Annotated in this window: 203 protein-coding genes and 4 tRNA genes (2 of these 207 running past the window's edge); 130 read left to right on the top strand and 77 right to left on the bottom strand. The window is 39.9% G+C overall.

The window, feature by feature from the left end:
• On the top strand, nt 1–44 hold the final stretch of the coding sequence (locus tag HWV01_RS15610) for an NCS2 family permease (RefSeq protein ID WP_211675879.1). It extends 1,321 nt beyond the left edge of the window; the window shows 44 of its 1,365 coding nt (coding positions 1,322–1,365); its start codon lies beyond the left edge, outside the window; it ends in the stop codon at nt 42–44.
• Between the two features lie 115 nt (nt 45–159).
• Here the strand turns inward: HWV01_RS15610 and HWV01_RS15605 are convergent, their stop codons facing one another.
• Both HWV01_RS15605 and HWV01_RS15600 read right to left on the bottom strand, forming a co-directional pair.
• Nucleotides 160–1,419, bottom strand: coding sequence for a dicarboxylate/amino acid:cation symporter (locus HWV01_RS15605; protein WP_211672420.1), 1,260 nt, complete (start codon nt 1,417–1,419; stop codon nt 160–162).
• A gap of 247 nt (nt 1,420–1,666) precedes the next feature.
• Entirely contained in the window at nt 1,667–1,813 is a 147-nt protein-coding gene (locus tag HWV01_RS15600) for a hypothetical protein (RefSeq protein ID WP_211672419.1), read from the bottom strand.
• A 104-nt stretch (nt 1,814–1,917) separates the two neighbouring features.
• Here HWV01_RS15600 and HWV01_RS15595 point away from each other — a divergent pair, with 104 nt between their 5' ends.
• Nucleotides 1,918–4,137 (top strand): transporter substrate-binding domain-containing protein, encoded by a 2,220-nt coding sequence (locus HWV01_RS15595; protein ID WP_211672418.1) that lies wholly within the window; start codon nt 1,918–1,920, stop codon nt 4,135–4,137.
• A gap of 135 nt (nt 4,138–4,272) precedes the next feature.
• Entirely contained in the window at nt 4,273–5,139 is an 867-nt protein-coding gene (menA, locus tag HWV01_RS15590; RefSeq protein ID WP_211672417.1) for a 1,4-dihydroxy-2-naphthoate octaprenyltransferase, read from the top strand.
• A 96-nt stretch (nt 5,140–5,235) separates the two neighbouring features.
• On the opposite strand, the gene HWV01_RS15585 is transcribed toward menA, so the two are convergent.
• From HWV01_RS15585 to HWV01_RS15575, 3 genes are read right to left on the bottom strand one after another with little or no spacing between them, the layout of a single operon-like run.
• Nucleotides 5,236–5,694, bottom strand: a complete 459-nt coding sequence (locus HWV01_RS15585; RefSeq protein ID WP_211672416.1) for an LPP20 family lipoprotein — start codon at nt 5,692–5,694, stop codon at nt 5,236–5,238.
• A 9-nt stretch (nt 5,695–5,703) separates the two neighbouring features.
• Nucleotides 5,704–6,390, bottom strand: coding sequence for a FlgO family outer membrane protein (locus tag HWV01_RS15580; RefSeq protein WP_211672415.1), 687 nt, complete (start codon nt 6,388–6,390; stop codon nt 5,704–5,706).
• A gap of 40 nt (nt 6,391–6,430) precedes the next feature.
• The gene (locus HWV01_RS15575; RefSeq protein ID WP_211672414.1) at nt 6,431–6,700 is read right to left on the bottom strand and encodes a hypothetical protein; all 270 of its coding nucleotides are present in this window, start codon (nt 6,698–6,700) and stop codon (nt 6,431–6,433) included.
• Nucleotides 6,701–6,909: 209 nt separating this feature from the next.
• On the opposite strand from HWV01_RS15575, the gene HWV01_RS15570 reads away from it, so the two are divergent.
• From HWV01_RS15570 to HWV01_RS15505, 14 genes are all read left to right on the top strand, one after another.
• Nucleotides 6,910–8,073 carry a flagella assembly protein FlgT gene (locus HWV01_RS15570; RefSeq protein ID WP_211672413.1) on the top strand — a complete coding sequence of 388 codons (1,164 nt, stop codon included), beginning with the start codon at nt 6,910–6,912 and terminating at the stop codon, nt 8,071–8,073.
• A gap of 244 nt (nt 8,074–8,317) precedes the next feature.
• Nucleotides 8,318–9,400 (top strand): alpha/beta hydrolase fold domain-containing protein, encoded by a 1,083-nt coding sequence (locus tag HWV01_RS15565; RefSeq protein WP_211672412.1) that lies wholly within the window; start codon nt 8,318–8,320, stop codon nt 9,398–9,400.
• 92 nt (nt 9,401–9,492) lie between these two features.
• The gene (locus tag HWV01_RS15560; RefSeq protein ID WP_211672411.1) at nt 9,493–11,832 is read left to right on the top strand and encodes an amidohydrolase family protein; all 2,340 of its coding nucleotides are present in this window, start codon (nt 9,493–9,495) and stop codon (nt 11,830–11,832) included.
• Between the two features lie 46 nt (nt 11,833–11,878).
• A complete protein-coding gene (locus HWV01_RS15555) occupies nt 11,879–12,718 on the top strand; it encodes a YbaY family lipoprotein (RefSeq protein ID WP_211672410.1) in 840 nt (279 codons plus the stop codon).
• A gap of 455 nt (nt 12,719–13,173) precedes the next feature.
• Nucleotides 13,174–13,908, top strand: coding sequence for a nucleoside recognition domain-containing protein (locus tag HWV01_RS15550; protein ID WP_211672409.1), 735 nt, complete (start codon nt 13,174–13,176; stop codon nt 13,906–13,908).
• The gene (locus HWV01_RS15545) at nt 13,908–14,375 is read left to right on the top strand and encodes a YjiG family protein (protein ID WP_211672408.1); all 468 of its coding nucleotides are present in this window, start codon (nt 13,908–13,910) and stop codon (nt 14,373–14,375) included. The genes HWV01_RS15550 and HWV01_RS15545 overlap by 1 nt, the downstream gene beginning before the upstream one ends.
• A 10-nt stretch (nt 14,376–14,385) precedes the next feature.
• Nucleotides 14,386–15,516, top strand: a complete 1,131-nt coding sequence (locus HWV01_RS15540; RefSeq protein WP_211672407.1) for a M20 family metallopeptidase — start codon at nt 14,386–14,388, stop codon at nt 15,514–15,516.
• Nucleotides 15,517–15,668: 152 nt separating this feature from the next.
• The gene (gene frdA / locus HWV01_RS15535; RefSeq protein ID WP_211672406.1) at nt 15,669–17,456 is read left to right on the top strand and encodes a fumarate reductase (quinol) flavoprotein subunit; all 1,788 of its coding nucleotides are present in this window, start codon (nt 15,669–15,671) and stop codon (nt 17,454–17,456) included.
• Nucleotides 17,456–18,211, top strand: coding sequence for a succinate dehydrogenase/fumarate reductase iron-sulfur subunit (locus HWV01_RS15530; RefSeq protein WP_211672405.1), 756 nt, complete (start codon nt 17,456–17,458; stop codon nt 18,209–18,211). The genes frdA and HWV01_RS15530 overlap by 1 nt, the downstream gene beginning before the upstream one ends.
• 24 nt (nt 18,212–18,235) lie before the next feature.
• Entirely contained in the window at nt 18,236–18,625 is a 390-nt protein-coding gene (locus HWV01_RS15525; protein ID WP_211672404.1) for a fumarate reductase subunit C, read from the top strand.
• 10 nt (nt 18,626–18,635) lie between these two features.
• Complete coding sequence (frdD, locus tag HWV01_RS15520) at nt 18,636–19,013, top strand: fumarate reductase subunit FrdD (protein ID WP_211672403.1); 378 nt, start codon at nt 18,636–18,638, stop codon at nt 19,011–19,013.
• A 146-nt stretch (nt 19,014–19,159) separates the two neighbouring features.
• A tRNA-Ser gene (locus HWV01_RS15515) sits at nt 19,160–19,250 on the top strand.
• A gap of 262 nt (nt 19,251–19,512) precedes the next feature.
• Nucleotides 19,513–21,357, top strand: a complete 1,845-nt coding sequence (locus HWV01_RS15510) for a ricin-type beta-trefoil lectin domain protein (RefSeq protein ID WP_211672402.1) — start codon at nt 19,513–19,515, stop codon at nt 21,355–21,357.
• A 126-nt stretch (nt 21,358–21,483) separates the two neighbouring features.
• Nucleotides 21,484–21,574: transfer RNA gene (locus tag HWV01_RS15505), tRNA-Ser, on the top strand.
• 95 nt (nt 21,575–21,669) lie between these two features.
• On the opposite strand, the gene HWV01_RS15500 is transcribed toward HWV01_RS15505, so the two are convergent.
• A complete protein-coding gene (locus HWV01_RS15500) occupies nt 21,670–22,557 on the bottom strand; it encodes a GyrI-like domain-containing protein (protein ID WP_211672401.1) in 888 nt (295 codons plus the stop codon).
• 208 nt (nt 22,558–22,765) lie between these two features.
• Here HWV01_RS15500 and HWV01_RS15495 point away from each other — a divergent pair, with 208 nt between their 5' ends.
• Nucleotides 22,766–23,917 (top strand): PLP-dependent aminotransferase family protein, encoded by a 1,152-nt coding sequence (locus tag HWV01_RS15495; protein WP_211672400.1) that lies wholly within the window; start codon nt 22,766–22,768, stop codon nt 23,915–23,917.
• 88 nt (nt 23,918–24,005) lie between these two features.
• Here the strand turns inward: HWV01_RS15495 and yegD are convergent, their stop codons facing one another.
• Nucleotides 24,006–25,358 carry a molecular chaperone gene (gene yegD / locus HWV01_RS15490; RefSeq protein ID WP_211672399.1) on the bottom strand — a complete coding sequence of 451 codons (1,353 nt, stop codon included), beginning with the start codon at nt 25,356–25,358 and terminating at the stop codon, nt 24,006–24,008.
• A 225-nt stretch (nt 25,359–25,583) separates the two neighbouring features.
• Between yegD and HWV01_RS15485 the strand changes: the two genes are divergently transcribed.
• The 5 genes from HWV01_RS15485 (at nt 25,584) to HWV01_RS15465 (ending at nt 29,573) form a co-directional block, all read left to right on the top strand.
• Nucleotides 25,584–26,435, top strand: a complete 852-nt coding sequence (locus tag HWV01_RS15485; RefSeq protein ID WP_211672398.1) for an alpha/beta fold hydrolase — start codon at nt 25,584–25,586, stop codon at nt 26,433–26,435.
• Nucleotides 26,436–26,498: 63 nt separating this feature from the next.
• Nucleotides 26,499–27,395, top strand: coding sequence for a DMT family transporter (locus HWV01_RS15480; protein WP_211672397.1), 897 nt, complete (start codon nt 26,499–26,501; stop codon nt 27,393–27,395).
• Between the two features lie 79 nt (nt 27,396–27,474).
• On the top strand, nt 27,475–28,713 hold the full coding sequence (locus tag HWV01_RS15475; RefSeq protein ID WP_211672396.1) for a hypothetical protein: 1,239 nt from the start codon (nt 27,475–27,477) through the stop codon (nt 28,711–28,713).
• Between the two features lie 176 nt (nt 28,714–28,889).
• Nucleotides 28,890–29,357 (top strand): DUF1456 family protein, encoded by a 468-nt coding sequence (locus HWV01_RS15470; protein WP_211672395.1) that lies wholly within the window; start codon nt 28,890–28,892, stop codon nt 29,355–29,357.
• A gap of 12 nt (nt 29,358–29,369) precedes the next feature.
• Nucleotides 29,370–29,573 carry a DUF2986 domain-containing protein gene (locus HWV01_RS15465; protein ID WP_211672394.1) on the top strand — a complete coding sequence of 68 codons (204 nt, stop codon included), beginning with the start codon at nt 29,370–29,372 and terminating at the stop codon, nt 29,571–29,573.
• A gap of 75 nt (nt 29,574–29,648) precedes the next feature.
• Here the strand turns inward: HWV01_RS15465 and HWV01_RS15460 are convergent, their stop codons facing one another.
• The 9 genes from HWV01_RS15460 to HWV01_RS15420 form a co-directional block, all read right to left on the bottom strand.
• Nucleotides 29,649–30,605 (bottom strand): GGDEF domain-containing protein, encoded by a 957-nt coding sequence (locus HWV01_RS15460; protein WP_211672393.1) that lies wholly within the window; start codon nt 30,603–30,605, stop codon nt 29,649–29,651.
• Nucleotides 30,606–30,677: 72 nt separating this feature from the next.
• Nucleotides 30,678–31,757, bottom strand: coding sequence for a response regulator (locus tag HWV01_RS15455; RefSeq protein WP_211672392.1), 1,080 nt, complete (start codon nt 31,755–31,757; stop codon nt 30,678–30,680).
• A gap of 166 nt (nt 31,758–31,923) precedes the next feature.
• Entirely contained in the window at nt 31,924–32,358 is a 435-nt protein-coding gene (locus tag HWV01_RS15450) for a universal stress protein (RefSeq protein WP_211672391.1), read from the bottom strand.
• 85 nt (nt 32,359–32,443) lie between these two features.
• Complete coding sequence (locus HWV01_RS15445) at nt 32,444–35,026, bottom strand: TRAP transporter permease (RefSeq protein ID WP_211672390.1); 2,583 nt, start codon at nt 35,024–35,026, stop codon at nt 32,444–32,446.
• 253 nt (nt 35,027–35,279) lie between these two features.
• Nucleotides 35,280–36,263: a TAXI family TRAP transporter solute-binding subunit gene (locus HWV01_RS15440; protein WP_211672389.1), complete on the bottom strand. Its 984-nt coding sequence runs from the start codon at nt 36,261–36,263 to the stop codon at nt 35,280–35,282.
• A gap of 452 nt (nt 36,264–36,715) precedes the next feature.
• Entirely contained in the window at nt 36,716–37,663 is a 948-nt protein-coding gene (locus HWV01_RS15435; RefSeq protein ID WP_211672388.1) for a biotin-dependent carboxyltransferase family protein, read from the bottom strand.
• Nucleotides 37,663–38,358 (bottom strand): allophanate hydrolase subunit 1, encoded by a 696-nt coding sequence (locus HWV01_RS15430; protein ID WP_211672387.1) that lies wholly within the window; start codon nt 38,356–38,358, stop codon nt 37,663–37,665. The genes HWV01_RS15435 and HWV01_RS15430 overlap by 1 nt, the downstream gene beginning before the upstream one ends.
• Before the next feature lie 3 nt (nt 38,359–38,361).
• Nucleotides 38,362–39,102, bottom strand: a complete 741-nt coding sequence (locus tag HWV01_RS15425) for a 5-oxoprolinase subunit PxpA (protein ID WP_211672386.1) — start codon at nt 39,100–39,102, stop codon at nt 38,362–38,364.
• A gap of 500 nt (nt 39,103–39,602) precedes the next feature.
• A complete protein-coding gene (locus tag HWV01_RS15420) occupies nt 39,603–40,346 on the bottom strand; it encodes a YciK family oxidoreductase (RefSeq protein WP_211672385.1) in 744 nt (247 codons plus the stop codon).
• Between the two features lie 113 nt (nt 40,347–40,459).
• On the opposite strand from HWV01_RS15420, the gene sohB reads away from it, so the two are divergent.
• From sohB to HWV01_RS15375, 9 genes are all read left to right on the top strand, one after another.
• Nucleotides 40,460–41,539, top strand: a complete 1,080-nt coding sequence (sohB, locus tag HWV01_RS15415) for a protease SohB (RefSeq protein ID WP_211672384.1) — start codon at nt 40,460–40,462, stop codon at nt 41,537–41,539.
• 320 nt (nt 41,540–41,859) lie between these two features.
• A complete protein-coding gene (gene topA, locus HWV01_RS15410) occupies nt 41,860–44,544 on the top strand; it encodes a type I DNA topoisomerase (RefSeq protein WP_211672383.1) in 2,685 nt (894 codons plus the stop codon).
• Between the two features lie 634 nt (nt 44,545–45,178).
• On the top strand, nt 45,179–46,090 hold the full coding sequence (locus HWV01_RS15405) for a porin (protein ID WP_211672382.1): 912 nt from the start codon (nt 45,179–45,181) through the stop codon (nt 46,088–46,090).
• Between the two features lie 293 nt (nt 46,091–46,383).
• The gene (locus HWV01_RS15400) at nt 46,384–48,750 is read left to right on the top strand and encodes a mechanosensitive ion channel family protein (RefSeq protein WP_211672381.1); all 2,367 of its coding nucleotides are present in this window, start codon (nt 46,384–46,386) and stop codon (nt 48,748–48,750) included.
• Between the two features lie 117 nt (nt 48,751–48,867).
• Nucleotides 48,868–50,046 (top strand): glycosyltransferase family protein, encoded by a 1,179-nt coding sequence (locus HWV01_RS15395; protein WP_211672380.1) that lies wholly within the window; start codon nt 48,868–48,870, stop codon nt 50,044–50,046.
• Between the two features lie 49 nt (nt 50,047–50,095).
• On the top strand, nt 50,096–51,247 hold the full coding sequence (locus HWV01_RS15390; protein ID WP_211672379.1) for a glycosyltransferase family protein: 1,152 nt from the start codon (nt 50,096–50,098) through the stop codon (nt 51,245–51,247).
• An 85-nt stretch (nt 51,248–51,332) separates the two neighbouring features.
• Nucleotides 51,333–52,562 (top strand): glycosyltransferase family 4 protein, encoded by a 1,230-nt coding sequence (locus HWV01_RS15385; RefSeq protein WP_211672378.1) that lies wholly within the window; start codon nt 51,333–51,335, stop codon nt 52,560–52,562.
• The gene (locus HWV01_RS15380) at nt 52,555–53,784 is read left to right on the top strand and encodes a glycosyltransferase family 4 protein (protein WP_211672377.1); all 1,230 of its coding nucleotides are present in this window, start codon (nt 52,555–52,557) and stop codon (nt 53,782–53,784) included. The genes HWV01_RS15385 and HWV01_RS15380 overlap by 8 nt, the downstream gene beginning before the upstream one ends.
• Nucleotides 53,781–54,362 carry a histidine phosphatase family protein gene (locus HWV01_RS15375; protein ID WP_211672376.1) on the top strand — a complete coding sequence of 194 codons (582 nt, stop codon included), beginning with the start codon at nt 53,781–53,783 and terminating at the stop codon, nt 54,360–54,362. Before HWV01_RS15380 ends, HWV01_RS15375 begins: the two co-directional genes overlap by 4 nt.
• A 40-nt stretch (nt 54,363–54,402) precedes the next feature.
• Here HWV01_RS15375 and HWV01_RS15370 read toward each other — a convergent pair whose 3' ends face one another.
• The 9 genes from HWV01_RS15370 to HWV01_RS15330 all read right to left on the bottom strand — a co-directional run bounded on the left by HWV01_RS15370 (nt 54,403) and on the right by HWV01_RS15330 (nt 65,825).
• Nucleotides 54,403–55,695, bottom strand: a complete 1,293-nt coding sequence (locus HWV01_RS15370) for an OmpP1/FadL family transporter (RefSeq protein ID WP_211672375.1) — start codon at nt 55,693–55,695, stop codon at nt 54,403–54,405.
• 114 nt (nt 55,696–55,809) lie between these two features.
• Complete coding sequence (locus HWV01_RS15365; protein ID WP_211672374.1) at nt 55,810–57,126, bottom strand: outer membrane protein transport protein; 1,317 nt, start codon at nt 57,124–57,126, stop codon at nt 55,810–55,812.
• Nucleotides 57,127–57,674: 548 nt separating this feature from the next.
• Nucleotides 57,675–58,691: a class 1 fructose-bisphosphatase gene (gene fbp, locus HWV01_RS15360; protein ID WP_211672373.1), complete on the bottom strand. Its 1,017-nt coding sequence runs from the start codon at nt 58,689–58,691 to the stop codon at nt 57,675–57,677.
• Between the two features lie 331 nt (nt 58,692–59,022).
• On the bottom strand, nt 59,023–60,756 hold the full coding sequence (locus HWV01_RS15355; RefSeq protein WP_211672372.1) for a BatD family protein: 1,734 nt from the start codon (nt 60,754–60,756) through the stop codon (nt 59,023–59,025).
• Nucleotides 60,750–62,456 carry a VWA domain-containing protein gene (locus HWV01_RS15350; RefSeq protein WP_211672371.1) on the bottom strand — a complete coding sequence of 569 codons (1,707 nt, stop codon included), beginning with the start codon at nt 62,454–62,456 and terminating at the stop codon, nt 60,750–60,752. The genes HWV01_RS15355 and HWV01_RS15350 overlap by 7 nt, the downstream gene beginning before the upstream one ends.
• Entirely contained in the window at nt 62,449–63,423 is a 975-nt protein-coding gene (locus HWV01_RS15345; protein ID WP_211672370.1) for a VWA domain-containing protein, read from the bottom strand. Before HWV01_RS15345 ends, HWV01_RS15350 begins: the two co-directional genes overlap by 8 nt.
• The gene (locus tag HWV01_RS15340; RefSeq protein WP_211672369.1) at nt 63,423–63,902 is read right to left on the bottom strand and encodes a DUF4381 domain-containing protein; all 480 of its coding nucleotides are present in this window, start codon (nt 63,900–63,902) and stop codon (nt 63,423–63,425) included. The genes HWV01_RS15345 and HWV01_RS15340 overlap by 1 nt, the downstream gene beginning before the upstream one ends.
• A gap of 5 nt (nt 63,903–63,907) precedes the next feature.
• Complete coding sequence (locus HWV01_RS15335) at nt 63,908–64,855, bottom strand: DUF58 domain-containing protein (protein WP_211672368.1); 948 nt, start codon at nt 64,853–64,855, stop codon at nt 63,908–63,910.
• 13 nt (nt 64,856–64,868) lie between these two features.
• A complete protein-coding gene (locus tag HWV01_RS15330) occupies nt 64,869–65,825 on the bottom strand; it encodes a MoxR family ATPase (RefSeq protein WP_211672367.1) in 957 nt (318 codons plus the stop codon).
• Nucleotides 65,826–66,164: 339 nt separating this feature from the next.
• On the opposite strand from HWV01_RS15330, the gene fadI reads away from it, so the two are divergent.
• Nucleotides 66,165–67,475, top strand: coding sequence for an acetyl-CoA C-acyltransferase FadI (fadI, locus tag HWV01_RS15325; RefSeq protein WP_211672366.1), 1,311 nt, complete (start codon nt 66,165–66,167; stop codon nt 67,473–67,475).
• Nucleotides 67,475–69,607 (top strand): fatty acid oxidation complex subunit alpha FadJ, encoded by a 2,133-nt coding sequence (gene fadJ, locus HWV01_RS15320; RefSeq protein WP_211672365.1) that lies wholly within the window; start codon nt 67,475–67,477, stop codon nt 69,605–69,607. The genes fadI and fadJ overlap by 1 nt, the downstream gene beginning before the upstream one ends.
• A 94-nt stretch (nt 69,608–69,701) precedes the next feature.
• Here the strand turns inward: fadJ and HWV01_RS15315 are convergent, their stop codons facing one another.
• The 4 genes from HWV01_RS15315 to nrdD all read right to left on the bottom strand — a co-directional run bounded on the left by HWV01_RS15315 (nt 69,702) and on the right by nrdD (nt 75,899).
• Nucleotides 69,702–70,148: a GspH/FimT family pseudopilin gene (locus HWV01_RS15315; RefSeq protein WP_211672364.1), complete on the bottom strand. Its 447-nt coding sequence runs from the start codon at nt 70,146–70,148 to the stop codon at nt 69,702–69,704.
• 126 nt (nt 70,149–70,274) lie between these two features.
• On the bottom strand, nt 70,275–72,272 hold the full coding sequence (locus HWV01_RS15310; RefSeq protein ID WP_211672363.1) for an SDR family oxidoreductase: 1,998 nt from the start codon (nt 72,270–72,272) through the stop codon (nt 70,275–70,277).
• An 836-nt stretch (nt 72,273–73,108) separates the two neighbouring features.
• The gene (gene nrdG / locus HWV01_RS15305) at nt 73,109–73,624 is read right to left on the bottom strand and encodes an anaerobic ribonucleoside-triphosphate reductase-activating protein (protein ID WP_211672362.1); all 516 of its coding nucleotides are present in this window, start codon (nt 73,622–73,624) and stop codon (nt 73,109–73,111) included.
• A gap of 94 nt (nt 73,625–73,718) precedes the next feature.
• Nucleotides 73,719–75,899 (bottom strand): anaerobic ribonucleoside-triphosphate reductase, encoded by a 2,181-nt coding sequence (nrdD, locus tag HWV01_RS15300; RefSeq protein WP_211672361.1) that lies wholly within the window; start codon nt 75,897–75,899, stop codon nt 73,719–73,721.
• A gap of 262 nt (nt 75,900–76,161) precedes the next feature.
• Here nrdD and HWV01_RS15295 point away from each other — a divergent pair.
• The 5 genes from HWV01_RS15295 (at nt 76,162) to HWV01_RS15275 (ending at nt 79,398) form a co-directional block, all read left to right on the top strand.
• Nucleotides 76,162–76,252 (top strand) — tRNA-Ser (locus HWV01_RS15295).
• Nucleotides 76,253–76,388: 136 nt separating this feature from the next.
• Complete coding sequence (locus tag HWV01_RS15290; protein WP_211672360.1) at nt 76,389–76,904, top strand: TlpA disulfide reductase family protein; 516 nt, start codon at nt 76,389–76,391, stop codon at nt 76,902–76,904.
• A 41-nt stretch (nt 76,905–76,945) separates the two neighbouring features.
• Nucleotides 76,946–77,158, top strand: coding sequence for a DUF4266 domain-containing protein (locus HWV01_RS15285; RefSeq protein WP_067044798.1), 213 nt, complete (start codon nt 76,946–76,948; stop codon nt 77,156–77,158).
• Nucleotides 77,149–78,417: a DUF3570 domain-containing protein gene (locus HWV01_RS15280; RefSeq protein ID WP_211672359.1), complete on the top strand. Its 1,269-nt coding sequence runs from the start codon at nt 77,149–77,151 to the stop codon at nt 78,415–78,417. Before HWV01_RS15285 ends, HWV01_RS15280 begins: the two co-directional genes overlap by 10 nt.
• 36 nt (nt 78,418–78,453) lie before the next feature.
• Nucleotides 78,454–79,398: an FAD:protein FMN transferase gene (locus HWV01_RS15275; protein ID WP_249185340.1), complete on the top strand. Its 945-nt coding sequence runs from the start codon at nt 78,454–78,456 to the stop codon at nt 79,396–79,398.
• On the opposite strand, the gene HWV01_RS15270 is transcribed toward HWV01_RS15275, so the two are convergent.
• On the bottom strand, nt 79,395–80,351 hold the full coding sequence (locus HWV01_RS15270; protein WP_211672358.1) for a D-2-hydroxyacid dehydrogenase: 957 nt from the start codon (nt 80,349–80,351) through the stop codon (nt 79,395–79,397). The two genes, HWV01_RS15275 and HWV01_RS15270, sit on opposite strands and share 4 nt — an antisense overlap.
• Nucleotides 80,352–80,642: 291 nt before the next feature.
• Between HWV01_RS15270 and trpS the strand changes: the two genes are divergently transcribed.
• From trpS to HWV01_RS15250, 4 genes are read left to right on the top strand one after another with little or no spacing between them, the layout of a single operon-like run.
• Nucleotides 80,643–81,701, top strand: coding sequence for a tryptophan--tRNA ligase (gene trpS, locus HWV01_RS15265; RefSeq protein ID WP_211672357.1), 1,059 nt, complete (start codon nt 80,643–80,645; stop codon nt 81,699–81,701).
• Between the two features lie 13 nt (nt 81,702–81,714).
• Complete coding sequence (locus tag HWV01_RS15260) at nt 81,715–82,026, top strand: cupin domain-containing protein (protein WP_211672356.1); 312 nt, start codon at nt 81,715–81,717, stop codon at nt 82,024–82,026.
• 14 nt (nt 82,027–82,040) lie between these two features.
• Entirely contained in the window at nt 82,041–82,625 is a 585-nt protein-coding gene (locus tag HWV01_RS15255; protein WP_211672355.1) for a dienelactone hydrolase family protein, read from the top strand.
• A 59-nt stretch (nt 82,626–82,684) separates the two neighbouring features.
• Nucleotides 82,685–83,143 carry a GNAT family N-acetyltransferase gene (locus tag HWV01_RS15250; protein ID WP_211672354.1) on the top strand — a complete coding sequence of 153 codons (459 nt, stop codon included), beginning with the start codon at nt 82,685–82,687 and terminating at the stop codon, nt 83,141–83,143.
• A 64-nt stretch (nt 83,144–83,207) separates the two neighbouring features.
• Here HWV01_RS15250 and HWV01_RS15245 read toward each other — a convergent pair whose 3' ends face one another.
• A complete protein-coding gene (locus HWV01_RS15245; protein ID WP_211672353.1) occupies nt 83,208–83,879 on the bottom strand; it encodes a LysE family translocator in 672 nt (223 codons plus the stop codon).
• A gap of 887 nt (nt 83,880–84,766) precedes the next feature.
• On the opposite strand from HWV01_RS15245, the gene HWV01_RS15240 reads away from it, so the two are divergent.
• Nucleotides 84,767–86,917: an amidohydrolase gene (locus tag HWV01_RS15240; protein ID WP_211672352.1), complete on the top strand. Its 2,151-nt coding sequence runs from the start codon at nt 84,767–84,769 to the stop codon at nt 86,915–86,917.
• A 152-nt stretch (nt 86,918–87,069) separates the two neighbouring features.
• On the opposite strand, the gene HWV01_RS15235 is transcribed toward HWV01_RS15240, so the two are convergent.
• Nucleotides 87,070–87,897, bottom strand: coding sequence for an AraC family transcriptional regulator (locus HWV01_RS15235; protein WP_211672351.1), 828 nt, complete (start codon nt 87,895–87,897; stop codon nt 87,070–87,072).
• 603 nt (nt 87,898–88,500) lie between these two features.
• Here HWV01_RS15235 and HWV01_RS15230 point away from each other — a divergent pair.
• On the top strand, nt 88,501–89,787 hold the full coding sequence (locus HWV01_RS15230; protein WP_211672350.1) for an HAAAP family serine/threonine permease: 1,287 nt from the start codon (nt 88,501–88,503) through the stop codon (nt 89,785–89,787).
• A gap of 110 nt (nt 89,788–89,897) precedes the next feature.
• On the opposite strand, the gene queC is transcribed toward HWV01_RS15230, so the two are convergent.
• Entirely contained in the window at nt 89,898–90,626 is a 729-nt protein-coding gene (queC, locus tag HWV01_RS15225; RefSeq protein ID WP_211672349.1) for a 7-cyano-7-deazaguanine synthase QueC, read from the bottom strand.
• A gap of 262 nt (nt 90,627–90,888) precedes the next feature.
• On the opposite strand from queC, the gene HWV01_RS15220 reads away from it, so the two are divergent.
• Nucleotides 90,889–91,506, top strand: a complete 618-nt coding sequence (locus tag HWV01_RS15220; RefSeq protein WP_211672348.1) for a tetratricopeptide repeat protein — start codon at nt 90,889–90,891, stop codon at nt 91,504–91,506.
• A gap of 191 nt (nt 91,507–91,697) precedes the next feature.
• Here HWV01_RS15220 and HWV01_RS15215 read toward each other — a convergent pair whose 3' ends face one another.
• On the bottom strand, nt 91,698–92,579 hold the full coding sequence (locus HWV01_RS15215; protein WP_211672347.1) for a LysR family transcriptional regulator: 882 nt from the start codon (nt 92,577–92,579) through the stop codon (nt 91,698–91,700).
• Nucleotides 92,580–92,689: 110 nt separating this feature from the next.
• Between HWV01_RS15215 and HWV01_RS15210 the strand changes: the two genes are divergently transcribed.
• The 4 genes from HWV01_RS15210 to HWV01_RS15195 all read left to right on the top strand — a co-directional run bounded on the left by HWV01_RS15210 (nt 92,690) and on the right by HWV01_RS15195 (nt 95,616).
• On the top strand, nt 92,690–94,063 hold the full coding sequence (locus tag HWV01_RS15210) for an MFS transporter (RefSeq protein WP_211672346.1): 1,374 nt from the start codon (nt 92,690–92,692) through the stop codon (nt 94,061–94,063).
• A gap of 10 nt (nt 94,064–94,073) precedes the next feature.
• Nucleotides 94,074–94,457 (top strand): hypothetical protein, encoded by a 384-nt coding sequence (locus tag HWV01_RS15205; RefSeq protein ID WP_211672345.1) that lies wholly within the window; start codon nt 94,074–94,076, stop codon nt 94,455–94,457.
• Nucleotides 94,458–94,541: 84 nt separating this feature from the next.
• Entirely contained in the window at nt 94,542–94,736 is a 195-nt protein-coding gene (locus tag HWV01_RS15200) for a DUF4250 domain-containing protein (protein ID WP_211672344.1), read from the top strand.
• A gap of 103 nt (nt 94,737–94,839) precedes the next feature.
• Complete coding sequence (locus HWV01_RS15195) at nt 94,840–95,616, top strand: M48 family metallopeptidase (protein ID WP_211672343.1); 777 nt, start codon at nt 94,840–94,842, stop codon at nt 95,614–95,616.
• 35 nt (nt 95,617–95,651) lie between these two features.
• On the opposite strand, the gene HWV01_RS15190 is transcribed toward HWV01_RS15195, so the two are convergent.
• Entirely contained in the window at nt 95,652–96,407 is a 756-nt protein-coding gene (locus HWV01_RS15190; protein WP_211672342.1) for an MBL fold metallo-hydrolase, read from the bottom strand.
• Between the two features lie 168 nt (nt 96,408–96,575).
• Here HWV01_RS15190 and sbcD point away from each other — a divergent pair, with 168 nt between their 5' ends.
• From sbcD to HWV01_RS15135, 11 genes are all read left to right on the top strand, one after another.
• Nucleotides 96,576–97,814, top strand: coding sequence for an exonuclease subunit SbcD (gene sbcD, locus HWV01_RS15185; RefSeq protein WP_211672341.1), 1,239 nt, complete (start codon nt 96,576–96,578; stop codon nt 97,812–97,814).
• Nucleotides 97,814–101,485 (top strand): AAA family ATPase, encoded by a 3,672-nt coding sequence (locus HWV01_RS15180; RefSeq protein WP_211672340.1) that lies wholly within the window; start codon nt 97,814–97,816, stop codon nt 101,483–101,485. The genes sbcD and HWV01_RS15180 overlap by 1 nt, the downstream gene beginning before the upstream one ends.
• Before the next feature lie 146 nt (nt 101,486–101,631).
• On the top strand, nt 101,632–102,072 hold the full coding sequence (locus HWV01_RS15175) for a YtoQ family protein (RefSeq protein ID WP_067044734.1): 441 nt from the start codon (nt 101,632–101,634) through the stop codon (nt 102,070–102,072).
• A 102-nt stretch (nt 102,073–102,174) separates the two neighbouring features.
• Nucleotides 102,175–102,555 carry a VOC family protein gene (locus HWV01_RS15170; protein WP_211672339.1) on the top strand — a complete coding sequence of 127 codons (381 nt, stop codon included), beginning with the start codon at nt 102,175–102,177 and terminating at the stop codon, nt 102,553–102,555.
• A 40-nt stretch (nt 102,556–102,595) separates the two neighbouring features.
• A complete protein-coding gene (locus tag HWV01_RS15165; RefSeq protein ID WP_211672338.1) occupies nt 102,596–102,988 on the top strand; it encodes an NUDIX domain-containing protein in 393 nt (130 codons plus the stop codon).
• A gap of 192 nt (nt 102,989–103,180) precedes the next feature.
• Nucleotides 103,181–103,774: an HAD-IB family phosphatase gene (locus HWV01_RS15160; protein ID WP_211672337.1), complete on the top strand. Its 594-nt coding sequence runs from the start codon at nt 103,181–103,183 to the stop codon at nt 103,772–103,774.
• A 216-nt stretch (nt 103,775–103,990) separates the two neighbouring features.
• Entirely contained in the window at nt 103,991–104,500 is a 510-nt protein-coding gene (locus HWV01_RS15155) for a GNAT family N-acetyltransferase (RefSeq protein ID WP_211672336.1), read from the top strand.
• Nucleotides 104,501–104,646: 146 nt separating this feature from the next.
• The gene (locus tag HWV01_RS15150) at nt 104,647–105,996 is read left to right on the top strand and encodes an SPFH domain-containing protein (RefSeq protein WP_211672335.1); all 1,350 of its coding nucleotides are present in this window, start codon (nt 104,647–104,649) and stop codon (nt 105,994–105,996) included.
• Nucleotides 105,997–106,089: 93 nt separating this feature from the next.
• Nucleotides 106,090–106,368, top strand: a complete 279-nt coding sequence (locus HWV01_RS15145; protein ID WP_211672334.1) for a peptidylprolyl isomerase — start codon at nt 106,090–106,092, stop codon at nt 106,366–106,368.
• Between the two features lie 186 nt (nt 106,369–106,554).
• On the top strand, nt 106,555–107,469 hold the full coding sequence (gene yddG, locus HWV01_RS15140; protein ID WP_211672333.1) for an aromatic amino acid DMT transporter YddG: 915 nt from the start codon (nt 106,555–106,557) through the stop codon (nt 107,467–107,469).
• Nucleotides 107,470–107,696: 227 nt separating this feature from the next.
• On the top strand, nt 107,697–108,137 hold the full coding sequence (locus tag HWV01_RS15135; protein WP_211672332.1) for a YccF domain-containing protein: 441 nt from the start codon (nt 107,697–107,699) through the stop codon (nt 108,135–108,137).
• A 77-nt stretch (nt 108,138–108,214) separates the two neighbouring features.
• Here HWV01_RS15135 and HWV01_RS15130 read toward each other — a convergent pair whose 3' ends face one another.
• The 6 genes from HWV01_RS15130 to HWV01_RS15105 all read right to left on the bottom strand — a co-directional run bounded on the left by HWV01_RS15130 (nt 108,215) and on the right by HWV01_RS15105 (nt 114,025).
• Entirely contained in the window at nt 108,215–109,453 is a 1,239-nt protein-coding gene (locus HWV01_RS15130; protein WP_211672331.1) for a leucine-rich repeat-containing protein kinase family protein, read from the bottom strand.
• 109 nt (nt 109,454–109,562) lie between these two features.
• Nucleotides 109,563–110,402 (bottom strand): siderophore-interacting protein, encoded by an 840-nt coding sequence (locus tag HWV01_RS15125; RefSeq protein ID WP_211672330.1) that lies wholly within the window; start codon nt 110,400–110,402, stop codon nt 109,563–109,565.
• Nucleotides 110,403–110,424: 22 nt separating this feature from the next.
• Entirely contained in the window at nt 110,425–111,186 is a 762-nt protein-coding gene (locus tag HWV01_RS15120; RefSeq protein ID WP_211672329.1) for an ABC transporter ATP-binding protein, read from the bottom strand.
• 36 nt (nt 111,187–111,222) lie between these two features.
• Nucleotides 111,223–112,179, bottom strand: a complete 957-nt coding sequence (locus HWV01_RS15115; protein WP_211672328.1) for an iron chelate uptake ABC transporter family permease subunit — start codon at nt 112,177–112,179, stop codon at nt 111,223–111,225.
• The gene (gene vctD / locus HWV01_RS15110; protein WP_211672327.1) at nt 112,172–113,107 is read right to left on the bottom strand and encodes an iron chelate uptake ABC transporter permease subunit VctD; all 936 of its coding nucleotides are present in this window, start codon (nt 113,105–113,107) and stop codon (nt 112,172–112,174) included. Before vctD ends, HWV01_RS15115 begins: the two co-directional genes overlap by 8 nt.
• A gap of 12 nt (nt 113,108–113,119) precedes the next feature.
• Entirely contained in the window at nt 113,120–114,025 is a 906-nt protein-coding gene (locus tag HWV01_RS15105; protein WP_211672326.1) for a siderophore ABC transporter substrate-binding protein, read from the bottom strand.
• A gap of 276 nt (nt 114,026–114,301) precedes the next feature.
• Between HWV01_RS15105 and HWV01_RS15100 the strand changes: the two genes are divergently transcribed.
• Entirely contained in the window at nt 114,302–114,640 is a 339-nt protein-coding gene (locus HWV01_RS15100; protein ID WP_211672325.1) for a DOPA 4,5-dioxygenase family protein, read from the top strand.
• A gap of 239 nt (nt 114,641–114,879) precedes the next feature.
• Nucleotides 114,880–118,515: a hypothetical protein gene (locus HWV01_RS15095; protein WP_211672324.1), complete on the top strand. Its 3,636-nt coding sequence runs from the start codon at nt 114,880–114,882 to the stop codon at nt 118,513–118,515.
• A 179-nt stretch (nt 118,516–118,694) separates the two neighbouring features.
• Here the strand turns inward: HWV01_RS15095 and HWV01_RS15090 are convergent, their stop codons facing one another.
• Complete coding sequence (locus HWV01_RS15090) at nt 118,695–119,864, bottom strand: FAD-dependent monooxygenase (RefSeq protein WP_211672323.1); 1,170 nt, start codon at nt 119,862–119,864, stop codon at nt 118,695–118,697.
• Between the two features lie 177 nt (nt 119,865–120,041).
• On the opposite strand from HWV01_RS15090, the gene HWV01_RS15085 reads away from it, so the two are divergent.
• Nucleotides 120,042–120,947 (top strand): LysR family transcriptional regulator, encoded by a 906-nt coding sequence (locus HWV01_RS15085; protein ID WP_211672322.1) that lies wholly within the window; start codon nt 120,042–120,044, stop codon nt 120,945–120,947.
• Between the two features lie 190 nt (nt 120,948–121,137).
• On the opposite strand, the gene HWV01_RS15080 is transcribed toward HWV01_RS15085, so the two are convergent.
• Nucleotides 121,138–124,173, bottom strand: coding sequence for an Ig-like domain-containing protein (locus tag HWV01_RS15080; RefSeq protein ID WP_211672321.1), 3,036 nt, complete (start codon nt 124,171–124,173; stop codon nt 121,138–121,140).
• A gap of 571 nt (nt 124,174–124,744) precedes the next feature.
• Nucleotides 124,745–125,653: a LysR family transcriptional regulator gene (locus HWV01_RS15075; RefSeq protein ID WP_211672320.1), complete on the bottom strand. Its 909-nt coding sequence runs from the start codon at nt 125,651–125,653 to the stop codon at nt 124,745–124,747.
• A gap of 318 nt (nt 125,654–125,971) precedes the next feature.
• On the opposite strand from HWV01_RS15075, the gene HWV01_RS15070 reads away from it, so the two are divergent.
• Together HWV01_RS15070 and HWV01_RS15065 are read left to right on the top strand one after the other, a co-directional pair.
• Nucleotides 125,972–127,174 (top strand): MFS transporter, encoded by a 1,203-nt coding sequence (locus HWV01_RS15070; protein ID WP_211672319.1) that lies wholly within the window; start codon nt 125,972–125,974, stop codon nt 127,172–127,174.
• Entirely contained in the window at nt 127,171–127,665 is a 495-nt protein-coding gene (locus tag HWV01_RS15065) for a chorismate lyase (RefSeq protein WP_211672318.1), read from the top strand. The genes HWV01_RS15070 and HWV01_RS15065 overlap by 4 nt, the downstream gene beginning before the upstream one ends.
• Before the next feature lie 36 nt (nt 127,666–127,701).
• On the opposite strand, the gene HWV01_RS15060 is transcribed toward HWV01_RS15065, so the two are convergent.
• On the bottom strand, nt 127,702–127,989 hold the full coding sequence (locus HWV01_RS15060) for a DUF3622 domain-containing protein (protein WP_211672317.1): 288 nt from the start codon (nt 127,987–127,989) through the stop codon (nt 127,702–127,704).
• Nucleotides 127,990–128,338: 349 nt separating this feature from the next.
• Here HWV01_RS15060 and HWV01_RS15055 point away from each other — a divergent pair, with 349 nt between their 5' ends.
• The 4 genes from HWV01_RS15055 (at nt 128,339) to HWV01_RS15040 (ending at nt 132,399) form a co-directional block, all read left to right on the top strand.
• A complete protein-coding gene (locus HWV01_RS15055; RefSeq protein WP_211672316.1) occupies nt 128,339–128,773 on the top strand; it encodes a hypothetical protein in 435 nt (144 codons plus the stop codon).
• Between the two features lie 159 nt (nt 128,774–128,932).
• Complete coding sequence (locus HWV01_RS15050; RefSeq protein WP_371816334.1) at nt 128,933–131,017, top strand: protein-disulfide reductase DsbD family protein; 2,085 nt, start codon at nt 128,933–128,935, stop codon at nt 131,015–131,017.
• Nucleotides 131,018–131,103: 86 nt separating this feature from the next.
• The gene (locus HWV01_RS15045) at nt 131,104–131,865 is read left to right on the top strand and encodes a DsbA family protein (protein WP_211672314.1); all 762 of its coding nucleotides are present in this window, start codon (nt 131,104–131,106) and stop codon (nt 131,863–131,865) included.
• Between the two features lie 36 nt (nt 131,866–131,901).
• A complete protein-coding gene (locus HWV01_RS15040; RefSeq protein ID WP_211672313.1) occupies nt 131,902–132,399 on the top strand; it encodes a protein disulfide oxidoreductase in 498 nt (165 codons plus the stop codon).
• Nucleotides 132,400–132,547: 148 nt separating this feature from the next.
• Here HWV01_RS15040 and HWV01_RS15035 read toward each other — a convergent pair whose 3' ends face one another.
• The gene (locus HWV01_RS15035) at nt 132,548–133,723 is read right to left on the bottom strand and encodes a hypothetical protein (protein ID WP_211672312.1); all 1,176 of its coding nucleotides are present in this window, start codon (nt 133,721–133,723) and stop codon (nt 132,548–132,550) included.
• Between the two features lie 17 nt (nt 133,724–133,740).
• Here HWV01_RS15035 and HWV01_RS15030 point away from each other — a divergent pair, with 17 nt between their 5' ends.
• From HWV01_RS15030 to HWV01_RS15015, 4 genes are all read left to right on the top strand, one after another.
• Nucleotides 133,741–135,165 carry a hypothetical protein gene (locus tag HWV01_RS15030; protein WP_249185339.1) on the top strand — a complete coding sequence of 475 codons (1,425 nt, stop codon included), beginning with the start codon at nt 133,741–133,743 and terminating at the stop codon, nt 135,163–135,165.
• A gap of 63 nt (nt 135,166–135,228) precedes the next feature.
• On the top strand, nt 135,229–135,750 hold the full coding sequence (locus HWV01_RS15025; RefSeq protein WP_211672311.1) for a hypothetical protein: 522 nt from the start codon (nt 135,229–135,231) through the stop codon (nt 135,748–135,750).
• Between the two features lie 353 nt (nt 135,751–136,103).
• On the top strand, nt 136,104–136,496 hold the full coding sequence (locus tag HWV01_RS15020) for a diacylglycerol kinase (protein WP_211672310.1): 393 nt from the start codon (nt 136,104–136,106) through the stop codon (nt 136,494–136,496).
• A 60-nt stretch (nt 136,497–136,556) separates the two neighbouring features.
• Entirely contained in the window at nt 136,557–137,636 is a 1,080-nt protein-coding gene (locus HWV01_RS15015) for an acyltransferase (RefSeq protein ID WP_249185338.1), read from the top strand.
• A gap of 74 nt (nt 137,637–137,710) precedes the next feature.
• Here HWV01_RS15015 and HWV01_RS15010 read toward each other — a convergent pair whose 3' ends face one another.
• Nucleotides 137,711–139,333 (bottom strand): phosphoethanolamine transferase, encoded by a 1,623-nt coding sequence (locus tag HWV01_RS15010; protein ID WP_211672308.1) that lies wholly within the window; start codon nt 139,331–139,333, stop codon nt 137,711–137,713.
• Between the two features lie 207 nt (nt 139,334–139,540).
• On the opposite strand from HWV01_RS15010, the gene HWV01_RS15005 reads away from it, so the two are divergent.
• Together HWV01_RS15005 and HWV01_RS15000 are read left to right on the top strand one after the other, a co-directional pair.
• Nucleotides 139,541–140,932 carry an O-antigen ligase family protein gene (locus tag HWV01_RS15005; protein ID WP_211672307.1) on the top strand — a complete coding sequence of 464 codons (1,392 nt, stop codon included), beginning with the start codon at nt 139,541–139,543 and terminating at the stop codon, nt 140,930–140,932.
• A gap of 50 nt (nt 140,933–140,982) precedes the next feature.
• On the top strand, nt 140,983–143,154 hold the full coding sequence (locus tag HWV01_RS15000; RefSeq protein ID WP_211672306.1) for a UvrD-helicase domain-containing protein: 2,172 nt from the start codon (nt 140,983–140,985) through the stop codon (nt 143,152–143,154).
• A 61-nt stretch (nt 143,155–143,215) separates the two neighbouring features.
• Here the strand turns inward: HWV01_RS15000 and rsmS are convergent, their stop codons facing one another.
• The 4 genes from rsmS to dinG all read right to left on the bottom strand — a co-directional run bounded on the left by rsmS (nt 143,216) and on the right by dinG (nt 146,907).
• Complete coding sequence (rsmS, locus tag HWV01_RS14995) at nt 143,216–143,380, bottom strand: pleiotropic regulatory protein RsmS (protein WP_211672305.1); 165 nt, start codon at nt 143,378–143,380, stop codon at nt 143,216–143,218.
• Nucleotides 143,381–143,450: 70 nt separating this feature from the next.
• Nucleotides 143,451–144,077 carry a primosomal replication protein PriC gene (gene priC / locus HWV01_RS14990; RefSeq protein ID WP_211672304.1) on the bottom strand — a complete coding sequence of 209 codons (627 nt, stop codon included), beginning with the start codon at nt 144,075–144,077 and terminating at the stop codon, nt 143,451–143,453.
• Nucleotides 144,065–144,844, bottom strand: coding sequence for a TSUP family transporter (locus HWV01_RS14985; protein ID WP_211672303.1), 780 nt, complete (start codon nt 144,842–144,844; stop codon nt 144,065–144,067). Before HWV01_RS14985 ends, priC begins: the two co-directional genes overlap by 13 nt.
• Nucleotides 144,844–146,907 carry an ATP-dependent DNA helicase DinG gene (gene dinG, locus HWV01_RS14980; protein ID WP_211672302.1) on the bottom strand — a complete coding sequence of 688 codons (2,064 nt, stop codon included), beginning with the start codon at nt 146,905–146,907 and terminating at the stop codon, nt 144,844–144,846. The genes HWV01_RS14985 and dinG overlap by 1 nt, the downstream gene beginning before the upstream one ends.
• A gap of 533 nt (nt 146,908–147,440) precedes the next feature.
• Between dinG and HWV01_RS14975 the strand changes: the two genes are divergently transcribed.
• The 4 genes from HWV01_RS14975 (at nt 147,441) to HWV01_RS14960 (ending at nt 152,534) form a co-directional block, all read left to right on the top strand.
• Nucleotides 147,441–148,139: a response regulator transcription factor gene (locus HWV01_RS14975; RefSeq protein WP_211672301.1), complete on the top strand. Its 699-nt coding sequence runs from the start codon at nt 147,441–147,443 to the stop codon at nt 148,137–148,139.
• Nucleotides 148,126–149,532, top strand: a complete 1,407-nt coding sequence (locus HWV01_RS14970) for an ATP-binding protein (protein ID WP_211672300.1) — start codon at nt 148,126–148,128, stop codon at nt 149,530–149,532. The genes HWV01_RS14975 and HWV01_RS14970 overlap by 14 nt, the downstream gene beginning before the upstream one ends.
• Nucleotides 149,533–149,602: 70 nt before the next feature.
• Entirely contained in the window at nt 149,603–151,015 is a 1,413-nt protein-coding gene (locus HWV01_RS14965; protein ID WP_249185337.1) for an ATP-binding protein, read from the top strand.
• 130 nt (nt 151,016–151,145) lie between these two features.
• Nucleotides 151,146–152,534: an ATP-binding protein gene (locus tag HWV01_RS14960; RefSeq protein ID WP_211672299.1), complete on the top strand. Its 1,389-nt coding sequence runs from the start codon at nt 151,146–151,148 to the stop codon at nt 152,532–152,534.
• Between the two features lie 34 nt (nt 152,535–152,568).
• Here the strand turns inward: HWV01_RS14960 and HWV01_RS14955 are convergent, their stop codons facing one another.
• The 3 genes from HWV01_RS14955 to HWV01_RS14945 all read right to left on the bottom strand — a co-directional run bounded on the left by HWV01_RS14955 (nt 152,569) and on the right by HWV01_RS14945 (nt 157,037).
• Nucleotides 152,569–154,167 (bottom strand): AMP-binding protein, encoded by a 1,599-nt coding sequence (locus HWV01_RS14955; protein ID WP_211672298.1) that lies wholly within the window; start codon nt 154,165–154,167, stop codon nt 152,569–152,571.
• Between the two features lie 322 nt (nt 154,168–154,489).
• Nucleotides 154,490–154,828 (bottom strand): universal stress protein UspB, encoded by a 339-nt coding sequence (locus HWV01_RS14950; RefSeq protein WP_211672297.1) that lies wholly within the window; start codon nt 154,826–154,828, stop codon nt 154,490–154,492.
• 115 nt (nt 154,829–154,943) lie between these two features.
• Complete coding sequence (locus HWV01_RS14945) at nt 154,944–157,037, bottom strand: neutral/alkaline non-lysosomal ceramidase N-terminal domain-containing protein (protein ID WP_211672296.1); 2,094 nt, start codon at nt 157,035–157,037, stop codon at nt 154,944–154,946.
• A gap of 396 nt (nt 157,038–157,433) precedes the next feature.
• On the opposite strand from HWV01_RS14945, the gene emrD reads away from it, so the two are divergent.
• A complete protein-coding gene (gene emrD, locus HWV01_RS14940) occupies nt 157,434–158,654 on the top strand; it encodes a multidrug efflux MFS transporter EmrD (protein WP_211672295.1) in 1,221 nt (406 codons plus the stop codon).
• 36 nt (nt 158,655–158,690) lie between these two features.
• Here the strand turns inward: emrD and HWV01_RS14935 are convergent, their stop codons facing one another.
• A complete protein-coding gene (locus tag HWV01_RS14935; protein WP_249185336.1) occupies nt 158,691–158,909 on the bottom strand; it encodes an acetyltransferase in 219 nt (72 codons plus the stop codon).
• Nucleotides 158,910–159,173: 264 nt separating this feature from the next.
• On the opposite strand from HWV01_RS14935, the gene HWV01_RS14930 reads away from it, so the two are divergent.
• Both HWV01_RS14930 and HWV01_RS14925 read left to right on the top strand, forming a co-directional pair.
• On the top strand, nt 159,174–159,845 hold the full coding sequence (locus HWV01_RS14930; protein ID WP_211672294.1) for a hypothetical protein: 672 nt from the start codon (nt 159,174–159,176) through the stop codon (nt 159,843–159,845).
• A gap of 180 nt (nt 159,846–160,025) precedes the next feature.
• Nucleotides 160,026–160,631, top strand: coding sequence for a DedA family protein (locus HWV01_RS14925; RefSeq protein ID WP_211672293.1), 606 nt, complete (start codon nt 160,026–160,028; stop codon nt 160,629–160,631).
• A 48-nt stretch (nt 160,632–160,679) separates the two neighbouring features.
• Here HWV01_RS14925 and HWV01_RS14920 read toward each other — a convergent pair whose 3' ends face one another.
• Nucleotides 160,680–160,970, bottom strand: coding sequence for a nitrogen fixation protein NifW (locus HWV01_RS14920; RefSeq protein ID WP_211672292.1), 291 nt, complete (start codon nt 160,968–160,970; stop codon nt 160,680–160,682).
• A gap of 212 nt (nt 160,971–161,182) precedes the next feature.
• On the opposite strand from HWV01_RS14920, the gene HWV01_RS14915 reads away from it, so the two are divergent.
• From HWV01_RS14915 to HWV01_RS14885, 7 genes are all read left to right on the top strand, one after another.
• On the top strand, nt 161,183–161,392 hold the full coding sequence (locus HWV01_RS14915) for a hypothetical protein (RefSeq protein ID WP_211672291.1): 210 nt from the start codon (nt 161,183–161,185) through the stop codon (nt 161,390–161,392).
• Between the two features lie 9 nt (nt 161,393–161,401).
• Nucleotides 161,402–161,905: a superoxide dismutase, Ni gene (gene sodN / locus HWV01_RS14910; RefSeq protein ID WP_211672290.1), complete on the top strand. Its 504-nt coding sequence runs from the start codon at nt 161,402–161,404 to the stop codon at nt 161,903–161,905.
• A 32-nt stretch (nt 161,906–161,937) separates the two neighbouring features.
• A complete protein-coding gene (locus HWV01_RS14905) occupies nt 161,938–162,207 on the top strand; it encodes a nickel-type superoxide dismutase maturation protease (RefSeq protein WP_211672289.1) in 270 nt (89 codons plus the stop codon).
• An 83-nt stretch (nt 162,208–162,290) separates the two neighbouring features.
• Entirely contained in the window at nt 162,291–163,205 is a 915-nt protein-coding gene (locus tag HWV01_RS14900; protein WP_211672288.1) for a metal ABC transporter substrate-binding protein, read from the top strand.
• On the top strand, nt 163,205–164,059 hold the full coding sequence (locus tag HWV01_RS14895; RefSeq protein WP_211672287.1) for a manganese/iron ABC transporter ATP-binding protein: 855 nt from the start codon (nt 163,205–163,207) through the stop codon (nt 164,057–164,059). The genes HWV01_RS14900 and HWV01_RS14895 overlap by 1 nt, the downstream gene beginning before the upstream one ends.
• Nucleotides 164,053–164,910, top strand: coding sequence for a metal ABC transporter permease (locus tag HWV01_RS14890; protein ID WP_211672286.1), 858 nt, complete (start codon nt 164,053–164,055; stop codon nt 164,908–164,910). The genes HWV01_RS14895 and HWV01_RS14890 overlap by 7 nt, the downstream gene beginning before the upstream one ends.
• On the top strand, nt 164,907–165,812 hold the full coding sequence (locus HWV01_RS14885) for a metal ABC transporter permease (protein ID WP_211672285.1): 906 nt from the start codon (nt 164,907–164,909) through the stop codon (nt 165,810–165,812). The genes HWV01_RS14890 and HWV01_RS14885 overlap by 4 nt, the downstream gene beginning before the upstream one ends.
• Here HWV01_RS14885 and HWV01_RS14880 read toward each other — a convergent pair.
• A complete protein-coding gene (locus tag HWV01_RS14880; protein ID WP_211672284.1) occupies nt 165,798–166,601 on the bottom strand; it encodes a class I SAM-dependent methyltransferase in 804 nt (267 codons plus the stop codon). The two genes, HWV01_RS14885 and HWV01_RS14880, sit on opposite strands and share 15 nt — an antisense overlap.
• A gap of 129 nt (nt 166,602–166,730) precedes the next feature.
• Between HWV01_RS14880 and HWV01_RS14875 the strand changes: the two genes are divergently transcribed.
• The 4 genes from HWV01_RS14875 to HWV01_RS14860 all read left to right on the top strand — a co-directional run bounded on the left by HWV01_RS14875 (nt 166,731) and on the right by HWV01_RS14860 (nt 171,382).
• Nucleotides 166,731–167,894: a glycosyltransferase gene (locus HWV01_RS14875; protein ID WP_211672283.1), complete on the top strand. Its 1,164-nt coding sequence runs from the start codon at nt 166,731–166,733 to the stop codon at nt 167,892–167,894.
• Nucleotides 167,891–169,273: a lipopolysaccharide biosynthesis protein gene (locus tag HWV01_RS14870; RefSeq protein ID WP_211672282.1), complete on the top strand. Its 1,383-nt coding sequence runs from the start codon at nt 167,891–167,893 to the stop codon at nt 169,271–169,273. Before HWV01_RS14875 ends, HWV01_RS14870 begins: the two co-directional genes overlap by 4 nt.
• Nucleotides 169,274–169,365: 92 nt before the next feature.
• Nucleotides 169,366–170,856: a sigma-54 dependent transcriptional regulator gene (locus HWV01_RS14865; protein ID WP_211672281.1), complete on the top strand. Its 1,491-nt coding sequence runs from the start codon at nt 169,366–169,368 to the stop codon at nt 170,854–170,856.
• Nucleotides 170,857–170,953: 97 nt separating this feature from the next.
• The gene (locus HWV01_RS14860) at nt 170,954–171,382 is read left to right on the top strand and encodes a tetratricopeptide repeat protein (protein ID WP_211672280.1); all 429 of its coding nucleotides are present in this window, start codon (nt 170,954–170,956) and stop codon (nt 171,380–171,382) included.
• 209 nt (nt 171,383–171,591) lie between these two features.
• Here HWV01_RS14860 and gltS read toward each other — a convergent pair whose 3' ends face one another.
• Nucleotides 171,592–172,815 carry a sodium/glutamate symporter gene (gene gltS, locus HWV01_RS14855; protein WP_211672279.1) on the bottom strand — a complete coding sequence of 408 codons (1,224 nt, stop codon included), beginning with the start codon at nt 172,813–172,815 and terminating at the stop codon, nt 171,592–171,594.
• Nucleotides 172,816–173,406: 591 nt separating this feature from the next.
• Between gltS and HWV01_RS14850 the strand changes: the two genes are divergently transcribed.
• The 4 genes from HWV01_RS14850 to HWV01_RS14835 all read left to right on the top strand — a co-directional run bounded on the left by HWV01_RS14850 (nt 173,407) and on the right by HWV01_RS14835 (nt 177,698).
• Complete coding sequence (locus tag HWV01_RS14850; RefSeq protein WP_211672278.1) at nt 173,407–175,569, top strand: TonB-dependent hemoglobin/transferrin/lactoferrin family receptor; 2,163 nt, start codon at nt 173,407–173,409, stop codon at nt 175,567–175,569.
• Nucleotides 175,570–175,747: 178 nt separating this feature from the next.
• Complete coding sequence (locus tag HWV01_RS14845; RefSeq protein ID WP_211672277.1) at nt 175,748–176,512, top strand: energy transducer TonB; 765 nt, start codon at nt 175,748–175,750, stop codon at nt 176,510–176,512.
• A 2-nt stretch (nt 176,513–176,514) separates the two neighbouring features.
• The gene (locus HWV01_RS14840) at nt 176,515–177,288 is read left to right on the top strand and encodes a MotA/TolQ/ExbB proton channel family protein (protein ID WP_249185335.1); all 774 of its coding nucleotides are present in this window, start codon (nt 176,515–176,517) and stop codon (nt 177,286–177,288) included.
• Nucleotides 177,285–177,698, top strand: a complete 414-nt coding sequence (locus tag HWV01_RS14835; RefSeq protein WP_211672276.1) for a biopolymer transporter ExbD — start codon at nt 177,285–177,287, stop codon at nt 177,696–177,698. The genes HWV01_RS14840 and HWV01_RS14835 overlap by 4 nt, the downstream gene beginning before the upstream one ends.
• 4 nt (nt 177,699–177,702) lie before the next feature.
• Here HWV01_RS14835 and HWV01_RS14830 read toward each other — a convergent pair whose 3' ends face one another.
• Nucleotides 177,703–178,482, bottom strand: a complete 780-nt coding sequence (locus HWV01_RS14830) for a hypothetical protein (RefSeq protein ID WP_211672275.1) — start codon at nt 178,480–178,482, stop codon at nt 177,703–177,705.
• A 352-nt stretch (nt 178,483–178,834) separates the two neighbouring features.
• Here HWV01_RS14830 and HWV01_RS14825 point away from each other — a divergent pair.
• The 21 genes from HWV01_RS14825 (at nt 178,835) to HWV01_RS14725 (ending at nt 196,883) form a co-directional block, all read left to right on the top strand.
• Nucleotides 178,835–178,910, top strand: a tRNA-His gene (locus HWV01_RS14825).
• A 269-nt stretch (nt 178,911–179,179) separates the two neighbouring features.
• Nucleotides 179,180–180,250 carry a methyltransferase gene (locus HWV01_RS14820; RefSeq protein ID WP_211675873.1) on the top strand — a complete coding sequence of 357 codons (1,071 nt, stop codon included), beginning with the start codon at nt 179,180–179,182 and terminating at the stop codon, nt 180,248–180,250.
• Nucleotides 180,251–180,506: 256 nt separating this feature from the next.
• Nucleotides 180,507–181,292 carry a beta-ketoacyl synthase chain length factor gene (locus HWV01_RS14815; protein WP_211672274.1) on the top strand — a complete coding sequence of 262 codons (786 nt, stop codon included), beginning with the start codon at nt 180,507–180,509 and terminating at the stop codon, nt 181,290–181,292.
• Entirely contained in the window at nt 181,285–182,058 is a 774-nt protein-coding gene (locus tag HWV01_RS14810; protein WP_249185334.1) for a 1-acyl-sn-glycerol-3-phosphate acyltransferase, read from the top strand. Before HWV01_RS14815 ends, HWV01_RS14810 begins: the two co-directional genes overlap by 8 nt.
• On the top strand, nt 182,051–182,314 hold the full coding sequence (locus HWV01_RS14805; protein WP_211672273.1) for a phosphopantetheine-binding protein: 264 nt from the start codon (nt 182,051–182,053) through the stop codon (nt 182,312–182,314). The genes HWV01_RS14810 and HWV01_RS14805 overlap by 8 nt, the downstream gene beginning before the upstream one ends.
• Nucleotides 182,315–182,327: 13 nt before the next feature.
• A complete protein-coding gene (locus HWV01_RS14800; protein ID WP_211672272.1) occupies nt 182,328–182,579 on the top strand; it encodes an acyl carrier protein in 252 nt (83 codons plus the stop codon).
• Nucleotides 182,580–182,608: 29 nt separating this feature from the next.
• Entirely contained in the window at nt 182,609–183,229 is a 621-nt protein-coding gene (locus HWV01_RS14795) for a hypothetical protein (RefSeq protein ID WP_211672271.1), read from the top strand.
• Between the two features lie 3 nt (nt 183,230–183,232).
• Nucleotides 183,233–184,663, top strand: coding sequence for an AMP-binding protein (locus HWV01_RS14790; protein ID WP_211672270.1), 1,431 nt, complete (start codon nt 183,233–183,235; stop codon nt 184,661–184,663).
• Nucleotides 184,656–185,111 carry a hypothetical protein gene (locus tag HWV01_RS14785; RefSeq protein ID WP_211672269.1) on the top strand — a complete coding sequence of 152 codons (456 nt, stop codon included), beginning with the start codon at nt 184,656–184,658 and terminating at the stop codon, nt 185,109–185,111. Before HWV01_RS14790 ends, HWV01_RS14785 begins: the two co-directional genes overlap by 8 nt.
• A complete protein-coding gene (locus HWV01_RS14780) occupies nt 185,108–185,845 on the top strand; it encodes a glycosyltransferase family 2 protein (protein ID WP_211672268.1) in 738 nt (245 codons plus the stop codon). The genes HWV01_RS14785 and HWV01_RS14780 overlap by 4 nt, the downstream gene beginning before the upstream one ends.
• Nucleotides 185,846–185,864: 19 nt before the next feature.
• Nucleotides 185,865–186,809: an acyltransferase gene (locus HWV01_RS14775; protein WP_211672267.1), complete on the top strand. Its 945-nt coding sequence runs from the start codon at nt 185,865–185,867 to the stop codon at nt 186,807–186,809.
• A 13-nt stretch (nt 186,810–186,822) separates the two neighbouring features.
• Nucleotides 186,823–188,370: a histidine ammonia-lyase gene (gene hutH, locus HWV01_RS14770; protein ID WP_211672266.1), complete on the top strand. Its 1,548-nt coding sequence runs from the start codon at nt 186,823–186,825 to the stop codon at nt 188,368–188,370.
• A 55-nt stretch (nt 188,371–188,425) separates the two neighbouring features.
• A complete protein-coding gene (locus HWV01_RS14765) occupies nt 188,426–188,854 on the top strand; it encodes a thioesterase family protein (RefSeq protein WP_211672265.1) in 429 nt (142 codons plus the stop codon).
• A complete protein-coding gene (locus HWV01_RS14760) occupies nt 188,847–189,485 on the top strand; it encodes an outer membrane lipoprotein carrier protein LolA (RefSeq protein ID WP_211672264.1) in 639 nt (212 codons plus the stop codon). The genes HWV01_RS14765 and HWV01_RS14760 overlap by 8 nt, the downstream gene beginning before the upstream one ends.
• Nucleotides 189,472–191,919: an MMPL family transporter gene (locus tag HWV01_RS14755; RefSeq protein WP_249185333.1), complete on the top strand. Its 2,448-nt coding sequence runs from the start codon at nt 189,472–189,474 to the stop codon at nt 191,917–191,919. Before HWV01_RS14760 ends, HWV01_RS14755 begins: the two co-directional genes overlap by 14 nt.
• On the top strand, nt 191,916–192,524 hold the full coding sequence (locus HWV01_RS14750; protein ID WP_211672262.1) for a DUF3261 domain-containing protein: 609 nt from the start codon (nt 191,916–191,918) through the stop codon (nt 192,522–192,524). The genes HWV01_RS14755 and HWV01_RS14750 overlap by 4 nt, the downstream gene beginning before the upstream one ends.
• On the top strand, nt 192,521–193,702 hold the full coding sequence (locus tag HWV01_RS14745; protein ID WP_211672261.1) for a beta-ketoacyl-ACP synthase: 1,182 nt from the start codon (nt 192,521–192,523) through the stop codon (nt 193,700–193,702). Before HWV01_RS14750 ends, HWV01_RS14745 begins: the two co-directional genes overlap by 4 nt.
• Before the next feature lie 14 nt (nt 193,703–193,716).
• Nucleotides 193,717–194,178: a 3-hydroxylacyl-ACP dehydratase gene (locus HWV01_RS14740; RefSeq protein ID WP_371816362.1), complete on the top strand. Its 462-nt coding sequence runs from the start codon at nt 193,717–193,719 to the stop codon at nt 194,176–194,178.
• On the top strand, nt 194,171–194,896 hold the full coding sequence (gene fabG, locus HWV01_RS14735; protein WP_211672260.1) for a 3-oxoacyl-ACP reductase FabG: 726 nt from the start codon (nt 194,171–194,173) through the stop codon (nt 194,894–194,896). The genes HWV01_RS14740 and fabG overlap by 8 nt, the downstream gene beginning before the upstream one ends.
• Nucleotides 194,896–196,122: a beta-ketoacyl-ACP synthase gene (locus tag HWV01_RS14730; protein WP_211672259.1), complete on the top strand. Its 1,227-nt coding sequence runs from the start codon at nt 194,896–194,898 to the stop codon at nt 196,120–196,122. Before fabG ends, HWV01_RS14730 begins: the two co-directional genes overlap by 1 nt.
• A gap of 125 nt (nt 196,123–196,247) precedes the next feature.
• A complete protein-coding gene (locus tag HWV01_RS14725; protein WP_211672258.1) occupies nt 196,248–196,883 on the top strand; it encodes an outer membrane beta-barrel protein in 636 nt (211 codons plus the stop codon).
• A gap of 24 nt (nt 196,884–196,907) precedes the next feature.
• Here the strand turns inward: HWV01_RS14725 and HWV01_RS14720 are convergent, their stop codons facing one another.
• Entirely contained in the window at nt 196,908–197,354 is a 447-nt protein-coding gene (locus HWV01_RS14720; protein ID WP_249185553.1) for an alpha/beta hydrolase, read from the bottom strand.
• A 194-nt stretch (nt 197,355–197,548) separates the two neighbouring features.
• Here HWV01_RS14720 and HWV01_RS14715 point away from each other — a divergent pair, with 194 nt between their 5' ends.
• The 3 genes from HWV01_RS14715 (at nt 197,549) to HWV01_RS14705 (ending at nt 200,096) form a co-directional block, all read left to right on the top strand.
• Nucleotides 197,549–198,751: an MFS transporter gene (locus tag HWV01_RS14715; RefSeq protein ID WP_211672257.1), complete on the top strand. Its 1,203-nt coding sequence runs from the start codon at nt 197,549–197,551 to the stop codon at nt 198,749–198,751.
• 86 nt (nt 198,752–198,837) lie between these two features.
• A complete protein-coding gene (locus HWV01_RS14710) occupies nt 198,838–199,566 on the top strand; it encodes a DNA-3-methyladenine glycosylase I (RefSeq protein ID WP_211672256.1) in 729 nt (242 codons plus the stop codon).
• Nucleotides 199,567–199,577: 11 nt separating this feature from the next.
• Nucleotides 199,578–200,096 (top strand): DUF1439 domain-containing protein, encoded by a 519-nt coding sequence (locus tag HWV01_RS14705; RefSeq protein ID WP_249185332.1) that lies wholly within the window; start codon nt 199,578–199,580, stop codon nt 200,094–200,096.
• A 63-nt stretch (nt 200,097–200,159) separates the two neighbouring features.
• Here HWV01_RS14705 and HWV01_RS14700 read toward each other — a convergent pair whose 3' ends face one another.
• Nucleotides 200,160–202,076: a methyl-accepting chemotaxis protein gene (locus HWV01_RS14700; RefSeq protein ID WP_211672254.1), complete on the bottom strand. Its 1,917-nt coding sequence runs from the start codon at nt 202,074–202,076 to the stop codon at nt 200,160–200,162.
• Nucleotides 202,077–202,340: 264 nt separating this feature from the next.
• On the opposite strand from HWV01_RS14700, the gene HWV01_RS14695 reads away from it, so the two are divergent.
• Nucleotides 202,341–202,673, top strand: coding sequence for a PBPRA1643 family SWIM/SEC-C metal-binding motif protein (locus HWV01_RS14695; RefSeq protein ID WP_211672253.1), 333 nt, complete (start codon nt 202,341–202,343; stop codon nt 202,671–202,673).
• Nucleotides 202,674–203,144: 471 nt separating this feature from the next.
• Here the strand turns inward: HWV01_RS14695 and btsR are convergent, their stop codons facing one another.
• From btsR to HWV01_RS14680, 3 genes are all read right to left on the bottom strand, one after another.
• The gene (btsR, locus tag HWV01_RS14690) at nt 203,145–203,858 is read right to left on the bottom strand and encodes a two-component system response regulator BtsR (RefSeq protein ID WP_211672252.1); all 714 of its coding nucleotides are present in this window, start codon (nt 203,856–203,858) and stop codon (nt 203,145–203,147) included.
• Between the two features lie 3 nt (nt 203,859–203,861).
• Nucleotides 203,862–205,553 (bottom strand): sensor histidine kinase, encoded by a 1,692-nt coding sequence (locus tag HWV01_RS14685; RefSeq protein WP_211672251.1) that lies wholly within the window; start codon nt 205,551–205,553, stop codon nt 203,862–203,864.
• Between the two features lie 480 nt (nt 205,554–206,033).
• Nucleotides 206,034–206,489, bottom strand: coding sequence for a GAF domain-containing protein (locus HWV01_RS14680; RefSeq protein WP_211672250.1), 456 nt, complete (start codon nt 206,487–206,489; stop codon nt 206,034–206,036).
• Nucleotides 206,490–206,719: 230 nt separating this feature from the next.
• Between HWV01_RS14680 and HWV01_RS14675 the strand changes: the two genes are divergently transcribed.
• The 5 genes from HWV01_RS14675 (at nt 206,720) to HWV01_RS14655 (ending at nt 214,641) form a co-directional block, all read left to right on the top strand.
• Nucleotides 206,720–208,114, top strand: coding sequence for a TolC family protein (locus HWV01_RS14675; RefSeq protein ID WP_211672249.1), 1,395 nt, complete (start codon nt 206,720–206,722; stop codon nt 208,112–208,114).
• The gene (locus tag HWV01_RS14670) at nt 208,111–209,343 is read left to right on the top strand and encodes an efflux RND transporter periplasmic adaptor subunit (RefSeq protein ID WP_211672248.1); all 1,233 of its coding nucleotides are present in this window, start codon (nt 208,111–208,113) and stop codon (nt 209,341–209,343) included. The genes HWV01_RS14675 and HWV01_RS14670 overlap by 4 nt, the downstream gene beginning before the upstream one ends.
• Nucleotides 209,340–212,546: an efflux RND transporter permease subunit gene (locus HWV01_RS14665; protein ID WP_371816332.1), complete on the top strand. Its 3,207-nt coding sequence runs from the start codon at nt 209,340–209,342 to the stop codon at nt 212,544–212,546. Before HWV01_RS14670 ends, HWV01_RS14665 begins: the two co-directional genes overlap by 4 nt.
• A gap of 130 nt (nt 212,547–212,676) precedes the next feature.
• The gene (locus HWV01_RS14660; RefSeq protein ID WP_211672247.1) at nt 212,677–213,351 is read left to right on the top strand and encodes a response regulator transcription factor; all 675 of its coding nucleotides are present in this window, start codon (nt 212,677–212,679) and stop codon (nt 213,349–213,351) included.
• Between the two features lie 9 nt (nt 213,352–213,360).
• Nucleotides 213,361–214,641 carry a HAMP domain-containing sensor histidine kinase gene (locus HWV01_RS14655; RefSeq protein WP_211672246.1) on the top strand — a complete coding sequence of 427 codons (1,281 nt, stop codon included), beginning with the start codon at nt 213,361–213,363 and terminating at the stop codon, nt 214,639–214,641.
• A gap of 59 nt (nt 214,642–214,700) precedes the next feature.
• Here HWV01_RS14655 and HWV01_RS14650 read toward each other — a convergent pair whose 3' ends face one another.
• On the bottom strand, nt 214,701–215,753 hold the full coding sequence (locus tag HWV01_RS14650; RefSeq protein ID WP_211672245.1) for an aldo/keto reductase: 1,053 nt from the start codon (nt 215,751–215,753) through the stop codon (nt 214,701–214,703).
• 417 nt (nt 215,754–216,170) lie between these two features.
• Here HWV01_RS14650 and HWV01_RS14645 point away from each other — a divergent pair, with 417 nt between their 5' ends.
• Nucleotides 216,171–217,025, top strand: coding sequence for an RNA polymerase sigma factor RpoD/SigA (locus HWV01_RS14645; protein ID WP_211672244.1), 855 nt, complete (start codon nt 216,171–216,173; stop codon nt 217,023–217,025).
• Nucleotides 217,026–217,101: 76 nt separating this feature from the next.
• Here the strand turns inward: HWV01_RS14645 and HWV01_RS14640 are convergent, their stop codons facing one another.
• From HWV01_RS14640 to dcm, 12 genes are all read right to left on the bottom strand, one after another.
• Nucleotides 217,102–217,596: a methylated-DNA--[protein]-cysteine S-methyltransferase gene (locus HWV01_RS14640; protein WP_211672243.1), complete on the bottom strand. Its 495-nt coding sequence runs from the start codon at nt 217,594–217,596 to the stop codon at nt 217,102–217,104.
• Nucleotides 217,597–217,783: 187 nt separating this feature from the next.
• Nucleotides 217,784–219,295, bottom strand: a complete 1,512-nt coding sequence (locus HWV01_RS14635; RefSeq protein ID WP_211672242.1) for a methyl-accepting chemotaxis protein — start codon at nt 219,293–219,295, stop codon at nt 217,784–217,786.
• Between the two features lie 184 nt (nt 219,296–219,479).
• Complete coding sequence (locus tag HWV01_RS14630; protein ID WP_211672241.1) at nt 219,480–221,207, bottom strand: LruC domain-containing protein; 1,728 nt, start codon at nt 221,205–221,207, stop codon at nt 219,480–219,482.
• Nucleotides 221,208–221,221: 14 nt separating this feature from the next.
• Nucleotides 221,222–221,728: a hypothetical protein gene (locus tag HWV01_RS14625; RefSeq protein ID WP_211672240.1), complete on the bottom strand. Its 507-nt coding sequence runs from the start codon at nt 221,726–221,728 to the stop codon at nt 221,222–221,224.
• A 273-nt stretch (nt 221,729–222,001) separates the two neighbouring features.
• A complete protein-coding gene (locus HWV01_RS14620; protein WP_211672239.1) occupies nt 222,002–223,717 on the bottom strand; it encodes an LruC domain-containing protein in 1,716 nt (571 codons plus the stop codon).
• A 14-nt stretch (nt 223,718–223,731) separates the two neighbouring features.
• Entirely contained in the window at nt 223,732–224,238 is a 507-nt protein-coding gene (locus tag HWV01_RS14615) for a hypothetical protein (protein ID WP_211672238.1), read from the bottom strand.
• 282 nt (nt 224,239–224,520) lie between these two features.
• Entirely contained in the window at nt 224,521–226,242 is a 1,722-nt protein-coding gene (locus HWV01_RS14610) for an LruC domain-containing protein (RefSeq protein WP_211672237.1), read from the bottom strand.
• Between the two features lie 14 nt (nt 226,243–226,256).
• The gene (locus HWV01_RS14605) at nt 226,257–226,763 is read right to left on the bottom strand and encodes a hypothetical protein (RefSeq protein ID WP_211672236.1); all 507 of its coding nucleotides are present in this window, start codon (nt 226,761–226,763) and stop codon (nt 226,257–226,259) included.
• A gap of 351 nt (nt 226,764–227,114) precedes the next feature.
• Nucleotides 227,115–227,507, bottom strand: coding sequence for a hypothetical protein (locus tag HWV01_RS14600; protein WP_211672235.1), 393 nt, complete (start codon nt 227,505–227,507; stop codon nt 227,115–227,117).
• A gap of 2 nt (nt 227,508–227,509) precedes the next feature.
• Nucleotides 227,510–228,043: a hypothetical protein gene (locus tag HWV01_RS22415; protein WP_249185331.1), complete on the bottom strand. Its 534-nt coding sequence runs from the start codon at nt 228,041–228,043 to the stop codon at nt 227,510–227,512.
• A complete protein-coding gene (locus HWV01_RS22410) occupies nt 228,003–228,401 on the bottom strand; it encodes a hypothetical protein (protein WP_249185330.1) in 399 nt (132 codons plus the stop codon). The genes HWV01_RS22415 and HWV01_RS22410 overlap by 41 nt, the downstream gene beginning before the upstream one ends.
• Before the next feature lie 272 nt (nt 228,402–228,673).
• Nucleotides 228,674–229,984: a DNA (cytosine-5-)-methyltransferase gene (dcm, locus tag HWV01_RS14590; protein ID WP_371816330.1), complete on the bottom strand. Its 1,311-nt coding sequence runs from the start codon at nt 229,982–229,984 to the stop codon at nt 228,674–228,676.
• 122 nt (nt 229,985–230,106) lie between these two features.
• Here dcm and HWV01_RS14585 point away from each other — a divergent pair, with 122 nt between their 5' ends.
• A protein-coding gene (locus HWV01_RS14585; RefSeq protein WP_211672234.1) for a DEAD/DEAH box helicase crosses the window boundary here: on the top strand, nt 230,107–230,686 show its 5' portion. It continues 1,265 nt past the right edge of the window; the window shows 580 of its 1,845 coding nt (coding positions 1–580); its start codon is at nt 230,107–230,109; its stop codon lies beyond the right edge, outside the window.

The following is a 230,686-nucleotide window of genomic DNA, read 5'->3' as shown; positions in this document are numbered from 1 at the left end:
GGGTATTAACGGCTGTGTTTGTTGCTAAATTAGCGTTTATGTAAACACGAGTTTAAACCAATAAAAAAGCCACTGATATTGTCCAATAATAGGATACTTATCAGTGGCTTTTTTGTTTGTACGGTTTAGGTATAACTGTACAGCTATATCACGTTATCACTATTTTGCGTAATAAATCGTGGTATCTAACTCTTTTTCTGATTTAGCAATGATCACTGATGCGGCAATATCACCAGAAATATTCACGGTAGTACGCGCCATATCCAGAATACGGTCGATACCGGCAATCAGTGCAACACCTTCAACAGGTAGACCGACAGTAGTAAGTACTAACGTTAGCATGATAAGACCCGCACCTGGCACACCCGCAGTACCAATCGATGCTAATGTCGCAGTTAAGATAATTGTGATGTATTCAGGCATGCCTAAATCAATACCAAATGCTTGTGCAACAAATAATGTCGTTACACCTTGATAAAGTGCCGTGCCATCCATGTTGATTGTGGTCCCTAGTGGTAATACAAAGCTTGATACGCCTTTTGATACACCGAGCTTCTCACGTGCACATTTCATTGATACTGGTAACGTACCTGCACTTGATGTAGTGGTGAAAGCAACAATTTGCGCATCAACAATACCGCGAAAATATTGTACTGGACTTAGTTTTGCAATAAATACAATCAGTGCGCTATAGACACCTAGCACATGCAAGATGCTACCAAGGTAAACCGCACCAATGACTTTCATTAGTGGTAATAATAGCGCTAAACCAAATTTACCTGCTACCCATGCCATTAACGCAAATACACCGTAGGGTGCTAGTTTCATTACTAGATCTGTTAGCTTGTACATTGCTTCTGCAAGGCTTTCGAAAACCGCGATCGCTGGTTTTCCTTTTTCACCAATCAGGGTCAGTGATATACCAAGTGCCACGGCAAACACGATTATTTGTAGGATATGACCTTGAGCGAGTGCACCTACTGGGTTAGTTGGTACTAATGCGACCAGTGTATCAGCTAATGACGTTGTTTCTTTTACTGTCTCAACTTGTTGAGCTACTAAGCCTAGACCTGCGCCAGGTTGTAACACATTACCCAATAATAGGCCGATGGAGATCGCAACAGCAGTAGAAAGGAGATAGAACATCACAGCTTTAAAACCAATGCGTCCCATTTTACTGGTATCTTGCATCGAAGTGATACCAACAATGATTGAGCAGAAAACCAGAGGCACAATTAGCATCTTAATGGTGTTAACAAATAATGACCCGATTGGCTTTAGAATGACAGCATCTTCACCAAAGGTAATACCCACGGTAATACCGAGGATCATACCGATAACAATTTTCTGCCAAAGGGGTAAGTTAAACCATAGTTTTTGGCTTAAAGTTGGGGTACCTACTGATTCAGTATTACTCAAAATTGACGTCCTCTACTTTTTCTATCGTAATGTGGAGCATAACCTGCTGTGAATTCATTCATTCAGCACAGTTGAGAGCGGTCAGTTTATCGGTCATGTTGTAAATGTAAAGCCATTCATGCTTTCATTTTGGTAATACTTAGTTATATGTGTTGTACCGTGCATTTTTATTGGTTTTCTTGTTGGTAAAATGAACTTTACATAACCAAAATGAGATACTGTTGACGATTCCATTGTTGCTGTGTAATTATTTCATTATCTTTTTAACATCAGTAATCAGTGATTTATAACCATCGGTAATTAACATAACTATCGTATCTTTTGAGTTTGGCTTGAGTGCTTTTTGCTTAATGTAAACAACCAAGGTAACACCAACAAAGAAAGAAATAAGCATAATTAGAAAGCCCTATATAGAGTGTGAGTTAGGTTATCGATAATAACATAATCAGATAACCACGAAATACTAGAGTGGTACTATAAACATTATAAAGGAATGTAATGTATAAATTTTTAATAACTAAGACAGCCCAAAAGATTTACTTTGTGCTGGCTACCATGCTGATTATTGGTACGTTCATCGTGTCTTTACAGCCAAATACAGTGGTAAGTTCAAATCCTACGATCAGTATCGAACCTGCTATTCAGTCTATTATAACTAACAATTATTCAGTAGTGGCAACCAACGATGTGATTCCTGATGTCGCCGTTGTACCCGTTCCACCTGTCGCCGTGTCAATTCAGAAGGTATTACGTGTGTTAACGTGGGCAGGCGGTGAAATTACTTTCCCTCGTCGCGGGCACCCACAAAATATTGAATTAGAGTATCTGCAACGATTTGCTGACGAAAATAATTTAAAGATTGAAAAAATTCGTGTTAAAAAATTTGTTGATCTTATTCCTATGCTGTTAGATGGCAAAGGCGATCTCATTGCTGCAAATCTAACAAAGACACGTTATAGGGCTAAATTGGTTAGTTTTACAGACCCTTATTTACTTACTAAAGAATATTTGGTGATGGGCAGTCAAAGTAAAAGTTTAAATTCAGCTAAAGATTTGAATGGTCGTGAAATCGTTATTCAAAAGGGGAAGAGTTACGAGTCGACTGCGTTAGGATTACAAAAAGTATATCCTAAGCTTAAAATTCGTTTAGTTGATAGCGCGATTAGCCACGAAGCCTTATACGATAAGCTAGCCAGTGGTGAGTATGATATTACCATCCAAGATCAAAACTTAATTAAGTCAGCAATTGCTTATCGCGATGACATTAAAATGAGCTTGCAGGCAAGTGCGACGCGTCATCTTGGTTGGGGTGTTGATCCAAGTAACAAGAAGTTGTTAAAACAACTAAATCAATTTTTAAAAGAACAAAATTTGGTTGCTAAGGTTAAGCGAACATCAAAAAATAGTAATAAAACCCAATGGCAGAAAATTAAAGAGTCGAGAACAGTTCGCTTTGTATTACGTAATAACCTTTCTTCTTATTATATTTGGCGTGGTGAGTTACTCGGTTTCCATTATGAGTTAGCAAAACGCTTTGCCAAAGAACATAAGCTGCGTTACGAAATTATCGTCGCACCGAACAATGTCGCTTTACTTGATTATTTACTTGAGGATAAAGCTGATATCGCATTGGGATTTTTAACCCCGACGGTACAGCGACGAGATAAGGGTATCGCTTTCTCTCGCCCATATCATTACGCTTCTGAGTTAGTGGTCGCCCATAAAGATCACCCTGAAATTAGTTCTACCGTCGAACTCGCTAATAGTAATATTTATATTAGACCATCGAGCTCGTATTGGGAGAGTGCTGTGGAATTGAAAAAAACGGTTAAAAATATTAATTTGATTGGCGTACCAGAAAATCAGGAAACAGAATTAATCATTGAAAAAGTGGGAGATAAAGAATACGAAATGACGATCGCAGATAGTCATATTGTTGATATTGAAATGACATTTCGTGATGATATTCAGTCGTTAATGGCATTAGGTGCACCTAAATCCCAAAGTTGGGCGGTTGCATCGGGAAATAATAAGCTATTAGAAAAATCGAATGCCTTTATTAAGAAGCATTACAAGGGGCTATTTTATAACGTTATTTACAATAAATACTTTAAGAATCAAAAACGTTTAGATACCCATTATAAAGATTACGTTCGTCAAAATAATTCTGGCGTATTATCACCTTATGATGACATTGTGAAAGAATACGCGAGCCAATATGATTTTGATTGGCGTTTGTTAGTATCACAAATGCATCAAGAAAGTCGTTTTAATCCTAACGCTAAATCAATGGCGGGCGCGAAAGGTTTGTTCCAGTTGATGCCGCGTACAGCTAAAGAATTAGGGATCCGTAATGTGCATGTTCCTAAGCAGGGTATTAAAGCGGGTGTTTTGTATATGAATTGGGTGCGTGAACGTATGCGTAAAGATGAGGTTAAAGAAAATCAGTTAATCTGGTTCACGTTAGCGTCATATAATGCCGGGGCTGGGCATGTTCGAGATGCAATGCGTTTAGCTAAACAAAAAGGGTGGCGTGATGATGTCTGGTTTGGCCATGTAGAAAAGGCTATGTTATTGTTGTCTCAATCTAAATATGCAGCTAAAGCACGTTATGGGTATGTGCGTGGACAAGAGCCTGTGCATTACATTCGTGAGATTAAGCGACGTTTTGAAACATATGATAATATTTTGAGAAAAGAGCGGCTTACGAGTCATTAATCGTCGGTTATTACACTAAATATTGCGTAAGGTCATTCCATTTGGGATGACCTTTTTTATCCCCCTAATAAAAGTGGACATCACTAAAGGGGTATTTTATGCTAGTTTCATTCCTTTTTTACGTCGTTAAATACTATGAATTCATTATCCTCTTGGTTTCTTGTTACACGTCCAAAAACGTTACTGGTCGCACTGGCGGTTATTTTACTTGGGCAAACGCTAGCTTGGGTCGACTCCCCACATAATTTCAGTTTTTATATCGCCATTCTTTGCTTGATCTGCTGCATGACATTGCAAATTGCGGTTAACCTTTCTAATGACTATTTTGATGGCAAAAATGGTGTCGACGGTGATGATAGGCTAGGCCCTGATCGTGCGTTGCAAAAAGGACTCATATCGGCGGAGAATTTACTCGTTGGTATCATTACTATGTGTATTCTGGCTATTGTCAGTGGTTGCTATCTTATCTATGTGGGTGGCTGGGTTTATGTTTTGTTAGGGTTGCTATCATTAGTTGGCGTGTATATTTATAGCGGTGGCCCTAGACCACTGGCTTCGCATGGACTTGGTGAAGTGGCTGTTTTTCTTTATTTTGGTTGGCTAGCCGTTGTCGGAAGTTATTATCTGCAGGCTCAAGTGCTGACTATCGATGTCTTCATTCCGGCTAGTCAGATAGGCTTTCTCGTTGTCGCAATCATGCTGGTGAATAACATTCGTGATATTACTTCCGATCGTCGCGCGAAAAAATTTACCTTAGCAACCCGTTTGGGCGTGAAAGCAAGTAAGCACCTTTATTGTATAACCATGCTATTACCTTCGTTATTAATGATTGTGGACAGTTACCCTGTATTCATTATGATTTTAGTATTGCCAGTGCAACTCGCATTGTGTATCGCGATTTATCAACGTAATGGCAAACAATTAAATTTACAGCTAGCGCAAACCTCGATGACGGTATTATTGTGGGGGGGATTGTATTCGGCGGGTTTGGTCGTTGGTTAATGCAGAATAGATGGGTTATTAATTGAGTGAAAAAAAGACCGAGTTGAGATGTAACTCGGTCTTTCTATTTTAGGTTATCTTCAAATATGTATGTACTTAATAGCGTGTTTTTTGCACGCGAGTTGGCATTGACGATGTATTCTTATATAACTCAAAAACGCGCTTAAAATCGAGTTCTAGTTCTGTTGCGTATACATCTTCATTAATTGGGTAAGTTTGCACCACTCGTGCACCACGGATGATACCAGATACTGATGCCTCTATTTTCTCGCCTTGCAGCGTTCGCGATCTATAGTTGGTATCACTATAAATTTCTTGGCCACTGACTTGCTCTGCTAACTCTCGATAAGCATCTAATTTAGATGCACGCATTGCATTAAGCATGCGTTCACTTTCACTATTGCCTGGCTGAGAACTCAACGCAGCATAGCCAACTGCTTTGAGTACAGGGAAGGACTTTGGTTCTTTGATATCATAAACTGTATCTTTTTCTAATAGTGAACAACCGGTTAAACTAACCAGAGTTGCAAGCATAAGCAAACGCAGATATTTCATTGATAAACCTTAATTAGTAATACGAACAGAAGGCGCTGAACCAGTACGATAAATATAACGACCACGGCCTTCGAGTGGCCCCATACTATTTGAACCACCAATTACCAAATGGTTAGGGATAATGCCTTGCGCTGTTGACTCAACAAAACCTGATTCCATATTAATGACCCGCATATTAACGATCACACCTTCACTGTTACGTGACATCGTGCCAGTTAGGATGCGTGATACAGGTAATTGACCGCGTAATTTTTTCCAATCACGGGTGAATACAAAATCACCCTGACCAGTCACACTGATAGTACCTGTGGTTTTATAGTCAATCACTGGAATACGGCGAATGGTTAATTCGTGAATAAAGGATTCTGATAGCGATTGTCCGAGCCAATTTGTTGTCGACAGATCGTCAAGGTTGACGAAAGAAGTGACGGCAATCGGTTCATTATTGGGAATAATAGACAAATCATTGACGATCAATTGATCCGCTAAACCACGGATGATAAAACTTAACTCTTGGGTGTAGTTTATCGGCTGGTTTGGTAACAAACTTCTTGGATATTTTGGCTCATAAGAATTACCTCCCCAAGTTGAATGAGGCGGTGTTTCTTTATCCTCGTCAGGGGTACTCGGTGGCTGTTTTAATGCACAACCGTTGAGTAAGGTAATTAGGCTGATAGCTATGACTGCCTTTTTCATATGACTTCCTTAAGTGCTTTTAATTATTGTCGTTAAACCGTTATTTTCCGCTGGTTGAGGTGTCTCGGCGGTAAGGATAGGTATAAGGACTTCTGAATATATTATTGTATTGTTCTTTAGTAAGCACACTTTGTGCCATATTGGCATTATAGCCATTTGGCTGATAAACAGGTTGAACAATAATCTGTTTAATAACGACAGGCTGTACTTTGGTATTCGCGCCCGTTAATAAAACATGTCCAGGTTCTTCTATCACGGTGCATGCTGAAGTCAACACAACCGCTAATGACGGTAGTAAAAAACGCTTCATATTTGTTCCTAAAGTTGCGCTATACGTGATTATAGATAAATATAAGCAAATTACTTGCCAACAAGGTAGGTTCGGTATTTATTATTATAATTATAATAGCGTTTTATCTATTAAATTAACCTCGATAATGTTTTATTTTTATAAAAATTTGATCTGGTACAAATTTTGCTTTTAAAATAGACATATTCAGAATTCATATGCGATTAAAAATGAAAAACGTTCTCCTACTATTATTGGTTTGTTGTTCTTTCACTCTACATGCTGAATGGTATGAGGTTGAGGGTGAGGCTATTATTATTGATGGTGATGTTGATATTGCTCGCGAGTTAGCAGTACGTAATGCATTGAAACAAGCACTGTTATATGCTGGCGCATCGGTTTCAAGCTTACAAAGCTTTAATGGTGGGAAAATATTATCTGATCGATTTCAGGTCCGTATGGATGGCGAAGTGAGAGATATTCGCTTAAAAAGTGAGTCGGTAAAGCTGGATAAAATCAGCGTTCAAATTGTCACTGATATTGTTGCAGACCGTAATAAATGCTTGAGTGCAGGGTATCAAAAATCTGTGTCTTTATTGCGTTTTGGTATTAGGCATCGTGAACAAGCCAGTTATGGTGGTATCTATAACATAAACGAATCTTTCAGTCGTTTGTTGTACCAAAGTTTACGTAAAAATAGTCAAACATTTGATGCGCGTGAATTTATTAATCAAAACATTGGTTTTAGCGGCAGCTCTTTGCCGCTGCGAGGTAATTTAACAGCACAAGAAATTAAGCAAATTAGTAAGTCAGCAGATAGCCAATATATTATTTTGGGCTCGATTACCGACTTATCGACATTTAAACCCGTTGTGAATGGTATCGCGAAGATATTTGCCGGTGATTTACCAGATCGTAATTTCCGGCTAAATATACAAGTTTTTGATGGTTTTAATGGCAATTTATTGTTTGATCGTAACTACAGTAAAGTGACAAAGTGGGAGTTTGCTAAGCACCGTATTGTGGATACGAATACGTTAAAATTTTGGCGCTCTGAGTTTGGTGCATCTTTACAACTAATTATTGACGATGTATTGTTTGATTTAGATGCAAGTTTGCAATGTAAATTGGTGGAAGCGCGTGTTATTGCTGTTGATGGTAATGAAGTGAACATTAATATCGGTCGTAATAATGGCTTAAAATTAGGCGATCAATTTATGATAAAACACACAGGTAGTTATGTTGATCAGTTTGGTATCAGCCGTAAAAAAGAAACCAATAGTAGTAGCCAGGTTGAAGTAACCAAACTGTATGATCAGCAAGCAAGTTTGATGACGGTTGATAGACAACCGACTGCCAATGTACAAATAGATGATTTGGTGATTTTAAACTAGTTAATTTAGTGGTTGTGACTGTTTGTCTACAACCACTTTAGGTAAATGCTATTGGCTTGCTTGACTGTAGCTGATCGTAGGGTTTGTGATATAGCGCTATATTAACGTTAATATTTTTAGGCTAATCTTGTGTTATTGTTATATTTCTTACACGGCCTGATTACTTTTTTAAATAAAACTGCTATTGCTTTTATTCCAGTTTATTGCTTGATTAGTGGTTGTTCAAACACGGGATACTATCATTATGTGGTTTTTGATTATTGCTATTACTATTTTAGTTCTTTTTCTTTTTATTCGTAATTTGTATGGCGAAGATCTTCGTCAATACGATAGTGCGGATTTAAATGCGACGTTTTATCGTCCGACACCTTCGTATAAATACCCTCAAGCGCTAGAGCTGCTCGCAAGTATTCAAGAGCCAATCGATTTTATTAAACCGAGTAAATATCTTTATGCATTGCGAAAAAATATTGATCGTTTAGGTGATGTTGAATTGGATTGTCAGATCATCCCTGTATCGACCAGTTTTCAAGGCCATAACATTATGGGTGAGTGGATTATAAATAAAAAAAGTGATGTAAATAAGCGCTTACTTTATATTCATGGTGGTGGTTTTGCGGTGGGCAGTGCGAAGAGTCACCGGGTGGTTACAGAGCGTTTAGCACGTGAACTTGGTGTTGCAGTGTTTGCTGTGAATTATGCAATGATCCCTGATGGTAAGCGTGAGCAGGGGATCTATGATTGCCGTTATGCGTATCAATGGCTACTCGCCAATAACCCAAATAATGAACAGGCATGTCATCGTATCTATGCGGCTGGAGATTCTGCTGGGGGGAATTTAACATTATCCTTAATTGGCTGGCTAAAGCATCAAAAAATTCGTCAGGTTGATGCTGCCATTGCGATATGTCCTTGTATTGATAGTACCTTTAGTTATGACAGCTTGAGCTATAATGCTAAAACTGACTTTTTACTTAACCCATTCATGGGTAAGTTTCACCATTTTCCTCAATTTATATTACTTATCTGGGTAACCATTCTTTTCCGGATGAATCCTAGCGATCCGAGAGTATCGCCAATTTTTGGTGACTTATCTGGTTTACCGCCAATTTTGATTCATGCAAGTGATACCGAAATGATGGTGGATGACTCGCGACGTTATATGAATAAGGCGTGCTCGCAAGGTTCTGATGTGCGCTTGCAAACATGGTCTAATATGTTGCATGTGTGGCATTTATTTGATTTAGAAGAGGCCGATGAAGCGTACGCTGAAATCCGTCAATTTGTGCAACAATGTGATGATGAGTTGGAAATGATTGCAAGTTAGCTATCCGGTTAGCGCAACGTGATGTTATGGTTTTATAGCGCCTGTTATGCTATTTTATTTATAATTTCACTGACTTATAAAGGAGTGGCTGAATGTCAACTCAAGGCTTAGCTAGCCCTATCCAATTGTTTTCTGTTTCGGTGCAGTGGTTTATACAAATTATATTATTGTGCAGCCTATTGTTCAGTATGCACGTTAATGCCACTGTGGCGGTCGAGGGAGCTGCGATCACTGTATCGGATGAAATGATAGCCACTCAATTAGCAGACAAACAATCACAGCCCGTAGGTATAGTAAATGCTACTGACAACGCCGCGTTGAAAGCACCTGTTTCTAGTGATTTATCAATACAGAGTCCCACTACTTTATTTGTAAAGACATTACCTATCATTGCTGACTCCATTTATTTTGGTGGTGATATTTTGACGATGGAAGGGTTTGAGCCGACTTATACTGAATCAGTTGCAACGAAAGATAAAAAAATAATTTTTGTTGGTTCTAAAATAGAAGCAATGAAGTTCAGTGGGGATAATACCAAGCTAATTAATATTAGCGGGAAAACCATGTTACCCGGTTTTATCGATCCGCACGTACACCCTTCAATCGCGGCTGTTATTTTGCCTAATGAGATTATTGCTCCTTATGATTGGGTGTTACCTAACGCAGTTAAAAAAGGGGTATCTGGTCATTTCGCTTACCTTGAGCGTTTAAAGCAATCAATTGATGATAATGCCGAGAAAGATCGCGTCTTTTTTGTGTGGGGGTATCATCAACTTTGGCACGGTGAATTAACACGTGAGATATTAAATGAACTGTCACCAGACAAACCTGTTGCTATTATTCACCGCTCCTTCCACGAAATATTCTTGAACGATGCCGCCATTAAAACATTTGGTCTTAAACAGAGTGACTTTGCTGAAAATTCGCAAGTTGATTGGGAAAAAGGCCATTTTTATGAAGGTGGTTGGTTAGCATTATTGCCTAAGATTACTGCTGATTTAATTAATCCTGAAAGTTATAAATTAGGGTTAAATATTATGTCTCAATTAGTGCTTAAAAATGGCATTACAACGATAGCTGAACCGGGTTTCCCTAGCTCTAATTTTGACTTGGAATATGAATTACTAAAATCAGAAATGGATCAAAAACCACCTTATGATGTCTTTCTCATCCCGAGTGGTACGTATTTATATAATGCAAATGGGCAGAGTAATCAGAAAGCATTAGATTTCATCGAAACTTTAGAAGATGAATATAATACCGAGAATATTAAATTTTTACCTAAGCAAATTAAACTGTTTGCGGATGGTGCTATTTACTCTCAGTTGATGCAAATGCAAGATGGTTATTTAGATGGTCATGAAGGTGAGTGGATGACGCCATTGGATTTATTCCAGCAACAACTCAGTTTTTATTGGAAAAATGGCTATCAGATCCATGTGCATGCTAATGGTGATTTAGGTATTCAGAAAGTATTGGATTTTAATCAAGCTGATCAAGTTCAATTAGCGCGAAAGGACCATCGATTTACTTTGCACCACATGGGTTATTTCACCAAGGCGCAAGTAAAAAAGATGGCTGAATTAAGCATTGAAGCATCTGTAAATCCTTATTATCTATGGGCTCTAGCAGATAAATATTCCGAAGTCGGATTAGGTCGTGATCGTGCAGAAAATTTGGTGCCAGTTAATAGTTTGATGAAGAAGAATATTCCAGTGTCATTTCATTCTGATTTTTCTATGGCGCCTATGGAACCGTTAACACTCGCTTGGACCGCGGTTAACCGTGAAACATCGGAGCTTAATAAAGTATCGCAAAAAGAACGTATTACGGCCTATCAAGCGATGCAGGCTATTACCATTAATGCTGCCCATACACTAAGACTAGAAGACAATATTGGTTCAATCGAAGTTGGTAAAACGGCTAATTTTACCTTGCTTGAGCAAAACCCGTTAAAAGTAACGCCAATACAGATTAAAGATATTCCAGTGTGGGGCGTCGTTTTTGAAGATCAGGTAAATACAGTCGTGTCTGCGCCTAAAATGAAGCATTTAGAAACGCGTGTTATCTATTTAGAGCATCAGAGTTTACCGCCGTCTTCAACCGTTACTATTACGTTGGAAGATATCTCTAAAACCGATATAAGCAGTTCAATACTAGGCCAAAAAACGATCGAAGCCCATACGTCACCCCCTTATAATATTTCGTTACAATACGATCCCGCATTATTTGATAACAATGGTCAGTATGTTGTTAGCGCGAGAATTGAACATAATGGTAAACCACTGTACTCAGCCACTCTAGATTTACCTGAGTGGAATAAGCTGTCAGGACAGTTATTTGAATTGGTGCTTAAACCAATTTCTATTCTACAGCAACGCGATACTGTCAGTGATACTGAACAGACTCCTCAATCAATGCCTTCGCAATGAGTTGGTAAGCTGTTGATTAATATGAACCTTTAAGGTGGTTATTTACATGAGAAAAAATAGACGTCTGCTAAATCGTAAAACGCTTTTAACCTGTACCGTTATCGGCAGCTTGTTAATGGGCTTGAGTGGTTGTGCAACTACCGATCAGGGAAGTGCTAAAGTTGGGCAAGCGGTAACTACCCAGCAACATAGCATTATAGCGAATGTGTTTTACCTACAGCGTATTGCTTTACCACCGGGTGCACAAGTGAGCTTGGTATTGGAAGATATTTCGAAAATGGATGTGGCAGCAGAAATTATTGCTCAGCAAACGATCACTGCTGTCGGGTCTCCACCCTATAAAATGGATTTACGCTATAACGCTGCGAAAATAAAGCCGCAGCATCGTTATGCGTTACGGGCGCAGATCGAGCTTGATGGTCAGTTATTATTTACTAATACTGAGCAAGTTGATGCGTTTGCTAACCAGAGTGCGAAACCAACCGAAATTTTGGTTTCGCCAGTACGCGCTGGTATCAATGGTTATGGACAAGTACGTTTAACGGGGACGCACTGGCAGTTATCTATGCTAGGTACAGAGGCCGTTACTGCAGATGTGACTCTACACACACCCTATATTACATTCAGTCAAGATGATAATAAAGTGATGGGGTTTGCGGGCTGCAACCGTTTTAGTGGTAATTATGACAGACAGGCGAATAACGTTAATCTGACGCAATTATTAACAACTAAAAAACTATGTTTTCAACAAATGAATTTAGAAGCGCAATTTTTAACGGCTTTATCAGAAACTGATAATTATAACGTAATTGATAATACTTTAACGTTATACAGTGCTGTTGGTGATGTTTTAGGGCAGTTTATTGTGCAAGGAATTAAAAAATAATGTAGATTACGGCAACTTGCTTGGTCGGTAGCAGTACTGTAAGTTATGATTTTGAAAGCATTTAAGTTGAAATAGCAGCTTTAGTGCTTTCTGATTGCTCATTTTTCCATCCACTATATTCTTCTTAAAATTTCGACATGTTATGTGTCATACCAACCACAATATAGAGTTTAGTTACTATTTTCTTAGATAAATTATACTTAAAGTGATTTATCGTTATTAAATCAGCAAACAATTACTAATAATTTTGATTTTAAAGTGTTAATTAGTAGATGAACCCAGAAGTTAAGCAATATCACAAAATATTAATCTAAATTATAGCCTGGCTACTTTTAGATATTCTTATTGATTCACATCAAATGTTTTAATCAAAACTCATTCAAAATACCTCTTAGTGGTTACGTGGTGACCCGGTTGGCTTTGGCCTTCATCTGAAAACTATAATAGAGGTATTTATGATTAAATCTTCTGAAAATGCTCCTAAGGTCAGAATTAGTGGATACATAGCACTTGTTTTTGCAATGGTCTTTTTTTCTGGTCTGATGAAATCGAGTGAATGGTATGGCGTATTTGATTTCACAACACTTAATGGATCTTTTGGTAAAGTTGCTTATTCAGTATCTGACACTGTAGATGGTGTTCAAGCCGCCACTACCTCACTGCGAGGTAAAGGTGGTAGTGGTGCGCGTGACGGTTTTATTTTCGCATTGACTTTAATTCCTACTGTGATGTTTGCGTTAGGTATGATTAATGTGCTTGAACATTACGGTGCACTTAGTGCTGCTCGTAAATTATTAACTCCGTTATTACGTCCATTAATGGGGATTCCTGGTAATTCTGGACTCGCACTTATCGCCTCTCTTCAAAGTACCGATGCAGGTGCGGCCATGACACGTCAGTTGAAAGATGAAAAGCATTTAACTAAACGTGAAATCGATATTTTTACTATGTTCCAGTTCACAGCTGGTGCTGCCATTGTTAATTTTTTCTCTTCAGGCGCAGTGCTATTTACTTTAACAAATCCAGACGGTTCTATTGCCGTACCTTCTTCTATCGGTCTTGCTGTTATCGTGATATTTGCTTTCAAATTTGTCGGAGCAAACCTATTCCGCATTTATTTAAATATTACGGAAGGTAAGAAAGGTAGCGCTAAAGACAGCGATAAAAAAATGATTGAGGGGGCTGCATAATGAGTAACGCAACAGCAAAAAAACCTATGATCACCGATATCTTTGTTGAAGGTGCTAAAAAAGGCTGGGTTATTGCAACAACTTCAACGGTACCAAATGTACTGATGGCATTCGTGATTATTAAAGCATTACAAATCACCGGTGCACTTGACCTAATGGGGACTGTATTCTCTCCAATAATGGCTCTTGTTGGCCTACCTGGTGAAGCGGCTGCGGTATTAATTGGTGCATGGATGTCAATGGGTGGTGCGGTTGGTGTCGTCATAACCTTATTTGACCAAGGCATTTTGAACGGTGCACATATTTCAATTCTTGCACCTGCTATTTATCTCATGGGCTCTCAAGTGCAATATATGGGGCGAATCATGGGTCCAATTGGCACAGAAGGTCGTTATATTCCTGTCATGATCGCAATTTCAGTACTGAACGCATTTGGTGCGATGTTTGTCATGAACTTTATTTTATAAGAGGTCTGAAATGAAATTTTCTTTAACTGATTATCTAGAAGAACTTCGTCCGCTGATTAATGTTGATTGTGGAACTTACACCACAGACGGTATTGAATTTATTGCCAATAAAATGGCAGTTAAATACGAAGAAATGAATGGTTGGACGATTAAACGCATTGACTGTGGTAAAGCGGGCGTAGGTTTAGAGATTCGTAATAAACCTGAAGTTGAACACATTGATGTAATGCTTGCTGGTCACATGGACACGGTCTTCCCTGTAGGTACTGCTGCAGAACGTCCAATGTCTACAGATGCTGAAAAAGCGTATGGTCCTGGTGTATCTGATATGAAATCAGGTTTGTTGAATGTGGTCTACGCGTTACGCAATATTGAGCAGTCAGTGCTAGATACCTTGTCGATTTGTATTTGTATGAATCCAGATGAAGAGACTGGTTCATTATATTCAGTTGATTGGATCCAAGAAACTGCGAAGAAAGCAAAGAATGTATTAGTTGCAGAAGCGGCTCGTGCAGACGGTGGTCTAGTAAAAGCACGTAAAGGCATGGCGCGTTACAAAATGACGTTTAGCGGTAAAGCGGCTCATGCTGGCAATGAACCTGAAAATGGCCGTAGTGCGATCACTGAGATGGCGAATTGGATCTTAGCAACTAATGCAATGACGAACTTTGAGTCGGGCACGACGTTAAATGTCGGTGTTGTGTCAGGAGGCGCAGGTGCAAATATTGTCCCTGATTCAGCAACTGCGATTGTTGATGTTCGTTTTTGGGATAACGCAGAGTACGACCAAGTTGATACGACATTAAATGGCATGATTCAAACCCCGTTTGTTGATGGTGTATCAATCGCGTTAGAACGTGAAGCTTATAAGCCTTCAATGGTTCCGACAGAAAAAACAAAAGTCCTTATGGCGCTGGTTGATCAATCGGCTCAAGAATTAGCCATCAGCATTAACTGGAAAGAAGTCGGTGGTGGCTCTGATGCAAATAATACCGCCATTCTTGATGTTCCTACGCTAGATGGCTTAGGACCTATTGGTGCTGGATTCCACAGTGCCAGTGAATATTTACTGCTTGAGTCTATTGAACCCCGTATTCAGCTATTGATGCGCGTGTTAACCAAATTGGCTGAAGAGAAATAACGAATAATAAAAATAATATAAAAAGAATAATAACGTGCGGTTTAAGCACTATTTATATTCGGTATCTGAATTCAGTATTAAGTCGATGCGTTATTTAGTCATTAGATCAACCTTGTAAAGCAAGGTTCATAACTTTTTGATGTGAGTTAAATGTGCAAAAATTAAAAATAATTCAAACAGATGTCGCCATTATTGGCGCGGGTGGTTCTGGTTTACGTGCTGCGATTGAAATTGCAGAAAATCATCCAGAACTTGATATTGCACTTATTTCCAAGGTCTATCCGATGCGCAGCCATACTGTTGCTGCCGAAGGTGGTGCTGCAGGTGTTGTACAGGGTCATGATTCTTTAGATAACCATTTTAACGATACCGTTTCTGGTGGTGATTGGTTATGCGAACAAGATGTGGTTGAGTATTTTGTTGAAAATGCTGCTAAGCAGCTGACGCAATTAGAACATTGGGGCTGTCCGTGGAGTCGTAAACCTGATGGCTCAATTAATGTTCGTGCTTTTGGAGGAATGAAAATCGAGCGAACTTGGTTTGCTGCCGATAAAAGTGGCTTCCATATCTTGCATACATTGTTTCAAACGACTGTTCAGCATCCGAAGATCACTCGATTTGACGAGCACTTTTGTTTAGATCTAATCGTTGAAGATGAAAAGATCCAAGGTGTTGTTATTCTTGATATTGCTGAAGGTGAAATCAAACTGATCCAAGCAAAATCGGTGATAATGGCTACCGGTGGTGCTGGGCGTGTGTACAGCTATAATACCAACGGTGGCATTGTTACTGGTGATGGTATGTCACTGGCTTATCGTCATGGTATTGCACTGCGCGATATGGAATTTGTACAGTATCACCCAACAGGCTTACCGGGAAGCGGCATTTTAATGACCGAAGGTTGCCGTGGTGAAGGTGGTATCTTAGTGAACAAAGATGGCTACCGATATTTGCAAGATTACGGTTTGGGACCTGAAGTACCTGTAGGCCAAACTAAGAATAAATACATGGAACTCGGCCCCCGTGACAAACTCAGTCAATGTTTCTGGCAAGAACAGCAAAAAGGCAGGGTAGTGGAAGGTGAACGTGGTGATTATATTTATTTAGACCTGCGTCATCTTGGCGAAGATAAAATTAATGAGCGTCTGCCGTTTATTCGTGAACTGGCAAAAGCGTATGTTGGCGTTGATCCAGTACACGAACCAATTCCAGTTCGCCCAACAGTACATTATACGATGGGTGGTATTGCCACTGATGCTAAAACAGCAACCTCGCTTTCAGGTCTGTATGCGATTGGTGAGTGTGCATCTGTTGGTTTACATGGCGCTAACCGTCTTGGTTCGAACTCGCTGACAGAACTTGCTGTATTTGGTCAACTTGCAGGTCAAGAAGCAGCTAATTATGCGAGTAATCATCAGCATAAAGATATTGCACCACTGAAAGCACAAGCTGAAGCGGTAATTAAACGCATGAATGACCTTCTACACAGCGATGGTTCTGAAAAACCTGCTGATATTCGTCAAGAAATGGGCGACTGCATGGAAGAGGGCGTTGGTATCTACCGTACTCAAGAGTCTATGCAAAAAACGATTGATAAATTAGCGGAACTTAAAGTGCGCTATAAAGACATCAAAATTGAAGATAAGTCTAGCGTATTTAATACCGATTTCTTATACACAATCGAACTTGGTTACTTACTCGATACAGCAGAAGCAATGGCACACAGTGCGATTTTACGTGAAGAATCTCGAGGTTCTCATCAACGTATTGATGGCTTTGAAGCGCGTGATGATGTGAAATTTTTAAAACATTCACTTGCGTACTATCAAGTAGATAAAGCACCAAAAATTGATTATAGCGACGTTAAGATCACGAAGAGTCAACCTGCAGTTCGTGCCTATGGCGCTGCTGGTGAAAAAGCCGCTCAGGAGAATAAGTAATGAGTCAGCAAACAATTAAACTCGACATTATGCGTTACCGTCCAGAGATGGATGACAAACCGTTTACACAAACATTTGAACTGCCGTATCAAGCTGACATGTCTATTTTAGAAGCCTTGCAATATATCAAGGATCATATGGACAGTACGATCAGTTTCCGCTGGTCTTGCCGTATGGCGATCTGTGGTAGTTGTGGTTTGATGGTTGATGGTGTACCAAAGCTAGGTTGTAAAGCCTTCCTACGTGATTACTACCCTAATAATGTCAAACTTGAACCATTGGCTAATTTCCCTATTGAGCGTGACTTAGTGGTGGTAATGGATGACTTTATTCAAAAACTTGAAGAGATAAAGCCTTATATCATTCCTGAAAAAACAGGTTCACAAGAGAAGAAATGTTTATCTGACGGCGCTTATAAGCAAACACCTGAACAAATGGAAAAATACAAAAAATTCTCAATGTGCATTAACTGCGGCCTTTGTTATGCAGCCTGCCCACAATACGCGTTAGACACGAACTTTACCGGCCCTGCTGCGCTTGCGCTATTAGCACGTTATAACCGTGACAGTCGTGACGCTGGTTCCGCAGAGCGGATGAGAATTGTGAACCAAGAGGAAGGTGTTTGGGGTTGTACATTTGTTGGTTATTGCTCTGTAGTTTGTCCAAAAGGGGTTGATCCTGCTGCTGCAATTCAACTGCTAAAAGTTGAGAGCAGCAAAGACTACCTAATTGGCATGTTTAAGCCTGATCAATAAACACTGAATAGTGAGGAATTAGCAATGAGTAAACGTAAACCTTATACAAGAGAGTTACCCACTGATTGGTGGATGAAGCAACTTTTTTATACCAAATATATGCTTCGTGAAGGCAGCAGCGTATTTATTACTATTTATAGTTTGATACTTGCTTGGGGTGTATTAAGACTTAGCCAGGGTGAAGTTGCATTTAATGCTTGGTTGGAATCACTACAAAATCCAGTGGCGATTATTTTTCATTTTATCGCATTGGCGTTTGCGCTGTACCACACTGTAACATGGTTCTCATTAGCGCCTAAAGCTGTTGATTTATGGATAAAAGGCAAACGCCTTGATGACAAAATAATTGTCTCTGGGCATTATGTTGCTTTTGCGGTTGCAACGGTTTTTTGTCTATTCGTTATTATGCTGTAAGGAGCGTATTATGTCTGATACAAATAAGAAAACTTACATCCGTTCGCATGAACCTATTTTTTGGGGATTATTTGGTGCTGGTGGAATGTTAACGGGTTTTTTGACACCTGTGATGATTTTAATTATCGGCCTGCTAATTCCATTAGGGATCATAGATCAAGGTAATTTTAATTATCAAACCTTGCATGGTTTTGCGACGACTTGGTATGGCGCGGCAATTATCCTGGTGTTAATTGCACTACCACTATGGCACACCTTACACCGCATCTTTCATGCATTACATGATTTAGGCATTAAACGTGGCCGAGATTGGCAGCAAGTACTAAGCTATGGTTTTGCATTTGCGGTAAGCGTGTTTGTGTTTACCCTGCTATTACAGATGTGTTAGTTATTACAGATGTGCGAATAGCTAAATACATTATGTTTTTTATACAAAACGTTCGTTATTTATCATATTAGATTTGGTTGTGAGCTAATTCACAAAACAGTGTTTACATGTCACTGAACTTACTCTATTATTCGCTCCATTGCTGCGGAGGGGTGGCAGAGTGGCCGAATGCACTGGTCTTGAAAACCAGCAGGGGTTAATAGCTCCTCGAGAGTTCAAATCTCTCCTCCTCCGCCATCTATATAGAGAAGCCGGAACTTATTAATTTAAGTTCCGGCTTTTTGCTTTTTAAATCCTTTCTCTTCAAACCAATTCCTTACATCTTCTTACATTAAACTCGTACCCACAATGAACTACTTAATATATGTTGTTAATACATACCGCCCTTCCTAACGAATGTGTAACAAGTTATTAGCATGTATCTATTTACTCGTAGTTTAGTAACTGTTGATCATTCCGGCGCCCTCGTATTATTTAATATATTTACATAGAGGTTATCGTGAAAAAAAACGTTATTTTATTATCATTACTTTCTAGTGTTTGCTTACCAGCTTTTGCGGCTGAAAATAAAGACACCATCCAAGCTGGGTTGATGTCGAGTCAATTTTATAAAGAGTCCTGTTACATTGAGCCTGATGATATTATTGCTGGGCTTGATATTACACAGTGTGAAAAGTATGTATTTATCAATTTATCCAAAGCAAGGGAGCAAGTTCGAAGCACTGTTACAACTGAGTTATTGAATATTGGCGTGATGAGCCCATACGTTTTAGTGAGTAACCCTAATGTTGAATCTGAAAGAGTAATTACCACACTCGATACCTATGAAGAAGGTGTAATTATCGATCTCATTAATAGTTCAGAATCAGATTGGGTATCTAACCCTACGCAATTATCTATTGTTGACAGTTTCCCAAGGGCGGAAAGTTTGGTTAGTCACGCAGGGGAAACTTTTAGTGACTCCAATAATGCATCATCAAATTATAGCTGGCGATTTAGACAGGTGGTTAAACTAAATCAAGGTTTTTATCCAACAAAGAACGATGTTGCCATCTTAAATTATGAAGTGGAAACCATCGCATCTAAGCCTACTTATTATCAAAATAGCGATAATGCGAAATATGTTCGCGTTACGCTGGTTGGCGGTAGCGGGATTAATTTTAATCCAACGGAGGGGACTGATTATAAGACCATTATAACGAGCTCTGCGGCTCATCAGTTACTCAAGTACTCGTATAGAGAATATTTAGATAAAGTTAAAATATCAACAAGTTGGAGTGATGGTAAAGCTGAACTATATGACTCATTTCCGCGTAACAATGATCAAGACAGAGTTGGTGTTACTTATAACTCCAAAATAAGCTTTAGTTTAGGCGTTAGCATTCCTAAAGTACCGATTAATGAAATTGGTTTTGAATCATCTAAATCAATGACATTCCAAAATGGTAATTACTTTGACTATTATGCCAATTCTGCTCGAACAGCACACAGTGTTGAATATAAAAATAAAGAGTATGGTTCTGATAATCATAGATACTACGGTCTTGTGAATAATTCGCGGGACCGATGGGATTATTTAGATGGTATAGAGCCGCCTTTTAAAACATTCCACAACTTGAATTCAACGCCATATAGCAATGGTTTTTTACCAAAATATTCGGTTACTTACTCTGCCAATAACAGTGCAAGTGGTCAGTCAGTTTTGACTGTTCTGACGGATATACGTGGTATGTCATTACAAGGATTCGCAAAGTGGTGGATTGGCAATTTATATTGGGGTGGGGTGAATAGCCGCAAGGGTTATGGCAATGACTATATTCAGAAAGCTTATACATTATCGCTTAAGTTAAACGTTAACTGGGATAGTCCTATATTTTCAGGTACTGAGCCAAGTGTCATAACTTACCCATATTTATCTGACAATACAGCGCATTGCTTTACCGTTAATGGTAGCCAGGATGTTACAGCAGAACCTTGTGACCCATCGAATACCAATCAGCTATTTGTTTATACACCGGAAAGGAAGTATGTGTATGTTAATAATAAAGCCCTGTGTTTAGACAGTTCAGAAGGACAATTGAAAGTCGCACAATGTAAAACGTACGGCAGTAACAATCAAACGTGGATGTGGTATACCGCACCATTGAGCAATAACATCTATGACAATACCTTGTTATATACAACGACGTCATCTGGTGATTTTAAAGTGATTAAGGGCAGGGGGGTGAATGAAGCAATGTCTATTGAAAAGGCTGATGCATTAGATTCTGCCTTCCAAAGGTGGCCTAAAGCAAAACTAAACTCGCAAAATGGTCGGTATAGATCCGCGGTTACAGTACAATAGTGTTATCCGGCAGCGTTGTTTTTATACAATTGGTTGTTTATTTAACTCTTTGAAATAAATTTATAATTTATTCTGTGATGTGTATTTACAAACAACGGCGTTTACCCTATTATTCGGACCTGCTGCGGAGGGGTGGCAGAGTGGCCGAATGCACTGGTCTTGAAAACCAGCAGGGGTTAATAGCTCCTCGAGAGTTCAAATCTCTCCTCCTCCGCCATCTATTAGAGAAGCCGGAACTTATTCATTTAAGTTCCGGCTTTTTGCTATCTGGCCTAAATAACATCCACATCTAGCCCCCGAATGATAAAAGCATTAAAAGAAGGTTGATACGGGTAAGCAAAACTGTAATTCAAACTGCTCATCATCGTCTAAAAAGTGATTCTTTTGATAATGCACGTAAGCCGGAGTCGATTGCATTTTAAATCCAGATGATGGTAGCCACTGTTCAATAATCTTACTTAAATACGGCAGTAATTCACCATACTTACCTTTTAATTTAAATACTGCGTGTAAACCACCAGGGATCACCATGCTGTTCACCATGCCACGGCGTAGCAAAGGTTTATCTATTGCTAGACATGCCACATAGCGGCATTGTTCTAAGCCGACAAAAGTAGGGTTAGAGTGGTGTAAGCCAAACTGTTGTTGATCACTTCTGCCTTCCACATTTGCCCACGCCACCAGAGTTTGCCAAGCGAGACGAATGGATCGACCATAACCTTGATGGCGGACATAAGCTACATGCCTTTCGGGTAATTCAATAATTTGTACTCGGGGCAATATGCGGTTTTGAATTCGAGCGTAAGCTGCTGCAATCTCTGGATCGCGTAAATAAGGCGGGGTGCTGGTGGCTAAGTCTTTACTGCGCCACTCTCCCGGTGACATGGCGAAGGTGGCTTTAAATGCACGGCTAAAAGAAGATACTGAGGCAAAACCTGACTTTGTCGCGACAGTGACGACTGAGCTGCTGATATCAAACATTAACTGGTTAGCAGCAAACTCTAAGCGGTTACGGCGAATGTATTGGTGGACGGATTCACCAACAACATTTTTGAATACGCGGTGAAAGTGTTGTTCAGAATAAGCGGCGATCTCAGCCAACTGTCTCGCTGGCAGTTCAGCACTAATATCACTATGGATAAAATAGAGTACATCGTTTATTCGTGATGTTTGATGATTTAAAGATGGACTTGTCGACATTGAGATCTTATGAAAGCATAAATGGACATCTATAAGCGCATAAATGGACATGCTATGTCAAATTTATCTACGTACTATAATGGATAGCTATTTCGTTATTAATCTCTTTTTTATCAGTTTTTAAAGTTAATTTAACTAAAAAACTATATAGCATGTGATTAGTTAGCGATTAAAACTAATAAAAACAAAACAACCAGAGAGATACATTATGCAGTTAGCGAAATCATTACAAGCCATTAAACCGTCTTACATAAGAGAAATTTTGAGTGTCGCTAACTCTGCTGAGGTTATCTCATTAGCGGGGGGACTACCTGATGGTGATCATTTTCCTTTATCGCTAATGGAGAAGAGTATCCAACAATTGAGTACGCGTGCAGAATTATTCCAGTATGGCAGTACTGCGGGTTATGGGCCGTTATTAAGTTATTTCCGAGAATGTTATCAATTATCTGATCAGCAAGATGCGTTGGTTTGTACGGGATCGCAGCAAGGACTTGATTTGATTGCGCGTGCATTTTTAGACGCTGGCGATAAAGTGGTAATGGAAGCGCCAAGCTACCTAGGCGCTCTGCAAGTATTTGGATTGGCACAGGCAAGTATTGAGAGTATTCAGCAAGGTGCTGATGGCCCTGATTTACAAGAGTTAGAGCAATGCTTTGCGAATAAGACAATCAAGATGTTTTATGCAGTACCTGATTTTCATAATCCAACGGGTGTATGTTGGTCACTTGAGGTGCGTAAAAAAGTCGCGCAACTGTGTCAGGAATATAATGTTGCACTGATTGAAGATGCCCCTTATCGTGAGTTACGTTTTGCAGGGACTGAATTACCTTTGGTATCAAGTTTTTGTCCTGAACAGGCAATCGTATTACGTTCATATTCTAAGATAGCAACGCCTGGCATTCGCTTAGGTTTAGTGAGTGGTCCTAAAGCGTGGATCTCGGCACTTGAACGTGTAAAACAAGGTGCAGATTTACATTCAAGCCAGCCAATGCAAGCGGTATTATTAGATCTGTTACAGCATGAAGACTTTCCTAAGCATTTAGATGGGCTACGTCAGTTATACCGTCAACGTTATCAATACCTAGCGGATCTATTAACCGCGCAATTACCTGATGATTGTCAGTTTGAACAAGTTGAAGGTGGTATGTTTATTTGGTTACGTTTACCTGAATGTAATGTTGATAAACTTGCCAAAGACATGCTCGATGTGGGGGTTGCTGTCGTACCTAGTTCTGTATTCTATCAATCAGAGGCTGGGAAGGCCGCTGCATTTAGATTAAACTTTACCAATGCTTGTCATTCAGATTTAGCATTGGCAGTTAATCGACTGGTACAAGTACTAGAAACAGTTGTGTAGTTTAGCGAGAATAAACGAAGGGCTGTATCACACAGCCCTTTTTGTGATTTAATCTATATCATTCCGAATTTGTAATTACCGTTATTCATTAAGCAAAAATCTTCTCGGCCCAACGAGTTAACCCTTTAGTTACACTACCGAAATGATCACCAATAATGATTTCACAGTTTGGATAGTGCTGTTGGATATATTGGAAGATGATCGGTGATTTGGCTGTACCACCCGTCACAAAGATAACATCCGGTATTGTTTGTGCTTGGGTAATCGTCTCATCCATTAATGCTTTTATTTTTGTTAACTGTGGCGCATTGGCGAGTTCGAGTGCTTGACGTTCTAGCGCTAAAGTTAATCCGTTTTCAACAAAGCCTAAATCTGCGATTGTGCTAGACGCTTCAGATAGTTGCTTTTTCATTTGTTCTGCAAGATTCACCACTTGATACGTCTGTTTTTGTTCTTGTACCTTGAGTAAACGGGTGATCAACTGTTTTTGTTCCGAATTTTTATACAGTTCTTTTAAGCCGATAAGGCTACGCTGACTATAAAAGTCGGTTTGACTGCCGATGTCATTAATCGCAACCGCATCCCAGAAAGGTTTAACAGGCATAGGTAGGCCACTTATTAGGTGCGAGCCTAGACCGAAAAGTGGCATTAATGATTTTTGTGCAAAATGGATATCAAAATCATTACCACCAATACGTTCACCAGAGTAACCTAAAACATGTTTAAAGCGATCACTCAGACCGCAATTATCGGGTCCCATTTTAAGTAATGAACAGTCAGTTGTACCACCACCGATATCGACCACAAGCACAGTTTTTTCTGTTGTTAGACTTTGTTCATAATCAAAACCTGCAGCAAGCGGCTCATACAGAAACTCAATATCTCGAAATCCTGCACGTTGCGCTGCTGTTGTTAATAGTGATAACGCTTGTTGGTTACTCTCTTCGCCTCTAAGGCCTTGGAAGTTAACTGGCTTGCCCATCACAACTTGGGTTATTTGCTTATCTAACTGTGTTTCAGCTTTATGCTTGATATTGCAAATCATCGCGGTGACAACATCTTCCATTAAAGCAAGTTGTAGCGGACTTAAACTGGTCGCACCTAAGAATGATTTTGGCGATTTTATGTAATAGCCTTCTTCGGGATCTTCTAGGTAGGTATCAAGCGCTTCTTGGCCAAAGAATAATTGGTCTTCATAGCCATCATTAATTAAGTTACGGCCTGCTTGGATAGGACCGCGGCGTAATTGCAGATAATTTGGTTTTGCTACTGAGTCAGGTAAGTGACGCGCGACCCAGTTAGGGATCATATTTCGATGCGAAGCATATAGCGTCGATGCTAGATAAGAACTGTTCTGGCCAAGAGAAACAAGTTCTGGGTTGGCATTATTAACATATCCAACTGCACAGTTAGAAGTACCGTAGTCAAAACCGACAAACATAAATCTTTCCAATTAAATCACTCAGCCGCGCATTGTACACTGCTGCGATAAGCGAAACCAGATTGAAATTAGATCTTGTTTAATCGGGGGCTGATTAGCCATTTTGCATCAATATAAGGCAATGATGTTTAAACGTTATGTTGTCATTTAGGCGAATGTAAATAAGACGTAAATATGGTTAAATCTCAACTTTATGAATTTATTTTTGTTTAATGGATTAAGATCATGATAAATACAGTTGAGATTAATACTGCTGATGGTTATCAGCTTGTTGCGAGCGAATTCAAACCAAGCAACAATAATGGCCGAGTTGTTATTATTAATGGTGCAACAGGGGTGCTTCGTAAATATTACCAAGCATATGCAGAATTTTTATGTGCACGGGGTTTTACGATTATTACTTACGATTACCGAGGTATTGGAGATAGTAAACAAGCTAGCGTAAATGCTAAGCCGGCAAGTATGATGCATTGGGGACAACTTGATATGGATGCAGTGTTAACTTGGACGCAAGCTTGCTATCCCGCCATGAAAATTTTAGGTGTTGGTCATTCTATCGGCGGACAACTACTTGGCATTACTCCCAATAATAATCGTTATGAATCGTTTCTAAATATTGCAGCACAACAAATCCACTGGAAAAACTGGGAACGTAAAGATCAACCACTATCTGTGTTGTTCTTTTATTGTGTTTTACCTTTGTTTTATAGTGCTAACAAGGGGCTACCAAAATGGGTGCTTGGCGCTGAATATCTACCGCAACAAGTTATTCGAGATTGGAGTCGTTTTGGGCGTAAACCATTCTATACTGATGAACAAGGTAACGAGTTGCATGATGGTTATCATCAGTATAAGGGTAAGATGCGATTCTATGCCATGGCAGATGACAATCGGTTTGCCCCTCCAAGCTGTGTTAAAGCGCTGCAACGTCATTTTAAAAATGCAGCATCGGATATGGTGGTTATTGACCCTAAACAGGTCGGCATGAAATCGATTGATCACTTTGGTTTTTTTAAACGTTCGATGACAGAATCAGTATGGCAAGATACATCAGATTGGCTACTCATATCTTCATAGTATTGGAGTTAGTATTACTTGCGTGCTAACCTTGCCGAAAATACCATTCATTAAGGTCTAGACTTGGCACAATCCAATATAAAATTTCACCTTCTTGTCATGCTTGCTACTACATTGGTAGCAGGATCATTTCTGGCATCGGCAAATCTTGCTGGCCTTGTAAATCCATTCTCTCTCACCTTATTGCGATTTACTGGCGCGGTTAGCCTATTGTTACCGTTTATTCTGGTGACTAAAAAATGGCGTAATAAGGTATTACGGACTTTACCGCGATCGATGGTTATTAGTTTATTTTATTCCGTGTTTTTTATTTTCCAGTTTGAAGCACTAAAAATAACGACAGCGTTAAATACGGGTACTTTATATACTTTAGTGCCATTTATAACTGCGATGCTGTGTGTGCTGGTATTTAAAGATAAAATCAAAGTTAAGCAGTTGATGATTTATTTACTTGGTGCCTTGGGGACTTGCTGGGTTATTTTTGGCGGTGACTTGTCACGATTGGTCGACTTTTCTTTAAACAGTGGTGATCTTTTATTTATTGCGGGTTGTTTTTCCATGTGTTGTTACTCTATTTCGATGAAACGTCTTTATCGAGGTGATGAACTAATTGTTATGGTATTCAGTACGTTACTTGGTGGTTGTATCTGGATGGGGCTGGCTCTGTGGTTATCTGGACTACCATTAGAATGGCATTTAATCCAAGGTGAATCTGTATTTTACATGGCATATTTGGTTGTGGGTGCCACACTCATGACAGTATACTTATATCAGAAAACAACGGTCGCATTGGGGCCTACACGAGTAATGGCATACATCTATATGAACCCTGCCGTTGTTGCTTTGTTATCGCTATTGGTGAACGGACAAAGCATTAGTTTACAAGTTATTCCCGGTATTTTGTTGTCAGCCTCTGCGACCTTATTATTGCAACGTCAAGCGAACGCCAGCAAAACCTAGATTGTGTATTCAAGTATTTAGCGTTAAAACAGAGTCAAGATCTTAATTCGTCCCTAACGAAAAATAGAAAAGGTACTGTATGTTTAACACACGCATAAAAACAAAAAAGTTAGAAATCAAAGCGTCGCCCTCGGATCGCGCAAATGATATGCGCGGTATTAATCAGCTTGCGGTTGATGCAGTAACAGGTTTAACTGATATCGTGGAAGCGCTCCATTACACAATTTTAAGTTTGGGCCTTAATAAGCAAGATACACAGCCAAGAACGCGGGGTGTTACTGGATTTGTATATCGTAACATTCGAACGGTAACCGCATTCGTCGGTGACAAAATAGATTTTTCTTTATCTCAATTAGGCTCGGCACTTGGACAGCATGAATCGTCGCTAAACCGTGAAGTTGCGATTTCTATGCTTAATGGTGTATTGGGGGATTATTTACTCGAACGTGAAAATCCTTTGGCTGTGATTATGCAATTTAGGCGTGACGGTAAACCATTATCTGATGTGGCCTTACGCAATCTGATTGAGAAATCTAACGGCAAGATATTGTTGATGGTACATGGGCTGTGCATGAACGATTTACAGTGGCAAGTTGATGAGCATGATCATGGTGTTGAATTAGCCCGAGATCTTGGCTACGAGCCTATTTATTTACATTATAATACAGGTCGACATATCTCGGAAAATGGTCGTGATTTATCCTCGCTATTGGAATATTTAGTTGGTATATCTTCGCAACCTTTATCATTATCTATTCTTGCTCATAGTATGGGGGGCTTAGTGTCTCGCAGTGCTTTTTACTATGGCGAAAAAGCAAAACATACTTGGTTAGAACAAGTGAATAAAATGGTGTTCTTAGGTACACCGCATCATGGTGCTGCGCTTGAAAAGGGCGGTAATTTGATTGATGTATTACTTGGCTCAAACCCGTACAGCAAGCCATTTGCTAAGTTAGGGAAAATCCGTAGCGCAGGGATCACTGACTTACGTTATGGTTCGATTATTGATGAAGATTGGCAAGGTAAAGATCGCTTTAGCTATACAATGGATAATAGAGGCTCCTTAGCCCTACCTAATGGTGTACATTGCTATACGCTTGCCGCTGTAAAAAGCAAAGAGTCAACTGTTGTTGGTGATGGTTTAATTGGTGATGGTTTAGTTAATGTTGATAGTGCGTTAGGTCGACATAATGATGATTTACTTCATCTTACGTTTCCTGAACACCATCAGTGGATTGGACGCGATATGAATCACATGGATTTGTTATATCATCCGGATGTTTATAGAAAAATTAGACAGTGGTTACTGGATCCTTAAAAAGGTTAGTTGTAACGCAGTCGGTATAGAATAATGTGATTGATGTCGAGATATAATGTTATTGGTCCCGAGGATAAACTTGCATGTTATCAATCCTCGGTTATCTGCTATACTGTGCGCCATAACTAAAATTGTGAGTCATAACGACATCACGCTAGCCTTATTAGGACTAATTAATGACCAATAACGATATTTTACGCCGTATTCGCTACACTTTTAATTTCAGTGACGACAAAATGATTGCTTTGTTTAAACAAGCTGAAGCTGATGTTACACGTGGCGAAATCAGTGATTGGTTAAAAAAAGATGACGATCCTGCATATGTGCGTTGTAATGATACACAGATGGCGACTTTTTTGAATGGTTTAATTAATGCTAAACGCGGTAAAAAAGACGGCCCACAACCTGAGCCTGAACACGCGATCAATAACAACATTATTTTACGTAAGTTAAAAATTGCTTTAGATCTTAAGAATGAAGATGTTCTTGAATTATTAGAACTTGCTGAATTCCGTTTAGGTAAACACGAACTAAGTGCATTTTTCCGTAAACCTGATCACAAACACTTCCGTGAATGTAAAGATCAAGTATTACGTAACTTCCTTGCAGGTATGCAAGTAAAATATCGAGCTGAAGACAAGTAATAAGATTAAATCATGAATAGAAAGAAAAAAGTTGTTTCGACATTAAAGAAAAAAGCTAAAAAAGCGAATGCTAAATTGGCTCCTCATTCTAATAAACCTCGTTATATTTCTAAAGCCGAACGTGAAAAAATGGCTTTAGAAGCAGACGTTATTCAGAAGGAAGAGAGTAATCAGCAAGCAGGAAAGGCTCAGGAAGAGCAAGTTTCGGCAGAATAAATTGCCTTAGCTGAAATGTAAGAATGATAAATATAAAAAGGTATAGCATTGCGCTGTACCTTTTTCGTTTTTAGCTTAAAGTTTAAATATAGAGTACTGGTTTCGTCCATTTTCTTTACTTTGATACAATGCGCTGTCGGCATTCTTCGTCCATGTATCAACAGCGTCTGTAGTAGCGGTAAATTCAGCCATACCAATCGAAATGGTTACTTTAATCGTGTTACCATCATCTATGATGGAAATTTCCTCAATCGCTTTACGAAGACGATCTGCTAATATCACAGCATTTATTGCGGATGTGTTAGTCAAACAAATTGCAAATTCTTCACCGCCATATCGCGCAGCAAAATCAGTTTCTCTGACATTATCTCGCATCACTTTAGACACGGCTGCAATAACCTTATCACCAGCAACATGGCCATAGGTATCATTCACATTTTTAAAATGATCAATGTCTAACATCATTAATGTTGATACTTGTTCGTAGCGTTTAACACGCTTAAATTCGTGATCAATCAGGCTGTTCCAATGATGACGATTATTTAACAGGGTTAGGGCATCAGTTTGACTTAGGTGTGCCAGCTTTTCATTTGCTTTGTCGAGTTGTAAACGGTTAATCGCAATATCGGTTACATCATAAATAATCAAGCTTACGTGTGTCACTTCACCTGTGAGGGATGCTAGCGGTATGATTGTCATATTCTGAAACATAAATTCAGAAATACCAGTCACTGGGCGATAGTTATTAAAACGGAAAATATAAGGGCGTTGTTCCCAACTGGTGAATGCGTTGTTTTTTAATAAAAATACGGATTCAATTTTACTCCGTAACCATGATTCAGGTAACTCGGGAAAATGCGAGAATAGGTTTGAGTCTTGTACAGCCCTTGAACTCAACCCGCTGTGATTACTCATAAAGCCATTCCAAAGTTGAACTTTAAAGTCTTTATCTAGTACTACAAGACCAGCATCAATGGTTTGTACCATATCCATGATCCAATGAAACTCATGCAATGAATGTTGATTATCCATGTTAACAATTCCTTGTAACTGTCTTGTTATTTGATTGGTCTGTAGTTTGATAAATCATCAAAACACAATAAATTAATCGATGAGGTAAGAAAGACTATTAAGTAAACTCGGTAGTGACTTTTCAGTAAAGAGTAATAACAGATCACATTGCACATTATGGTGCTCAATTTGATAATTAATTTCAATAGCGACCGTCTTTTGTTTACGGAAGTTATTGGCGTTAATCATCTCTTGTACTGTGCTGTGCTGACCCAGAACAGAAGGGTGGCCCTGACTAAAGCTAACATTCAGTTGTTGGCTAAACCCTTGCAAAAATGCACCGATAAGGATATTTGCTGTATCCATGAGAATTTCTTTCTCTTGGAAGTTTGAATTTTTGTGCTCAATACCCATTAGTTTAGCCATGTCATCGAAGCTTGAATCATGGAATAGCAGTAGTGCTTCACCAGAAATACCTGAACAAATGAAGCCTTGGCACACCGTTGAAATAGATGCTTGTTCGGATGCGGCTGATAATGCCATGGTTAATTCACTGGCTTCAAAGACATTTACATTCGGCACGGGTAATAGCACAAATACATCAAGTAAACGCGCTAACAAATCGGCTGCTTGGCCCATTGCTACATTGGCGACTTCTTGCAGTGCATCACGGAATTCAGCGGGTAACTCTAGCTCATTACTTAATGTAGGTAAGGTGTCCGGAATTGATTGTATTAAATCTTGCTGTCTTTTTTCAGCTGATTGTTGGGCAATTAATCGTGCTTCTGCTTGAGATAATTCATCTTTTTCGACAATACCATAATTAATAAGGATTGTTTCTATTTGCTGACTTGTTACCGGTTTTTTGATAAAAGCAAGTGCACCTAATGCCATTACGCGTTGGTGTGCTTCGGCTTGAATATCACCCGATACTACAATCACAAGCGCATTAAGTTGCTCTTTTTGAATGGCTTCTAAAACTTGATAACCATCCATCACTGGCATATTAAGATCGAGAAATACGATGCTACCTTTACCAGCCTTGATTGCATCAATACCTTCGGCACCGTTAGATGAAAAACTCACATCCACATCCCAATAAGGAGGCAGTGTTCTGGCCATTTGTTTACGTGCTAGGTTTGAATCATCACAGATTAGTACGGAGACTGACATGAATATCCTTTTTCATCTTCAGTGAAATAGCAAAGATTTATTACGCAATAATAACGAAAAAAGAGGGGAAGTTAAAGAATTAGAAGGAATTATATCAAAAATAATGACAGCTAAACATATCGATTTTTGATATTTGAACAGTGTATAACACTGTTCAAATACATGCTTACTGTGGTTTAACAACCATTACACTCATTGATGCTGAACTCACAACTCTTGCTGCTACTGAACCAATAACGGCAAGCTCTAATTTAGCGCGTTTGTGGCTTGGCATCACGATTAAATCAGCCTCGTATTTATTTGCTGCCTTGATAATCTCTTTGGAAGGCTTGCCTTCCATCATATGTATTTGTGTTGGAATACCACTCTCAATATGCTTTTTTGCGAACGCTTGTAATTCGGTATGTGCGGATTTACGGATTTCTTGTAAAACAGACGCAGGGAAATGGGCTGAGACCATCGGCAGTTGAGATGTCGGTAATACATTCAATAAATGTATTGTTGCGCCAGAAATTTTTGCGAGTGTGCAGGCGTGCTTGGCAGCAACGTGACTAAAACCTTCTTCGTTAAGGTCAACGGGTAGTAAGATTATTTTATACATAATAAATTACTTATTTAAAGTGATTTGGGTATATATGCAGTGTACTTAAGTACACTGCATATATATGTTTCGAGGCCGATAATGCTTATTTGTTGTTAGCAATACGGCGACGTTGACCAACAGCAATACCTGCAAGTAGCAGTAATGCTGGGATAAACAGGAACTCTTTCGCTGGGCGCTCTAACGGACGTTCCACTGCTAGAATATTCCAGTCAAAATCAATACCTGATTTCTCGGCTGGAGAACCAAAACCGACCATATCAACAATCGTTTTTTCGTCTTCAAAGCGTAATTCTAAACCTGTACTCAATAGGCGTTCTGCACCAGTGATAGCATCTTCAGCAAAAGGTAGCTGTACAATCTTAGTTTGGAATGCGCCATCCAAGGTTTCACCTTCAACACGTAAGCGTATATCACCACCGTTTGGTAAATCAGCAAGCACTTGCTCAATGTGCTGTGGACTTACTTCTTCAATCGGTGGATATACCATATCCCACCAGAAGCCTGGGCGGAACAGTGTAAACGTGATTAATAATAACCCGATTGTTTCATACCATTTCGACTTTGTTAACCAGTAACCTTGGGTTGCCGCAGAGAATACCAACATCGCCGTCGTGGCCGAGAAAATTGTCAGTAGTAAGTGAGGCACAGAGTCCACACCAATCAATAATAACTGGGTATTAAAGATAAACATGAAAGGTAAGATCGCGGTACGGATATCGTACATGAAACCTTGGATACCGGTTTTAATCGGATCTGCTTTTGCAATGGCTGCAGCTGCGAAAGCCGCGAGGCCTACTGGCGGAGTATCATCGGCCAGAATACCAAAGTAGAACACAAATAAATGCACTGCGATTAACGGTACGATCAAGCCATTTTGAGCACCTAGTTCAACAATAACAGGTGCCATCAATGTTGAAACAACGATGTAGTTTGCTGTTGTCGGTAAACCCATACCTAAGATTAAACTAATGAGTGCAGTAAAGCCCAGCATCAGCATGATGTTACCACCTGAGATGAACTCAACAAACTCAGTCATCACTAGACCAATACCGGTTAGCGTTACTGTACCAACAACAATACCTGCTGCAGCTGTCGCTACACCGATACCGATCATGTTACGAGAACCTGTTACCATGCCATCAAACAGTTCAACAAAACCTGTTTTAACTGCATCTGATATTGGTTGGCTTTGTTTAAAGTAAGCCTGTAATGGACGCTGTGTGATCACAATGAAGATCATAAATATCGTTGCCCAAAATGCCGATAGGCCTGGAGAGAAACGTTCAACGGTTAAACACCAAACTAATACAACAATTGGTAGTAGGAAGTATAAACCTGCTTTTGCTGTTGGTCCTGGTTCTGGTAACTCGAGTAGCTCACTGTCTGGATCATCAATGCTTAGCTCAGGGAATTTTGTTGAGTATTTAATTAGCGCGACATAAATCGCAACAGTAGCGATACCTACAATCCAAGTTGCGCCTGCACCAAATACATCTTTAGTCCAACCTATACCATAATAAACAGCAAAGCTAAGGACTAGAATTAGTACCACGACAGACATAAACGAGAATAAACTTTGTGCTAATGTCGGCTTGTGACGACGTGGTAAACCTACCATCCCCGCTTTACATGCTTCTAAATGGACGATGTAGATTAATGCAACGTAAGAAATAAGCGCGGGTAAAATAGCAGCCTTAATTACTTCAATATAAGGAATACCAACGTACTCAACCATCAAGAATGCAGCTGCACCCATAATTGGTGGCGTTAGCTGACCATTTGTTGATGCTGCTACTTCTACTGCACCAGCTTTGGTTGCAGGGAAGCCAACGCGTTTCATTAGCGGGATCGTGAATGTACCTGTTGTCACCACGTTCGCAATGGACGAACCAGACACTAAGCCACTTAAACCAGATGCAACCACGGCTGCTTTTGCTGGACCGCCACGCATATGACCAAGCAGCGAGAATGCAACTTTAATAAAGTAGTTACCGGCACCCGCTTTATCTAATAGTGAACCGAATAGCACAAATAAGAATACAAATGATGTTGATACACCAACCGCAACACCAAATACACCTTCGGTTGTTAGCCACTGATGAGACATTGTTTTCGTTAAACTTGCCCCTTTGTGGGCAATAATGTCTGGCATGTAAGGACCGGCAAAGGTATAAGTCAAAAATACTATTGCCACGATCATCAGTGGTGGACCTAATGAACGACGTGTAGCTTCAAGCAGTAATAACATACCTGTTACTGCAACTGCAGTATCAAAGGTAATGGGTGCTCCAGCACGATCGGCTAATTCATTATAAAATAGGAATAAATAACCAGCACTGAAAGCGCCAGCGAATGCAAAAATCCAATCGGTCAACGGCACATGGTCACGCGGTGACGATTTCATTGCAGGGTAAGCAGTAAATGCTAGAAATATAGCAAAAGCTAAATGAATAGAACGAGCTTCAGTATCGTTAATAATACCAAAATTTAAAACGAACGGCAGAGGAGAGGCATACCATAATTGAAATAGCGCCCAAATAAATGGCACAATTAACAATATTTTTTTAGCAATACCTTTGGGATCGCGCGCACCAGTATCTGATTGTGCAAGCATTTCCTGCAGTTCAGCATCCATGCTAGTGGTTTGATTTTCTGTTTTAGACATTTGTCCTCCATCATTCTGCGATATTTTTATCACAAGAAGTGGCTCGGTTATTCGTTAGTAGAGTAATTAATAATTACTGAACTCTTAATTTCAGAAAGGATGTACTGCTTATTGCTTCACTAATCCGTAGTGTAAGAATAGTCAGTAACTTGAGTAAGAGTAGTAAAAATTAAATAATGATATATAGGTAATGTAATTTTCTTGAAAAATTAAGGGGACAATGTCCCCTTAATTTTTTTAATGAAAAGTCGACTTATTTTAGGCCAACTTCTTTGTAGTATTTTAATGCACCAGGGTGAATCGGTGCACTAAGTGCTGCATTCGCCATATCTTCTTTTGTTAGCGATGCAAATGATGGATGTAGACGCTTAAATGTATTGAAGTTTTCGAATACAGCTTTCGTTACTTCATATACGATCTCGTCAGACATTGATTTTGGTGTAACGATTGTTGCACGCGCACCAAATGTTACAGTGTCTTTTGGTGTACCAGTGTAAGTGCCACCAGGGATCACAACTTGGCTGTAGTAAGGGTTATCAGCAACGAGTTTTTCTACTGTTGCATCGTTAACAGTTACAATCACAGCGTCACACGTTGTTGTTGCTTCTTTAATTGAACCGTTAGGGAAACCAGCGAAGAATACAAACGCGTCGATTTTGTTATCACAAAGTGCTTGAGATTGTTCGTTCGCTTTTAGTTCTGATGTTAGTGAGAACGCGCTGTTATCCCAGTTGTAAGCTTTCATTACAACGTCCATTGTGCTGCGTTGACCTGAACCAGGGTTACCCACGTTTACACGCTTACCTTTAAGGTCTTTAAAGTTTTTAATGCCTGAATCTTTACGAGCTACAATTGTTAGTGCTTCAGCGTGTAGTGAGAATACTGAGCGTAGGTCAGTGTAAGCACCTTGATTTTTGTATTGGTTTAAGCCTTTGTAAGCATAATATTGTTGGTCAGACTGCGCTACACCGAAATCAAGTTCACCAGCACGCATCGTGTTGATGTTATAAGCTGAACCACCAGTACTTTCTACTGAGCAACGAATGTTGTGCTCTTTACGGTTGCGGTTTACAAATTTACAAATTGCACCACCGGCAGGGTAGTAAACACCTGTAACACCACCAGTACCGATTGTAATAAAGTCACTTGTTTTTGCTGTTGCGATACTTGGCGCAGCAGCTGCCAGTGTTAAACTTGCTACAGCAAGTGATTTTGCAATTGTTTTTGTAATAGACATGTTGTGTTCCTTTTTATTAGTCATTAGTCGCTTGTTTACTTCAGGGCATTTCATCGCCATGAAATTAAATCCGTAAATTCAAGTGGGTGTATTTAATCAGCAAAAATAAATAATGCAATACTTATGATACAGCAAAATAACCCATCATTATCTGTTTGGACCATACTTTGTGACACGGAGTTAACAAAAAGTAAACATCCACTTGTTTTGTGCGAATTTAAGCTAAATTCTAGTACACACTGGGCTTTAAGATGGGTTTATTTTTATAAAAATACGCATTTGTAAATTTGAAAAGTACATTTTTTGACTGATATTATATTTTGTTAAATCTTCATAACATAACGCAATTATTTTTACTTATGGTTAAATACGTGAAGTTCATCACTGAATAGATTGTCTGTTTTATGTTCACTTTATAGACGTTTTCATTATTAAAATGGTTTTATCCATAATTAAAAGTCGAAAAAATGTTTGAAAGCTTGCATTTTATAGCGTGAAATAAGAGGGTTTTCGAGTTTGAAAGATATTTCATCCCCCTGTTGGCGTTGCGATAACTGACTGCAATCTAAAGCCGAAATAATACCTGCTTTCGGGTATCCACCTATCGTTTGCCTATCTTGAAGTAGAACAATTGGCTGTCCATCAGCAGGGAGTTGTACACTGCCTAATGCGATGCCTTCTGACGTCAATGTTGCTGGCAAATCGGCAATCATGTTACCTATTAGTTGATAGCCCATACGATTGGCTTGCGGACTTATTTGATATTTATTGGTGAGTAGTTGCTGTTGTTGTTTTGAAGTGAGTAGCGGCCATTGATAACAAGGTAATAACCCGAGGGTTAATGGCGCAGAGTAATTTGGAATATAATGTCGAGGAACTGCGCGTTGTTCTTGTGATTGTGCTGTTTTCTGTGCTGGGGTTTGGGCTGTTACAGGTAAGCGCTGTCCTTCATATAGTGATGAACTCGTTATTTCACTTAGTTCATCACGTATGACGGTACTTCGACTATGGTGACTCATCTCTGTTTGCAGACCACCGACAATGGCCAGATAGCCACATTTCCCCGTTTTTGCTCCACCATACTGAATAATGTCACCCGTTTTAACGTTATGTGTTTGCCAATTAAAAGCGGGTTTGTCATTAATATTTACCCCAAACTCGGCACCACAAATCGCAATTTTTGTATCCGTTAATACACGTAATGTCATTAATCCATAATGTATTTCAAGGATGGCCATATTGCTATCATTACCGAGTATCTTATTTGCCCATAGATAAGCATGAAGATCGGCTGGACCACCGGGCGTGATACCTAAATGTTGATATCCAAAACGCCCAAGATCTTGAATTAAAGTATGAACGCCAGGTTTGATAACGTCGAATGCAGGAGTAATATTCATTATGCGTCAGCCTTTTGGTCGTAACGATTAAATTCATCCAGTGAGATCGCATTAAATTTGACTTGGCAGCCAACAGATAATGTATTCAGTGCTGCAGGGCTCTGACCTATAATTTGCCAACCACCAGGACTCGATTTAGGATAAATAGCAGTTTGGTTATCTGCAATACCTAGACTACCCGCTGTGACTTGGCCTTTTGGTTTGGCATGCCTTGGTATTTGTATTCGTTTATCAACATCACCCAAATAGGCAAAGTTAGGCATAAAACCAATTGCATAGCAGCTATATATAGTAGAAGAATGGATCTGAATGATGTCATTGATACTCAGTGCTGAGTATTGTGATAAGGATTCAAGATCCGGCGCAAGACTTTCGTGGTAACAAACAGGAATCGTGATTAAATTAACGGTACTGGGAGAGGTATGATTAGATTTTGGTGATGCTGTATTTAATAGTCGCTTAACATAAGCGTGAAGTTTATCTGCCAGCTGATGCTGTTCCATATTGAGTATATTAAAGCTGACAAGTAATGTTTGATATGAAGGGATAATATCAATAATCACTGTGCTTAAATCTGGGGCACTTTTTAGTTGTTGATTTAGGGTGTAGATCACAGGTAATAGTTGAGTATTATCTGCATCGGTAAAGCGAATCAGAATTGCATCATAACCGATTATATCGAGTTGATATTGCATACATCACTCCTTGTTTTCTGTAAGTGCTAACTTTATCTGTGCGATGGCTTCGATGGATTGGGCGTTATCGCCATGGACACAAAGCGTATCAACTTTTAACTTAATTAGATTGCCGTTATTACTTGTCACATGACCGTGTTGCACGAGCTGTATTGCTTGGTTAATAATTTGGCTGTGTTCGGTAAATACTGCCCCAGGTAGATTTCTAGGCTGTAGTAATCCGTCATCGGTATAACAACGATCTGCAAATGCTTCAAACAGTAGTGGTACATTAAATTGTGCAGCAAGGGCTTCGCTGCGACTGTTGTCTGCTTGTGCCATTAGCATCAGGGGTAAATCGGGATTAAAAGCAGCCACTCCTTTTAAAATAGCAATTAGGATGGCTTCATCTTGCATCATGTCGTTATAAAGTGCACCGTGAGGTTTAACATAAGTTAAGGGGGTATGTTGTTGCTTGCAGAAAGCGGCGAGGGCGCCAACTTGATACAATATAAAGGCTTGGATTTCATCAGAAGTACAGCGCATATGACGACGGCCAAAACCAACCAGGTCAGGATAACTAGGATGAGCGCCGACGGCTACATTATAGTGTTTAGCCAGTTCCACTGTTTGCTGCATGATGAGGGGATCGGAAGCATGGAAACCGCAAGCGATGTTAGCCATATCAATATGTGGCATCACCGCTTCATCTATACCTAGTTGCCAAAGGCCGAAACTTTCACCCATATCACAATTCAATTTCACTGGTTAATATCCTTATTAACAAAGTCTTTCTATTATATAGAGAAGTATATACCCAAGCTACTTCAAGATGCGCAATCAGCAAACCGAAAGGAGAGGATATTCAAGGCATGGAGTCGAGGATTTAGTTATTCTAAATCAAGACTTCATAACGCCGAAGATTCCTTCGTTCGGCTTGCCCTACGGGAGGCGAGCAGGAATAGCAGCACAGCGTTACAATATTTGAAAATGGAATAACCATTCTCTACATATTGCGCCTTGTTCTGTTATCCCTGCACGTCTCTGATATAGCATCTTGAAGTAACTTGGGTATAGGTATTAGTTATTGCAGTAATTATTTACGATAGCAAGTTTTTTATAGCGAGGACGCTAATCAAAGATATAAATAAGCGAAGTAGGTAGGTCAAATAGGTCTGGAAAAGTAGGAAAGAACTGAAAATATAGGATAACAATGCCCAAATAATGAAAAACAGCATTATTTGGGAATTGATGCAGCTAACCGATTATCTGTTTGGTTGTGCTTTAAAGGTTTGTCCTGTTTCAGCTACGCTGTCATTACCCATTAAATAAAGGTAAAGCGGCATAATATCTTCTGCTGTAACAAGCGTATTTGAATTTTCACCAGGGAAAGCTTTTGCACGCATACCAGTACGTGTTGCACCTGGGTTAATGCAGTTAGCGCGGATACTGGTATTTTCAAACTCGTCAGCAAGGGTTTGCATCATGCCTTCGGTCGCAAATTTTGAAATTGCATATTCAGCCCAGTAAGCACGCCCTTTTACACCCACACTTGATGAAGTGAAAATGATAGATGCTTTGTCCGCTTTTTTCAGTACAGGTAATAACGCACTTGTCATGAACAATTGTGCTTTCACATTGACCTGCATAACTTCGTCATAGCTCTTTTCATCGATTTGATGAAATGGACCTAATACACCTAATTGACCCGCATTGTTCAATAAACCGTCTAGTTTACCGAATTGTGTGTCGATGGTGTCTGCCATGTCTTTATAGTTTTCAACAGTCGCACCTTTCATATCAAGCGGAATAATCGCAGGTGTTGGTGCGCCAAGCGCTTCAATTTCGTCATAAACAGCTTCAAGTTTAGCGACTGTTTTACCAAGTAATATCACTGTCGCGCCATGTGCTGCATAGGTTAGAGCTGCTTGACGACCAATACCGTCACCAGCACCTGTTACTAAAATAGTTTTGTTTTCTAATAGATTTTTTTCTGCTTGATAATCCATTTTCTGGTTCCATATCGATTTATCTGGCAATATTGTAACCTGCAAAGCTTGTAGATGCGATGTTGTAAATGATATAAAGAGCAAAATCGATATAACCGACCGAGGATTAGGATTTGGAATTTTTAAGTGAATACGGTATTTTTTTAGCAAAAACGGTAACATTCGTTTTAGCATTATTATTTGTAGTGGTCAGTATTGTCAATCTTACGTCTAAGCAAAAGAAGAGTAATGGACGTTTGGAGATCACCAATTTATCAGAGCAATTTAAAGACGTGGAAGATGAGCTTCAGTTACATCTTGTGCCTGAAGATGAAGCTAAAATTTTAGAAAAAGAGCAGCACAAAGCAGAAAAGAAAAAACACAAAGCAGAATTAAAAGCATTTAAAAAGGCCCATAAAGACAAAACCAATGATAAAGATGCGGTTACAAAAGAAGACATTGAACCACGTCTTTTTGTACTCGATTTTACCGCCGGTATTGATGCTAAAGAAGTCGCATCATTACGTGAAGAAATTACTGCTATCTTGTTTGTTGCTAATGAGCATGACGAAGTCTTAGTGCGTTTAGAAAGTGGTGGTGGTGTTGTGCATGGTTATGGACTTGCAAGCTCACAGCTAGAACGTTTAAAACAAGCTAATATTAAGCTAACTATCGCGGTTGATAAAGTGGCGGCAAGTGGTGGTTATATGATGGCATGTATCGCAGATCATATTATTGCAGCACCATTTGCAATCGTTGGTTCTATTGGTGTTGTTGCACAAATACCGAACTTTAACCGTCTATTGAAAAAGAATAAGATTGATGTTGAACAACTGACTGCGGGTGAGTTCAAACGTACATTAACGATGTTTGGCGAGAATGATGACGCTGGACGTGAAAAGTTCCAACAAGAACTTGAAGAAACGCATGTGTTATTTAAAGACTTTGTGAGCGCTCACCGACCGGATATGGATATTGAAAAAATAGCCACAGGTGAGCATTGGTTCGGTACTCATGCACACGAACGTGGGTTAGTGGATACTTTACAAACCAGTGATGATTACTTATTAAAAGCGAATAAGTCGAAAACAATTTACATCGTTAAATATGTCGTGCGTAAAAAACTGGCTGAAAAATTAGCCCAAGCGGCATCATTGGCTATTTCGACAAGCCTAAATAAATTTTTACAGCAAAGTAAGTACCCACAATTATAGAATTGTAGGTTCATAACTGTAAATATGCATTGAAACATAAACCACATATTTCAAGTGTATGTGGTTTATTAGTTTGATTTTTATGTTTTTTGTGAATTATTACGTCAGATAGTTATTGCTATGCTTATGTAATATTTTAGTATGAAATATAGACATAAAAAAAATAATTAAAAAATTATTGACTACTATAAGTGTATTCAATGTATATATATAAATAGAGTACAAATATAAGATGATGCTTTTTGACTATCCTTAATCGATAAATTATCAATTGTATTCATCAATTTCATATTATTCATAAATTAAAAGAATCCGTCTGTATGGGAAGATCTCTGGTAATTGTGGAATCGCCAGCAAAAGCGAAGACCATTAATAAATATCTCGGTAAAGACTACATTGTTAAATCAAGTGTGGGACACGTACGTGATTTACCGACAAGTGGTGGAGCAGCCAAAAAACGAGCTGGTGCACCGACGCTTGCGCAACAAACTAAAGGCATGACGCCAGAAGCAAAAGCTGCATTTAAAGAAAAACGTGATAAAAAATCGTTATATTCGCGTATGGGAATAGACCCAGAAAATGACTGGGCAGCAACGTATCAGATTTTACCTGGTAAAGAAAAAGTCGTTGCTGAATTACAACAACTTGCTGAAAAAGCAGATGTTATCTATCTCGCAACCGATTTGGACCGCGAAGGGGAAGCTATTGCATGGCACCTGCGGGAAATTATTGGTGGTGATGATTCACGTTTCCAACGTGTAACGTTTAACGAAATTACGAAAACAGCGATCCAAGAAGCATTTGAACAACCGTCAGAATTGAACATTGATTGTGTGAATGCACAACAAGCGCGTCGTTTCTTAGATCGTGTTGTTGGCTATATGGTATCGCCGTTACTTTGGCAAAAGATCGCGCGTGGCTTATCTGCTGGACGTGTTCAGTCGGTAGCGGTACGTTTAATCGTAGACAAAGAACGTGACATTAAAGCGTTCATTCCAGAAGAATTTTGGGATGTCCATACAGATTTAGTGACGTCACTGGGTGAGCCATTACGTGTTGAAGCGGTTAAATATGCCGGTGAAGCGTTTAAACCTGTTAATGAAGCACAAGCGACCAAAGCGGTTACTGACTTACAAAACGCAAGTTACTCGTTATTAAAACGCGATGACAGAGCGACAAGCAGTAAGCCTAAAGCACCTTTTATTACGTCAACACTACAGCAGGCGGCAAGTACGCGTCATAGCTATGGCGTTAAACGTACAATGGGTCTGGCACAGCGCTTATATGAAGGCGGTTACATTACCTATATGCGTACTGACTCAACAAACTTGAGTAAAGACGCTGTAGAAAGTGCTCGTGGTTTCATTGAAACAAAATACGGTAAAGATTACTTACCTGCAGAACCGAATCTATACGGTTCTAAAAAAGGTGCGCAAGAAGCCCATGAAGCGATCCGACCTTCTGATGTAAATGTTATGTCAGGCGATTTGAAAGGCATGGATGATGACGCGAAGAAATTATACGAGCTAATTTGGCGTCAGTTTGTTGCTTGTCAGATGATGCCTGCACAATACGATTCAACGAAATTGACGATTGCTGCTGGCGAGTATCAGCTTACCGCGAAGGGACGTACTATGCGTTTTCCTGGTTGGACTAAAGCGTTACCACCAATGAGCAAGAAGTCTGAAGACGAAAGTAATTTACCTGTACTGGAAGTCGGTGAAGCACTTGACCTGATTACTGTCGATCCTCTGCAACACTTCACTAAACCACCTGCGCGTTTTAATGAAGCGTCATTAGTTAAAGAATTAGAGAAACGTGGTATTGGTCGTCCATCGACATATGCTTCGATTATCTCGACAATTCAAGATCGTGGTTATGTAAAAGTTGAAAACCGTCGTTTCTTCGCTGAAAAAATGGGTGAGATTGTTACTGAACGTCTGACTGAAAGTTTTGAAGAGTTAATGAACTTCGATTTCACAGCAAGCATGGAGTCTCAACTTGATGGCGTTGCTGAAGGCAAGCTGAATTGGATCGATGTACTTAATGAATTCTTTGGTGACTTTAAGAAACAGCTGCTCACAGCTGGTGCTGAAGTGGCTGAAGGCGGTATGCGCTCGAACGAAATGGTCATCACGGATATCGAATGTCCAACATGCCAACGTGAGATGGGTATCCGAACTGCGACAACAGGTGTTTTTCTCGGTTGTGCGGGTTATAACTTGCCACCAAAAGAACGCTGTAAGAAAACCATTAACCTCGTATCAGGCGAAGAAGCGATTGATTTGCTGAATGAGGACGCTGAAACTGAAGCGCTGATGGCAAAACGCCGTTGTCCTAAATGCAGTACTGCAATGGATAGCTACCTGATTGACGAAACACGTAAACTACACGTTTGTGGTAATAACCCTGAATGTACAGGCTACGAAGTCGAGAAAGGTGAATTCAAGCTAAAAGGCTATGATGGCCCTGTGGTTGAGTGTGACCGTTGTATGTCTGATATGCAGCTTAAAAATGGCCGTTTTGGCAAATACATGGGCTGTACTAACGAAGAATGCAAAAATACCCGTAAGATCCTGAAAAGTGGTGAAGTTGCGCCGCCAAAAGAAGATCCTGTTTTCCTTCCTGAATTGGAATGTGAAAAATCGGATGCTTACTTTGTGCTACGTGACGGTGCTGCGGGAATCTTCTTAGCGGCGAATACTTTCCCTAAATCTCGTGAGACACGTGCTCCGCTGATTGAAGAGTTAGTTCGCTTTAGAGACCGTATCTCATCGAAATTTTATTACTTAGCAGATGCGCCTGCGCAAGACCCTGCAGGTAATAAAGCGATAGTACGCTTTAGCCGTAAGACCAAAGAACAATATGTAATGACCGAGGTAGAAAAGAAAGCTACTGGTTGGACTGCGCATTATATTGATGGTAAATGGGTTGAAGAAGAGAAGAAGAAAGCGGTGAAGAAGAAGCCTGCTGCAGAGAAGAAGAAGCCTACTGCTGAAAAGTAGTTAGCGGTTCTTTTAGCACTCAATCTATACCTTCATAGGTCATTATGCGTTTATAAGATACCTCAGCATTGCTGGGGTATTTTTTTACGTACTTTTCGACTTCTGCCTATATATAGATAAAAAAAATTAACCTTGCCGAAATTTTATTTTATCCTATTCTAGAAACTAACCCTAAATCATTATCTGCATATTAAATGGAACTTTAAAGCATTTTATCGTTCTGAATAGTTAGCAGATTGAATAGAATATAATAGTTAGAATAGTAAACTCAGCGATACGTGTTCTTTTTAACCATTTAGCTTGAAAACAGCTCTCCTTTTAGGTGGCTGTAATTCCTGCTGTCAAGAAATTTCTAGAAGTCATACCTTTTTCTGTGTCCGTGATCTTGTTTTTGATCTCCGGTTGATTTTCCTTATAGTTTTCAAAAATATATTGTGAGTATAATCCATATCAAGTTTTAAGCGTAGTTGTTAAATCTTATTCAAATGGTTTAATCAGATGAATTGTTGGTTTAACTCGCTACTTGTTAGAGTATATTAACTCTTGGTTTAACCGATCATTACCAGATAAAATCATCTCAGAGAGAGATTTAAGTAATGAGTGAGTTAACTTATAAATCATAAAGGATTTCAAAATGAAAAAGACTATTCTTGCTACTGCAATTTTACTAGCTGGCGCTGCAAACGCTGCTGAAGTTTATAACAACGAAGGTACTACAGTTTCACTTGGCGGTTCTTTCCGTGGCCACGTTGCTGTTCAAGATTCTGATAATGTTAAATTTGAAGATGCTGGCTCACGTTTCGATATTAAAGCATCTAAAGAACTAGACGACGGTGTTAAAGCATTCGGTCAGATGGAAGTTAAATATAAAGACGTTAATTCTGTTGATACTTTATACATCAACAATGCTTTCGTTGGTCTATCGCATGATGTATACGGTACAGTTGCACTTGGTAAGCAAATGGGTCTAAATGATGACGCATTCTTGTATGATTTCTCGTACGAGCACGGTAACATCTATAACGAAGATAACGCGTTATTTGGTTCTGATTCTGAAGACCAACTTAAATACACTAAAGCATTCGGCGGCGCTTCTGTTGTTGTTTCTTTAATGGACCAAGATACTTACGCTATCGGTGGTACTTATGAAGTTGCAGGTCTATCTTTAGTTGCTTCTTATAACATCGCTAACGATCGCGTTGATGCAAACAAAGTTAAAACTGATAACTCTACTTATGTTGTAGGTGCTTCATACGTACTTGACTCACTAACATTAGGTGCTGTATACACTGCATCTGAAGTTGGTAAAGCTGATAACTCAGCTTACGGTCTTGGTGCTAACTACGCTCTAGGTCAAGCAAGCGTATATGTTATGTTTGATGCTACATCAAGCGATACAAAAGCTGATGAACGTACTGAACTAGTAATTGGTGCTGATTACGAACTTGTTAAAGATGTTAAAGCATACGTTGAGTACGGTTCAACTAACCCAGAAATCGGCAAAACTGATGACGCTGTATTCCTAGGTGGTCGTGTATACTTCTAATCAACCCTGTTGATTCGTTGCTATAAACAACACTGACTAATGAAACCGTTCACTGCTAAAGTGGACGGTTTTTTTATAAGTATTCGATTACTTAATGCTTAAAGTCCATCATTTCTCATGTTTAGTTCGAAAGCCTGTTTACTTCCTTTTACTTTTATATTATCTGATTTTTATCTGTCTATTCACCCAACTTGTATTTTAACTCATTAATAATATGTGCTATTTACCATATCATTCGTTTATAAAGTTTTGATACTATAGTTATTCTTATCAATCAATATTTGGTCATCACTATGCCTCTGCGTATTACCTTAAGCGTCTTTAATCGTACTATCGCTACTACGATCTTTATCTATATGTTTTTGATGCTGAGTAATACAAGCGTGGTTTATGCGCAGGGATCTGAGTTATCACTGACAAAAGAAACGGTTGATTTAGTAAAGACCAGCCCAGTAAGTAATGAGAGTGATAACCTGTCGGGTGACTACCAATCTGTAAATAATGACAATGACCCATTCGTTGCAGATAGAAAAAACGCGCGTAAGGCGAAAAACTGGCGTGCTACAGATGCGTCGGCACAACGTGGGAGTAATAAAGAATACGGTTATCGCAATGATGAGATGGCCCGTTTTATTTTTTTAATGGATGCCAGAGATCGTAAAGAAAAATTATTAGCCAGTTTAGCCTTGTGGCCTCAACACCAAGCGCAATTGATTAATAACCTGACGAATGAAGAAGGTGTAGGGCATTTCACCTCTTTGTTTACTATTTTTGTGTTGATGCTTGTTGCTGGTTTTATTGTAGAGCGTGTTGTTAGTCTGAAAATGGATTCTTTTTCTGAGAGTGTTGTGAAAGAAAAAGGTTCGAGTTTTAAAGATAATCTTGATTACATACTCATGCGTGGATTTTTTCAATATGTAGGCATTGCTATTTTCGCCTTAACTGCCGCGCTTATCGCTATTTATAATTATAGCGAAACCGACCCCTTTCGTGTATTAAGCCTGCATGGACTCGGCCTTGTCGTTAAAATACGTGCATTAGCGATTATATTACGACTTATCTTTGCTCCCTATGCTAAAGGTAATCGGTTGTTTAAAATTGATTGCTTATCGGCAACCCGACTATATTGGTCAATACTTATTTTTATGGCTATATACCTTACTATTACAACACTTTGGTATATCCTCATATTATTCTCGTTAGATAGAATTCTTTTCGCTCTGATTATTCCTTCGAGCGGTATGATAATGAATATTTTATCGATTTATTTTATTTGGTTTAACCGTAAAACCATTGAAGCAATGTTTACGGATTCGAAAGAAGCGAGCTCGGCATTAACTCGATTTTTGCGTCAAACGTGGACTACAATCCTTACTATATGGTTATTTATTGCTTGGGTTTTCTGGGCTACGTATGAGTTTTTAGGCTATTACGAACAAGCTGATAACTTTACGCCAATTTGGTGGTTAACGTTTAGTTATCCTATATTGGATCGTCTGATTTTTGTCATCATGAGCCAACTAAAACGTATAACTTGGTTACAGAGCCATTCTTTTGAAATGCGTTGCGATAAATTTATTCGTAGGGTCATTATTGCACTTCGCATTATATTCGTCGCTGTTATCTTCTATCATATTGATGCTAGCTTTGATCATAATGCTTGGGAAAAATTAGCGAATAGCTTTGGCGGTTTTATCCAAATGTTTGTTGATATTATTATCGTGATTATTTTGGCTTATGCTATTTGGGAGGTTATTCAATCTGCTATCGAACGCCATTTACCTTATGAGATGATTTGCGAAGATAACAATGGTAGCTCCACATTAGAGGGGGAAGGTGGTGGTACGGGGGCTTCTCGTTCTGAAACCTTGTTGCCTTTAGTGCGTTCATTCTTATTAGTATTCTTATTTTCTTGTGTACTACTGATGATATTGAGTATCGTTGGTGTTGAAATTGCTCCTTTACTCGCAGGTGCGGGTATCGTCGGTATCGCCGTTGGTTTTGGTGCTCAGAAACTCGTGCAGGATGTAATCTCTGGTATCTTCTTTTTACTTGATGATGCATTTCGCCGTGGTGAATATATTGAGGCTGCTGGCTTACGTGGTACTGTTGAACGCATTTCTATTCGTTCAATTACATTACGTCATCACCTTGGCGCAATACAAACGATCCCTTTTAGCGAAATGGCAACAGTCAGTAACTTATCCCGTGATTGGATTACTAAGAAATTAGAGTTTAGATTAGATTACAGAACAGATGTTGAAAAGGTACGTAAGGTGATCAAAAAAGTGGGACAAAAAATGCTGTTACATCCTGAATATGGGCAACATTTTTTACTTCCATTGAAATCGCAAGGGGTGACGAGGGTTGAAGAGTCCGCGCTTATCTTCCGGATGAAGTTTACGTGTGTACCTGGAGAGCAATGGGTCATTCGCCGTGAAGCATTTAGACTTGTACAAGAGTCATTAAAAGCCAATGGTATTGAGTTTGCTCATCGCTCTGTGCATGTGCTAACTCAGCATGCAGGTAAAGACAAAGAAGACCTGAAGGATATCATTGAAAAAAATGATGAGCTTGCTGAAACATTGGGTGCTGCTGCCGCATTAAGCGCCTCTACAGAGATAAAAAAGAACGACAAAATAGACTCTGATTATAATTAATCGAGTGTTTATTTTTAATAAAATGAAAGGTTTATTAAGTGAGTAGTTCGCTATCTTAGCCAACTCTTTTTTGATAACCTTATCCATCTTAATAATATTTAGTTAAAGAGAATTCAAGTGCGCAGTAAATTGAATAATAGCCGTTTGCTTATTTATAGTCATGACTCTTTCGGTCTTGGGCATTTGCGGCGCTGTAGAACCATCGCGCATGAGCTTGTTGACCGATACAAGGGCTTATCTGTTTTAATTATTACTGGTTCACCGATTATTGGTCGCTTTGATTTTAAAGCCCGTGTTGACTTTATTCGTATTCCAGGCGTTATTAAGCTTCACAATGGTGAATACACCTCACTTGGCTTACTTATCGATCTTGCTGATACGCTGGCATTACGTGAAGCCATCATTTTGAATACGTCTAAAGTCTTCAAACCGGATATTTTCCTTGTAGATAAAGAGCCGGGTGGATTGAAAGATGAAGTCGTCAGTACACTCGCCTATTTTAAAGATACGAATACCAAATGTATTCTCGGTTTACGTGATGTGATGGACTCTCCCGAGCTTTTAAAAAAAGAATGGCAGAAGAAAAATGTGATGCCATTGCTTGAAAATCTTTATGATGAACTTTGGGTCTATGGTCCAGCAGAGGTATCTAATCCATTAAAGGGGCTAGATATAAAGCAAGTCGTCACAGATAAAACCTTATTTACAGGTTATTTGCCAAGGCAGCTACCACAAAAAGTCGATACCGATACCATTAATTTTCCTGAGCAGCCTTATATTTTAGTCACCCCTGGTGGGGGCGGTGATGGTGTTGAAATGATTGACTGGGTGTTACGTGCTTATGAGAGTAGCGCAACACTGATGCCTGCTTTATTTGTACTTGGTCCTTTTATGCCCGCTGCGGATCGTAATGCATTTTTGCATCGTGCAGAGTTGTTACCGCATGTCGATGCGATCACATTCAGTAATCATCTCGAGCATTTGATGGTCGAAGCTGAGGCGGTGATTGCCATGGGGGGTTACAATACGTTTTGTGAAATACTGTCGTTTGATAAGCGTGCGTTAATTTTACCTCGTAGCTACCCACGCAAAGAGCAGCTAATCCGAGCGAGTAATGCAGCTGACGTTGGCCTGTTATCTATGCTTGATTTGGCGTCTGAGCGTTCAACTGAGCTGATGCACGACAGTATTATTAAATTATTGCAACAAGATAAGCCGAGTACACATAAACTTGATAATTTGCTGAATGGTTTAGACTTTGTTGCCGATCGATTTGGTGAGTTAGTATCAAAATAATCTAATCTAGTTCTTTTTAATTTATTGTTTTTCGTAAGGAATCAGGTATATGTCAGCGCCACGTATTATGTATTATGTGCAATATTTATTAGGTATTGGCCACGTTCGTCGCTCTTCTCTTATTGTTCAAGCATTGTGTGAGCAAGGTGCTCATGTGGATGTTATTTTTGGTGGAATGCCTGTTCCGAGCATGTCTTTTGGTAATGCGACGATGCACCAGTTAATGGCTGTTAAGAGTGCTGATTCAGGTTTTAGTGGATTAGTTAAAGCTGATAATAGCTCTGTTACTGATGATGATAAAAAAGAGCGTACACAGGCTCTATTAGCCCTTTGCGAGACCTTGCAGCCAGATTTAATTGTAACTGAAACGTATCCTTTTGGCCGCAGGCAGATGCGTTTTGAGTTGTTACCGCTTCTTAATTGGGTTAAGTCACAAAGTAATCCCCCTGTACTTGTTTCTTCCATCCGAGATATTTTGCAGCGTCGTTCAGCAGTAAGAGAACAAGAGTACGTTAACCTTGTACAAACGTATTACCAGCATGTATTAGTACATGGTGATAAAAACTTTTACCCATTAGAGAAAAGCTTTCCTGTTGCCGGTATGATTGCCGATAAAATCAGTTATTCCGGATATGTTTGTCCGACCATGGAAAATAGTGCTACGTCGCAGAAAACACGGGATACGATAGTTGTGTCTGTCGGAGGCGGCAGTATCGGTAAAGATATTTTAGTTGCAGTGATGGCGTTATTTAATAGTGGATTTGCAGCGGATAAAAAGTGGTTGTTGATTACAGGTCCAAACATGGACAGTGCCGACAAAGCCTATTTTAAAGCGCAGGAGCAGTCTAACTTACAAGTTGTAGATCTTGCGGATGATTTTCTAAAAGAATTAAGCAATGCTTATGTGTCCATTTCAAGAGCTGGGTATAATACTGTGATGGATTTGTTATTAACTGGCGTACCTGCGGTGGTAATACCGTTTGAAGGGGAAGGCGAAACAGAGCAGTTAGCGCGAAGTGAAATATTGGTCGAAGGTCGAGTATTACAATCTGTAAAAAATGATGAGTTGAGTGTCGAGACATTAAAATCTGCGATTAATACTGCAGTTGGGAGTACCGCCAAGAAGGTTAACATCGACAATCAGGGCGCCCATAAAAGTGCGAAATTGCTTATTGAATGGGCTAGCTCAAGGTATTCGTAAGTCATTAAAGTAATGCTCAAGCTCGATATATGTTTTTATGACGTCTCATCACGTTTTAATTATCAAAGTTTAAGGTAAGTCAGTAGTGAAAAAAATTGCATTAGTACTTAAAGGTTATCCACGCCTCTCTGAAACATTTATCGCTCAAGAAATTCGCGCATTAGAGTTACGTGGGTTTGATATTACATTAGTTTCATTACGTCATCCGACAGATACCAGCACGCATCCTATTCACCAACAGATTGAAGCGGATGTATTATATTTACCTGAATACTTACATGTTGAACCATTACGGGTACTAAAAGCGTTTTTTCATGTCGTCAAACGCTATTCATTAACCAAAGTTGTTAAGCAGTTTATTCAAGATATTAAGCGTGATACTAGCCGTGGACGGGTTCGTCGCTTTGGTCAAGGCATCGTACTTGCAGCCGAAATGCCAGACGGTATCGAGCAAATGTATGCGCATTTTTTACATACGCCAGCATCGGTAACACGCTATGCCGCATTAATTAATGATCTGCCTTGGTCGTGCTCTGCACATGCCAAAGATATTTGGACATCAGAAAAGTGGGATCTTGCCGAAAAGCTGACAGAGTTACAATGGTTGTCTACGTGTACCGCCGCGAACCATCAGTATTTACAATCCCTTGCTGAAGATCCAAGTAAGGTTCATTTGGTTTATCACGGTTTAGACTTTACCCGTTTTCAACATGTAGAGCGACTACCTCGCGCTAATGTTAACGGCAGTTCGGCAGATAATCCGGTTAAAATTATAAGTGTTGGTCGAGCGGTTCCGAAGAAGGGGTACGATGATTTACTTAATGCGTTAGCTAAGTTGCCAAAGGATTTGCACTGGCAGTTAACGCATATTGGCGGTGGCGGTATTTTAAAGGGTTTGCGACAGCAGGCTAAAGCGTTAGGTATTGATAAACACATTGAGTGGCAAGGCGCACAGCCACAATTAACGGTACTTGAAGCTTACCGTGAAAGTGACTTATTTGTATTGGCGAGTAAGATTGTTGCCGATGGTGACAGAGATGGGATGCCGAATGTGTTGATGGAAGCACAAAGCCAGTCTGTATGTTGTCTGGCGACGGATATTTCAGGTATCCCAGAGCTGATTGATAGCGGTGAAAATGGCGTACTCGTTGAGTCGAATAATGTTGATCAATTAGCATTTGCATTAGATGATTTATTACGAGATGGTGAAAAACGAGAACGTCTAGGGTTAGAGGGACAGAAGCAACTTCACCGACGCTTTGATGTTAAAATTGGTATCGACCAATTAGAAAAGCTTTTTGATAGCCGTGACTGATACAAGGGTAAAAACAGGCATCGCATTTTATGCGCCGCTTAAATCACCCTTACATCCGATACCTTCGGGTGACCGCGAAATTGCGCGTTTATTTATACGTGCGTTGGAGCAGGGCGGTTATCATGTTGAACTTGCGAGTCAGTTGCGCACTTTTGATAAGCGAGGTGACAGTTATCGTCAGCAACGCTTGATTATGATTGCTAAAAAAGAAGCGACTAGAATTATGCGGCGCTGGAACAAGCAAGGTTTTAGACCGCACGCTTGGTTTAGTTACCACCTCTATTACAAAGCACCAGACTTAATTGGCCCAATCATTTGTCAGGCGCTTAATATCCCTTATATTGTGGCTGAAGCTTCATGGGCAGAGAAACGTGCCAAGGGGGGCTGGGCTTTGTATCACCAGCAAGTGGCTACAGGATTAAAACTAGCGAGCAAAGTCATCTGTATTAACCCAAGAGATAAAATCGCACTTGTTGAATTTTATTCTCTGCGACAGAAAAAATGTCATTCTCCACTTGTGTCACTTAATGCTTTTATCGATGATTTTCCTGTTCATCATGACAGTTATTATGTAAATAATGAGCATTCTCGGATAAGTAAAGATAGCGGAAAATTAACTGCGACTTTAACGCGAGAAGGCATCGCTGCTAAATACGGTTTAGATAGTCACTTACCTTGGCTTATCACAATCGCGATGATGCGCAGTGGTGATAAGTACCATTCTTATCAGCAGTTAAGTTCAGTGGTCAATTTATTACAACAGCCTTACCAGTTATTGATTATTGGTGATGGAATGATGGAAGAAGAAGTTCGAACTCTTTTTGTTCGGCACAGGCAAGTCAAGTTTTCAGGTGCACTTGAAAACAGCCAAATACGACAATTATTACCGCATTTCGAATTACTCGTTTGGCCTGCGATAAATGAAGCGCTTGGCATGATCTTCTTAGAAGCTCAGCAAGCGGGTGTTGCAGTTGTTGCGGGTGATCAGGGGGGCGTGAGTTCAATTGTGAATAATAAGGTCACAGGCATCTTGGTCGATGCGTATAATGCGCAAGAAATGTCAGTAACAATTGACTGTTTACTGAAAAATAATGAAAAGTTGAAAACCATGAAACACGCGGCCAAGCAATACGTTACTCAGCATCATTCTATCGAGGCCAGTGCTCGGCAGCTTCATTGTGTTATCCAAGGTGCGATATCAAATTCGTTGGATAATATATGATCCACGTTTATTTTATCCGTCATGGGCAAACGCAATGGAACTGTGAACGGCGTTTACAGGGGCGTACAGATATTCCGTTGAATGAAGCGGGAAAGCAACAAATTAGCGCTTATCAGTTACCGTCAAATTTTTCATCGTTGCGGTGGTTTCATAGCCCGCTGTTAAGAGCCCAGCAAACGGCCGAATTGCTCTGCGTTGAAGCACAGACGGAAATGGCTTTGACCGAAATGAGTTGGGGTGAGTGGGAAGGTAAAACCTTACAACAACTAAGATCCCAAGATCCAAGTTATTTTGCGAAACAAGAAGCGCTAGGGTTAGATCTACAGCCGCAGAATGCAGAGTCGCCAAGGTTGGTTGCTGCGCGAGTAAGTACTTGGGTTGAGTCACTGGCTATTGATAACGAAGAACACTATATAGGCTGCGTTAGTCATAAAGGTGTTATCCGTGCGATATATGCGCTCGCGACGAATTGGAACATGTTAGGAAAAGCACCGCATAAAATGGATTATCACTGCGCTCAACACTTTTGCTTTGATCGCGGGTCCTGGTCTATTGTTGAGCTTAATATTCCGTTATAACCTTCTTTACGTGGTTTGAAATAGTAGGGAATTCATAGTATTAATCTATTAATTGGTAATTTAGTTGAAACCCAAACATAGTACTATTACCTTCTGTACTTACATCGAAGCTATCTTGGCCAACAGTATCTTTAATTCGCGTGGATTCATATTTCGCATACGTAAGGCCGATATCGAAACTTAATGAGCGACTTGCATAATAGGATAATCCAAAGCTGAAGTTTGTTTTTTTATCAAAAGGTATCGAGAAGGTTGCGCTTTCTGTTGACTTTTCTGTTGACATCCCACTTCGTAACCAGACAACATCATTTAATTTATAGTTAATGGCGAATGCAACTTTCCAACCATCTTTTGCGTTAACAGACTCTATCAAGCATTGGCCTTGTGGTAGATTAAACCCCGAGCTAGCAGGACAATTTGGATGTGATACTGAAATAGAATCTAGGCTTTCCCATCCATACCAAGCTAATGAATACTGTACTGATAGTCGCGGATCAAGTAGGTGAAACCCTGAAAATGTTAGCTCACTCGGAATTGCCATCGTTAGCGTTGTCGTATCTTGAAATATTAAATCATTATTACCCGCCAATGTGGTAAATGTACCTTCTGTTTCAATGTCACTTTCAGAGCGATAGGAGAGTCCAAATTTGTGGTGTGTGTTTAGTTGATAAAGTATGCCGATATTAAACCTAAAACCGATACCTGTACCATTATAATCTTGATAAATCTGACTTGAATTATTGGTATTCTGTGAGCCATAGTTTGTTGTTAATTGATAGTTACCATAAATAGCGCTTACACCCGCACCAACATAAAAATAGTCAGTTAATTTGAGGGCTATATTTGGACTGATTTCATAGGTAAATAAAGAGCGCCGCCCAGCAAGAAGACCTACGGGATATTCAGTATCATAGTTGTTACGGACGTTATAATTAGAAAAAGTAGCAAACCCAAGTGACCATTTATCATTAATGGGAAATGCAAAGTAGCCAGAAGGGGCTATATAATTATCACTGATTCCAGCGTTATCTAATGCTTCAGGATCACCATTGGAATAATATTCGCCAGTAATGTCTTTTTTAGATTGAACTAAGATACCAGCGATAGCCATACTCGGATATGAAAATGCAGCGATGATCGCGGGGTTAACGGCTATATTTGCTAGGTTAGTAGAGTCTGCTGCTGCGCCTGCGCCTGCATTGCTGAGTTCGATAGCTGAGGTTGTTGAAGATTGATATGATGCAGCATATGTCAAAGGGCTGTAATAAGATATGAAGCTAAGGAGAGCACTTAGGTAGGCGATAGATGCATCACGGCTACAACGTTTTATCATATTTATACCCTTAAAATGATGTTTTATTTTAAGGTTAGTCGAAAATAAAAATAGCGCCATAAGACGCTATTTTTATTACTATATTTAAGTATTAAGTTACTTATCTAAATACGCTTAGAAACGGTAGTTTGCTTGTGCTGAAGCAATGATTGCATCACCTGAAGATTTAAAACCGTATTCAAGAGGACCTGTTTTTTCCGTAAACTCAACTTCCTCAACATAAATGTAAGCAACACCAAAATCAAAGCTTAAGTTGTTGCTCGCATTATAAGTGGCACCAGCTGTATACCAAAAACGATCTGATTCGGGGATACTTAGTGTTGTTTCACCAGCTGACTCGTCTAAAGCGAAGCCCGCACGTAAGATGAATTCATTAATCGTATATTCAGCACCGATAGAGTAGCGTAGATTGTTGTTAAAACTTTCTTCTTTTAAGAAACATTCCCCATCTTTGCAAGATGAACTTGTTGCTTTAAGTTCTTCAAACTTGCTCCATTCTGTCCAAAGCACGCTATAAGATACGGCAAATGAATCATTTAAAGCATGATAGCCAGAAAATTCAGCTGTTGCTGGTAATGGAAGATCAAGTGATGCTTTAACTTTATTACCGCCGCTTGTTGCACCAGTAAAGTCACCTTCAAAGCCAAGATCTACTTGTGAGCGATAAGCTAATCCAATGCGGTTATTTTTGTTGATTTCATATAATACACCTGCATTCCAGCCGAAGCCCCATGCATCGCCTTCTAAAAGGAAGAGATCTTTACCTGGGTTGTTTACAGCTCTTGCGGTTGCGGCTGCGGCTGCGTCACTAGCACTATTCTTTTTAGCGGCAGAAAAACCTCCTGCAGCAACGAGATCACCATAGTTTCTTTCGATAGTTGCTTTGCCATAAACAGCGCTAACACCGACGCCCAAGCTTAATTTTTCAGTTGCTTTAAAAGACAGATTTGGATTGATATTAAATGTGACTAAGTCAGTTTTTCCCGCTGCGGCACCAACCACGTAGTCACTTTCAAATTCAGTTGTTACGCCGTAGCTTGAAAACAGACCAAGGCCTACTGCAAACTTATCGTTAATTGGTTGGATAAAGTATGCTGCAGGAACAAAAGCATTATGTACGACATTATCGGCATTTAGACTACTTGCATCACGGCCTAAAGCTGCACCGATGCTAGCATCTTTAGTACCCGTAATATCAACATTCGGTTTAACATAAGAACCGGCAATCGATAGTTCAGCTTTTTTAAAGCGTGACATTGCAGCAGGGTTACGTGCAAGTACTGATGCGTTATCAGCAACGGCTGCTTCACCAGCAAAAGCTCGTCCAAGACCAGATGCTGAATGTTCGCTTACTTGGAAACCTGCAGCAGAAGATTGTGCAGTGACCAATAGTAGGGCTGTAGCAAGCGTTGTTTTTTTAAATTTAGACATAGTTAATTACTCATCTTTATAAGTTTTATTTTGTTTAACTCGTGACTGGTTTAGATCTTTGAATAGAAAAACAAAGTTCCTTTTGTTTATCCTTTAAGTATCAAGGTCTGACCAGTTGTCGATAGTATGAATAAATAGTAACTGCTTGTTCATGCTTTGTAATTAAGAATAATCACAGTGTGTAATGTTTGGTTATTAAAGCTTGACGTTTAATTGAAAAAATAGTGGCGGGCAGGTGTTTGTTTAAGTTATTGATAAATATCAAGTTATTTCGGCGTACACGTGTTGTTATTAAATTGTTATCGCTACCAAATAAATTAGAGTAGTTGTTCTTATAGTGATCAAGTCAAAATCAATGTTTAAATTTGTGATCTACATCAAATAACGGTGTCAATCTTTTTTGAGACAATTATGTTGTAAGTGTCACGTCTGTCACATTTTACTATGTTGTTGTTTGTAATACATACAAACCCTTATAACAAAAAAGCCACGTCACCTTCTCGAATAGAAGATGACGTGGCTTAAAGCAGTGGTTAAAGAGGCTTAAATTACGCTTCTTCTTTATGCTCTTGCATGAACTGGTGTGCTGTATCCATCATATTCACAGAGCCAGTAAAGAAAGGCACACGTTGGTGTAACTCTGTAGGCTTAAGATCTAGGATTGGTGTATAACCATCTGTCGCTAGTGCACCCGCTTGTTCAGCAAGGAAAGCCATTGGATTACACTCGTATAATAAGCGTAGTTTACCCGTTGGTGCTTGTGCTGTTTGTGGGTAAATGTAGATACCACCCTTAAGCAGGTTACGGTGGAAATCAGATACGAGAGAGCCAATGTAACGTGAAGTATAAGGACGGTTTGTTGCGTCGTCTTCTTCTTGGCAATATTTAATGTATTTCTTTACACCAAGTGGGAATTTGCTGTAGTTACCTTCATTGATCGAATAGATTTTACCAGATTTAGGGAAGGTTAATGATTCGTGAGATAAACAAAATACGCCAATTGATGGGTCATAAGTGAAGCCATGAACACCATTACCGGTTGTAAATACCAGCATAGTTGATGAACCATATACAACATAACCCGCTGCAACTTGTTTACGGCCAACTTGTAAGAAGTCATCCATTGAAACTGGACCACCAACAGGCGATATGCGACGGTAAATAGAGAAAATAGTACCAACTGATACATTAACATCGATGTTTGATGAACCGTCTAGTGGGTCCATTAATACTACATAGTTAGCGTTACGGCTGTTTTGGTTGTCGAAAAATACATAATGATCTTCTTCTTCAGAAGCAATACCACAAACTTCACCACGTGCAATCAAAGCATTTTTAAATACTTCGTTCGCATACATGTCTAATTTTTGTTGCTCTTCGCCTTGGATATTTTCAATGCCACTTGCACCTGTTATGTCAACTAGGCCTGCTTTATTGATCTCGCGGTTTACAATTTTAGCAGCAAGTTTAATTGCACTTAATAATGCTGTTAATTCACCTTTTGCATGTGGAAAATCAGATTGATTTTCAATGATGAATTCACCAAGTGTTTTATGTATTGACATTCCAATTCCTTAATAAAGCAATAATTAAATCCGATAGCTACTGCTATTTTGCGCTTTTTTAAGGTGGAGATCTAGTGTGGACAGTAGATAAATGTATGTAATTTGTAAATTCACTTGTTAACTTTCAGTTAATACTGCCGCGCTTTCATTTGAAAGGGCTGAATGCTCATATGAATCTTTAATTTTCATAGTAGAGATATATTGCTTAATGTTCGAGCATTGCTTGGCGGGTTTTTCATGTTCGAAAACGAACTTTATGGGCGTGTTGTTATTTTCTTAAACGAAGTTGGCGCTATGTTAAAGCGCCAACTTTGTCTTTTTTCAGTGAAACCTATGGATTAAGCTGGGTTTTTATCTCGGGTTGTTGTTTTTTTGTTATGGTGTTTTTTGAGCCTTTAAGTTTGGTTAATTGTGCTAATAATACTTGTCCATTCCAATTCGTTATTTCAGCGTTTTTACCGTAAGTAAACGTAAATAGATCTTGGCAAGCTTGCTGGCATTCTTTATTCATCGGCAGTGAGGTTAGCTGCGGGTTTTTGATTTCAGGCCAGCACTGTTTGAACCACTGGTACAATAAGTGACTACTTTGGTTAGCATCATCATTCTTCAGTGCGGTTTGTAATTGCGGCCAGATATTATCTGTTTTAGTTGCAACGGTTATTTCGGGGCTAGGCGCTTTATGGCTGCGTTTACGTAGGATAAGCCAAGCCACACAGGTTAATATCCATAAGCCCGAAAAAATAAAAGTTAACCAACGCCATACTGGAGATTCTGTTGGTGCTGTTGATAGGCTTTGTATATTTTCCTGATTACTACCGTTAGATGTTAGAAGTGGAGTTTGGTCGTTTTGATTAGTTACATTATTTTCACTCGGTAGTATGGTAACTGTTTTAGCGGGTAGCGTCGCCCATTCTTGTTGCTGTGTTTTACTATTAAACCAAGGCACTGATATTTCTGGTAGTGTTAGTTCACCAAGTTGATTGGGAATAATGGCAAAACTTAATACCTGTTGCGCGAAGTAACTGTTTTGTTGTGCAAAGCTCGTCAACTGTGGTTTATCCGGGTAGACCTTGACGGTTTGTGGCCAATTAACTGTTAAGACGGGTAGCGCTGACTTATCTACATTCGCAACAGTTAGTGTGACCGTTCGGGTTATTGGTTCACCTTGTTGATAGTTCTCTTGCGATGGTTGTAGCTCTTCGTCGAGTTGCACAAAGTCACTGACTAGCCATTCGCCTTTATAGTCTTTTGGTTGTGCCTGTATATTTACATCTAGAGTGTCAGCCTGGATAATTACTGGCGTTACAGCTCCAAATCGATAGCCACGCTTTGAGGTACTCACTTGTCCTTCAAATCGAGCTGGGGTAATCGTGCTTGCTCCTGCGGTATTGATGGTAATGGCATATTGACGTGTAATTGTTTCAAAGCGTTTGCCATTAACTATTTGACTGGCATTTTCATCTTTACCTATTTGTTTTACTACGCCGTCTGCCACTGTTGGTTCTATGAGGTTGCCAGATTGCATCTGGGTATTTTGCGCAATATATAAGGTTGTCGTATAGATAAACTGCTGTCCAACATAAATATTGTTCTCCGAAATATTTACTTTCAATTCAATATTACGGTTACCGATACCACGGCTACTTGCTGTCGCCGATGAGATTACATTTACTTTAATTGGTTGTGTTGTAGCACCATCAATCGTAAAGGCAGGAATGGTATAAGCACCTATATTTCGAGCCATTAATACGGTTGTCAGAGTTGTTATATGTGTTGTCTTGCCATTGAAATAACTGCTTTGACTATTGATCGATGTTCTACCTACGACAAAATTAGCCAGTAGTGCAGAATTATCCCAGTCACTGGCGCTAATACTTTCATTCGCACGGATTTCAAGGATAAAACTGCTCCCTTGCACAATTGGGTTCTGATTGACGGATGCTGTTATTTTTAGTGCTGCATTAGCCTGAAAGCTAAATGTAAATAACAAGCCTACAAGAATGAGAAAATTTGCCATTAGTGAGAATGTAGAAAAACGGCGATGTGTCTGAATTGCCTTTACCATATTTGCTCCGAACTATTTTGCTGATTTGATTCAGCTTTACGTTGCTGACTTTCTATATACATTTTATTTCTTAATAACAAAGAAGGATCATCGGGAATATTTCGTAGCCATTTTTGTAGGCGCTTTTGTTGTTCTTTTTCTAATGGCGTCTGTTGTGCTGCCGACAGTCCTTGGGCATTACCTTCATCCGAATTCTTGTCGGTTTCATCTTGTCCAGCTACACCTGCTTTATCTTGGCTGTCTTGCTGGCTTTGACTGTCTTGCTGGCTTTGGCTGTCTTGCTGGCTTTGACTGTCTTGCTGGCTTTGCTGGCTTTGACTGTCTTTGCTTTTATCACCTTGCTGTTGTTTCTGTTGCTGTTTTATTTTCTTAGCAAGTGCTAAGTTACTTTTCGCATCGTTATTTTCAGGAGCTAGTTTTAGCGCTTGTTCGTAGGCTTTAGTGGCTTCATCAATATTACCGAGCTTCATTAAGGCATTACCTTGATTATAATAGGAATCACTGCTTGGATTATTCGACCACAGATCGATAGCTTGTTGGTATTCTCCAGCTTCATATAATGCGCTGGCCTGCCATTTCTCGTCAGAGAAAGTATCAGCAGCTTGCTGGTATTGCTTATCTTGATACAGCAATGCACCATTTTCGTTGCTGTTGTTCCATATCGAGGTCTCGGCCGCGTAGCTCGATTCAGGCTGTAGCAAGAAAACCAAGAAGAAACTGAAAAATAACTGCTTACGAAAACTAAATGCCGCTAATAAGGCGATTAAAGGCAGTAGCCAAATACCATCATCATTACGCTGTTCTGTCGTTAACTCCGTCTTTTGGTTATTTTGAAAACTGAGCGGATGATTAAATAAGTCCGTTAGTTGTTGGCTTCCGTGGGTTATCACTTGCACTTGCCCTGAATTCGATTGTGCCGTGTCTTTCAATAAACTGGCATTCAGCTGAGGTACGACGATTGTGCCTTGGTTGTTTTTAAGTAACTGGCCATTCGGCATTTTAATCGGTGCACCTTGAGCCGTACCGATACCAAGAATCGATAAACTGTAATCCGTGTCTGTTAATAACGCATTGATACTATCTGCTTGTGTTGGATTAATACCGTCGGTCACCAGTAATATTTGTCCTTGCTGATAACCTGCATTGGTGAGTAACTCGATTGCCTGACGAATACCTGCTTCTGGCTTAGAGCCTTTTACAGGCATAATTTCAGGAGATAAATTTGGTAACAAGTTCAATAAGGTGCTTGTGTCCGTAGTTAATGGTGAGATAACAAACGCATCACCTGCATAAGCAACCAAGCCTATTTCCCCTTCTTTAATGCTATTAATAATGTCTGTGCTTTTAAAACGAAGTTGCGCTAGGCGATTTGGCTTAAGGTCTGTAGCACGCATTGATAGTGACATATCTAATACCATGATTTTGGCTTGAGAAATACTTGCCACAGGACGCTCTGTATAGCTAAAACTTGGGCCAGATAATGCAATTGTGGCGAGTACCCAAATACTGGCTAATGGTATAAAGAAATGCTTGGATTTTGTTGTTGGTTGATGCTGCGCTAATAAGAACTGTGCGATCTCAGGTGAAAGCATTGTATGCCAGCCTTTAGTTTGGCTGTTTTTACGGAAGTACCAAGCAAGGGCGATGAGCGGTAATAGCGCCAGTAACCATAATGGGCGTAATAACATAAAATCAGTCATGACTAGCTCCTTGACGTAGATAGCAGGCGAAAATTGACAATAATAATGCGATTGCTAATGGCCAATGGAATAGATCTGTTTGTGGTCTAAATTGTTGTTGCGCTTGCTCTACCGGTTCAAGTTTATCAAGTTCGGCATAGATAGCAGTTAAACTACTTGCGTCACGCGCGCGAAAGTATTGGCCACCAGTTTGTGCTGCAATTGTTTTTAATGTGGCTTCATCGAGATCGTGTGAAGGGTCTACTTTTTGATTACCGAATAAGGTGCGTTGATAATAGGCATCTGCGCCGACGCCAATCGTATAGATTTTAACGCCTTGCTCTTGTGCAAATTTAGCCGCTTCAAGGGGTTTTACTTCACCGGCGGTATTCTGACCATCGGTGAGTAATATCAATACTTTTTGTGGGTTATCAGCCGCATCAAAACGTTTTAGCGCTAAGCCAATCCCTTCACCAATCGCAGTTTGTCCACCAACAAGGCCGAGTACGGCTTGCTGCATATAGTCACTAACTGTTTTCAAATCGAAAGTGAGTGGCGCTTGTAAATAGGCATTATCAGCGAAGAAGATAAGACCGACGCGGTCGCCTTTACGTTGTTGAATAAAGTCAGCTACAACTGTTTTCACCAGCGATAAACGATCAACCATGCGGTTATTAATTTGCATGTCTTCAATCTGCATAGAGCCTGATAGATCAACGGCAAGCATCATTTCACGACCTTGCTGTGGAATTGACTGTGGTTCACCAATCCACATCGGACGTGCAGAGGCGATCACTAAACATAGCCACATTAAGACTAATGGCCAGATTGCACGGGGGGGGGTTGTTGCCGTGCCTGTTGCTGTTTCAATGTAAGGTAAATTAGGTAGCACTAATGGCGTTTGTGCTTGACCCGCGTGGCTAAAAAAGCGAATAAGCAGAGGTAGTGGCAATAATAATAAAAGCCATGGCCAATTAAATTCAAACATTACTGTTTCTCCACTGGCATAAGTGGGGTTCTTTTGATCCAGTCTTGGCAAGTTTTAAAGTGTGAGGATTCGGCGATTGCATTAGGTTTAGCGCTATATAAATCGAGTGTCCATGCGGTGTTATTATTTGAGAACGCAGTGAAGGGGCGCTTGTTTGAGCTAGCTTGTTGATCGAGAAAACTTAACCATGCTTCACCGTGTAACGAGGCCGTTGTTTCACGTGGGAAACTGGCTAACACAATACGCTTAAGCAGGTGGTGTAAGTCGTTTACCTCACAGCCTTGCTGCTGTAATTTTGTTAGTTCAGCTAGGGCTAATCGGGTTAATTTGGTTTTTTCGATGTAGCGTAATACACCGTAAATAGCCAATCCAATGATCAACAATACAGCGATAATAGCTAGCCACCAATAGAGTGACAGTGGCCACGTCGATACTGGCGCTGGTAAATGAATATCTTTTAATTGTGCTAACGGATCCATGCGCTTTATCTACCCTTACCTTTAATTTGACTCAATAATGACTCGCCACTGCTGATCCTATGGTGACGAATTCCGTATCGATTCATTATTTGTCTTAATGCTTGTTGTTTAATGTCTGCATGTTGTTGATATTTTTGACGACTCTTCGCGTTACTCGGGTTAACAAAACCATGTTGTTGGCCATTTGATACAGCGAGACGGACATTACCTGAGATGCTAGGAAGAGCGAGTTCTAAAGGATCATAAATTTGCCAAGCTTCAACTTCATTATGGCGTTTTAATAATGCTAATTGCTTTTGTGCTTTGTCATCAAGATGAAGAAAATCGCTGATGACCATAATATGGCTACCAGTTTTACACAGTAAGCGTAAGCGAGTGAGAGCGCTGGCAAGAGACTCTTTCGGCGCTGTATTTGCGTTCGTTACATTAGCTGCATTAATACGATCGGCTTGGGATAGGGCCAGTTGCGCATTATGTAAGGCTACTGTTTCACTAAGTAATTGCATAACACCACGCTGTTGACGTTGTGGTTTTAGTTCTTTATGCCCAAAATCCCCAATGATAATACCGCCAACACGATCACTTTTGTGTTTTGTTGCCCAGGCCAGTAATGCCGTCAGGTGACAGGCTTGTACTGATTTTAGTCGGTATTGGCTACCAAAATACATGCTTGATGACAGGTCAAGTAAGACATAAACAGGCCGCTCTTTCTCTTCACTGAATAGCTTGCTGTAGGTTTTACCTGTGCGTGCGGTAATACGCCAGTCAATACTCCGAATGTCATCACCGGGTTGGTATTGACGACATTCACTAAATTCCATACCTCGGCCTTTGATTGGCGAGAGGTGACCACCAGCAAGTCGTGCTTTTGCTAAGGTTTTTCTCGCTAGCAGGCTATTGGTTTGATAGCTGTATTGTTGTAGCTCTTTTATCGTAACGTCGATTGCTGACATAGACTAACTCAGTTTACGAAAATGCAATTAATGACAAAATTCGGTCAATAACTTGGTTTGCAGTAATGCCGTCAGCTTCTGCTTCAAAGCTCAGTAGTAAACGATGACGTAGGATAGGGTAGAGGCAGGTTTGGATATCTTCGGGTAATACATGATCACGGCCGTGTAACCAAGCACGAGCACGTACGCAACGGGCAAGAGAGATAGTCGCACGTGGACTTGCACCAAAGTTGATCCAACTGGCGAGTTGAGAATCTAAGGTATCAGGATTTCGTGTGGCCATGATCAAATCGACAAGGTAATGCTCGAGGGCAGGGGCAAGGTGAATATTAAGTACTTCTTCTCGTGCTTGCATGATCGCTTGTTGGCTGATTTTTGTAATGGGCGCAGCCGCGTCTTGTTGTGCTTCTTGTGTGGTTAACCGTAAAATTTGTAATTCTGTGTCTTTATCTGGGTAGTCAATTTCTAGATGTAGCATGAAACGATCAAGCTGCGCTTCGGGTAATGGGTACGTACCTTCTTGCTCAATTGGGTTCTGCGTAGCCATTACCATAAATAGCTTTGGTAATAACATGGTTTTGTTGCCAACCGTTATCTGCTGCTCGGCCATAGCTTCTAGCAGCGCAGACTGTACCTTAGCAGGTGCACGGTTAATCTCGTCCGCAAGCACAATATTGTGGAACAGAGGACCGGGTTGAAAATCAAAGGTGCCGGTTTCGGCGCGATAGATATCAGTCCCTGTTAAATCTGCAGGCAGTAAGTCGGGTGTAAACTGAATACGATGGAAGTTGGCTTCTAAACTATCGGCAAGTGCTTTAACTGCTCGAGTCTTGGCCAATCCGGGTGGACCTTCTACTAAGATGTGACCATCTGCGAGAAGCGCGATTAATAAATTGTCGACAAGTTTTGCTTGCCCAAGAATTTGGCTGTTAAGATAGCCTCTTAATTGATTAAAGTTTGATTTTGGCATAATTATCTATCGTATAAAGTTAATATAAACACTAGTTTACCGACAATGCATTGACTGTAAAAGTTCAAAAATAAATAAAAATGTTTTTACAGAACTTTACTGGTAATGACTATTTTATAGTGCGGATGGTGAGTAATATATCTACAGATATTTTGTCTTTAGGTTGATATGACTACTATTTAGCATTATTTTTTCACACAATATTTTCTTTTGGATCACATATCTAAGATGAAAGACTCAATTTTCAAACTAATGTTTGAATATTGTGACCAAAAGGTTAATATTGACTTAATTTTATGAGGTCTGACCTCTTTTTACTTAACGGAATGAGGATAAGTGATGGCTAAACCACAAAGCCTAACCACCCGCAACGGCGATCGTATCGCGGTGGTCACTGGATTACGTACCCCGTTTGCTAAACAAGCAACAGCGTTTCATGGGGTTCCAGCATTAGATTTAGGCAAAATGGTTGTTAATGAGATGCTTACTCGTAACGACATTGACCCTAAAATTGTTCAGCAAGTTGTATTTGGACAAGTTGTTCAAATGCCTGAAGCGCCAAACATTGCGCGTGAAATCGTATTAGGCACTGGCATGGACATCGGCACCGATGCATACAGTGTATCACGTGCATGTGCGACAAGTTTCCAAGCTATTTCAAATGTTACCGAGTCTATCATGGCTGGTTCGATTGATTGTGGTGTTGCTGGTGGTGCTGATTCATCTTCAGTAGTGCCAATTGGCGTATCTAAAAAGCTTGCTCATCAGTTAATTAACTTAAGCAAAGCAAAAACGACTAGCGATAAATTAAAAATTGCGCGTCAACTAAGCTTGAAAGATTTACTGCCTGTCGCACCTGCGGTTGCAGAGTACAGTACGGGTTTGACTATGGGTCAGACAGCAGAACAAATGGCTAAGTCTTATAACATCTCGCGTCAAGCGCAGGATGAACTTGCTCATCGTTCTCACTCTCTCGCTGCTAAAGCTTGGGAAGAAGGTAAGTTAAAAGATGAAGTTATGACGGCTTATCCTGAGCCGATGAAGTCATTTATTTCTGAAGATAACAACATTCGTAAAAATTCAACAGTTGAAGGTTACGCGAAACTACGTCCTGCATTTGACCGTAAACACGGTACTGTAACTGCTGCAACAAGTACGCCACTAACAGATGGTGCTGCTGCGGTACTATTAATGAGTGAAAGCCGCGCGAAAGAACTTGGCCTAGAAGTACTCGGTTATATTCGCAGTTATGCTTATGCTGCAGTGCCTGCTGATGTTGATGGTCTAATTGGTCCATCATATGCGATACCTGAAGCGTTAGACCGTGCAGGTATTAAATTTGACGACTTAGCGCTATTTGATATGCATGAAGCATTTGCCGCACAGACATTAGCAAACCTAAAATGCCTAGAGTCAGATACGTTTGCACAGGAAAAATTAGGTCGTCCAGAGCGCGTTGCTAATATTGATGAAAGTAAGTTCAACGTACTGGGTGGTTCACTTGCATATGGTCACCCATTTGCAGCGACTGGCGCACGTATGATCACGCAAACATTGCATGAATTGAAACGTCGTGGTGGTGGTCTAGGGTTAACGGCGGCGTGTGCTGCTGGTGGTCTAGGTGTAGCAATGATTGTGGAGAGTGCGTAATGAGTCAGCAAGATAAAACATTTTCACTTGAGATCCGTGAAGATAAGATTGGCGTTCTAACAATGGACGTACCCGGCGAAACGATGAACACTTTACGTGCAGAGTTCGCTGATGAGATTTCTGATTTGATGAAAGAGATTAAATCAAATTCAGATCTACAAGGTCTAGTACTGATCAGTGGCAAGAAAGACAGCTTTGTTGCTGGTGCTGACGTGACTATGATTGATGCGTGTGAAACGGCTGCAGATGCAGAGCTGTTATCACTTGAAGGCCACCGTGTTATGGGTGAACTGGAATCATTAAATATTCCTGTTGTTGCAGCTATTCACGGCCCTTGTTTGGGTGGTGGTTTAGAACTTGCTCTTGCTTGTCATATTCGTGTTTGTACAGAAAGTACAAAGACAGTATTAGGTGTACCTGAAGTGATGCTAGGTCTATTACCTGGTAGTGGTGGTACACAGCGTCTACCACGTCTAATCGGTGTGGCTAAGTCTCTTGATTTGATGTTAACAGGTAAACAAGTACGTGGTAAACAAGCGCTTAAAATGGGGCTTGTTGATGATGTAGTGCCTGAAACAGTACTTCTTGAAGTGGCTGTTAAGTTAGCGAAAAAAGGTAAGATCCAACGTAAACTTAAACGTGATCTAACTAGCAAGCTACTAGAAACAAACAAAATTGGTCGTAACATCATGTTCGATCAAGCTAAAAAACAAACGCTTTCTAAAACCCGTGGTAACTATCCTGCACCAGAAGCAATTCTAGAAGTGGTTAAAGTTGGTCAAGAAAAAGGTTTTGAAGCAGGTTTAAAACTTGAAGCAAAACGTTTTGCAGAGCTTGCAATGACATCTGAATCAGCATCACTGCGTGGCATTTTCTTTGCGACAACAGAGATGAAGAAAGAAGATGGTGTTGAAGGCGTTGCGCCGAAGAAAGTGAAAAAAGCAATCGTACTTGGTGGCGGCTTAATGGGTGGCGGTATCGCTAACGTTACTGCAACGAAAGCGAAAGTGCCTGTGCGTATTAAAGATATTGCACCACAAGGTCTGCTTAACGCACAAAAATACACGTATGACATTCTAAACAAGAAAGTTAAACGTCGCTTTATGTCGAAAGCTGACATGCAAAGTCAACTGGCTATGATCACAGGTACAACTGAGTACACTGGTGTGAAGAGCGCTGACATTGTTGTTGAAGCTGTGTTTGAAGATCTTAAATTGAAGCACCAAATGGTGGCGGATATTGAAGCTAACTGTAACGAAAATACTATTTTCGCATCAAACACATCTTCTTTGCCTATTACTCAGATTGCTTCTGAAGCGAAGCGCCCTGAAAATGTAATTGGTCTGCATTACTTCAGCCCTGTGGACAAAATGCCACTTGCTGAGATCATTACGCATGAAGGTACGTCTGATCAAACTATCTCAACAACGGTTGAATTTGCGCGTAAGCAAGGCAAAACACCTATCGTTGTTAAAGATGGTGCTGGTTTTTATGTAAACCGTATTCTTGCACCTTACATGAACGAAGCTGCACGTATCATCTTAGAACAAGAGCCTATCGAAGTTGTTGATAAAGCACTTGTTGATTTTGGTTTCCCAGTTGGACCTGTAACACTTCTTGATGAAGTTGGTATCGATGTTGGTGCTAAGATTGGTCCAATCTTAACGAAAGAGCTGGGTAGCCGTTTTGAAGCACCTGCAGCGTTCGATAAGCTACTGGCTGATGATCGAAAAGGTCGTAAGAACGAGAAAGGCTTCTACCTATACGGTAAGAAAGCGAAGAAAGGTAAGAAGCAAGTTGATGAATCAATCTACAAGCTATTTAATCTGAAGCCTGAAGCTACGATGGATCCGAAAGCACTTGCAGAACGTGCAGTATTATTAATGCTGAACGAAGCGGCACGTTGTCTTGATGAAGGTATCCTACGTAGTGCGCGTGATGGTGACATAGGTGCAATCTTCGGTATCGGTTTCCCTCCTTTCTTAGGCGGTCCATTCAATTATATGGATTCAATCGGTATTGCTGAGCTTGTTGACAAGCTAGAACGTCATCAAGATAAATACGGTGAGCGTTTTGCACCGTGTGAATCGCTTATAGCAATGGCAAAAGAAGATAAAAAATTCTATAACTAATTGCGTTATGCATTAGCTTATGAAATTTAAAAGCGGCGTTAGATGTAAATCTAACGCCGCTTTTTTGTTTTAAGTACACTCATTTAATACAAGATTAATGACTATCACCAGTTATTGGATTAACAGTCGTATCACCATTAGCACTGATCGTAATATTAATACCTTTACCACCGGGATTGTAACTAATCGTATTATCTGCCGTGATAGTACCGTTAGCACGAAAGATAATGACAGAGGTAAGACCTGTAACAGATAAGTTTGAATCACTGCCGGCATCTATCGTTGTTCTATTAACTATTTCAGCTGTGCTCGTTGCTAGGGTAAGAACATTATCTGCAGCTGTCATATACAAAGGACGGTTATGCGCAATTGCGGTATTTTTAGCATAACTAAGCGCGCTATTAATCAATGTGGTCGCGTCGTCTATACGGCTTTGTTGTATGGTGTTTTGGTAACTGGGAACGCCAATGCCAATGAGTATGGCAAAGATAGCGATTGTGATCATTAATTCGATGAGTGTGAAACCCAATGATTTTTTCATTCTTACACATCCTTGTTAAAGAAAACAATAGATTAACATGATAACAAGGATCAAAAAAGGGACCACTTTTAGTATATAGTGGTCCCTTTACATTATCTTATTAGAGTCTGTTTATGACAGGTTCGATTACCAATGCACACCGCGCATGATAGCTGCAAATGCAACTTGCTCGGTACTTGCTTGTGTCGGTTTATCTTTGTCTTCTTCTTTGCCCTTCGCAGCAGCAGAATCATTAAACATACGGTAGCCGGTGTTCATGATTATCTCACTTACTTTAGGGAACAGTGAGTAAAGTACTTCAGACATAATACCGACTTTCGTTGCGATGCGTTTAGGCTTACGAATAATTGCTTGAGCAATTAAATCAGCCGCTTCTGACGGTGCAAGTGTTGGTACATTGTCATATACTTTTGTTGGACCAATCATAGGTGTACGTACTAACGGCATATTAATCGTCGTCATGTTTACGTTACGGTCAGAGAACTCTGATGCGGCACAGCGCGTAAAGGCATCAAGTGCTGCTTTTGATGCAACATAAGCAGAGAAACGCGGCGCATTTGTTAACACACCAATTGAAGATATGTTAATTACATGCCCTTGTTTACGTTCTAACATGCTAGGCGAGAAGCCCATGATTAAACGAATTGAGCCAAAGTAGTTTAACTGCATCGTTCTTTCGTAATCGTGGAAACGGTCAAATGATAAATCAATTGAACGACGGATTGAGCGACCTGCGTTATTGATTAATACATCAACAAATTTATGTTCAGCAAGCACTGACTTAACTAATTCATCACATGATTCCATGTTTGAAATATCACATGAATAGATGTGTGCTTCACCACCAAGTTCTTGGATTTGCGCCTGTGTTGCTTCTAGTTTTGTGACATCACGTGCGACAAGGATTAATTTAGCGCCTGTTGGTGCGAGTTTTAATGCCGTTGCCTCACCAATACCAGAACTTGCACCTGTGATGACAATTGTTTTACCACTCACATTACCTTTCAGGGTCATGTCATTGACTAGGTCATCATTTAGGTTACGTTCCCAATAATCCCATACCGCAGGTGCGTATGCGTCTAAGCGAGGCACTTTGATATTAGAACCTTCTAGAGCACGTGCTGTTTCACGGTCATCGAAGCTTGTAGGGTAGTTTAGGAAGTTCAATACGTCTTTTGGAATACCAAGGTCATTTAATACCCCTTCAGTAAGCTGTTTTACTGCTGGTAAATGGGTGATTGCTTGACGAACTGAAGCCGGTAAGAAATTAGCGATTCTAGAATCAATTCGGAATGCCGTTTTTGGTGCGTTACCCGCTGTTGCGAAGATATTAAGTACTTCACCCACTTTAAATGGTTTTGGATCTACAAGGTGGAAGCAGTTACTGTGCACTTCTTCCTTGTGACTAATGTAGTCAATTGCATCTGCAACATAGTCGACAGGGACAATGTTCAGACGACGCCCTTCAACCCCGATCATTGGCATCCATGTTGGAATTGTCTCACGGATCTTTTTCAATAGTTTGAAGAAATAGTATGGACCATCTACTTTATCGATTTCACCTGTTTTAGAGTGACCAACAACCATACCTGGACGATAAATACGGAAAGGAATTGAACATTCATCACGAACTACTTTTTCAGAAACATGTTTGGTGCGAAGATACGGATTATCCATATTTTCAGCTTCTTCAAACATATCTTCGTAGAAAGTACCGTTGAACAAACCAGCTGCAGCAATAGAACTTACATGATGAAAGCTTTTTGCCTTAATATTAACAGATGCTTCAACAGCGTTGCGTGTACCTACAACATTTGCAGTTTCTTGTGATTCGGCATCGGCCTTCATGTCGTAGATTGCAGCAAGGTGGTAAACATTATCAATTTGGTCTGTGTGCTCTGCTAACCATTGCTCATCAATCCCTAAATTCGCTTTAGTGATATCACCAGTAACCATTTTGATACGACTTTTAACACTTTTATGCACTCGATCCTTTAATGCATTGAACTTGTGTTCTGAGCCTTGGCGAGTTAATACATAAACTAACGCATCTTCTCTCTCTACTAGACGTTCAATTAAGAATCGACCAATAAATCCTGTACCACCGGTAACTAAGTATTTCATTCCATTATCCTCAATTAAACTGTGTTTGCTTTTTGTTAAATAAAAATGACTTTTCGATTTTATAACAATGAGCGTGTATCACTTATGTAGTAGTAATATCATCGATTTGAAAATAAATGTCAATGATGTCCCCTTAACGTAACTGGATATTTAGCTTTTCTAACAACAGCTTGTCAGTATTTTATGACGCATTGTTAGGTTTTCGTGTTGGTAAGTTCTGTTAACTAAATATTAACGTTTAGTGTAAAAGCTCTGTTTTTTCAATCGTAATTTTGATTCATTTTTACAACGTAAAAGTTTACTTTCTTACGTGTTATTGACAAGTATTGACGTGTAAAATTAAAAACAATGCTTATTTTGGATGGTATATTCTAAATATTATTGCTAGCTATTATTTGGTGGTGGGGTATTAGCGTAAATCTAATTTCGAAAGGTGAAGAAAAGTGTTGTTTATTAATGCATTACCGTAATTTTCATCTTTTGTATTAATTTATAGGTAGATTGGCGAATCTTCGAACTAATACTTTTGTGTTAGATTTTATGAAAATTAACAGTTTACAACCTACATTATTGATGATTTTGGTGTGATATAAGTCAAAAAAAATTAATTTCAGATGACTTATTTTGGTAAGGTGTTTTGACCTTTAAATAGATATTACTAATTAAGTAATATCGTTTAGTATGACTTTAGTATTAGAATATTTATTCCATAGTTCACATCTATCTCAAAAGTATTAAATTCTGAATTTAACCTTTTTACAATTTATAATTTTAAAATAGCAACTTTGGTGTTGATAGCGGTGTCATCTTGGCGTCATTGATTTAATCATAGTCAATTAATCTTGGGGTTCGGCGATAGAGTATTCAAACTCACCAATTTTCTCACTTTTACTGATCGCGATAATGCGTTGATTTCGGCTACCTCGAAACTTTAATGCCGGATCGATTTGTTGTTGTTCGAATTTACCATCGATAAGGTAATCAATATAATGAACGACGGCCTTTTGTTGTGCAGTTAATTGCTCGATCGTGTAACCAGTCCATAGCCATATATCTTTCCCAACACATTCTCTTTTAACCCTTTTTACAAGTTTTAACACAGCGTTTAAGTTTGCTGGATAGAGGGGATCACCACCGCTTAAGCTTAATCCTCGACGGCGTATTCGTGTATCATTCAAATCATTAATTATCTTGTCTTCTATCTTTTGGTCGAATGGGGAACCATTGCGTGGAGACCAGGTCGATTGGTTATAGCAGCCTTTGCATTGGTGTTCACAACCACTGACAAATAAGGAGACCCTTGTACCTGGGCCATTGATGACATCAAGGTCAAAATATTGAGAGTAGTGCATCTTTACTCCTTAAACGCTAGCCAATAGCAATTGGCTAGCTAGTTAATTAATCTGAATATGGTTTTTTATAAATGTGTTGTAAAAATTGAATGATTTATAAATGTTTAACGCGGCGTTTTACTTCTTCCTGTTTACCTTCATTAAAAGGACGCGCATCTGGACTGCCTAAATAACCACATACGCGACGGGTAACGGATACCTTTGCAATATCGTTATTGCCGCATTTAGGGCAGGTGAACCCTTTACTGGTACAATTAAACTCACCGGTATAATCACACTCGTAACATTCATCAATAGGTGTATTAGTACCGTAATAAGGAACACGTGAATAGCTGTAATCCCAAACGTTTTCTAATGCCTCAATGTTGTGCTGCATATTCGGGTATTCACCGTAGCAGATAAAACCACCGCTACTAATAGCGGGATAGGGCATCTCGAAATCAATTTTGTCGTATGGATTCACTTGCTTCTCAACATCTAAGTGGAAGCTGTTGGTGTAATACCCCTTATCTGTCACATCCGTGATATCACCAAAGGTGATTTTGTCTAATTTAGCAAAGCGACTACACAGATTTTCACTCGGTGTTGCATATAAACTAAATGCATAACCAGTTTCAGCAGTCCACAGCTCTGTAATAGCTTTCATATAGGTAAGCATGGCAATGGCTTTTTGTTGCAATGTTTTACTATCAAAAGGGTGTGTTTGATTGCCAAATAGTGCATTGATTGCTTCGTGTAAACCTATGTAGCCTAGAGAAATAGATGCACGACCATGTTTGAAAATTTCTAATACGTCATCATCTTCTTGCAGACGAACACCACAAGCACCTTCCATGTACAAGATTGGCGCAACACGCGCTTTGACACCTTTAAGGCGAGAGATACGAGTTTCCAGCGCACGTTTACACAGGATTAAGCGTTCGTCGAGTAATTGATAGAATCGCGATTCATCACCGTTTGCTTGAATGGCGATACGCGGTAAATTAAGACTGACAACACCTAAGTTATTACGGCCTTCATGTACTAATTCACCTTGCTCTTCATAGTTTCCTAAGAAACTACGGCAACCCATAGGGGTTTTAAATGACCCCGTAACTTTTACTACTTGGTCGTAATTTAAAATATCTGGATACATACGTTTACTTGCACATTCAAGCGCAAGCTGCTTAATATCGTAGTTTGCATCGGCGGATTTATAGTTTAAACCATCTTTGATCGCAAAGACCAGTTTTGGAAAAACAGCGGTTTTATGATTCTTACCTAAACCCGCAATACGGTTTTTAAGAATTGATTGCTGAATTAGACGTGCTTCCCAAGTCGACCCTAAACCAAAACCAAAGGTAACAAAGGGAGTTTGGCCATTAGCAGTGTGTAAGGTATTAACTTCATATTCCAACGATTGGAACGCATCGAAACATTCTTTTTCTGTGCGTGAACGTGCAAACTTCTCTTTATTCGGGATATCCCATTCTTCTGCTAATAAGGTGTTTTTATTAAAACTTGCGGTGACATATGGCGCTAAGATCTCATCAATACGGTTTATTGTGGTGCCACCATAAATATGGCTAGCCACTTGTGCAATTATCTGTGCGGTGACTGCCGTTGCCGTAGTAATGGATTTAGGTGTTTCAATCTCAGCGTTACCCATTTTAAAACCATGCGTTAACATGCCATCAAGGTCGATCAGCATACAGTTAAACATTGGGAAAAAAGGGGCGTAATCAAGATCATGATAATGAATATCACCAGACTCATGCGCATGGACAATATCGCGTGGTAAGATATGCTGCTTGGCATAATGTTTCGCGACAATACCCGCCAGTAAATCGCGCTGAGTAGGGATCACTTTGCTATCTTTATTGGCATTTTCATTAAGCAGTGATTCGTTACTTTGTTCAATAAGCCCTTTGATCTCATTGGTCAGAATGCTTTGCGTTTCACGGGCAATATCGCGCTGATGACGATACTCGATATAAGCGCGGGCAATGAGTTTGTTGCTTTCTTGCATCAACACATCTTCAACGGTGTTTTGAATCGTATGGATTTCGATTGCATGTTCACTGGATACATCTTGTTGGATCAGTATTTGATGAACCTTATTCGCCATTTCAGCCGCATAATGACGACTTTCTTGTTGCACTGATTTAGCCGCTGCGAAAATGGCGTTTTGTATGCATTGAATGTTAAAAGGTACACGACAACCCTCTCGCTTAATGACAAATAAATCCACAAAATACTCCTTCAGTTTAAAATGTATATTATAGTGTGACACCATATGTAGGTGTTATTTAAGTAAGTGACACAACATATAGTGTATTAGGCTTGAAATTTATTGTTGCTGCATTGATTTTGATCAACAATTATCACGCCAAAATATTGGATTGGTGAGGGATGTATTCTTGATCAATAAATAGCACTATTGTGCTTGTAAGTTTATTTTTGAACGATATTTAAACGTAAAGTAAGCAGCGAAGTGCTTATGATGAATAAAGCTTTACAACTTCAAGTGCTTGCTCTAATATTCGCTCCATTGCTGCGGAGGGGTGGCAGAGTGGCCGAATGCACTGGTCTTGAAAACCAGCAGGGGTTAATAGCTCCTCGAGAGTTCAAATCTCTCCTCCTCCGCCATCCATTCAAGAGAGCGCTAATTGATTTCATCGGTTAGCGTTTTTTTATATCCCATTTTCGACATTTTTTTCACTAATCCTCTGCAAACTTCATTACTATAGCCGCACACTTACTCATCTTCTTGGGATCTAAGCTTATGAATCCATGTATCTATAATCGAATCCGTTCTTTTTTTATTGTCGTATCTGTTGTTACTAGTTTACTTTTTTCCACGACCATTTTTGCTGAGAACAAGGTTAGCCAAGCGCCGACATTTGTATTACCTGGTATCGATAATACCCAAGTGAACCTTGAAGACTACCGCGGAAAGGTAGTATTAGTTGATTTTTGGGCATCCTGGTGTACGCCCTGTATTCGTTCATTTCCGTGGATGGAAGAAATGGTTGAAAAGTACGGTGAAAAAGGCTTTGTAGTGATTGCGATTAATATGGATCAAGAATCTATTTTAGCGACCAAATTTTTGCAACGTTATCCAAACAAATTAACTATCGCATTTGATCCGCAAGGTGTTGTCGCTGAACAGTATGAAATAATGGGATTGCCTAATTCGTTTATACTTAATAAGAAGGGCGAAATTGTGTATAAGCATATCGGCTTTAGATTGGCGGAGTTGGATAAATACGAAACTGAGATCTTGTCGCTATTACCTTAGACCTAGCTGTTACTGGAGTTAATTAGTTGTGGGGATGCCTTATGAGACGGATTTTATTATTGGCTAGTGTATTGAGTTTAACTGCGTGTTCATCACTCGGCGTTACACCTTGGGAACGAGACTTGTTAGCGAAACCAGAAATGCAGCTTGCAGATAACCCGATGGAAATAGGGTTTGACGACCACACTTATTTTAGTAAAGAAGGCTCTAGCGGTGGCGGTAATTTTGCTGGTGGGGGCTGTGGATGCAACTAAAAAGCAAAGGTAAAACCTTTACCAATATCTCGATAACACTCGCGGCGGCCACCTGTGTACTTGCTGAGCCAGTGACAGCTCAGCCGTCAGAATTCGATAGTTGGGATGTTGATGCTGGTCTGTTAATTTATGCTGAGAGTGATAGTCAGGTACAAGCCTATGAGGGGGCACTTTCTCTCACTAAGAAAATCGATGACGAGCGCAGTATTAATTTTAAAGGCATTATTGATGTACTTACTGGCGCTTCACCTAATGGCGCGGTTACACAAAATAAAGCGCAAACATTTACCCGTCCGTCAGGTAATGGCAGTTATATTACGGCTGCAAGCGATACACCGATTGATGATACTTTTCATGATACGCGTGTTGCACTGAGTACCCAATACCAACAGCAGTTAAGTCGCCTTTGGTTGTATTCTGGCGGAGCATACCTGTCTAAAGAATATGATTACCTTGCCTTGTCGATCAATAGTGCGCTGGCGCGTGATTTTAATAATCGTAATACCACTGCATCTCTCGGTTTTTCTTATGCCTACGATACTATTGAACCAGAAGGCGGCATCCCAGATCCAGGTGTTTCGGTTGATGATCCTAACAACCGTTTAACGGACTCTGATACCAAGCAAACCCTTGATTTTCTATTTGGTTTAACGCAAGTGATTGATCGTCAAACATTGATGCAATTAAACTATTCGATTAGTGATGTGAATGGTTATCAAACTGACCCCTTTAAAATCTTGTCGGTGGTTGACAGTAATGGGTGGGCGAATGATTATGTTTATGAAAATCGCCCCGATCAGCGCACTAAGCAAAGTTTATTTTGGCGTACTAAATACAATATACAGCCATCTGGCCAAGTGCTTGATGTTAGTTATCGTTATTTTTGGGATGACTGGGGAATAACCTCACATACCATTGACAGTAAATGGCGAGTTCAACTTTCAAACCAACATTTTATTGAGCCACATCTCCGTTATTATTGCCAACAAGCGGCCGATTTTTATCGTGTCTATCTTGATGAAGGCCAGCCAGCTCCGGAATATATGACTGCTGATTATCGCTTGGGTGAGTTACAAACTTATACTGTCGGGCTTAAATACGGTTTACCTATTGCGGGTAATGAGTTCAGTGTGCGGCTTGAATATTATCTTACTCAGGTATCGGGTGATGATTCGTTGGCGCAAGGAGCTGGTATGGCGGGATTAGATATTTATCCAGATAAAAGCGCCATCATGCTGCAGAGCTTCTATCGTTTTTAATACCGTTTTTAATGTTTATATGAGCAGGTATAAGGTTTGAAAAAAGACGATCTATTAAACAAAGGCAGCGCTTTACAGCAAGGCGATACTTCAAAAAAAGCCTTTACCTTAAAACGAAAAGCAGGTTATTGGCTCGGTGAATTCACCGTCATGGCCAGTCCTTGTCAGATCTTATTAGATCACCTCGATGAAGCTCAAGCGGACAACCTTACTGCGCAAGCATATGCAGAAGCAAAGCGCATTGAACTAAAATACAGTCGTTTTCGTGATGACAATATTATTGCCCGCCTTAATAGCTCTGCTGATGAAACTATCTCGGTAGATGAAGAAACGACACGGCTTATTAATTTAGCTGATTTATGTTTTCAACTCAGCGATGGTTTATTTGATATCAGCTCTGGTGTATTGGGTAAACTCTGGCACTTTAAACAGCAAACTCAACTGCCCAGTGACGCAGGTATTAAAGCGCTGCTACCCAACATAGGTTGGCAAAAAGCAAGTTGGCACGCACCGTTATTACGTTTACCAAAAGGTATGCAAATCGACCTGGGTGGTATTGGTAAAGAATACGCGGTCGATAAAGTTGCTCGGCTATTGCAGCAACAAACCGATAACGCATTTTTGGTTAACTTTGGGGGGGATATTTATACCAATCAATTACGCAGTAATGGTGAAGCTTGGCAAGTCGCGATTGAAGATCCACAGCATCTTGGTGAAAGTAAGCTTATGGTTAGCTTAGTCCAAGGAGGCCTTGCAAGTAGTGGTAATAGTCAGCGCTATATTGAAGTCGATGGTCAACGTTATGGTCATATCCTCAACCCTAAGACTGGCTATCCTATTACTAGTGGCCCTGCGCAAGTGACTGTCTATGCCCAAAACTGTGTGCAAGCGGGCATGCTGGCAACCATTGCGTTATTACAAGGTGAGTCTGCTGAAGACTTCTTGAAAGCGCAAGATTGCCGTTATTGGTTGTCTGACTAACTACACTGGTTTTGTGGCGTTCCTGCAATAAAAGCATTTATATTGGCAATAAGCTGGTTGGATAATGTCTGAATAGCAGAATCCGATCCCCAAGCGACATGCGGCGTTAATATAAGATTAGGCAGATGTGCATTAGCGATTAAGGGGTTACTGGTATCAGCAGGCTCTTGGGTAAATACATCAACACCTGCGCCAGCAATTTGTTGACTATATAATGCCTCCACTAACGCCTCCTCATCAACCAGACCACCACGTCCCGCGTTAATCAAAACGCTCGTACTCTTCATTAGCTTAAATTCGTCACTGCCGATGATATTGTGCGTTTGCTCTGCAAGTGGGCAATGCAGTGTCAGTACATCCGCTTGTTGTAAGACGAATTCAAATGGGCTGTAGCCTTCACGACACTCATTCGCACCTTTACGCTCAGCAAAAAGTACCGTCATGCCGACTGCTTTGGCCAACGCTGCAACAGCATTACCGAGACTACCTTTACCAATAATACCTATCGTAGAGCCCGCTATATCGGAAATGGGATGGCTAAAGAAGCAGAATTGTTTTTGCTGCTGCCAAACACCGGCTTGAATATCTTGATGGTAACCGACAAGATTTCGTTTTAGTGCAAACATCATGGCTAATACATGTTCAGGTACGGAGTTGGTGGCATAGCCTTGGATGTTACTGACGGTGATGTTGTGCTGACGACAATAATCTAAATCAATGTTGTTGGTGCCAGTCGCCGCTACGGCAATCATTTTTAATTGTGGGCACTGACTTAATACCTGCGTATTTAAAATGACTTTATTAGTAATGACAATGCTTGCATTTTGCAGCCGTTCAATCACTTGCTCCGATGTTGTTGTCGCATACTCATGCCATTGGCAATCAACATCAGGTTTAGGGATCGTAATGTGTTCTGGGATCGTAGAGCGGTCGAGAAAGACAATAGTATCCATGTAAACAAGTCCAATTTGATAGTTAAGATTGATAGTTAAGATTGATAGTTAAGATTGATAGTTAAGATTAATAATTAAGGTTGAAAGTAGATTGAAATATCGCTTGCGCTAATTTTCGCAGGCTGATACTTTTAATACATGAAATTAAAACCTATTTTTACACATATCACAACATCTTGGTGGCACTCTCTTTTATAAGAGCGGTGTTGAATACTTTTGTTCACAGATCGCCGGATGGCAACTGATGAATAAAGTATGTATGTCTCCGGTAATCTATTTTGGAGATATACAATGGAAAATAACCTATCACTAGACTTAGACCAAACACCTAATTCAAGTCAAAATAACGCGACTAGAGAAAAGATCCTCACGGGTGATCGTGCAACGGGTTCTTTGCATCTCGGCCACTTTGTCGGTTCATTGCAGCAGCGTGTAAAGTTACAGCATCAATATGAGCAAACTATCTTAGTTGCTGACATGCAGGGCCTCACTGATAATGGTCATAATCCACAAAAAGTCTCGTCGAATATTTTAAATGTTGTCGCGGACTATCTTGCTGTCGGTATCGATCCATTAAAAACCACTATTTGTTTACAGTCCGCCATTCCAGCCTTGGCTGAACTCACAATGTATTACTCAAACTTAGTGTCTATTGCTCGTTTGGAGCGTAATCCGACGGTTAAAAATGAGATCAACAGTAAATTATTTGGCCGCTCTATTCCTGCTGGTTTCTTAACATACCCGATAAGTCAGGCCGCTGACATCACTGCATTTAAAGCCACATTAATACCAGTGGGGGAAGATCAATTACCAATGATCGAACAGACCAATGAAATCGTCAGAAAGCTAAATAACATTGCTCAACAAGAGATTTTGGTTGAGTGTAAGCCATTGTTAAGTAAAGTTTCACGTTTGCCTAGTGCCGATGGTAAAAGTAAAATGTCTAAATCCATGGGTAACACCATTATGTTAAGTTCGAGTGAAAAGGAGATCTCCAAAGCGGTTAAAGCCATGTATACCGATCCGAATCATTTACGCGTTAGCGATCCGGGACAAGTTGAAGGGAATGTGGTATTTACTTATTTAGATGCATTCCATCAAGATCAGGTGTACGTTGCTAATTTAAAAGAACAATATACAGCTGGTGGATTGGGTGATGGCACTGTGAAGACAATTTTGGAAGAATGCTTACAGGATTTATTAAAACCAATCCGACAGCGTCGAGCTGAGTTTGTCGCTGATCGTTCGCAGCTTATTTCTATTTTGAAAGCAGGAACAGAACGTTCTCAAGATGAATCTAATGATGTATTACGGCAGGTGAAAAGTGCATTTGGCTTAAACCTATTTTAAAAGGATTGTAAAAATGAATAATATTTTTGATTCGATACCCGCAGACCTTAGCAGTGAAGTATTTGAAGATTTGGTCACGAGTGACAAGGTTAAAATTGAGCGAATTATCTCAAAAGGGCACTCGTCACCTGATGTCGGTTGGTATGACCAAGAGCAGAGTGAATGGGTGATCGTTATTGCAGGTAGTGCAATTATTGGTTTTGATGATAAGCCTTCTGTTACGCTGAAGGCGGGTGATTATCTGAATATTCCAGCGCATCAAAAACATAAAGTTGCGTGGACGGACCCTGATGTGGAAACTGTTTGGTTGGCTGTATTTTATTGATGGACAGATAACACATGCAAATAATTATAATCACAGATATTTTTGGCCAGACAACGGATATCGACTCACTTGCTGTGTCACTCTCAAACGAGTTGACAAGGGTAACGGTAATTGATCCTTACGATGGGCATAAGCAAACATTCATTAATGAGCAAGCAGCTTATGATGCCTTCATGACTCTATGCGGTCATGAACAGTATATTTCAGCTGTAGCATCAGCGATTGCACTATCAGAAGATGAGGTGGTATTACTAGGTTTTAGTGCTGGCGCATCTGCTGCATGGAAAGCTATTGACCGAGACTCAAATCCATTAATCAAACATTGCATTGGCTTCTATCCGAGTCAGATCCGAAACCACTTGGATGTAATCCCTTGCAGCCTTGTGACATTAGTTTTTCCTTGTGAAGAGAAGCACTTTGAGGTTGATAATATACTCTCAGCTCTAGCACCTCTAAAACAAGTCCACTGTATTAAAACCAGTTTTTATCATGGTTTTATGAATTCATTATCAGAGAATTATTCATTAAGCGCGGCTACATTTTTTACTGACAAAATACGTAGTAAAATTAAATTGGATAACATAGGTATACTAAATTAAGTTATTGATGTTAAGTTACTTATTACTTTGTTGTTAGCTAATTATAAAGGATAGTCGAAATGGAAATTCGTATAGATGATTTAAAAGGTAAAGAAGTAGCCCTTTTATTACAAGCGCATCATGAAGACATGCTAGAGCATACCCCTGCTGAAAGTGTACACGCGTTAGATTTAACCGGGTTAAAAGCGCCAGAAGTGACTTTTTGGAGTGCGTGGATTGATGGTGATCTTGCTGGCTGTGGTGCGATGAAAGTAATCGCAGCCGGTCATGTTGAGATAAAATCAATGCGCACAGATCGCTCTTATCTTCGACAAGGGGTAGCTCGGAAATTATTAACCCATATTTTGGCTACAGCAAAAAATCAAGGTATTACTACTGTTAGCTTAGAAACGGGTACACCTGATTCGTTTATAGCTGCTCAAAAATTATATCGAGATTTTGGTTTTAATGAATGTGCCCCTTTCGCTGATTATCGTGAAGATCCGTACAGCTTATATATGACTAAAGAACTCGGTTGATGATTTAGCAGCCTTGAGCATATCTCGGTATGCCCAAGTTACGGTCAAGGCGCTAAGTTTCAATCTAAATAGCGCTTTCACTAAGAACCATAACGCCTTCAAGCAAGTTATACATAATTGCACTTGATACAGCCATAAACAGCAGCCCGGTAAACAAGTTGATTGCTGGCGCTGCCTTTTGTACACGTTGCTGGATCATCGGTTTTGATAAAATCAATGCGATAAGGATAAACCAAATCAAGGATAATCCTAACATGATGACTGTTGCTGATAGCTTAGTGAGAAAGCTAACATCAGGGGTGATCATGGCTGAGAATAAAATAATAAAAAACACCATCGCTTTGGGGTTTAACAGGTTAGTCCAAAGCCCTTGCATGAAGCCTTGTTTTGGCGTTAATTGATTTAATTTAAATGAGCTATTATCCACTGATACTTTTGCTTTCCAATGTTGCAGTGATCCTTTTACCGCACTAAATCCCATCCATGCTAAATAACCTGCGCCAACCATTTGCACAATGGTATACAGAGTTTGTGAGCTTTTAATAATCAGACTGACCCCAGTTAAACTTAAGATTGTATGAATTAAAATAGCAATTGAAATACCAACCGCAGAGGCAATAGCAGTACTTCTTGATTCTTGACTTGCAAGTCTGACAACTAAAGCAAAATCAGGACCTGGGCTAGCTAAGGCAACAGCGTGAATAATAGCGAGTGATAACAACAATTCGATGTTCATTGATAAATCCTTAAATGTAAATTCTGTCGCTATTTTGCTAGTTGAAGAATGAGGATTATAGGAAAAAATTGCAGAGTCGGTACCTGTCTTGATTAATCAACATAATAATAGCTTGTTAATACATCTAAATTAGTTATGTCTATTTGTGATGATGATCAAGTTAATCAATCAATATTGTATTAAATGATAATGAATCTCATTATCGTTGGCATCTATTAGGGAAAATAATGGATATCAGTAATGACTAATACGACAAGATGTAAATTAGACAAAGAGGAATTAGAGACCAACACAAGTATTTGCGAGGGATGTAATAATGACAGTGTAAATGAACCCTCTCGTGAAGACCGTCGACAATTAATGCTTCAATATTCTTTTATTATTTTTGGCTTATTAACTATACCTCTCATGTTAATTAATGATTGGCTAGGCTGGATTGATATTAAGAGAGAATGGTCAACATACTTTTTTGGTTATATTGTGCTGTCTTCAGCGGTCATATTTATCTCATTGATCACTTTCTTATGTTGGAATAAATTTGTGAACACACGAAAAATGTGAGAACGGTACTCGTGCAGTTAAATAACACATAGCAGAAATAGAAACGTACTTAAATCAGTCTGTGCTGTAAGCCGTTACGTGAAGGGCTTCTCTCTTTGTTCTAGATTCAATATCCAGTCATGATTTACAAGGTAACTGGGAAAATTATGTTTGTTAATTAATGTTGAATACTGTGAGCTACCACACGAATTTATTTGTGTTTTTGTTCGTGGTAGCGTAAATAAATTAGGCTTTTAACTTGTTGCTTGCTCCTTGTCTGTACTCATTGTATTAATTTATTCTAGCTCAGCCAGGATGGCTGTTCAATAAATCATACAGGGATTTTTATGATTAAATTCAGTACCATAGTGATTAGGCGAAGTGCGTTGTCACTCGTTATTTCTACGATGCTTATCTCACCTATTACCCTTGCTGGTATTGGTGGTAATACCTTTTTCCATAATAAAGATGTGTTATTTTACAATGGTAATATTATTACTATGAAGACATCACCGGACGGGGACTTACTGAATGAAAATACAGGCGCATTGTGTATTATCAAAGGTAAAATAGCTAGCGTTGGGAGCGATGTTAAAAGTCTTGGTAGACATTGCCGATATCTTCCAAAAAATAAAAAAGTTAATTTAGAAGGGAAAACGCTTGTTCCCGGTTTCATTGACTCGCATAGCCATTTTTTGATACATGGGCTGTACGCCCCTTTTGCCGATTTGCAAAGTCCACCGCTGGGTGATGTAGTGAGAATTGGCGATGACCCTAGCGCACTAGATGATCAATCCACATTACTTGGTGCTCTAAATAAAAAGTCTGAGGACTGGACAGGGTGGTCAAGTCGAAATTGGATTATGGGTAATGGCTATGATGATACTTTGCTCAAAGATAGAGAACATCCTACCACTAAGCAACTTGACTTGATTGACCGTGCGGTTTATGTAACCCACACCTCTTCACATATGGGTTCCGCGAATACTAAAGCGCTCGAAAAAGCGGGTATTTATGGCGTGGACGGCAAAGGGTTCATTTTAAATAAGCACTCGGAGAGAATTCTTGATGATAGTGATAATGGTATTTGCTGTGGTGTAAAAGGCCAATCCATGGACATAGAGAGTGGTAGTTATAAACCAAACGGTGTATTGAAGGAGGCGGCTCACGCCTATGCCCTAACTAAAGTTGCGTCGCATATACCTCTGGAGCAAGTCTTACTCGGACTTCTGAGTGTTGGAGAGCGTTATTTATCCGTCGGTGTGACAACTGCTCAGGATGGTTTGACACCCAAGGCGGCGTATTCGGGAAGGTTGTTAAAGATTATTCAAGCTATCAGTAAAACACCACGACTCGTTATCTTACCTGACCAAGAGAGTGCCGAAGCGATAGGCGACTTTGATTCCCCTAATTTTTTACCGAAAGAGACAGATTACTTCAAGGTTGGAGGCGTAAAGCTAGTTCTTGATGGTTCGATACAGGGTTATACCGGATATTTATCCGATCCTTATTATTCGATTACAGACAATGACTGTCCTGACCCTAAGGACCATTGTAAAAATTGGAAGGGAGAAGCACAGATTAAAGAATTGAATGAATTGGTTCAAAAACTGTTGAAAAATAATTGGCAAATATACGCCCATGTAAATGGTGATGCGGCTATGGAGCAATATTTAGTGGCCATTGAAACAGCTATTTCAACTGGTGTTATTAGTAAGGAAGAGGTGAGAGCGAGAAGATTGGTGGCAATACATGCGCAAGTTACAACGCCCGGACAAATGGATCGACTCAAGGATCTAGGTATGATTGCATCCTTCTTTACTGAGCACGTATATTATTGGGGGCTCCGCCATAAAGAGATTTTTCTTGGTAATAGTGATGATATAGATGGCCGTGCTGAAAACATTAGTGCCACAGGCTGGGCTAAAGAGAGAAACTTACGTTTTACTCTACACAGTGATGCTCCGATTGTTCCCATTGACCCTATGCATATTATGGAAACTGCGGTAAAACGAGAAATGTGTAATACGAACACTGTGACAGTAAAAGGGTCATGTGATATATACCCTGATGTCTTAGGTTTTGAACATAAATTGACTTGGGATGAAGCGCTGATGGCCAACACTGTTACGGCGGCTTATCAATATGGCGAAGAAGATACTCGAGGCTCTCTGGAAGTCGGAAAATTTGGTGATGTAGTTGTTCTTTCAGGTGATCCTAGATCTTCAAAGGATACACCAACCGTCCTACGAACGTATGTGGATGGCAAGTTACTTTTTAAAAAGGGTGACGATAAAGATGACCCAGAGAAGGTTCTGTCTGTACTACGTAAAGTGATTAAGTCAGGCGGTCGATCGAGTGTCAGAAGTCTTATTCCTGACAACCTACATAGTAAGGGACTTGAAAAACTTGCTGCGATGAAAAATGATGATATCAAGTTTTTGATACAAAATTTACCCTCGTTAGAGAAACTCTATTTTCAGCACGGTGGACATTAAAATTGTTATTTAGTCCTATCTAGATTTGATTGATTTACAGTGATTTATCTAGAGAACCAGTGTTCGATACTGGTTCTCTAGTATTTAGGAAACAATGGGACAATCTTGTTAATGCATCAAGGATGTTAGAACACAGTTTGTGTCTTAAATAACTAAAGTACACGACGTTGAAAGTGGGATGGGGTAATCAGGTAGGCATTCTTGAACGCTTTATTAAAATGGCTTTGATCGAAAAATCCAACCTGATAAGCAACATCAGACAAGTTACCGCCTTTCATTAACGCCTTTTTCGCATACTCTAATCGTACTCTTTTTAAATATGCATGCGGTGTTATTCCCATCGACTGTTTAAACTGACGTAGAAATTGAAATTTACTTAAATTAAGTTGCTGTGCTAACTCATCTAACTGAAATGACTGTCCGGGTTCATCGTGGAATAGCGTTTTAATATAATCTAGCTGTCGCGTTGATAGCTGCTTGATTGATACGTACTGCTGTGTCGGGATCCCACCATTGTGGATAAACAATTCTGTGATGAACGCCATCATAGTTGTTTCTATCTGTAGCTGAACAGAAGCATCTTGCTCTGTGGTTAAGAGCTTATGTAAGTGTAAGAAGGCATGCGATAGCGTCGGATTGTTGATAAGTGGCGCATTAAAAAAGGTTTCTGCCTGATTCATTTCTCGGCTAATTTCGTTAACATAATTAACTGGTAATGCCATGACATGTGATTGATAACCACCAAGCGTAATGTTCTCGCCATTGTGTGCTTCGTCTGGGTTTAGCGTAGATAGAAAACCAGGTGCAAGGTGATATTCTTTACCCTTATGCAGATATTGCTGGCAACCACTCGTTACGATACCAATGTGATAATCAAGATGAATGTGTGGTTCGAAAGAAAAGTTTTCAACATTCGCTGAGCTTAGTTCTATATTGGGTAATACAGGGTTATGCCAGTATTCAATTTTTTCTTGTCCCATCGTGTTCACCTATATCATCAACCACATCACCTTAATCTACATATTAACAGTGCGCTGTTAGCGGTGATAGTAAATAATTGCAGTGTAACTGTCTCGTTTTGGTGTCATGGTCCTTATTTAGGCGCTGTAGGTATTATAGCCTCATCATAAATAATAGAAGGAACGCTATTTATTTCAACATCTGAAGTTACGCGAGATCAACTGCAACGGAATATGCAATCAAATAATATTGTTGAGCAAAATCTACCTATTACCAATGCAAATTATGCAGCATTAACCCCATTTCTTTTTTTGAAGGGTATTTTTCGGTACCCATGTCAGGTGCGGTATTGAACACGATGAATTGAATGATAAAACCAGTGAGCAACAAGCACGTTTAAAAGCGGGCCACTTGCTCATAGGATATCCCTATGTGTGCTTATACCCATAAATGTGTAAAATTGGTGTGACCTATGTTGTATTATGGTTAACAATACTTTACATCGATATGAAGCCTATGTATTGTCCATAACACTGATTTTCAAGGTCTAAGCAGTTGAGTTACCTGTGTTCTAGTTATAGCTTGGGTAAATAAACTGTTTTCGATATATCAAGGATTAATGCGTGTTAAATATTAAGAGTAGTCAATCTCAATCTCAATCTCGTTCTTATTCTCATTCTAAAGTTGATTCAGATACTGGCAGTTGGAGTGCCCATGATACCAAGTGGACAATTAGTTTATTTGGTACTGCTGTAGGGGCAGGCATATTGTTTTTACCTATCAATATAGGTGCTGGTGGATTCTGGCCGCTTATCATAATGGCACTGCTCGCGGGCCCGATGACTTTTTTAGCGCATAGGGGATTATCTCGATTTGTTCTTTCATCGAAGAATCCCGAGGCCGATTTTACCGATGTTGTTGAAGAACATTTTGGTCACAATGCTGGTCGTATTATCTCTATTCTGTATTTCTTATCTATTTATCCTATTTTACTTATTTATGGTGTAGGGTTAACTAATACAGTCGATAGCTTTATCGTAAATCAGCTTGGTTTAGCATCTCCTTCACGTGTGTTGTTATCCGGTATATTGGTTGCTGGCATGGTGAGTGTGATGATGGGGGGAGAGAAGTTAGTACTCAAAGCGTTTGAGATCATCGTTTATCCATTGGTGCTTATTCTTGCTGGACTGTCAATTTACATGATCCAAGATTGGCAAGTGCCTGACATATCAATGGTGACGGATATGGGTGAGTTCTCGCGTACATTATGGTTAGCTGTGCCTGTTACTGTATTTGCGTTTAGTCATGCCGCAGCTATCTCTAGCTTTTCTACGGCACAAAAGCGCCATTATGGTAAACAAGCTGGGGAGAAATCAGAACAGATCCTTAAACGTACGTCAATCATGCTTATTTCGTTCGTCGTATTTTTTGTTTTCTCCTGCGTGTTCAGCCTAACACCGGCGCAGTTGTTGGAAGCTAAAATACAAAATATATCTGTTTTATCGTATCTTGCAAATGTGAAAGACAATGCTTTAATTGCTTCTTTAGGTCCGTTAATTGCTTTCATTGCTATTACATCTTCATTTTTTGGGCATTTCTTAGGCGCTCGTGAAGGCTTAAATGGTTTGATACGTAAGCAAGTAAACATAACGCCTTCAGCGACTAACAAGCTGACTATTTTTATATTGTTTATCAGTATCTGGATTGTGTCAGTAATGAACCCAAGTATTTTAAATATGATGGAAATATTTTCGGGACCAGTTATTGCTATGATCTTGTTTGTGATGCCTATGTACGCGGTATCTAAAGTTGAAGCATTGGCTAAATACCGTGGTGCCTTAAGTAATATTTTCGTTACCATCATGGGATTGATTGCAATCTCAGCACTGATTTTTAACGTATTCCTATAAATACGGCGGAATAATAAAAGAAGGAACGTTCAGTTTATTGACGAGGGACTCAATTGTATGTGCTGAAATAGAACATACAATTGAGTCTGGCTTACTTATTATAAGCCCTATTATGATGTGGCTTGAATACCCGCTAAACGTGGTAACTTGCCTTTTAGCGCTGTAATGTGCACAGTTTTATTGGTGAGATAATCATTTAAACCATTATTACGTAATAGACAGGCCGGGCAGTCGCCACAACCTTTACCCACAACACCGTTATAACAAGTCAGTGATTGGTGAGTAACGAAATCAAGTTCATCATGCAAATCTGCAAGCGCCCATGTTTCCGCTTTGTTCAACCACATTAATGGCGTCTCAAATTTAAAGTCTTTAGCCATACCTAGGTTACATGCTTGATTAATTGACTTGATAAATTCATCTCGGCAATCAGGGTAGCCAGAAAAGTCAGTTTCACATACACCGGTAATAACTGTGTTAGCACCGACTTGGTAAGCATAAATACTCGCCAGCGTCATGAATAAGATATTGCGACCTGGTACAAACGAATTTGGTAAACCGTTATCCATCAGTTCGTGAGATACCGCGATATCGTCACGAGTTAGTGAACTAATCGCCAATTCACTAAGCAGATCAACATTGATGATTTTATGATTTTTCACACCGAAATAAGCCGCTGTTTTTTTCGCTACCTCGATCTCTTGGCTATGGCGTTGACCATAATCAAAGGTAATACAATCGACGCTATCATAACGCTGTAAGGCATCAACTAAACAGGTAGTACTATCCTGACCACCACTGAATACTAATACCGCTTTGTTTGCTGTCTGCTGTGACATTTTTTGTCCTTTATCTATTTTAATGAGGCGATAATAGCACAAGTATATTCAAACAAGGTTAAATCGGTTGTTAAAATCGCTTAAACAATTACCTGCCAGTGGTTAAAAAAAAACGATGTAATAGCACCTATGCAGGAGGATTTTGTTTCGGTAGAATGTAATAACTGCTGTATAAAAACATAGTGATATTTATATATACAGTATTCAATTTTATGTATAAGTCGGCTTTGCTGGCTTTTTGTTTTTATTGGTAAGTACAAGCATGTCAGACAATATCGAAAATGCGCGAGTTAAACCGCGAGATCCTCGTTTACAAATCGTGGCAGAAGCCGAGCAAGGGAGTCCTTTCTCTCAGTTGGCTGCTGCGGATATGTTTTATGCACGAGGTTCTTATGAAGATGCTTTTTACTGGTACAGTATCGCAGTGCGTTCGTTTACCAGTAATCCAAATGCTTTTTCTGCCGAAGTGATTAAATACGAAGTGTCAGCAGCAGAGTATAATCTCGCTACTATGTTCTTTAATGGCTTAGGCACTGATTCAGATAAAAAACAAGCATTTAAACTATATGCAGAAGCGGGACGTAAGCGATATTTAGCAGCGCAAGTACAACTGGGCATGATGTATGTTTATGCCGAAGGTATTCAGCAACATTATGGTTTAGGTTATGCGTGGCTTTATGCTGCAGAATTAAATGGTGAAAACAGCAAAGACGTGAAAAAAGTGCTAAAAATGATCGAAGGTAAAATGGATCGTAAATCGCTTGATAACGCACGTAAAATGTCGGAACAATGGGTAGATGAAGCTGTTTTAGAAAAATTAGCGCAACGTAAGAAAACCCGTTTTTCTTTTATTAGTAATTGGTTTAAGAAATCAGTTTAGCCTCTGTTTACGCCGACTAAAATGACTTGAGATTTTCTAAATCTCCCTTATCAGTCCTTTCATGATAAGGGATAAAGCTTAATACTCGTTGATCAAATACTGTCGGCGATAAATACCCCAATGTTATCCCTTCGCAGGCCTTACCTGTTATCTAGAAATCCCGTCCTAGGGTCGATAGCATACTTTGGTACCTACCACTCTCGTAAAAAATCAATAAAAGCTCTCACTTTTTCAGGAACGTAACGAGTATTAGGATAGATTGCATAAATATTCTGTAATGGAAAAATATACTCAGGAAGTAAGTGAATGAGTTGGCCTTGCTCTAATGCTGGATGTACAAGCCATTCGGGTATTAGTGCTATGCCCGTCCCGTTTAATGTAAAGGCTAACAGTGCGCTAGCGCTATCAGCAGTGATGGTTGAAGGACTTTCGACATTGAATAATACAGTTTCTTTTTGTGGTGTTATTACTTTCCAACTCAGTGGCGATTTTAAGCGACTGTTAGTGATCCAATTAGCTTGCGCTAAGTCAGATAACGTATTTATGTTATTCGTTGCTAGATAACTTGGAGAGCTGACAGGGAAAATAGCAAAATTATCAATATATGCTGCGTGATAATTTGAATCGGCCAATTCACCCAAGCGAATAGCGATGTCAAAATATTCGGCAATTAAATCAGCATGCTTAGATGATGAAATGTAATTAATATGTAACTGAGGGTGTTTTTTTGCGAATGCTGCCAGCGCTGGTACAACTTTGTGTGCACCATATTCAGGAGTACTTGTAACACGTAGTACACCACTTAAACCATGATGATCGTGACGCACATCGTTCAAAATGTGCTCTGCATCCGCTAATAAGCGTAGGCTATTTTGATAGAAATGTTTACCGGGTTCTGTGAGTGAAATTTTTCGCGTACTACGCCTCAATAAAGAAACACCCAGTTCAGCTTCTAGTTGTTTGACATTGAAGCTAACGACAGCCTTGCTCTGATCCAGCACCTCTGCCGCTGCAGTAAAACTTCCAGCTTCGACCACTGCAGTGAAGATCTTCATCCTTTGTAAATTAAGCATGTTCCTCTCGTTAACTGTCAAATTATTTTTGACAGTGTAAGTGACTATACCCTATTTATCCACCGTGATTTCAGATTTAGACTGCGTATCTTTCGTTTGTAGGAGGTTTTATGCAATATCGTACTAAAGTTGCAATTGTTTATTTACTGGGTTTTTTTATCGATCTCATTAATATGTTTATTACTAATGTAGCTTACCCTGCGATCGGCCAGGCACTGAATGCGAGCGTTGATCAATTGACTTGGGTAAGTACGAGTTACATTTTGGGATTGATATTAGTTACACCAATTAGTGCTTGGTTAGCACTGCGTATTGGCGGGCGTCGAGTATTTTTGTTATCGCTCACTTTATTTCTTGTGACTACGGTCATGGCTGGTTTTGCTAATTCTATTGAACTGCTGATTGGATTACGCTTACTTCAAGGTTTAAGTGGTGGCTTGTTAATTCCGATAGGGCAGACTCTGACCTACCAGCTTTATGCGAGTCATGAACGCGCACGCCTTTCTTCTATCATTATGTTAGTCGGTTTATTAGCACCTGCACTTTCTCCAGCTCTCGGTGGCCTTATTGTTGATCTGTTAAGTTGGCGATGGGTATTTTTTGTTAATCTACCGCTGACATTGATTGCTTTAGTGCTTGCTTTTGTGTGGCTGCGTAGCGATAAAGTGTCATTTCCGAAAGATAGTCACTTCCTAGATGTTCGGGGGCTCGCTATTGCAAGTCTGGGGTTAACCCTGTTACTACTCGGTTTAGACTGGTTAGCCGTCCCCAACAAACTATTCGGTGCTCTTATATTACTAATTACAGCGGTTGCGGTATTGGTTTATTACGTGCGTCATAGTTTCCGTCATCCTAAGCCATTACTTGATTTGGGCTTAATTCGTAATCCATTACTTCGTATTTCGATGATGGTTTATTTATTTATTCCGGGTGTATTTATGGGCGTTAATTTAATCGCAATGATGTACCTTCAAATGCAGTTGGGTATGTCAGCATCATCGGTTGGTGTTCTGATGATACCGTGGTCATTGTCAGCATTTTTAGCCATTATGCTTGTGGGCAAATTATTTAATTATTATGGCCCTAAGCCTTTATTTATGTTGGGGTGCTTGATCCAAGGTATTGGTATTTTATGCTTATCTCAAATCACTATGGTTGATCAACAGCTGCTATTGCTGATTTCTTTTTCATTAATGGGTTTTGGTGGTTCTTTATGTAGTAGTGCAGCCCAGAGTTCAGCTTTTTTAACTATTGATTGTGTATCGTTGGCTGATGCGAGTGCAATTTGGAATATCAATCGCCAGTTTAGTTTTTGTGTTGGTGTTGCTGTAATGAGTTTGATACTGCAGCTACTACAAATGACTGTTGATAGCTTGAGTGCTTATCAAATCAGTTTTTATCTCGCTGCGGCCGCTACTGCCGTGCCATTTTTGCTTTGTTTATATATTGATAACAAAGCTGTCTTGAAAAAAATAAACGCTTAAAGGAAATAGTATGAACCGTTTTTTTAATGAACTTGTCGATACACATGTAAAAATTGAGAATTGGCTTGGGCAAGGTAAAGGTGATCTTGAAGTGTTACTTTCACGTTTTGATAGGAACTTTTCGATGATAAGTATCAATGGTACTAAGTTAGATTTTCTTACTTTGGAAGCATTTTTTCAGAATAATTGCGGTGCAAAGGACGGGCTCAAAATTATTATGGATAAAATGGAGATATTAGCAGAGTGGTCACAAGGGGCTTTAGTGAGTTATGTTGAACGTCAAATTTTGCCTAACAACATAGAGTCATTGAGACATTCAACTGTTTTATTGACGCTTGAAGGAGATGAAATTTTATGGCGTCACCTTCATGAGACACCCGCGTCTGAATCATAGTTACAGCGATTGAGGCCACGCCTGTTAAAATGACTTAAGTCTTCTAAACTTAACTTATCAGTACTTACATGATGGGTGATGAAGATGGACTTAAGTAATTTTGAACAAATGGATACTGCGATCTTACTCGGTATTGTTAATGAAAAACTGCGATTAGAATGTACCGATCTGCATGATCTTTCTGCATCTTATGAAATGCCTACCGAAGCGCTCGCCAATAAATTAGATACGCTTGGTTATCATTACGATACAAAAACCAATCAGTTTAAAAATTTTTAGCCAAGAGACGATTGTGAGTATTTTACTATTTGTAAGTTGCTCCTTATACTGGTTTGATGATAACTAGTTTGTTATTAAATTAAAGAGCCAATTAGGAGGGCGCATGTTTAAACAAATCTTACCTTTAGTCGTACTATCATCTTTAGTTGTGGGCTGCACTGCATCGCCAACAGGTCGTAATCAGGTGCTATTGTATTCATCTGGTGATATGACGCAGCTTGGCGCACAATCATTCGATCAAATCAAACAGCAAGAAAAAATCAATACCGATCCTAAACTGAACAATTATGTACAATGTATTGCTGATACTTTGACGCATTATGTTGACCAGCCAACCAATTGGGATGTGGTTATTTTTGATAGTCCACAAGTGAATGCTTTTGCCTTACCGGGTGGTCATATTGGTGTGTATACCGGTTTATTAAAAGTAGCGAAAACACCGTCACAATTAGCGGCTGTAATGGGGCATGAAATTGTTCACGTAACAGCAAAACACAGTAACGAACGTCTATCACAATCAAAGATCACCAATCTTGGCTTACAGGTGACGGATTATGCATTGCAAAATCAAGCGTATAAAGAGACTGCAATGCAAGCGTTAGGCTTGGGTCTGCAATATGGCGTGGTGTTACCGTACGGACGTACCCAAGAATCGGAAGCTGATATTGTTGGGTTAGAATTAATGGCGAAAGCGGGATTTGATCCAGAAGAAAGCGTGGCATTGTGGCAAAATATGGCTGCTGCATCAAGCGGTAAGCAACCGCCTGAGCTATTGTCAACGCATCCATCACACGATACGCGTATCAAAGATTTACGTAAAGCAATCGCAAAATTACCTGCTGAATACCGCCAGCATAAAGAACTGAGCTGTCAATATTGATAGGCAAATAAGTCACGCTTCTAATGTAATAATACTTACGTTTTTTTATTGAACATGAAGCTTTTAAATTTGTGCTTAATTACTTTTTCTACAGTTAATGGTCGATTGGTACTTTTTGTAATTAATTGCTGAATGTCTTTAGGCGTTATTTCAGAGAAACCATCATGTGCCATTAATATTTTACTGATGTTAAGTTGCAATAGTTTGTTGAGTGATTGCTTGTAAGCCTTAGGCTGATAGATAGGGAAGGGTGAGGTGAACTTGTTTTTGAGTTTTAAGATCATATCTCCCACATACATTTGTTGTGTTGGCTGATGTAAAAACGACAGATCCCGATCGGTATGCCCTGGGGTAAAATGTACCATCCAGTCGCTAAAACCAGGTACACAGGTTTCGTGTTGTAAAATAATATCGGGCTTAAGGTCGGGGTGATAATAAATGTTACGGATATTTTTACCTTTACGATGTGCTACATATAAAGACAGCATGAGATCAATCGCATGCGCGACTCGGCCATTAAACCCTTGATACCACTGACGTTCAAATTCAACTGACGCAATTTTACAACCAAATTTTTTACGTAATAAGTGTGCACCGCCAGCATGGTCGGGGTGCATATGTGATACCAACACTAAACTTAAGTCAGACATATCACGTTGCAATGTTTCGGTAATGAAGGTTTTGATCACGGGCACATCACATCGACAGCCGCCATCAAGTAATAATAACTTGTCTGGATACTCGACTAACAGAATAGTTTGAATATAACCTTCAATGTGATGTATTTGCATAAACAATACTTCTTTTTAAGTGTTTAGTTATTTGGCTATTCTCGCATAAATCCACTGTTATGTTAATTTTTGCAACTTAAGTGATTAGGGCTAAAACAACTGGAAGTAAAACCAGTATTTATCTACACTAGCGGTAGCTTACATTTACCGCTAGGAAACAAACGTTTCATGAAAATACTGCACACCTCAGATTGGCATCTTGGCCAGCATTTCATCACAAAAAGTCGCGCTAATGAACACAGCTGTTTTATGGCTTGGTTACTCGAACAGGTAGAGCAGCATCAAGTAGATGCCGTTATTGTCGCTGGTGATATTTTTGATACTGGCACTCCGCCAAGTTATGCGCGCGAACTTTACAATAGTTTTGTTGTTGCCATGAGTAAAATACAGTGTCAGTTAATTATTCTAGCGGGTAATCACGATTCTGTGGCGACATTAAATGAATCAAAGCAACTATTGTCGCAGCTTAATACCCGCGTTATCTCGAGTGTGTCACTGGATTTAGAGCAACAGGTGCTAGAGTTAAAGGATCGCCAAGGTGACGTGGGGGCATTGCTTTGCGCAGTGCCGTTTATTCGCCCCCGTGACGTAATGCAAAGTGAAGCGTGGCAATCTGGTACTGAAAAACAGCAACGTTTAGGCTCGGCAATTACCGAGCATTACAGTAATCTGTATCAACTCGCTAAGACAAAACGTGAACAACTTGGCGCTGCAGTACCTATTATTGCCACAGGTCATTTGACTGCGTTGGGCGTATCGGTCACTGAGTCGGTACGCGATATCTACATTGGCACGCTTGAAGCATTCCCTGCCAATCAATTTCCGGCTGCAGATTATATTGCCCTTGGTCATATTCACCGTGCGCAGAAGGTCGCAAAGTCAGAGCATATCCGTTATAGCGGTTCGCCAATACCCCTTAGTTTTGATGAAGTTAAACAGCAAAAAAGCGTTAACCTCGTCAATTTTGTTGATGGTACATTTGACTCGGTTATTGAACTCACTATTCCACAGTTTCAACCAATGCAGGTACTGAAAGGTAACCTTGAAAGTATCGAAGCGCAATTAGCTGAATTTAAAACATACGATGATGAGCTACCGGTATGGTTGAGCATTGAAGTGCAAGAGCAAGATTATTTAACCGATTTACAAACCCGCATTGAAATGATGACCACAGATCTGCCTGTTGAAGTCTTACAAGTGCGCCGAGCCCGTAAAGACAGAGAGCAGCATTTGCATAGCCAAGTTAAAGAAACCTTATCAGAATTGTCTGTGAACGATGTTTTCCAACGTTGTTTAGAAGGCGTTGAGTTTACGACTGATGCGGAAATTGCCCGTAAATCACGTATTGAACTCGCCTTTAGCCAAATCGTTGAGCAAGTAGAGCATGCGACACAGGAGGACAAATAATGAAGATCAAACGTCTTTCCTTTAAAAATATTAACTCGTTAAAAGGCGAGTGGCAGCTTAATTTTGACCAAGAACCGTTTTTAAGTAATGGTCTATTTGCGATCACTGGTCCTACAGGTGCCGGTAAAACCACCATCCTCGATGCGATCTGTTTGGCCTTGTATCACGAGACGCCACGCTTAGCGATATCGAAATCGCAAAATGAGGTGATGACGCGTAATACCGCAGAGTGTGCCGCAGAAGTTGAATTTGAAGTGCAAGGTAAAGGTTACCGCGCCAGCTGGAGTCAGCGCCGAGCTAAAAACAGTCCGCAGGGCAATTTACAAGAGATGAAGGTAGAACTGGCTGAAGTTGTATCGGGTAATATTCTGGCAAGCCAAGTGAAATTGAAAAAGCAGCTGGTGGCGGAAATCACCGGACTCGATTTTTCACGTTTCCGTAAATCTATGCTGTTGTCACAAGGTGAGTTTGCCGCGTTTTTGAATGCGCCTGCTAACGATCGTGCCGAGTTATTAGAAGAACTGACAGGTACAGAAATTTACGGTCAGATCTCACAAGCGGTATTTGAAAGCCATAACCTAGCCAAAGCGGAATTAGATAAACTCCGTGCTAAAGCAGACGGGGTTAACTTACTCAGTGACGAGCAACGTACTGAGATCGTCAGTGAGCAAACGACAGTAGGAAGTTTAGTTGCTGACCTTAGCCAACAGCAAACCTGTTTACAGCAACAAAAACAGTGGCGAGAACAGCTTGAAAAAGCACAAGTCAGTGCTACAGAAGCACAAACCAGCTTAGCGAATGCAGAGCAAGAAACAGCAACCCAACAGCCTGAATTAGAACAACTAGAAAAGGCGGAACCAGCGGAAGCGTTGCGTTTACCTTTCACGCATTTAAGCCAAGCTAATACTAAGCTCGCGGAATTAGAGAAAAAGCAACACGCATTGCAAGCGTCAGTGGTTTCTGCTCAAACAGCTGTCGCGGATAACCAGCTGAAACTGCAGTCTAGCCAAGCACAACTTGATGCCAGTAAACAGCAGAGTCAAGTACAAGAAACATTAATCAATGAGCAGATCATACCATTGGATAATGAGTGTGCTCAGTTGACCAAAGAACAACTGCAATTTAAGTCGCAACAGCAACAACAGAGTAGTGAACTGCAGACCACGCAACAGAGTCTAGTCGCATTAACGCAAACAGCCGAAACTGCTAAAGCGACAGTCAACGCATGCCAAGCGTATCAGCAACAACATGAACAAGATGCGCAGTTAAGTACCCGATTACCGTTATGGCAGAGCCAGATACAGCAATGCCATCAACAACAAGCTAATGTCGCGACACTGCAGCAGCAAGTCATTGCTAACCAGCAGTCATTACAGCAAAGCTTAACAGCGCAACAGCAGCTAGCGAATAACGTGACGGCCAATATTGAGCGTGAGCAGTCGGTGAAAGAGGCCGTTAATCAAGCGCTGCAGCAAGTATCTAATTTACTCGCTGGTGATGATTTAGCTGATCTTGAACAGGCATTTAGTCAGCAATCACGCTTACAGGGTATTGTTGAGCAGCTACCAAGTTTACAACAGCGTTACCTGACTGAGTCGCAAGAATTTGAGGCCAATCAAGCAAGTATGGCTGTATTAACGCAACAACTTGCCGATATTAATGTTGAGATAACCGCCAAGCGCGATCTGTTTAAAACCAAAAAGAATGAGTTAAACGATGTTCAGCGTTTATTAGAACAAGAACAGAAGATTGCGAGCCTAGAACAATTGCGTAGTCAGTTAGAACCGGGGCAAGCGTGTCAGTTATGTGGTTCGACAGCGCATCCGCTGGTAGAAGAATACCAACATATTGCCGACTCACTGACAGTGCAGCGTAAAGCACAATTAGATCTGGATCTAAAACAAATTGAAATAGATGGCGGAGAGCTTAAAAACCGCTTGGTAGAAGCGAAAACTAAGCTTGATAACTTTAATCGCCGTAATGCGACACTGCAGCCACAGTTAACGTCTTTAATAGAACAATGGCAGGATTATACCCAACAACTGAATGCTAACCTTATGATTGAGGATAGCGCCAATTCGCAGGCATTTATCCAGCAGCGAGGCCTGCAATTAACGCAGTTGTCACAACGCATTCAAGCGTTGAAAACAGTGAACATGCAATTACAAAGTGCGCAGCAGGCATTGACTGAATTTGATAAAAACAGTGCACAGCTACAACATCAAATTGAATTGGTAAACCGTGATGTAAAAGCAACACAAGACGCTGAGCAGAAACTAACACAAGAAGTGCAGCAACAAGCGCAAGTATTAACCGCATTACAACAAGCGTTGACCAATAGCGTGACAGAGCTCGGACTTACATTACCGGAATGGAGCCAACTAGATCACTGGTTAGTTGAGTGTCAGCAAGCACTACAAACCTGGGAACAGCAAGCGCAGTTGTTACAGTCAGCTAATGAGCAGTATGTCGCGGCAGAAAGTCAGTTAACGCCATTACGTGAACAGCTGGCGAAATTGGAATTAGCGATAACGCAGACCTTAGAAACCTTGTCTAGCTTGTCTGAGAACCTCATGGCGAAACAGCAGCAACGTCAGCTGTTATTTGGTCAGCGTAGCGTAGCAGATGCACGACAAACGATGCAGCAACAATTAACTGCCGTAGAACAAGCACATCAGGCATGTTCTACGCAAGGTCATGCGTTATCGAATCAGTTGCATGCACAGCAAGGTGAGTTAACGACATTACAACAAGGTTTGACGCAGCAACAGCAAGAATCGCGTGATTGTTTAGCGACATGGCAACAAGCGTTAGCGACGAGTCCTTTTGCCACTGAAGCTGAGTTTAATCAGGCGTTGCTTCCTTCAGAGGAAAAGCAGCGTTTATTGGTGCTTAAATCACAATTGACCGCGAACTTAACACGTTGCCAGGTGTTATTTGAGCAAGCCAGTGAGCGTTTGCTAACACTGCAACAGACACAATTAACTGAATTGGATATTGCCACTATTGTTACTCAGTTAGACGAGATCACTACACAGTTAAATCAAGGTTTACAGCGCCAAGGTGAGTTGAAGCAACGCCTTGCCGATGATGCTGCTCGTAGCGCAGATTTGGCTGACTTTTATCAGCAGATCAAAACCTGTGAAGCAGACTACGATGACAAGGCTTACCTACATAGCTTGATTGGCTCGAAAGATGGCAGTAAGTTCCGCCGCTTTGCGCAAGGGTTAACGTTGGATCATTTAGTGACTTTAGCCAACCAACAATTAAACCGTTTACACAGCCGTTACCAGTTGCAGCGTAAGCTCGCATCAGGCAGTGAAGCCTTGGCTTTACAGGTGGTGGATACTTGGTTAGCCGATGCGGTGCGTGATACCAAAACCTTATCCGGCGGCGAAAGCTTCTTGGTTAGTTTAGCGCTGGCACTGGGTTTATCTGACTTGGTTAGCCACAAGACCAGTATTGACTCGTTATTCCTTGATGAAGGTTTTGGCACGCTAGATGCTGAGACATTAGACATCGCCTTAGATGCGCTAGATAACTTGAATGCGTCAGGCAAAATGATTGGTGTTATTAGTCACGTTGAAGCTTTGAAAGAACGTATTCCAGTACAAGTTAAAGTGAACAAGGGCAGTGGCTTAGGATTGAGTTCGTTTACTGTGGTGAGCTAGTTTAAGTTGTTTGATAGATGAAAATGAATGGCGACGGGCTTTGTACTGTCGCTATCATCCCCCTCATTATCAATAGCGCCGTTTACCTTATTGTTTTAAATTGTTAGGGTATTGTTACGAGGTTTTCAATGGAATAGGTAAAGTTAATGAAATACGTGGTTTATTTATCGGGTGAAATTCACAGTGATTGGCGCGAACAAATTATCAGTGGTTGTGAACAGAAAGGTCTCGATATTCAATTTACGTCAGCGATTACGAATCATGAAGCAAGTGATGCAGCTGGTGATTGTTTAGGTGAAGAAAGTACGTCATTTTGGCGAGATCATAAATCATCAAAAGTGAATGCTATCCGTATTCAAACAGCGATTAAAAATTGTGATCTTGCGGTCATACGTTTCGGTGAGAAATATAAGCAATGGAATGCTGCCTTCGATGCAGGCTACTGCGCTGCTTTAGGTAAACCTTATATTACCTTACATGACGAAAGCTTGATCCATGCTTTGAAAGAAGTTGATGGTTCCGCGCAATCTTGGGCAACGACACCAAATCAAATTGTGGAAATATTGACATACTTGGTCGCTAAGTAACAAGTTTAATAAGTATTAAATAGAATCGGTCACAACAGCTATTGCCTCCAACACTGTTTACTGCAAAATAAGGTTAATTTAATTCCGTATAGGAGAATATGAATGATTGGATATGTAATGTTAGGGTCACAAAATATCGACGTTTCGCGTTATTTTTACAGCGCTTTAATGGACATGATGGGCGCAAAAAAAGTAGCTGATTCAAAAAAATTCTTAGCGTGGAGTTTTGGTGAAGACAAACCTATGCTCGCAATCGGTAACCCCTTTGATGGTGAAGATGCGAGTTATGGCAATGGCACCATGGTTGCTTTAAGTGTTTCTTCGACAGAAGAGGTCGATAAGCTGCATAAAAAAGCATTAGCGTTAGGCGGGCAAAATGAAGGTGACCCTGGTGTGCGTTCTGGTGGTTTCTATTGCGCTTACTTTAGAGACCTGGATGGTAATAAACTCAATTTTCATTGCAAACCTGACGCAAGCAACTAGCAAGTTTAAATTGGTGTCGGGTAGTTGACAGGGATAAAAAATGACTCAAAGTATAGTCCAAATTATTTTCATCAGAGACTCTTTGATTCTGCTTGGTTTTCGTCAAAATACTAAATATTACGATCAGCTGTGGGGGTTTCCTGCTGGTCGAATTGAACTTGGTGAACAGCCTCAAGAAAGTGCACTTCGCGAGTCATTGGAAGAGGTTGCTGTTGAACCAATCAATCTCAGTTTCTTAACTCAATTATCTGATCCTAATGTGGATTGTCAGCATTATGTTTATGTGTGTGATGATTGGAAAGGTGAAATTAAAAATGCAGAGCCTTATCTATGCCGAGAGGTGTGCTGGTTCGATATTGAAGAACTACCTACCGATTGTACCCCCACCACCCAGTCCGTAATTGTGGAATTAAAAAGATATTTACGCACTTAAATGGTGCTGTACATTACAGATTTTATAAATATGGCTTTAATCGGCGCAATTCTCATGGTAACTATTACAAAATACCTACCTGTGTATTCAGTATGGTCGGTTATCGTTACCGTTGTTTTACCTATCGTATTTCAATACAAGTAACATGTCGTTCATAAATATAACGAAACATTCTGATTTAGAGGAAACTAAGTGAACATCGCTTTTTTTGATTTTGATGGCACCATCACCAATGAAGATGCATTTACCAAGTTCATCTTCTACGCGACCCCAAAGTATCGCTTAATTGCGGGTATGATACTGCTATCACCCGTTATTTTGTTACACAAAATAGGCTTGTTTCCTGCTGCTAAAATTAGACCAATCTTAGCTAAATTCGCATTTTGGAATCGCAGTGAAAAACGGGTATTCGAGCTGGGAGAAAAGTTTGCTTTGGAGTATTTGCCTTCGATATTAAGACAAACTGCAATGGAGCAGATTAACTGGCACAAAGCCCGAGGTGATAAAATTGTTGTTGTCTCTGCGTCGTTAAACCCATACCTTTATTTCTGGTGTCTACAACACAATATAGAATTGATATGTAGTGAATTGGAATCAAAAGGTGCAGTACTTACCGGTAATTACGTACACGGTGATTGTGGTGGTGATAACAAAGTTACTTTAATCAACCATCGTATTGATCTATTAAAGTTTGATTCAGTGTTTGCATATGGAGATACCAAAGAGGACTTACCTATGTTGGAATTAGCTCAAACAAAGTTTTATCAATGGCGTGAAGTTGCTTAGCGGAAGTTCTTGTTTCAATAATAGGAGTCTATTGATGAGTTTAAGAGTTGTACCAGAGCTTTATTGTGTTGATATTGATGTAACTGGAAACGAAAACCTATGGATGTAATGACCAGCTAGTCACTCAAAAACAATTCATTGTGCAAGACCCTAATGGATACCTGTTTCGGTTTTGTGAAGACAGTTAATTCGACGTCAAATACAGGGATGATATAGATGTTACTCACAGAACGACTTATATTACGAAGGTTTGTAGAAGGTGATAAAGATACTGTTGTTACGCTATTAAACAATGCTGATTTCATGGCGTACTCTCCGACAGGTACAATGAGTCAATATCAAGCTGAGTCCCGTTTTGAATTACTCTTAAACGCCTTTAAAAATCACGGCATTGGTAAGCTTGCGGTGATCGAACAATCTACCAATGATTTAATTGGATACTGCGGTATTGAGTCATTCGAATATCACAATAATGCAGCTGTCGAATTAGGTTATCGCTTAAAACTGTCTGCTAGAGGTAAAGGCTACGCGTTTGAAGCCAGTCAAGCAGTGCTAGAGTTCGCAAGACAGCTTGGCTACCAGAGAATCTTAGCGTTAACGGAACATGAGAATGCGGCATCTCAGCATATACTTTTCAAACTCGGCTTCGAATCTCGTGAGCAAGGACTGCATCAAGGAATGCCAATTCAGTATTTCGAAAAGAGTATCCGTAATTCCCTTTGCTAAATTACATCATCGTCATATACCTTCTAGTAAGGCCTTAATCAGCTCAAAAAAGTATGGTTTTTCGTTATTTAATTGTGATTTCTACGCTGTGCTGATAGTTTCGTTTAGAATTTTTACTCAAATAAACGGACAAAGGATACTTCGCAATGGATGCAGAAATAAGGTCAAAAATAGCTAAAGGTACACTGGGTGGGGTGATTTTATCGATCATGCTATATGTAGTTTCACAATCATTTTTTTATGCCGAACCGGGATACATCTATCATGTACGAACGGTAACGGGTAACGAAGCTGTAGTGACTGAAATTGGTTATAAATTTTATCCATTTGGCCGCTATAATGCTTGGAAACGTGCGATGACAGTTCAGGCGGCTTCGGGGGCAATTAAACATGCCATTACGGCTGAAAAAGACCAAGATTCAGCGTCTGCAAGTTTACCGCCAATGAGTATCATGTTTTTAGATCAAGTGGATGCGAAAGCGGAAGCCACTGTGCGATTTTCTATACCTTCTGATGAAGAAGGGTTCCTCAAGTTAGCCCATGAGTATCGTTCTCCTGAAAACTTGCTACGAACTGCCTTACTACCTGCTTTTAAGGAAACATTACAAGCTAATGCCTCATTAATGACTGCCGAAGAATACTACGCTGGTGGACGCACTGAGTTTAATTCTGAATTCGAACATCAAATGAATAATGGTATTTATTTAGTAAAACGTGAAGAAGTGGTTGTTAGATCTATGAAAACAGCTTCTGCGTCTGCGAACGCTGCATTAGGTAGTGAGCAGGAAGAATATGGTGAAGATACAAAAACGATATTTGTGGTTCGTAAGGTACTTGATTCTGATGGCTTACCACAGCGTAAAACCCAACGATTTACCGATTTTGGTATCACGGTAGTATCCGCATTAATTACTGATATGAATCCAAACCAGAAATTTATCGAGCGTATGCAATTGAAACAAAAAGCATCGGCTGATAGAGCGATTGCACGCGAACAGCGTGTGCAAGAAGAAGAGCAGCGTTTATTGGTTATCGCACGTGGTGAGCGTGAAGTTGCTGAACGACAAGCGCAATCAAAAGTGGATCAAATCCAAAAAACTACAGAAGCTGAAACGGATAAACAACTGGCTATTACGAGTGCTGAGAAGTTAAAAGCAGAAGCGGAAATTCATCGTGAAACAGCACAAATTAATTTCGAAAAAGCTATTGTCGAAGCTAAAACTCAGCGCACACTGGCTGACGCAGAGGCATATCAAAAAGAAGTGATTTTACAGGCTGATAATGCGTTAGCGCAAAAGTTAGACGCAGAAATAAAAATCCAACAGTTGTGGGCGCAAGCTTATGCGAAACGGCAAGTACCGACGAATGTGTTTGGTAGCGGTGGAGGGACTGGAGGTGCTCCCGTCGGTAACGATTATGAGACCAAAGCCTTCATGCAAATGCTTACTCTAGATGCAGCTAAAAGGTTAAGTTATGACCGTGATTTAGTTAAATAGTAGAGGATGCTATTAACCATTTCTCGCCTTTTTTATTTTTTTGTCTTACACTGATTTTAATTTATACCACCTAGTAAAACAAAGGAAAAAAACATGGCTCTAGCAACTGCACGACACATTTTAGTAGACGACGAAGCAAAGTGTAATGAACTAAAGGCACAAATTGAAGCTGGTGCTGATTTTGCTGACGTTGCAAAGCAAAATTCAAACTGTCCTTCAAGCGCTAACGGCGGTGATTTAGGTCAGTTTGGTCCTGGTATGATGGTTCCTGAGTTCGATAAAGTTGTATTTTCAGCGCCTGTAAATACAGTTCAAGGTCCAGTGAAAACACAATTCGGTTATCATTTATTAGAAGTTACTAGCCGTAGCTAATAATAAATTATGTTTCTCGCATCTTTCGTGATGCGAGGAATATCTCTGCTATTCAAACCAATATTAAATCCCCCTATATTTTATTACTCTTGTACCAAGAAAAGTAGCTTAGATTCAAATAATAAGTGCATGCTAGTCATTGTTTGACTTTACTATCCATGATTGAAATATTTTAAAGGTATTTACTTGATTAATTCCCATAAGTTCACCCTTGCTGGTTGTCTCGCTATTTTACTTTGGAGCACTATTGTTGGGCTAATCCGTAATGTTGCCGAGCAGTTAGGTCCCATTGGCGGTGCTGCGATGATTTACACTGTCAGCTCTGTATTTTTGCTGATTGTTTTAGGCGCTCCTAAGCTTAAAAGCTTTCCTCCTCGCTATTTACTTATTGGCGGTGGACTGTTTGTCAGTTATGAAATCTGCTTATCTTTGGCATTAGGAATGGCAAATAACCGCACCCAAGCGGTAGAAATGGGCGTAATTAACTACTTGTGGCCATCGTTAACGGTCTTGCTCGCGGTATTTATCAGTGATAAACCCGTTAACAAGCTACTTTACCCTGCTATTGCCCTGTCATTTTTCGGTGTCGCATGGACCGTGGGTGGTGATGATGGTATTTCGATTAGTCAATTAAGCAGTAATATAGCGACCAACCCTGCGAGTTATTCAATGGCGTTCTTTGGGGCGTTCATTTGGGCGTTGTATTGCAACATAACGAAGAAGCTCGCCAATGGTATGAATGGTATTACTTGGTTCTTCATTGGTACTGCGATTGCACTTTGGATTAAATATTTGATAAGCAATGAACCTACCATGGTATTTACGACTGAAGCTACGTTTGACTTGTTACTTGCGGGTATCGTGATGGGCAGTGGTTATGCGCTGTGGAATATCGGTATTATCGGCGGCAACATGGTCTTTTTAGCTACGATCTCTTATTTTACGCCAATTTTATCGACCTTCTTTTCTGCAATGATATTAAATATAGAGTTGACGACTAAATTCTGGGAGGGGGTTGTAATGGTTACGATAGCGTCGTTAATTTGCTGGTGGTTGACGCGTGAAAAACCTGTTATGAGGACGCAAATGGAATCTAATTAATAGTTATTTTAACTAAATATCAGAATTTAGGTGCGGTAAGTTGCTACCAAAAATCGGGTTTATAAGTTACTGGAGCCTTATACCTTGGTGGTATTTCAGGCCTTCATTATATAATGAAAGCTGAAATTATCTAGGTTAGGTCATAAATCTTGAATTTAAATGTTCTTTTGTAGTCGAATGCTGATGTACTGTGATTAATTTAGATTAAGCGGATGTAGGGCGATAACATGAGAACAATTGGTAACATAATCTGGTTTCTGTTTGGTGGCGCTGTCATGGGACTTGCATGGGTTTTATTTGGTCTATTAGCGTTTATCAGTATTGTTGGCATCCCTTGGGGACGATCTTGCTTTGTTATCGCGGGCTTCTCATTTTTTCCATTTGGTAAAGAAGCTATATTCCGCGATGAATTAACGCGCGCTGAAGATATCGGTACCGGTAGCTTTGGTTTTATCGGTAATGCGTTGTGGTTCATCTTTGCGGGTGTTTGGCTGGCAATCGGCCATGTGATGTCTGCGGCCGCATGCTTCGTTACGATTATTGGTATTCCATTTGCCCTACAGCATTTGAAATTAGCAGTTATCTCACTTGCACCAATAGGGCAAACAATTGTGGATAAAGACGTGGCGGCAATGGCGCGTTATAAGAACGCTAAGTTTAAGCTATAAATAATCGTTATTATTTGATAGCCCGTTTAACATCAGCCAATTTGTTATCTTGATGCTGGAAACGGGCATAATAATCTTTAATTAGTGCGCTGCTTAAGGCGTTTAAACTCGTCACTTTCTTGGTCTTCTTGAATACAAACACTTAATAAATCATCAACAAAATGCAGTAGCGCACGGTGTTCAATTTGTTTCACTTGCGCTTGTTGCGTGTCTGTTAGCATGTGATACATAGTCGCTGCACCAAAATCACCAAAGATGATATTAGCACCCACATCAAACAGTGTATTGTGTGCGTACAGATCGCCGTGACAAACTTGGTTGTCGTGTAAATGGGTAAACACGTCTTCCATCTGTGCGACTATCTTACCAATTTGTACAATCGACAAGCTAAAGTCTGTTGGGAAGGTATCACGTGTACAGCTGTTGAGGCATGGTGGTAGACCTAAGTTTGCATAGTGCGCAGGAATCAAGTTCATGATCAGGGCTAAGTAGCCGTCCTCTTTTACCTGTGCAAGCGATTGTACTAGGCTAGGGTGGTTACCGACTTTCAAGCAAGCTTGTAACTCATCTTCAGGGTAACCGTCACTGGTGACTTCACCTTTGAATACTTTAACTGCAATCTCATCAGGGAATTGCGTTTGTTGCTCATTCCAAACGGCTTTTGAGATCACGCCTGATGCGCCTTGTCCCAGTACGTTTTGTAATGTATAGCTTGATGATGCTAATTGCGGCACGTTATCAATCGATACATCAGACTGGCTAAATGGGTTGCCCGAGAATGCAAGCCAAGCTAGTTTCGGCAGGCCAAACAACTGTTCGGGACATGCTGTTAGGCGGTTAGCTGAAATACGTACCAGTTCAAGGTTATGACACTGAGACATAGTCTGAGGTAACTCAGTCAAACAGTTACCCGCAAGAGCTAGCTTTTGTAAACGTGGACGTTCGCCTAATGAATCTGGTAATACTTCAATTCGGTTATCCGTTAGGATCAACCAACGTAATTTTGTTGGTAGAGAGGCTTCAGGTACTTGGTTAATTTGGTTCGATTTAAAGCCGACCATTTCTAAGTTCGGGCATTGGCCAAGTACTTCTGGTAGCGTTACAAATTGATTGTTTGATGCAAACAAGATCTTCAACTTAGTTAATTGGAGAATCTCTGTTGGTAAGCTTGTTAAGTGGTTATTTGATAAATCGAGAATCTCTAAGCTGTCAGCCAATGACAAGATCTCAAGTGGGAAAACAGTCAGGTTTTCTGATAATGATAAACGCTTAATACCTGTTAATTCACCAGATTTTAGCTGAGATAGAGTATGCAAAATAATTTAGCCCGTGTTAGAAAGATACAAACCGGGCTAGTTTACTCGAAAATGACTGAAAGGGGAATTTTCAGCGATATTTAGGCAAAGATAGTATGGGAAAACCGGACTATGACTGTACACGTTCTTTAGCTAAAGAGTCTTCAGCTTCGTTGTCATCACGTTTGGCAATTTTATGGCCATCTTCAGTGCAACCTGTTTTCCAATAACTACTGATATAAATATTATCTTTATCGACGGATTTGTCATTTCTAAAGTAAACACGTAGCGCACGCATATCTGAAAACTCACAAGCGCACCAAACCGACACCTCGCCTTGCTGCCACGTTAACGCTTTCACTTGAGCCAGTAAGTTTGTCTTAGCTTCATTGGCGACAACCCAAATAACGTTGATACCCTCGGGTTTGACTAAGGTTTGCTTGTCATCTTGATGGTTAATTTCGATAACCGCATAACCACTGGCGATTCTTGGTAGCTTAGTGAGTTGTGCAGACAAGGCTGGGAGACCTGTCATGTCTGCGACTAAGAAGTACCAATCGGTATCAACATTGACTGGTTTAATCATCCCTGGTCCAGCTATTGAGATCATATCACCGATACTCACAGACTGTGACCACGCTGCGGCAAAGCCACCAATGCTGCTGTTACAATCCTTGCTATTATCACTCATGTTTAAGTGTTCATGACGCACGAAATCAACATCTAATTGATTGAGGGCTTGACGTAAATGACGGATGGTATAAGTGCGCATTTTTGGACGTTCATCTGTCGCTAGTTGTGAAATGTCAGTGTTACCTAGCTCGGTAAAAAGTAGCTTAATGTAGCCACCTGCTGCATCAGAGGGGAAGTCAGACAGGTCGTCAGCCTGAAAGCTAATGCGCTGCATGTTAGACGTCAATTGCTGGCTGTCTATTACGGTTAATACTCTGGTGCTTGGTTTCTTACTCATTTTTATATCCTTAATAATTCGGTTATTGCCCGTAGTACATACAAATACGCTTACCGTTGATTTCGTGAATATCAAAATCAGTGTCGTAAATCGCTGATAATGTTTTTTGGTTAATGATCTCTGCGACTGACCCGTTCGCGACAACCTTGCCTTGCTTAAGCGCCACGATATTGTCTGAATAACAAGATGCGAAGTTGATATCATGGATCACAATAACAACTGCTTTACCTAATTCATGAGCCAAGGTTTTGATGTTTTTCATGATCTGTAATGAATGTTTGATGTCGAGATTGTTCAATGGTTCATCCAAAAATACATAATCGGTATCTTGAGCCACGACCATCGCGATAAAGGCGAGTTGACGTTGACCACCACTGAGCTGATCAAGGTACTTGTTTTCGATTAGTGTTAAATCTAAATAGCCAATCGCTTTATCAATCACGTCATTGTCGTTGCTTGTTAGCTTCCCCTGACTATAAGGATAGCGCCCAAAAGCCACTAATTCTCGTACTGTAAAACGCATGTTGAGATTGTTAGACTGACGTAATACCGCGAGCTTTTTCGCCAGTGCTTTGGTATCCCAATCTAATATGTCTTGATTGTCGATAATGACACTACCACTGTCTTTATTTAATAAGCGACTTGCCATCGACAATACGGTACTTTTCCCCGCGCCGTTCGGGCCAATGATTGCCGTGACTTCACCTTTAATGAAAGAGGCGGAAGCTTGATCGACAACTTTGTGCTGGCCAAAGGCTTTAGATAAATTAGTTAATGAAATCACGTTTAGGTATCCTACTTACTTTATTAAAGCGCAAGGCTAGTGAATTTTTTGTCGAACGAGCAGTGATAAGAAGTACAAACCACCCACAAAATTGATTACCACACTGAGCGTGGTTGAAAAGCTAAAGACGTTTTCGACAATCCATTGTCCCGATAACAATATCGACATAGCCATTAAACTGCTGGCAATAAGCAGCGTGTGATGGCGGTAAGTATGGAAGAATTCTTTAGTTAAATTTGCCACGAGCAAGCCAAAGAACATCACGGGACCGACTAAGGCGGTGGATAACGAGATCATGATTGCCACCAGTATTAATACTTGCTTGGTGACACGACGAGTATCAACGCCTAAGCTAATCGCATTGTCATTGTCTAGCCAAAATACATCTAACACAGGGGCTAATTTGAATAGTAAAGCACTGACCACAAACAATGGCACAATACATAAATAAACCAGTTCTTGGTTCACATTGTTAAAACTTGCAAACATGCTTGATTGAATCGTTAAGAAGTCATTGGGATCAACCAACATCATGAAAAATGATGAAACATTGCTAAACAGCTGGCCGAAGATAACCCCGAGCAGCAATAACGTGATAACGTTGCCCTCGCCATTATTGTTGCGAAAATAAAAGCCAAACAGTAATAACGAAAACCCCACCATGATTGCGACTGATAAGGCAAAGTTAACAAAGGGGTTTAATAGCAATACACTAAAACCACCAAAGATAACCACAACCAGAACTTGGGTGAGTAAATATAAGGCATCAAAACCCATAATACTTGGGGTCAAAATACGATTATGGGTAATGGTTTGAAACACCAGTGATGACTGAGCGATGGCAATACTGGCGATGATCATGGCGAATACTTTCGGCACGCGGCGTGATAAAAAGTATTCATAATTCGAGGCATCTAAACCAACACCGATGAATAAAAAGGTAAAGACAAGGGTGATAACAGCCAGTCCGGCTAGCTTCATTGAATCAGACATTTTGCTTCCCCTTTACAATAAAGAAGATAAATACTACGCCACCAAGCATGCTGATGATCATCGAAATTGGGATCTCGTAAGGGAAGATGATCACGCGACCAATCACATCACAAAGTAAAATTAAAATCGCGCCGATAATAGCCGTCAGTGGAATATTTTTACGTAAATTATCACCGTAGAATTGCGCCACTAAATTCGGCACGATCAGACCTAAGAAAGGCAGTTGACCGACAATCATCACCACAGAAGCTGACATCACAGACACAAGTAGAATACCGATGAAGAGTACCTGTTTGTAATTCAAACCAATATTGGTGGCGAAGTCTTTACCCATGCCTACCGCAGATAAACGGGTTGCATACCAATAGCTAATAATGGAGATAGGTAGGGCGATATAAAGCAGTTCATAGTTACCCTGCAGGATGCTGGCAAAGTTAGCCACCGTCCAGGCTGACAGGTTTTGCACTGCATCATATTTATAGGCGATAAAGGTAGCAGCAGAAGACACCACATTACCAAATATGATACCGATTAATGGCACATAGATGGCATTCTTAAATTGAATGCGATGGATAAACTGAATAAACAGCAATGTACCGGCGATCGCCATGCCAAAAATAAGCAGTAAGCTGTCACCATGGCCGAGAAAGACTAAACTTAATACATAGCCGAGCATGGCACATTCAATGGTGCCAGATGTCGATGGTGACGCAAATCGGTTCTGACTGATTTGCTGCATGATAAGCCCGGCAATACTCAGCCCTGCCCCCGAGAGTAAGATAGCGAGTAAGCGGGGGAGGCGACTGATTAACAATAATTCAATGGCATCAGTATCGCCAGCTAAAATGGCCGCTAACGATAAGTCTGCCACGCCAATAAATACCGATGCAATGCTGAGTAATACCAGCACAAAGAGTAACTTTTTCAAGGTAAACCTCAATTACAGTGCGCGTGATTTCTGCATATCTTGGATCATTTTATCGGTTGCAGTGACACCTGAAAGGGCTATGTACCAGGCGTTAATATCAAGGTAATTTAGGTTGTTATTTTTATAAGCCGTGGTTGATTTAACCAAGGGATTAGCAAATTCTTCGCGGGTACGGCTTTTGTCTTTATTAATCAGTTTGTCTTTGTCGATAATGAACAGGTTAGCTGGATTTACGTTGCTGATGAACTCATACGAGATCAAATCGCCATGACGAGACTCTTTAATGTTCGGCACGGCTTCTTGGAAACCAAAATCACGGTAAATAGCAGAGAAACGAGACTGTGCACCAAACGTAGTGATATTACCGCCTGCACTCATTACCGTTAATGCTTTAACGTGGTTGGTTTTGTTGTAGTTGGCAATTTCGGAGATCAGAGAGTCAACACTGGCGATCTTTGCTTCAACTTTAGGTTGGATTTCAAAGATGTCAGCGAGCATACGCCATTGTTTCTGGGTGCTTTGCCAATAGCCGTTTGATTCAGGTGCAAACATCACTGTTGGGGCAATTTTGGATAGTTCTTTGTAAGATTCGGCAGCGCGAGAACCAATAATAATTACGTCTGGTTTTTGCATGTAGATAGTTTCAAAATCAGGTTCGTTTAAGCTACCTGACGACGCGAACTCTTTCGCTTTATATTTCAATAAATAATCTGGCATCGTTGTCGCTTTACTCAATGCAACCGGCTTAATACCAAAATAGTCTAGGGCGTCTAGTGTACCCGTGCCTATCACGACAACACGTTCAGGTTTAGTGTCTAATGTTGTTTTACCGAGTTGATGAGAGACTGTGATCGTTTCAGATAAAGCATTAGCAGAGAATAATAAACCAAATAAAGTAGCTACAACTGTTCGTTTCATATTAATGGGAATCCAAATGATAATTGTTCGTATTCGCTATCTTATACTAAAATAAACATCGATGACCAGTAAATTAAAGGTAAATAATGTAAAGCATCGATAGAGTGTAAAATACTGTAAATAAACGTTATTTTGTGAGTCTGCGTGCTGTATTTTGTTGCGTTATTTATGTCGAATGTGAAGAAAGTAAAGGTCGTATTCAGCAATACAGTAATTGTGTTATGTTGAATCTTTTGTTTTATAAGCCAATTTATAGCACTGTTTTATGAGGTATTTATGGATACGCCCGTTAATGGTCATGATAATTATCATGCACATTTTTATTTTGATGAATCATCACGAGTACATGCACAAGCATTACGAACAAGCATCAATGAAGAATTGGGTTTATATGTCGGTAACTTCAATACCAAACCAGTAGGACCGCATCCACAGTGGAGCTTTCAAGCCTCTTTCACTGCAGACGATTTTGATGTATTTGTACCTTGGTGTATTGAACATAGGCAAGGGGTATCAGTATTGTTACATGCTGTAACAGGCGATGACTTGCTCGACCACACCGAATATGTGCAATGGTTAGGCGCCCCCATTACACTCGATTTATCTCGTTTTTAAATAGGGAGGCGTATAGCTTATTTATCACAGTGTAAACATAGCCGACAGTACAGATAGCAAAAGTAAGACCGCAAGTATTTTGTTGATGGTATCGTATTGCGAGAATCAATAAAAACAGTACGGTAAAGTAATGAAAAGGTTGTGTAAAGGTGTTTTTATGTAGCGCCGGTGTAATGTTGAGGTTGTAGGTTTGTACCGTATTCAATACGGAAGCTTATGATTTAACTTTACATGGAGTTATGATGAATTTAAAACATTTATTAGTATTACCTGCTGTTCTTTTTTGTTCGAATCCTGCCACATCGTCATCTTTTTCTACATCAGAAACAAATTTTGAATATTTAGATATAAAAAAAGCAACCTCATATGTAACAGGTAAAAGCTTTCTTTATAGCGTCATGGAGGAGACTGGGGAGATCGGATTACTTACCTATGATGACCTTTTGACGATAGATGTATCGGTAAAAGATATTGATTACCAAGAACTCACTATCCTTGAATGCGGTTCAAGTAACAGTTTCACCCCTAGAGAGCGGGTTGTTAACTATGAAAATACCTTTGGTGTGACAGGTTATGATGTTCTCGACTCTCCTTGTAAAATTGCTATCAATAAGGAAACTAAATGGATAGATGCGACCAGTTTAGGTCAATCATTATGGTACTCAAAAAATATTAAGGGGGATTTACAATGTTATTCGATTGACGGTAAACAGTGTGTCAGCTTACCTGATTACTCAAAGTACAAAAAGATTGATGATAATGTAACGCTACGTAGTTTGGAAAATAATGCAGCTAAATTGGCTACCTATTTTGAAGATGTTGATGAAGTTACATTACATATGAGGGATGGAGCATGGACGGGAAATATCTCTTTGCCTAAGAGTGCCCAAGGGAAAAGTATCGTCATTGATGTTACATCGACATATTCAGTTAATGTACATATCCCCAACAGCCAGATGAAAACAATAAGGTCTAATGAGATACGAAGTTGGGTATACCTAGGTCAAACTTGGCTTGAAGAAGGAACTAACATTAATGATTATCCCGAAATTATACAAATAGCAAAGCCATTAATTTGCACGAGTCAAGATCAGATTAATTTTAATGATGGCACTGAAGGTAATTGGTGTAAAGAATTACTCAATACAGAACATGCAGAAACAAAGCGAACATTACAGTCCATGATTGATACAAAAGAAACACATATGGATCGCTTATTCAGTCAGATGTTGGACCATGACCTGTTAAAGGTAGATATAGATAATGATTACCCTAACCGCATATTAGCGCTAGAGAATAAAAAGAATGAATTAAAAAAAACACGGGATTTGGTATGTGCCACTGGATGGTGGAATATTCCAGCTTTAATAGCATGTGGGATACTTACTGGGCAATATAATGATGCATATAATGTATGGGAAAACCTTAAGAATGAGCGAGACGCTAAGCTTAATGAAGTGAGCGTACAAGTTGATATAGGCCGTGCTATGGATTATCACAAATTACATACGGATTGGGCGACTGCAGATGCAACCCATTTTTCAGCTTTATTAAAGGAAGAAAGTAGTGCATTAGCCGATCTAAAGTTGCTTAAAGAGGCATACCATCAAAAAGCAGAGGATGCACATAAGGCATACTTGGATGCTGTTGATAAATATATGACTGATACTAAGCCTGGAAATATTCTTCTGAATTCACTGGAAGACATGCCTTTAGTTGGCCGAGAAGTACAGCATATTGTTGATTATGCAGATAATCCATCAGGTACTAATTTAAGGCGTATGCTATTAGGCTTGGCTGGACCAGTTGGTGAGGCTGTTGAAGGTGTTGTCGAGATAGAGACGGGAGACACTGAACTAAACCCTAGTGTGATGACGTTTTTAACTGATGTATTGTCCGATTTAAATGACGATCATAGTATTGGTGAAGCTTTGCAAGATATCGTTTCTGATGTGATTAATGATTTTGGTTCTGACGCGATTGAAGCCATTCGTCAGGCTGGAATGTGGCGAGATAATCCAGGGCAAGAAAATTTTATTAAAGTGGACTATGAAAACATTATCGATTTACGTTCACAGCTTGATCCTATTAATTATGATTTCTGGCAAGGATCAAGTGTTGAAGAAATTAATGTGCAGAATAATCTAACGCCTGAAAATGCTAACTTTAAACAATATATCTCAGATCCGCTTAGTTATAATCCGAGCTCTCTTATTGACATTGAATATGCGAGTGGTGGCAGTAAATTTGAAAATCGACTGTCATCTTTGTTCGCGCACTCTTTTGGTAAAAACTATACCGATGTTATTAAATTAAACGCCAAGTATGCAGACTGGACGTCAGCAAAGATTAATAATGAGTTGTATAAGTTTTTCTCGGACCCGGCTTATATTGAACAAAGAACACCTTATTGGGGAGATTCTCGCACAATGGGTCAACGTCCAGCAGGTACCATTTATAATAATGAGCATGCATTTATCGTACTTAATAGTGATTTTGTTACAAGGGGGAGTGCTGATTTCTATAAGTTTTATTTTGAAGAACTTGGTCATATGGGCAACTATTGGCGTTGTAAAATATTTGATATTGCAGTAAACAAATGTCAATCGACAGGTGATGTGGGGGCTCGCTTTAGAGATGCTGTCTTATTGGACGAGTCACTTCATACTGTTCCTTTCGCTAATTTGTTAAATGAATTACCTAAACATACAGACGTTGATATGGAAACATTACACTTTTCAGATGGTAGTGTCGCGACGCTGGAAGGGTGGCCAAGTTATTATACTATTAATGATCATATCGCAGGTTTCGGTAAATTTTCTTGGCTGATGCGATTAGGGCTTGACGTTGCTAGCGAAGACTTACCGGGGGTCAGTGATGAATTTGATATTGAGGTTGTCATCTCAGCTCCGAAAGGGGCAATGAAAGGTGACCCATGGAAAAAATCAGCGAATGGCTATTGTAAAACGGATGCAGAGACCGATTGTAATATGCCAACAATGTGGGTTTCGGTGGCATTTCGCGATGCGATTAAATACTCTATTGCTAAATTACCGAAAGTTAAAAATACCAAGTTAGCAAAAGCGGGGGCGGACCTTTCGCCGCGCATGGTGCGTAAGCATAGTGGTAAACTTCCTTTTCAGTTAACTTCAGTGAAGGGGACGGATTGGAAGTATATGAACGATTATAATATTTATGCAAAAAAATTCACTGTCGCCGCTGAAGTTAAACTTGATTTTTTTAAGATGGGGACGGAAATTACTAAAGGAACACCAAGTAGGATTCATAAGCCTGAACTGTCATTAAAATCAACCCCGCTTTCTGGTAGTTATCTTGTTGAAATTGCAACTAAAGATAAAAAAGACTTTGCGGGGTGGCTATCTGCAGATATTGCATCCTCTGTCATTGGCTGTGCTGGGGGATTCATTGCTGGGGTTATATCAGATAGCGATCCCGTGGTTATGTGCCATGCTGCGTCTGATGTGCTTGAAGGTGTGGAAACTGCTTTTCAGGCTTTAGACCATAAGCCTACAATGATTGTGGAGGCTGATGGTAATATTACCTTACCAATATCATTGGAATACAAATATGCGACGACAGGAGAGAAAGTTAAAGGCGCCTTTAGTAGAGGACAGGTTCACGCTGATACAACAACGAATCCACATATTCCTGATGAGGGAATATCGGGTACAAGTATTGTTGAAAATACTAACATAACGAGTTTAAAAGAAAAAACTGGTAAAGCGTTATCTAAACTATCTCGGGGTACAATCGCTGGTGTTGGTGTATTTAGATTCCGTATTGGGTTTGATTATGCGAAGGAAGTTGTCTCTAAAGGGGCATACGCCTTACCCGCGTCTATTGTTGAAGATTAATTAATATTGTCACGTAATTATCCCACCATACCAGCAAGTATAAACACTTTGGTTTGGTGGGAGATATGAACGAGGGCGAAAGTAAACAATGCCTTCTTATTCGGTAATGAAAGGTATGCGTTATAACGACTTCAAAATTAGCAAGCTGATACCGTTAAGCTCCGAAATTTAAGACACTGCTAAACATTGATAGGTAAACTGTTAGTCCAGAGTTTAGCTATACCAATAACCGTGCTTTTATGATCCATATTTTTACTCGCTAAATTCCGCTGTTTACAAAACGTTTGGTCTTGGTTGAAAATAGATGAGGCAACTTGGCGACCACCCATTGTAATTTTTGACGTTTTAGCCGCTCTTAACGTGGTAAACTGCTTAAATACCTTAGGTATATCATTCACATTTTCTTTTAAACAATGAACAAAGTGCCATGCATCTTCCAGCGCCTGACAAGCTCCTTGACCAGAAGTCGGTAAGGCGGAATGCGCTGCATCACCCAGTAATACCAAATTATTTTTATGCCAAATTTTTATTGGGTTATGATCATGAACATAAATTTTATTAATTCGGGATAAAGGTGTTTTATTGATGATCTTCATAATAGGATCAGGCCAATTAGCAAACAGTGAACAGAGTTCGGATTTATACAAGTCAGGGTTTACCTTGTCTATATTTTTAGATACGACACATCCAGCCCAATAAGCTTTTGTTTTTGATACAGGTACTATTCCGAAACGCTCTCCAACGCCCCAGTAATCTGAAACCGAAAGATCAGTGAAAACCTCATCTTTACACTCAAATACACCAATCCAATTAATAAAACCCTGATAAACAGGATCGTTATTACCATTTACATACTTTCTCGCAAATGAATTCATACGGCCATCAGCGCCAATAATGATATCTGGTTCGATATTTTTACCATTGGTAAATTGCACACAAACTTTGTTGTTATCGTTATTTGAAAGTGAAGTTACATCATGTTGGTAATGTATATTGATATCCAGTTCAAGAGCCCGTTGAGTCAATATAGCCATCAAATCTTTACGAAGAATAGAATAACTAGGATATGCCATTAATTGATTTAGTTGAGTGATGTCTAGTGAGCCTAACGGTTCGCCATGGCTAGAAAAACGATGCATATAGTTGAGTGAACCTGCCACTTTGGCCACTTGGCTTAACACTCCAAGTTGGTCTAAAACAAATGAAGCATTCGGCCAGCATACAATACCGGCACCAATCTCGCTTGGTCGACTATGTCGTTCATAAACATCAACCTCAAAGCCTTCTAGCTTCAATGCAATGGCAGTACTTAATCCACCGATACCGCCGCCTAATATACCTATTTTCATAAATGAGTCCTTATTCCTAATAATGTAGGGAAAACGTGTATTTCAGCTCATATGAGTCTTGTCAGTTATCTCTTTTTTAGCTGAATAGTTATTAATGACAAACAATATAATTCATATCATTTATGATTATTAGCTGGTATAAGTTGGACTTATTGATATCAGTAATGGGATGGTGTAATGGGTAATATTGATTTTATTTCACTCCGAATATTTTCTTTGGTGGCTGACAAAGGCAGTTTTATCGGCGCTGCAAAAGCATTACAAATGCCATCTTCAAACGTGAGTCGTACTATTTCACAATTAGAAGATAAGCTACAAGTCCGCTTAATTGAACGCAGTACACGACATATGAGGTTAACCGAGTCAGGTGCGCTACTTTATTCCCGGTCTGGTGCATTACTCGACGCCTTAGCGCAACTCGAATCTGACATCACATTCAATAAAACGCAACTTAAAGGCCCACTAAGGCTCTGTATTCCGAGTGAAATGGGTCCCAAATTATTGGGGGATTCTATTATTGATTTTTCATTAAAATATCCTGAAATCAGTATTAACTGTACGACGAACTTAGCCGGATTTGAGTCCTTAATTGAGGATATCGACATTGCAATTATTGTAACTAGGGGGGATCTACCAGACAGTGATTACATTGCACAAAAACTAGCTGAGTTTCCATGTTGCATTGTGGCTTCGCCCAAGGTTATTAAGCAATGGGGTAAACCAAGTAACATCAGTGATTTTAGTGCATTACCTTGCATAACAACAGCGACAGCACTGCAAGGAAAGGCGTGGCAATTTATTAAAGACAGTGGGGAGTTTCATCACATAAGTGTGTCTAGTAACTTTAAAGTGAACAGCGGAGAAATGGCTTTTAAGGCTGCCTTATCGGGGGTTGGCTTTGCTATCCTTTCTCGTCATGCTTGTGATGAACATATAAAAGATGGCAGTCTCATTGAGTTAAATTTTGCATCCAAGGCCGCACCGTTAAACCTATACGCAGTATACTCTCATCGAGTATTTTTTCCTGAAAAATTCCGGGTGTTTATTGAGTTCTTAAAAGCTGATTTAGCTCAATTTATATGACGCAACTTTGGATTTCCCCGTTACGCTTTACCAACTTAGCATCAGGTGAAGAAATTAGTTTGGATTGTGTGTTTACAACATTGATGATCTTATTAATTAAATTATAAGCATGAAAATAAAATGCCGCTCATTTTAATTGAGCGGCATTACATATATCAACTTTATCTATGCTGATGTTAATGGCGATGATTTAGTCTATTGAGACGCAGCTGACATACCCTTGGGTATCATTTGGCAGATCTGTCTTGACAGGATCATTATTATTTCCATCTAAATCAACCATAGTATTAGTATTAGTAGCATTGGTGAAATAATCACTATCTATTAGTGTCTCATCGAATAATGACATCGTTCTTAACATTTTCAGTTCTTTAACCGACGCAAGTTTCCAATTATGGCGACCGTTGAACCTTGCATTCGATAGGCCTTCGCAAAACTGCGTAGCAGACTCATCGTTGGAGTTAAAGTACTTAAATTGTGGATGCTGACCTTGCCCCTCATAAATGACATGATCGGGTCTTAGACGCACTCGATTCGCTTCGTTTAAGGTATTATAGTCCATCATACGCAATATTTCTTTTGAAGGTGTTAAGCTAAAGAGGACATTGCTACTATTTGTGATGAAACTTACGACATCTGGTCTTTTATGGCTCACATTGATGTTGTTAACAGTGAATTTTTTGGTGGTGTCAATATCACCTAATTTAGCCGTAATATCCGTACTAGACGAGGCTGTATCGTCTTGCTGACGAGCAAGAGCAAGGCCATCTTGGTCAATTGTTATTACCTCAGAGCTACTGCTCCACTCTACTTTCTTACTAATGTCATTACTTGTGCCGTCGGTGTATATACCTGTTGCACTAAGCTGCATATCAGTACCATAAATTAGCCTGAAGGAAGTCGCATTAATAAGGATAGCTTTTAACGCTTTAGGACCTACAGTAAAGTTTCTCGAAGATTTTACTTTTGAGCCCGTTTTATCGATTGCTGTAACTTCGGAGTAGCCTTCAGACATTGCTTTGAACTTACCTGGTGAAGTTAAAGCTAGCACTTTTTCATTAGCACTTTGCCAGTTGAATTTATTTACATCTAGAGCAAAATTTTGACCTAAACTATTAGTAGCAATCCCTGTTACTGTATATGTTTGGCCGACAGCAATACTACCTTCCTCTGGGTTTATATTCAGCGCCACTAATTCAGCGTCACTAATCGTAAGACTAGCGTTATCTGTTAATGTACCGAATGTTGCGTGAATGGTGACCCTTCCAGCATTTTGGGTATGGAGCGTATTACCTATAAAAGATGCTTTTTCAATATCTGAACTTTTCCATTCAACCTGGTTTGTCACATTTTTCTTTGAGTTGTCAGAGTATGTCGCTACAGCTTTGTATAGGACGGAATACCCTGCATTAGTTGCCGTGTTCTTCGGCGTTATATCCAAATCTGTTGGTATTGCAGCGGTAACCATCAGTTGGTGATGATCACTTTCTATACCATTTAAAGTACACCATATAGAGGTGATGCCTGGTGTCTTACCGACTAAAGATTGATTATCAACCGAAATGATCTTGGGATCCTGACTATGCCAGGTAACATTCTGCGTCACTTTACGATGAATTTCCGCACCAGTTATCTCATCATTATCGAATTCGTAAACCCCGTAAACCTCGGGTTTAAAGGTTTGGCCAGCAGGGCCTTCGTTCAGGTCTGTTAACAATAACTTTATTAGCTTAGCTTTTGTTACCTTCATGGAAATTGGGTCACTGGATACCTGATTTGTCCATGCGGTGATTTTTGCTGAACCGGGGTGTTTCCCGGTAATAATGGCGTCTGAAAGGTTCACTCTCACACTATCACTGTCTGATGAAAGATACACATTTTTTGTTACATCTTGTTCGCTACCATTAGTATAGTGCCCTATAACTTTATATTTTGTTATTTGTTTTGGGACTATATTAGGTGTATTTACTGTTAGAAATAGTTCTTGTAATCTTGCTTTTACTACAGAGATACGGACCGATTTACTTTGCACGTTACCTACTTTTACTGAAAGATATACGGTACCCGGTGCAAGTGCAAAGGCCTTTCCTTGAGTAATGGCTAAAATATCAGAACTCTCTGAGGTGTCTATGCTTTTTACAAACCACTCTACTTTGCCTGTAAAGGGGCGTTGTTTGCCATCGGTAAATTCACCAGTAATATGAAGCTGGGTATTTAGACCTTCAATAATCTTTGTTTCATCTGCAATGATCACTAGTTTTGTTAATGTTTCCGCTGTAACGACAACAGGAATAGATGGTGATTGTATAGATAAGTATTCAGCATGCACACGGGTGTTACCTTCTTTGATAGCAACTAGCTCGCCCTGTTTATTGAGATGAGCGATGCTTTCATCATCAATAACTAATGTTACTTCGTCACTTAGATCCTTAGATTCGTCGTTGCTATAAATCCCTTTAACGGTAATATTTTTCGTTAAGCCTTTCGGTAAATTTATTTCATTAGATTTGACTTCAATTTTGAGATTATCTAGTTCCGCTGGTTTTACCACTAAGTCGATGCTTGAACTTAAGCCACGATAAGATCCTGTTAGGGTTGCGCTACCTGCTTGCATTGCGGCTACCTTACCTTCGCTAACCTCAACCCCAGCCGAAGTTATCCAAGTGATATCATCAGTGACTTTACTCATACTGCCATCGGATAATGTTGCGGTTAATGATATATCTTGTTTTTGACCTAGGAGCATCTCATGTACTTTCAGGTCAATACTAATTGATAAAGGAACTGCATCTGTGATTCTTAGCCTTGTTTTTGGGCTAATCACATTGCCTTTTGAGGCTGTGATCATTACAATTCCGGACTTAAGTCCTTCGACTTTACCATTTGTAATAACTGCAAGTGCTTCATTATCGACTTGCCAAGTTACGTCATCAGTTATGACCTGTGTAGCGCCATCGCTATAATAACCGACGGCATCATATGACTGGGTAAGTCCTGCTGCAATATCGTGTTTATTGTTACCAAATGTCGTTGCTTGCTTGATATTGATCTGGATTGATGTCAGTGTTTTTTTATCTGAAGGCTTTGGTGCTTCGCCAGTACTATCGCTACTGCTGCTACTGCTACTGCTACCGCTACTGCTACTGCTACCGTCACCACCGCCACCACAAGCAGTTAATATACCTAATGTACAAAAGAGTAATAACCAAGACGTAAAACGTATCATTTTCTAACCTTTTTCGGAATAAAGTAATATATAGAAATATTAAATAACTTAGTCCGTCCTGGAAGTAACGCTTACTGCTTTCTAATTACATATAAGTTTTTTAATCTATTTCTGCAAAGCAACATATTAAAAAATGTTTAGTATATTGCGGCTGTGCCGACATTTTAATTTTTTGTTGGCACTGATTTGAGGCGGGATTTTATCAAAAAATGTTTATAATTCACGTTTATTTACGTATCTTTCCTGTTGCTTACATATCTTTTCATTCCTTTATTGTCGTTATTTATCAATGCTCTGATATGAAGCGGGAAGGGCTGGCTTATAGTCTTTGTGTGTGTGATGAGCAATAAAGGCAATATTAGATAAATTAATATATCTGATATTTACTTTATCTAATATTGCCTTTATTACGTAAAAAGAATAATACCAACAGGTTATTAATTATGGTGCGTTGGCATAAGACGGATTACAGAGTTTGGGATTGATGGTGTATTACAAGCACTAGAAGACTTTCCATCACTAATTAAGCATAATTAATGATTAGGTGTTTATTGAAGGTCTCCTGTTATGGTTAATCATCGTTCAAGTAGTTTGTGGTTATTTCGTTCATAAAAGAAAGCATTGTTTTTAATCGTGGTGATGAACTTTTCTTACTGGCGTAGACGGCATAAATCGTCACATTTGGGCTAACCTTTATTTCTGGTGCAATTCTGATAAGTTTCTTTTCTTTTACTAATTTCCGACAATAAATATCAGGTAACAGGGATATTCCTGCACCTGCCACGACCGAGTCGCGTACCATCAGTACATCTTCGAGTTGGTTTGCCATAGGGAAGGTAACAGGGTATTCATTTCCATCGGGTGCGAATAAACAAAAATTAGCAGGGTAATTTTCTTGGCTATGATAATAACGCACATGTTTTTGTATTTCTAACCAACTGGAGTTGGTTAGCTCTGGATAAGCTGATAAATAGGCAGGGGAACTCATCCAGCAAAGCTCAATATCTGCGAGATGTTGAGCATAAAATCCCGAAGGCGCCAATGGACCAAGTTGGATCGCTAAATCTAACTTGTCTTCATACAAACTCAAGATTCGTGTTGTACTTTTCATGTTTAAGCGAATGTCTGGAAAACGCGTAACAAAGTCATTTAAATGTGGTGCCATGACTTCTCGTGAAAATGCTAAGGTAACAGCGATATTTAATTCCCCGGCAAGTCCTTTTTGGTAAAACTCATCACCAGCAAGGTTAACCTGTTCGAGTAATGGTTTTAGTTGCTGATACAGTTGCGCTCCATCAGAAGTAAGACGAAGATAACGATTGTTACGTTCTAGGAGTTTCACATTAAGCCGCTCTTCTAAGCGGGCTATAGCACGACTAACACTTGATTTTTGTATGCTTAATCGTACGGCGGCTTTTGAAAAACTGTTGGTTTCAGCTACGGCAATAAATAAAGGTAAATCATTCAAATTCCAATTCATAGTTATCCTAAACATAATGCGTCAATCAGAAGGTATTATACGAGTGTAAAGGTTTTATCCTCACTACAACTACTCATAGATATTGGTTGCTTAACGAACTGAGTCTGCTAACCCTGAGTTTATCTTAACTATTTAACGCTATTAAGCAAGGCTGAAAACGAGCAACGCTGTGTTGCTTTATTGAGACTATTACGGTGATGACGAAATCAATATAGTGCACGGAAGAGAGATACCTACAAATATAAAATTAAACAATTATATTAAATAAATTAGATTTATCTCTCTGATTATTCTGATTTCAATATAAAGAGAGAATCAATGTCTACGTATAAATCGAATACCTTAATGAAAATTTGTTTATTATTGGGGAGTAGCTTACTTGTCATGGGGAACGCTGCGATAGGCCCTTCATTGACACAGATTAATCAGGTGTTTAATGACCCGTTCTGCGTGTCATTACTCATGACATTACCTGCAATAGGAGTGGTATTATCAGCGCCATTTGTTGACAAGCTAATGAGGCTCGTCGGAGAGAAAAACGCGTTACTTGTTGGACTATTTATTTATGGGGCAGCTGGTAGCAGTGGTCTATGGCTTAACTCTATCTATGCGCTATTATACTTTCGTTTGTTATTTGGTATTGGTATTGCGATATGCATGACTGTCATCAATCATATTATAGGAAATGCATTCCAAGGTAAATCGCGTACAGACTTTATCTCTTTTCAATCAGTCGCGGTTAATCTGGGTGGAATTGTGTTTGTGCTCTTAAGCGGTAGCTTAGCTGAATACAGTTGGCGTTTTCCATTTTCCCTATATTTACTGTCCTTTGTCATTTTAATTATGTCGGCAAAGGTGATTAATATACCTCCACATAGGGATACTGAGATAAAAAAACGTTTAACACTATCTGATATTAAAGGGGTCTTTCCTTCCTATGCAATGGGCTTAATTGGTATGCTTTTTTACTATATGATCCTTATTAATTTACCTTTTACACTGGTGTCATCGTTATCTTTAACGAGTAGTATGATCGGCATAGTTATGGCTGGTATGAGCGTGATTTCGGTGATTGTCGCTTATTGGTTTAGGCATATGTTGTCAACGTTGGGTGAGCGATGGTTATTGGTTATTTGCTTTACTTGTTACGCCATTGCATTAATTTTTCTTGCACTAACTCAATTTGAATGGCGGGCTTATGTCACGATTGTATTCTCAGGAATAGGTTTTGGATTATTACTACCAACGCTAAGCCATATGATCATGTCGTTAAGTACTAGGGTACTGCGTGCTCGTTTAATGAGTGGATTTGTAATGTCTTACTTTTTAGGGCAGGCGCTTAGTGCATTTGTTTTACAGCTAAATATGCTACTACCAGAAGGGCTCGTTTTTCTTATCTTTGCCATGATCTCGACTATTGCGGCATGCTTGTGCGCACGTTTTCTCGATATAAAAGAGCCAAAGGAGGAGACGTTAAACGTAAAAGAGAATGAAGTCTGCTTTGAGAAGGACTTTTCATGAAATTAGTACCTGCTGTTAACTTAGTACCTCATTATATGAATGATCCTGGGTCTCTGACCAAGCGACTTAAAGCTAGATGTGACAATTTCCATATTATTGAGCAAGAAAAAGGTAAGTTGGATCCGAGTACGTTTTTTCGTCAAAGCATATTGATGAACAACCAGTCTAGTTTAATATTAGCGCGATCTTCTTTAACATCTAACGATCCAATGATAGTGAATAAATTTTGTGAGCTTGGAGATAAATCTTTGGGTGAACAATTATTATTTGCAGAGCAGAAAGTAAAACGTAGTGAGTATATGTTTTTTCACGTTAGTCAGCTTGATCGTGACATGATAAGTTTAGATAGAACGGAAATAGTGTATGCAAGACGTTCTTATTTTAGATGGCAGAGTAACCAGTTATCATTACTTGAGGTATTCTTACCTGATGCACATGATGTATTAGAGGGCGCTAGTGTTGAGTGGCCATCGCTAATTAAGCGTAATTAGCGATGGCAGTAAGGCGTTGCTTATATCTGGGTGATATTAAGCGTCGTCTTCTTCTGATTCGTCAGACTCTTCAACGATTTCTTCTGCATTATCTTCAACGCTTTCTGAAACGAGGCGAATACGACGTGCGTTACGTTCGATTTGGTTTTGTAAAAAACCTTTTAATTCAGTTTCAGCCCAAACTTGTGCTTCTGCTTCTGAAGCAAAACCCGCTTGGCTTTTTGATACAACTGTTTTTTTAGATGTTATTTTTCTCACGATTTCAGCAGTCCAAGAACCGTCTACTAGTACCAAATTAAAATCGTACTTTTTACCTTTTGCCATGTGTCTATTTCCTAGCGATTATTCAGTGTGGTGATATCCCCAAACTACTTTAGGATGCTTTATCTGAGACTAGCTTGGATATCTTATTTGTGCTTTTTCATTCTACTTAATCATCGCGATACGTTTTGTTATCAACACTGGATAAAGAGAAATGAATTAGAAGGCGGGATTCTAGGCTAAAATGACAAAAACACCAGCAGTTAATGAAATTCATCGCAACATTTTATTATATTACGCCGTTTATTGGCGGTATTTGCGTAAAGAAGGGTAATTTTAATTAGTCTTACTTGTTATATTTTATGATTATCGGTAAAAATAAAACCTATGATTAATGACAACGTAAGAATGTATGCGCATCACTAAACCAACAAACAACGCAAATATAAGCCTGCTGTTAATAGTAGCGTTTTTGATTGTTTGTATGGTTAACAATGCTTATTCATTTAATCAACCTGTGTTAAGTAGTGCTCAATTAACCAGTGCTGAGTTAAATAGCCAGACTCGTGCTAATGAAAGTGTGAATTATAGTGCTGACTTTAGCGCAGTGGTGAACACGGAACTTACAGATGCCAGTTATCTTGATAACAGTGGCGGTGTCTGTAAACTGACTGAGAAATTATTACAAAAATCCAGTACGCATATGGACGAGCTAGTCATGGTCATTTTAATGATCATCCTATTCAGTCATTATTTTACGCGTCAGCCACTCAACTTTACTTATCTAGCAAATACATTTGTCCCTTCTCGACGCCGTCACCTTATTTTGTGTAAATTCGAAGAGTAATATTTATTTATATACCTCTGCGATAGCTTAAAATACAAAATTTAATTACCGTTTTATATTAAAGCGTATTTAATTGATGTTTATAGCTTGGGTATACAAAAGAATAATTATTTTTATCGACGCCCCATTAAATACAATTGGTATTGAAGCATCTGCGAGATGACTTTAATTGCTTTTTGGAGACATGATTTGAAGACAATAAAAACCTTATTTGTGAGTTGTTTACTATTTATATCCGCGAATATTTCTGCACAAACAACAGGCTGGTTACAAGACCCATCACACCCACCAATTCAGTTACGCTTTACGCTGACAGGGCAAGTGGATAAAACCAATAATACAGTGCCCGCTGTACTTGAAGTAAAGCTTGCTGATGACTGGAAAACCTACTGGCGTTCACCAGGTGAAGGTGGTATCGCACCAAGCATTGATTGGCAAGAGTCGAAAAACCTTGTTGACAGTGATTGGCAGTGGCCAGTACCAAAACACTTTTCATTGCTTGGGTTAGAGACTTATGGGTATACCGATGCGGTCAGCTTTCCAATGCAGTTACAGTTCGAAGACATGAATAAACCATTGGTATTGGCGGGTAAATTAACCTTATCTTCGTGTACTAATATTTGCGTATTAACTGATTATAATATTAACATGTCGGTTGATATTCAAAATTTGAAAGCCGATGCTGACGCGATGTTTTTATATAATAAAAGCATCACTCAAGTACCGAGAAAAGTGGATGATAATAACGCGATTCAATTAGTATGGGATCACGCTACCAGTCAATTACAAGCGACAATATCTGGCTATAACTGGGGAGAAACACCGAGATTGTTGATTGATGGAGACTTAGACACGGCCTTTAAACTAAAGAGGGTTGAAGAGTCAGCTGATCATTTAATTGCGCTATTCGACGCCAGTAATTGGTTGGGTGACGTTGAATTAATCGATAAAACGTTAAACTTAACCGTCATCACTTCAGCTCAAGCGTTAGAGTTTTCGACGCCTGTTATTGCGGGACATGTCACTATCGCAGGTCAGTCTCTAATGGGAATAGTACTGTTTGCTTTATTAGGTGGTTTAATCCTCAATATCATGCCGTGTGTATTACCGGTTCTGGGCATGAAATTGAGCACTATTATTGATGCGCCAAGTGTCGAGAAAGGTAAAATAAGGCAACAATTTCTTGCTTCTGCGGCTGGTATTATCGTGTCGTTCTGGTTACTTGCGGCCTTCATTTTTACATTAAAAGTATCGGGTCAGGCTATCGGTTGGGGGATTCAATTCCAAAGTCCCTGGTTTATTGCGGTTATGGTTATTATCACCGCTGTATTCTCATTAAACATGTTAGGGGCATTTGAGTTTAGTTTATCGTCAAACTTACAAACGAAATTAGCCACCGCGGGTGATGACAGTAATCGTGGGTATTTCTTGCAGGGTATGTTCGCTACGTTACTCGCAACGCCTTGTAGCGCACCATTTTTGGGTACCGCGGTTGCTTATGCACTGGGTGCTGATACGTTAAGTTTATTTGTTATCTTTACTGCTTTAGCCATTGGTATGGCTCTGCCGTGGTTGTTAGTTGCAACTTTCCCAAGTCTTGTCAGTCTATTGCCTAGGCCTGGCGGCTGGATGGGAACGGTGAAAACTGTTTTTGCTGGTTTATTAATGCTGACTTGTTTATGGCTAGTGACTTTGCTGTCTAGTTTCTTACCTACACTTGCTATTTATGGCCTGTTTAGCATTGTTAGCTTGGTATTTATTGGTTTTATGATAAAACTTAAAGGTAAACGCGCAGTACTTATCAGCGTTAGTGTTGGTTTGTTGCTTGGTAGCGGTGGTATGTTAGCTGCGTCGTTAACAACGAGCAAGTGGTCAAACGGTTTACCGGATGACTTAGTGTGGCAAAATCTTGATACTGTACGTATCGATGAGCAAGTCAAAGAAGGTAAAACGGTATTTGTGAATGTCACTGCGGATTGGTGTATTACGTGTAAGGCGAATAAGATAGGTGTCGTATTACAAGATCCAGTTTATAGCAAACTGCAAACAGACAATGTAGTAACTATGGAAGGTGATTGGACGGTAAGATCTGAAAACGTGACGGGTTACTTACAAAGTAACGGTCGTTTTGGTGTGCCATTCAATATTGTTTATGGTCCTAGGGCGCCAAACGGTATACCACTGCCGGTCATTTTAAGTGGCGATGCTGTGATGAATGCAATTAAGCAAGCGAGCGGCGAATAATAATTAATTTCTGCCCTGCGTATATGCGTGGGGTATGACGATTCGTAAAATAAATACAGAAACAAATTTAATAAATAGGAATAACAATGAAAACGAAATTATTAACACTTTCTACCACTATCTCAGCCGCTATTTTAGCGACGCAAATGGCGTGGGCAGCACCAGAACAAATAGATATGACGGCTGTACAACAAGATAAGTTTAACCAAATGGTAAAAGAAACCTTGGTGAATAATCCTGAAATCTTAAAAGAAGCAATTATTGCGCTACAGGCTCACGAACAGAAAAAAGTTAAAGCGCAACAAGATCAAAGCTTAGGTGATAATCATGCAGCCTTGTTTAATAATAAAATGGATCCGTGGATGGGCGCTGAAAATCCTAAGCTAACCATTGCTTACTTTACTGACTTCAACTGCTCTTACTGCAAAAAAATTGAGCCAATATTAGATCGATTAGTCGAAGAATTTCCAGAAGTACGTGTTGTCTATAAATTTGTGCCAATCTTAGGTCCAAGCTCTAAAGAAGCAGCTGAGCTAGCATTAACTGTTTGGGAAAAAGAACCTGCAAAATTCGATGAGTTACACAAAAAATTAATGTCACGTCCGAGCCGTTTAGACAGTGATGCTATTGAGAAAGTAGGTAAACTAACGGGCACTGATGAATGGGTAGATAATACGGGTGCGAGTGTTGAAACTACAATTAATGGTAGTATGAACTTGATGCGTGAGTTTGGATTAACTGGAACACCGGGTCTTATCTTTGCTGATCAAATTGTCGGTGGTCTTGTGCCTTACGAGAAGCTTAAACAGCAAGTGAAACGTGCACTAGAGGCACAACGTAAGAAGTAGTGTTGATATTAATTCATCATCAAAGGAAGCAAATAAATGAAACAACGGCTACTTGGTTGGACTAAGCAATTAGTGATATTTCTATTGTTAGCCCTTGTTATTACTGCGGCTGTGGATGTATGGCGTGGGAAAGAGTTTCCGAAACATAACATTCCAGCATTAGCTGGGATGACATTGGCTGGAGAACAGGTTGACCTTGCCGAGTTAAGTAAAGATCAAGCTGTGGTTGTTTATTTTTGGGCAACCTGGTGTCCTGTGTGTCGTTTTGTTAGCCCTGCGGTTGAGACATTATCGGAATTCTATCCGGTGGTGACTGTCGCCTTAAGTTCTGGTGAAGAGATAAGGGTGAAGAAATACTTACAGCATCATGAGTATGATTTTGATGTAGTGAATGATGAAAACTATGACTTGGGTCGTGATTGGAATGTGAAGGTCACCCCAACCATCTTAATTGTGAAAGATGGTGAGGTTAAATGGTTCACCACCGGATTCACCAGTTTACCTGGGATTTGGTGGCGATTAATGTTGAGCTAAAATTCATCCCTGCTTTCGTTATTTGATAATGCGGCTATCGTCTTGTCATTGGATTGCTTTTCCTGCACCGTTATTAGCGGTGTAGTGGATTGTAGTCCATGGCGGTAGCTTGCATTATGACGACGTTGTCGCTGTCCTTGTGGTAACGCTAAGCAGATAACAGTTTAACCCCTTTCAATACAGAGACCGTATAGCCGTATTGATTTTGATAAAACTTAGAAATAAAGCCACTAATATAAATGTATGACTTTTCAGTAACTGCTTGGCTGTGATTGAACTGAACCACACGGCCGGTATCATCTTTACCGCGTATATCGTAGCGTTTGGTGACGATTTGGTATTTACAGCTATTTACCGTAATACGGCAACGTACATAATCACCTAGCTTGCCTTTTAAGCGTAATGCCTCACTAATATTGCTACCATCATTATGTAATGCGAGTTTTTTGTCGGTTGCTAATGGTGATTGATGGCTTAACAAACCTTGGTTATTCACGATATAGTTCGAAATAATTAAAGTGGCTGTTGCCAGTTCATTTTCTGCCAGTACACTTTGTCCACACAGTTGTTTTAACTTGTCGTTTAAGCTGGTGGATTTCATTTGTTTGGTATACAAAATTGCTTTTTCAACAAACTCAAAACTGAGGTCTTTAGGATAAGCTGATTTTTGATAGCGTTGGGCTGCTTTTTTATAAGTTGCGTGATTAAAGTTATGATGGAATTGGATTGCATCCTGTTTACTGACAAAGCCGTGTTGGCGAATTTCATCTTCAACAATCGCTAAATATAAGCGTAGTGGGGCACCGGATGAATAAACTTGGCTAAAGACACTGCTTTGCAGTTGATCGAGATGACTAATTAACGCGGGTAGTTTTTGTAAATAATTAACAAATGGCATTAGTTCGGGCAGGCGTTTTTTTACACAGCTTAGATGTGCACAAAAATCACCTTGCTGCGGATGACTGAAGATAAGACCCTGACTGCGATTAGTCGTGGTATTACAGATACTACAAATACGGGTAAACCCCGGATTTTTTAATAAGTTGATTGGTTGTGCGTATTCATTTATTGCATAGATATTTTTGTTATCAGTGATATCATAATACGCTTCGATAATATATCGCTCGTCACTTTGTTCCAAAAGATCTAATGTAATTTCATAACCTTGAGCAGTCACCAGTTGGTCTGCTTTTTTTACTGTCAGCGCTGGTACAGGGTTCACAGTAACAAAGTCTGAAAAAGCAAAGGAATCAAAAGGTGCAAGTAAGTCTTCTATGGTAGACTTTAGATTAGCGTATTGCTCAGTTGTAATTAAATATGGCATTGTGGTGTTAAACAGTTATGAATAGAAAAATGGAGAGCACATACTTTATCGTGCCCGATCATATCGCGCAATCATCATCACTTTCTGATGCTGCATTTCGCTTATTAGTATGGATGTTATGCAAAAAGAATAAAGATCGCATTGCGGATTTTTCGCGTTTCTCATTGCAATCAGATAAACAGCATAGCATTACTGAACTGATTAATAAAAACTATCTTCAGCAAGATGATACTGGTTTGTACATCAACAACGCCATTATGTATGAAGACTTTAAAGAACAAGTTGAAGTGCCTGTATCTGCGCCTGATCTAAGTCTACAATATTTCCAGCAAGTATTTGATTTGGTGGCTGAGTACTCTCAGAAACGCTTGAACTTTAATAACGGTAAATTCCGTGTGCGCTGTGATGAATTTATGCGTCAAGGTTTTACTATCGAGCATATCAAGGTGCTCTGTATTCAACTTAATAGCCGTAACTCTGCCTTTGATTGGTATGAGCTTGATAGCTCTGAATTACAACATATTAAAGATGTGTCAGCAGTGAATCGAGTGAATGCACCATCCAGTATTCAGTCTGTGAGTAATCCGTCCTCTGCAGCGCGTCAGCCTTTTCAGCCAACGCTAAGCCGTCAAGGTGTTCGTCATATCCAGAATCAAAGTGGGTTTATGCCGAGCTATCATCAGATTAGGCAAGACCCACAAAAGATGGCGGACATTAAGCAAGTTTATGACTATTGGTTTAGTTCTAAACGCTTACAGATGTCGCAATATATTGCACCAAAACAAGCGCATTTTGAGAAACTGCATAGTTTGCTAATGTTGCATTCTATTACCGAACTTAAGCGTGCTGTTGATGGCGTCGAACACCGCCGTGATTTAGTAAACAAAGGCCGTAACTTTAATGATATTTTTACTAACTCCGGTAACATTGAGAGCCTGATTAGTTTAGCTGATAGTATGGAAGTGAGCCAAGCTGATTCTCCCGCGTTACGGATCTTTAGTTATTGGCTTGAACGCACGCAAACGGCTGTCGGCATTAATTTACGCATGACCGCAGAGCAACGTGACAGACTCATATTACGTTTGGAAGTCTTTACCGAAGCCGATCTTAAATTAGCGATTGATGGTGCACAAGTAGACCCTTATTATCAATCTGTTAACTTTGCGTTTGGATTATTATTCAAAGATGATACGAGTGTGCATAGCCTGATATCATTAGCCCTGAATGGCAAACAAGATGTATCGAAAGCAAGTCGTAAAGACAGTAACTTAAACAAAGCCTTAGCTGATATGGGCATTAGTAAGTTGACGGTTGGCATGACCGCGCAAAACGGCGGACAATCACGACCACAGATGAATGAACGCACGGTAACGCCAGCGCCATTAAAAACATTGCCACCACAATTCATCGATCCGGGCTTTATTGATAGTGACGATGATTAATGTATTAATATAGTGATAGTGCCTATATGGATCTTAAAACACTAAATTTTGATAGTAGGGTGTATGGAACAAACAATTAATTTAACTCAGCCACAAACCGAAGCTATTGCAACTATGTACACCATGCTTGCAAGTAGTTTTCCGTCATTTAATTATGATTACGATTCGGCACAATTTAATATCTGGAAGCTGACATTTTCTAAATATGCGCCTGAAGCGGTTATCAAGGTCGCAGAGCAGATCCCAACACTGCGCCGCAGCAATGGTTTACCTTATGACTTTCCGCCTAGTTTACCTGTGGTTGCGGATATGATTATGCGTGAGTCTATCGTATTAATGGGCCACTCCGATCACGATAAAGCCTATGAACGCTTATTTAAATTTAAGCGTAAGAGCCCTGCGGAACGTGCCGCGACGGGTGATAATTTTGTCTATACCCTATACCGCCAATTAAACAATTATATGGCGATGGACGCCGATAAATTCCGCCCTATTTTTACCCGTGAATATTTAAAACTGGCAGATGGTGTCACGAAAGGCACCATGATGTTAGAAGAAATACCACTGGCGATTGAGAGTAAATAGGCATTACTGGCTAGTATATAAACTGGTATTTGATGCCGCTGATACAAATTAATTTAATATTAAGCCTGTCTAGAGCAGGCTCTCCCCCCAACTTAGCCCCTGTTTGTAACATCCTTTTAATTGATAGCCACCACGATATTTCTATTGGTAACAAGTATTACGAAGTTTCTATTTAGCTAAAAGTATATTTAATATGTTCTAACAACATAAATGATCTATCATTTTAATATAGTGCAATGATTAATCAGACTAAGCGATATGGATCAATACCAGAGTGTCCTAAGCTAATGGCCAATTTTCTATAGCTGCTGTATCCTATCCCAATTATTTAACTTATTTTATTCAGGATATTCATGAAGCAATCCCCCCCTATAAATCACCAAAGCGGAAAACCTGGTTATACCGGTTTTAAGCGAATATTTAAAGCGACTGGTTATTCGATGAAGGGGCTCCGTGCAGCGTTCAAATATGAGTCTGGGGTAAGACAGGAATTACTATTATTACTGATATTTACGCCTATCGCTTTTATGTTAGATGTGACTAATGTCGAGAAAATTTTATTGGTTGGAACCCTAGTATTAGTGTTGATTGTTGAGTTATTGAATTCTGCGGTTGAAAGCACTGTTGATCGCATTGGCTGCGAATACCACGAGTTAAGTGGTCGCGCTAAAGATATAGGCTCTGCAGCAGTATTTGTGAGCCTCTGCCTTGCTGCCTTTGTATGGTTTATGATTGTGGTTTTATAGTTAAAAATATAATTCGACTCGTTATATTATAAAAGGAATAAATATATGATTTGGAATGGCATGACTAAGGTAGATTCGAATATCTTAAAAGGTTTGGGTATCTTAATGATTGCTATTCATAATTTCATGCATCGTTTTCCTACCCCTAGCGAAAATGAAATGGAATTTACGTCGGGCAAAGTGTTCAATTTATTTGATATTTTATTAACTGAGCCCGCTGGTATTATTCGCGCACTATTTAGTTACTTTGGCCATTTTGGGGTGCAGATATTTATCTTTTTAAGTGCTTATGGCTTAATGAAAAAGTACGCGAAAAATGAAAATAAGCTGCTATATATAAAATTTATTATCAGTCGCCTTGTGAAAATTTATCCGATGTTTTTACTCGCAATCGTTTCATATTTTATTTTTATGTTCACCTTTAATGTTGTTTATAAGGGTATGGGGTTTACCGAATGGTTAATCCCTCTTTCAAAACCACTTATTTTTAAATTATCTCTGCTATATAACTTTTATCCATATCAAGGTTTATCGTTAGTTGGCCCTTGGTGGTTTTTATCGTTTATTTTTCAATTTTATTTAGTATTTCCATTTATATTGGCGATGTTCAAACGATTTGGAAATATATTTTTAATCGCTATAAGCTTAGTCTGTATCGCTATTTCGTTGCTGACTAACGGTTATCTATATAGCAATGTCAGTGTTTTTATTACCGTTATTGGCCACATGCCAGTATTGTGTTTAGGGATTTATTTAGCGCAGGATAAGCCAGTTAACTTACCAAATTGGTTGTTTGGCGTGTCAATTTTAGCATTTGCCGCTGGCAATTTTAATGAGTATGCCTTCTTAGTGAGTCATTTCTTTTTTTGTATTATCTTGCTCTTTATTTTTAGCTTCATATTGAAAAACATTAAAGAGGGCAGTTTAGTATTCAAAATATGCATGTTTTTTGGCACGATCTCGATGCCGCTATTTTTGGTTAATGGATTCTTAAGAACGCCCTGGGAAAGCATGGCCCGTGGGATCAACAACGAATTAATAACCATAGTATTGTGTTTATTGTTTTTGACAATCGCGTCGCTTTATTCGGTGTTTTTGTTGAAGGTCAATAATAAATTACACCGTTTATTAAAACAATAAATCGACAACGATATGATGAGATAGCGTGCGAACGATATAATTTCGTTGCCTAGACACGCTATGTTTAGATATCTCTATTTGGTAAAGTATATTATTTCTGAAGAGTCATTCAAGGCATATTTTTCTTGCTTTATTCTTGGGTGGAAAACTGATTTAGTATAATCAATTTGTGTTGCTGTAACGCCTAACCATTCTGCGAAAGTGTGTGGGAAATCTCTCATGAAATATGTTGTATTTTGCATGTCACTGCTGGTCTTGCTACTTGAGATAAATATAAGTGGTACTTCAAGTGCTTTTCTTTGAAATAAACTCCCCACACCATGAGATTTATAGGGTTTTCTTTCTATATCCACGAGTCCGTGATCTGAAAAATATATGATTTCATAATCTAAAGAGGTAGATTCGAGCAGAGAAACTACTTTATTTATAAAAATGCTGGTGTTTAGGATAGTATCATCATAACAGTTTTGCTCATCTTTCAATTGCTCTCTATAAGCATCTTCTAATTTGATTGCGTTTTTTGTTCTTTCACAAAAATCGAAATGAGAACCAATCATATGAAGAAAGTATACATTATTTGAATTACCATCTAAATGCGCTTCTAAATCTTCGATTAAAACGAAATCAGAATTTGCTTGTTCATAACTCTTATTATGAAATATGGTTAAATCTGTCCTTTTCGCAATATTAGTGATGGGGCTATCGTATATCCCAATCTGACCTTGATTAGAAAACCAGAATGTATTAAAACCAGAAAGATTTGCTAAGTCGATAATGTTCAAGTTGTTATTAATATTTAGCTTATCATTGATGGCTAAAATTCTACTTAAGGCCATGCCAGTTTGGGGGGCTGGCGCAATTGGATCTGAAATTAACGTCATACCATTTGTTTCTTTTAGAGGTTTAGTCGTATTTCGATGGTATCCATATGAGAATAGAGATGATTTTTGCACTGATTCACCAATAATAACGACATAATTTTTCTTATTGGATGAATTTGAAACTATGATATCTTCCCATTCTGCTTTGATCGGAGTGTTTTCAATTTTTTTCAACTTTGAATAGGATTGTGATAGGGCAATTGGCTTTAATAAAGGCATATTAAATAAAATGTAATAGGCTCTACTCATAGGGACCAGTACAACCTCTCCCGTTAGAGACACTGAAAATATTGAATTATTCTTGGCTTGTGATGAGGATAAACCAATTAATAAAATTAGGGCCAGAATAAGAACTAAATTTACTTTAAAACCGCCTAGGTATTGATTCAGTCTAAATAAAATAAACGGAGTTATAATTAATTGAAAAAACACAATGAATGGGATATCAATAGAATGAAATAGCTCTATAGTTTCTTTCGTATTTGTTTCCATTATACTGATATAACTACCAAGTTCAAAGCTACCATATTGAATTTTAACAAATAGAATAGCTGATGAAATGATACTGACAATGATAAATAATAATAAGTTTAGGTATTTAAATTTGAAAGTTGAAGATAAAATCAAAATGAAGAGAGTGCTAATGCTAGCTTTAAGTAGAACCCCAATTATATACTTTATATTAGAATAATTTAAAGTTTTACCTAAAGATGCAGTATCTACAATGATGTAAATATAATATGTTAAAATTAAAAAAATAGAAGTAGTTAAGTATATTCGACTTTTAGATAAACCAAGCGGTATTTTATTTGACATTAAATATATAACCAAGTTAACAATAACTATATCGAATATTAGACTATAACAGTTGAAGTGAAGCTCTGATTCAGTCGTATTCTCGTATGTAAACCAATTGTTCTGATCTAATCGGCTCCAAAAAACCATATTTTTATACTTTGTTAACTTCACTTTTTTATATCCCTGCTTTACTTAGACAATGAGGTCAATAAGCAGGGATGTTTAATGATAGATCTGCATACGGTTAATCCGCGTTTACAAATATTTTTAAGCTTCATGCTAACCCTTGTTACTGGCCTATTGTGGTATCAGACTAAAAACTGGTTAGTGCCTGTGGTATTTCTTGTTACGCCAATGTTTTTGATTAGCTTACTGAAGATCCCATTTTATATTGTAATTACCTTTGTTATTTTTTCTTATTTTCGTATACACGAAGCCTTTCCGGTACTGATCCCGTTGCGTATTCCGCTGGCGTTTTCTCTCATGTCATTTTTTGTTTTAGGTTGGCATATCTATTTGACTAATCGAATTAAGGTTTATTGGTCAACAGAGCTGACATTTGTATGCTTGTTTCTGGGGTGGGCTGCATTTGGTATCGCATTTGCGTATAACCGTCAGGCTGCATTTACGCTTTTTTCTGATGTAATCATTAAAGTTTGGGTAATGACAATTGCGATCTGCTGGTTGGTTCGTACTATTTACCATTTTCGTATTGCGACTTATTTATACGTGGGGGCAGGGGCTGTTGTAGGGCTCAAAGCGATTAATAATAAGCTACAAGGTATTGGTCTAGTTGAAGGTACACGAGTGACAATTTCACGGGAATTTGGCTCATTAATTGGTGATCCTAATGACTTAGCGTTAGTACTTCTGTTCCCCATGTCTTTTACTTTATCAAATCTGTTGCAATCTAATATTGGTAAATTGCATCGGGTATTACTAGCAATGGCTTACGTTATTTTATTTTGGGCGATTATTGCTACGCAAAGTCGTGGTGGGCTGATGGGGATCATGGCGGTGACTGGGTATTTTGCTGTTAAGCGAATTAAGAATAAAATATATGTATTAGCGGGTGGTGCACTATTACTACCTATCTTACTGGTGATGGCGGGTATTTCAGGTCGTACGTCTGGAGGTGCGGTAGAAAAAGGAATTGATGAATCAACCATGGGGCGGATTTATGCGTGGATCGCATCATGGGAGATGGCGGTAGAAAACCCACTGACAGGGGTTGGGGTAAATAATTTTTACCTTAATTATTACTTGTTTAGTCCTTTCTGGGATGGAAAAAACCACGCGGTACACAGTACGTGGTTTCAGGTTTTAGGTGAAACTGGATTTGTAGGTCTAGCGCTGTTCATTGCACTTATTATTGTGATATTTAGACAATTATGGCGGACAGAAGTGAGTAGTCGTGTGTTAGTTGTGAGTGAACGTAATACGATTGTAACCTGTAATGATGGTATTTTTGCTGGGTTAGTTGCGTTTTGTGTGGCTGGTACCTTTTTGACTCAGAGCTTTACTTGGCCTTTATATATTTTATTGTCGATGAACGTGGCGCTAGCTAAGATCCTATCTGAAAAATTGGCGGCGGCCGATCTTAGCAAGGCTGGTTAAGAAAGTTGAAAATTTCCGATAAAGTTAAGTCTACGTATTAAATAATACCAATGATTGTGCTATGTTTTCTCTATTATTTTTTATCGAGTTCATCTGCATTGCCTGATTATTCTTTTTCTACTTTTGCTCAGTTATTTGGTGCAAATTGCCGTACATTATCGTTTTGTCCCGAGGGTGCTGTGTTTACCACTAAACGGCAACAAACCTATCACTATCCTTGGACTACGTTTGAACCTAAACTAAAGCATTTCCGTGGTTCATTTTTTGATACCTTAGTACTTAATTGGGAAAGTCAGCGTGTTCGTTTAAATGGTATTGATAAGGCTGAGGTTACAGGGTTAATTGATGAGTTGTATTTTCGTGCATTAGAGGGGAAAGAAGCCGAGATCCTCGAACTGTATCAACAGCTCACACAAGTGATTGAGCAGGGCTATATTTCCCATTCAAAATGGTTGGCTTTACAGACATGGTTATTACCTTGGGCTGATTGGTTTGAAATATTACCGCAAATTAATAAGATCCCAGCGGCTCTTAAATTACCCTTAGCACATTTACGTTTTTGGCAGCAAAGTCAGGTCGAAAATTTAGATAAATATAATCAAGCTGTAATGAACAAGCAAAAACAAAACTATAAAACCCTATTTGATAGGCTTGAAACACACCCTCTTACCGAGAAGCAACGCGATGCCTGTATTGTCGCTAATGATGCTAACTTGGTATTAGCGGGCGCTGGGTGTGGTAAAACCAGTGTCATGTTAGGGCGCTGTGCGTATTTATTAGAGTCACAGCAAGCTACGGCTGATACGATCTTAATATTGGCGTTTGCAAAAGACGCAGCACAAGAAATGAAAATACGTTTAAAAGAGCGACTTCCAAACGCGAGGATCACAGTAAAAACATTTCATGCCTTAGCGTTAGATATTATCAAGCAAGTTGAAACGAATAAGCCGAAAATCAGTAAGCTAGCGAGCAGTGATAATGCGAAACAACAATTTTTTAAGCAGGCCATCGCGACGTTGCTGATGGATGCTGGCTTTAATGCATTGTTTAGTGAATATTGTTATGCCTATGTGGCTTGGTTAGGCAAGTTACCGAGTGAAAAACATGAACAAGAAGTTACGCGATTATTAGCAGGAAAAGGTGGGTATAAAAAACTGCTAACCCAACTTGTCGAATTAACGATGCAGTATAAAAATACCCGCACAGAGCGCGCTGAAAAAAGGTTAAGTGCGTTACCTGATAGTGATTTTGCGGCATTAACACATGAAGTCGTCGTTATATTACTTGAACACTATCAGACGAATTTAGCGGAAAATAATGAGATTGATTTTGATGAGATGATCACCAAGGCAAGTGATTATGTGAGTAATGGGCAGTTTAGTTCACCTTGGCTGCATATTCTTGTCGATGAATTTCAAGATATATCTCAAGCACGAGCGAGCCTAGTCAGGCTGTTACAGACGCAACATGATGATAGTAAATTATTCTGTGTTGGTGATGATTGGCAGGCTATTTATCAATTTGCAGGCAGTGATATCGCGGTTACAACACGCTTCAGTGATTATTTTGGTATGACGAGTACATTACCACTCGATACTACGTTCCGCTTTAATGACCAGATTAGTGCTGTTGCGAGCGGCTTTGTGATGGTAAACACAGAGCAAATGAATAAGAAAATAACAACATATAGCAAAGCAAAAAAAGCCTGTATACAGGTTAATTACTATCAGGTTAGTGACAATAAGCGTAGCGAAAATAAAAAAAATGATGATGCAGCAAGGTTACTGTTAGAAAAAAAATTAAAGCAAATAGCGGCGAGTGTTAAAGGCGAAGGCAAGCAAAAATCAGTGTTATTGCTCGCTCGATTTAATTTTCAATTACCGGATAATAAGACGCTGACAGTGTTATCCACGCAATACCCTCAGTTAGCCATCAAAGCCATGACGGTGCATAGTTCGAAAGGGCAAGAAGCCGATAATGTAGTAGTGTTAGCGATGGAAGCAGGCGAGCATGGCTTTCCTTGTCATAAATCCCGCCACCCCTTTGCGATGATATTACAGCCTGATGTGTCTGGTTTTCCTGATGCAGAAGAGCGCCGGTTATTTTATGTGGCATTAACACGGGCTCGTCAGCAGGTATATTTACTTTGTAATAAAAGTAATCCGTCGAGCTTTGTGGAAGAATTAGTAACAGGGGACTACGCCGTTACAATTGCAAAATAGATTGGAACTTTGTCTGATAACAATTACTGCTTATTGGTCTTACTCACTAATGAGTGACTAATTAACTAACGTTGTTTGTTGTTTCAGTTCCAAGTTTACGTTGAAAATCTTGTTGTACGATTGCCAATGCTTTGATCACTGTTTCTGTCGGTAGTTGGCTTTCTTCAAGTAGTTGGATGAGGTCAACGGCAAGTTTTATATGTTTTGGCGCGTTTTCTAGCGACATAATAAAGAATCCTTACTTATTTTAGTTATATATTGCATATTAAGATTTTTAATTGGTAACGAAATTGTTATTACATAAGATCTTTCTTTTGTTCATAGCGTTGTAACTGTTGGCGGACTTTTGCTGTTGCAGCCTGACAACGTTGTAACCTTTGCCTCGTTTGTTGTAATTGAAGTGGATCGGTTTGTTGATCTATCATTGCTTGCAAACGGCGTTCATACTCTATTTGTTGCGCTAATTTTTGATATAAATAGTGTGATTTCTGCAATAACTTCTTCGCAATAACAGCATAATTTGTTTGCTCATCTTTGACTTCTCCACGCCTAAAATGACACTGTCGTAATACGCCATTAATAGCTCTAAATTGATGTGCTACTTTTTCTAATAACACGTCCTCTATAGATAATGTATTTTCTGGCGATGAGCTTGGCTGCTTTGTGTTGGTTGCCTGTTTATCAACACTCTTATCAAAATAGTGTTGTAAACGCGTCATACTCTTTTCTAATTCAGCCATGTATTGCTGAATATCGTGGCTGTTACCGATAAATAAGCCAGGGTAGAACAAGGCGCGATCGCGTAATTTATAATTGATGGTCGTTGTGTGACTCGAGTTGACTTGCTTACTCAACTCACTCAACTGTTTAATACGTTGGGTGAGTTGGTTGAGCTGTTGTTGCTGACGGGTTATTGTAGCCATGCTTGATAAGCCAGCTTAAAGGCAATAATAATAACGACAGTAATGAATAATGGGCGAATGAACTTAGCCCCAAAATGAATAGCTGTATGTGCACCAATGATCGCACCAACCATAATTGATAACCCCATGCTTAAACCCAGGTACCAATTGATGTGGCCAAGGTAAATAAAGGTCAGTAGCGAGGTGAAGTTACTGGTAAAGTTCATTGCTTTAGCAACACCAGAGGCAAACAGGATATTAAGTTTATACAGCGCCATTGTTGATACAGTCCAAAATGCACCGGTACCTGGGCCTGCGACACCATCATAAAAGCCGATAATACACCCTTGTAAGCCCTGTTTTTTATGTAGTGCAGGGTTGTCATCAGGTAAGGTTTCACCTGTGTGTTCTTGGGTTTTGCTAAAGATAGAATAGATAGCAGTAAAGATAATAATGACGGGTAATAATTTCTCTAGCCAAGCGGTGCTGATGACGTTAACTACGAAGGTACCACATATAGCTCCGGTGGCTGTAAACAGAAATGATCGCCACCAAAATTTGGGATTAAATAAACGCTTCTTATAGAAGGTTATTGCTGCAGCGCATGAACCAAAACTGGCAGCCAATTTATTGGTACCTAATGCAAGGTGTGGTGGTAGGCCTGCACTGAGTAATGCGGGTACTGTTAATAAACCACCACCGCCAGCAATAGCGTCAATGAAACCAGCAACCAGCGCAACGCTGCATAAAATTATAAAAACCGAAGGTTCTAAACCAAGTTCTAACATCAAAACTCTATATTTCTTTTATAAGGGGGAAGCGAATTAAGCAATGCTGGTCCATAGCGTTTACTAACAACTCGCCGATCAAGTAGCGTGATTCTACCAGAATCTTTCTCTTTTCTCAGTAATCGACCACAAGATTGGATCAATTTTTTACTGGCTTCGGGAACTGAGACCTGCATGAATGGATTTCCACCAGATTTAGTGATCCATTCCGATTGCGCTTCTTCAACAGGGGAGGTCGGCACTGAGAATGGGATTTTAGTGATAATTAAATTTGTGAGTAAATCCCCAGGTAGATCAAGACCCTCAGATAAGCTACTGGTTCCAAATAAGATGCTGGTTTTATTTGCTTTCACGTTTTCTGCATGTTTTTGTAATTGTTCGGCACGTGAACTTTCTTTTTGTACCAATAGTTCTAATTTTGTTGTACTACGAATCATTTCAGCGACTTGATTCATTTGTCGGTACGAACTAAACAACACCAAAGATGCTTTTTTGTCCGGCAGTAAACTTGGGAGTTTTTCTGCTAATAACTCAGTGAAACCCTGTTCATTTGGTGCTAGTGCTAAATTAGGTATATATAGCTCTGCTTGTTCAAACTCAAACGGTGAGTCGAGTTGCAGGTGCTGCGCTGATTCATCATTTAATAAACCGACTTGGCGGCGGAAATAATTAAAGTTGCCGAGTGAGGTTAATGTTGCTGAGGTCAAGATCGCAGCGCCACATTGCGACCACAACATGTGTTCTAGTTTACTGTCAACATCAATCAAGCTAGCTGCAAAGATATGGTCGTCTTGGCGAGTGCCACTTTTCTCTACCCATTTTGCCAGTGGTGTGCCTTTTGTTTCTTTAATCAACATGTTCCACACTTGATGTAGATTCTCGATGCGTTGCAGGTAAAAACCCACTTCGGCAATGAGTTTATTTGCTTTAACTTGTGGCAACTGATCTTGTTTTACTTGTTCGGCAAGAATATCAACAATCTTTGCTGTTTGGCTAACGCCACGTTTGGTTTCATGATTCATGTTTGCTGCCAGTTCTTCTAACGATTCTGGTAGTTCACCATCAGCAAAGCGCCAAGAATCATCACTAAATTGGCGATCGTTAGCGGACATTAAACTGTGGACCTTGGTGAGTTCTTTACTGATAGTATTGATTGAACTGAGCAGTTTTGTGACCGGATCGGATATCTCGCTTGACGCGATAGTTTGCGTGAGTTGGCGCATTGATACCGCCATGGTCTGTAACCAGGCTTTTGCGCCGAGTACCGAAGCATGCGCTGACGAGAAATCACGGGTAATGCGTGGTAAATGATGGGCTTCATCCAGTACGTAATAACAGTCTTCTGGTTTTGGTAGAATAATGCCGCCACCAAGCTCTAAATCAGCTAATAATAAGGCGTGATTTACAATGAGCACGTCACATTGGTCCAAGGCTTCACGTGCTTTATGAAAAGGGCAATTACGGTGTGCGCTAAATGATTTACTGCAACTGTGACGGTCTGAAACAATTAATTGCCAAATATCGCCGGGGATCTGGGTGGGCCAACTGTCGATATCGCCTTTCCATTTACCTGCTGCGTAAGCCGTAAACATGCGCTTGATAAGCTGTAAATCGCGTTTTTTAGGAACTGTGGCTAAGTCAGCAAGTAGTTCTATTTGGTCATCAGCTTGCGAAAGCATGGCAAGCTTTTGTTCACAGCAATAACGCTGACGACCTTTCACCAAGGCAAACTCAAATTTAAGCCCTGATTGACGGCGAAAGAAAGGCAGTTCTTTGTGCAAAAGCTGCTCTTGTAGTGCAATGGTGGCTGTTGAAATGACTAGGGTCTTTTTCGCTTCGGTGGCGAGTGGGATCCCTGCAATCAAATAAGCTAATGATTTACCTGTACCTGTACCTGCTTCGGCTATAATTAAACGACGATTTTTATCAAAATTACCGGCGAGGGTTTTTGCCATTTCAGCCACAAGGATATTTTGTGATTTACGGACTGCAAAGTCAGGCAGTGAATCGCGGATGTTCTGATAAACATCACGAATAGCTTGTTTACTCTTATCTGAAAGCATGTTTACTCTTATCTGAAGCATGCTTGCTGTTTCTGCAAGCACGATTTAAAGCCAAGGTCATTAGGATTGTATTTTAGCGTAATTATACCGTCTGTATAGATATTAAGTAGGGGAACACTGATAAAATTACAGTAGTTTATAAAAAAATTGACTGGCTGCTTGATTACCACTGACAAAGCTGACAAAGCTGACAAATTAGAGACTGAAAGCTTACGTTTTGTTTTATATGATTGCGTTGTTATTCATACGTCATAGTGCAAAGGCATTCATATAACCAAATTCGTTAGTATTACAGTATTGTTAGGGTTATTATTTGATCGCTATACTTGGGTTATACCGAAAAATTACAATATTTGCAGTCGATACGTTTCACGGGTACAAATAATAGCCATATCTCAGGTAATAACTGCAATGGCACTGATAAATATTCATACCATTAGACTAAATGATAGTGAACTAAACTTACCTAGCGCTTAAGTGTTTTCTTATCCCTGTATTTTACTTATTTATAATGACATAAGGTTTCTTTGAACATGTTAGAAAATGGCAAAAAACACATTTTAATTGTTGAAGATGATTTAGAGATTTGTCGTCTTCTCGACATGTTTTTACGCACTAAAGGATATCAAGTATCACTCAGTAATAATGGTACAGATGGACTCGCAGATATCGCCAGATTACAGCCTGATCTCGTGGTATTAGATATTATGATGCCGGGTATGAACGGTATTGAAGTGTGTAAGCAAAGTCGTGAAACTTATACTGGGCCTATTATTATGCTTACCGCTTGCAGTGAAGAAATATCTGAGATTGCAGCGTTGGATACGGGCGCTGATGGTTATCTGCATAAACCGTTACGACCGCATATTTTACTCTCTCATATTGAAGCATTGTTACGCCGCGAAAGCAGAAGTAAGAAAAATGATAATGCGTTAAGTCATACTGGTACGTTAACGATAGATACATTGAAGCGTTTGGTTACCCGTGATAATGAAGAGATTATCTTAACCGGTGCAGAATATGAAATGTTGGAATATTTAGCAAAACAAGCGGGAACAATTGTTAGTCGTGATGAGTGTTATCAGGCATTAAAAGGGGTTGAATTTGATGGCTTGGATAGAGCGTTGGATATGCGCTTATCCAGTTTACGTAAAAAGATAAAAGATGATGTAGCACCGTATCAAATTATCAAAACAATTCGCTGTAAGGGCTACCTTTTTGTTAAACAATAATATATTGACTAATCTCAATCGAGTAATAAACCGTAATAAGGGTCATACACTTTTTTTTAAGCTGTATCTCAGTATTACGACCGTAATCATTGGTAGCATAGTATTATTTGTAATCATCATTTACAATTATTTTAACAATGCTGAATTTGTATACAATGCTAATTTTGTTGCACGTTTACTGGATAATTTTGAGGAAGGTAGTGAACGCTGGGATATGGAAGTGGATCTATTAAGTCAATTCACGGGTTTTTCAATTCAAACGTTATCCGCGAAAGAAGTATTAAAATATCACCAACGACATGAATTATTGGATGTTATTGATCAGGATAACGATACACCACCTTTACCTATTGGTATTGGTAGGGGCGGCGTGCATGTATATGATAACGCTAACGCTAATGATGAACGCTTGGCTGTAATCATCCCGTATTATGACAAGTCACTACTCATTATTGATACTATTTCTAGTATGGATGCACCCATGGAGGGGCCTGATGACGATAACGATGCTTTATTTTTATTATTGGGCTTTATCTTTTTGAGTATCGCATTAGTGCTGTATGTCGCTGTGAAAAATATATCCGATCATGTTTATAAATTGAGTTTGGCAAGTCAGGCATTAGCAAATGGTCAGCTCGATACAAGGGTTGTCGACAACATACCCGCCCCCTTAAATCAAATGGCGGTAAGTTTTAATGAGATGGCGATATCCTTGCAGTACTCACAGCATCAACAACAGGTTATGGCCAATGCAATTGCGCATGAGTTACGCACACCGTTAACGCGAATTCAATTAGTGATGGGATTATTAAGTGATGAAGAACATAGTACATATACGACTGAATTACATAATGATTTAAGCCGTTACACGGTTGAAATGGAAGCGTTGGCCAATGATATTTTGATGTTGCAAACGATCGAACATAAACCTTCATTGGTGCATCAAATCGTCGATTTAAGTGAGTTGATGCAATCACGTAAAATTGAATTTCAACGCCAATATCCTAGTGTCTCGCTTTCTTCAGATGTCGATACGGTTAGGGTTGATGCAAACCCTCGTTACCTGCAACTTATAGTTGATAATTTGGTGAAAAATGCGTGTTTATATGCGGATTCAACCGTCAAGCTTAGCCTAAAAAGTGATCTTGAGTATTTCAGTATTATTGTTGAAGATGATGGAGAAGGTATTTCGCCGTTACAACGTGAACAAGTATTGGATGCCTTTACACGTTTAGATAACAGCCGAAGCAGGCAAACGGGTGGTTTTGGTTTAGGTTTAGCTATTGTAAATACGATAGTTAAAACAATGAAAGCGGAGATTAATATTGGCAGCAGTGAGTTGGGTGGCGCTATGTTTGTCGTTAGGTTTAGGCACGTTGTTAGTATCGCTTAGGGCTTTGTTCACTGGCTATAGCACTCCCCGAGCAAATAATTAAAACAATTCGTTGTAAGGGGCTACCTATTTGTTAAACAATAATATGTTTTCTAATCTTAAACAATCTATCAATCGTAATATGGCAAATACGCTTTTCTTTAAGCTATATATCAGTATTAGCACTGTTATTATAGCTAGTATTGTCATTGTTTCGTTAGTTATGGATTACTACTATGATAATCTTAATAATGATGCATTTGTGCACGATGCTAGCTTTGCTGCCACACTACTTGATGACTTTACCGCAAGTACTGACGATTGGAATATGGAAGTAGACTTATTGAGTCGGTTCACAGGTTTTACTATTGAAACTATCTCGGTGAAAAATGCATTGGCATATCATCAAAAGCATGAAATGTTGGACGAAATTGATATAAAGCAAAATATAAACTACCCACCATTACCTGCAGGGATTGGTAAATGGGGGGTGTATGTATATCGACATGAAGAAGAAAGTGGACGTCTTGCTATTATCATTCCGCATCATGAAGGGTTATTGCTCATTATTGACCGTTTAGAAGAGGCGTACCCGATAGATGGACCTGAAGATTTGGAAGATAATTATCCTGAGCTATTTTTATTAGGTTTTATCTTTTTGAGTATTGCTTTGGTGCTGTATGCCTCAGTAAAAAATATATCTGATCACGTTTATCGGTTGAGCACTGCAAGTTTAGCCTTAGCAAACGGGCAGTTAGATACTCGAGTTGACGATAAAATACCAGCCCCGTTAAACCAGATGGCGGCAAGTTTTAATGAGATGGCTATATCATTGCAGCACTCGCAGCATCAACAACAGGTTATGGCCAATGCAATTGCGCATGAGTTACGTACACCGTTAACACGAATTCAATTAGTGATGGGATTATTAAGTGATGAGGAACATAGTACATATACGACTGAATTACATAATGATTTAAGCCGTTATACAGTTGAAATGGAAGCGTTGGCTAATGATATTTTAATGTTACAAACGATTGAACATAAACCTTCATCGGCGCATCAAATCGTCGATTTAAGTGAGTTAATGCAATCACGTGAAATTGAATTTCAACGCCAATATCCTAGAGTATTGCTTTCTTCAGATATCGATACGGTTAGAGTCGATGCAAACCCTCGTTACCTGCAACTTATAGTTGATAATTTGGTAAAAAATGCGTGTTTATATGCGGATTCAACCGTCAAGCTTAGCCTTAAAAATGATCCTGAGTATTTCAGTATTGTTGTTGAAGATGATGGGGAAGGTATTTCGCCATTACAACGTGAACAAGTATTGGATGCCTTTACACGTTTAGATAACAGCCGAAGCCGGCAAACGGGTGGTTTTGGTTTAGGTTTAGCGATTGTAAATACGATAGTTAAAACAATGAAGGCGGAGATTAATATTGGCAGCAGTGAGTTGGGTGGCGCTATGTTTGTCGTTAGATTTAGACACGTTGTTTAATTTAGGTGTAGTGATTTAAATGCAAAGGTTTGTTAGTATCGCTTAGGGCTTTGCTCACTGCCTATAGCACTTCCCTCGCAAATCACTAAAACAATCCGTTGTAAGGGCTACCTATTTGTTAAGCAATAATATGTTTACTAATCTTAATCGAATAATAAACCGTAATATGGCACATACGCTTTTTTTTAAATTGTATATCAGTATTACTGCCGTCATTATTGGTAGTATTGTGTTTGTTACTATGTTAATTAATTATTATGACAATACTGATACTGGGTTTGTACATGACGTTAGTTTTACGGCAGTATTACTCGATGATTTTGTCGAAGATACTGACCGTTGGAACATCGCGGTGGAATTACTGAATAAAGTCACCGGTTTTACTATTAAAAAAATGACCGCTAAACAAGCATTTGATTATCAGCAGCAGCATGAATTATTATACGAAATCAATCTTAACGAGGTGAGCGATACTCCGCTTTTACCAGCAGAAATTGGTAAGATAGGGGTATATTTACATACCGAAGAAGAGAATGATCTTCTTGCTGCGGTCCTCCCGCACAATGATGGTTTGTTACTCATCATTGACAATCCTGAAATGATTTATTCTATGGATGATTCAGAGGATTGGGAAGATAGTGGGCCAGAACTATTTCTATTGGGTTTTATCTTCTCGAGTATCGCATTAGTGTTGTATTCCTCGGTCAAAAATATATCTGATCATGTTTATCGCTTGAGCACCGCGAGTTTAGCCTTAGCAGATGGCCAGCTCGATACGCGAGTTGACGATAAAATACCCGCTCCCTTAAATCAAATGGCAGCAAGTTTCAATGAGATGGCGATATCCTTGCAGTACTCACAGCATCAACAACAGGTTATGGCCAATGCAATTGCGCATGAATTACGCACACCGTTAACGCGAATTCAATTAGTGATGGGATTATTGAGTAATGAAGAGCATAGCTCGTACACTGCGGAGTTACATAGTGATCTAAGTCGTTATGCGGTTGAAATGGAAGCGTTGGCCAATGATATTTTGATGTTACAAACGATTGAACATAAACCCTCTTCGGCACATCAAATCGTCGATTTAAGTGAGTTGATGCAATCACGTGAAATTGAATTCCAGCGCCAATACTTCCATGTCTCTCTCTTTTCAGATATCGATACGGTTAGGGTTGATGCAAATCCTCGTTACCTGCAACTTATTGTTGATAACTTGGTGAAAAATGCGTGTTTATATGCGGATTCAACCGTCAAGCTTAGCCTTAAAAATGATCCTGAATATTTCAGTATTGTTGTTGAAGATGATGGGGAAGGTATTTCACCATTACAACGTGAACAAGTATTGGATGCCTTTACACGTTTAGATAACAGCCGAAGCCGGCAAACGGGTGGTTTTGGCTTAGGTTTAGCGATTGTAAATACGATAGTTAAAACAATGAAGGCGGAGATTAATATTGGCACTAGTGAGTTGGGTGGCGCTATGTTTGTCGTTAAGTTTAAGCACTCAAACTGAAGTTGAGTGCTTAACTAAAAATAGCTTTCGTTATTTATACGGTACGTAATTCACGACGTAAGATCTTACCGACTGCTGTTTTTGGTAATTCATCTATAAATACAATCTGCTTAGGCACTTTGTACCCGGTTAAGAAATCCTTACAGTGAGAAATGACATCTTCTTCTGCAAGGTCTTGGCTTTGTTGTGATCTGACGATAAATGCTTTAACGGCTTCACCTGTTTTTTCCAGTGGTACGCCAATCACAGCTGCTTCTTGGATCCCCGCGTGGTTAGATAAAATCTCTTCGACTTCATTAGGGTAAACGTTAAAACCGGACACAATGATCATGTCTTTTTTACGGTCAACGATTTTGTAATAGCCATTATCAAGTCGCTCTACAATATCACCGGTTTTGAAGTAACCATCACTTGTCATTACTTCTGCTGTTGCATCATCACTACGCCAGTATCCTTGCATTACCTGTGGACCGCGAACGGCTAATTCACCAGCCTCTCCAGGCGCTACTTCTTTATCATTTTCATCAAGCAGTTTAATTTCAGTTCCTGGTACGGCAGATCCAATCGAACCAATCAAAGTTTGCCCTGGTAGGTTAAAAGTAACTACCGGTGCTGTTTCAGATAATCCATAGCCTTCACAGATATCGCATCCGGTTACTTCTTTCCATAGTTTAGCGGTTGAGCTAGTTAACGCTGTACCACCAGAAGTCGTAATTCTTAATTGACTGAAGTCGAGATCTCTAAATTCAGGCAGAGAACATAAGCCGACGAATAAAGTATTAAGACCTGAAATCGCAGTGAATTTGACGGTCTTAATTGAATTAATAAAACTAACCATGTCACGTGGATTTGGAATCAATACTGAGTGAGCGCCAGTGCTGAAGTATAGCAGTAGCGTGATATTAAATGCGTAAATATGATAAAGCGGGAGTGGTGATACAAGGAGTTCTTCACCTTCAGTAATGAAGTCGGTTAAACGACCCTTCGTTTGAAATGTATTACTTAATACATTGCTGTGACTTAGCATTGCGCCTTTTGATAAACCAGTCGTACCACCTGTGTATTGTAAAATGGCTAAATCATCAAGCTTACACGTAACAGGTTGATAAGTGCTGCTTTCACCTAGGGCAATCGCATCAAGTAATGAAATAGTATCTAGCTGCGCGGAGCCTTGTCCTTGTGGTGCAAGTAAGTCTGCTGCGTGCGTAGTGATCACGGTTTTGATGTTTGTATCAGGCAGTACTTTTTCTGCTACAGGGAGTAGATCTGATAGGATCACTAATGCAGTGGCTTCTGAGTTATTAAACTGGTGTAACATTTCTCTTGGAGTGTAAAGTGGGTTGGTATTGACTAATACTAATCCTGCACGTGTGGCGCCATAGGCTGCAATTGGAAATTGAGTGATGCTGGGTAACTGAATTGCAATTTTATCACCGGGTTTTAGATCGGTATAATTTTGTAAATAAGATGCAAAAGCGGCAGAAAGTCGGTCAATTTCTTTAAAGGTAAGTGTTTTTCCTAAGCAAGTATACGCTGGTTTATCAGCAAACTTTTCACATGTTTGTTGTATCAAATCTGCAATACAATTGATTCCGTTCAATTCGATTTTTTCTACAGCGGCATTCGATAACATATAACTCTTCCTATCTATTAAGTTGTGTTGTGAATATAAGGTGATACCTAGTTTTAAAATTTGTTGCTACATATCCGTTACAAACGGGTTATTTAACCTGAATTTATTTGAATAATAAATTCAAACAGTCGTATTATTAATGATATTACTGTTGAATCTGTGGATTGCCACGATCAATACGATGTTTCTATAATATAGATTAACTAATCGATCTCGCTTATATGTGGGATGTAGTTCGAGGATATTTTACGGGGGAAGCTCGAATTAACTGCAATGATTAATGATATTGCAGTTAATTTAGATAATATTTTCATTTGGGCACTTATAAATCGAGGTACATTAACACCGGAATGAGAAGAATATTAAAAACGACGAGGTAAGTTGCCAAAGTAAATATTTTTTTAACCTTGTTACAACGATAGATAAAGTATTCATCAAAATGATGTAGATGTTCATCACGGCGAATATAATGGAACAGTTGCATCTGCTTGTTGTAATTACCTTCGGTACTGAAAAATACGCGCCCATTGACACGTTGGTAAAGCAGCGGATCAATATCTTTCATGCGATATAGCAAGCAACGTAATGATGACACTGCCCGTGCGACATTAACTAGAGTAATAATAGAGAAGGCGATAAAGATTAGATCACTATTATTCATACTATCTCCTCAGTGACGGCTTTCATTGTACCTAACTGATAATCCATCTTACCTTAATGAGTTTAATATAAATTCTAGTTTTCGGTAGGCATAAACCAGAAAAGCCACGTTAATTTTACTTAATTGCATTGGTGACGCTAAATAATTTTGAATAGAGCGCTGGTTGTGATTGTCGCGCTGCAATTGTAAAACGGTAATTTCCTATTATCGGATTATACCAACGTGCTTGGTAGATCCCCATATTATGCCTACTGCTTACTAGATAGCGGACTTCAATATCATAGCCTTCATCAGAAATAGGCATGTGTCCATTTTTGACATCTTCCCATTTACCCTGTTGTTTCTCTTCTATTTTAACGAGTGGGAGATGAAACGAAATTTCAGCAGGGTTTACATCGACCCATTCAAATTTTATGTAGTTTTCTTTTTCGTTATCTGAGGGTGAAGATCCATGATGGGGGCTTATCATTTTTAGAGTCGGCTGGGTGTGTACCGTTCGTTGTCCAGTGCTTTTCTCTTGAGTAGATAATGTGGGTTTAATGGCCACGTTATAGCGCCATATTGGTAAGGTCTCATTGATGATGTTGTTTTGCATATCCTGAGCAAGGACGCTTAATTGGGCACTGAGATAAGCGGTTGTATATTTACCATATAACGTATGTCCGCCTTCATAGAATTGCTGGAAATACTCTTCCTGTGTTGTGCTATAACCAAAATAACCATTGGCATTGCTGGTCACCCAAATATGTTTAATAGGCTGATCTTCACGGCTAAAAGCGTTTACTACATGGCGGGTTATTCGTCGTCCAGCTTCTGCGGTGACTTCAAACGGTAAGGGAATGATGGTCGCGTCGTTAATTCTGATTAGCTGGAATAAAACGGTATTCGGAAAACTCTTGATAGGCGCTAATAATTGTTGTGGGTATTTATAACCGAGATAGGCTTTATTACCTTGACAGCCATCATTAAAAAACCAACTTCGAGTGACCGCGCTACCGCCGCGGAAGAATGGGTTTAAGCCAAGGTAAGGAGTTCGACGTTCATAAGCCCCTCCGGCAACGGGCGCACCGACTGCAGGCGCTTTACAAAGTGTGATATTACCTATGCTGTTATTGTGTTGAATGTTTATTTCTCTTGCTGCAGTGGTGATATTTATGGAGCGAGTAAGTTGAGATGAAAGGGCGTTAAACAAACTAATTGATTCTTTACCAATACCTTTGCCTAAGCGCTTGGCGGCAGGCCAATTGACATTAAAATGTGTAAATAAATTATCACCAAGATCGGGTAGTGCTGGGGCCATATCTCCTTGGGTTCCGGTTGTTAAGGCATGTACGATAGGCCAAGGTGTGAGGTACTGCTCTTGAATATGCCATTGCAGATCTTTTTGTGCATAAGCAAATAAATCCGCATTATAAACCTCCACCGCAGGGCTTAATGCCGTTGCGTGTACCGAAAAACTCGAAAATGCGGCAAGTGGTTTAAATTGGTTTAAATGATCTTTTACATCAACACGGATCATAGATAATGTTGGATTTACAGCTCTAAATTTAGCGTTCGGATCCTTGGGGTCTATCCCACTTATATTGTTGTTATACAAATAAGCCTTCAATGAACGGTTGCGATTATAGCCGTATATATCACGCTGACCTGTGGCTATTTTGGCTGGTTTTTGTTGCGAAATGGCTTGTTGAATACCTGTACTAATTTGTTGAGTTAAAAAGTTTAAATATTGCTCGTCTAAGCCTACCTGACTCGACATGTGCTTATTGTAAAAATCATTCTCAAAATGGTTTGCAGGGGCGGAATGTGTATGTGTGGCTGTTATCACAATATCACTTATTTTTAACCCTGAATTAGCAACCTCTAATGCGACCTTATGGTGCAGCAGTAATGACGCTGAGGTCAGGTCTGTTTGTACTAATGCTGTCGCATTACCTTGACCATCATTAATATAAATCACTCTGGCTTTTAGGCGAGTCCTGAAACCGACACCTTTATTCGCCATGACTGAATAGCCACTCATAGCCATGCCCGGAGGAGGCGTTATATCAACGGATATTGCGCCTGCTGTTGCTATGCCGGTTGATGCAATAGGGACGGGGTTCGGTGGTATTAAATTAAGTTGTTTTTTCATTGAGCACGCTGACAGGTAAAGTGTCGTAGCCAAGATAATTAGCGGTGTGGCAAACCGTTTTAAAATGAAAATCATGTGACTATCCTTAGTCTTGATTATGTAAATAGAGGCATCCATACCCTTGCTATAGCTTAAAATTATAGAAGGACTTTACGCCACTTGCAATGCAATAAAGACGAGGTTGAAGTAATTAAAAACCATTGAGATATACGAGGTCGATAGGTGTATGTTTATACATTAGATAAACTAATGTTTTTGTGGGTGAAAAACTACGGTGTTAATACTTCTTTTTTACTTGCTCTGTGATGTCTTCAAGATTATTATTCCGCCTGAAATGCAGAGTAAGATATTGTATATATGGATTTAGCCTGTCACCAATCTTTTCATTATCAATCAAGATAGAGTTTAACTCTATAATCTACGGTTTTTAGTTATAAATCCCGATTTTTATTCTTAACTTATTGTGAGGGTATGGTTGTGCGTCAACAATCGTCTTCTGCCAACATGGCAAAATTACTATTTCTAATTATTATTCTGACCGCTGTTGGGCAAATGACACAAACGATGTATGTGCCCTCTATCGCTGCAATGGCAAGCGATTTTGCTGTACAGCCCACGTATTTACAAGCTGTGATGGCCGCTTATTTGATCCCTTATGGGTTATCACAGTTTGTCTATGGACCATTGTCGGATCGTATCGGTCGACGTCCGGTGATAATCGTGGGGATGCTGATATTTTTACTGGGTACGTTAGGCGCACTGTTTGCATCGTCTTTTGAACTGTTTCTATTGGCAAGCTTTATTCAAGGTGCTGGTACGGGCTGTGCGGGTGCTATGTCGCGGACGGTAACGCGTGATTGTTATGATGGGGCATCATTACACAAAGCAAATAGCTTAGTGAGTATGGGCGTGATTTTTTCACCTTTACTTGCACCTGTAGTTGGTGGTTATCTGTCAATGGCGTTTGATTGGCATGCCAGTTATATGTTTTTACTGATTTTTGGTGCCTTGGTTACATTAGCTATGTTTGTGATGTTTGATGAAACATTGCCTAAAGAAAATCGTCGTAATGAACGCGTATGGATAAGTTATAGTTATGTGCTGAGTAATCGCCAGTTTCAAGGGTATGTATTTTGCCTGATCGCAACATTTGCGGGGATTGCCGTATTTGAAGCGGCAGCAGGGGTATTACTCGGCAGCGTGTTAAAACTCGATCCAACCACAGTAAGCTGGTTGTTTGTATTACCACTGCCGGGATATTTGCTAGGTGCGTGGTTATCAGCAGCATTAACAGCGCGTATCGGTCAACGCCATCTATTTAATATTGGCATGGCGACACTGATCATTGGTGCCTTGATTATCTTTATACCGGGAATGGCTGGACTTGTTACTGTGGTATCGCTGATCGGTGGTGGGTTTGTGTCGTTTATTGGTGCTGGCATTATATTCCCTGCAGCAACGACCGCGGCTATTCAACCTTTCCCACATCACGCAGGTACAGCGGGGGCTATTTTAGGTGGTATGCAAAATTTAGGAGCTGGTCTTGCGACTCTAGCTGCATCTTTAATGGGCGCAAAGGATCAATTTAACCTTGGTTCTGTGATGTTAGTGACTGCTGTTCTGGTTGTGTTAAGCCTGCTTTGGGTTCGTCGTCGTTTCGCGAATGACGCAGCAATGACACCGAGTTTATAAATGAATGAAATGGGAACAGGGATGTTCCCGTTTTAATTAATACTCATGTTCTCGATAATGAGGATCGGTCCAGCAGCGTGGTAGTTCTTCGCCAGATAGAAAAATGAGATCTGATTTCTTAAATGATTCAGCGTCTTGTTGCTCTTCACCTACCTGATAACGACCTAATACACTATCGTGGTATAGATTAGTGAGATCATCTTGTCCTATTACTTCTATCATGTCGTTATTGCTTCTATGTTTAAAAAACATCATTCGCTCCACTCATTAGCTGTTTTCTCCTAGTAAAGTATAGCTTGCCGTTATCTTTTATCACTGTGTAAAGGTATGTTTAGCGCTATGTTAAAGCAGGCAATGTAGGGAATTTATGAGTGGAAATGGATAAGTCAAAGAAAAAATGGATAATCTTATGAGTTCACTATGTTCTATGCTAATTTGTGCATCTATGGTTAAGTTGTCGTGGTGAAGGTTCCTAGGTGAACTAGGGTATTTCACCTTAAATAATGTAAAGGAATATGAATGAAACTACTTAAAACAACAGCATTAATTGCAGCTCTATGTGCACCAACGTTAACATTTGCCGATGACTTTGGAGTTGAGCTCGAATGGAATACAATGGATGCTAAGTTAGTTATGGATACTTTTCCTCAGCAAAAATTAGCTTTTGGTGCGCTCATTGACAAAGGCGAAATAAAAGATATGTTTATTATGCCAACTAAAATTGATGGTAAGACTGTTCAGTTATTACGTTTTGTGATTGAAGCCGATGACGAAGCTCATGTTAGGCAGAAACTTAAAGAACTGCCTATGTACAAAAAAAACCTTATTAAAATTAGTAATATTAAACAGCTTGGTTCGAAGTGGTTGGATAAAACGCCCGTTTATAAAAATTATGGTGTAATAATTACTTGGAAACAAAATAAAATTGAGCCGAGGGAAATATCTCGCGTGTTAGGAGTTGATTTACAACTTGTGGTTAACTTAAATCATGCGGGACTAGTCACTTCTTCGTACATCAACACCCAAAAATTAAAAAATGGTCTTACACGCCCTATCTATTCTGTTGCATTCCTAGCAAAAGATGAGGCGCATGCAAAAATGTTAAGTCAACAATTTGAAGCCGTTTCCCTTGGCTACGCAACGATTGAGATACAATATCTAGGTCATAAGCTAGATATGAAGCGAAGATGAACAATGACGGCGATCCTGACATAAAATGCTTATAGGTATAACCCTAATGATTTGTATTAGATGAAGTTTATTACTTTTGATTATATTGAATGGTCTTAGGGTAAATGTAGCCTGAGGATCAAAACGTTTAGTTTTGATCCTATTACTATTAAACCCGCTTTTAACATCAAAGTGAACTATATGGAATACATTCAGCATATTATTAATGAGATGAGCCCACTCTTACAGGAGTATGGTTACTTTATTTTAGCGCTGATGGTCGCAATTGAAGGTATGGGGATTCCTGCACCGGGACAATCGTTATTGATCGTTGCCAGCTTAGTGGCATCACAAGGACAGATGTCATTGCCGCTTGTATTACTCACAGGCTGGGGAGCAAGCCTGTTTGGCAATACTTGTGGTTATATGATTGGTCATAAATTTAGCCACATTATCAGCAGTAAAAATTGGATAAAGAAACAAAGGTTACAGAAAATTCATACCTTTATAGAAAAGTATGGCCTGCTTGGCTTGGTATTAAGTCGATTTATTGAAGGTGTGAAGCAATTTATGTGCTTAGGTTGTGGGATTGCTAAAATGCCATTCAAATTTTTTATGTTAGGTAACGTTTTAGCGGTCAGTATCTGGATTGTCTGTTTTGGAGTATTACCCGCTTACTTTTATCACGATCTTGGTGCGATTATCCATTTTTATCATCTTCATCAGCAACAAAGCTGGGCAATAGTAGGTAGTATTTTATTATGCTTAGCACTATTCATTACGTGGAAAAATAGTACTAAGAAATAACACCTTAATTTGTTCACTCATCATCTTCCGTTAGCGTGGTGTGATTCATTAACGTCTTTCACAAGATGTGCAGCCGCGACAGGCTGAACGTGTTTTACTGCTTCGGTCTAGTCGACCACGTTGCACTTTACAATAAGCATTTTTTAAGCAACGTCGATAATCAAACCAATCTTGCGGTTTTGTTAGTATCACATAACCGTTAAAACGTTTAAGCAGATCATCTTGCCATTCATGCATCAAGCCGCTGTCAAAACCAATATCAAAAAAGTGTAATAGCGCCGAGATACTTGTTAATTGTTTTAATGTCTCTTCAATGCTGGTGGCGGGTGCTGTTGGCATGGCTATGTGTATCTTAACTGGTTGTGATAGTAGACATTTTCTCACGTTGCTTGGTGAGCGTAAATGTAAATCAGGGCTTTGATTGAAGTAGATCAAAATAAGCATTCTATCTGAGTATTAAGTATTATCTAAAAAGTGCTTTACTTAATAATGATTATCAAATATAAATAAGAACTATTATCATTTGTAAATCATAATTAAACAGGATGTTTATGACTCAATCTCTTACCTCCCAAAAAATACTGACCGTGTTAACCCTTACTTTAGCGAGCCCGATGGTTTTGGCACATCCAGGACATGATCACAGCGATCCACTGTCAGGGTTAATTCATTTACTTTGGATCGCACCAGTTGTATTGGCTGCTGGATATGCAGTATTTGCTATTCGTCGTGCTAATCGTATTAAATCAACCGAAAAATAAGGGAACAGTATGTTATTTAAATTAGTATCGGCAATGGATAAGAAATTGTCATTTAGTCAGGTATCTGCGCATTGTGATATTCCATGCAAGATCTATGATCCTATCTCGGCGCAGTTAGCTGTACTCACAATGATACGTATGGTTGATTTATTGGATGAATTTGGTTGTAAAGATTCTTTCAGCTTAAATGATCAAGCGCAATTTGGACGTTTAATTACCGAGAAAGAAGTGCATGGTTTAAAAGTGAAAGAAGAAATTCGAGTTATTTGGGGGGATTATATTAAACAGCCGCAATTAGAGCAGTTCCCAGAACTACACGAGTTGACTCATAGTATTATGCTCGCTGCATCTAAAGCTAAGCAGAATATAGATAAAGACGCGACACTGGATTTATTAACAAAAGTTAATCGATTTGCCGAGATATTTTGGGCTACAAAAGGTGTTGACACATTTACTGCCACATCACCGTACCCACCTGCGCAACAACTTGTTTATCCTAAACTCGATTGCTAGGTTTTCATATTAGCCGAGTTCGGGGGACGAGTATGTCATCTTGTATTCCCGAAGGAAGTTATGTCTTGGTTAACTGTTGGCGCTCTCTGCTATCGGTAAAACCAGGACGAATTATTAAGGTTCGTCATGCCCGTTATGGCGATATTATAAAAACCCTTGATCATATTGATGAACAAGGGTTTTTATGGTTACGTGGTGAGCATAAAAGCAGTATATCTACGTTTGAAATGGGACCGATAAACCAGCATCAAGTGATTGGGGTTATTTGGTTTATTGTTAAATCCCCACCTATAAATATTTAAATGATAATAAGTCTCATTTGTATTGAGAATTTATTTATTCCTTGTTAGTATTATCGGTATTGGATTAATAACAAGGAATGAATATGCTTCGTCAGTTTGGTTTTATTACGTCATCACTACTCTTTTTCTCGCTTTTTTTATCCACGTCAGTGTGGGCTAATTCTTCTTTAAAAGAGGACCATAAATTTAAAGTTGTCACTACGTTTACTGTGATCGCTGATATGGCCAGAAATGTTGCTGGCGACGCTGCTATTGTCACATCCATCACCAAGCCGGATGCAGAGATCCATAATTACCAAACGACACCGGGTGATATACGCCGTGCGCAAGGTGCCGATTTGATTATCTATAACGGTCTTAATCTAGAGCTATGGTTTGATAAGTTTTTCTATAACTTACGTGATGTACCTAGTGTTGTGGTCACAGAAGGCATAGTTCCGATGGGGATCGCGAAAGGACCTTACTCTGGAAAACCCAATCCTCACGCTTGGATGTCTGCCGACAATGCCTTGGTTTATGTTGAAAATATTCGTCAAGCTCTGGTTAAATATGACAGTAAGAACACTGCTATTTATAACCAAAATGCCAAACGTTACAGTGCACAGATTCTCGCAGCTGTTAAGCCATTTAAGCAGAAAATTGCAAGCTTACCGAAAGATAAACGCTGGCTAGTCACTAGCGAGGGCGCGTTCAGTTATTTAACGCGTGATTATGATTTGAAAGAGCTCTACCTTTGGCCTATCAATGCAGATGCGCAGGGGACACCACAGCAAGTACGCAAAGTCATCGATGAGATCAAAGCCAATAAGATCATTGCCATTTTTAGTGAAAGTACGGTATCAGCTCGGCCTGCACAGCAAGTCGCGCGTGAAACCGGCAGTCACTATGCTGGTGTGTTATATGTGGATTCATTAAGCGCGATTGATGGACCTGTACCAACCTATATTGACTTGCTTAAAGTCACGCTAAGTACAATAGCAGAAGGACTAAATCAATAATGATGGGATTAGAAGTTAATGATATTAGCGTGACTTATCGCAACGGTCATACCGCATTATTTAATGCCAGCTTTAGTTTACCTAAGGGTTCTATTACAGCGTTAGTGGGAATAAATGGCAGCGGTAAGTCAACCTTATTTAAGGCGATAATGGGGTTTGTTACTTTGGCTAAGGGCTCTGTAAATATTTTGGGCTTACCGGTTAAAAAGGCGTTAAAAAATAATTATGTTGCTTACGTACCACAGAGTGAGGAAATTGACTGGAACTTTCCGATTTTAGTCAAAGACGTCGTGATGATGGGACGTTATGGACATATGAATATGCTGCGTATCGCGAAGCAAAATGATCACGATAAGGTCAATATGGCGCTTGATCGTGTCAACATGGGTGAATTTAAACATCGTCAAATTGGTGAGCTATCTGGTGGTCAAAAAAAACGGGTGTTTTTAGCACGTGCATTAGCCCAAGAAAGCCAAGTTATTTTACTTGATGAACCTTTTACGGGGGTTGATGTAAAAACGGAAGAACAGATTATGGCGTTATTACGTGAACTGCGTGGGGAAGGTAAAATTATCTTAGTATCCACACATAATCTGGGTACTGTACCTGAATTCTGCGACAGAACCGTGCTCATTAATCGTACCATATTAGATGCAGGGCTAACGCGCGATATATTTACCCAAGATAACCTGCAAAAAACCTTTGGTGGGGTATTACGTCATTTCATTCTAGCGGGTGATGAACTCCATGAGGATGATGATGCTAGGCAGGTGACAGTACTCTCTGATCATGAACGACCGGTGGTGCTATATGGAGAAGGTGAGCAAACGTCTGTTGTGAGGGAGCGATGCTAGAGACATTATTAATGCCATTTAGTTATGGCTATATGGTCAATGCTATTCTTATTAGTGCGTTGGTGGGCGGTGTTTGTGCTTTTCTGTCAGCATATCTTATGTTGAAAGGCTGGTCATTAATTGGTGATGCGTTATCACACGCGATTGTTCCCGGCGTTGCTGCCGCATATATGCTAGGTTTACCGTTCGCTTTAGGGGCTTTTTTCTCGGGTGGTTTAGCGGCAACTACTATGTTGTTTTTAAACCAACGCACAAAGTTAAAAGAAGACGCAATTATAGGTTTAATTTTTACCTCATTTTTTGGCTTGGGTCTGTTTATGGTGTCACTGGCACCGACATCGGTGAATATCCAAACAATAGTGTTGGGTAATATTCTGGCTATTACCCCTGCTGATACACTGCAGTTACTCTTAATCGCTGGCATTTCACTGTTTGTATTAATATTAAAATGGAAGGATCTCATGGTGGTTTTCTTTGATGAAAACCATGCCCGTAGCATTGGTTTAAATCCAAATGCGTTAAAGATCCTCTTTTTTACCTTACTCAGTGCATGCACAGTGGCGGCACTGCAAACCGTTGGCGCATTTTTAGTGATTGCGATGGTTGTGACACCCGGTGCGACAGCTTATTTATTAAGTGATCGGTTTTCACGTGTGATTATATTAAGTGTTGTCATCGGATCCGTCAGCTCATTTGTTGGCGCTTACTTAAGTTATTTCATTGATGGGGCAACGGGTGGGATTATTGTGGTCCTGCAAGCGATAGTATTTATTTTGGCGTTTGTATTTGCTCCCAAACATGGCTACCTAGCCGCTAGATATAAAGCCAGACAAACGATAAGGACGCTATGATGGTGACATTACTTGATACATTATCTGAGACAATATTAAACACACTATTAGAGCCTTTTTCATTTACTTTTATGCAGCAAGCATTCGTTATTGTGTTGTTAGTTGCGATTCCGACTGCTTTGTTGTCGTGCTTCTTAGTGCTAAAAGGTTGGTCCTTAATGGGCGATGCAATATCCCATTCGGTATTGCCAGGCGTGGTTGTCGCTTATGTACTCGCTATTCCTTATATTATTGGTGCGTTTGTTGCGGGAATGTTTTGCGCATTAGCGACCGGATTTATTAAAGACAATAGTCGGTTGAAAGAAGATACCGTCATGGGCGTCGTGTTTTCGAGTATGTTTGGTTTGGGCTTGGTATTGATGACCAAAATAGAATCTGGTGTCCATTTAGATCATATTCTGTTTGGTGACGTCCTTGGGGTTACATGGCACGATATTTTAGAGGTGGGTGTTGTTGCCTTTCTCGTCGTGGCGTTTATGTTGATTAAAGGTAAGGATCTATTGGTATTTGTCTTTGATCATCAACATGCTAAAGCCATAGGTTTATCGACAACTGTATTACATTATGGTTTGTTATCGCTATTATCATTAACTATAGTCTGTGCGCTAAAAGCCGTGGGTATGATCTTGGTTATAGCGATGCTAATTGCCCCCGGTGCAATTGCATTTTTACTGACGAATAAATTTCAAAGTATGCTGTTTGTTGCCTTGCTGATTTCGTTACTGACGTCATTTTTAGGGGTGTATTTAAGCTTTTACCTCGACAGTGCGCCTGCACCGACGATAATCATGCTATTGAGTATTACGTTTATTTTGGTGTTTATTTATAGCAGCTACCAGGCGAAAGTAACTGCATCAAAATATTTACACAGTGATGTAGCGGGAGAGCTAAGTTGTTTGTAAGTCAGCAAGCCATTGCTGTTCAAAGTCCTTCATCCGTAAGTGCTTACGTGAACTTTCATGGGCTTGTTTGTGCTGGTCTGATGTAAATGGACCTGCTTGACAGTAATGACAGCAATCGTCACCTAATATTGGCGGTTGCGTGAGTTGGGCACTGAGCGCTTGTGTAAGCTGGTTCCCTGCTCGTTGACTCCATACGTAAGTAATACCTTTGGTATCTTTAACATGTTTATCACGATCGACATTACGTACGCGGTATCCAGGGAAGTTCACAATGTCGAAATTCATTTCACCCAAGTAATTAATATCGGTATTGAGTATCAGCGAGTGTTGAATATTCCATTCAGAATAGGGTTTTACGTCTTTACTGGTGATATAACACAACTGTGGGCCAGTGGGATCTAACAATTGTTCGTTTGCATTAATCAAAAACTGACGTAAAAGCCGACGATTAAGCGTATTGATCCCAATACCCGCGCATTTTTCATTGAACTCTGTTTTAGACGTGAACCCTGGTACTAATGGAAATTGAAAAATAACCAAGTCAAAGCTATGTTTAGTCACTGTAGACCAAGTCTCTGGGTTGGTTATATCGAACTCAGTTAAAACTTGGCAATGGCAGTTTAATAGTTGTTGATGAAAATCATCACCGTACTTAGATTGTAAGGTGTTGAGAGAATCATAAATCGTTGCTGTTAAGTGTTGCGGAGCATGGTGTCTAAATAAAGCATTGGAGAATGACAGATCACCATCACCAACTGTTAATATGCGCCATTGTGGATCAATATACATGGTCAGAAACACTCACTAATACTATAAAACAGAATATTATACGGTAGACCAGTCTAAAATTCACTTCCACAATGCCAATATCATTATTATTTCTATACTTAGGTTAACTTTTTTGCTTAAGGTATCGCAATGAAACATATCGCGATTGTTGTTCCAGAATTTCCTATTGCCTCAGAAACGTTTGTTGTTACTGAGATACAGGCCCTAGCAAAGGCGGGGCACAGGGTCACGGTATTTTGTTTTATTAAGCGAGAGTTAGCCATTACATTACCTCAAAACGTTAGTGTGATTGATGTAAACAGCGCGTCAAATAGGGAAGTCTCAAAATTTGTAGCCAAAAGGCCATTCGCAATGGTCAAGGCATTGATGTGTGCTCAAAATCAGCATGCAATTTCAACCAAGTCATTATTGCTATATGGGGCAAAACTGGCTTATCTTGCCAGTAAGTCTTGCTGTGATCATTTTCATTGCCATTTTATGCATTGCAGTTTGGCTTATACCTTGGTTGCAGCCCGCTGGCTTGATATTGCCACGTCGAGTGTTGGTCATGGTCATGATGTATATGTGAATAATGATGATATTCAGTTCAAGTTATCTGCTTGTGATTTTAATATTGCGGTATGCCAAAGTATGGTTGATACATTTGAGAGGCTAGGGGCTAAACATACCCATCTTTTGCACAGTGGGGTTGATCTCTCTCAATTTATTGCTCACCCTGCACCTGTCCATAAAAAACTAGAGCTCCTTTTTGTCGGTCGGTTAGTCGAAAAAAAAGGCATTGTATACGCTCTACAGGCGCTTGCTTTAATTGCTGAAAACCAACGTCCTCATTTAGATATTGTAGGTCAAGGGCCATCACAAAAACAATTATATGACTTGGTTAAAAAACTAAAGTTGAAGGAATTTGTACGCTTACTTGGTTACCGTTCTCCACATTGGATAGGGCGGGAAGGCGCTAATTATGATGGCTTTGTTGCGCCGTTTTGTACTTCGGAAGACGGGGACCGTAATACGGAACCTATGGTCTTAAAGGAGGCGATGGCAATGGGGTTACCTGTGATCACGAGCGATGTGATGGGCTGTAGTGAAATAGTGACCAAAGATACCGGTTATATTGTTGCGCCGAAGGATACTATCGCGCTAAAACTCGCGATTGAAAGCTTTATGCAATGCCAAAATAATGTCAGGGAACAGATGAGAGTATTAGCAAGGCAGCGCGTTGAACAATGCTTTAACGCGCAAGTACAAGCTCGTCGTTTATCTCATTTAATTGAAGGAACCAGAATTAAATGAATAGTCTGAGAGAGATGTTTATTTATGGTTTTGGTATCTTTCTACTAAAAGGATTGGGTTTCATTATGATGCCCATTGTCACCCGGATATTAACGCAAGTTGAATACGGAGAGCTTAATTTTTTAGTCAGTATTGCGTCGATGATAAGTTTGTTCCTGACACTAGGGCTTGGTGATGTATTATTTCGTTTTGCGAGTAGCCAGGTGCAAGAAGATAATGCGGCGGTAATGCGCCAATGCTTTCGATTATCACTCTTGTGTGCGGTTATATTTCTTGGTCTTGCTTTACCTTTAAGTGGTGTGATCATGACGTGGCTACCTGTTAGCTTACGTTTATTTGATCTGCAACTATTACTCATTAGTCTATCTTTATCCTCATTACTCACTGTGCCGTACTGCTATTTTAGAATGACACATCGCGCTCTGCCCTTTATGTTCTTTTCCATTGTACAAGGCGGACTACAAACCACGCTGTCGATAGTGTTACTTTTATCTGGTTATGGTGTCACGGGGATGATGTTATCAAGTGCGATTAGTAGCTCGGCAGTCGCAGTTGGGGTGTTGATCTATTTCCGCCGCCACTTACAAGGTCAGCGTGCTTCTTTTTCAATTCAGCATTATCGTTATATTGCATTTATTGTTTGCTCGGGTATTTTTGTGTACGGCCTTAATGGGGCTGAGAATTGGCTGGTGGTTATTCATCTAGGTAAGCAACAGTTAGCTATATTTTTTGCCGCAGGACAGTTTGGACTCATGATATCAGTCGCGTTTGAACCCTTCCGTATGTGGTGGTATGCGCGGCGTTTTCAGGTTCATGATATAGACCCAAAACAAGGCGCTAAATATGCAATGTTAGGTGTACAAATTGGCATGTTGTTAGCCGGAAGTATGTTATTCATGGCGCCGATTTTGATGGATGTAATGCTCCCAGACAGTTACCGAAATAGCGTAAGTTTAATCCCTTGGATGTGTTTGATTATGGCGTTACGTTTTCATTCTGAGTTGTTGAATATCGGGTGTTTTTTAAAGAAAAATGCGCAATGGACATCGATTATTGATGGCGTGTGTGCTCTACATATGGTGCTGATTGGTTACTGGGCTATTAGTGAATTTGGGGTTACTGGTCTATTGCTGACAATGGTATTCACTGTATTCATTCGTGGTGTGCTGTTTTATGTGATAAGTCAGCGATTGGTTTACTTATCTTATTCTAAATCACACTTATTTATTTCGTGGCTAGTTTTTATTGTTTTATTGTTTGTGCACATTAGCAAAGTTGATGGTTATCGTGTGATTGAATTTATTCTTCTCGCGATAAATACATTATTATTAGTATATTTTCATCGGGATTTATGGCGTGATTTACAATTGACGGCATAGCGAAAATATATATATCACTAATTTTTAATTCGTGACTAAAGTTAGAATATTAAGGTATGTGCCATAGCGTTGGCATGACAAGGAGTCCTTGTATGGAGTTTACTGCGTTATTAGTTGAAGACAGTGCTTCTGTAGGTGCTATTTACAGTACTTACTTGCGTACTGAAGGTGCCAAGGTTACTCATGTTCAATCAGGGCGAGATGCACTTGCCGAGCTTACTCGATGGCAACCTGATTTACTGATTTTAGATATCCAATTACCTGATATGTCAGGTATGGATATTTTGATAACTGTGCAGCAACGACACCCTGATATTAGTATTATTATGATTACGGCTTACGGCTCGATTGATATTGCGGTTGATGCAATGCGCGCTGGCGCATTTGATTTTTTGGTTAAACCTTTTGATGCGAAGCGTCTTTCAATTACAGTACGTAATGCGATTAAGCAGCGGAATTTAATTAATTTGGTTGCCAATTACGAAAATAGTTTACCTAAGAATAATTTTCAAGGTTTCATTGGGGAATCACTCGCAATGCAGGCGGTATATAAAACGATTGATTGTGTCGCGAGCAGTAAAGCGTCTGTCTTTATCGTCGGTGAAAGTGGGACAGGTAAAGAAGTTTGTGCTCAAGCTGTTCATGATTGTGGTATACGAAAAACGAAACCTTTTGTTGCACTTAATTGTGCTGCGATACCTAAAGAATTGATTGAAAGCGAAATTTTTGGTCATATGAAAGGTGCGTTTACAGGTGCAACATCTAATCGTGATGGTGCAGCAACTCGCGCGCATGGTGGGACGCTTTTTCTTGATGAAATATGCGAAATGGACCTTGATTTACAGAGTAAGTTATTACGCTTTATTCAAACAGGCGTATTTCAACGTGTTGGTGGGTCACAAGAAGAGCATGTTGATGTGCGTTTTATTAGCGCAACCAATAGACAACCTTGGAATGAGGTGTCGGCAGGCAGATTCCGTGAAGACCTTTTTTATCGTTTACATGTGATCCCCATTGAGTTACCCCCTTTACGTATGCGTAATAATGATTGTCTTATAATTGCTCAGCAATTACTGAATGACTACAGTATTGAAGAGGGCAAAAAATTTAAAGGTTTTGATAGTAAAGCAATCGAAATCATTACGAATTATTCTTGGCCGGGCAATGTGCGCATGTTGCAAAATGTGATTAGACAAATAGTTGTTTTAAATAATTCGGGTCTAGTAACAAGTGCAATGTTACCAATTGAAATGCTTCAAGAAAATATAGTAGATGATGAGAAAAGAAATCCACATTTATTAGCGTTTGATGACTGTCTAAATTTATTACCTTCACGTAAGAATTTACCTACTCTGATTTCTCATGACAGTGATAATTTTAAACCTGAGAATGTAAGACTGATTACAGAAGTAGAGGACGATATAATCCCATTGTGGCAAAGTGAAAAACAGATTATTGAAAATGCGATAGTACATTGCAATGGTAATGTGCCAAAAGCCGCAGCCTTGCTTGATATAAGTGCATCAACGATTTATCGGAAACGTCAGAGTTGGGCACAGCTCTCATCAATTAATGCGAATTGATGAATGATCAAATTATATTTCGGTTTTGCACTAATTTAGCTTTACATGATAATGATTATCAAATATAAATAAGAATCATTATTATTAAGGTGGTGTTATGCAAACTTGGAAAGTGTTGATGGAAAATGGAAACAGTTGTTTTGATTCAAAATCTTGGCAAGATGCTGAGTTTTGTTACCAACATGCAGTCGAACAGATAAAGCAACAATGGGAAAATGACCCTGAAAATGAAGAGCTGCTCATGGCTTGGATATCTGTTCAGCATAATTTAGCTGCAGTTTATGAAGAACAAGGCCAACATTATACCGCACTACGCTATTTAACCATGCCGCATCAGTGGATGATGTCATTATTACGTGGCGAGTTTGTATCAGACTCTTTTAAGGCATTAGCGAAACAAGGGGTCAAAGTTACTTTGATGCCGTTATTGGATTTTAGTCGTCGTCACCCAATCTGTGAATCTTGCTTTGATGCTTTACAAGTATCACCCGAATGGCTTTCAGACCTTCACCCAACTATGCATTAATCTTAATTACATTAAATAATCATTATCTGTTTATGGAATAGGGGTATTATGAGTTTCTTATGGACTGTACCTGTGATTCTGACGGTACTTTATATTATGATATGTGTTCGGCGTGCGAATCGAGTTAAGCCAAAACTGAAGTAACTTGGCTATATGAATATTTTTAGGATGATCAGGCCTGATATTCACAGACCTGATACACCGGAAGTTTATCCAATAAAGCTAATATAACCTTGTAGGATAATCAAGTTAACAATATCAATGAAGAATGCGCCAACAATAGGCACGACCATAAATGCTTGTGGTGAAGGGCCGTAGCGTGAAACGAGCGATCCCATGTTCATTACCGCTGTGGGTGTTGCGCCAAGACCAAAACCACAATGTCCGCCAGCAATAATCGCTGCATCGTAATTTGAACCCATTATTTTAAAGGTGACAAAATACGAGAATATCGCCAGTACAACCGCTTGCACTGCTAAGATGATAAGCAGTGGTAATGCTAAATCAAAAATATTCCACAATTTAAGATTCATCAAAGCCATTGCTAAGAACAGTGACAGGGCAACGGTACCAAGGATATCAATTGCTTCACTGTTTACCTTGTAACTTTTGGTTACTTCTGTTGTGTTGGTGATGATCACGCCTAAAAATAATGCATAAACAAAGTCTGGAATTCTTAACCAAGAGATATTAAGCAGTGATACGGCTTGTTCGACATAGCCTGCACCAACAACACAAGTTAACAGAATAAATAGCGTTTCAATGACACTTTTACCTGTAATACGATCTTCTTCTAATTCATTGTAAGTGACGAGTTCAGGAAACTGTTCGTGGTGATTAGTTCCAATACCATACTCGGACTCTAAATTATGTTTGGTTATGAGTCGCTGTGCTACAGGACCACCGATAATACCACCAATAACTAAACCAAAAGTCGCGGCTGCCATTGCTAATTCAAGGGTATTCATCCCGTACAAATCATAAAATGTTTGAGACCAAGCTGCCCCAGTGCCATGGCCACCTGACAAGGTGATTGAGCCCGCAATTAAACCTAGGATGGGGTCAAGACCAAGCATCGTTGCTAAGCTCACACCAATACCATTTTGAATAATAATATAGAGTGATGCTACGGCTAAGAAAAGGAACACTTTCGATCCGCCTTTCAATAGCTGAGTATAACTGGCGGCTAAACCGACAGTACTAAAGAACATGAGCATCAATGTACTTTGTAGCGGTAAAGAAAATTCAAGCGTGATATTTTGAAAATGTAAAATGGTAATGATTATTGCCACGAGCAATCCACCGACAATCGGTTCGGGGATATTGAAGCGTTGCAGTGCTGGGACTTTTTTATTAATGGTATGCCCTAAAAACAGCACTAAAAATGCAATTAAAAAAGATTCGAGTTCACCAATTGAATAAATAGTATTCATATTACCTCTTGGTTATTTATCAGTCTGATATGTTTTACTTAATTTGAAATGAATGTAAGTAAACAGATCATAACGCTGATTTTATGATTGAAGTTGAGATTTAATACCGAGTAAATAGTGTGGCGGGATGAATCCGAACCATTGATATTCACAGCCTCATGATTGATGACTGGATTGTTTACTCTGAGCGTTAAACACTTATTAAATATATAAAAAAATATATTAAATACCTAGGTGCCATACCTAAGTACATAAACAAATTTTTACCGTTCTAAACGGCGAAATTTGTAGTGTAGCTATCTATTATGGATAGGTTAATTAAAAAATAGCGCCTGAATATAGCATATTTTCATTTTTATTCATTATTTATAGTTTAATGTTGATTCCTGAGCAACATAAATGACTAATAGTGCTTAAAAAACTGCGCAAAACTTACGCATACCATTAATTACAATAAAATACTTTATCCTAAACCTTAAATGTGGTCATTTAGTGCAAAGTAAATGTAAATATTAATGAGAACGATAGTAATTCTCATTTGCCTTTGGTAGTATGCTCGACAAATTGGTTATGACACTTGAAGGAAAAAACATGTCAGCTCAAATGAATATACTAACTAGCGCTATTTTACTCGCCATCTCAACAAATAGTTACGCAGCTGCTGTAACATCTCTTGATGAGGTTGTTGTCTCTGCAACGCGTACTGAGCAAAGTATTAATGATGTTTCAAGTTCCATTAGTAGTGTGTCAGCAGACAGCATTGATAAAACCATGGCTGCAGATATTAAAGAAGCCTTAAAAGCAACACCAGGTGTTGCGGTAAATGGTTCTGGTCGTTTTGGCATGTCTGGTATTAATATTCGTGGTATGGATGATAGCCGAGTTAAAATCATGGTTGATGGTGTCGCGCAGCCTGTACCTTATAATCCAGGTTCAAACGAACAGCGTAAATATCCGAGTTCAATTGAAGTTGATACGCTGCAAAGTATCGAAATAAACAAAGGTCCTTCATCTACTTTATATGGTTCTGATGCATTGGGCGGTGCAGTCGTTATGCGTACTAAAAACCCAGACGATGTGCTAAAAACAGATGGTAATGAAAACGCATTTGGGATCAAAAGCGGCTATAAAAGTGTTGATAACAGTTTCAAAACGACTGGCACTTGGGCAATGCGTAAAGATAAGTTAGAAACGCTCGTTATGCTAACGTATAAAGACGCTAACGAATACGAGACACACAGTAATGGCGCGGATATAAATGGACGTGACCGCGGAGCCGCTAATCCTGCAGACCAGCAAGTGGGTAATTTACTGGCAAAAGCATTTTATCAATTAAATGATCAGCATCGTATTGGTCTGACAACTGAATATTATACCAATACATATGATGAAGATGAGCTTTCTGAAGAAGGCTATAATATGTTTCCTGGTCACCCAACCCTTGGTGATCAATATGTTTATGTAGATAATCATAATGAAGATTTGACTACACGTTTACGTGTTGGAATTGAACATGAGTGGACCGCTAATAATGTGGCTTTTGATACCCTGGATTGGAAATTAAACTTCCAAAAAACCAATTCACTGTCTAAAAACTATGATACGACTAACAAGAATGGCCGTCGTATGCGTGAACGTGATGCAAATGATGAATCAATTCAATTCGACGCTCAGTTTGATAAATTGATTGAATTGGAAAATAGTTACCATCAGATCACTTATGGTACAAGTTTCTTACAGAACGATTTTGCGACTAAAAATGTCGATTACAAATATGATAAGAATACGGTTCGCCCTGGGCACACAGATATGCCAGATGCGACCCTCACTCAATGGGGTGTATTTGCCCAAGACCAAGGTTTCTATTTAGATGAACGTCTGATCGTCACTGCGGGCTTACGTTATGATTCATTTAAAGCATCACCAGAAACGAATGATGGCTTAGATACTGAATATCCAGATAGTTCAAGTGATGCATTCACTGCTAAATTAGGTTCTGTTTACCACTTCACTGACAACTTTAGTGGTTTTACACAAATCAGCCAAGGTTTTAAAGCGCCGACTGTTTATGACTTATATTACTTCTACGATACAGGTGCTGTTATTGATGCTAATCCAGATCTGAAACCTGAATCAAGCGTGTCATACGAGATGGGTATTCGTACTCAGACCAATGCAGTTCGTACTGAACTTGTGGCATTTTATAATGATTACACAGATCTTATTGCCGAGGTTAAGTTAGGTAAAGTTGGTAATAAGGATCATTCGACTAAAGGCAATATAGCAAGTGCTGAAATCTATGGTGTTGAATTTAGTTCTACATTATTACTAGATGAAGCGATTAATGCGCCTGCAGGCATGTACAGTAAGTTCAGTATTGCTTATTTAGAAGGTTATAATAAAGATACGGATAAAGCATTAGACACTATTGCACCGTTAACAAGTGATTTAGGCTTAGGTTATGATGCAGCGAACGGTAAACTTGGTACATTGTTAAACATTAACATGGTTGCAAGTAAATCCAACTGGGCTGATGACGCAATAGCATCTGTTGCTGGCTACACGGTTGTTGATGTTACTGCATATTATCGTCCTATCACTGATGTGACACTGACTGCGGGTCTATTTAATGCCTTTGATAAGCAATATTGGTTATACGATGACGTAAGTAGCGTAAAACCTGGTGATAAAGGTGTTGACCGTAAAGCAGAAGCGGGCCGTAACTGGGGTATAGCTGTTGATTGGAAATTTTAATATCCGTTGATAAGCGTTAATTATATACACGTTTTTATGCATATAAATACGTGTATATAAAAACAACAAAGTGAAATCGTCTTGAATGTTAAATACAAATGATAATTGCTATTGTTTGAGATGTGAATAATAATAACTCTCATTGTCATTTCAAAGTTAGTATTTCAGGACGATTAGTTTGAATTTAAACCGTTATTTAGTCGCAGGCGCGTTATCGCTAACATTGCACAGTGCAATGTTGTGGTCAGCACCTGAAAACACAACGTTTGCTATGCCTGTGGGTAGTAAATCTAATAGCGTATCAGTGAACTTTATGAAAGCGCCAGCAGTACCCGTTGTTAACACAAAAACTAAAACGCAGCCATCAGAGAAGGTAAAACAAGCCGAAAAGGCAAAACCTAACGTTGAATCTAAGCCTAAAGTTAAGCCTGGCCCGAAAGCGAAACCACATCCGGTCGAATCAGACGTAAAAAAGAAAAAGACAGTTATCCCTAAAGAGCAAAAGCCTGTTGCATCAAAGGCTCCTGAACCTGTGACTTCTGATAAAGAAGAACCGAAGCCTGCTAAGCCTGAACAAGTTGAACCAAAAAAAATAATCGAACCAGAACCTAAAATAAGACAACAAGCCAGTGCAGACGCAAAAGCTGGTGTGACTGATGTGCCACAGTTAGTGAGTGAATCTCGTTTTTCTGAAACGCCACAACCACCAAGTTACCCTAGACTCGCAAAGCGTAAAGGGATTGAAGGAACAGTGGTATATGAAGTTTGGTTAGATGAGAATGGTAAGCAAATTAAGATTAAATTAAAAGATTCTTCAGGCACTAAAATGTTAGACAAAGCTGCTTCCAATGCTATCGCTCAGTGGAAATTCTTACCTTATAAAGTGAATGGTCAAGCTGTTGCCCATCGTGTTTATGTTCCGATAAAATTTAAACTGGATTAATCATGTCGAATTTCCCCGATTTACAAAGCCACTTAGAGTTAATGACACAAACGTTTCTGGATCTACAAACCCAGTTAGGGTTAATGACGTTACCCTTATTATTATGTTCCGCGATCACTCTCACGATTGTACTTGAGCGCTTAGTTCAGTTATTTATCTTTACTCGGGTTGGGCCACATCGTATAGGTAAGCTTTTGAGCCAACACCAACCAAGTAATGATGCTGAATTAACACAATTAGCTCAGAATTTAGGTAAAGAACAGGTTTTAATGAGTCGTGGTGTTGCGATGTTGATCCAGCATCGTCATTTTACCAAATCGTTACGTGAAGATGCCGCTGGAATGTGGTTACAACAAAAACGTCAACAACTACGTGCTGGATTAAAACTATTGGCTTTGATTGGTGTATTAAGCCCATTATTAGGTCTATTAGGTACAGTCATAGGCTTAATCGATATGTTTAAAGCTGTCGCGGCAAGTTCGGGGGCTGTAACGCCTAACGATCTTGCTGATGGTTTAGGTATTGCAATGCATACCACGGCAGCAGGACTATTGGTGGCTTTGCCGGCCATTGCTGCATCGCAGTTATTAGGGCTTTGGGCTGATAAAGTGATCAATAAATTAGAACATGCGCTTAATTTTTGTAATCTGTGGTTAGAAGGGTTACAACTCGAAGGTAAGGCTAACCCAGTCTGTCAGGATATTGAAGCGGTAAACTCTAGCACTAAAGAACAGAGTCATTCACCGATTAGCAACAACCGAGGCAGTGCAGCATGATCAGAGTTAGCCAAGATAATGAGACAGAGAGCATATTACCGGATTTAACCCCGTTATTGGATATCATCTTTATTGTTATGGTTTTTTTGCTGCTGACGGCGAGTATTAAGTTACAAACATTAGAAGTAGACCTACCGACTTCAGACAATGCCGTAACAAGTGAAGTTGATAATAAATCGGTGACGATTAATATTTTAGCACAAGCACCTTATTGGGCTCTGCAAGGTGAACAGTTTAGTGATTGGGAGTCCTTCACTACTGCGCTCGTGATGCTGGTTACGGATAAACCGGATGCTGAAATTGTGATAGCCTCAGATAAAACAGCTCAAATTCAGCACATGGTTAAGTTGCTTGCCTTTTTACAAGAGAATAAAATTAGTGCAACTCAGTTATTAATTGAAGAAGAGTAGGGGATCACCCGAATTTCTTCTCGTGCGCTTGTAATGTATTTTCTACCTTTTTTAACGCGGATGCTATTTTATCGGCGACAGAAGGCGATGAATGTTCATTTCCTAATAAAGAGGAAGAATGCGCAGCGCATAAGTTTTCAGCATCGCCCCATTGCTTAATCAATTGCGTCCCCCAATTATGGAAGTCTGTTGCTGCACCAGCTCTTTTTTCGAGAGTATGTGGCAATGTCATGTGAAATGAGACTTCTGGCTTTTTAAGCACACCAATGATACTCGGAAACTTTAAGTACATTAAAGTATCGTCCGCGTGAATAGTTTTAGACGCTTTGTGATACGCAAGTACAGATGAAAAGTGTAGGTTTTCATTACTTGAAATAAAATCTACGCCAGCGGGTACTGAAAACTCAAAGTCATCAGCAAACAAGGCTGCAAACTCACTTGATTCTGTGAGTTGTGATTGCCAAGGTAGTTCGGACAATTTTTCATGATGGCGCTGTGTGCCATACAGCTTGGCATTAGGATAGAGTTCATGCACTTTTTTCACATGTATGGTGTGGAAAGGGTGTAAGTTAATGATGGCTTCTAGATCAGCCCCATTGTTTGTTAGCGCATCGACTTGATTCTTTAGCTTCCCGCGTAGCGTATAGGCATCTAATAGCACAAACTTCCCATTCGCACAGCGAACTATCGAGGCATGAGTGCCAATGTTTAGTATACCGCCAATTTTAAAGTCGCCTCGAATGTTCCAGAAGTTATTCGAAATATTTATAATGTGTTCACTCATGATCTTTGTTACCTCAATATCAGTTTCGCTTTCACGATAAGGTCATTATTTATGATGTTCGTTATGCCACAGTAAATTAGACGTATATATCTAATTGAGCATATTTAAGTTAATTAGCCACAACAAGGCAAAAATAACTATTTTAAAGACAACATGATGGTGTTGAACATTTGGTTGGTGTACTTATTTACTACTAACCCCATTGGTTTGCTTAAATTTAAATCGAAGGGCGTGCAAAGTGTTCATGCGAAACAAGCAGGCTTGCATGTTTAATCTAACTACTGCATAATCTCTCCATCGAAACAACAGACGGTCTGGCTAGTTTTTAGCGGGGTTAAGTCGAAAGTTAATGGCGGTTGTAGCTCAGTTGGTAGAGCCCCGGATTGTGATTCCGGTTGTCGAGGGTTCAAATCCCTTCAGTCGCCCCATATTAAAAAGCCTGCTTATATAAGCAGGCTTTTTTGGTTTTCTGCATTGCGAAATATCAATTACTCTTCTTTATAAATTCTTTTTGGCTAGCAAATTCCAATTGTAATCTATCATTATTCGTTTTTAATTCAGATGGTTATGTGACTAGCTGTGCACCATTTTGTTTGTATGTATAGCGATGATCTTAATCGGAAAATCTAATTAAAATACGTTAAACTATTAAAATAATTTATATTCATATATTTTAAATTCATTCATGGAGTTAATGATGGCATTTTATGAGAAACCGGCTGAAGTATCAGCGTTTAATGCAAAATTTGAAGCGCAGAAAATCGCATTCGCACCCGTTGCATTTCAGGTTGCGCGCTGCCTATTAAAGTTTGGTATTTTAAAAGCGGTTGATGAAGCAGGCAAGCAAGGCATTTGTTTATCAGCATTGACTGACAAGCTTGATACCAGTGAGTATGGTATCAGCGTATTGCTTGATATGGGATTGAGCATGGGTTTAGTGTGGCAACAAGATGGTAACTTCATTTTAGATAAAGTCGGCTATTTTTTGCTTAACGATGACATGGCATTAAAGAATCTCGATTTTACCCACCACGTCTGTTATCAAGGCCTGTTTGATTTAGATAAAGCTATTGAAACGGGGACGCCAGCTGGTTTACAGGTATTTGGTGATTGGAAAACCATTTATCCAGGTCTAAGTCAGTTACCAGAAGAAGCGAAAAGAAGCTGGTTCGAATTTGATCATTATTATTCAGACCATGCCTTTCCTGAAGTACTCGCCTTGTTGTTTGAACACAAGCCTAAACACATTTTAGATGTGGGTGGTAATACGGGTAAATGGTCATTAGCGTGTACGAAGCATGATGAAACCGTAAACATGACTATCATGGATTTACCGGGGCAGCTTAATGTTGCGTTGGCAAATGCGAAAGAGGCCGGGGTTGACGATCGTATTCACGGGCATGAAACTGATTTACTGGATGAAAGCCGTACCTTTTTTGATGGTGCTGATACGATTTGGATGAGTCAGTTCTTAGATTGCTTTAGTAAAAGTGAGATCTTAAGTATCCTAAAACGTGCCGCAGACGTCATGACCGCCGACAGTCGTTTATATATCTTAGAAACCTTCTGGGATAGACAGCCCTACGAAGCAGGTGCTTATTGTGTGAATGCAACATCCATCTATTTTACTGCTATGGCAAATGGTAATAGTCGTATGTATCACTCAAAAGATATGATGCGCTTGATCCAAGAGGCGGGTATGTATGTTGATCAGGATACTGATGATTTAGGCCTTGGGCATACACTGCTTGCTTGTAAGAAAAAATAATCGAATAAAACTAAATCGACTTTGTCAGCGAGTGTAAATCAACGTAAATAAACGTCAGTGAAAGTGAAAATCAGTCTGTGGTGTTATTGTATATATTTCAATTGGATAGCGGTTATCTCCTTACGGCGTAGAATGAATGCTCGATTATAACTTGTTGATATATAATTGTTCAATTTTTTGGCTGTTGATTTATTATTGACGATTAATTACTATGGCGGCGTAAATATTGTCGCTATTTTAGCTTTAGGAGAAACCATTGAAGTTATATATCGAAAGCATCAGTTCTTGGTCAGCTGCTGATGCTGGAAAAACGAAAAATATTGATGAAGTAAAAGATAAATCGTTAACTTGGCCAAAATTGGATTTTGTGCCTGCTATGCAGCGACGTCGTTTAAGTCCTTTTGCGAAGATTGCACTGTATACTGCTGAAAACGCGCTATCAGAGCAGCCTGTATCGCCAGAAGTATCCAATCAAGTTGATATTGTATTTTCGAGCCGACATGGTGATTTACATAAAACGGCTGAATTATTGACTGAATTAACAGCAGACCAAGATATATCACCGACGGCATTTAGTACCTCTGTGCACAACGCAGTGCCGGGCTTATACAGTATTTTGAAACAAAATAAACAAGCGATTAATGCAATCTCTGCGGGTAAAGATAGTTTCTTTTATGCTTTTGTTGATGCTTACGCGCGACTAAAGTCAGGTCGTGCTAATAAGCTACTTATCGTGCATGTCGATCGTGAATTACCTGAGTTGTATTCACAATTTAAAGATGAGCAGCAAATCGCTCACGCGATATCTATGGTGATTACTTTAATCCCTACTGCAACGACATTGGCTGCTATCGATGCTAGTTTTTCTACACACGCAACACCTAAGATTGGCAATGAGCAAGAGCCGTCAGAATTGAATCTACCTGCTGGTTTGTGTTTTATAGATTGGTTTAATCAAACAAGCATAGACTCTCCACTGAAATTTACATCAGAACGCCATATTTGGACTTGTGATTTAGTCTCTGGTTCGTCACGTGTATAAAAAGTTAAATTACCTTTGGCGCTTATTGGCCACTGCGATATGTTTTAGTTTATTTGGCATTGGCGGCCTAATACTGACATTGTTCGTGTTCCCTGTTCAAAAACTGTGTATCACTGGTGAACAAGCGCAAAAACGCACTGCACGTAAAACCGTACATTATAGCTTTCGCTTTTTTATTGCCACCATGGCATTTACGCGAATCATCGAGTTCGATCTGCGTGATAGAGCAGAGCTGGCTCAGCAGCAAGGGCAATTGATCCTGGCTAATCATCCATCATTGATTGATGTGGTCGTGTTGCTTTCCATTATTCCCAATGCCGATTGTGTGGTTAAAGCGCATTTATTTAGTAATCCCTTTATTCGCGGGGTGATAAAAAATGCAGGCTATATTAGTAATGCTGACCCTGAAGCCTTGCTCGATGCATGTAAATTATCATTAGAACAGGGTAACAACTTGATTATTTTTCCTGAAGGTACACGCACAGTACCGGGGAAAGAATTGGTCTTTCAACGTGGCGCAGCCAATATTGCTTTACGTTGTCAGGTGCCAATAACAACCGTATTAATTAATGTAACGCCAAGTACATTAACTAAAGCAGAGTCTTGGTATCAAATTCCAAGCGAAAAAGCTAAATTTATGTTGCAGTTGACACGTGATGTACCAACGCTTTCAGTTGCAGCTGCGATACCAATGAGTAAGCAAGTTCGCCAGTATTGTCGTGAACTTGAACGTTATTTTAAACAGGAACTACGAAGCCATGAGTGATTTAAAAACAGAGCTAAAGCAGCTTATTATTACTGAACTAGATTTAGAAGATATTGAAGTTGAAGACATTAATGATGCGGATGCATTGTTTGTTGAAGGCTTAGGGTTAGACAGTATTGATGCGCTTGAATTAGGCCTGATTCTAAAGAAACATTACGACATCAAAATCGATGCAAACTCGGAAGAGATTAAACACCATTTTTCATCTATTGATGCATTAAGTGCATTTATTACTGAGACTCGTGCTACGGCTTAATTAAGGATTTTCCATGCAATCTAGAGAACACATCTACCAAACATTAGCCGATATCTTAGTTGAAGAATTTGAAATCGATGCAGACGACATCAACCTCAGTGCCCATTTATATACTGACTTAGATTTAGACAGCATTGATGCCATTGATTTAGTGATTAAATTACGCGACATTACTAACGAAAAAATTGAACCTGAAGTGTTCAAATTGGTACGTACAGTAGAAGATGTTGTAAACGAAATTGAAAAACTAACGTTAGCGAAATAATCGCAGTACATTAGTCCACAGTGAATTATATGTTGAAGAAACTACTTACAGTGATCTTGGGGTTGTGCTTATTACTTTACCCATTTGCAGTATATTTAGGGTTAAATTATGTGAGTCCTTTTTGGCTTGCGCTCGGTTTATTAGTGCTGTTACTGTCTCGTTTAATGATGCTACGTGGTGTTTTGAATAAAATGCCTTGGTTATTACCCGCAACCGCGCTAGGCGGTTTGGCGATAGTTACCTCGTTATTCACTGATTCAGATATTGGCTTTAAGCTATATCCGCTAATGGTTAATTTTGCCATGTTGGCGGTATTTGCGTATTCATATCTTAAACCGCCCACCGTCATTGAAACATTTGCGCGGTTACAAGATCCAGACTTACCTGAACATGCTGTAAATTACACACGTAAAGTTACTTTGGTGTGGTGTGGTTTTTTCATCATTAATGCCAGTATTTCATTGTATACGGCTTTATATAGCTCATTTAAAGTGTGGACTATTTATAACGGTTTTATCGCGTACATCCTGATTGGTAGTTTATGCGCCGTTGAATTTGTTGTACGCCTATTTGTGCAGCGAAAGTATGCGAATAATAGCGACGTAATCAGTGCTAATCCAAGTATTGAAACGACGCAGAAGGAAGACTAAATAATGACAGAACTGTCGCTACGTCAGCGTGATATATGCTTTCATATTAACAAGCAAGCATATAGTTTTGAGCAGTTTAGTGCTGATATTCACGATGCAAGACAAATGATTCGCCAAATGGATGCAGACAGTGTGTTACTGTTTCATCAATCGACTTATCAGTTTAGCGTTGGCTTTTTCGCTCTGGCACTGGAAGGTCGTCACATTGTTATGCCACCGAATGCACAGTCTCAAACGCTTATGCATATCGCGCCACAATGTCAGGCTACGCTCGGTGATATTAAAGTCGATGGACTAGAAGCGATAAATGTAGCATTAATCGACGCGCCTTTGATTAACACGAACAGTATTGCTAAGCATGATGTGATTGCTGTTCAAAGTCAGCCATTACAAGACAGATCTGCTCTGTTTACACCATTAGACTGTCAAATTACCTTCTTTACATCAGGTTCGACCGGGCAGCATAAACCGATTGTGAAACAGTTTAGTCAGCTTAACTGTGAAGTCGATGTACTAATCAACACCTTTGCTGTGCGTCTAGATGCTTCACAGCTATTATTAAGCACAGTATCCCATCAGCATATCTATGGGCTGTTATTTAAGCTGTTGTTGCCGTTAAAATCCGGCTTAGCAATTGTTAATGATACCTTTGAATACCCTGAACATATTAGTCAGCTTTTGGTCGAAGAGCTAGGTAAAGAGTTAGTTGATAATGGCCGCCAAACTGCGTTATTGATCTCTAGCCCTGCGCATTTAAAACGGCTGAGTTTAGATAATGTCTTGATGGCAAATAAAGCGCAATTACAAGGTGTGTTTAGTTCTGGTGGCCCGCTACCGTTTGCTGTCGCTCAAGAATTATTTACCCAACTATCGCAGGCGCCAATTGAAGTGTTTGGTAGTACAGAAACAGGTGGTATAGCGTGGCGACAGTGCCAAGACTCAACCCCAAGTGCGTGGCGGGTTTTCCCTGATATTAGCTATCGTATTATGCCTGAGACTGCGCAGTTGGTCTTAACATCACCTTATATTAATGATGCTAACTACGTCACCGAAGACCGCGTTCAGCGTATTGATGAACAACATTTTGAAATGTTAGGCCGTGCCGACCGCACTGTGAAGCATGAAGAAAAACGTATTAATCTCGATCATATGGAACGTTGTTTACAACAACACCCCTTGGTTAACGAAGTGCGTGTGATCGTACTCGATGGCGTGAAAAAACAAGTGTTAGCGACTGTGATTGAATTGACCGAAAAAGGGCAAGCATTACTGAACGAACAAAATAAAAAGTCATTGAATGATAGCTTTAAACAGCACTTACTCGGTGAGTTTGAACGAATCTGTTTACCTAAGAAATGGCGTTATCCAGCGCAAATGCCATTTAATTCTCAAGGTAAATTAGTGATTAAAGAATTGGAGAAATTGTTTGACTGAATTAGTGAAAGTGGATGCAACCATTCTGAGTACTGCATTTCTTAATACAGATAACGTTAAAACAGATAGTGCAGATAGTTCGGATGATACGGTTGCGTTAACGTTGAATATCCCGACTGATTTGGACTATTTTAAAGGTCATTTTGACCAAGCGCCAATCTTAGCGGGTGTGGTGCAACTGCACTGGGCGGTAGAGTATGCGAAGCAATATTTAGTCATGGGCGCGACTGATGTGATGAATATTCAAGTGTTGAAGTTTCAGGAAATGATCTTACCGGGTCAAGATGTGGTGCTGACGTTAACTAAAAAATCAGCCGAAAAAGTGCTGTTTAGTTATCAATCCACAACGTCAAACGGTGATATTAAATCTCATTCTTCTGGTCGACTTATTTTTGCTGAAACAGTTGCTGTATATAACGCTGAAAAGAATACGGTAGGTGGTCTGTGAGTTATTGTATTGTGATCCCTAATTACAATCACACGGTAGTGATTGATCAGTTGTTAGGGGCTTTGGCGGAATACAAGTTACCTGTGATCATGATTAATGATGGCAGCGATGCTGACAGTAGCGTATTTATGCTGACGTTAGCGGAAAAATACAGTTATGTCACTTTGATTAGCCATGAGCAGAATCAGGGGAAAGGTGCGGCAATACAAACAGGTTTAAAGTATGCAGATAGTATGGGCTTTACTCATGCTGTTCAAGTGGATGCCGATGGTCAGCATGATATTACTGATATCAATAAACTAGTTGAGTTATCACAGGCACAGCCAAGTCAGTTAATCAGTGGCCAACCTATTTATAATGAATCTGTGCCTAAACACCGCTATTATGCGCGTTATTTAACCCATGTTTGGGTATGGATTGAAACACTATCATTTGACATTAAAGATACCATGTGTGGCTTTCGGGTATACCCATTGGCTGAGACGCTCGGCTTGTTAGCCAAAAATAACAATATTGGCGAATATATGGCGTTTGATACCGAAATTATGGTGCGCTTATATTGGGAGAGTGTAAATACGATCTTCTTACCAACCAAGGTTAATTATCCTGAAAATGGCGTTTCACATTTCCGGTTATGGGAAGATAATGTGGCCATTTCATGGATGCACACGCGTTTGTTTTTTGGCATGTTAAAACGTTTACCGCAGTTATTATTGCGTAAGTTTAACACTTGATTAAGGGCAGAATAACGATATGACTACCACAGTTCACTGGTCAAAAATGCAAGAACGCGGTACCTATATTGGTATGAAAACACTGCTGCTTTGCTACCGTATTCTAGGCCGTACTGGTTTATCTATTATTCTTTACCCTGTCATTGTGTATTTTTATTTTACTGGCGGAGAAAGCAAAAATGCATCTTTAAATTACCTTGGCAAAGTTGCAAAGCGTAAAGGCAGTTCGAAACAGCCGGGTCATCGAGAAGGTATCAAACATTTCTATACTTTTGCCCAAGGCGCATTTGATAAGATAGATGCTTGGACTGGCAAGATTTCGATCGAACAAGTGCAATACAGTTATGATGCAAAATTTAAAAAATTACTCGAAGATAATAAGGGCGCGGTATTTATTGGCTCGCACTTGGGTAATCTGGAAGTATGTCGCACGCTCAGTGTCGGTAAGTATAAAACCCGTATTAATGTATTGGTATTTACTCATCACGCCGTTGAATTTAATAAAATAATGCAAAAGATTAACCCCAATGTGAATGTTAACTTCATTCAAGTGTCAGATGTGGGAGTTGATTTAGCCATTTTATTAAAACAACGTGTAGAAGCGGGTGAGAAGGTCGTTATTGTGGGAGACCGCACCAGTACGACGTCTCCTGGACGCGTGGTTTATGCCGAATTTTTAGGCCAGCAAGCGCCGTTTTCACAAGGGCCATTTATTCTAGCTTCTTTGCTGGAATGCCCTGTGTATTATCTATTTTGTTTGAAAGACGGCGACAAATATCGCCTTATCTTCGAACATGTATCAGATAAATTGAAGTTTGCACGTAAAACCAGACAAGCCGATATTGGCGAGCTGATTAATCAATACGCACAAAGGTTAGAACACTTTTGTTTGCAGTACCCGTATCAATGGTTTAACTTTTTTGATTTTTGGCAAGAAGACCATAAAGTAGAACGTAAGAAATAGTTTGGAGAAGTCAGTGGCTACCACTAAAGCAACAATTAAGTTTGGCGAATCACGTTTAACGATTGAAGATATCGTTGCAATTGCGAAACAAGAAAAGCATGTCAGTATCAGTGATGCACCAGAGTTAACGACTAAGATTGATTCAGCGCTCGCGTTCTTAGATAGCTTATTAAAAGAAGATGGTGTTATTTATGGTGTAACCACAGGTTATGGTGATTCTGTTACAGTAAAAGTACCGCTTCATTTAGTACATGAATTACCATTACACCTTACTCGTTTTCATGGTTGTGGCTTAGGGCAATTATTTAGCACTGTTGAAGGTCGTGCTATTTTGGCTACCCGTCTCAATTCTTTAGCACAAGGCTATTCTGGCGTAAGCTGGGAAATGCTGCATTTATTGGCGGCCTATTTAGAACACGATATTATTCCGGCGATCCCACAAGAAGGATCGGTGGGTGCAAGTGGTGATTTAACGCCATTATCTTATGTTGCTGGCGCATTAGTTGGCGAACGTGATGTGTATTATAAAGACCAAATTCGCAACAGTGGCGAAGTCATGGCAGAGTTAGGGCTAACGCCATTAGTGTTACGACCTAAAGAAGGACTTGCGATCATGAATGGCACGGCAGTCATGACAGCCGTTGCTTGTTTAGCCTTTGATCGTGCTAACTACCTCACTAAATTAGCGGCGCGTATTACTGCCATGGCGAGCTTGTCTATTCAAGGTAATAGTCATCATTTCGATGAGATCTTATTTTCGGTAAAACCACACCCAGGTCAGCAACAAGTCGCTACCTGGATCCGTAATGATTTGAATCATGCAGAACACCCACGTAATGCTGACCGTTTACAAGATCGTTATTCGATTCGTTGTGCGCCGCACGTTATTGGGGTATTACAAGATTCACTGCCTTGGTTCCGTCAAATGATTGAGAACGAGCTGAACTCTGCAAACGATAACCCGATTATTGATGGCCAAGGTGAGCACGTATTACACGGTGGTCATTTTTACGGTGGTCATATCGCGATGGCTATGGACAGCATGAAAACAGCGGTTGCTAACTTAGCAGATCTTGCTGACCGTCAGTTAGCGTCTTTGGTTGATACCAAATACAATAATGGCTTGCCATCAAACTTATCGATGAGTGATGAATCGCGTCGTTATATTAACCATGGTTTTAAAGCCATGCAGATTGGTGCATCTGCGTACACAGCAGAAGCATTAAAACAAACCATGCCTGCCAGTGTTTTCTCACGCTCTACTGAATGTCATAACCAAGACAAAGTGAGTATGGGCACGATTGCCTCGCGCGATGCAATGCGTGTTTTACAGTTGACTGAGCAAGTATTAGCGACGACATTATTGGCGACAGTACAAGGCCTACGTATTCGTATTGAACGTAAAGAGTTAGATTTGGCAAGTTTACCTGTCGCTGTTCAAGCTATGTATAACGACATTTGCAGCTTCTTCGAGCCATTAGTAGAAGACCGACCAATGGAAAGTCTATTACGCTTTACAATTGATGCGATTCAAACGCAGCGTTGGGCGCTTTATCAATAATCTTTACACAAAAAACAAGATACAAGATACAAGATACAAGCAAGGTAATACATAAATGAGCAAAAATAGTCTGTTATCAGAATCCGTTATTATTGATGTACCGTTTCATGATTGTGATCCGATGAATATTGTTTGGCATGGTAATTATGCGCGTTACTTGGAGGTCGCTCGCAGCGCGCTATTACGTAAAATGAATTTTGATTATGAAGATATGAGTAAATCAGGCTATATGTGGCCAATTGTTGATATGCGCGTGAAGTATATTGCTTCGGCGCGTTATGCTCAGAAGATAAAAGTGGATGCACATTTAGTTGAAGTGGAATCTCGCTTGAAAATGGAGTATGTAATCTCCTGCTTAGATACAGGTAAGAAGTTAACTAAAGCATCGACTATTCAGTTAGCTGTTGATTTAGAAACACAAGAGTTGCAATTTGTGACACCTGCTGTCTTTACTGATAAGTTAAACGGTGAACTGAATGGGTAGTTGGTTACGACTGCTGCTCTTACTGTCATTGGCTGGCAATGTGTTTGCTGCCGATGATGCTAAAGATTTAAGCTCGGGTAAAATTAAAGGATCAGCAGCACCACTGGCACTATTATCGCAGTTTAAACCGCTGGCGATAGCCAGTGGCACATTTGTGCAACACAAGTATTTCACGGTATTGAAGAATCCAGTGATCTCCAGTGGTGAACTGTTTTTAGATCAAGCTTTAGGCTTTGTCTGGCATACCAGTAAACCGATTGCCTCGACCATGATACTCAAGGAGGAAGGGCTATTTTCCATCGACCACCGTCAACAGCAAAAGCAGATAAATAATGCGACACCAATTGCAAGCGTGCTCATGAGCGCCTTGTCTGGTGATCTTGCTGCGCTCGAAACTCAATTTAGCTTAGCGACCACATCATTAACAAAAGCAGCATCTTCAAACCAAACTTGCATTGAATTAACGCCGAAAGATGCGGTGATAGCGAAAGTGATGAGGGTGATTGAGCTATGTGGGAAGGATACTGTCGATCATTTAGTATTATTTGAAACCTCTGGTAACCGTACCGAGATTGAACTTAGTTTGACTGCGGTTGATGAACTGCCAAAGGCTATTCGTGAGCAACTCTAACTTTAGCGTCTGCAATAATAAGTTTGGACTTAAATGTTACTTGCTGCAATTGGTTGTGGTATTGCTATTAGCGGGCTATCAACTTGGTTGGGGTCAATGGCAAATAGAGACGAATATACTGTCGTTATTACCGACTGACAGCCAAGCGCAAGCAAGTCAGAAGCAAGATATAAACCAAGCCAAGTCGGCCTTATTCCAACAAGCGAATCAACGGGTATTAGTGGCGATTTCAGGTGAACAAGCTATTCCTGCTTATCACCAATTAGCCAATACTATTACGTCGTTTACTGGCATTGAAAGCGAATCAATGACAGTCCCTGATATCAGCGATGTGATTACGTTTTATCAGCCTTATCGTGACAGTGTCATGACCGATGACTATCAAGCCTTGTTAACCGATCCACAAGCGATTAATAATTTTGTGTTAGGTAAACTGACGCAAGTAAGTGATCCGTTCGTTAGCGGTAGTTTAGCTATTTCCCCACGATTGAATTTGGCTGATTTTTTAGCGACAGGTTTAACCCAGTTACAATCGTTTGAAACTGAACAGGGCATTATTGTCGTGAATAAAGATGGGTTAAAACATTACATTATGCCTATTAAGGTTAATGTTGATGGTTTCTCAGTGAAGCAAACTCAAGCATTTTCGACGCAGTTACAGGCAGAGTTTCAAAGATTAGAAACCAAGTTCGATGTGGATGTGCTTTATAGTGGGGTATTATTCCATACTGCAGAATCCAGTCAGCAAGCTGAATATGAAATGTCGACTTTTGGCGTGATCTCATTATTAGCTGTGTTATTAATGATTTTAGCTGTATTTCGCAGTGCAAAGCCCGTTAATCTGTCACTGTTGGTATTAGCCATCTCGGTAATTTATGGATTAACGGCGGTCGTTACTTTATTCAATCAATTGCATTTACTCACTTTAGTCTTTGCTGTGACCTTAATTGGTATTGTGATTGATTATTGCTTTCATGCCTTTGTTAGTCTCAGTGTTAGTAATAGTAATAGTAATAGTAATAGTAATACTCGCGGTGGTATTAAATCGATTCGTACCGCCTTGTGCTTAGGGTTTATCACGACTGCATTGGGTTATGCTGCACTAATCATGTCGCCGTTATCCTTATTGAGTCAAGTCGCAGTATTCATGATCTTTGGCTTGTTTGGCGCATTGTTAACTGTGCTGCTATTACTGCCTTATTTAAATCTAAGTGGCAACATCAGCGTAACGCCAAGTGTTTGGACGTTAACAGATAAGCTAAATATCTGGTTAACAAGACTGCACCAGCAACGCCGTATCATCTTTGTCGTATTGAGCTTAGGGTTAGTCAGTGTGATCGTCATCGATGACATTAATTTTAATGACGATATTCGGTTGCTTAATTCCAGCCCCGCATTTTTGATTGATAACGAGATCAAAATGGCGAAGCTGATGGGTTACCAACACAGTCAACGCATTGTGATTACCGCAGATGACAGCGAAACGTTATTGCAACGCCAAGAAGACTTACTTGCACGATTACAGCATTCACAACTGCAAGGTTTAACCGTGAAGAGTATTGCCAGCTTGTTGCCGTCCGTTGCGAAACAACAAGCAAGCAACGATCTGCTTAAAGACGCTGAGCAACAACGGGTTTTCCAGCAGGGATTAGCGATCTTAGGGTTAACTGATACGGTAGATGAATTTAAGCCGTTAACGTTAGATGCGTTTAATTCTGGTCCATTACAGGCCCTATCTGCGGTGTACATTTATCAATATAAGTATCAAAGCCAAGATGCCAAGAATATAGATGAGAGTGTAGATAAGAAAGCGGCGATGAAGTACGCCTTGTGGGTTGAAACCTCAGGTGTGGCATTAAATACTGACTTACAGCAATGGATCGCAGATCAACCTGACATGAGTATTGATAATAAACCTGCGGAAGTGTCTGCGGCATTAAGTCATTATCGCCAAGCGTTATTATTACTGTTCGCGGGTGCGATATTAGTGGTGACAATTGTGCTGTGTTTACGTTTTGGCTTGATGCAAGGCTTGTTAGGGTTATTAAGTATTATGGTCAGTGCTGGCGGTGCCTTGCTATTAACGCAATTAAGCTTAGGCCATCTTAATATTTTCAATTTGTTAGCGGTATTACTTATTCTCGCTTTAGCAATTGATTATGTTATTTTTTATCAAGAACACGGATTGCAGCGTAATACCGTTTTAGCGATAACTTTATCGGCCATTTCATCTGCGCTGGTATTTGGTGTACTTGCCTTAAGTGTGACACCTGCAGTAGAAAGTTTCGGCTTAACTGTTATGTTTGGGATCTTGTTAGTATTTCTATTATCGCCATTAAGTGCAAAACAAGTCACGGTACTGAGTACCAAACAAGTTGAGACAGAAAGTCGAGGTGACGATGTGAGTAATAACAGTATTGAGGTAGTAAAATGAAGTGGACCTGTTTGCCGAGACTAAGCTTGCCGAGATTAAGCGCTGTGTTATTAACGGCCTTATTATTAACTGGCTGTATTAGTATGCAACAAAGCCATTTAGTCGCGATGGCACCGGGTGTCACCTTACAACTTACTGCACCACCAGAAGCATTACAGATGCAGGCGAAAACGCAATTAATTGAAGCCGAGTTTAATGGTGAAACCCAAAGTTTATTAGCACAAGTCGAATTTACTGAAACGCAAATTAAATTGGTGGCGATGACACCCTCAGGTATTCCGTTGTTTGATGTATTGTGGAGCGTGAATGGCGAGGCTGTGATTAACCAATATGTGCCTGTACCGGGATTAGATATCGGTTATGTGATCGCAGATCTGCAATGGGTTAACTGGCCGTTGGCGCAATTACAGTCAGCGACCAATGGTTCGTTTAGAGAAGAATTTAGCAATCATGAGGGGCAAATCTCAACAGATTGGACGCGTACATTAACGCAAGATGGTCAGGTCATTTTGACGGTCGAAAAGTTCGATAATCGTTATATCCTTAAGCATTTACTGCGCGATTATCAAATAACAATAACAGAATTAAGTAAGGTGTCACTGTGAGTATCTGTCTAAAAGATTTTGGTGTGGTATGTGCTTTAGGTGATTCGAAAGCATCTGTCGCTGCTGCACTACTAAAAGGTTACCGAGGTGGATTGGTACTTGATAGCGAGTTGCCAATTGCAGAACCTCAGTATGTGGGTCGTGTCGCTGATGCAACTTTTGATAAAATACTCACCCGTAATGATAAGCTTAGTCAGTTGGCTTATTTACAAATTGCCGATACGCTTGCGCCGCTGATAACTGAGTTTGGGCAACAACGTATCGCAGTGGTGATTGGTACCAGTACTTCAGGTATTGAATACGGCGAACAAGCATTAAAGCAAAAAATGGCGACAGGCGAATACCCAGAAAACTATCATTATAAAGTGCAGGAAATGGGTACCACAGCGCAGTTTATAGCGGATTTATGTCAGGCTAAAGGACCGGTTTATAGTATTTCGACAGCCTGTTCATCCAGTGGTAAAGCGTTAGTCAGTGCACAGGCATTACTGGATGCTGACTTAGCTGATGTGGTTATTGCCGGTGGTGTTGATAGTTTAGCAAAGCTTACCGTCAATGGCTTTAAAGCATTGGCCTCAACAGCGACTGCAATGAATAACCCATTTGCGACAGACCGTGATGGTATTAATATCGGTGAAGCATCGGCGTTATTTGTCGTCACCAAAGAGCAAGGTGGCATTCAATTGTTAGGGGCGGCTGAAACCTCTGATGCCCACCATTTATCAGCGCCGCATCCAGAAGGTGAGGGCGCATTACGGGCGATGCAAGTAGCATTGGTCGAAGCGCAGTTACAAGGCTCACAAATAGATTATGTCAATCTACACGGTACTGGCACACCAAAGAATGATGACATGGAAGCCAAAGCTATGTTTAACGCTTGTGGCAGCGAAGTATTGTGTAGTTCAACAAAAGGCATGACAGGCCATACGTTAGGCGCAGCAGGTGCATTAGAAGCGGGTATTTGTTGGTTATTACTTCATGATGAATATAACCCAGAACATAAAGTACCGAGCAATGTGAGCGATGGTGAGGTAGATAACAGCCTTGCTGCGATAAACCTAGTGGATGCAAAGGCCAATGCCGATCGTACTGCTAAGAATAAGTTACAAACCTGCATGAGTAATTCGTTTGCTTTTGGCGGTAACAATATCAGTTTAGTGATAGGAAAACAGCAGTGAACCAATCTACAGTAGTGATCAAATATCCAATAGCAGATGTCTTACCGCATAGCGCACCGATGATCTTAATTGATGAGTTGGTGAGTTATGACGACGAAAACGTCTGTTGCCGAGTGACTATTACGCCCACGATACCTTTCTTTGATTGCGCGAAACAAGGCGTACCAAGTTATGTCGGCTGCGAATATATGGCGCAAACCATCGCGGCTTATGGTGGTGCGCATGCACTGGATGATGCTGGTGAGGTGAAAATTGGCTTTCTATTAGGTTCTCGTAAATATAACGCCGAAGTGGGGGTATTTAAAGTAGCGCAAACCTTGTTAATTGAAGCCAAAAAACTAATTCAAGACGAATCAGGACTGTGTGTTTTTGATTGCGTTATAAAAGATGAAGACGATGCGGTGCTAGCAAAAGCTAAAATCAATGTATTCCAACCGCAGGATCCCGCACAATTTTTAAAGGATAATCATGAGTAAACGTATTCTAGTAACAGGCTCAAGTCGTGGACTGGGTAAAGCGATCGCACTGCAATTAGCAAAAGACGGTTTTGATATTACGGTTCATTGCCGTTCTGGCGTTGAAGCGGCGCAGGATACTTGTGCTCAAATTGCTGAACTGGGTCAAAGCACGAGCTTATTACAATTTGATGTGTGCGATAGAGCCGCGGCAAAAGCAAGCATCGAAGCGGATATCGCTGAACATGGCGCGTATTATGGCGTGGTGTGTAATGCGGGTATTACGCGTGATATGGCATTCCCATCAATGGAAGGCGAAGACTGGGATGATGTGATCCGTACTGGCTTAGACGGTTTTTACAATGTGATTCATCCAACGGTAATGCCAATGGTACGCGCTAGAAAAGGCGGCCGTATCGTTACTATGGCCTCTGTTTCTGGCCTCATGGGTAACCGTGGTCAAGTGAATTACAGCGCAGCAAAAGGCGGTATTATTGCGGCATCAAAAGCGTTATCGCTTGAGCTAGCAAAACGTAAGATCACTGTAAACAGTGTAGCTCCAGGGTTAATCGAATCAGACATGACCAATGACTTACCGCTCGATGAAATCAAAAAAATGATCCCATTAAAACGTATGGGTAAACCGGAAGAAGTGGCAGGTACAGTGTCATTCTTAATGTCTGATTGTGCGGCTTATATCACTCGCCAAGTTATTTCTGTAAACGGTGGGCTAATCTAATGAGAAGAGTTGTTGTTACAGGTATGTCTGCGGTCACTGCACTTGGTGACGATTGGGCGACGTTTAAAGCTGGTCTAGAAAAAGGTGAAAATGCTGTTAAAGTGATGCCTGAATGGGATTATCTTGATGGGCTTAATACCCGCTTAGCAGCACCTGTCCTGCATTTTGAAAAACCAGCCCATTATAAGCGTAAACAAGTTCGCTCAATGGGGCGCGTATCATTAATGTCGACACGTGCAACAGAGTTGGCGTTAGATCAAGCGCAATTATTAGACCACCCAGCATTAACCGATGGTCGCACGGGTATTTCGTACGGTTCATCTGTGGGGTCGACTGAACCACTGGTTAATTTTAGCCGCATGATGGACACGGGTAACATGTCTGGCGTAACGGCGACCAGTTATATCCAAACTATGTCACACACCGCACCAGTAAACGTAGGCGTATTCTTCGGTTTGACGGGACGTGTTATTACCACAAGTTCGGCCTGTACGTCGGGTTCACAAGGCATTGGCTATGCGTATGAAGCGATTAAATTTGGTCGGCAAGATTTGATGGTTGCTGGTGGTGCTGAAGAGCTTTGTATTACCGAAGCGGCGGTATTTGATACCTTGTATGCAACAAGTGTTAAAAATGATACACCTGCGCTCACACCGCGACCATTTGATACTGATCGTGATGGCCTGGTGATTGGTGAAGGCGCATGTACGCTGATTCTAGAAGAGTTGGAACATGCCCTTGCGCGTGGCGCGACGGTTTATGCTGAGATCATTGGTTTTGGTTGTAACTCTGACGGTAAACACGTGACCCAACCAACCGCGGCAACTATGCAAGTAGCCATTGAACAAGCGGTGGAAGATGCCAAGATTGATATCGATGAAATTGGTTATGTGTGCGCCCATGGTACAGCAACGGACCGAGGCGACATTGCCGAAACCATCGCCACTGCCAATGCGTTAGGTAAAAAACCAATCAGCTCATTAAAGAGTTATTTAGGTCATACCCTTGGTGCTTGTGGCGCAATTGAAGCGTGGGCATCAATCAACATGATGCAAGACAACTGGTTCGCCCCGACAATCAACTTAGATAATATCGCGCCTGAATGTGGCGATCTTGACTATATTCGCGGTGAAGGCCGTGAGATACACACTGATGTCGTGATGACTAATAACTTCGCTTTTGGTGGGATCAATACATCACTAATATTTAAACGCTGGTATAAATAGCATTTAGAGAATACAAACACGCCTTATTTTTCATTAAGTTGCGTGTTTTTGTTATTTTAACTGGAGTAATTGCTCTGCCTGTCGATAATAAGGTTATACCTTAATTAAGTGATGAGTAGACATTGATGTCGATTAAATCTGTTTTATCTGCGGCGAGCTTAGTTGTTTTAAGCCCATTGGCTGCCGCGGAGTCTTTTTACCATAGTAATATTGAATTGAGCTATGCAGAAGACACATGGACGTTGAATACAGAAAATGAAATGTCGGAAGATGTACATTTTAAAACATTCATTGATAAAAAAAGTGACATATCAGAAGTCAGTAATGCCTCGGCTAAATCAACAGATATCCTGGTTGGTTTAGCTAAAACATTTAGGGTTCATGAATATGCAGAGATATATGGTTCGGTTAACCTTGGTGTAAGTGCGTTAGTTGCGCGAGTTGAAGGGCAAGAGAAAGATAAAACCGTTGCAATATTAACATCACCAGTATTGGGTGTTACGTATTCGACGTCACCTGAGTATGAAATAGATTTTAATGTATCCTATGACCTGGTGAACCTCGATCATGAAGTGGATGCTATCCAATCTATTTATAACGCTACAAAATTTAAAGTGGGGGTTAAATACCATGTTAACTCGGCCATCACAATCAGTGCGGGCTACCACTGGACAGTCACCGAGCAAGACAGGTTAAACCTGAACAATGTTGTATTATCATTCAGGCTTAACCTCGAGCCCGTTGTTATGTTTATGATGTAGCCTTGTAGCTGTTACCTTAAAGTACTAAATATTCTGCGTTAAGAAGTTAATAACATAATCACTGGCTTCTTCACTATCAGGGCAGTGACCGGCCTTACCAAAGAATACCGCTTTACCTTGTGATGATAAGGCTGCTGTGTTTTTAACGTCTTCAGGCATAGCTACAGGGTCTTTATGGGTGTTAATCGCTAATAGTGGCGTATCAATTCTAGCGCGGCCATCAAAATAACCTCTGGTGACTAACGAGTATTTAGCCGCATTATTGGCGTAGTAAGTTTTGTCACTAGGATCACCGCCTAAGCGTGCAATTAACGCATCGACAGACATACTTGGAATAACGTCTAATAGCTTGTCATTAGTTAATGGTCCATCAACTAATGAACAACGTGCCACCACGGCTTTTAATTTAGGTTGCTTGAGTGCAAATTCCAGTAATGCAGGCCCACTACCAGAAGACCCCAATACAGCAATTCTATTATTATCAATATCCGGATTTGCTTCTAAATAGCGAAAAGCCGCTTGATGTGAAGCGTCTATTTTGAGTTTTATAGTAAATTGTTGATTTAGGTATATTACTCAAAAAGTGGTGGGTTATGTACATGTGGCGTGCTAGGTTAACAAGGTGTTAACAGTTATGTGTTAATAAATGTAATCTAGAGGTAAGTATGTATAACGAAATGATCGTCCAGAAGATCCCTTATATCAAGTCTAAATCGGCAGTTATGTTGTTAGCTTGCCTGATTGTCATGATGGCGCAAATGGCGACGACCATTTACTTACCTGCTTTGCCTGAGGTAATGCGAGAATTAGGGTTGAGTCGTCGTACAATGGAATTATCTATTTCTCTGTTTGTGATTGGTGCGGCTATTCCGGTTCTTTTTTGGGGCGAGGCGGCTAACCGATATGGACGACGTTTACCCTTAAATATTTCATTGTGTCTTTTTATCGTGACTAGCGCGCTGCTTAGTTTTAGCCAGTCAGAACTGCAGTTACTCTCGCTTAGGGTATTACAAGGTATTGCAGCTGGTGGCACCGTTATTATTGCAAGGATCTTGGTAAGAGATAACTGGCAAGGTGAAGAACTGACTAAACGACTGTCGCTATTATCAATCGCCTTCGTTGCAGCCTTGGGGGGCGGTCAGTTTTTAGGGGGACTGATACATCATTATTCCGATTGGCGATTAGGGTTTGTTATATTATCCGTACTGGGAGTATGCGCTGTTTTACTCACTAAATATGCGCCTTTAGATATGCAGATTGAAAGTAATACTGGCAGAATGTGGGCGTCATATTATCAAATCCTTAAAACGCCTTCATTCCTTTGGCCTTGTCTTGTTGGTGGTTTTGGGTTCGCTATCATAGTGACACTCCAAGAGGTTAGCCCGTTTGTATTTAAAGAGCAGTTCAATTTAGACGCCCAACATCTCGGCTTATTTGGTTTGTTCATTGGTGCCTCGTACTTCTTTGGAGCGTTACTTGTGAATCGAACTATCAAACGGATTGGCAGTAAAAAAATGCTCCTGATAGGAACGAGCATTGTGTTTATCTCGACATTAATACTCAGTTTATGTTGGTATTTTCGAGAGCAATATCAAAATGAATTGTTACTTTCCATTTATCTGATTCTTTATGTGGTCACTATTTTTGGTCAAGCGGTATTGTTTCCTAATAGCATGGCTATCGCGGTGAATAGCTACCCGAAAAATGGTGCCCATGCCGTGGCGTTATGTGGTTTTTTACAACAAGGACTTGCTGGTATTGCCGCAGCCTGTGCCGTCATTTTAGAATATAATGGCTTGTGGACGATTGCGGTTACCGTGCTAGGGGCGAGCGCTTTACTGATTGTTTTATTTAAAGTTAAGCAGTAAATGAAAGTAATTTATTTTTAGCGTTGCTGGCCAGATCAAAATTGCGATAAACTACAGACATATATTGATACAGGTTATAAACACTCATGGAATCATTCGACAAAATATACCACCGTGCCGCGGAACGTAAGGGCGGAGAACAGGCGTTAGCGTATTTATTATCGCAACCACTGACAAATGCCGAACTCGTTACTGTACAAAACAGTGACGTGTTGGCTGAGTTTACTCGTGCGATCTTTAAATCAGGGTTTGTATGGCGGATTATTGAAATTAAGTGGGCCGGATTTGAAGAGGTGTTCTGGGGCTTTGATATTGATAAGCTAATCTTAATGCCTGACGATATGTTAGAGCGTAAAGCGGCTGATACTAAAATAATTCGTAACTATACCAAGGTAAAAACAGTACGTGATAACGCGCTGTGGCTCAAAGATATCTGTGACGAACATGGTTCTGTTGCGAAGTGGTTAGCACAATGGCCAGCCGATGATGTTGTGGGTTTATGGCAATATATGAAAAAACACGGCAGTCGTTTAGGTGGTAATACCGGCCCATATGCATTGCGTCGATTAGGTAAAGATACGTTTATTTTGAGCAGCGATGTTGAAGCTTATTTTCGTGGGCATCAACTCATCGATGGTGGGCTCATGACCAAACGTAGTTTAACCACGATCCAAAACACCTTTAACCAATGGCGCCTAGAATCGGGTTACAGTCTGCAAGAACTTAGCCAAATCGTCGCTTATTCTGTCGGTGATAATCGCGTTGGTTTTAGTGGCGAAGTGCAGAGTAATACCGAACTAGAGAGTGTTAAATAATGAAAACTGGTATGAATAAGTTAATCATCACCTTGTTATTAATGTGCACATTTGTATTACCCGCACAGGCGTTAACGGTTAAATTTAGCGAAGCAGAGCTGCAAGAGAAAGTCGCGACGGTCATGCCACTAGTGAGAAAAACTTCATTTTTGACGGTTGAATTGAGCAAACCTGTATTGGCACTAGCGAAAGATAAGAATGAAATTGAGCTGCAATTAAATGTTAAACTATTAATGGCTGGATTAGAGTACAGTGGTCATACGCGACTAACGGGATCACTGAGTTATAATTCAGAAACATCGGCGTTCTACGTAACAAATATGAAGGTGCATGAAGTTAAGGTTGAAGGTATGCCAGACTTGTTTACACCACAAGTGATCCAAATGGCAGAGCAAGTGGTAAATCCAGTGCTTAATCAAATGCCTGTATATAAGCTTAAAGATGACTTAACCCAAACCATGATTAAAGCTGTTCTAGAGTCAATTGAAGTGCGTAACAAGGAATTAGTCGCGACACTCAACGTTATTTAACAAAAAATACCGCATAACGCTATGTTTGCGGTATTTTTAATATAGTTAAATTAGCCTAATTTTCTATAACTTAAATACACCCACCATATCACCAAGGCGCATCGAAAGATCGCGTAATGCATGACTTGACTTCGCTAAGCCTTCTGCAGTATCTGCTGTGCACTGAGTGATATCATTAATCTCAACGATGTTTTGATTGATTTCATTGACCACTGTTGATTGCTCTTCTGTTGCTGTTGCTACTTGGGTGTTCATGTCCGAAATATGGCCAATACGCTCACCAATAGACACTAATGCTGTCGAGGTATCGGTTGTCGCGATTGTGCCCTGTGTGGTTAACTCACGGCTTTTTAGCATAGCAGCTACTGCGCTGCTGGCCTCATTTTGTAAGTTATCAATCATTATTTGAATTTCGTTGGTCGATTGATCGGTTCGGCTTGCTAAATTACGCACTTCATCTGCAACCACGGCAAAACCACGTCCTTGTTCACCTGCACGCGCCGCTTCAATCGCAGCGTTAAGGGCCAGTAGGTTCGTCTGCGCTGAAATGCTGCTTATCACTTCTAAAATGCCACCAATCGCTTGGGTATTATTGGCTAATGAATCGATAACTCGGCTGACTTCGTCCACATCACCTGCAAGCTGGTTAATCACATCACTAGCTTGGGTTACAACGTGTTGACCATCTCGGGTTTCAGCTTCTGCATTCTGGGCTTCCACGGCTGCCGCTGATGCGTTATTCGCGATCTCGTTAACTGTCGCGCCCATTTCATTAATTGCAGTCACGACCAGAAAGGTGCGGTCTCGTTGTTCATGGCTATTATCTAAAGTGATCTGCGCTTGGCCTGCCACTTCTGCTGCGGCCTGCTGGAGCGCTTCACCTGTGCGTGATACTTCTTGCATTGAATCGTGGATCTTAGTAATAAAGCTATTAAAGCCCAGTGACAATTGCGCAATTTCATCCTGTCCTTGAATCTCAATGCGTTGACGCAGATCGCCGTCACCATTACCCAGTTCAGAAAATACACCTGCGATACGTTGAATTGGACGCGTAATGTTGTTACCTAACCAGATAGCGATGAAAGTAAAAACAAGGGCAATGACAAATGTCCATAACATGATCTTGTTATTGGCTTGCGCTAAGCTGGCAAATGCTTCCTCGGTCGGTAACTCGGCAATCACATACCAATCCATTGATGGGATATAACTACTGGCAATTAATGTTTTATGATCCGACACGGTTGTTTCCGCTAGATTGAACGCCGTTTTTTTAAGTAGGGAAGTGGCTACTTGGCTATCATATTGTTGCATTAGGCTAGTCTTACCCATAAGCGCACTGTCATTATGTAGACGGATCATGCCTGCTGCATCCACCAGATAAACAAAACCACTTTGCTCTAGCTTAAATTGATTGATAAAATCGACCATTTCATCGAGGGATTTTGACAGACCAGACATGCCTTGCCCATTACGTTGCTGGTAGTTAATAAAGAGTTTCATCTCGCCGTTACTTTCTTTAAATACACTCACAGACTGTTGCTGGCTACTGTTGGTAAAGTCAAAAAACCAGTCATCTTGTTGACGATTCAGCTGACGTAAAAACCCGTTTTGATTCCAGTAGTCACCGGTTATACGGTTAGCAAAGGAAGCATCAATAAGCTGATATTGGCTTTTTACATCGTTAAGCACTTGCACAAGCTGTGCTTCTTGCGCAGGGGTTCGTTCTGTTTGCAATAACTCAAGCATAAATCGGTTGCTCGCCACTTGCTGTGCTGCCTGCTGTAAGCTTGATATCTCTTTATCAACTTGATTGCGGATCTGCATTAATTTAGCAGGCAGTTCAGAATTGGTTAAGCGTGTTTCAATGACTTCTTTGGCTAGGTTTTGACTCACGAACCCGACGAGTAAGGTCGCGGTAATAACGGCACTAATCATAGTTATGATCAGTTTTTGCTTGATACTAAATTGACTGAAATTCATTAGGGTATTGTCCTGGCCTATCGATAAGGGAATTCAAATGTAAAATGTTGCTGGATTTAAGTAATAATCAGCACTTTAATTTGAATTATTATAATTACTGTTTAACATTATGCGTTAATTAACTTAGTTAACGGCATTAATAACGAAACCTTTAGCGATATAGACACGGTTTTAATTAATTAACTGGCCTAGTGTTTAAAAGATGGCAGTTTTATAGTATAAGAGCCCACTGAATTAAGAATATTTAAAAATTAGGAACTGCAGATGTCTAAAATGTTTTTCAAAGGTCGTATTGACGCGAGATTAAATCACGTTAAATCTGGCTATAACACTAAACGTGATATTAAGCTTGGAACTGACGAGTCACCTTTAAATTTGACCGTGCAAACACCAGAGCGTAAAACTGAAATTGAAGTGATTTTAGCTGACACTAAATTAGTTGCGAACATTGAAGTAAATGCAGACAAAGAAGAAAACACCCGTGATTTAGACGGTATGTTAAATAAGCCAAAAACAACTGTATTCGAAAAAACGCCTAACCGTAATGATCCCTGCTCATGTGACAGTGGTAAAAAATACAAAAAATGTTGTGCTTAATTTATAGTGACCGTCACTTAATTAAATAACGTTTGCCTTAATTGTGCATTAAGCTCTTAGTCATATGATTAAGGGCTTTTTTTATGTCTGCCGTTTAATGTTCAATGTAACCATTAGTTTCAACAATTGACCGATTTTACCGGTAACATCGACCACTTAACTCGCCATACAACCACTGACATAATCAACACTATTAATATAGCGCTATCTTACTAAAATTACGCCCATATAAATAAGGAGATCTATATGAGTTTGTTGTATTTTTTTTGGTGGCTTGCGTCCATCAATTAAACTCGTACAGCACTGTTGCTGACAAGGATGCAAAGGAGATTGGATATAGATCAGCCTGGCAGGGGTGAAAGAAGTGCTTCTACACATTAAGTAATGTTTCTTTATATTCAGTCTTTAGCATAAAATAGCCTTACTCACTTTCGTGGTAAGGCTATTTTTTTGCTGTTGAATTCCGAATGTTTATACAATACCAAAGCTTTGTTTTAATAGTTTTAGGTAACGGCGGCTTACGGGTAACGTTTTACCACTTGTCGTCACGATCTCAGCTAAACTATTATCCAATAGTTGGATCTCTTTAATTGCTTTTAGATTAACAAGGTACTGGCGATGACAACGAATTAAAGGGGTCTTTTCTTCTAGTACCTTCAATGTTAATTGGCTCGTTGTTTCTTGCTGGCCGGTATTAATGTACACACCAGATAATCCGCTGTATGCAAATTCAATATCTTCAGTGGCTATAATGAGAATACGGTTGTGACCAGTGCAAGGAACTTGCGCCAATTGTTTATGCTCTATCCCAGTGTAGTTTTGCGGTGTTGTTGACTTGACTAACCTGTCTACCGTTTTTTGTAAGCGCACGGGGTCGATAGGCTTAAGCAGATAATCAAAAGCGTTCTCTTCAAAAGCCTGTAAAGCATATTGATCATATGCTGTTGAAAACACAACTTTAGGCATATTGTCAGGATTAAGCATCGAGAGCATCTTAATGCCCGTAATCTGTGGCATCTGAATATCTAAAAATATAATGTCGGGCTTTAATTTGTTAATGAGTTGCAAGCCTTCGATTGCATTTTCTGCTTGTTGAATTACTCGAATCTGTTTGGTTTCATGTAATAATTCGATTAACTCTTCACGAGCATACTGTTCGTCGTCAATGACGATAGCATTAAGCATGAGCTAGTGTTCCTTATTATTAATTGTTATCGTGCTTATCGGTAGCAAAAATGATATTTGAGTTAGCTTATTTGCTATGCTTGAAATCTGTAAACTTGAACTGTCATTAAAATGATTAATCAGTCTTTTATCTACTATTTTCAGTCCTAACCCTTTTGAATCTTCTTTTGTTGTGACATATGTACCCGCATTGTCGGTGACAAAAATAAGGGTGCCTTTACCTGTTTTTTTACTGTATATCTCTAACTTACCGGCTCCTAACATAGTTGAAATACCGTGCTTGATGGCATTTTCGATGAGGGGTTGTAGAGTAAAACTCGGTAGTTTTATATCCATCAAATCTGGGTCGATATCAATATTGACCGTTAATCTATCTGTTAATCGGGCTTGTTCAATAGTCAGATAAGCATTTACGTGAGATAGCTCTTCACGTAGGGTTACTGACTCAATGTTCTGTTTAAGATTACTACGGAAAAATTGTGACAGGTGCTGGATCAAAGCCCTGGCTTTATCTGGATCACGACGTGTCACAGCACTAATTGTTGTTAGCGCATTAAATAAGAAGTGTGGGTTAACTTGAGCATGTAATAATTTAAGTTCAGCTTGTGTTAATAGTGTTTGTTGCTGCTGGTAGTGACCAAGTAATATCTGGCTAGACAGTAATTGTGCGATCCCCTTTGCCATCGATATATTGATATTAGACAGTAGCTTTCGGTGTAGTTCGTACAATTTAATTGTGCCTACGACCTCATTGTCACCATTACGTAACGGCAAGATTAATGCTGAGCCTAATCGGCATTTGTTATCAATAGGGCATTGGTAGATATTTGTTCTGTTTAGGTCTACGATGCGGTTTTCATTAATCGCTTGTTGAGTGTAATCTGAAATGGGCACATTCGCTTTATGATGTCGCTCACCAATACCAACAAAGGCTAGAATGTTGTGCCTATCTGTAATAGCTATCGCACCGACATTCGTTTCTTCATAAAGAATATTTGCTATGGTTTTCGCACTTTCAGTATCAAGACCTTGATTAAGAATGCCTACACTGCGATCTGCAATTCTTAATGCGCGTTGTGAAAATGCGGTTGAATACTTTTCAAAAATAGATTTTCTATCCTCGATAATACTCATAAATAAGACTGCACCAATCGTGTTTGCGGTGATCATCGGTAGTGCTATTTGACTGACCAGTTCTAGTGCTTGATCGTAAGGTTTGGCGACCGCGAGTAAAATTGCCATCTGTGTTAGTTCTGCAATCAAGGTAATGAAAAAAATGACTTGTGGTTTAAATAGGTCGTTAATTTTATTTTTACGTAACAGATATACGTGAAAAATACCACCAACCAAGCCTTCTACTGATGTCGAAATAGCGCAAGCTAGATCAGTAAAACCACCCATGAAATAACGGTGTATACCGCCTGTCATGCCGACGGCTAATCCAACAATAGGGCCGCCAAATAACCCCCCCATTACAGCGCCGATTGCGCGGGTATTCGCTATTGCATCTTGGAATTGCAAACCAAAATAACTACCCATGATGCAAAATATCGAAAATAAAAGATAACAGCTAAGCTTATGCTCCCAGCGTGAGGATATATTTAATAGAGGCATGAAAATAGGTGTTTTGCTGAGTAGATAAGCGAACACGAGGTAAACACACATTTGTTGTAATAGAGAGGGGATCAAATCCATAATGTCATCTCAATTTTATTGATTAATAACAAACAGTAACGATAATTATTTTCATCTTAAGTATTGAATGCGCTGTTCATTTATGAATTAGGCAGCATACACCACACTTACTAAAAAAACCTATTAAATTTAATCATTTAGCTTGGTTTAAGTCGTTTTTTGACCGAAAAGTAGCAGTTAGCTTAAATCAGGAACAGTTTGCTTATACCTTTTACATAATAAGGAGTATAAAGTTAGTTATATCAATAATATATCTATGGTCTTTAGCAGGGTTAACGTAACGCGATTTGAAGAACCATACTATCGCAACGTATTTGGATTTAGATAATTTTAAACGAATTAATGAAACGTTTGATCATTGAAAAGGTGACGAAATGCGGATTAACAGCTATATAGCAGTAAAAAAAAATGCAAAATTAGCGTTAATAAGGACGTTAAGGACGTTAGCAACATACTATACGCTGCTAACGTTGAGCATCATTAGAATGCTAATTCGATATCAGCTTTCAATTGCACTAACTCACTGCATACCGATGGTGAACCTTCGTTAAAATCAAATGTTTTATCATTTAGGGCACAAATTGTCCCAACGACAACCCCTTTAGCCATCAATGGAAATCCAAGATAAACACCGAGATTAAATTTCACGTAATCTTCGTTGCCTTTCCATTCTTCATCAATACTTGCATCTGGGATAAATACCGGCTGCGCAGTATCGACAACACGTTCGCAATACAGTTCGTGGCAACCTGGCTGCCGACTTTTGGGACCACAGTCTCCCACGTTATAAATAGGTTGTTCATTGGCAACGACAACTTCCATTGTGTCGGGTTTTGACTCCATGATCAGGATTGAGTGTAAGCCTGAATGATTGGCGAGCGTATTTAGACGCTCTTGCCACTCAGAGAATGATTGTTTGATGTTAACAAATGGCATATTTAATTCCTTATATCCTTATTTGGAGTTAGTTTTAATTATACGTCTTAAGTGTGTTTTTTTAGTTGATTAGATCTCATTTTTACAATCTTTACAGTAAATTTTTGTCAGCAAGATGATATGTATATAAACATATGTAACTGTGTTTATTGTGTTTTATTTACTCGTCTTAACCCTATCTTAACCTTCCATTTTTTATACTTGCCTCAGTAAAATTGAGGAGATAAACAATGGCTTATTCTAGTCCATCACGATATTCAGTGTTAGCACTACGGCATTCAATGTTAGCACTTACTGTTGCAGCGGTTGTTGGCTGCAGTAGCACTACGGTTAATTATAAGCAAAGTGCTGATTCAGCGCTGACTGAAATAACACATTGGCAATATCAACAACAAGATGCCGTTGATATTACGCAATTAACTGAGCTGATCGCGATACCTGAACTGACTAGTTTAGTCGAACAAGCGATATTGCAAAACCCAAGTTTGCAACAAACCGCAATTTCTTTGCAAATTGCTTATGCACAACGAGGTGTGGCGGAAAGTGAGCGAATTCCGCAAATGAATGGCGGATTTAACGCTGAGAAGGCTGATGGGGATACAAGTTATAAAACTGATATTAGCGTGAGTTGGGAGCTTGATATCTGGCAGACGCTCAGTGATGAAGTCGCTGCTGCTAACATGGATATTAAAAGTTCAGAGGCGACTTATCAGGGCGCTCGAGATGCATTAGCGGCAAACATCATGCGCAGTTGGTTACAAATTAATTTACAGCAACAATTAATTACTATTGAAATTGCTCGTTTAGCGGTATTAGAGAACAATGAAAATTTTGTGTTAAGCCGCTATCGGAGTGGTTTAGGGGCTCTTGAAGAGCTAGATAATGCACGTACAAGTAGCGCGCAAACCCGTGCAACGTTAGCAGAAAAGCAAGAAACCTTAGCGAAAAACCAACGTAACCTAGGATTGTTGTTAGGGCACTCCACTGCGATTGAAGTAGGGCGTAATTTCCCTAACGTATTGCAACCATTAGCGGGTTTACCGGAACAAAATCTAGGTCGTCGACCCGATTTACAAGCTGCTTATGCAGAGATTAGTGCTGCACAATATCGAACAGATGTTGCTTATAAAGCCTTGTTACCGTCAATCAGTTTATCCGCGTCGTTAACCGATATTGCCAATTCACCCAGTGAAGCGTTATTAACAAGTCCGGTATGGAGCTTATTAGGCCAACTTACAGCCCCTATATTCCAAGGAGGTAAGTTACGTAGCCAAATTGAAATAGCGGAATTGACGACCGAGCAAACATATTGGGCTTATCAAGAAACGCTCTTAACAGCGGTGAACGAGGTTGAAAATAGCCTGGGCCAAGAGCAGTCGCTAAAACGTCAGCAGCAACACCTTAATGATGCGTTGACGAGTGCGAAGCGTAGCGAGGCTAACTATCAAACTAAATACCGCCAAGGGCTGGTGGATATATTAGATCTGCTTACCGTACAGCAACAAACTTTTGATCTGCAATCGCAATTGACACAAGCAACCTATAACCGACTGGTTAATCGTATTGATTTAGGACTGGCCTTAGGGCTTGGTATCACAACAGACAATGCTGGAGAAGCATCATGAAAAAGAATGTTATTACTATCGCGATCACATTAGCGGCCGCAGCCAGTATTTTTGCCGTAATGAGTTACAACGGTGCCAAAATAGATGCTGCGAATAGTGCTGTTCATACGCCTGTTGTTAAAGCTGTTGTGCAATTACCCGAAGTCACGGTGATGGCCGTGACTAAAGGCAGTTACCAGGCTGAAGTGATTGGTTATGGTGAGGCAAAATCGCGTTATCAATTAACCCTCACCAGTGAAGTCAGTGGTCAGGTCGAATCCCTAGGGCAGAATTTTGCGACAGGCAAGCAGTTCAAGCGAGGCGAAGCGGTTATTAAAATTAATGATATTGATTATCAGCAAGCCTTTAGCAGTGCGCAAGTGGCAGTCGCCGACGCTAAATTAGCCTTGTTAGAAGAGCAGCGTCAAGGCCAGCAAGCACGTCTGGAATGGCATAACTCCGGTATCAATGGCGATCCTGATTCCCCGTTAGTATTACGTGAACCACAGCTGATTGCCGCTCAAGCCACGTTTAAAAATGCCCAAAGCCAGTTAACTAAAGCGCAACGTGATTTAGATAAAACCGTCATTACAGCGCCATTTTCAGCGTTAGTGGTGAGTCGAGATGTGCAATTAGGCAGTTATCTGCAAGTGGGTAATAGCATTGCGACCTTATACAGTACAGACCGCATGGAGATTGAGATCCCCTTATCGGCGCATCAATGGTCAAGTTTACCGAACATCAGTGGTGCAGTAGAGGGTCAATGGCCAGTTACCTTAACGAACACTACGGGAGATAGCCAGTGGCAAGGTTACGTTGAACGTGTCGAACAGCATCTTGATAATAACAGTCGCCAACGTGCCTTGGTCGTTGTCGTTGAGCAGCCGTTAGCACAGCAAACACCACTATTTCCGGGTACGTTTGTGACGGCTACAGTACAGGGTAAAGCGCTGAATGATCTATGGCAATTACCTGCGTCGGCGATATCACAAAATGGCGAAGTTTGGTATATAGGTGCAGATGGTCACTTGGCTACTTTCACTGCCCAGCAGCAGTTTGCTCAAGGTGAATTAAGTTACATTAAGCCAATGGCGGGGATGGACAGCGCCAACATTATCATTCGTCCATTAAACAGCTATGTGCAAGGTATGCAGGTGATAGCGAAGTTAACCAATCAAAGTGATGTGCAACTTGCAGATGCCTCTGTCGTCACATATGTGACGATAAATAACGTGAGTGTGAAATTATGAGTGAACAACATCGTGATTTAACAACTCGCCCGTCACAACCTCGCGAGTTATCTACTATGAACCCATTGCAAGGGATCATTAACTGGTTTGCCACTAATTCAGTAGCGGCTAACTTACTATTAATTAGTATCATCCTCCTTGGGGTTATGGCATTAGGAAACTTACGTAAAGAAGCGTTTCCGAGTATTGAACCAGATACCATTCGTGTATCGGTTAACTACGACAGTGGCGATGCTAAGCAAGCGGAAGAGGGCATCGCGATAAAAATTGAAGACGCGCTCGAAACGGTGGCAGGTATTAAACGCATTACCTCAACATCTAATGCCAATGGCAGCTCAGTCAGTATTGAAAAAACCAGTGGCTATTCACTCGATACTTTACTGACTGATGTGAAAACCAATGTTGATGCGATCAATAATTTCCCTAGTGATGCTGAAAAACCTGTAATAGATAAAGCACGTCGTCAGGATCATGCTTTATGGGTGCAGCTATACGGCGATGCGAACCGCTCCACACTACAAACGTTAGCGGAAAAATTAAAATCCAACCTGTTAGCAAAATCAGGTATTCGTGATCTAGAGATAAAGGCCAAAGTTGAGCCGATGATTTCTATCGAAGTTGATGAAGCCAAGTTACAAGCATACGGACTAACTATTGCAGATATTTCTGCAGTGATCAATGCTGAATCTGCCACGCCATTAACGACCAGTTTACGTAATGGTGAAAAAGTGATGCGCTTAAAAGCATCATCGCAGGCGTATCAGAAAAGTGAATTCGCGAGTATTCCGGTGATTACCAGTAGCAGTGGTGGTGTTATTACCTTAGCGGATATCGCGACAGTTACGGACTCGTTTGCCGATGATAGCTACACATTATCCCGTTATGATCAACAAAATGGCATGGCGATTGAGATTGTGATGGATGATAATGGTGACATTACCCAGATTGTGAAACAAGCGCAGGAAGTCGTTGATGAATGGCATGCGCGTGGGTTATTACCTGCCAATGTTGAGCTAGTGACTTGGTACGATCAAAGTGACACCATTACAGACCGTTTGTCACTGTTAACCAAGAACGCCTTAACTGGTATTGCACTGGTATTTATTGTGTTAGCACTGTTCTTGAATTTCCGTGTTGCATTTTGGGTTGCTGCGGGTTTACCGTTTGTGTTATTCGGTACCTTATTCTTTATGCAAGATGCCTTTGTTGGCCTTACTATTAATGAGATGACCACCTTTGGTTTTATCATGGCGCTTGGTATTGTTGTTGATGATGCGGTGGTGATCGGCGAAAGTATTTATACCACCCGTAAAGAAGAGGGCGATACTGTCGCCAATACGGTAAAAGGCACAATGAAAGTCGCTATCCCGACTTTGTTTGGTGTATTGACAACCGTAGCTGCGTTTGTTGCGATTGCCAATGTTGACGGTAATCTCGGTAAGATTTATGCGCAGTTTGCGGGGGTGGTGACGATTTGTTTATTACTGTCGATGGTGGAATCTAAATTAATTCTACCGTCACATCTAGCGCACTTAAACACCGCCCGTCAATCGACAAAGGGCATTAAAGGACTTTGGGTACGTATTCAAAATGCGGCGGATGCTGGTTTACAATGGTTCAATGTACGTATTTACCGTAACGTGATTGAGTGGTCATTAAAATTACGTTATGCCGTTATCTTAGCCTTCATTGCATTGTTTATTCTGGTGGTTGGCTTGCCATTAACGGGCAGTGTACGCGTTACATTTTTCCCTGATATACCAGGTGAAGTAGTGAGCGCTGACATGGTGATGCAAAATGATGCCAGCTTTGGTCAAACCAATACGAATTTACTTTGGATAGAGCAAGCCGCATTACAGGCGGATAAGAATCTGTTAGCTAAATACGATGTTGTGGCGATCAGCGAAAATAGCGAGATTATGAGTTTACAGGTCCTTGCTGAAGATGACAGTTCGGGTACGTTGACGGTAGAACTGGATGCTAACTCTGTTTATCCGTCAACTGAATTTACTGCAGAGTGGCAGGCGTTAGTAGGTTCACCTGAAGGGGTTAAGAAGCTTAAATTTCTTGCTAGTAAGCACATGGTCGATAACTTTAAAGTCGAGTTAAAATCGTGGGACAATGCGACGGTGAAAGCCGCAGGCATACAGTTTAAAACTGCGTTAGAGTCGATATCAGGTGTGAGCGGTATTGATGATAATCTTAACCCTGGTCAGCCACAGCTACGGTTTGTATTAACAGAGCAAGGTCGTAGTTTAGGCATGGATACGGCGACGTTGTCGCAACAAGTATTGCAAGCATTTGGTGGTGATATTGTACAGCGTTTCCAGCGTGATAAAGATGAAGTGAAAGTGCGTGTTCGTTATCTTGAAGCGCAGCGTCAAACATTAGCGGATATTATGCAAGCGCGTGTGCGTACGCCAGACGGTACGGTTGTGCCACTGAGTAGTGTGGCGAGTATTAGTAGTGAATATCAAGAAGATGAGATCACTCGGATTGATAGCTTACGTACTGTGTATCTCACCGCATCGGTGGACAAATCGATATTGGCATCGAATGAGTTGGTGGCGAATTTACAGCGTGATTTAGTGCCAGAGTTAACGCGTCAATTCCCTGAGCTAAATATACATTTTGCGGGTGAAGCAGAAGAGCAGGGGGAAACGACAAGTTCGATGATCTCGGTATTTGTTGGCGCTCTGTTGGCTATTTACGTATTACTGGCTATTCCATTAAAATCGTATGTGCAACCTGTGCTTATTATGTTTGCGATCCCGTTTGGTATTGTTGGGGCTATATTAGGACATTGGCTCAATGATCTGACCATTAGTATTTTATCGTTAAATGGTATTCTGGCACTCAGTGGCGTGGTGGTGAATGACAGTTTGTTACTGGTCTCGCGTTTTAATGAGTTGATGAAAGAGGCTAAAATGTCACTACACGATGCTATTGTGACGGCTTGTAGTGGCCGTTTACGCGCGGTGTTATTGACCTCGGTGACTACGTTTGTTGGTCTTGCGCCATTACTCGGTGAAACATCGACACAATCACAGTTCTTGATCCCAGCTGCGGCATCATTAGGATATGGTATTTTGTTTGCTACCTTGATCACCTTGGTATTGATACCTGCGTTATTGTTCATTCAATATGAAATTAAACAGTTTTTCGCTAAAATGATGGGGAAAGGCGAAACGAGTCTAGGCTAGACGCAGACTCAATTGGTGGAGTCAGTCAATAACAACTGTCTTATGTTGGCGGACTCCCCTGATACGGGCGTTGGGTTTTGCATTCGACATAGTGTGCTAAATGGTAAAATTAATTTAAGGATAAATCAAAATGTTAAACCTGTTGTTAGTGGAAGATGATTTAGATTTAGCGACTGCTGTGGTTGATTATTTAGAGCTGGAAGACATTCAGTGTGACCATGCGGCAAACGGACTAGCAGGTTTAAACATGATCACTAATAATGATTACCAAGCAATTATTTTGGATTTAAACCTGCCTAAAATGGACGGATTAACAGTTTGTAAGCATATGCGTGAGCAGGGCATTGATACTCCGGTATTGATGCTGACAGCGCGCGATAGTTTGGATGATAAGCTGGAGGGCTTTGATTCTGGTGCCGATGATTATTTAGTGAAACCGTTTGCGATGGCGGAGCTGATAGTGCGTATGCAGGTTTTAGCCCGCCGTCGTAGTGGTCAGGTTAAACGCTTAAGCTTGGCTGATTTAGAGTTAGACCTACAACAAAAACAGGCATACCGTGCTCAGCAGTTGTTAAAGCTATCACCCATCGCGTGGAAAATACTCGAAGTATTAATGCGTGCAACACCTAATCCGGTCTCACGAGAAAAGTTGATGCAGGCTGTCTGGGGTGACGACCAACCTGATAGTAATAGTTTAAAGGTGCATATTTATAATTTACGTAAACAATTGGATGCGGGTGATGTGCCGCCATTATTGCATACCATATCAGGTGTCGGCTTTGCGCTACGAGTTTCCTCTAAATAGGTTTATGTTATGAAATTAAGACCCAGTTTACGGTTATATTTTCTTGGCGCTATGTTGTTTCTTGGTGTCTGTATGGCCATTATGTTTTCTGCGCTCACGGTCAATTATTTTGTTGAAGGCATGGACTCGGTATTACGCGGTACTATGGTCGAAGTTGCTGATACAGAAGGGCTAGAAGTACAAGATGGCCAGCCTGAGATGTTGCTGGATTTCTATGTCTCAAGTCGCTGGCAAGATCTTCCCGCTGAGGCGAGAGACAATTTCGTAACACCACCGACGAATATGTTCGAATTAAACAAGCATATTATTAAAGATGAGTTATTTTCGCCGCCGAGTGCTGTGCACTTTTTGATGGTGATGGAAACGAAACAAGGGCAATTATTGTATATCTATAAGTCCTATTCGGGCGATTTACATGCTCGCTTGTCCGGTGGACCCGGTTCTCAGTTTTTCTGGATCCCAGTATTTGGTTTAGGTGGCATTACGGTGTTTGCTTTGTTATTAATGATGGTGATGCGTCGTGTTGCCTCGCCTGTCGAAGCATTGCGAGATTGGGCTAAGTCATTGAATACTGAAAGCTTACAGCGACCGCCGCCAGAATTTAAATACAAAGAGCTGAACACTTTAGCGACAATTGTACATAGCAGCCTTAATTCGGTGCAAGAGAGCCTTGATCGCGAACATGAGTTTTTGCGTAATGCCAGCCATGAATTACGTACACCAATCGCGGTTATCCGTACTAATGTTGAACTGTTAAATAAAATCAACAGCAAATCACCCATGACAACCAAGCAACTGCAAGTTATTGAACGCATCGAACGCGCGGGCTTTACCATGAGTCATTTGACTGAAACCTTGCTGTGGTTGAGTCGAGATGAGTCATTATCATTAACGCTTGAACTTGTTAAATTAGACGAACAAATCATGCAAACGGTAGACGATTTAAGCTATTTATTACGCGGTAAATCAGTAACCGTTGAACTTGATACCAGTGAATGGCAAGTGGAATTACCTGCCACTGCCTGCCGAATTGTACTCGCTAATTTGATCCGTAATGCATTTCAGCACACCGATACGGGTGTTGTGACAATTCGCCAGCAGCAAGGGCAGGTTGTCATTCGTAATGTGAATGACGATGTTGATACTGCTATGGTGAATGACAGTAGCACAAATGATTTGGGGTTTGGCTTGGGGGTTAAATTAACCGACAAACTCACTGCACGTTTTAACTGGCAACATAAGCGTGAAATAGAATCTTCTGGGCATAGAGTGACTGTTAATTTTGATTAATATTGAACATCGGACTTATTAGATTAAAGGCTATCTAGTTAACTAAATAGCCTTTTTTATTAAAACGGTGCTGGATAACGTTTAAATACCGATTCAATATCCGCTAATGCTTGTGGTGTTAGCGGCGTTGAAAAGGCTGAAATGTTTTCTTTTAATTGCGGTAGTGTTGTCGCACCAATAATGGTCGATGTGACACCATCTACTTGATCGCACCAAGCTAAAGCCAACTGTGCTGGTGTAAGACCGTGCTGGTGGGCAATATCAACATAATCTGATGTTGCAAGCTGTGCGATTTCTGTATCTCGGAATAGCTTGTTGCGTTGCGAGAATGTCCAGCGACTGCCTTCTGGTCGCGCATTGTTTAAATACTTTCCTGATAACATGCCTGTCGCCAGCGGAGACCAAGGTAGATAGGCGATATTTTCATGCACACAGTTTTCGATTAAGTAGGGCCAGTCTTTCGCGTGCAATAAGCTGAATTCATTTTGAATTGACACCATGCGTGGCAGGTCATATTGTTCACTGAGCTTAAGGTAAGTATTAATTCCCCAGGTGGTATCATCAGACAAACCACAAAATCGGATCTTGCCTGCATCAACACAACGTTTTAACCCTTGTAAAATATCAAGCATTTGTGCGGTATGGTCGGCCGCATTGATATCACTAAAGCGGATCTTATTAGGACTGTGCTGACTAAAGTGCGGATTAGGGCGGTTTGGCCAGTGTAGCTGGAATAAGTCGATATAACTGGTCTGTAGACGCTTTAATGAAGCGTCTACAGCTTGAACGATAGCATCACCAGTAATCGCTCCACCGTTACGTACCCAGGGTAATCCGGGGCCTGCAATCTTAGTGGCTAACACTATGTCTTTACGACGATGTGGGTTGGCCGCTAGCCAATTTCCAATAATAGTCTCTGTTTTACCATAGGTCTCTGCTGACGGCGGCACGGCATACATCTCAGCCGTATCTATAAAGTTCACGCCCTGTGATAACGCGTATTCGATTTGTTGATTGGCGTCTTGCTGGTTATTCTGAAAACCCCACGTCATACTGCCTAAACAGACTCGGGACACAGACAAACCGCTACTACCTAGTGTTGAAAATTGCATTATCATCCTTATGCTGCTTCTTTTTCATCATTATACGACTGCTAATATCATTAATCGACCCAACAGCGAAGAAATAGTGTCAACTACGGGCTGTTTTGTTTCGATAACTGTATGAAATAGTTAGCTATGCCACTTTATCTTTATTATCAATGATTTACGCATTCTCAATAATGTAACAAACAACCCGTTTGTCAATGCTAATTGATCTGACCAGATATTTTTGATCAGTATTATTTGAAGTACTGCACATAAACGTGAAACCTTGTTACATTATTTTATTATTACATTGTGAGTACCTAGTTATTGATACTCTTGAGTGTTCTAATGATTTTATAAGGTGATTGATGACAGTATTAGATCGGAATATTTACATAAGGTTTAAGCCGTTAAGCCGTTAAGACTTCATAGGACTGAAAAATGGAATTATCTCAGGAATCAAATGCATTAGATGCGTATATGCAGCAAGTGAATAAAAAAAGTACGCTGCTGACAAAAAAAGAAGAGTATGAAGTTGCAGTCGCTGTAGGTAAGGGAGATCTGCGCGCCAAAAACCGTATGATTGAAGCCAATCTACGTTTAGTGATTAGCGTTGCTAAACGTTACCAGTATAGCGCTATTCCTTTAGTCGATATAATCCAAGAAGGAAACACAGGATTAATCCGAGCGGTTGAAAAATTTGATGTAAATAAAGGCTATCGTTTTTCTACTTATGCTATTTGGTGGATAAAAAATAACATTGAGCGCTGTATCATGAATAGCGCTCGTACCATTCGTATCCCCATTCATGTCGGTAAAATGCACAAAAGTATTGCTAAGGTTGCCAGAGAGCTCGGATTAGATGTTGGCAGTGATAACGATTTGGTTGTGATTGCCAAGGTACTCGAAACCGATGTGGATGAAGTAATGGAAATAATGTCGTATTATTTTAATGAATTGAGTCTAGATAAAGGCATTATTACGGGGAATGATTCAGTCACCACCCTTGCTGATATCATTAAAGATGAATCGGTAAATACACCGAGTGAAGAGGTTGAAGGTGGCAGCACGCGCGATTATCTTTTAGCGCTATTAGAAAATTTACCAGAATGTGAACGTCGTGTTGTTGAATTGCGGTTTGGGTTAACAGGCGAGGAACCGTTGAGTTTGTTAGGGATTGGTGAGCGCTTATCCATTTCTCGTGAAAAAGCGCGGACTATCATTCGCTCGAATCTGAGAAGACTAAAGCCTAGACTATTAGTGAATAGTGTACAGCAACATGATTACATCTCTTAATATCAAATAACAGTAACACTGCGCTGTATCGCTTGCTGGGACGCTATCCGTTGGTAACAGCAAGTAAGTACTTTGATTATATCTCTTTTTCGATAGAGAGTAGTTGCTGTTTTAATTCTAAGCCATAAGCATAGCCCACTAGTTTATTATTCGCGCCAATCACCCGGTGGCAGGGAATAATAATCGGGATAGGATTTTTGTTATTGGCCATACCTACCGCTCTTGATGCATTTGGATTACCCAGTCCCGCTGCAATGTCCTTATAACGGCGTGTTTCACCATACGGTATTTTAGTTAATTGCTGCCACGCATGACGTTGAAACACGGTACCCGCAGGGTTTAGCTCTAACTCAAAAACGTGGCGTTTATTATCGAAGTATTCACGTAGTTGTTGCTTTGCGTCATTAAAAAAAGTACTGGAGTGTTGCCAGTCGGCAGCAATGTTAATTTCTTTGGTATCATTATCAATCAATAGCTGGCTAATGCCTTTTTCATCTCCGACTAAGATGATGATGTAATCTTGTTCATCTGAAGGGGTTGCTAGTTGGATGGTGAATTTATCGTAATACATAACGGCTTTACAACTTGATCTTAAAATTTCGAGGCCTAAAGCTTAGTTTAATTTTACAATATTTGTTGTTATCTGGATCAGATAATTTGCACCGTAACCTATCCATCATAAAAATAACGTATGTGCATTTTTAATTTTCACCCCTTAAGGGGTGGGTGAATTAATGTGACGGTGCGAGAAATCGGTTTTAGTTTGCTGGAATAAAGGTTTTCGCTAAATTACTAATTGTATCAATATCGGTTTTCAACTCATCCATTTGTGCCACCACTGTGTCGGTATGTTGCCAGTTCTGTTCTGAACCTTGCTTAATATCGATAACGTGGTTGTTGATCTCATTTGATACCATGCTTTGCTCTTCAGCTGCCGTGGCAATTTGCATCGATAGCTGTGACAGTTGCTGCATCTTCTCATGAATGATGGCAATGGCTTGATCTGACTGTTCAGCTTTATCGACACACTGATCGGCATTGTTTTTGTTTTTTTTCATCATAATGAGCCAGTCATTAATTGTTTCTAGCATGGTCGATAAGCTAGAATGAATGTGTTCTGCCGTCTCTTGTGTGCGTGATGACAAGGTACGTACTTCATCTGCTACCACGGCAAAACCACGGCCTTGTTCGCCTGCTCGCGCCGCTTCAATAGCTGCGTTCAATGCCAATAGATTTGTTTGGTCGGCAATCGATTGAATGTCAGTCATCAAACTCCCCACATTTTGCGCTTCTGTATTGAGCTTGTCTGCGGCGGTAGATGCTTGTTCCACTTCATTGGCTAGTTGTTTAATTTCAATCGTGGTTGTGTTGATGCCGTCTTGGGCCATTTCACACAGTTTAAAGGTAGCGGTAATTTCATCTGATGTTTCGACACTATTACGTACAATTTCATCGGTAGAGGTGAGCATTTGCGACATAGCAGTGCTTACTTCGGTTAATTCTTGTTGTTGATTTACCAAGTTCGTTCTGATTTTTTCTGTCCCGAGTGAGACGGTTTTAATCACGTTTTGCACTGGTTTAGTTGAATCTAAAGTACGTTCTAAAATGGCTTTTATTTTCGTTTTTAAAAGTCCCATGTTAAAATCAAAGACGCTGGCGGTCCCTTTACCAAAATACACTTGGCGGCTGACACTATCAAACGTGGATTGCATACGTTGTGCTTTTTGTGCCATTGGGATGATGTCTTGCCAGAATACAAGCATTGGTGTTACTGCGGCAAAGAAGGCAATAACGGAGGCTGCGCCACCAAAAGTATTGTAGATAAAGACTTGTGATACAAGGCTGATGAAGGTTAACAGGATAAAGCGTTGAGTACGTGTAAACTCAAATAGCAGCCCTTTACCTTGCAGATTTTTGTAGACATTACTTGCTCGGCTTACCATTTGTGGTGTCGCAGGTGTACCGACTTCTTGATGACCAACTACTTTTCCGTTTTCAAATTGCGGGGTAATGAAGGTATCAAACCAAACATCATTGCCTTTGTTTGTTGTTTTACAAATAATCCCCTGCCAAGAGAAACCTTGCGCCAAGGTATTTCTTATTTCTTCTATCACGGATGGAGGCATGGTTGACGAGTTCAGCTCTTGGCTATTCTTTCCTAATAATACGTCTTGTGTATATCCTAATACGTCACAATAGTGATTGTTAACATACGTGTATTCACCTTTCTCGTTTACTAATGAAATTAATTGCGCAGCGCTATTAGCCATCAAATTACCTATTAATGAATATCATGGGATAAAAACCCAAAATAACATTGAACTTACTTAGAGTCATCTTATAGTTACTTTTTATGTGGTTATTGTCGACGATGGATGCATATTATGCAGGTATTCGTGATGTAAAAACAAAAAAACGAGGGGCTCACCTCGGTTTGATGGTATTAATTCATGATTAGCATTTCCAACATTTGCCATTATTAGGGTGGTTATACCAAGATGGAGTATTCACGCCACTGCTTTCAACCCAACCTCGGAACTGAGGATAAGCGGATAATATATCAATATACTCTAATGGATGACGCCATGATGTTGTGACGTTAAGTGCCCAAGGGTGACCAGCTGCCGTTCGGTAGTAAGTCTGCGTTCCTGCATTCGAATCATCATCACCTGTACCGAGTAAAGTGAGATCAGCTAAATCGGACGGTGCTTTATTCGCGAGGTGGATTTCTTTACCACGTTCGCTTACACGATAGATAAATGGATTGAACGGTGCACCGCCGAGTGTCGTTACATCAACAGGATCCGTAAACACCATCTTAAATACGAGTGGCACCTGTGGTCGATCATCCCCATCTTGACTGTTGTAAAATTGATAATCGCCTGCGGGTAATACAGCAAAAATATTGTCGATGAGCACTATAACGACTTCTCCAGTATGGCCTGCTTCAGGTGTCAGCGTGCTGCTATTGCCATCGATTATCATCGTCGCGCTTTCTATATTAGCGGAATCTGTCCCCGGGAAACTAATCGCGAATGCATTCGCATACATCGCACCACGCGCCACCGCGTTACCTGTCATCAAGACCTCTTTTACTTCACCTGCAGCATTCGTAATTCTATTGAATGTGTGTAGAAGTACAAAGTCATTAAGATCGTAATCCCCTTTGTCTGGCCATAGGTCTTCAAATACCAATGTGGATTGCGCCGAGAAATTATTAAAGGCGCGTTCTGGATCGCTTGGGTAATCATCTGTTGTATCTGGTACCCCATCTTCATCACAGTCGATACCTATATCTACCCAAGTCACAATCGCTTGCTCACTCATTAAACCATTTGAATCGGTAGCGGTGACTTGCACGCGCCATGTTTCACCTGCGGCGGTTTGACTGGTTAATACGGTATCACCTTGATGATCTGTTTTACCTGCCACGTCATCATCGACTACGTTGCCTTGACCTACATCCACAAACCAACGGTATGAATAGGTTACGCTATCTCCGTCTGGATCGGACGGTGTCGGGCCTGTTACATTAACCACCAAATTATCTGTAGCTTGGGTACAAGTACTTGGTGTCATTGATAGTGTTGGTTGTGATGGTGGGTTGTTGTTCGTTTCTATATAGGAGATCGTTAATAAACTGTAATCAAGAATGGTTACCCAGCCATAGTTATTCATATCAACATCGATGAAGGTATTGATTAAACCATCATCCGAGATAGAGGAGAGCGGAATATCAAACGTTGTCTCTGACCATGTGTTATTTGAACCTTGCAATAAACCTGGGTTCAAATCTATGCCATCAATACTGACGCCATCATACTCACCGGTTGCACCATGAAATACTTCTGAATCAATATCATAACTACGTATCCATAACGTCGCACTTTGGATCTGAACTAAAGGGTTAGTGATAATGAGGGCGAAACTGTGTTGCCAGCCAAAATCCTGTGATGCGTTCGTGTAATAATTGAAGCCCCCATTTTGTTGGCCAATACCCGACGGCGTATAATGTGGTGCTGTACTCGATACATCAATTTTTTGTGTGTAGGTGAATGAACCATCACCATGATCGACAGTACTTTCTGTTGTGGCTAAGGCCAACGCTGAATTTGTTACTACAGAACTGGATAGTGTAAGTAGCGCAAGGTAACAGAGTTTATTGAATTTAAATGAATGCATACCTCTACCTACTTTTATAATAAATCAGAATTAATAACCACATCACAACCCAGAACTTGTGTCGCTGTTATTTGTTCTTTGTATAGTGTATTGATACAAATTAAATCAAATAATTGGCTTTTTACTGTGATGCCTTGCCATGAATTTACAAGTGTGAGTAACACTTCGACTTCACCTTTCTCTGTGGTCATTGCTTTTAAAAATGGCGTCGTATTTGTTTTGTTATTTTCATTCAGACTGTAGATTTCGATATAATATTTACCGGTAAGTGCAAGAGGAGCGCCGTTTAACTGGGTTATATTACTGACATGTTTAAAGGTAACGGTTTTTGTACTTTGCATCTCCCAGTTGAAGTCTGTTGGTACTATGGTGTCAGGAAACATGATTGGTGTAGATGCGGTGCTCGTATTGATCCCATTTTCTCCTGCATCATTTTTGTTGCCTGCTGGGCTAGAGTCTCCATTACCACAACCCGCGAGTAATATAGATGTCATAAAAAATACAAAAGGAGTTACCTTCATAATGTACACCTTATTTCATGATTATCAGTTAAAGCAAAATTCAAGGCTTTATCAATAATAAATAAGGATTAGGTTAACCTTGAACTTTATAAGGATACTTGCAAGTGGGATACCACTTATTAACTTGTGTATAAACAATGGCGTGTGGTTTTATTAACACTTTTTGGCTTATTGCCTCGCATTTTGCAATGCAAATTAGGAGTGAAGATTGGGCTAATGTTAAAAAGCCTAGGGGTTAACCTAGGCTTGGCGTGTGTGATCAATTATAAGTTATCAGCATTTCCAACAATACGTATTGTTAGGGACATTATACCAAGTTGGGTGCGTTACACCGCCACTTTCTGCCCATACTTGCATTTGTGGATAAGCAAGTAATACATCGATATATTCATATGGGTGACTCCATGCTGAAGGAACGAGAATTGCCCAAGGATGACCATCTGTTGTTTGATAGTAAGTAGCCGTACCAACATCTGAAACATCATCACCTGTACTCAGTAACGCGAGATTAGCTAAATCAGTTGGCGTTTTATTCATCAGATGAATTTCTTTACCTCGTTCACCCACACGATAGATGAATGCGTTGTATGGTGCGTCGCCAAGTGCCGCGACAGTAACTGGCGTCGTAAATACAGCATTGAACGCGACTGATATTAACGACCTATCATCACCATTTTGGGTGTTGTAGTAAAGAAACGGGCCAGCCGGTAATACATCGAACACATTGTCGATCAGTACCATCACCGCTTCACCGGTATGGCCAGCTTCAGGTGTTAGGGCGCTTGCGCTACCGTCAATGGTCACATTCGAGCTTTCAATATTAGATCCTTCAGTACCAGGTAAACTAATCGCAAATGCATTTGCATAACTCGCACCACGAGCAACTGCAGAGCCTACCATCTCAATTTCTTTTATATTCCCATCCGCATTTGTGATTTTATTGAATGTATGACGAAGTACAAAATCATTGAAGTCATAATCACCTTTATCAGGCCATAGATCCTCATACCCTAGTGTGCCTTCAGGGTAATAATTATTAAAGGCGCGTTCTGGGTCGGTAGGGTAATCATCGACATTATCGTCGACACCATCACCGTCACAATCGACACCAATTTCTTCCCATGTAACAACAGATTGATCACTCATTAAACCATTTGAATCGACAGCTGTGACCTGTACACGCCATGTTTCACCTTGGAGTACTTCATTTGCTAGCACTGTATTGCCTTGATGATCCGTCTTACCTGCGACCTCATCATCGACTACACTGCCTTGACCAATATCCACGAACCAACGATATGAGTAAGTAACCACATCGCCGTCCGGATCTTCCGGTGTCGGGCCTGTGACGTTAACAACTAAGTCATCTGTAACTTGGGTACAGGTACTTGGTGTCATTGATAATGTTGGCTGGAATGGTGGATTATTACTTGTTTCAATATATGTAATAGTGAGTAAGCTATAATCGAGTTCTGTCAGCCAACCAGAGGCATTCATATCGATATCGACAAACGTATTGATGAATCCATCATCTGTAATAGTAGATGTTGGCACATCAAATGTAGTTTCAGACCATGTATCATCAGTACCTTGTAATAGACCTGGATTTAAATCGACACCATCAATACTAATACCATCATATTCACCACCTGTACCATGATATGCTTCTGAGTCTACGTCAAAAGCCCTAATCAGCAATGTCGCACCTTGTATTTGGACTAACGGATTCGAGATAATGTCTGCGAAGCTATGTTGCCAACCAAAATCTTCAGTATAGTTACTGTAAATACTAAAACCACCTGAAGCTGGTGGCGTATAATGTGGCGCGGTACTATTTATATCAATTTTTTGTGTATAGGTGAAGGTACCATCACCATTATTGATCGTACCTTCTGTTGTTGCTAGGGCAAGGACTGAGTTTGTGAATACCGAACTTGATAATGCCATTAGACCAAGACAGCAGAGCTTATTTAATTTAAATTTATGCATACCGATATCTCCCTTTATAATAAGTCAGAATCAACTACAACGTCACAACCAAGCGTTTGTGTTGCTGTTATTTGTTCTTTGTCTAATGTATTGATGCAAACTGAATCGTCGAGTTGAGTCTTCACCGTGATGCCTTTCCATGAATTTAGAAGCGTTAGCAATAGTTTTGCTTCCCCTTGTCTGTTGGTCATGGCTTTTAAGATGGGTTTTGTACTGGCTTTGTTGTTTTCATCAATGCTGTAGACTTCGATATAATGTTTACCTGTGATACGAAGAGGAGCGCCGTTTCCTTGGCTAATTGTACTGACGTGCTTAAAGTTAACAAATTCCGAATTTCGCATCTCCCAGTTAAATCCAGCTGGTATTATGATGTCTGAAAAAAGAGCTGGTGTAGAAGCCGTACTATTGGTGCTCCCATTGGCTACCGAGTTACTCGCGTTACCTCCAGGGCTTGAGTCATCACCGCCACAACCGGCGAGTAATATCGACGTTATAAAAAATACAAGAGGAGTTTTCTTCATAGCTTACACCTTAATTTTATTAAGTTTCGTAAATTAAAATCCAAGAATTTTTTAGCAACAAACTAATATTACGGTTCCCTCGAATCTTGTAAGTGATATTGCAAATGAAGTGCCATCTTTATATCTGTTAATAAACAATGGGTTAAAGTTTTGATAGGGAGGGGGACGTGATTAATTTGCATTTTGCAATGCAAATTAGGGGTAGGCACTAAGCGAGTAGTTAAAAAGCCTAGGGGTTAACCTAGGCTTGGCGTGTGTTGATCAATTATCAATTATAAGTTATCAGCATTTCCAACAATACGTATTGTTAGGGAAATTATACCAAGTTGGGTGCGTTACACCGCCACTTTCTGCCCATACTTGCATTTGTGGATAAGCAAGTAATACATCGATATATTCATATGGGTGACTCCATGCTGAAGGAACGAGAATTGCCCAAGGATGACCATCTGTTGTTTGATAGTAAGTAGCCGTACCAACATCTGAAACATCATCACCTGTACTCAGTAAGGCGAGATTAGCTAAATCAGTTGGCGTTTTATCCATCAGATGAATTTCTTTACCTCGTTCACCCACACGATAGATGAATGCGTTGTATGGTGCGTCGCCAAGCGCCGCGACAGTAACTGGTGTCGTAAATACAGCATTGAACGCGACTGATATTAACGACCTATCATCACCATTTTGGGTGTTGTAGTAAAGAAACGGGCCAGTCGGTAATACATCGAACACATTATCGATCAGTACCATCACCGCTTCACCAGTATGGCCAGCTTCAGGTGTTAGGGCGCTTGCGCTACCGTCAATGGTCACATTCGAGCTTTCAATATTAGCTCCTTCAGTGCCTGGTAAACTAATCGCAAATGCATTTGCATAACTCGCACCACGAGCAACTGCAGAGCCTACCATCTCAATTTCTTTTATATTCCCATCCGCATTTGTGATTTTATTGAATGTATGACGAAGTACAAAATCATTGAAGTCATAATCACCTTTATCAGGCCATAGATCCTCATACCCTAGCGTTCCTTCAGGGTAATAATTATTAAAGGCGCGTTCTGGATCGGTAGGGTAATCATCGACATTATCGTCTACACCATCACCGTCACAATCGGTACTAATCGAGATCCATGTCGAGAATTCAGGATCACTCACTAGGCCGTTTGAATCAACAGCTGTAACTTGCGCACGCCATGTTTCTCCGTCGACAGTCTGACTTGATAATACAGTATCACCTTGGTGATCTGTTTTACCTGCAACTTCATCGTCAACCACATTACCTTGACCGATATCCACATACCAACGATATAGGTAGCTTACGGTATCGCCATCAGGATCTGCGGGTGTTGGACCTGTTACAGAAACAACCAGATCACTTGCAGTTGTCGCGTCGCAACTCGATGGCGACATTGATAATTCTGGTTTGAATGGTGGACTATTGCTTGTCTCCATATAGGTAATCGTGAGTAAACTGTAATCCAGTTTTGTTACCCACGAACCCTCTGTGTTCATATCAATATCGATAAATGTATTGATTAATCCATCATCCGTAATATAGGAAATAGGCACATCAAATGGGGTTTCAGACCACGTATTATTTGTACCTTGTAATATACCAGGGTTTAAGTCAACGCCATCAACACTGATACCATCATATTCACCGTAAAGACCATGGCTGGCTTCTGAGTCAACATCATAGGCTCGAATGAGTAATGTCGCAGTTTGAATTTGCACTAAAGGGTTGCTTATCACGTCTGCAAAACTGTGTTGCCAACCGAAATCGTTGTTATAACCAGATGAAATATTAAAACCGCCTGATGCTGGGGGGCTATAATGCGGAGCGGTACTGGATACATCAATTTTTTGTGTATAGGTGAACGTACCATCACCATTGTTGACTGTACCTTCTGTTGTCGCGAGGGCGAGGGCTGAGTTTGTGAATACCGAACTTGATAATGCCATTAGACCAAGACAGCAGAGCTTATTTAATTTAAATTTATGCATACCGATATCTACCTTTATAATAAGTCAGAATCAAGAATAACTTTACAACCAAGCACTTGTGTTGCTGTTATTTGTTCTTTGTCTAATGTATTGATGCAAACTGAATCGTCGAGTTGAGTCTTCACCGTGATGCCTTTCCATGAATTTAAAAGCGTTAGCAATAGTTTTGCCTCCCCCTGTTTGTTGGTCATGGCTTTTAAGAAGGGCGTTGTACTGGTCGTGTTGTTTTCATCAATACTGTAGATTTCGATATAATGTTTTCCAGAAACGCTAAGTGGAACACCAGCAGGTTGGCTAATGTTACTGACATGCTTAAAGTTAACGAATTCCGAACTTCGCATCTCCCAGTTAAATCCAGCTGGTATTATTGTGTCTGAAAAAAGGGCTGGTGTAGAAGCGGCACTACTGGTGCTCCCATTGGCTACCGAGTTACTTGCGTTACCTCCAGGGCTTGAGTCATCACCGCCACAACCGGCGAGTAATATAGATGTCATAAAAAATACAAGAGGAGTTTTCTTCATAGCTTACACCTTAATTTTATTAAGTTTCGTAAATTAAAATCCAAGAATTTTTTAGCAACAAACTAATATTACGGTTCCCTCGAATCTTGTAAGTGATATTGCAAATGAAGTGCCATCTTTATATCTGTTAATAAACAATGGATTATGATTTTCACAGGATTGTTTTTGGGTGTATTCGCATTTTGCAATGCGATATGTGAGGCATAATATAGCGTGGTGACCACTTGCCATAGTTGTTTCAACTATGTTAATTGTTTTTCACAGTTGACATGTTTGGAGGTGAAATCGAGGTAAATTATTATCTTAATGTGGTTATATCAGCACTCCCATTAGATGGCTGGGTTTTTTTCGTTACGCTAACGATTCGATGTAATCAAATAACCCTGTAACATCAAGCAACATTAGCAATATCATAGAGAACCCTGAAATTGCATATAACCAATAAAATAGCCGAGCTAATACTCTGTCAAAACGAGTCGTGTGCTCTGATAATATATCAGCATCGGCAAACAAGCCTGATAATGGACTTTGTTTAAACTTATCAGTCATAAAGCGTGGCAATGATAGTGCTTGAGCCACTTTAATAATGTCCCAACCACTGACGAATTCAAAACCTAGCTTATCCTTAGTCTCAGGGTTTTTTCTTAATTTTCTAACTGTTACTTGCCCGAAGATGATATACATAATGCAGGCTATAAATGCAAAAGCGACGCTAATTGCAAAAAGAGTAGAGAGTAAACTCATTATTAATCAATCCAATTTATTATGTGATCGTACCAATGACCAGCATCTGCTTTAGCTAACCCATTTGCCCATATAGATGCACCTGCTGCAATACCTACAACGGCTATGCCGCCGATAACTAATCCAACCCATCCTGCGGGCGTTGCGACCATGAGAAAGGCCAGTGCTGCACTTCCTGCATCTACAGCTAGAGTACCAGCAACAGTTGCGGCAATAAAACTACTCGACTCAATAAACATCTCGCGTTCCCAGTTGCCGCCAGCTTTATAACTGTTGTGAATATTCCCAACGCGACTACCAAAGTCGATAACAGCAAGGCCATTGCCGAGGAATTTGGTATATTGGCTAAACTTAACTAAGTTACTGGTTTGAACTTGTGAAACGATGTCTAATTTTGCCACGTTACGGCTGCTTCTGGCGATGTTTGTCGCGCGAGTACCGCTGGTGAGCGGTGTGCCGCGTGCAGATTTATTCGCACCTGTTACCGCTTTTAATTCATGGTGAAAGCCTTGCTGCATCTTTTGGAAAGCGGCCATTGCTTTCTGCTTCGCTAAAACCGCCAACTCGATTACCGTAAAAGCTGGTAGCAGCACCCATCGAACCTACACCCAATTCTTGTAGTTTTACTGAAATGTCTGCGATGGCAAGGGTATTGTCGCCACCAAAGGACAATGCAATATTGGTGAGCTCGCGATTGTTCGCTGTGTTGTTCAGTTGGTTCACCATGCTTTGTGCTGCATGTGATGGGTCAGTTCCAATAAGGTAGGGCGTATAAGCTGTCAGCATGGATGGTTGGCGGCATTGTGCACCAAAAATCATACTACTGTCGATGCCACACTGACTGGCAAGCTCATCGGTTTTAACGGGTTTGTTGCACAGTAAAATCTCACTCATTTCAATTCCTTTTGTTCTGTCTAATCAAGTCCTTTGATTAGTTAGAAATAGTTTAGCTTAGATGTGAGTAAACATGGAAGAGCAGGGCTGTAATCTAAGAAGAAAATCAGTCTTGTTGGTTGTAACTATCGTGAAATTGTCCACACGGGATTTAAGATTTAGAGAGTTGATGTGTTATTACAGAACGTTTCGATATAGCGATTCAGAAAAGAAGTACTTTGAAGCGCAGGGGGATAGTCAGCCCCACTTTGATGAGGCTGATTCACTGACGGCTAGCTAGCTTTTCGTTGTTTATTGGTAAACGGTTCAGAAGATTTGAGAGTATCCACCATTTGTTTTGCAACTGCATGAATCACATTCATGCATACGGAGTTACCGAACTGCTGATAAACTTGATTTTGGGATGAAGCATCGACTTTAAAATTCTCTGGAAACCCCTGTAATCTCGCGCATTCACGTGGTGTTAATTTACGTGGGTTTTTATTTAAGTGGCTCTGATCAATTAGAATTTCTGAACCATCTTTATAGTATCGAGCACTGATTGTATTCGTATACTCACTATCTGCGTTGACTAACGAGTAACCAAAACCATTTCCTTTTGTTTTGTGACCTGCTTTACGTTTTTTGTGTCCTTCCCAAAGTCTATCTGAGATAGTAAAACGGTCTTTACCATGTTCTTCTTGATCCGCTTTTAATTCTATTTCTGTTTGTAGAATATTGCCGACACGCGTAATTGTCTTCGGTGGTTCAGGCCAACAAAACGCTTTATCAAAATCGACATTTGGATACTGATCTTTATCAAACCCGATGATGAAAATTCGTTCTCGGTTTTGAGGTGCTCCAAAGTCACCAGCCCTTAATACACGAACATCAACCCAATAATTCAACTTTTCAGCCAAAGCATGGCGAGCTTCTTCACTCATTGGAATATCGTCTGGAATTTCTTGTTCATGTTTACCTTGTAAGATATCTAAGATCATTTTTAGAGTGCGACCTTTGTCGTGACCTCTTAGCTGCTTAACGTTCTCAAGTAAAAAGGCTTTTGGTTTTTTCTCTGTCAAAATGCGCTGAACCTCAAAGAACATTGTTCCTCGAGTATCACTAAAACCTTGACCTAAACCTGCCTGTGAAAAAGCTTGGCATGGGAAACCACCGAGAAGGATTTCATGATCTGGAATATCCTTAGCTGCGATTTGAGTGATATCGCCATTTGGCATATCACCGTAATTGGCTAGATAGGTTTTTTGGGCAAACTTGTCCCATTCAGAAGTGAACACACAATGACCACCTAACTGTTGAAAAGGATAGCGGATGCCTCCGATACCAGCAAAAAGGTCGATAAATCGAAAGTCGGAATCGTTTATTTCAGCTTGTTTTAATGGGGCGTTATCGTAGGAATCTTGCATTTTTTTTTCGAGATCTACAATTTTACCCCATTTTAGTGGGGAAGGTGTATGTTCTCCAGCCTCCCAACCTCTAATTGTTCGTTCGCCGTCTTTTCCTAAACCTATCAAATTTGCTAGCTCACGTTGACCTAGCCCAAGATTTTTTCTTAACTCTTTGATATACTTTGATGTATTCAATTTATGCACCATATTCACGTTTAAATATCCGGTTTTTTACCCGGCAACAATGCAACTGTATATTTATACATAATAAAATGCAAGGGTTATCCTGTTGTTGACCTGGTATATAGGAATAGTCTATGAACTACATAATCAATAACGGCGTCGTTGAACAGAACTGTGAAGAACTTACTCCTGAGGCAGTGTTTAGACTTGGTAAATTTACAGCGTCGTTAGATGGTACTAATACTGAATTTGTTGTTTCAAAACGGCCTGCTCAAATAAAATTCGTATTTAAGCTTTCGCCTACACCTAGTTTTATCCTAAGTTTTAGAGATAAACTTTTGAATTCGGAACAGATAAATACTCTTGCAAAGAGTGGTTACTTTATTTTAGATAAGCATCGAGTTTGTTTTGTAAGTTCTAGGGTAACTGAGCATTTAGAAGTGGCGTTTGGGAATTTACCATTACCCAAATTGATTAAACTTCTCCGTTCTCTTTTTCAAGAAGGACTAATTAGCGAGATTCCATCGGATCTCATTGATCAGCTAAGAACTAATCAACACAAAGAGTCTCACCATGAAAAACTGTTTGTTCAATCACTTTATCCGTATCAAGTGGATGGGGTAAATTGGCTTAGCTTTTGTGCTGAAAATGGTATGGGTACTATCTTGGCTGACGATATGGGACTTGGGAAAACAGCGCAGGTCATAGCACTAT

Origin of the sequence: Moritella sp. 5 (genome assembly GCF_018219455.1) — a bacterium.
Lineage (GTDB): Bacteria > Pseudomonadota > Gammaproteobacteria > Enterobacterales > Moritellaceae > Moritella.
Note: the sequence above shows the minus strand (reverse complement) of the source record. Positions and strands in the feature narration are given on the sequence as shown.

Bases quoted from the DNA above. Each gene is read 5' to 3' on its own strand.
- HWV01_RS15600 (WP_211672419.1), bottom strand. From the start codon at position 1,813: ATGCTTATTTCTTTCTTTGTTGGTGTTACCTTGGTTGTTTACATTAAG.
- HWV01_RS15595 (WP_211672418.1), top strand. From the start codon at position 1,918: ATGTATAAATTTTTAATAACTAAGACAGCCCAAAAGATTTACTTTGTG.
- menA (WP_211672417.1), top strand. From the start codon at position 4,273: ATGAATTCATTATCCTCTTGGTTTCTTGTTACACGTCCAAAAACGTTA.
- HWV01_RS15585 (WP_211672416.1), bottom strand. From the start codon at position 5,694: ATGAAATATCTGCGTTTGCTTATGCTTGCAACTCTGGTTAGTTTAACC.
- HWV01_RS15580 (WP_211672415.1), bottom strand. From the start codon at position 6,390: ATGAAAAAGGCAGTCATAGCTATCAGCCTAATTACCTTACTCAACGGT.
- HWV01_RS15575 (WP_211672414.1), bottom strand. From the start codon at position 6,700: ATGAAGCGTTTTTTACTACCGTCATTAGCGGTTGTGTTGACTTCAGCA.
- HWV01_RS15570 (WP_211672413.1), top strand. From the start codon at position 6,910: ATGAAAAACGTTCTCCTACTATTATTGGTTTGTTGTTCTTTCACTCTA.
- HWV01_RS15565 (WP_211672412.1), top strand. From the start codon at position 8,318: ATGTGGTTTTTGATTATTGCTATTACTATTTTAGTTCTTTTTCTTTTT.
- HWV01_RS15560 (WP_211672411.1), top strand. From the start codon at position 9,493: ATGTCAACTCAAGGCTTAGCTAGCCCTATCCAATTGTTTTCTGTTTCG.
- HWV01_RS15555 (WP_211672410.1), top strand. From the start codon at position 11,879: ATGAGAAAAAATAGACGTCTGCTAAATCGTAAAACGCTTTTAACCTGT.
- HWV01_RS15550 (WP_211672409.1), top strand. From the start codon at position 13,174: ATGATTAAATCTTCTGAAAATGCTCCTAAGGTCAGAATTAGTGGATAC.
- HWV01_RS15545 (WP_211672408.1), top strand. From the start codon at position 13,908: ATGAGTAACGCAACAGCAAAAAAACCTATGATCACCGATATCTTTGTT.
- HWV01_RS15540 (WP_211672407.1), top strand. From the start codon at position 14,386: ATGAAATTTTCTTTAACTGATTATCTAGAAGAACTTCGTCCGCTGATT.
- HWV01_RS15530 (WP_211672405.1), top strand. From the start codon at position 17,456: ATGAGTCAGCAAACAATTAAACTCGACATTATGCGTTACCGTCCAGAG.
- HWV01_RS15525 (WP_211672404.1), top strand. From the start codon at position 18,236: ATGAGTAAACGTAAACCTTATACAAGAGAGTTACCCACTGATTGGTGG.
- frdD (WP_211672403.1), top strand. From the start codon at position 18,636: ATGTCTGATACAAATAAGAAAACTTACATCCGTTCGCATGAACCTATT.
- HWV01_RS15500 (WP_211672401.1), bottom strand. From the start codon at position 22,557: ATGTCGACAAGTCCATCTTTAAATCATCAAACATCACGAATAAACGAT.
- HWV01_RS15495 (WP_211672400.1), top strand. From the start codon at position 22,766: ATGCAGTTAGCGAAATCATTACAAGCCATTAAACCGTCTTACATAAGA.
- yegD (WP_211672399.1), bottom strand. From the start codon at position 25,358: ATGTTTGTCGGTTTTGACTACGGTACTTCTAACTGTGCAGTTGGATAT.
- HWV01_RS15485 (WP_211672398.1), top strand. From the start codon at position 25,584: ATGATAAATACAGTTGAGATTAATACTGCTGATGGTTATCAGCTTGTT.
- HWV01_RS15475 (WP_211672396.1), top strand. From the start codon at position 27,475: ATGTTTAACACACGCATAAAAACAAAAAAGTTAGAAATCAAAGCGTCG.
- HWV01_RS15470 (WP_211672395.1), top strand. From the start codon at position 28,890: ATGACCAATAACGATATTTTACGCCGTATTCGCTACACTTTTAATTTC.
- HWV01_RS15465 (WP_211672394.1), top strand. From the start codon at position 29,370: ATGAATAGAAAGAAAAAAGTTGTTTCGACATTAAAGAAAAAAGCTAAA.
- HWV01_RS15460 (WP_211672393.1), bottom strand. From the start codon at position 30,605: ATGGATAATCAACATTCATTGCATGAGTTTCATTGGATCATGGATATG.
- HWV01_RS15455 (WP_211672392.1), bottom strand. From the start codon at position 31,757: ATGTCAGTCTCCGTACTAATCTGTGATGATTCAAACCTAGCACGTAAA.
- HWV01_RS15450 (WP_211672391.1), bottom strand. From the start codon at position 32,358: ATGTATAAAATAATCTTACTACCCGTTGACCTTAACGAAGAAGGTTTT.
- HWV01_RS15445 (WP_211672390.1), bottom strand. From the start codon at position 35,026: ATGTCTAAAACAGAAAATCAAACCACTAGCATGGATGCTGAACTGCAG.
- HWV01_RS15440 (WP_211672389.1), bottom strand. From the start codon at position 36,263: ATGTCTATTACAAAAACAATTGCAAAATCACTTGCTGTAGCAAGTTTA.
- HWV01_RS15435 (WP_211672388.1), bottom strand. From the start codon at position 37,663: ATGAATATTACTCCTGCATTCGACGTTATCAAACCTGGCGTTCATACT.
- HWV01_RS15430 (WP_211672387.1), bottom strand. From the start codon at position 38,358: ATGCAATATCAACTCGATATAATCGGTTATGATGCAATTCTGATTCGC.
- HWV01_RS15420 (WP_211672385.1), bottom strand. From the start codon at position 40,346: ATGGATTATCAAGCAGAAAAAAATCTATTAGAAAACAAAACTATTTTA.
- topA (WP_211672383.1), top strand. From the start codon at position 41,860: ATGGGAAGATCTCTGGTAATTGTGGAATCGCCAGCAAAAGCGAAGACC.
- HWV01_RS15405 (WP_211672382.1), top strand. From the start codon at position 45,179: ATGAAAAAGACTATTCTTGCTACTGCAATTTTACTAGCTGGCGCTGCA.
- HWV01_RS15400 (WP_211672381.1), top strand. From the start codon at position 46,384: ATGCCTCTGCGTATTACCTTAAGCGTCTTTAATCGTACTATCGCTACT.
- HWV01_RS15390 (WP_211672379.1), top strand. From the start codon at position 50,096: ATGTCAGCGCCACGTATTATGTATTATGTGCAATATTTATTAGGTATT.
- HWV01_RS15375 (WP_211672376.1), top strand. From the start codon at position 53,781: ATGATCCACGTTTATTTTATCCGTCATGGGCAAACGCAATGGAACTGT.
- HWV01_RS15370 (WP_211672375.1), bottom strand. From the start codon at position 55,695: ATGATAAAACGTTGTAGCCGTGATGCATCTATCGCCTACCTAAGTGCT.
- HWV01_RS15365 (WP_211672374.1), bottom strand. From the start codon at position 57,126: ATGTCTAAATTTAAAAAAACAACGCTTGCTACAGCCCTACTATTGGTC.
- fbp (WP_211672373.1), bottom strand. From the start codon at position 58,691: ATGTCAATACATAAAACACTTGGTGAATTCATCATTGAAAATCAATCT.
- HWV01_RS15355 (WP_211672372.1), bottom strand. From the start codon at position 60,756: ATGGTAAAGGCAATTCAGACACATCGCCGTTTTTCTACATTCTCACTA.
- HWV01_RS15350 (WP_211672371.1), bottom strand. From the start codon at position 62,456: ATGACTGATTTTATGTTATTACGCCCATTATGGTTACTGGCGCTATTA.
- HWV01_RS15345 (WP_211672370.1), bottom strand. From the start codon at position 63,423: ATGTTTGAATTTAATTGGCCATGGCTTTTATTATTATTGCCACTACCT.
- HWV01_RS15340 (WP_211672369.1), bottom strand. From the start codon at position 63,902: ATGGATCCGTTAGCACAATTAAAAGATATTCATTTACCAGCGCCAGTA.
- HWV01_RS15335 (WP_211672368.1), bottom strand. From the start codon at position 64,855: ATGTCAGCAATCGACGTTACGATAAAAGAGCTACAACAATACAGCTAT.
- HWV01_RS15330 (WP_211672367.1), bottom strand. From the start codon at position 65,825: ATGCCAAAATCAAACTTTAATCAATTAAGAGGCTATCTTAACAGCCAA.
- fadI (WP_211672366.1), top strand. From the start codon at position 66,165: ATGGCTAAACCACAAAGCCTAACCACCCGCAACGGCGATCGTATCGCG.
- fadJ (WP_211672365.1), top strand. From the start codon at position 67,475: ATGAGTCAGCAAGATAAAACATTTTCACTTGAGATCCGTGAAGATAAG.
- HWV01_RS15315 (WP_211672364.1), bottom strand. From the start codon at position 70,148: ATGAAAAAATCATTGGGTTTCACACTCATCGAATTAATGATCACAATC.
- HWV01_RS15310 (WP_211672363.1), bottom strand. From the start codon at position 72,272: ATGAAATACTTAGTTACCGGTGGTACAGGATTTATTGGTCGATTCTTA.
- nrdG (WP_211672362.1), bottom strand. From the start codon at position 73,624: ATGCACTACTCTCAATATTTTGACCTTGATGTCATCAATGGCCCAGGT.
- nrdD (WP_211672361.1), bottom strand. From the start codon at position 75,899: ATGGTGTCACACTATAATATACATTTTAAACTGAAGGAGTATTTTGTG.
- HWV01_RS15290 (WP_211672360.1), top strand. From the start codon at position 76,389: ATGAATCCATGTATCTATAATCGAATCCGTTCTTTTTTTATTGTCGTA.
- HWV01_RS15285 (WP_067044798.1), top strand. From the start codon at position 76,946: ATGAGACGGATTTTATTATTGGCTAGTGTATTGAGTTTAACTGCGTGT.
- HWV01_RS15280 (WP_211672359.1), top strand. From the start codon at position 77,149: ATGCAACTAAAAAGCAAAGGTAAAACCTTTACCAATATCTCGATAACA.
- HWV01_RS15270 (WP_211672358.1), bottom strand. From the start codon at position 80,351: ATGGATACTATTGTCTTTCTCGACCGCTCTACGATCCCAGAACACATT.
- trpS (WP_211672357.1), top strand. From the start codon at position 80,643: ATGGAAAATAACCTATCACTAGACTTAGACCAAACACCTAATTCAAGT.
- HWV01_RS15260 (WP_211672356.1), top strand. From the start codon at position 81,715: ATGAATAATATTTTTGATTCGATACCCGCAGACCTTAGCAGTGAAGTA.
- HWV01_RS15255 (WP_211672355.1), top strand. From the start codon at position 82,041: ATGCAAATAATTATAATCACAGATATTTTTGGCCAGACAACGGATATC.
- HWV01_RS15250 (WP_211672354.1), top strand. From the start codon at position 82,685: ATGGAAATTCGTATAGATGATTTAAAAGGTAAAGAAGTAGCCCTTTTA.
- HWV01_RS15245 (WP_211672353.1), bottom strand. From the start codon at position 83,879: ATGAACATCGAATTGTTGTTATCACTCGCTATTATTCACGCTGTTGCC.
- HWV01_RS15240 (WP_211672352.1), top strand. From the start codon at position 84,767: ATGATTAAATTCAGTACCATAGTGATTAGGCGAAGTGCGTTGTCACTC.
- HWV01_RS15235 (WP_211672351.1), bottom strand. From the start codon at position 87,897: ATGGGACAAGAAAAAATTGAATACTGGCATAACCCTGTATTACCCAAT.
- queC (WP_211672349.1), bottom strand. From the start codon at position 90,626: ATGTCACAGCAGACAGCAAACAAAGCGGTATTAGTATTCAGTGGTGGT.
- HWV01_RS15220 (WP_211672348.1), top strand. From the start codon at position 90,889: ATGTCAGACAATATCGAAAATGCGCGAGTTAAACCGCGAGATCCTCGT.
- HWV01_RS15215 (WP_211672347.1), bottom strand. From the start codon at position 92,579: ATGCTTAATTTACAAAGGATGAAGATCTTCACTGCAGTGGTCGAAGCT.
- HWV01_RS15210 (WP_211672346.1), top strand. From the start codon at position 92,690: ATGCAATATCGTACTAAAGTTGCAATTGTTTATTTACTGGGTTTTTTT.
- HWV01_RS15205 (WP_211672345.1), top strand. From the start codon at position 94,074: ATGAACCGTTTTTTTAATGAACTTGTCGATACACATGTAAAAATTGAG.
- HWV01_RS15200 (WP_211672344.1), top strand. From the start codon at position 94,542: ATGGACTTAAGTAATTTTGAACAAATGGATACTGCGATCTTACTCGGT.
- HWV01_RS15195 (WP_211672343.1), top strand. From the start codon at position 94,840: ATGTTTAAACAAATCTTACCTTTAGTCGTACTATCATCTTTAGTTGTG.
- HWV01_RS15190 (WP_211672342.1), bottom strand. From the start codon at position 96,407: ATGCAAATACATCACATTGAAGGTTATATTCAAACTATTCTGTTAGTC.
- sbcD (WP_211672341.1), top strand. From the start codon at position 96,576: ATGAAAATACTGCACACCTCAGATTGGCATCTTGGCCAGCATTTCATC.
- HWV01_RS15180 (WP_211672340.1), top strand. From the start codon at position 97,814: ATGAAGATCAAACGTCTTTCCTTTAAAAATATTAACTCGTTAAAAGGC.
- HWV01_RS15175 (WP_067044734.1), top strand. From the start codon at position 101,632: ATGAAATACGTGGTTTATTTATCGGGTGAAATTCACAGTGATTGGCGC.
- HWV01_RS15170 (WP_211672339.1), top strand. From the start codon at position 102,175: ATGATTGGATATGTAATGTTAGGGTCACAAAATATCGACGTTTCGCGT.
- HWV01_RS15165 (WP_211672338.1), top strand. From the start codon at position 102,596: ATGACTCAAAGTATAGTCCAAATTATTTTCATCAGAGACTCTTTGATT.
- HWV01_RS15155 (WP_211672336.1), top strand. From the start codon at position 103,991: ATGTTACTCACAGAACGACTTATATTACGAAGGTTTGTAGAAGGTGAT.
- HWV01_RS15150 (WP_211672335.1), top strand. From the start codon at position 104,647: ATGGATGCAGAAATAAGGTCAAAAATAGCTAAAGGTACACTGGGTGGG.
- HWV01_RS15145 (WP_211672334.1), top strand. From the start codon at position 106,090: ATGGCTCTAGCAACTGCACGACACATTTTAGTAGACGACGAAGCAAAG.
- HWV01_RS15135 (WP_211672332.1), top strand. From the start codon at position 107,697: ATGAGAACAATTGGTAACATAATCTGGTTTCTGTTTGGTGGCGCTGTC.
- HWV01_RS15125 (WP_211672330.1), bottom strand. From the start codon at position 110,402: ATGAGTAAGAAACCAAGCACCAGAGTATTAACCGTAATAGACAGCCAG.
- HWV01_RS15115 (WP_211672328.1), bottom strand. From the start codon at position 112,179: ATGTCTGATTCAATGAAGCTAGCCGGACTGGCTGTTATCACCCTTGTC.
- HWV01_RS15105 (WP_211672326.1), bottom strand. From the start codon at position 114,025: ATGAAACGAACAGTTGTAGCTACTTTATTTGGTTTATTATTCTCTGCT.
- HWV01_RS15100 (WP_211672325.1), top strand. From the start codon at position 114,302: ATGGATACGCCCGTTAATGGTCATGATAATTATCATGCACATTTTTAT.
- HWV01_RS15095 (WP_211672324.1), top strand. From the start codon at position 114,880: ATGATGAATTTAAAACATTTATTAGTATTACCTGCTGTTCTTTTTTGT.
- HWV01_RS15090 (WP_211672323.1), bottom strand. From the start codon at position 119,864: ATGAAAATAGGTATATTAGGCGGCGGTATCGGTGGATTAAGTACTGCC.
- HWV01_RS15085 (WP_211672322.1), top strand. From the start codon at position 120,042: ATGGGTAATATTGATTTTATTTCACTCCGAATATTTTCTTTGGTGGCT.
- HWV01_RS15080 (WP_211672321.1), bottom strand. From the start codon at position 124,173: ATGATACGTTTTACGTCTTGGTTATTACTCTTTTGTACATTAGGTATA.
- HWV01_RS15075 (WP_211672320.1), bottom strand. From the start codon at position 125,653: ATGAATTGGAATTTGAATGATTTACCTTTATTTATTGCCGTAGCTGAA.
- HWV01_RS15070 (WP_211672319.1), top strand. From the start codon at position 125,972: ATGTCTACGTATAAATCGAATACCTTAATGAAAATTTGTTTATTATTG.
- HWV01_RS15065 (WP_211672318.1), top strand. From the start codon at position 127,171: ATGAAATTAGTACCTGCTGTTAACTTAGTACCTCATTATATGAATGAT.
- HWV01_RS15060 (WP_211672317.1), bottom strand. From the start codon at position 127,989: ATGGCAAAAGGTAAAAAGTACGATTTTAATTTGGTACTAGTAGACGGT.
- HWV01_RS15055 (WP_211672316.1), top strand. From the start codon at position 128,339: ATGCGCATCACTAAACCAACAAACAACGCAAATATAAGCCTGCTGTTA.
- HWV01_RS15050 (WP_371816334.1), top strand. From the start codon at position 128,933: ATGACTTTAATTGCTTTTTGGAGACATGATTTGAAGACAATAAAAACC.
- HWV01_RS15045 (WP_211672314.1), top strand. From the start codon at position 131,104: ATGAAAACGAAATTATTAACACTTTCTACCACTATCTCAGCCGCTATT.
- HWV01_RS15040 (WP_211672313.1), top strand. From the start codon at position 131,902: ATGAAACAACGGCTACTTGGTTGGACTAAGCAATTAGTGATATTTCTA.
- HWV01_RS15035 (WP_211672312.1), bottom strand. From the start codon at position 133,723: ATGCCATATTTAATTACAACTGAGCAATACGCTAATCTAAAGTCTACC.
- HWV01_RS15030 (WP_249185339.1), top strand. From the start codon at position 133,741: ATGAATAGAAAAATGGAGAGCACATACTTTATCGTGCCCGATCATATC.
- HWV01_RS15025 (WP_211672311.1), top strand. From the start codon at position 135,229: ATGGAACAAACAATTAATTTAACTCAGCCACAAACCGAAGCTATTGCA.
- HWV01_RS15020 (WP_211672310.1), top strand. From the start codon at position 136,104: ATGAAGCAATCCCCCCCTATAAATCACCAAAGCGGAAAACCTGGTTAT.
- HWV01_RS15015 (WP_249185338.1), top strand. From the start codon at position 136,557: ATGACTAAGGTAGATTCGAATATCTTAAAAGGTTTGGGTATCTTAATG.
- HWV01_RS15010 (WP_211672308.1), bottom strand. From the start codon at position 139,333: ATGTCAAATAAAATACCGCTTGGTTTATCTAAAAGTCGAATATACTTA.
- HWV01_RS15005 (WP_211672307.1), top strand. From the start codon at position 139,541: ATGATAGATCTGCATACGGTTAATCCGCGTTTACAAATATTTTTAAGC.
- HWV01_RS15000 (WP_211672306.1), top strand. From the start codon at position 140,983: ATGATTGTGCTATGTTTTCTCTATTATTTTTTATCGAGTTCATCTGCA.
- rsmS (WP_211672305.1), bottom strand. From the start codon at position 143,380: ATGTCGCTAGAAAACGCGCCAAAACATATAAAACTTGCCGTTGACCTC.
- priC (WP_211672304.1), bottom strand. From the start codon at position 144,077: ATGGCTACAATAACCCGTCAGCAACAACAGCTCAACCAACTCACCCAA.
- HWV01_RS14985 (WP_211672303.1), bottom strand. From the start codon at position 144,844: ATGTTAGAACTTGGTTTAGAACCTTCGGTTTTTATAATTTTATGCAGC.
- dinG (WP_211672302.1), bottom strand. From the start codon at position 146,907: ATGCTTTCAGATAAGAGTAAACAAGCTATTCGTGATGTTTATCAGAAC.
- HWV01_RS14975 (WP_211672301.1), top strand. From the start codon at position 147,441: ATGTTAGAAAATGGCAAAAAACACATTTTAATTGTTGAAGATGATTTA.
- HWV01_RS14960 (WP_211672299.1), top strand. From the start codon at position 151,146: ATGTTTACTAATCTTAATCGAATAATAAACCGTAATATGGCACATACG.
- HWV01_RS14955 (WP_211672298.1), bottom strand. From the start codon at position 154,167: ATGTTATCGAATGCCGCTGTAGAAAAAATCGAATTGAACGGAATCAAT.
- HWV01_RS14950 (WP_211672297.1), bottom strand. From the start codon at position 154,828: ATGAATAATAGTGATCTAATCTTTATCGCCTTCTCTATTATTACTCTA.
- HWV01_RS14945 (WP_211672296.1), bottom strand. From the start codon at position 157,037: ATGATTTTCATTTTAAAACGGTTTGCCACACCGCTAATTATCTTGGCT.
- emrD (WP_211672295.1), top strand. From the start codon at position 157,434: ATGGTTGTGCGTCAACAATCGTCTTCTGCCAACATGGCAAAATTACTA.
- HWV01_RS14935 (WP_249185336.1), bottom strand. From the start codon at position 158,909: ATGATGTTTTTTAAACATAGAAGCAATAACGACATGATAGAAGTAATA.
- HWV01_RS14930 (WP_211672294.1), top strand. From the start codon at position 159,174: ATGAAACTACTTAAAACAACAGCATTAATTGCAGCTCTATGTGCACCA.
- HWV01_RS14925 (WP_211672293.1), top strand. From the start codon at position 160,026: ATGGAATACATTCAGCATATTATTAATGAGATGAGCCCACTCTTACAG.
- HWV01_RS14920 (WP_211672292.1), bottom strand. From the start codon at position 160,970: ATGCCAACAGCACCCGCCACCAGCATTGAAGAGACATTAAAACAATTA.
- HWV01_RS14915 (WP_211672291.1), top strand. From the start codon at position 161,183: ATGACTCAATCTCTTACCTCCCAAAAAATACTGACCGTGTTAACCCTT.
- sodN (WP_211672290.1), top strand. From the start codon at position 161,402: ATGTTATTTAAATTAGTATCGGCAATGGATAAGAAATTGTCATTTAGT.
- HWV01_RS14905 (WP_211672289.1), top strand. From the start codon at position 161,938: ATGTCATCTTGTATTCCCGAAGGAAGTTATGTCTTGGTTAACTGTTGG.
- HWV01_RS14900 (WP_211672288.1), top strand. From the start codon at position 162,291: ATGCTTCGTCAGTTTGGTTTTATTACGTCATCACTACTCTTTTTCTCG.
- HWV01_RS14895 (WP_211672287.1), top strand. From the start codon at position 163,205: ATGATGGGATTAGAAGTTAATGATATTAGCGTGACTTATCGCAACGGT.
- HWV01_RS14890 (WP_211672286.1), top strand. From the start codon at position 164,053: ATGCTAGAGACATTATTAATGCCATTTAGTTATGGCTATATGGTCAAT.
- HWV01_RS14885 (WP_211672285.1), top strand. From the start codon at position 164,907: ATGATGGTGACATTACTTGATACATTATCTGAGACAATATTAAACACA.
- HWV01_RS14880 (WP_211672284.1), bottom strand. From the start codon at position 166,601: ATGTATATTGATCCACAATGGCGCATATTAACAGTTGGTGATGGTGAT.
- HWV01_RS14875 (WP_211672283.1), top strand. From the start codon at position 166,731: ATGAAACATATCGCGATTGTTGTTCCAGAATTTCCTATTGCCTCAGAA.
- HWV01_RS14870 (WP_211672282.1), top strand. From the start codon at position 167,891: ATGAATAGTCTGAGAGAGATGTTTATTTATGGTTTTGGTATCTTTCTA.
- HWV01_RS14865 (WP_211672281.1), top strand. From the start codon at position 169,366: ATGGAGTTTACTGCGTTATTAGTTGAAGACAGTGCTTCTGTAGGTGCT.
- HWV01_RS14860 (WP_211672280.1), top strand. From the start codon at position 170,954: ATGCAAACTTGGAAAGTGTTGATGGAAAATGGAAACAGTTGTTTTGAT.
- gltS (WP_211672279.1), bottom strand. From the start codon at position 172,815: ATGAATACTATTTATTCAATTGGTGAACTCGAATCTTTTTTAATTGCA.
- HWV01_RS14850 (WP_211672278.1), top strand. From the start codon at position 173,407: ATGTCAGCTCAAATGAATATACTAACTAGCGCTATTTTACTCGCCATC.
- HWV01_RS14840 (WP_249185335.1), top strand. From the start codon at position 176,515: ATGTCGAATTTCCCCGATTTACAAAGCCACTTAGAGTTAATGACACAA.
- HWV01_RS14835 (WP_211672276.1), top strand. From the start codon at position 177,285: ATGATCAGAGTTAGCCAAGATAATGAGACAGAGAGCATATTACCGGAT.
- HWV01_RS14830 (WP_211672275.1), bottom strand. From the start codon at position 178,482: ATGAGTGAACACATTATAAATATTTCGAATAACTTCTGGAACATTCGA.
- HWV01_RS14820 (WP_211675873.1), top strand. From the start codon at position 179,180: ATGGCATTTTATGAGAAACCGGCTGAAGTATCAGCGTTTAATGCAAAA.
- HWV01_RS14805 (WP_211672273.1), top strand. From the start codon at position 182,051: ATGAGTGATTTAAAAACAGAGCTAAAGCAGCTTATTATTACTGAACTA.
- HWV01_RS14800 (WP_211672272.1), top strand. From the start codon at position 182,328: ATGCAATCTAGAGAACACATCTACCAAACATTAGCCGATATCTTAGTT.
- HWV01_RS14795 (WP_211672271.1), top strand. From the start codon at position 182,609: ATGTTGAAGAAACTACTTACAGTGATCTTGGGGTTGTGCTTATTACTT.
- HWV01_RS14790 (WP_211672270.1), top strand. From the start codon at position 183,233: ATGACAGAACTGTCGCTACGTCAGCGTGATATATGCTTTCATATTAAC.
- HWV01_RS14775 (WP_211672267.1), top strand. From the start codon at position 185,865: ATGACTACCACAGTTCACTGGTCAAAAATGCAAGAACGCGGTACCTAT.
- HWV01_RS14765 (WP_211672265.1), top strand. From the start codon at position 188,426: ATGAGCAAAAATAGTCTGTTATCAGAATCCGTTATTATTGATGTACCG.
- HWV01_RS14760 (WP_211672264.1), top strand. From the start codon at position 188,847: ATGGGTAGTTGGTTACGACTGCTGCTCTTACTGTCATTGGCTGGCAAT.
- HWV01_RS14750 (WP_211672262.1), top strand. From the start codon at position 191,916: ATGAAGTGGACCTGTTTGCCGAGACTAAGCTTGCCGAGATTAAGCGCT.
- fabG (WP_211672260.1), top strand. From the start codon at position 194,171: ATGAGTAAACGTATTCTAGTAACAGGCTCAAGTCGTGGACTGGGTAAA.
- HWV01_RS14730 (WP_211672259.1), top strand. From the start codon at position 194,896: ATGAGAAGAGTTGTTGTTACAGGTATGTCTGCGGTCACTGCACTTGGT.
- HWV01_RS14725 (WP_211672258.1), top strand. From the start codon at position 196,248: ATGTCGATTAAATCTGTTTTATCTGCGGCGAGCTTAGTTGTTTTAAGC.
- HWV01_RS14715 (WP_211672257.1), top strand. From the start codon at position 197,549: ATGTATAACGAAATGATCGTCCAGAAGATCCCTTATATCAAGTCTAAA.
- HWV01_RS14710 (WP_211672256.1), top strand. From the start codon at position 198,838: ATGGAATCATTCGACAAAATATACCACCGTGCCGCGGAACGTAAGGGC.
- HWV01_RS14705 (WP_249185332.1), top strand. From the start codon at position 199,578: ATGAATAAGTTAATCATCACCTTGTTATTAATGTGCACATTTGTATTA.
- HWV01_RS14700 (WP_211672254.1), bottom strand. From the start codon at position 202,076: ATGAATTTCAGTCAATTTAGTATCAAGCAAAAACTGATCATAACTATG.
- HWV01_RS14695 (WP_211672253.1), top strand. From the start codon at position 202,341: ATGTCTAAAATGTTTTTCAAAGGTCGTATTGACGCGAGATTAAATCAC.
- btsR (WP_211672252.1), bottom strand. From the start codon at position 203,858: ATGCTTAATGCTATCGTCATTGACGACGAACAGTATGCTCGTGAAGAG.
- HWV01_RS14685 (WP_211672251.1), bottom strand. From the start codon at position 205,553: ATGGATTTGATCCCCTCTCTATTACAACAAATGTGTGTTTACCTCGTG.
- HWV01_RS14680 (WP_211672250.1), bottom strand. From the start codon at position 206,489: ATGCCATTTGTTAACATCAAACAATCATTCTCTGAGTGGCAAGAGCGT.
- HWV01_RS14675 (WP_211672249.1), top strand. From the start codon at position 206,720: ATGGCTTATTCTAGTCCATCACGATATTCAGTGTTAGCACTACGGCAT.
- HWV01_RS14670 (WP_211672248.1), top strand. From the start codon at position 208,111: ATGAAAAAGAATGTTATTACTATCGCGATCACATTAGCGGCCGCAGCC.
- HWV01_RS14665 (WP_371816332.1), top strand. From the start codon at position 209,340: ATGAGTGAACAACATCGTGATTTAACAACTCGCCCGTCACAACCTCGC.
- HWV01_RS14660 (WP_211672247.1), top strand. From the start codon at position 212,677: ATGTTAAACCTGTTGTTAGTGGAAGATGATTTAGATTTAGCGACTGCT.
- HWV01_RS14655 (WP_211672246.1), top strand. From the start codon at position 213,361: ATGAAATTAAGACCCAGTTTACGGTTATATTTTCTTGGCGCTATGTTG.
- HWV01_RS14650 (WP_211672245.1), bottom strand. From the start codon at position 215,753: ATGCAATTTTCAACACTAGGTAGTAGCGGTTTGTCTGTGTCCCGAGTC.
- HWV01_RS14645 (WP_211672244.1), top strand. From the start codon at position 216,171: ATGGAATTATCTCAGGAATCAAATGCATTAGATGCGTATATGCAGCAA.
- HWV01_RS14640 (WP_211672243.1), bottom strand. From the start codon at position 217,596: ATGTATTACGATAAATTCACCATCCAACTAGCAACCCCTTCAGATGAA.
- HWV01_RS14635 (WP_211672242.1), bottom strand. From the start codon at position 219,295: ATGGCTAATAGCGCTGCGCAATTAATTTCATTAGTAAACGAGAAAGGT.
- HWV01_RS14630 (WP_211672241.1), bottom strand. From the start codon at position 221,207: ATGCATTCATTTAAATTCAATAAACTCTGTTACCTTGCGCTACTTACA.
- HWV01_RS14625 (WP_211672240.1), bottom strand. From the start codon at position 221,728: ATGAAGGTAACTCCTTTTGTATTTTTTATGACATCTATATTACTCGCG.
- HWV01_RS14620 (WP_211672239.1), bottom strand. From the start codon at position 223,717: ATGCATAAATTTAAATTAAATAAGCTCTGCTGTCTTGGTCTAATGGCA.
- HWV01_RS14615 (WP_211672238.1), bottom strand. From the start codon at position 224,238: ATGAAGAAAACTCCTCTTGTATTTTTTATAACGTCGATATTACTCGCC.
- HWV01_RS14610 (WP_211672237.1), bottom strand. From the start codon at position 226,242: ATGCATAAATTTAAATTAAATAAGCTCTGCTGTCTTGGTCTAATGGCA.
- HWV01_RS14605 (WP_211672236.1), bottom strand. From the start codon at position 226,763: ATGAAGAAAACTCCTCTTGTATTTTTTATGACATCTATATTACTCGCC.
- HWV01_RS14600 (WP_211672235.1), bottom strand. From the start codon at position 227,507: ATGAGTTTACTCTCTACTCTTTTTGCAATTAGCGTCGCTTTTGCATTT.
- HWV01_RS22415 (WP_249185331.1), bottom strand. From the start codon at position 228,043: ATGGCCGCTTTCCAAAAGATGCAGCAAGGCTTTCACCATGAATTAAAA.
- HWV01_RS22410 (WP_249185330.1), bottom strand. From the start codon at position 228,401: ATGAGTGAGATTTTACTGTGCAACAAACCCGTTAAAACCGATGAGCTT.